Here is a 227,498-nt window from a genome sequence, read left to right as displayed (position 1 = left end):
CGTGACCAGTAACACGCAATCCTGAAAGCGGATCGTCGGGCTTTCGGCACTAGCCTGCCAGCAGAGACAGCCCGACTCCGATTACAATCAAGATCATCATAACGATTGTCGGCCGCACAGGAGTTGGTGCGCCGGGTCGAAATGTCCGCAACGTGGTTGCGACATACAACATGGGGACGAGCGCGGCAGCCGAGATGGTCAGGATCGCCCACGGTGCCCAGCGCTCGCCCTCGTGAAGCGCAAAACACAGCCACAGCAACGTGACACCAAGGGTAGCGAAGCCGCCCCCAATGATCTTTAGCATACCGAGAATGATTGCCTGAACTCCGGGATCGAGTTCAGCGAAAGGCTTTCCGGCCACGACGGCGTGATACGGCAAATATGCCTCGCGCCGCATATACCTCACGCCGAACAAAATCCCACCGAGCGCAACAACAAGCACCGCCGCCAGCGCAAAATTCAACATTTCGAATGCGAGCCCCCATCTTATTGGGTGATTGTATACCGCCCAACGGTCTGAGCAAGATTTGCGCTGACAAAACCGATGGCGACGCCCTGGCTACGACATCGCGGTTAGCCGAACCGAGACCGGATGAAGGTCCGCAACGGGTCAAGGGCGGCTGTCGCCAGTCGGCTGGTGGTGCGGCCGGTGTACCCCCAGCTTCGGAAATAAACCCCTCCGTTCCGCGACTTACGTTTCGGGCCAGAAGACGACGATCCGCATTCGTAGCTGTATCAGTGATCTCACCAACATTCACTGGTTGGTCTGCACTGAGCCAACTGCTAAAGAAGCTCTCTGCGCCTGTTTGTTGATGGGACGATGGGGATATGGCGAGACAAAAGAAGTTCTTGGTTTACAAGAACGTAACGCTATACCGGGCAAAAAAAGGCAGTAGAGAATACAGTAGCTGGTACGCGCTCATCCCGAACAAACAAGTTGAAGATGGGGATGGCGTTTTCGATATACGTCGACTTCCAAGAGGATATCGAAACGGGCAAGAACTTGAACTCGACCTTTCAGCAGCGAGAGCGCCTGAATCTGCGGGATACATGTATGACGGAGAGGGAGCCAAGCAGTTGATGGAGCTGAACGACGATGTTCACAGGAATGTTCTTCGGCATGCGATTGATGATGGTTACAACTTTGAAGCTGCGGCGCGTGGCAACTACGGTCAATTTTTCCGTAGGCTAAAGCGGTGGCGGCAGCTGAAATCTGGTGCGCGATCTTAAAACTGGAAATGGCTGCTCTGGGTCGATTTGATCGGACTGTCCTGTCATGCCCGCAATTCGCCCTTAACGGGCATTCCCGGACTCTGATGAGAGGTACGTAATTGGCCCAGAGCGAACGTACGTCCAGGTGACCACGACGTCCAATGATGCCCGCGATCGATCGCCGAGAGCTCTCCACGCAGCGATCAGTGCCAATCCACCACCGAGCCAAACGTCCTGCGCCTAAACACGATGTTCGCGAGCATTTTCAAGGCGAAGCACCTTGTCCAGTCCTGTTGCTGAAAATATTCTTGTTTCTGTTTTTCAGAATTCGTGATTGACTGCAGCCATCCCACCTCGGCAAGAGGGGCGTTTCGGCCGATCGTCACGACACGTGAGGTGGGGAAGCGATGGCCGCGTCGCGCCGTGAGACGAACGGCGGATGATGCGGACGGCGAAATCGTGTGGTCCGGGCGCCCCGGTGCTGGCGCTAAGGTCACGGGCTCGATGAGGCCTGCGACTGACGGGGGCAATCAAGCCGGTCCCCGCGGAGATCACGTATAAGGCGTAAGCCCATCGCGCAGGGAATGCCGGATGTTCGGCTGAACCTGTGGTGACTGCCGCCTGCTTTCTTTGTTGCAGGCGGGCCATGGGCGAGGCCAGCGCCCGGCATTCCCTGCGCCCTCTTGATTGCAGAGGGTCACGATGATGCATCACTCGGACGCGAATAGCGCCGCGAGAAGGTGAGGCCATGTGTGGATCGACTCGGTCGACATACTCGGAGTCGTCCCGGCCCCTGAGCCGGGACCCATACTCACAGATCCCAGTTTGAGGTACGTCGGGTCTTGTCAGCAGTCGCAAGAACGGCAAGGCCGGTGGCTATGTGTCCCGGCGTTCGCCGGGACGACAGTGAGGTGCTGCGACGCTTGAGCGTCAATCGCCCGACTGCGTCGCCCGGTCAAGCCGGGCGACGGCGGAGGAACTAATGAGCTCACCCGTTCCGATACGTGTAGCTGTAGCCGTTCAGCGCCGGCGCGCCGCCGAGATGGGCGTAGAGCACCTTGGAGCCTTCGGGGAAGTAGCCTTTCTTGACGAGGTCGATCAGGCCCTGCATCGATTTGCCTTCGTAGACGGGGTCGGTGATCATCGCTTCGGTGCGCGCGGCAAGCCGGATGGCCTCGTTGGTCTCGGCGCTCGGCACGCCATAGGCCGGATAGGCATAGTCCTCGAGGATCACGATCTCGTCGTCGCGCACCTTGCGCCCGAGCTCGACCAGCTCGGCCGTGTTGTCGACGATCTCGCGGACCTGGGCGCGGGTTTGGGCGGGCGTGCCGGAGGCATCGATGCCGATCACGCGATCGGCGCGGCCATCCGCAGCAAAGCCGACGATCATGCCGCCCTGGGTCGAGCCGGTCACCACGCAGACGATGACGTAGTCGAACTTGAAGCCGAGCTCGGCTTCCTGCGCCCTCACCTCCTCGGCGAAGCCGACATAGCCGAGGCCGCCATATTTGTGCACGGACGCGCCGGCCGGAATGCCATAGGGCTTGCCGCCGGCGTCTTTCACCGACTGGATCGCCTCTTCCCAGCTCTTGCGGATGCCGATGTCGAAACCGTCGGGCACGATGCGGCTGTCGGCGCCCATCAGGCGGGTCAAGAGGATGTTGCCGACGCGGTCGTAGACCGCGTCCTCATGCGGCACCCAGCTCTCCTGCACCACCACGCATTTCATGCCGATCTTGGCGGCAGTCGCCGCCACCATGCGGGTGTGGTTCGACTGCACGCCACCGATCGAGACCAACGTGTCGGCGTTCGACTCGATGGCGTCGGGCACGATGTATTCGAGCTTGCGCAGCTTGTTGCCGCCGAACGCGAGCCCCGAATTGCAATCGTCGCGCTTGGCGTAGATCTGGACCTTGCCGCCGAGGGCCTCCGTCAGCCGCGGCAAATGCTCGATCGGCGTGGGTCCGAAGGTAAGCGGATATTTCTTGAACTTGTCGAGCCGAAGCACCTGGCATCTCGCTGCTGGAGGGAAATCGGCTGGAAAGATAGTTTCAAAGTGCAGAAAGGTGCTCTCTTTCTTGCTCGCAAAACCTATGCTTTCGTACGGACTTGAGCGTGTATGCGAAATTTAATCCGTCATGGATGACTTAAAATGAAAGAACCTTCCGTTCCAGAATCCCTCGACCGGATCGACCGCAAGATCCTGCATCTGCTGCAGCGGGACGGCCGCATGACCAACGCCGATCTGGCCGAGGCGGTGAATGTCAGTCCGGCGACCTGCCATCGGCGAACGCAGCGGCTGTTCGAAGATGGCTACATCAAGAGCGTGCGCGCCGAGGTGGCGCCGGAGAAGGTCGAGCGCAGCGCGCTGGTGCTGGTCGGTGTCGTGCTCGACCGCTCGACGCCGGAAAGCTTCCGCACCTTCGAGGCCGCGATCAAGAAGCTGAAATTCGTGCTCGACTGCCACCTGGTCGCCGGCGACTTCGACTTCTTCCTGAAGATTCGCGTCCGCGACATCCACGATTTCAACCGGCTGCACGGCGATCAGCTGATCTCGCTGCCCGGCGTGCGCCAGACCCGCACCTTCTTCGTGATGAAGGAGGTGGTGGACAATGCCCCGTTGGACTTCTGATCGAGGCGATGACAATGCGGGGCGCGGTCATCCGCCGCGCCCTCGCGTTTCGATCGATGCGAAAGCCCTAGCCGACGGGCGTCGCATATTCCTCGTCGGTGACGTGCTCCATCCAGGTGACGTGAACGCCATCGAGCGATTCATGCATCGCCACATGCACCATGCCGGTGCCGGGCGCGGCGCCGTGCCAGTGCTTCTCGCCCGGCGGGATCCAGACCACGTCGCCGGCCTTGATCTCGCGGACCGGGCCGCCCTTGGCCTGCACCCGCCCGACGCCCTGAATCACATAGAGCGTCTGGCCGAGCGGATGGGTGTGCCACGCGGTACGTGCACCCGGCTCGAAGGCGACGCGCGCAGAGGCGACGCGCGCCGGTGCCTGCGGCGTGATGATCGGGTCCTGCCAGACCGTACCCGTAAAGCTTTCGGCCGCAGCGCGGCGCGTCGGGCGCGAGCCCGCGAGATAAACGTCCACCATGTTCTGTCTCCTTTGATTCACCTGCAGTCGCGAAGGCCGGCACAGACGGAGCGCCGGCCTTGCGCCGAAAACGAACTACTTCTTCGACGCCGCGTAGCGCGCCTTGGTTTCCGCATTCATCGGATAGAGGCCGGGCAGCACCGCGCCCTTGTTCACCTCGTCGACGATCCAGGCCTCCATGCGCTCCTGCTCCGGCCCCTCGGCAAGCACGTGGTCGAGCATCGCCTGCGGGATCAGCACTGCGCCGTCCTGGTCGGCGACCACGACGTCGTTCGGAAACACAGCGACGCCGCCGCAGCCGATCGGCTCGCCCCAGCCGACGAAGGTGAGGCCCGCCACCGAAGGCGGGGCCGCATAACCATCGCACCACACCGGCAGGCCGGTGCCGAGCACGCCTTCGACGTCGCGCACGACGCCGTCGGTGATCAGCGCGCTGACGCCGCGCTTGGCCATGCGCGCGCACAGGATGTCACCGAAGATGCCGGCGTCCTTGGTGCCCATCGCATCGACGACGGCGATGCAGCCCTCAGGCATCGCTTCGATCGCGGCACGGGTCGAGATCGGCGAGGCCCAGGATTCCGGCGTGGCAAGATCCTCGCGTGCCGGGACGAAACGCAGGGTGAAGGCAGAGCCGACCAGCCGCTTCTGGCCGGGCCGCAGCGGACGCGCGCCGCGCATCCAGACGTTTCGCAATCCCTTCTTGAGCAGGACCGTCGTGATGGTCGCGGTGGTGACGTTGGAAAGGATGGCGATCGCGTCGGGGGTCAGGGACATCTTCGGACTTCGGCTCCAATGGGAGAGATGAAAGGAAGCGCGCATCTTGCGAGGCGCGGCGTCAGCGTCAAGGGCTGCGGCTACGCGTTCAACGGATGGTGTCATGCAGGGAGATTGATAATGCCGATTTATCGCGTGACATCGGATTAATTTATTGAATTGACGGCAGATTTTCTCGCGAGGCCAATTCCGCTCACGCCCAAAAGACGCTACAGCAGATCGATCGAACGTTGATGTTCCAGAGGCCATGGCCGACACGCTTCCACCCCCTCGCCTGCTGCCCAGTGGCGATGCCGCCATCACCGTCGAGTTCAGCCGCACCATCGACGACACGGCCAACCGCAAGGTGCTGGCGCTCGACCGAGCGCTGGCGGCCGCGCCGATTACCGGCATCACGGAGACGGTGCCGACCTATCGCTCGCTGCTGGTGCATTATGATCCCGCCGCTGTCGACTACGACACGCTCGGTGCACAGCTGATGGCCCTCGCGACCGGACCGCTCCCGCTCGACAGCCAGACGCGACGCTGGCGCATTCCGGTCTGCTACGGCGGTGAGAACGGAATCGATCTGGAGGATGTCGCCAAGGCGCTGAAGACCACGCCGGACGACATCGTAGCGCGCCATGCGGCCGGCCGTTACCGTGTCGCGATGATCGGCTTCACCCCGGGCTGGTCTTATCTTTCGGGACTCGACAAGTTCCTGCACATGTCGCGGCGCGAAAGCCCGCGCCTGTTGACGCCCGCAGGCACGATCGCGATCGGCGGCATCCAGACCGGCATCCAGTGCCTCGCGGGTCCCAGCGGCTGGCACCTGCTCGGACGCACGCCGGTCAGGACCTATCAGTTGCATCGCGACCCGACCTTTCTGCTCGAGCCGGGCGACGAGGTGACGTTCTACGCCATCGACACCAAGATGTTCGCCGAGCAGGAGCGCGCCGCCGAGGCCGGCGAAATCATCGCTGAGCGAGTTGCGGCATGAGCACGCTGGTCGTCTCCAGCATCGGTCCGGCCAGTTCGGTCCAGGACGGCGGCCGCTTCGGCGCGCAACGCTATGGCCTCACGCCGTCGGGCGCGATGGACAAGCTGTCGCTGGCCACCGCGAACGCGCTGGTCGGCAACGCACCGCTGGCGGCCGCGATCGAAATCGGCCCGTTCGGCGCGGCCTTTACCGCCAAGGATGGCGCCGTGCGCGTGAGCCTCGCCGGTGCGCCGCGCCCCGCCGACATCGCCAAGCGGCCGGTCGAGATCAACACGTCGATGACGCTGGCCGAGGGCGAGACCTTGACGCTGGGGTTCGCCCGCGGGGCGTCGTTCAGTTATCTCGCGATCGAAGGCGGCATCACCGGCGAGGCTGTGTTCGGCAGTCTTTCGGTTAATGCCCGCGCCGGGCTCGGCAGTCCCTATCCGCGGCCGTTACACACCGGCGATGTCTTGGACGCCAAGACGCCCAACGGCGCCACCGAGCGCCGGATCGAACTGCCCAAGCCTGTTTCCGGTCCGATCCGCGTCGTGCTCGGGCCGCAGGACGATGAGTTCACCGACGAGATGAAGGCGCTGTTCCTCGACAGCGAATGGAGGATTTCGGCCACCAGCGACCGCATGGGCTATCGTCTCGAAGGTCCGGCGATCCGCCACATGCACGGACATAACATCGTGTCCGACGGCACGGTGGATGGCAGCATCCAGGTGACCGGCAGCGGCGCGCCGATCGTCCTGATGTCGGACCGCGGCACCAGCGGCGGCTATCCCAAGATCGCAACCATCATCACCGCCGATTACGGCCGGCTGGCCCAGACGCCGGCAGGCACCGCCTTCCGCTTCCGCGCCGTGACCATGGCCGAGGCGCAGGCGGCGGCGCGGCAATTCAAGGATTTGCTCCGCAGGCTGCCCGATCACGTCAGCGATATCGCGGATACGACACTGAACTGCGATGCACTGTTCACGGCTAATGTCGCAGGACACGCCGTCAGCGCCACCGACGCCGCGACCTGGCTTGCGGTGAAGCCCGACTAGCCCGAACGAGTCCCTGCTTCGAACATTCAACGAGCGGATATTCCCATGACCAGCACCATCGATCTGAACTGCGATCTCGGCGAAAGCTTCGGCCCCTGGGAAATGGGCAATGACGCCGCCATGATCGAGCTTGCGACTTCGGTCAACGTGGCCTGCGGCTTCCATGCCGGCGACGCCGACATCATGCGCAGGACGGTCGAGATGGCGAAGGCCCGCGGCGTCAGCGTCGGCGCGCATCCCGGCTATCGCGATCTGCACGGTTTCGGCCGCCGTCCGGTGCCGGGCCTGAAATCGTCGGAGATCGAGAACCTGGTCGCCTATCAGATCGGCGCGCTGCAGGCGATCGCGACCGCGGCGGGCTACAGGGTTACACATGTCAAGGCGCACGGCGCCCTCTCCAACGTCGCCTGCGAGGACGACATGACCGCGAACGCGATCGCAAGCGCGATCAAGGCGGTCGATCCGAACCTGATCTTCGTCGTGCTTGCGAACTCCAAGCTGGTGCAGGCCGGTGAAAAGGCCAACCTGCCGATGGTGCATGAGGTGTTCGCCGACCGCGCCTATGGCGATGACGGCCTGTTGGTGTCGCGGAGCAAGCCGGGCGCTGTGCTGCACGATGCGAAGGTGATTGCCGATCGCGTGGTACGGATGGTGCAGGACGGGGCCGTGGTTTCCGTCACCGGCAAGGTCATCAAGATGCGCACCGACACCGTCTGCATCCACGGCGACACCGCAGGAGCCGTTGAGATCGCCCGCGAGGTGCGCAAAGCCCTGGACGCTGCCGGGATCAAGGTGGCGCCGTTCAAGACGGCGCGGTGATCAGAACGGATGGACCGAGGTGGTGCCGAAAGCGATCGCCGCGATCAGCGCAAAGGCGCTGAAGAACGCCACGATCGGCCACGCCGCGCCGACCCGGTCGAGCGGGCGGGTTTGCATCTGACGCGAGGGCTCTGACGTCCGCATGGCGGCCTCCTGAGGGTTCCGGCCATGACAAAAGCGCTCTCGCGGCCGGTCGCAAGACAACCGGCGAAATAACGATGATCCCCCTGCCAAAGGTTCCAGGCAGATGAAAAAATTCTCGTCCGGTTCAGCTCTTCAACCGGAAACTCCCTCAGTAGACATCGAGCTGGAACCGGCCCTTCTTCTTGAGCTCCGTGACAAAAGCCACAGCCTCGTCCGTCGACCGCGCGCCGAACTGGGCGACGATATCGACCAGCGCGCGCTCGACATCCTTGGCCATGCGTTTGGCATCGCCGCAAACGTAAAGATGCGCACCCTCGGCGAGCCAGTTCCAGACCTCGCGGCCGACCTCGCGCATCCGGTCCTGCACGTAGAACTTCTTCTCGCCATCGCGCGACCAGGCGAGCGACAGCCGCGTCAGCAGCCCGGATGTCTTCATCGCGTTGAGCTCGTCGGCGTAGAAGAAGTCGCAATCCGAGCGCTGGTGGCCGAAGAATAGCCAGTTCTTCCCCGGCGCGCCGGTCGCCTTGCGGTCGAGCAGGAATGCACGGAACGGCGCAATGCCGGTGCCCGGCCCGATCATGATGATCGGCGTCTTCTGGTCTGCCGGCAAAGCGAAGCCATGGGCCTTCTGCACATAGACCTTCAGCTTGTCGCCGGGGGTAATGCGCTCGGCCAGGAAGGTCGAAGCGAGCCCGAGCCGTTTGCGCTTGCCGACGACGTAGCGGACGCAGTCGACGGTGAGCGACAGTTTTCCGGGTGTTGCATTGTGGGAGGATGAAATCGAATAGAGGCGCGGCTGCAACGGCTCGAGGGCTTCGACGAAGGCTTCAGGGTGCGGCCGCACGCCGGAGAACTTCTGCAGTGCTGCCATGACGTCGAGCGTCGCGGCATCGCCGTCCGGATTCTCGCCTTGCGCCAGACGTCGCGCCTTCTCCCGCGTAGCGCCGCCGGTGATGAAGGAAATCAGCTCGAACAGCGTGTCGGGTGCAGGCGCTAACGAGACGTCTTCGAGCAGGCATTGCCGCAACGTCTTGCCCTTCACCTCGGTGGTGTGGGAGGCGCCGAGCAGCGCGATGATCTGATCGACCAGGCCGAGATCGTTCTTGGCGAAGATACCGAAGGAATCGCCGACGACGTAGTCGAGGCCCGCTTCCGACAGATCGAATTCGATGTGCCACGTTTCCTTTTCCGAACCGGGCTTGTTGAGAAGCCGGCGCGATAGGAACGTCGCCTCGATCGGATTGTCACGCGAACGGCCGGCCTCGCTGACGACAACGGAGACAGCAGCCGGAGTGACTTGCTCTTTCGGCCTAGGACCGGCGGCCGCCTGATCCAGCTCCGCGTGGAGCGTCTTCAACATCCGCGCGGTCTCCTTGCCGCCGGGGACGCAGAGATTAAGACGTGCTTCGCTGCGAGAGGCGATCGCCTCGGAATAGTCGCGGCAATTGTAGCCGCACTGGCCGCAATCCTGCTGCGCCATCGCTGCCATCATCCGCCGGCGGAGGGGGCGACCGTCGGCGAGCTTCATGCGCTCGGCGATCGGCAAGGTCTGATCGTGCCATGGCTCCTCGCCATCATCGGCCTCGCCCGAGGGAGCCAATAAAGCGACGTTCTGTGCCGGTGACAGCGGTACGGAGCCGTCGAGCCCAAGGGCACCGGCGAGAAAGCCGTTCAACCAGGCGCGCTGCGCATCCGAGAACGGCGCGCTAGAGGGGATGATCTCGATCTTGGAGGGAGGGGTGATCTGGTTCATGCGGACACCTCAGCTTCGGCGAGCTTGCGCAGGCTCTCGCCGTCATGCCGGCGGGCAAAGGCAAGAAAGGTTTCGTCGGGAGAGACGCGGTGGGTGATATAGGCCTTCAGCAACTTTTCGACCGTGCGCGGCGCATCATCAGCCTTGATGTCGCGATAGACCTCCTGACCAATCTCGGCCTGTGGCCCGAAGCCTCCTCCGGCAAACAGATGATAGCCCTCCACGGTCTCGTCGCTCTCGCCGAGCGGGACCTTGGCTGCGATCAGGCCGATGTCGCTGATGTAGTGCTGGGCACAGGAGTGATGGCAACCGGTCAGATGGATGTTGAGCGGCGTGTCGATCGCCACCCGGCTCTCGCACCAGTCGCCGATTTCCGCCGCATGGCGCTTAGTGTTGGAGGCGGCGAATTTGCAGCCGGCATTGCCGGTGCAGGCGATCAGGCCGGCGCGGATCTGCGACGCCTTCACGGAGAGCCCGATCTGCTCGATCGCAGCGCTTGCCAGCGCAATGTTCTCGTCGCGCACGCCCGAAATCAACAGGTTTTGCCAGACGGTGAGCCGGAGTTCGCCGTCGCCAAGATCCTGGGCGATCTTGGCGAGCCCACGCATTTGCGCGCAGGTGAGCTTGCCGACCGGCAGGACCACGCCGATCCAGTTCAGCCCTTCCTGCTTCTGCTTGTGCACGCCGATATGGGCCATGCGATCGGCTTCGGGGCGTCGCAGCAGCGCCTCTTCCGGCACGCGCGCGAATTTGCGGCCGAGTTTCTGCTCGACGGCCTCCATGAACTTGTCGACACCCATACCGTCGAGCACATATTTGAGCCGCGCCTTCAGTCGATTGGTGCGATCGCCGGTCTCGATGAAAACACGGACGATGGCATCGGCCACTGCAGTCGTCTCCTCCGGCTTGACGACGATGCCGGTGGACCTGGCGAAATCCTTGTGGCCAGTGATGCCGCCAATGCCGAGCTTGAACCAAATTCCGGCCTCGGCACCGAATCCATCCTCCACTTCGACTGCAGAAAAGGCGATGTCGTTGGTATCTTCGAGCGCCGCGATCTTGCCTGCACCGTCGAACGCGACATTGAACTTGCGCGGCAGGCCGTAGAGCGAGCGATCATTGAGGATGTGATAGTGCCACTCGCGCGCGTAAGGGCGCGTGTCCAGGAGCTCGTGCGGGTCGATGCCGGCCGTCGGCGTGCCGGTCACGTTACGGATGTTGTCGGCCCCTGAGCCCCGTGAGCACAGGCCGAGCTCCTGGATGCCCTCGAGCAACGCCACCGCATGCTTGGGCGGAATCTCGCGCAGCTGCAGATTGGCGCGGGTCGTGATGTGGCTATACGGTCCGCAGAGCTGCTCGGCGAGATCGGCAAGCCCGGACAATTGCCAGTGTTTCATGATCCCGTTCGGGATGCGCAGCCGGCACATGTAGGAATCCTGCGCCGGCGCGACATGGAAAAGTCCGTAGTAGCGCCAGCGGAAATTATCGGCCGCTGACGGCGCGGCGTTGTTGCGTGCCTGCTCCTTGAGCCGCTCATAAGCGTCGAACGGATGCAGCTCGCGCTTGAACCTCTCCTGGTCAGCGAGCTTTCTGCCGGCAGCGATCACCCCGTCCTGCGCCTTGAGATGGATGGCGTCAGGTCCGCTCGGCTCGGCGGACGCGGCACTGCCGCCGAGCGCGCGTCCAGCCTGGCTGACCTTGAGGCCTGCAGCCAGCCCTTCCAGATAGCGCTTCTGTTCGTCGGTGAAGTCGACTGAAAGCGTCTCGATTTTCATGGTCTGCGACGAAGCTCCAGCTGCCACATCAGGTGGCATCAAAGGATTTGGGGAACTGACCCCGCCTCGATCGACTCGACACGGGCCGAGTAGATCCTGGCTTGGTCCGACCAGCTTCGTTGCTGCGGAAATCCAACACGGATTGCTGTCAGCGGCATCTGCGGCGGCTGACTGCAATGCAGCATTCAAATTGCGTGCCAGCGCCAAATGTAAAAAAGGGCGTGATAAATCAATCGCCTGATGGAATCACTTCATGCCGATTGCTACGGTGGGCTCACTGCAATTGGGCAATGAGCCCAAAAATTAGCCTGATACCGGCTAGTGCCTCGTTTCCGTGCGGCCGCTCGCTCAAGCCGTCCAGCGGCCGATCTTGAACGCCTTCAGGTGACCCGGAACATCGTCAGCGGCAAAGGGCGGCCCGGCAAAGGCGCCGATGGGAGCTGCCTCGGCTGCGGCTGGCGCGCCGAGTGCGTGGTCGTAAATGTCGGGCCTGAAGACCGCCATCGCAGTTTTCAACGCATCCGGGCTCAATGGGGTTTGTCCCCACCGCACCATCTGCGCATAGAGCCAAGCGGCCTGCACCGGATCGGGGCGTCCCGCGCCCTCCCGTCCGACCAGGAGATAGCGCGCGTGTTCGCGCAAGACACCATCGGGCGCGATCTTCAATCGCCCATCGAGGGTGCGCTGGACGACGTCTGCGCCGACCCCGATCCTTTCCGGTTGCGACAGGATATGCGCGGCCTCGGCATGATTGTGCTCGATGAAATCCGCCGCACGCGAGCAGGCACGAATGAGAGCGGCGACCGTGTCCGGATTCTTCTCTGCCCAGCTCTGCCTCAGCGCCAACACCTTCTCGACGGCCCGCACCAGGATGTCGGAGACGAAATGCAGGATGTAGCCGATGCCGAGGTCGACCGCGATCGAATTCCAGGGCGCACCGACGCAGAAGCCGTCGACGTGCCCGCTCTTGATGCTGTCGACCATGTAGGGCGGCGGCAGGACAACCAGCCGCACGTCCTCGTCCGGATCGACGCCGCCGGCGGCCATCCAGAAGCGGAGCTGGTAGTTGTGGGTCGAGAACGGGAAGGTCATCCCGAAGGTCAGGGGTTCCGCGCCCTTCTTACGGCGCTTGGCGACGACTCGTGCGAGCGCGAGCGCGGTCGCCATCGGATCGAAGCGATCGCCATCGAGATGAGCCATCAGATCGGCATGCAGCGCCGGTGTGACCGTAATCGCGTTGCCGTTGACCCCGAGATTGAAGGGCGCTGATATCGGAACCTTGACATGGCCGATGCCTAGGCTGGACGCGATCGCAACGGGCGCCAGCAAATGCGCCGCGTCGAACAGGCCGATATTGAGCTTGTCGCGAACGTTCGACCAGGAGACCTCGCGGATCAGGGTGACCTCGAGCCCCTCGGCCGCCGTAAAACCCTTGTCGACGGCCACGATCAGCGCGGCAGCGTCGACCAGGGGAATGAAACCGATCCGAAGGGGCGCGCTCATTTCAGCATCTCCGATGCGGTCAGGATCGACTGGGCGATCTCGCCGATCTTCTTCTTCTCGCGCATCGCGGTGGAGCGCAAAAGGACGTAGGCCTCTTCCTCGGTGAAGCCCTTCATCTTCATCAGGATTCCCTTGGCGCGGTCGATCACCTTGCGGTCTTCGAGGGCGGATTTGGTCCGCTCCAGCTCGTCCTGCAGCTTGGCGAAGGCGTTGAAGCGGGAGATGCAGAGGTCGAGGATCGGCTTGATCCGCTCCTTCTTCAGGCCATCGACGATATAGGCCGACACGCCGGCCTCGACCGAGGCCTGGATCGAGGCCGCATCGCTCTGATCGACGAACATCGCGATCGGCCGCCGCACCGCGCGGCTGACCTGGAACATCTGTTCGAGCACATCGCGGCTGGGATTTTCCAGGTCGATCACGATGACATCCGGATCGAGCGCGTAGATCCGCGCCAGCAACCCCTGCATCTCGCTGATATGGACCACGCCGGTGAAGCCGGCCTCGCGCAGCCCCTCTTCCAGGATCGCGGCGCGGATTGGGCTCTCATCGACAATGACGATTTTAGGCGATTGCTCGGCGGTCATCGCTGGACGGGTCTCCGGGCTGTCATCCATATCATGGTCTGGGGCGGCTTAAAGTCTTGTCTTTATGGGCAATTGGGACTAGCTGACCGATATCAATCAGGCAGTTTCAGGATGCAGCAGGCCGCAGCGCCCAAGATCAGCTTTGTCTCGCTCGGATGCCCCAAGGCTTTGGTGGATTCCGAGCGCATCATCACTCGGCTGCGCGCCGAGGGTTATGAACTCGCCCGCAAGCATGACGGCGCCGATGTCGTCATCGTCAATACCTGCGGATTTCTCGACAGCGCCAAGCAGGAATCGCTGTCGGCCATTGGCGCCGCGATGGCCGAGAACGGCAAGGTGATCGTCACCGGCTGCATGGGCGCGGAGCCCGAGGCCATCGAACAGGCGTATCCGAGCGTGTTGTCGATCACCGGGCCGCAGCAATATGAGAGCGTGCTCGAAGCCGTGCACCGGGCGCTACCGCCGGTGCACAATCCGCACATCGACCTGGTGCCGCCTCAGGGCATCAAGCTGACCCCGCGGCACTACGCCTATTTGAAGATATCGGAAGGCTGCAACAACCGTTGCAGCTTCTGCATCATTCCGAAGCTCCGCGGCGACCTGGTGTCGCGCCCCGCCGCCGACGTGCTGCGTGAAGCCGAGCGACTCGTCGACGCTGGCGTCAGGGAGCTTCTGGTCATCTCCCAGGATACCTCCGCCTACGGGCTCGACCTGAAATATGCCGAGAGCCAGTGGAAGGATCGCGCGGTGCGCGCCAAGTTCATTGATTTGGCCAGGGAGCTTGGCGAACTCGGTGCTTGGGTGCGCCTGCATTACGTCTACCCCTACCCTCACGTCGACGAGGTTATCGGGCTGATGGCCGAAGGAAAGGTGTTACCGTACCTCGACATTCCGTTCCAGCACGCCAGCCCGAACGTCCTGAAGGCGATGCGCCGGCCTGCCGCGCAGGATCAGACGCTGGACCGCATCAAGGCCTGGCGGGAGCAATGTCCGGATCTCACCCTGCGCTCGACCTTCATCGTCGGCTTCCCCGGCGAGACCGATGCCGATTTCAATTATCTGCTCGACTGGTTGGATGAGGCCGAGATCGACCGGCTGGGTTGCTTCAAATACGAGCCGGTGGCGGGCGCCACCTCGAACGCGCTGCCCGGTCAGATCCCAGATGAAATCAAGCAAGAGCGCTGGGACGCGTTGATGGCTCGTCAGCAGAAGATCTCCGCGCGCAAGCTCAAGCGCAAGGTCGGCACGCGGCAGCAGGTCATCATCGACGAGGTCGGCCCGACCGTGGCCAAGGGCCGCTCCAAGGCGGATGCGCCGGAGATCGACGGCGCCGTCTATCTGTCGAGCCGCCGGCCTCTTCGGGTCGGCGAGATCGTTACGGCGAAGATCGAGCGCGCGGACGAATATGACCTGCACGGCACCGTGGCCGGCTTCTGAGGCAATCTGCGTTCGCCTCAGGGCTTCTTGGGCGGGGTGTCCAATCGCACCGTCCAGAGCTTCAACAGCCGGTGCGCTTCCTCTGCAGTGAGCGCGTTGTATTTGGTCCTGAGCTTGTCGAGTTCGTCAGGGTGGGTGGCGCCCGACATGAAGCGACTATCAAGGACCGCGTGAACTGTTTCCCAGCGTAGACCTGCCGCCTTGCATGGGATCAGAATGCCGTCGCTGCGCAGACTTTGCATCAAGGGCCGCACCACCTCGATGCTCGACTTCGACAGTTCGGCGAGGGCAGCGATGGTCTCCTCGTAGCGACGCTGGATGGCAAACTCGTGCAGGGTGCTATCGCTGAGACTGCCTTCCTTCATCAGCCGCGCCGTGGTCAGTTTGGCGCCGACGAAGTCGCGACTGCGCGACATGTCCCTGGCTGTACCAGCCAAGGCAGCGGCGATCGCAGCGCGAATTTCCTCATAAAGATGGGGCGGTGCTGACGACAACAGGCGCGCCCTCACCGCCTCCGTCGCCCCCCGCAAGAGCTTCAGACGCAGGTCCGGCGGCAGATCGGTACGAATGCCGGTGATGACAGCCAAATCCGGGTCTCCGACGGCCTGCCCGATGATGGCCGCGAAACCGGCCGCCGATATTCGCGCGCCCGGATTCTTCATCAGCCGATGGCTGACGCTCGGGTAGCGCCGGGCCAGCAGCGCATCGGACACGACCTCCTGCAGCCACCAGCGGCCCGCAATGGCCAGCAGGTGCTTTTCGCCTTTTGTCTCTGCGAGTTCGGTCAGATCGGAAGCGGTCAGTCGCGGCGATTCGGACAGCACGGGTCCGGCGACGGCGATGTCCTCGCTATGAGCCAGCCGGCGGATGATCGATACCGGAGCCTGGGATACCGGCGCCAACTGCGCGCTCAGTTCAGCGAGAGCGATGCGCGCACTCGCATCGGCCAGCGCCCGCAATTCGATCGTGTTGACGAGCCGCTCGAAGATATCGGCAAACAGCGCGTGTTGCTCGAGATCGAAAGTGCCGGCGGAGGCCGCGAACAGCGAGCCAACCCGTCCGGCCATTGCGCAGCAGCGATCGGCGGAGCCTGCAGCTATCGCCGCCTCCACTTCGTCAGCGATCGTCCGGCTCGCGTCGACATCGCCCATTCCGAGCGCCTGTATCTCCGATGTTCCGGATCAAGGTAGATGTCTTTACCTAAATGTTTCGTAAAATTGCCCTCAACCCGGCCGCGAGCGGCTCGCTTTCCGCCATTGCCGCTGGCGCCAACCGGAACATACCTTGACACCGTCAGCGCTCCGACTGTATGGCTCCGGCATGATCACCATTCGGACCAGCCGCCGCGCCGCCGCTTGCCGTCGTCACCGCCGTGACGACGCCGGGGCGCGCCATGTCCGAGCACGACGCTGATCAGCTAACAGCACATCAGCTTCAGGTTTCGAGAAGGCCGCTCCCACAAAGGAGCGGCCTTCTCGCTTTTCAGCCCCCCCAAATTCTCATCCCAACCCAGGAGTGTCCGCGATGCTGACTGCCCAATCCCCCTACGACGCGCTGATGGAGATCACCGCGCGTCCGAAGATCGTATTCGTCCAGGGCAAAGGCTCGCGTCTTTGGGACGACAGCGGCAAACGCTATCTCGATTTCATCCAGGGCTGGGCCGTCAACGCGTTGGGCCATGCCCCGCCGGCGGTGGCCAAGGCCCTGGCGGACCAGGCGACGCGGCTGATCACGCCGAGCCCTGCCTATTTCAACGACACCAGCCTCAAGCTTGCGAAGGCGCTGGTCGAGCAATCCTGCTTCGACCAGGTGTTCTTCGCCAATTCAGGCGCAGAGGCCAATGAAGGCGCCATCAAGCTGGCGCGTAAATATGGAACGCGCCACAGAAACGGCGCCTATGAGATCATCACCTTTGCCGGCGGCTTCCACGGCCGGACGCTTGCAACCATGTCGGCGTCCGGCAAGAAGGCATTCGAGCCGCTGTTCGAACCCAAGGTGTCTGGTTTTCCAAAGGCTCGCCTGAATGACATTGCATCCGTCGAAGCGCTGATTTCGGACCGGACCATCGCGATCATGCTCGAGCCGATCCAGGGCGAAGCCGGCGTGTGGCCGGCCACCGATCAGTTCCTGCGTGAGCTGCGTGCCTTGACCACGCAGCACGGCTTGCTCCTGATCGTCGACGAGATCCAGACCGGCATGGGACGAACCGGCAAACTGTTCGCCTATGAGCATGCCGAGATCACGCCCGACATCATGACGCTCGGCAAGGGAATCGGCGGCGGCGTGCCGCTGGCCGCCCTGCTCGCGACCGAGCAGACCTCCTGCTTCGAGCATGGCGACCAGGGCGGCACGTTCAACGGCAATCCGTTGATGTGCGCGGCAGGGCTCGCGGTGATGGAAGAGATCGGTAGTCCCGGCTTCATGAAGTCCGCGGCCGAGACCGGCCTGCATCTCGAGGCCGAACTGCAGCGGCTCTCGGCGCGGCATGGGCTCGGCGAGGTGCGTGGCCGCGGTCTTCTGCTGGCGCTTGATCTGAAACTCCCGATAGCGAGCGCCATCGCGAGCCAGGCGTTTGAAGCCGGCCTGCTGCTCAATGCGCCGCAGCCGGACACGCTGCGCTTCATGCCGGCGCTGAACGTCACGCGGGAGGAGATCGCGGAGATGATCGCAACGCTCGACGCGATCCTGACCAAAGCCGGCGCCGCCCGGCTCGTCGCGTAGCCTTCCTCACGTCAAACGCAAGCAGGCTCACGTCGAACGACGCGAGCCTGTGCGGTTTGATTTATGTCAAAGACAGCGGCGGTCGTTCGCGTGGATGGTTTACGCGCCGAACACCTGCGGATGGCTGACCATCGTTATATCAGTTTGACTATAACGATTGCACGGAAAATGTCCAGCCTGCCGAGGAAAGCGGCACTTGCCGGGAGCAAGCGGAAGATCAACGGGCCGACAACGAGGTCGGCCGGAACAGGAGATAAGATGGCAAGAGACAATCTGGCGCGGGTTTCGCCCGTCGGCGAGGCCGTTGCGCCGAACCCGGTGAATGAGGAGGTGCTGATCCACGTCCGCTTCTTCCCCAGCTCTGAAATCAATTCGATCGGTGAGAAGCCTGCTCATTTGACCGCGAATGCGTGGTACGAACTCCTGCTCGAGAAAGCCCGCCCGCATTACCAGACCTTCGCCGGCGGTCGCGGCTTTTTCCGCATTCCCCGTCCCCGCTTCGAGGCGATCCTGAAGGACACCGCCGCCTGATCCGATTGATCTTGCCGAGGCGGTGAGCGTCCCTACCGCCGAAGCTGTCGACCGCGACGTGCCGGGCGCCGCGGTCGACGAGCCAATACGCATCGTCAACCATGCGCCGGAGAGCGCCCGTGAGTGATGCCGCATTTGCCCGGCTGCAGGTCGCCTTCGACTCGATCCTGGCCCCATTGTCCGGCTCAAGCAGCCTCGTCGAGGCGCTGGTCAACCGGGCGTTCGACCTGTTCGAAGCCAATATCGGCACACAGACGGCGCATCTGCCGCCGCTCGCGTGCTGCAAAGGTTGTCCATCCTGCTGCGCACTCCGGGTGACCGCGACAGCGGCAGAAATCTTCCTGATCGCGCGCTATGTCCGCCAGATTGACGACAGCCCGTCGGGTTCGGCCGTCGGTTTGTCGCGTCGGATCACGCACGCCAACCGGGCGACGCAAGGCTTGAGCGAAGCCGAGCGCATGGCGCGGCGCCAGCCCTGTCCGTTCCTCGTCCGCGGCGCCTGCATCGTCCACCCCGTTCGGCCGTTGGCCTGTCGAGGGCACGCCTCGTTCGATCGGCGCGCTTGTGCGCAGGCCATGGCCGGACGGGACGTCGATGTTCCGGTCTCGGCGCCACACCTCGCGCTGCGCGGTCTCATTCAGGATGCGCTCAGGTCCGCGTTGAGCCGCGCTGGGTTGGTCGCGGGCCTCTATGAGCTGAACCACGGGCTGGTCCTCGCGCTCGGCGACAGGACGCGCGAGCGGGACTGGACGCTCGGATTGGACAGCCTTGAACCCGCGGGGATCGCGATGGTGGCGACAGCGTGACTGGCCTCTGCCCGAGTGGCCCAGCAGGCGAACCGCAAGAGCAGACCGTATCCGTCAGGGCTTCAGGATCGAGGCGCCCGTGGTGGCGCGGCTTTCGAGATCGGCATGCGCCTTCGCGGCATCCTTCAGCGCATAGGCGTGATTGATCTGGACATGCAGCTTGCCGCTGATCACCGCCGCGAACAGCGTATCGGCGCCTTCGAGCAGCTCGGCGCGCTTGCCGATATAATCGTTGAGCTTCGGCCGCGTCGCAAACAGCGAGCCGTGGTTGTTGAGCTCGGCGATGGAAAACGGCGGCACCGGGCCTGAGGCATTGCCGAAGCTGACGAACAGTCCGCGTGGCTTCAGGCAGGACAGCGAGCCGGGAAAGGTGTCCTTGCCGACGCCGTCATAGACCACGTCGCAGAGTTCGTTGCGGGTGACCTGTTTGACGCGCGCGACGAAATCCTCCTCGTTGTAGAGGATCACATGGTCGCAGCCATTGGCGAGTGCGAGCTCGGCCTTCGCCCTCGATCCGACCGTGCCGATCACATGTGCGCCGAGCGCTCGCGCCCATTGGCAGGCGAGCAGGCCGATGCCGCCGGCCGCCGCATGGATCAGCACGCGGTGATGCGGTTCAACCTTGAAGGTCTTGTGCAGGAGATACCAGACCGTGAGGCCCTTGAGCATCAGCACCGCGCCCTGCTCGTAGGTGATGTGATCCGGCAGCTTGACGAGGCGCTCCCAGGGAATGTTGCGCTCGGTCGCGTAAGCGCCGAGGTTGTGGTAGTAGGCAACGCGATCGCCGGGATGAAAATGGGTGACGCCCGGTCCGACCGCGGTCACCTCACCGGCGGCCTCGTTGCCGATGACGAAGGGCAGCCCGGGCGCCTTGTAGAGGCCGGTGCGATAATAGACGTCGATGAAGTTGAGGCCGACCGCGTGCTGCCGGATGCGTACTTCGCCGACGGCCGGTGCGTCGATCTCGACGGGCTCGTAGACGAGGGCGTCCGGGCCACCCACCTTGTGTACGCGCACCGCCTTGACCATTGCGTCTGCTCCTCCGGGCATTTGCGGCCGCGTGTTCTGGGGCTGGCCGAACAGATTGTGACAAATATCTGATTCTCTTAGAATATCAGGATCAGCCGATATCCCCGTGCAAAGCCCAAGGACGGGGTCGCGGCTGCCTGCTCGCAAGCCAAGGCGATCACGGCCCCCTTGTCAACCGCGGCTCAGACGTTGCGCTTCCTGCGGTTACGGCCTGCCAGCACGTTGAAGAACTCGACCGCGACGGCAAAGACGATCGCGAAGTAGATATACCCGCGCGGGATGTGGAACTTGAAGCCATCTGCCACCAGGGCGACGCCGATCAGCACCAGGAAGGCGAGCGCCAGCATTTTGGTGGTTGGGTGCGCCGCGACGAAGCGCGCCACCGGTCCCGACGAGAGATACATGATGACCATGGCGATCATGACCGCCGCGATCATGATCTCGAGCTCCTGGGCCATGCCGATCGCGGTGATGATCGAGTCCAGCGAGAAGATGAGATCGATGACGATGATCTGCAGGACGACCAACAGGAATCCCCTGCTGCTGCCGCTCTTCTGCTCGGCCTCATCCTGCGCTTCCACCTCCGCATGGATCTCATGCGTCGCCTTGGCGATCAGGAACAGGCCGCCGCCGATCAGGATCAGGTCGCGCCAAGAGAACTGCTCGGAAAAACCGAGACCGCGCACCGAGAACACCGGCTCGGTCAAGCCGATCAGCCAGACCAGCATGCTGAGCAGCAGGATGCGAAAGATCAGTGCGAGCGCGAGACCGATCTGCCGCGCCAGCCTCGCCTGCGGCCGCGGAATGCGCGCAACGATCACCGACAGGAAGATGACATTGTCGATGCCAAGGACGATTTCGAGCGCGGTGAGCGTGAGCAGCGCGGCCCATGCCTCGGGGCTGGTCAGAAGTTCAATCATGCTTTCAGGGATCTCAGGAGACGGATCGCGGAATCGCTCGCCACGACATAAATGCCAATGACACAAAGGAGCGCTACGACCGGCAGGCCGACATCGAAGTCGCGCGCCAACACATCGATCGCGAGCACTCCCCAGACCACCATCAGCGCCAGCGTCAGCCAGCGCAGCCGAACCACGCGGACAGGGTGGATGACGTGGAACGGCACAAAGGTCAGCACGATGAGTGCCGCCACAGCCAGGCTCGCCAGGGCCGCCGGCGGATGCAGCAGGAAGAGATAGAAGGCTGCGATATTCCAAAGGCCGGGGAAGCCCCGAAAATGGTTGTCGTCGCTCTTCATCCGCCGATCGGCAAAGTAGAGCGCACCGGTAACGGCAACCCCGACCCCGAGCAGCGGCGCGGCGAGCGGCAGCAGCAAACCGCTCGCTGTGATCGCATAGGCCGGCACGAACACATAAGTGACGAAATCGACCACGAGATCGAGCACGTCACCGGACCAGTATGGCTGCACTGTCATGACGTCCAATCGGCGCGCCATCGGACCATCGAGACCGTCGATGACGAGAGCCACACCCAGCCACCAGAACATTGCCGTCCAATGTTCGCGGACGGCCTCGAGCATGGCGAGCAGCGCCACGCCAGCACCGAGCGCGGTGAAGACGTGAACTGAAAATGCCGCCGCCCGGTGCGTCGGCGTTGCCAATGCGTCGCCCTCTGGTTTCAACTGATCCATGACCACGGCAGTGCTAGCAGGAATCGGAACGAATTGCACATCGGCCGCTGCGCCCTATCGCCGCGTATTTACTACATAGACCGTCATGCTTAGGTAGGCTTGAAAAAGTCCGCGAGAAGGTCGATGTTCCCAACATGACTGATACACCCGCCTCTTTCGATGTCGTCGTGGTCGGTGGCGGTCCCGCGGGACTCGCGGCCGCCATCGCACTTGCGCAAAGCGGCGCCGCGACCGCTCTGGTCGCCCGGCGTGCCCCATACGCCGACAACCGCACCACTGCCCTGCTCGGCGGCTCGGTCGACTTTCTCGATGAGCTCGGGGTCTGGCAACTCTGCAAGGACCGGGCTGCGGGATTGAAGGCGATGCGGCTCGTGGATGACACCGGCCGCCTGATCCGCGCTCCCGAAGTCCGCTTCGTCGCGGACGAAATCGGGCTCGACGTCTTCGGCTACAACGTCGCCAACAGCGTGCTCGTCGAGGCGCTCGAGCAGCGCGCCGCGGAGTTGCCCAGCCTGGTCCGGATCGACCAGGAGGCCGAACGCGTGTTCCCGCAAGAGGACGAGGTACAGGTCATAACCCCGTCGGGCCTGGTCATATCCGCCCCGCTCGTCGTCGGTGCCGATGGACGGCACTCGATGTGCCGTGATGCGGCCGGCATCGGTGTGTCCACGCGAGCGCTGAACCAGGCCGCGCTGACTTTCAACATCAGCCACGCGCGGCCGCATCACAACGTGTCCACCGAGTTCCACACGCCTCACGGACCGTGCGTGTTCGTACCGCTTCCCGGTGACCGCTGCAGTGTCGTCTGGGTCGCCGCGCCGAAAGAGGCCGATCGGCTGTTCGCGCTCGACGACGACGCCTTGTCGGCCGCAGCCGAACGGCAGTCGCACGCCATCTTCGGCCGCGTCCAGGTCGAGCCCGGCCGCTATCTCTTCCCGCTCGCGATCGAGCGCCCCCATCATTATGCCCGCAGGCGCATTGCGCTCGTCGGCGAGTCCGCCCATGTGGTGCCGCCGATCGGCGCGCAAGGCCTCAATCTGGGTCTGCGCGATGCGATGGACATTGCGGCCATCGTGAGCAAGGCCAGAGCCGCAGGAGAGGATCCCGGTGCAGCCTCGGTCCTTACGCGCTACGGCGCGGCGCGGCGCGCCGATATCTTGAGCCGCACCTTCGTGATCGATGTCGCCAATCGCTCTCTGCTCAGCGATTTCGTGCCGATGCAGTCGCTGCGCGCGTTCGGCATGCATCTGATCGGCTCGATCGGCCCGCTGCGTCGGCTTGCGATGCGCGAGGGGCTGGCGCCCTCATGGCGGCCGAACGCGATCGGCCCCCATCGTCGCGCGAGTTAGTCTTAGCTGCGCCAGACCGTCTCACGGAAAGACGAGCCGGCCGCTTTGGATCAGCCACATCACGCTGGTCAGCGTGACGACGGACGCGAATGTACCGATCAGCACCGTAACCGAGGCCGGCTCGACCCAGGTCTCATTCTGACGCGCGATCACGAACACATTGAGCGCCGGCGGCAACGAGGCCATCAACACAGCGGTCGCCGCCCAGGGCTGGGCGAACGGACCGAATGCGAGCATCAGGCCGAACGAGAGCAGCGGGTGGATCAGCAGCTTCACCGTGATCACGGCAGGCACCTCCCACGGCACGCGCTTGAAGGACCGGAGCGCCACAGTGACCCCAAGCACGAACAAGGCGCTGGGGGCTGCTGCGTTCTGCAGGAACTGCAAGGTGCGATCGAGCGCAACCGGAGGCTGGAAATGCATCGCGGCGGCGACCGCGCCGGCGCAGGTCGACATGATCAGCGGGTTGAGGAGGATCTGACGCAGCACGACACGCAATGCGTGTAGCAGCGAGGGGTGATCGCGGTCCGTCAGCTCGATCAGCAGCGGCACGATCGAGAACAGGAAGATGCTGTCGCAGCAGAAGATCAGCGCGGTCGGCGCGGCGGCCTGGCTGCCGAGCACTGCGAGGGCCAGGCCCGGTCCCATGTAGCCGATATTGCCATAACCACCGGCAAGCCCCGCCATGGTCGCCTCACGCAACGACAGCCGCCCCGCGACACGCCCGACCACCAGCGCGAACGCGAACGCCAGCATGGTCGACAGCGTGGTGGCGACCAGAAATGGCGGGTTGTTCAATTCCGCGAACGGCGTGCGCGCCATGATCCCGAACAGCAGCGCCGGCAGCGACACGTAGAGGAGGAAGAAATTCATCCAGGCGAGCCCGGCATCGGGCAGCCGTTTCAATTTACCGCAGGCGAAGCCGATGAAGACGACGCCGAAATACGGCAGCGCCAGGTTCAGGATATCGATCATGAAAGCGTCGGGATGAGTATTTGCGCGGCGGGACTCGACTCCCCTTCTTAGATTAAATCGGTCCCGGGGGCACTAGCGTCAGCCGCAATCCTGGTCTATTCGGAAAGGATGATCAAAGCGCGAACTGCCAAGTTCCAGATCGGCCAGATCGTCCGGCACCGGATTTTCTCGTTTCGGGGCGTGATCTTCGACATTGATCCGGAATTCAACAACACCGAGGAGTGGTGGCTGTCGATCCCTGAAGAGGTGCGCCCTCACAAGGATCAGCCGTTTTATCATCTGCTGGCGGAGAACGCGGACTCCGAATATGTCGCCTATGTGTCGGAGCAGAACCTGCTGCCCGACAACTCCGGCGAGCCGATCCGCCATTCCCAGCTTTCGGACCTCTTCATCAAGGACAAGTCAGGCGGCTATCGTCCGCGTAATTCGTCCTTGAACTGAATCGGCCACCCGCGACCTGCGCGGGCCACCAGTCCAAACTAACAAAGAACCCACAAAAAAGGCGCCCTTCCGAGCGCCTTTTTTGCTTCTCCGACAGTCCGACGCCACCACTGCGGTGGCGTGGCAGGTGCGGAACGAACGTCAGGTCCGCTCCGCTTGCCTCATTTCGCGGCTGTGGGCGGTGCGGCTTCAAGCTTCTTGCGAGCTTCCTCAGCGCGCTTCTGCAGCTCTTCCTGCAGCTTCTTCTGGTTCTCTTCGAACTGTTTCGGGTCGGTTGGCGGGCCGTCATAGGCCTTGGCGAAGCTGCTTCCCGTATCCTTCTCCTGCAGCGGCAGCGGCAAGGTCAGCGCAGCGCCGTTGGAGTTGATCGCCTGGACGTACAGATTCTGGCCCTTCTTCATGCTGGCGATGAACTCGGGCGTCGCCTCATAGTCGGACATGCAGCCGTTCTGGAAGCAGATCACGTAGGGGTTCTGCATCGGCGGGTTGTTGTCGACGACGATCCGGGTCCCCGGCTGAAGCTGCATGCCAAGCGGCAGGGTGACGCGCAGGATCTTCTTCGGCTCACCTTCCGGCTCGATGATGACGGCGGCGACCACGGGCTGGCCGGACTCGATACGGCCGTCCTTGCCGATGAAGCAAACCTGCTTGGCGTTCGCGTCCTGCCCCTTGAGACAGAATTTGGTCCAGGGCGCATAGATCAGCTGGATCTGCTGGTCGGGCGTCGGCTGCTGGCCCGGAGCCTGGGCCGGCGCACCAGCAGCGGGTGGCGCGCCAGGCGCCTGCGCAGCCGGTGCTCTAGGCGCGGCCGGGCCCTTCCCCTTCGCGCCAGGGGCCTGGGCTTGCGCGGCAGAGGAAACAGCCAGCGCGGTTGCCGCCAGCAAGGCGACGAGCCGCCCACGCGGCCCAACCGACGAGGCCAAGTCACGGAAATTCATTGCGGAAAACCCTTTCTGAACGGCAGCGCCCGAGACCGCCAAAGACGCCACACCAAGCCGTTTCGCGCGGCTGTCTCCTCAGGAATTGAGGCGGTTAAGTGACAGGCGTTGCTGCTTTGCCCGATCGCCCGCCTTCATAACGTGGCGGGCGGAAAGATCAATGCCGAGGCAGCCTGCGTCGGCGCGATCTACCGGCTCGCGGCCTGTGCTAAAAGACGCTTGTGAGCTGTTCCGAATCAAATGCTTGCGTTCCTATGTTCATGCTCCGGTGCATGCGGCTTGCCGCCGGGGCAGTTTGTGCTGTTATCGCGGTGCTGTTGCAAACGATCTACACTGCACCTGCAGGCGCGACCGAGAGCCATGCCATCGCCATGCACGGCCTGCCGGCGCTGCCCGCCGATTTCACCCATCTGCCCTATGTCGATCCGGCCGCTCCCCAAGGCGGTCGCCTGACCTGGGGCTTGCTCGGAACCTTCGACAGCCTCAATCCCTTCATCGTCAAGGGTATTGCAGTGCAGCAAGTGCGCGGCTACGTGGTCGAGAGTCTGCTCGCCCGCGGCAATGACGAGGCCTTCACGCTCTACGCGCTCCTGGCCAGAAGCGTCGAGACCGATGACGCAAGAACCTACGTCACGTTCCGGCTGGACCCGCATGCCCGATTCTCCGATGGCGAGCCGGTCCGTGCCGAGGACGTTCTGTTCTCCTGGGCGCTGCTCCGCGACCATGGCCGGCCCAATCATCGGCAGTATTACAGCAAGGTCGCCAAGGCCGAGGCACTGGACCCGCTCACGGTCCGGTTCGACTTCGGCGGTGTCGAAGATCGCGAACTGCCGCTGATTCTCGGGCTGATGCCGATCCTGCCGCGGCATGCGACCGACGTGTCGAGATTTGAAGAGACCACGATGACGGCGCCGATCGGCTCCGGTCCTTATCGCGTCACCGCGGTGCGGCCAGGAGCCAGCGTGAGCCTGACCCGAAATCCGGACTATTGGGGCCGCGACCTCCCGATCAACCGTGGATTGTGGAACTTCGATGAGATCCGGTTGGACTTCTATCGCGAGGCAAATGGTTCCTTCGAAGCATTCAAGCGCGGGCTCTACGACTTCCGGGTCGAGGACGAACCTCTGCGCTGGCACGATGGCTACAATTTTCCGGCCGCAAGGACCGGCGAGGTCGTCCGCGATACCGTGACCTCGGGTATGCCGCAGCCCTCGCAGTTTCTCGTCTTCAACACCCGCCGGCCGGTCTTCTCCGACATCCGGGTGCGCCGCGCCCTAACGCTGCTGTTCGATTTCGAATGGATCAACCGCAACTATTTCTTCGGACTGTACAAGCGCAGCGGCGGCTATTTTGCAGGGTCGGAACTGTCGGCCTACGGGCGTCCCGCCGATACGGTCGAACGAGAGCTGCTCAAACCGTTTGCCGGCGAGATCCCACCCGACATCCTCGACGGCAGCTATCGCCTTCCGATCACCGATGGCTCAGGTCGCGACCGCCAGACGTTGCGCACCGCACTGAACCTGCTGTCCGAGGCCGGATATCAGCTCGATGGCGCGGTGTTGCGGCAGCGCGCGAGCCATGCGCCGCTCGCCTTCGAAATCTTGGTGACGACCAGGGATCAGGAGCGCATTGCGCTCGCGTACTCCGATAGCCTCAAGCGCGCCGGGATCGCGGCCGCGGTGCGCGTCGTCGATCCCGTGCAATTCGATCAACGCCGGATCGGCTTCGAATTCGACATGATCCAGAATCGCTGGGACCAGTCGCTGTCGCCGGGCAACGAACAGGCCTTCTACTGGGGGAGCGAGGCTGCGGACCAGCCGGGCAGCCGCAATTACATGGGCGCCAAGGACCCGGCCATCGATGCGATGATCGCCGCGCTGTTGCGCGCTCGCGACAGGTCCGACTTTGTTGCGGCCGTCCGCGCCCTGGACCGCGCGCTGATGGCTGGCTTCTACGCAATTCCAGTGCTTAATGCGGCCGACGAATGGATTGCACGCTGGAATCGGATAGAACGTCCAAAGCGAACAGCTCTGTCGGGATCGCTCCCCGAGAGTTGGTGGCGGCGGCCGGACATGACGCCGAAATGATCGGCTGTGGCAGGACCATTTTCGGAGATCCGGGTTTCCGCCACACCGGGAATGATGGGGCAGCAGGTGAACCAGGTTACGACATCGCCGACGCTTGACGGGTTGTTCCAGCGTATCCTGGCGCGTAAGCCGGATGCGGTCGCATTGATAGATCCGGTCAACAAGCCGCGGGTCACCGGCCAGCCCCAGCGGATACTGACCTATGCCGACGCCGATCGGATCATTGCCGCGCTCGCAGCGCATTTCATCGACGCTGGGCTTCCGACGAATTCGGTGATCGCGGTGCAGCTGCCGAACACCGTGGAATTCATGCTGACCGTGCTCGCCGCGCATCGCGCCGGGCTCGTCGTAGCGGTGTTCCCGCTGCTGTGGCGCCAGGCGGAGCTGGTGGCGGCGTTGAACCGCATCAGTGCTCGCGCAATCGTCACCACCACCAAGGTCGACGGCGTGATCCATGCCGATCTCGCGATGCATGCTGCGGCGGAAGCGTTCTCGATCCGCCACGTCTGCGGGTTCGGCAGCGAGCTGCCGGAGGGCATGTTTTCGCTGGATCAGGCGATTGCAAAGCCGTCGCGCTCGGCGCGAAACGTCCTGCAGGACGGCCGCAAGGCCGCGATCATCTCCTTCGATGTCACCGGCGACGGCTTCCGCGCCGTGCCGCGCAGCCATTTGAGCCTGATCGCGGGGGGACTTGCGGTCTCGCTGGAGAGCGATCTGCCGCAGGGTGCCAACATGATGTCGGCCTTCGTGCCGTCGTCCTTCGCCGGCCTCACCTCCTCGCTCGTCACCTGGCTGCTATCGGGCGGCAGCCTCGCCCTGCATCATCCGTTCGATTCCGATACGCTGGAGCAGCAGATCAACGAGCTCGGCTGCAATGCCCTGATCGCGCCGGCGCAGCTGGCGCTGCGGCTCGATGAGGGCGATCTCGCGGCTCGTCTGCCAAGCTTGCGGCACGTCATCGGCATGTGGCGGGCGCCCGAGCAGGTGGGATCGAGCCCGGCCTGGATTTCGCAGCAGGTCGAGATGACCGACGTGTATTTGTTCGGCGAGGCCGGAATGTTCGCGGTTCGTCGCACGACGCCGGACGGCGCGCCCGGTCCGGTCAAGCCGGGGTTGCAAGGCGTGCCACGCGACCAGCCGGGCTCCTCGATTGCGGGCGAGGTGCTGGTGACGCCAAAGGGCACCCTCGGACTGCGCGGCCCCATGGTCGTCGTTGCAGCCTATGCGCCCCCGGCACCGCCGAGCGACTCTCTGGTCCCGGCGCAACCGCGAGATTACGTCGATACCGAATACGCCGTTCGTCTCGACCGCGTCCGGGACGTGATCTCGATCACCGCGCCGCCGGCCGGCGTAATGGCGGTGGGCGGCTATCGCTTCCTGGCGCAGGACCTGCACGAGTGGTCGCGACGGCTGGGCCAGGGGGCCCTGCTGACCGCCCTGCCCGATCGTCTCAGCGGCCACCGGCTGGCTGGGCGTGCCATGGACAATGCGCGGGCCCGCGAGGCGCTGGCGGAGCTCGGGCTCAACCCCCTCATGGTAGAGGCATTTCGGGACCGGACCAGCACTTCGGCCTGAAGCAGCACACATTGCTAACGGCGCGTTAACGCAGGCAACTTAGGATCACAGGCCCAATCGCCTGCGTTTCTGAGTATCCTTATGTCCCAGCAAGGCCCGCTTCTTCTCGTCTCCAATTCCGCACGGCCTTCGCTGGTGGCCGCCCTCGAGGCAGCCCAGCTATCCCCCTCGGTCCAGACCACCTGGCGCGAGGCGGTGCGCGCTTCGTCCGAGCTGCAACCCGCAGTCGTGCTGGCGGCACTGGACGGTGCACCCGAGGCCGACATCGCGGCCGTGGCGCGACAGTTGGTTGCGCGAAAACCCTACGTTCCGGTGATAGCGCTCGGGCCTCACGGCCAGCTGCCGGATAATGCCGTGCCTTTCCGGACCGAGAACGACACCGACCGTCTCGTGGCCCGCGTGCGAGCCGCGCTCCGCCTTCGCAGCCTGCATGCGACGGTGCTGCGGCGGCTCAGCGAAGCCCGTGCCGAACCCATCTCCCTGCCGGATAGCGATCCGCTCAACGACGCCACCGTGCTGCTGCTCGGCCGCGGCACGTCCTATCCAGAGCTTTCGGTCGCGCTCGGCGAGCGCATGGCGGTGGTCGGCGCGCTCAGTATCGAGGCGGCCGCCAAGCATCTCGCGAGCCGCGAGATCGATGGGGTCGTGCTCGGCGACGGCTTCACGCCGCGCGTCGTCGATGCCTTTCTCACCGTGCTGTCCGAGGACACGCGCTTCCGCAGCCTGGCCGTCGTGGTGACCTGCAGCGTTCCTGCGCCGCCGGTCGCGCTGGCCAATCTCGAGGTCGTCACCGGCGACCCCGCGCACATTGCCGCCAACGCCTTGCCGCTGATCCGTCAGCACGCCCTCGAGGCGCGTTTGAACCGGACGCTCAGGGCAATCGAAGCCGGCGGGATGCTCGATCCGCAGACCGGTCTGTTGACCAAGTCTGCCTTCGCCCGCGACTTCGCGACCGCCGTGAGCCAGGCTTTGAAGCGAGGCAGCGGGCTTGCAGCCGCACGCTTTGCCTTCGACCCGACGCATCCCCGCGCGCAGTTCGACGGCGCCCGGATCATCGGCCGGCTGATGCGGCGGACCGATTTCGGCACCCGCGAGGACAACGGCTCGGTGATCGTGGTGTTCGCCGAGACCGATCTGCGCGCCGCGCACGGGATCGCGCGTCGCCTGACGAGCGTGATGCGCCACACTTCGCACGGCAAACGTGACGCACGCGCTGAGCCATCCATCACCGTCGCCGCGCTGCAGCCGGGCGATACCGCACGCAGCCTGCTCGCGCGGCTGTACGACGAGACACACCGCGCAGCGTCTTGATATAGTCGAAGGCACACTGCCGTCATTGCGAGGAGCGAAGCGACGAAACAATCCAGCATCGCCGTTATGGCGCGAGATACTGGATTGCTTCGTTGCGCCCGCAATGACGGCTGAATCTGGCAGACGGCGCTCCATTCGCAATGCCTTGCTGATATCGGACGCTCGCTGCCGCCGGCTTCATCACGATCTCAACCCAACACCTACATTCCGCGACCGCGCATTCGCCCCACTCGTCTGATTTCGTCGTTTCGGACCTGGGGGCCTCCTGTACAGAGGAGCATTGCACGTGCAGAAACAACAATCTCGCGACGAGACCGACTGGGTGAGCGTGATCGCGATCGTTCTGGTCTTCGCTGTCGCCACCTGTGCGCTGCATTTCGGCTGGTTGCTGAGATAAGCCGTCACCTAGCTTCCACGCACTTCAGAAGCGATCTGATTGCGACGGTGCGTTCTCCGCCAAAAAGGGTCGCCGAAAGCTTCAGTGTATCCGCAACGTCCAATAGCTCAGCAGGAAGCCGACTCGAGCCAATCGGAGCATCGGGAATGGCGACGAGCTCATAACCGCCCGTTTCATTCTTTCCTGTACGATGGACGTCGGTCCAATCGTAGACGAATAGCCCTCTTTCGCACAACGCGATGAAGCTGTCCGGCCGCGGCACCCCGACAAGCTGACGATAGGACGATACGACCGGCAAACGGCACAACTGCTCTTCAAGATTCTCTATCGGGAGAAGCTACACCTCCAATGCGATCGAAGGGGATTGGTCCGGCACCTGCAGTCATGAACGCGCCAGATGTCTCTGGCGATCGGACGCAAGCCACGTACATTCAATCCCAATCGGGTATTGTCTCATATTCATCTGATGCCGAGCCTTTGCAGGACTACGCCGCCTTCTTCTTCTCTGCGAGCTCGGCAAGGTCCTTCAGGATATCCGTGGCCCCCGCGAGCCGCTCTTCCGGCGTCTCCCAATCCTGCAGGAACACCACTTTCATGTCGGGCCGCACCTTGGCAGCCTGGCCATGGCGCTTGATGAAGGCCACCAGCCGCTCGGGGTGGGCAAAGCTGTTGTCGCGGAAGGCAATGACCGCGCCCTTCGGACCGGCATCGACCTTCTCGACATTGGCCCTGCGGCAGTAGTTCTTGATCGCCGCGACCTTGAACAGATAGCGCGTCTCGTCCGGCAGCTTGCCGAAGCGGTCGCGCAGCTCGGCGGCGAAGTTCTCGATCTCCTCGTCGGTCTCCAAATCTGCGAGCCGGCGATACAGCGACAGCCGCACCGAGAGATCTGAGACGTAGTCCTCCGGAATGAGCACGGGCATGCCGATCGTGATCTGCGGCGACCAGCGATCGACGGTGGGCTCGGTAACGCCGGCCTTGAGGTTCTCGATCGCCTCCTCCAGCATCGACTGGTACAGCTCGAAGCCGACTTCCTTGATGTGGCCGGACTGTTCCTCGCCGAGCAGATTGCCGGCGCCGCGAATGTCGAGGTCGTGGGAGGCGAGCTGGAATCCCGCGCCCAGCGTCTCTAGCGACTGCAGCACGGTCAGGCGTTTCTCCGCCTGCGCGCTGATCTTGTGCGTCGACGGCAGCGTGAACAGCGCGTAGGCGCGCAGCTTGGAGCGGCCGACGCGGCCACGTAGCTGATAGAGCTGGGCGAGGCCGAACATGTCGGCGCGGTGCACGATCAGCGTGTTGGCCCTGGGAATGTCGAGGCCGGATTCCACGATCGTGGTCGAGAGCAGGATGTCGAACTTGCCGTCGTAGAAGGCGGAGATGATGTCCTCGATCACGGTCGGCGCCATCTGACCGTGCGCGACTGCGACCTTCATCTCCGGCACGGTCTTGTCGAGGAACTCCTTGACCTCGGCAAGATCGTCGATGCGCGGCACGACGTAGAAGGCCTGGCCGCCGCGATAGCGTTCGCGCAGCAGCGCCTCGCGGATCATCACGGGATCATGCGGCGCGACGAAGGTGCGCACGGCAAGGCGATCGACCGGGGGCGAAGCAATGATCGACAGCTCGCGCACGCCGGTCAGGGCCAGCTGCAGCGTGCGCGGGATCGGTGTAGCCGACAGCGTCAGCACATGCACCTCGGCGCGCAGCTGCTTCAGCCGTTCCTTGTGGCTGACGCCGAAATGCTGCTCCTCGTCGACGATGAGCAGGCCGAGATCGCGGAACTTGATCGATTTGCCGAGCAGCGCGTGAGTGCCGACCACGATGTCGACCGAGCCGTCGGTCAGCCCCTTCTTGACCTGGTTGAGCTCCTTGGTCGAGACGAGGCGCGAGGCCTGCGCGACATTGACCGGAAAGCCGCGGAAGCGCTCGGTGAAGGTCTTGGCATGCTGGCGCGCGAGCAGCGTCGTCGGCACCACGACCGCGACCTGCTTGCCGTCGAGCGCCACCGCGAACGCCGCGCGCAGGGCGACTTCCGTCTTGCCGAAACCGACATCGCCGCAGATCAGCCGGTCCATCGGACGTCCGGCTTCGAGATCGCCGAGCGTCGCCTGGATCGCGGCGAGCTGGTCCTCGGTCTCATCATAGGGGAAGCGCGCACAGAACTCGTCGTAGAGCCCGGCCTGGACCGGCAGCTTCGGCGCCTCGTGCAGCATGCGTTCGGCCGCGATCTTGATCAGCTCGCCCGCCATTTCGCGGATGCGGTTCTTCAGCTTGGCCTTGCGGGTCTGCCAGCCCGAGCCGCCGAGCTTGTCGAGTTCGACATTGGTCTGGTCGGAGCCGTAGCGCGACAACAGCTCGATGTTCTCTACCGGCAGATACAGCTTGGTCTCGCCGGCGTAGCGCAGCTCGAGACAGTCATGCGGCGCGCCGGCGACCTCGAGCGTCTGCAGGCCAACGAAGCGGCCGATGCCGTGATCGACATGGACCACGATGTCGCCGACGCCAAGACTGGTGACCTCCGAGATGAAATTGTCGAGCTTGCGGCTGGCGCGGCGCGGCCGCACCAGGCGGTCGCCGAGGATGTCCTGCTCGGAGATGACGGCGATCTGGTCGGTCTCGAAGCCGGTCTCGAGCCCGAGCACCGCCAGCATGGTCTCGTTGCGCGGGGTGGCCTGCACCATGCGCCAGGTGTTGACGCTGGTGACCAGCGTCAGCTTGTGATCCCGCAGCATGCTGGTCATGCGGTCGCGCGAGCCTTCGCTCCACAGCGCGATCACCACCTTCTTGCGCTGCGCCTGCAGCGCCTGCACATGCGCCACGACGGCTTCGAATACGTTGACCGCGGCATCGTTGCGCTCGGGCGCGAAATTGCGGCCCTGGCGGGCGCCGATGTCGGCCACGCCAGCCGCTTCCGGCACGGCAAACGGCGTCAGCTTGGCGACCGGCGCCGCATCGAGCCGCGCCGTCCATTCGGCTTCGCTCAGATAGAGCCGGTCAGGCGGCAGCGGCTTGTAGATCGCGCCGCCGCCGGGATGCTCCATCGCCTCGCGCCGCGCGTCGTAATAGTCGGCGATCTGCTTGAAGCGCTCGCGCGCGGCATCCTCGCCCTGCGACTCGATGATGACGGGCGTGCCGGCGAGATAATCGAACAGCGTCTCCATGTTGTCGTGGAACAGCGGCAGCCAGTGCTCCATGCCGGGATAGCGGCGGCCTTCGCTGACGGCCTCGTAGAGCGCATCGTCGCGCTCGGGCGCGCCGAACTCGGCGACATAGCCCATGCGGAAGCGGCGGATGGTGTCGGTGACCAGCTGGAATTCGGAGACCGGCACCAGGTCGAGCGAGCGCATGTCCAAGAGCGTGCGCTGGGTCTCCGCATCGAAGGTGCGGATCGACTCCAGCGAGTCGCCGAAGAAGTCGAAGCGCACCGGCTGATCGAGCCCGGCTGGAAACAGATCGAGGATGCCGCCACGCACGGCATATTCGCCGCTCTCGCGCACCGTCGACGACCTATTATAGCCGTTGTGCTCCAACCAGGCGACGACCGAGTCCATCGGCACGACATGGCCTGGCGCCACCGACAGCGCCTGTCCGGCCATGGTCTCGCGCGCCGGCACGCGCTGCACGGCCGCATTCACCGTCGTGAGCACGATCAGCGGCTTGTCGCTGCCGGCCAGCCGCGACAGCCGCGCCAGCGTGGTGACGCGCTGCGCCAGGATGCCGCCATGCGGCGAGACGCGATCGTAAGGCTGGCAGTCCCAGGCCGGGAATTGCATCACGGGCAGATCGGGCGCGAAGAACTCCAACGCACGCGCGAGCTGCTGCATCCGTGCGCCGTCGCGGCAGATCACGGCAAGGCTGACCGCCGGCGGCTTCGGCCGCGCGGCAACGGCACGGGCAAGATCGGCGGCGACCAGACCTTCGGCGCCTTCCGCGACATTGGCGAGCGTCAGCGCGCGTCCAGGCGCCAGCAGCTCGGCAGGCGATTTGACAGGGCTCTTCATCAATCCAAACCCACGGCGCGGAACGCCTTGATGCGCAGAAACAGCGCGCCGGCCGCCTCGGGCGGCAGCGGCCCGTGGCCAGTCACCGCCGCGTAGAAATCCTGATCCGGAATTTCGAGCAGCTGCTCGAGCTCGGCCAATTCGTCATCGGCAAGCGTCGCGATCTCGGCATCGGCGAAACGGCCCAGGATCAGGTCCATTTCCCGCGTGCCACGGTGCCAGCAGCGAAACAGCAGCCGCTTGCGGCGGTCATCAAGCCCCTGGCTCGATCGGGTCGTCCCAGTCATCGCGATATCCTTGCGGTACAACGCCAAAAGCCCGGACGGAGCCGGGCGCGGTTCATATAGCGACCGTCCCCGGTCCTGTCAGCCCTGTCCGACGCAGAACCGACATGTTCGGGCCGTTCGCGGACGAAAAAACAGGTGGACGCCGGCCAAGGAGCGGATATGCCGGCCGAAACGGTCTTAAGTGTCGTCGATGCGCCCTGCTCTGCTCAATCCGCTATTTGCTCCGGTCACGAGCCTCGCCGGCGTCGGTCCGAAACAGGACCAGCTGCTGCGCTACCTGCTCAGCACGACCGACACCCCGCGTCTGGTCGATCTGCTGCTGCATCTGCCCTCGAGCGTGATCGACCGCCGCAACAGGCCCAAGATCCGGGATGCCGAGGTCGGAACGATGGTGACCTTGGAGGTGACGGTGGAGCGGCACCGGCCGTCGCGCAATGCGCGGGCGCCTTACCTGGTCTATGCCAGCGACGACACCGGCGACGTCGTACTGACCTTCTTCCGTGCCAAGGGCGACTACATCGAGAAGCAGCTGCCGATCGGCGCCAAGCGCTACGTCTCGGGCACCATGCAGCGCTACGATGGAATGCCGCAGATCGTCCATCCCGACCGCATCCTCGACGAGGCGGCGTTTGCAAGACTGTCCGGCATCGATCCGGTCTATCCCCTGACCGAGGGCCTCGCGCTGGGCTCCTTGCGGCGCGCGATCGCGCTGGCGCTCACCAAGCTGCCGAACCTGCCGGAATGGATCAGCCCGGAAGTTTTGAGCCGCTGCGGTTTCCCGCCGCTCAAGGAGGCGCTGACGCGCGTGCACGTTCCGCAGGAACTGACGGACGTGCTGCCGGAAAATCCATACTGGTCGCGGCTGGCCTTCGATGAACTGCTCGCCGGCCAGCTGGCGCTGGCGCTGGTGCGGGCACAATTGCGCCGTCCCGCGGGCAACCGCCACGCCGGCGACGGCCATCTCCGCCGCAGGATCATCGACGCCCTGCCCTATGCGCTGACGAACTCGCAGGCCCAGGCGATGGCCGCGATCTCGGAGGATCTCGGCAAGCCCGTGCGCATGCTGCGGCTGCTGCAGGGCGATGTCGGCTCCGGCAAGACCGTCGTGGCGCTGCTGGCCGCGGCGGCCGTCGCCGAAGCGGGCAAGCAGGCGGCGCTAATGGCGCCGACCGAGATTCTGGCACGTCAACACGCCAAGACCATTGCTCCGCTGGCCGAACGAGCCGGCATGCAGGTAGCGATCCTCACTGGCCGCGAGAAAGGCAAGGAGCGCCGCGATATTCTCGCACGGCTGGAGGCCGGCGAGATCGATCTGCTGGTCGGCACCCATGCGCTGATCCAGGACGATGTCGTCTTCAAGGCCTTGGCGCTCGCGATCGTCGACGAGCAGCACCGCTTCGGCGTGCGCGAGCGGCTGGCGCTGACGTCCAAGGGCGAGGCGGTGGACGTGCTGGTCCTCAGCGCGACCCCGATCCCACGCACCTTGGTGCTGACCTATTTCGGCGACATGGACATCTCCGAACTGCGCGAGAAGCCGGCCGGACGTCAGCCGATCGACACCCGCGCCGTCGCGGACACGCGCCTCGGCGAGGTGATGGATGCGGTCGGCCGCGCCCTCAACGCCGGCAAGCTGGTCTATTGGATCTGCCCGCTGGTCGAGGAATCCGAGGCCGAGGGCACCGATCATCTGACCAATGCGACCGAGCGGTTCGAGAGCCTGCAAAAACGTTTCGGCGATCGCGTCGGTCTCGTCCACGGCCAGATGAAAGGCACCGAGAAAGACCGTGTCATGGGCCAGTTTGCAGCTCATGAAATCCGGCTTCTGGTTGCCACCACCGTGGTCGAGGTCGGCGTCGACGTGCCGGCAGCGACCATCATGGTGATCGAGAATGCCGAGCGCTTCGGGCTCGCGCAGCTGCATCAATTGCGCGGCCGCATCGGCCGCGGCTCGGAAGCCTCGACCTGCATCCTGCTCTATCACGAGCCGCTCGGGCAGATGTCGAAATCGCGGCTCGCCGTGATCCGCGAAACCACCGACGGTTTTCGCATTGCCGAGGAGGATCTGAAGCTGCGCGGCGAAGGTGACGTGCTCGGCATCCGCCAGAGCGGCCTGCCCGGCTATCGCATCGCGCGCCCCGAGGTGCACGCCCAGCTGATCACGCAGGCCCGCGACGAGGCACTGCGCGTGTTGAAGGAGAACCCCAAGCTTGAGGGCCCGCGCGGCGAGGCGCTGCGTTGTCTGCTCTATCTCTACGAACGCGACGAGGCGATTCCATTGCTGACGGCGGGGTAGATCGGCGCGTGCTTCCGTAGGCTGCGCAAAGGCGCGTTGAACGGTGCTTCTGCCTCGCCGGTGTGGGAGGCCCGCCGTGCCCACCCTTCGCCTTCTGCATCGACTAACAACGCTGTCGTCCCGGCCTTGAGCCGGGACCCATAATCCCGGATAGCAGTTTGAGGCAGGCGCGCGTTGACCGGCTCGCCTGCCAGATCCGCCGCGGCGTATGGGTCCCGGTTCGGCGCCGCGACGGCGCTGGCGCGCGTCGCGGCTTGCCCGGGACGACGAGGGGGAGTTCTGGATGGCTTCGCATCCATCGCAATATTGCGTGGAGACAGCTACGCGGACTTCTTCACCTTGCAGCTCTCGGCAAACGCGACCAGCTTGGCACCTTCGGTTCCTGCGCCCTGCGCATCGGCCGCGATGTGCTCGAACAGGCGGGCAAAACCTTCGTAGATCAGAGCCGCCGGATGATCCTCTCCCAGGAAGCCCGCGATCTCGCGCATCTCGGCGACCCAGCGATAGGCTTTCGGAATCATGTCCGGCAGCGCGTTGGCGAGACGGGCTTGCACCGCCGGCGCGCTCAGCGCGAGTTCGTCGCGTAGCGCATCGGCCGCGCCGGCGTCCGTCGCCGCCAGCACCATCGCCGTGCCAACCCCGGTCAGGCCTTTGCTGATGCCGGCATAGGACATCTTGAGCGCCGACGCCGCGCCGACCGGCCCATCAATGATGCGTAGATCGAGCCCGAGATCACGCAGCGCCGCGACGTTCTTGGCGCTGTCGCCGCTGACGTAAAGCGCCGGCCCCTTCGTGCCCGGCTTCGGCGGCAGCCCGATGATGGCGGCATCGACGAAGCGCGCACCAGCGGACAATACGATCGCTTCGATCTTGGCGATCGTCTCGACGTTGACCGCGTTGCAGTCGACGATCACCGGCTTTTTCGCATTCTTCGTGATCAGGGTTGCCAACTGCCCGGCCAGCGTAACCGCCTCGGCCGGCGGCACGATCGACAGGATGATGTCGGCATTGACGATCGCGGCGGCGTCGGCCGCGATCATGCCGGCCTTCGCGGCGCGTGCCGTGGTTGCCGCGCTGCGGCCCTCCAGCGACGTCAAAACCTTCGCGCCATGCTCGGCGAGCCGCGCCGCCACCGCGCTGCCCATGGCGCCGGGCGCAAGAATCGCAATGCTGGGGATCATCGACGGCTCCGGTCGTTGCACATCGCAGAGTACGCGACTCCGCCCAAGCATGAACTGTCGAAACGTCAGAGCCCTCTACCGACAGAGCGGGCTTGCGCTCCTTGGCTGAATGAAGATCAATCCGCCTTCGCAGGCTCCGGCTCGAGCGCATCCGTGCGCGCAGATGAATTGGCGATCCGCGCCATATTGGCCATGTTGCCCAGCGCCGCCGCCTTCTTCTGCGGATCGGAGCCCGGCTGCACCACGCCTGCCGACATGATCAGCGTCGCCGCATCCTCTGCCTTCATGTCGATCTCGACGATCTTGCTCTTCGGCACGTAGAAGAAGAAGCCGGTCGTCGGGTTCGGCGCACAGGGCAGGAACACCGAGATGTGATCCTCCTGCCCGGGCAGGCTGTTCGCGATGTCGGGGCTCGGCGGCTGCGAGATCAGCACGATCGACCACATGCCCGGCGAGGGAAACTCGACCAGCCCAACCCGGCGCAGGCTCGAGCCCTTGCCGGAGAACAAGGTCTCGAACACTTGCTTCAGGCCGCGATAGATGGCGCGCACCGCCGGAATCCGGCCGAGAATGCGTTCGCCGAGATCGACCAGCGTGCGGCCGATCAGGTTCGCGGTGAGGAAGCCGAGCAAGGTCAGGCCAACCACCGCTACGATCAGTCCGGAGCCGGGGATGCCGAACGGCAGATAAGTTTCGGGCCGGTAGGCGGAGGGCACGAACGGCCGCACCAGGCCATCGACCCAGGTGACGAACCACCAGGTGATATAGAGCGTGATGGCCACCGGGCCGGCCACCACGAGGCCGGTCAGGAAATAGTTGCGGAACCGAAACATCAACCCGTGGTGGGTGATTTCGGCAGGCGCATCGGCCGGAGGCTCAGGCTGGGGCGGCAGGTCGTCGCGGGAACTCATGCAGGCTTCCGGGTCGGATCAAATCTCAGCTAAGCCTCTTAGCAGATTTTTGAAGGGGAATGGCCCCCTTTCCGTCCTCGAATCGGCTTCTTTGCCGCTCGCGACCTTCGGACGCAGGCAACGGCCTGTCTTACGGATTCCGCTGATCCCAAGCCGCTTCGATCGGCAAGCAGATCGTGGCTATTCCACGGTCACCGATTTCGCGAGATTTCTGGGCTGGTCGACGTCCGTCCCCATGATCACGGCGGTGTGGTAGGCAAGAAGCTGCACCGGAATCGCGTAGACCATCGGCGTGAAGGTCGAGCCCATATCCGGCAAGATGATCGTCACCAGCGAATCGACCGTCGCTTCGGCCGCCCCCTTCGCGTCCGTCATCAGGATGATGTTGCCGCCCCGGGCGGCGACCTCCTGCATGTTGGACACGGTCTTTTCGAATACGCGATCGTGCGGCGCGATCACCACGACCGGGATGTTCTCGTCGATCAGCGCGATCGGGCCGTGTTTGAGTTCGCCGGCGGCGTAGCCTTCGGCGTGAATGTAGGAGATTTCCTTCAGCTTCAGCGCCCCCTCCAGCGCCAGCGGGTACGATGTGCCGCGGCCGAGATAGAGCACGTCTGTCGATTTTGCGATGTCGCGGGCGAGGCGTTCGATCTGGGGCTCGATCGACAATGCCGCCGTCATCAGCCGCGGAATCTCGACCAGGCTATGGACGAGCTTGGCCTCATCGGTCTCCGACAATTCGCCGCGGGCGCGGCCAGCCGCCACCGCGAGGGTCGCCAGCACCATCAGCTGGCAGGTGAATGCTTTTGTCGAGGCGACGCCGATTTCGGGACCAGCGAGCGTCGGCATCACGATCTCGCTTTCACGCGCGATCGTCGAGGTCGGAACGTTGACCACGGACAGCGTGTGCACGCCCTGTGCCTTGGCGTAGCGGAGCGCGGCCAAGGTGTCGGCGGTCTCGCCGGACTGGGAGATGAAGATCGCGAGGTCGCCCTTGCGCAATGGCGCTTCCCGATAGCGAAACTCGGAGGCGACATCGAGCTCGACCGGCAGTCTCGCGAAGCGTTCGAACCAGTATTTGGCGACATGGCCGGCATAACTCGCCGTGCCGCAGGCGGTGATCGAAATCCGCTGGATGTCCTTGAAGTCGAACGGCAAGGCGGCGGGGAGCGCGATGCGCTCGCTCGCCATGTCGATATAGCGCGCCAAGGTGTGGCCGACGACTTCCGGCTGCTCGTGGATCTCCTTGGCCATGAAGTGGCGGAAGTTCGCCTTGTCGACCAGGGAGGTCGCCGGACCGTGCTTGACGATCTCGCGACTGACGACGGCATTGTTGCGGTCGTAGATCGTCGCACCGTCGTGCGTCAGCACCGCCCAATCGCCGTCTTCCAGATAGCTGATGTTGTCCGTGAACGGACCCAGCGCGATCGCGTCCGAGCCCAGATACATCTCGCCTTTGCCATAGCCGACCGCAAGCGGCGGGCCATTGCGCGCGCCGATCATCAGATCGTCCTGGCCTGCGAAGATAAAGCCAAGCGCGAACGCGCCCTTCAGCTTGCCGAGCGTCTCCTTGACGGCATCGACCGGCGGCACGCCCTGGCCGAGCAGTTCGTCCACGAGATGCAAGACGATTTCGGTGTCGGTCTCGGTTGCGAACACCGTTCCCTTCTTCTGCAGGGCCTCGCGCAGCTCATGGAAATTCTCGATGATGCCGTTATGGACGACGGCGACGCGTTCGGTCGCATGCGGATGCGCGTTGGTCTCGGTCGGCTTGCCATGTGTGGCCCAGCGCGTGTGCCCGATCCCGGTGAAGCCCTTGAGCGGCTCGGCACGAAGCCGCGCTTCCAAATTCTTCAGCTTGCCTTCGGCGCGCCGACGTTCCAGGCGCCCGCCTTCGAGGGTCGCGACGCCAGCCGAGTCGTAGCCCCGGTATTCGAGACGTTTGAGCGAATCGACCAGTTGCTCGGCGACCGGCCCGCGTCCCAAAATGCCGACAATCCCGCACATTCCGCGCCTTCCCCAATCGTCGAAAAGTTACTCAAAAGCCTCGGTTTCTCTTAACGAAATCCGATCACATTCAGGATTCAATAATTATTGCGGATTGCGACAGGGTTAAGTGGAAAGCCTAACCCGCCGAACCGCGCACGAGCCTTAACGCGCCATCAAGGCTTTGGGCAAACAATGCGGGCACGGAGGCTGTCCCATGACCGATCGCAAATGGCCTGACCCCAAAGGCACCAGCCCACTGCATGCACACGACACCGGCAGCCATCTCGCCCATTGGCCACCGCCGAGCATGGGCCGCGAGCTGAAGCCGATGGCCATCAAGCACAAGACCAGCGAGCCAATCAAGCATTCGACGCGGCGTGGGTGGCGCCTGACCCGGGCGATGTTCTCGGAGTTCGAGGACGGCGAGGATTAGACGCGGCCTCCTATTCCTTGGTCTTGGCCTTCTTTGCCTTCAATTTCACCTCGCGATAGCGCGTAGCGCCGCCTTCGCGAATGGTCTGTTGGCTGCGCTCGAGCGCCATCGCGTCGTCGGGAACGTCGCGCGTGATCACCGAGCCTGAGCCGATATAGGCGCCCGCACCGATCTTGATCGGCGCGACCAGCGATGAGTTCGTGCCGATGAAGGCACCCTTGCCGATCATGGTCTTGTGCTTGAGGAAGCCGTCATAGTTGCAGGTGATGGTGCCGGCGCCGATATTCGTATTGGCGCCGACCTCGGCATCGCCGATGTAGGAGAGGTGGTTGACCTTGACACCCTCCTCCAGAACAGCTGCTTTGGTCTCGACGAAATTGCCGATCCGCGCGCCATCGCCGAGCGAGGTGCCCGGCCGCATCCGTGCATACGGCCCGACCGAGGTGTTTCGGCCGATGATAGACTGCACGACATGTGAGAAGGCGTGGATCACGGCACCATCGCCGATCGAGACGCCGGGGCCGATCACAACGAACGGTTCGATCGTCACATCCGTGCCGAACGTCGTATCGGCGGCGAGATACACCGTCTCCGGCGCGATCAAGGTGACGCCGGCATCCATGGCGGCACGGCGGAGTCGGGTCTGCATCACGCTCTCGGCCTCCGCAAGCTGCGCCTTAGTGTTCACGCCGCGCACTTCATCTTCCGAGGTTTCGATCACGACGGCATCGAGTCCCATCTCGCGCGCGATCGCGACCGCGTCGACCAGATAATATTCGCCCTTCTTGTTCGCATTGCCGATCTTGTCCAGGATCTCGAGCGCGCGTGCGCCGTCAAACGCCATCACGCCGGCATTGCACAGGGTGACCTTGCGCTCCTCGTCGCTCGCATCCGCATGCTCGCGGATCGCAACCATGCGATCGCCGTTCAGCAGGAGACGCCCATAACCCGTCGGATCGGCCGCACGAAAGCCAAGCACCGCAAGGGCTGCACCTTGCGCCAGGGGGGCGCGCAGCCGTGCGAAGGTCTCCGCCGAGATCAAAGGCGTGTCGCCGAAGGCGATGAGCAGATCATCGGCGCCCCGCGCTATCGCTTCGCGCGCCGCGAGCACCGCATGCGCGGTGCCGAGCCGCTCGCGTTGAACGAAAATGTCGGCATCTCCGCGCAGTCGCTTGGCCTCTTGCGCGACGGCATCATGCCCAGGACCGATCACCACCGCCAATCGCGCGCCCGCGCCCTTCGGGGCGGCGGCGAGCACATGCGCCAGCAAGGTCTCGCCTGCGATCGGATGCAGCACTTTCGGCAGAGTTGTCCGCATCCGCGTCCCCTCGCCTGCCGCGAGCACAATTGTGAGACTGGATCGAGCGGTCATGAGACACCTTGTTGCGGGACACGGGATTTTGCGCCGTCTTAAAGCGGTTTTCTGTTCGCAGCAAACCGTACCGGCGAAGGCCACCGGTGCTTTTCCTGTTAATGTTCCGGCGTGATTCGGCAGGGCTGCAGGTGAATGGTAAAGGACTCCGACAAAAAGGCCGGTGCTCTCGGGGCTGACAAAACCGGCGGCACACTATCCGGACTGCTTGCCGAGGAGAATGCATTCGATCGCCGCACCTTGTGGCGGATCGGCTGGTGGGCTGCAGCGGCGCTTTGTGCTGTTGTGGTTGCCGTACTTGCCAACCAGGCGGCTCTCGGGTGGCGGCGCGACCGCGTTTCCGCAGCGGATATGGCGCGCCAGACGCAACTCATCCAGTCGCTGGCCCGTGACAGCCAAAGCGAGCAGCGGCAGCTCGCTTCCGCGATCGAAACCCTGAACAACGATCGCGATCGGCTCTATGCGCGAGTCACCGTGCTGGAGCAGAGCCTGGATTCCGTTACCGGCGCGCTCGCCAAGCAGAGTTCCGGCCCGGCGGCGGCTCCGATTCTCGGCAAGACGTCGCAAGCCGTGGTGGCATCTGCCGAGCCACAGCCGGCGGCGAGTCCTCCCCCTGTACAGGCGGCCTTATCGGCGTCGGCTGCCGCGAGCGGTCCGACCGTGGCAAACGTGATCGGCGCGCCGACGGTGGCGCCTGTCGCTTCGGGCGCGCCCGGCGTTTCTGAGCCTCTTCGCGCCGAGGGCGGCAAGCCCGGCGCCGGTTCAGTCCAGGCCGCTCACGCACAGATGCCTGCCGGCTCTTCCCCAGGACCGAACCAAGCTGGTTCAAATGTACCGACGACATCGGCCGCAGCCTCATTGTTCGCGGCCAAGTCGGCGCCTGCCCCGTCCGATTCGGCGGCCGGCAAGCCGGCCGGGCCGGACAAGCTGGCGAATGTCGAGCCGGCCCCTGCAGCCGATGCCGAGAACACCAAGCCGACAGACGCAGCCGACACCAATGCTGGCGCGACCCCCGTGCAGAAGACCGAATTCGCGGTCGATCTCGGCACGGCCAATTCGCTGAACGGCCTGCGTGCGCTGTGGCGCGGTCTCTCCAAGAGCCACAAGGAGCTTGCGGCGCTCCGTCCGATCATCATCGTGAAGGAAGGCAACAGCGGCCTCGGGATGCAGCTCCGGCTCGGCGCCGGGCCGCTCGCCGACGCTGCGGCGGCCGCGAGGATCTGCGCCAATCTTGCAGAAAGCCAGCGGGCTTGTGAAACCACCGTCTATGACGGCCAGCGCCTCGCCATTCGCAGCGATGACGCCAACCAGCCCGATGCCGCCAAGCCGGCCGCCGCGTCGACAGCCACGAAGCCGGTTTACCCGCAGCGGCGTCGCGCAGCCCCGCCGCCGCCACCGCAGCAGCATCACGGTGCAGCACGCGAGGAGCCGCCCCCGCCGGCGCCGCCGCCTCCTGCCGCCGCCCCGCCGCCGGCGGAATCATCGACGCTGTCGTCCTTCTTCCGGCGTTCCTGATCACGATTAGTGCCGGCATTTCAAGGATCTCGGCCGGATTGCGGATGCAGTCCGGCAAGTCCTTTCGGCCCTTGTCCACGCCACCTTTCCGCAGCATAGTCCGCGCATGAAGAAGACCCCGTTCCGCCTCACGCCCTATCAGGTGCAATGGCTCCTGATCGTCGGTTTCGCCACCGTCGGCTACGCGCTCTATCTGCGCTATCTCGCGATCGAGTTCTCCACTGTCGCACTCGCCTGCGACGCAGGCTTGCAGACCACGATCTGCAAGGCGCGGCTGGTGGCGACTGCGCTGTTCAAGAGTTCGGTGTTCGGCGGAACGGCGCTGGTGATCGCGATCCTGCACGTGATGCGGCCGTCGATCGTGCTCCTGACCGGCGGCGTGATCGCGGCCGGCCTCGGAATCGTGCTCTACAATATCGTGCTGTCCGGCCTTGCGATCGGCTTGCTCATTCTGGGCTTTGCGCGGCCCGCGCCCGCCACAGCGTAAAGGCAAGCACGAGGTAGGCCGCACAGGTCCACAGCGCCTGCCAGTTCTCCCGGCCCTCGTTGAACAGGATATAGATCGCGGACGCCGCGAGCAGTCCGGCAAAGGTCGCCTCGGCGATCGGTCGCGGCCCTTGCACGGGGCGATTGCCGAGCAGCAGCGCGAACGGGACCACCGCCATGGTCAGGCTGGCGAACGGAAAGTCGCGGTAGCGCGGGTCGAACACGAAACCGAGCGCGGTTTCTGCCGCGATCAGCACGGTGACGACCAGCATCAGGCCAAGCAGATAGGTCGCCAGCGTATGCTTGCGCCCGTCGGCCGGACCCAGCAAGTCGAGGAAGGTCGGCAGCGGCCGGCCGGCCATGGCGGCATTCGCACCGAACAGCGGCACCAACACCCCGGCCGCCAGCAGCGCGCCCCAGTGCACCCAGCCGCCGACGCCAAGGCTCTCGTAGAACATCTTGTCCGCCGCGATCCCGAACAGGATGCCGGTCGAGGTTGCCGAGACCGCAACGCCCAGCCAGGCCGACCAATGCGGAGCCCAAGGCCTGCCGCGGACGGTGAGCCAGCCAACCAGGAAGACGGCAAAACTCAAGATCATCCCGCCGCCCATCTGCAACTTCCAGAGCGGATAATTGCTGACGGGCTCTCCGGGCGGATATTTCAAGACCCGTTTGGCGGCGTCGAAGAGGCCCCAATAGCCGCCGACCGTGCCCTCGAGCTGGCGTTTCCAGGGCTGGTCATAGGCCTCGATCAGGTTGACCCGGAAATTCTCGCGCTTGGCGAGGTCGAGGATCTCCGAGACGATACGGGCCTGGTTGGCGCGCGACGGCAGCGCACCTTCGCGCATCCGTCCCTCGCTCGGCCAGCCGGTCTCTCCGATCAGGATCTCCTTGTTCGGAAACGCGACCGCGACCTGTCGTCTGATGGCATCGACATGGACTGCCGCGAACTTGGCGCGGACCGGAAAATCCTCCCAGTAAGGCAGGATGTGGACCGTGACGAAATCCACGAGGTCGTACAGTTCGCGGTTGCGCAGCCAATATTCCCAGACATCGGCATAGGTGACGGGAACGGTGACCTGCGCCTTCACGCTGCGGATGATCGCGGCGAGGTCGGCGGTGGTCATTTCCCCCCGCAGCAGGACCTCATTCCCGACCACCACGGCGGTGATGACCTGCGGATAATGCTTCACCAGGCTGACCGCCACCGCGATCTGCTCCTGGTTCTTGAGCTTGTTGCTGCCGAGCCAGATGCCCTGGATGACCTTGATGCCGACCTTGGCTGCAATCGCCGGCACCTGGTCGAGACCGTTCTCGATCGAATAGGTGCGGACGCATTCTGAAATCTTGGCGAGTTGCGTCAGATCCTGCTCGATCTGATCGGCGTCGATATAGGTGGTCGGATCCAGCGGGGTCTGCGCGCCACGGAACGGGGCATAGGACACGCATTGCAGCTTGGCGGCGGGTTCGATCGGGGCGCGCGCGAGCTTGATGGGCGTGGCCAGCCACCACCACATGGCAGCGATTGCACCCAGCGATATGAGCAGAAGCGCCAGCGGTGTGCGAAGAGATTTCAGTTCCATTCTCCAGCCAGGGGACCGGTGCTTACCCGGTTGCTGGCCGTCTGCCAAGACCTGGTGCCAAGACCTGGTGCCAGGACCTAGTGCCCGGACCTAGTGCCCGGACCTGGTGCTGGAGACGCACCTGCGGCGTTCGGTCCCGCCGCCCGGGCCGCGCCTTTACGATGCGGCGAGGATGCGCCGATTAGGTTGTGGCATTGCTGGACAAAATCCGCGATTCCGGTCATTGGCATTCGGCAAGCGGTCGCTTCGCAATGCCATCCTTGAGGAACGATATGCGGCAGTCGGAATCAACCACCCGCCGCATTCGGGACCCATTTGATCGGCATCAACACTGCGGCCGCAGCGGGACGGCATGAAGGCAACTATCGGGGAATTTATGGGTCGACGCGTGCTTCAGTTCAAGGTTTCGATCGTGCGCCATCTCGCCGCCGCCGGGCTCGTCCTGCTGATGGGAAGCCAGGCGAGCATCGCCCAGAGCGGCGGTGACAATCATGGCCAGGATCAAAACAAGCAGCAGGCCGCCAATCCGGCAGACCTCTCGAAGGAGAATCAGCGCAAGGTCGACGAGTTCGCGGAAGCGGCCCAGGCGCTCAACGGCGGCCCCGCCGGCAATCCCGAATGCGTCTGGCTCGGCCGTCGCGTCGTCCAGCTGATGTATAATGACGACCTCGATACCGCATTTCGCCATCTCGACCTGTACGACCGGTTCGGCTGCCCGGGCGGTCACGTCCAGGCCGCGTTCCGCTGCCTGACGCGCTTCATCGCGCAGATCGACCCGAAGGTGCAGAACTCGCTGAGCAACCACGTCCACACCTGCTGGATCAATCCGGACGCGCGACCACAAGTCGCAGCCGCGCCGACCCCGGCTCCGCAGACAACGCCGGCTCCGCAGGCGGTGTCCCCAGGCGCAGGCGCTGCGGCACAGCCGCCGGCGCCGCAGGGGCAACCCTCCCCGCCACCGGCGAAATAGCGGGCTCGGCGGCGTATGCGCCGCGCCCATAGGAGCAAGGGCAATTCGGCGGGTTAGCGTCGCAGTATTGTTCTTGAAATCGCGGGCGTGCTGGTCGAACCTCGCGCCGCGGTTCAGGTCCTGTTCAGCGTTTGAGCGGTAGCGGTCTTGGGGTCATGATGCTCTCGGAACACGTTAGCGCTCACAGAACGTGCCTGAGCCGGAACCGCACGAGTAGGTTTCTGGTGTCCTTTCCCAATCGACGTTCGCTGACGGGTTTGCCAGGCGATCGCACCCGCGGGGTGGGACAGCAGCGGACAGTTTCGCTTCGTCCTGTCACCTGATCCCGGAATGGTTGCTTCATCGATGCGCGCGATCGTCGCCGTCCTGCTGTTCGTCACCGCGGCTCATGCCGCGTTGTGGGGATTGTTGCAGGAAAAGCAGCAGGCCCCCGACTTCACCGGCCTGCTGCAAAGCATGTCATACGATCCGCACGAAGGGACCGGGTCACCCACGATCGACACGGTTGCGCCGCCGGAACGCATTCGGGAGGACATGAAGAAGCTGGCCACAATGACGCGTGCGATCCGGCTTTACACCTCGACCGGCGGCGTTGAAGTGGTGCCGCCGCTCGCGGCTGAGGCTGGGCTGAAGGTCATGCTCGGCGTCTGGATCGACAAGGATGCCGATCGCAACGAGCGGGAGATCCAGTCCGCGATCAATCTCGCCCGCCACAACAGCAATGTGATCGGCATCGTGGTCGGCAACGAGACCATCCTCACGGCGACGCAGAAGGTCGATGAACTGATCGAGAAGATCAAGCGCGTAAAGAAATCGGTTAACGTGCCCGTGACCACCGGCGATGTCTGGAACACATGGCGCGACAATCCCGAACTCGCCTCCAATGTCGATTTTATCGCCGCGCATGTGCTGCCCTATTGGGAGTTCTTCACCGACGATCAGGCCGTCGATCAGGCGGTGGACCGCTATCAGCTCCTGAAAAAGCAGTTCCCCGGCAAGCGCATCATGATCGCCGAGTTCGGCTGGCCAAGCCAGGGCTACAACCGCAGCGGCGACAACCGTGGTCCCGCCGTGCCGGGTCCGTTTCGACAGGCAAAGGTTCTGCGCAACTTCCTGGCCCAGGCCTCGGCCATCGGCATGGAATACAACATCGTCGAGGCGATCGATCAGCCCTGGAAATATTTCGAGGGTGGCGTCGGGCCGTATTGGGGTGTGCTCAACGCGGCGCGCGAGCCGAAATTCTCCTGGACCGGGCCGATCGTGAATCCCGACTATTGGAAGCTCGCAACCATCGCGCTGCTCGTCGGCGTGCTGCTGTCGCTACCGATCCTGCGGATCGTGCGCGCGACAATGCCGCAGGCCTTCGTGCTGGCTGTTGCCGCGCATGCCGTCGGCGCCTGGGTCTCCACGATCTTCGCCTATTGGGCGGTGCATTACTTCGTCTGGGGATCGGCCTTCGCGCTGACCCTCGGCCTCACGTTGCTGGTGCCGTTGATCCTGATCGCCATGGCGCGGATCGAGGAGATCGCGGCGGTTGCCTTCGGCCATCCGCCGCGCCGGTTGCTGACCAAGGACAAGGTCGCCGAGAACACCAAGGCCGCGCCGGAAGGCTATTTTCCGAAGGTCTCGATCCACGTCCCGGCCTATTTCGAGCCGCCGGAGATGCTGAAGCAGACACTCGATGCGCTGGCGCAGCTCGATTATCCGAACTACGAATGCGTGATCATCATCAACAACACGCCTGATCCCGCGTTCTGGCAGCCGATCCAGGATCACTGCCGCATGCTCGGCGAGCGCTTCGTGTTCATCAATGCCGAGAAGGTCAAGGGCTTCAAGGCCGGCGCGCTGCGCATCGCGATGGACCGCACTGCGGCCGATGCGGAGATCATCGGCATCATCGACGCCGACTATGTTGTCGAGAAGAACTGGCTGAAGGACCTGGTGCCGGCATTTGCCGATCCATCGGTCGGTCTGGTGCAGGCACCGCAGGAGCATCGCGACGAAGACCTGTCGCTGATGCACTACATCATGAACGGCGAATATGCCGGCTTCTTCGACATCGGCATGGTCCAGCGCAACGAGGCGAACGCGATCATCGTGCATGGCACGATGTGCCTGATCCGCCGTGCGGCGATGGACATGGCCGGCGGGTGGTCGAGCGACACGATCTGCGAGGACACCGATCTTGGCCTTGCCATCCAGGAGCTCGGCTGGACCACCCATTACACCAGCACCCGCTATGGCAGCGGCGTGCTGCCCGACACCTATGAGGCCTTCAAGAAGCAGCGCCACCGCTGGGCCTATGGCGGCTTCCAGATCGTCAAGAAGCACTGGCGGCGTTTCCTGCCGGGTAAGACCCGGCTCTCCCGCGACCAGAAGCGCGAGTTTCTGCTCGGCTGGCTGAACTGGCTCGGCGCCGAGAGCCTCGGCGTGGTGGTCGCGATCCTCAACCTCATCTGGGTGCCGATCGTCGCATTCGCCGGCATCGCCATTCCCGACAAGATCCTGACCATCCCGATCATCGCCGCCTTCGTGGTCTCGCTCGCCCACTTTCTCATCCTGTACCGGCTGCGGGTCAGGATCGGGCCGTGGCAGATGCTGGGAGCGATGGTGGCAGCGATGAGCGTGCAATGGACGGTCTCCCGCGCGGTGGCGCAGGGCCTCATCACCGAGCACATCGCCTTCGCCCGGACCTCCAAGGGCGGGCTGTCGCGGATGTCGATCGAGTTCCAGGCGTTCTGGGAGGCCGTGATCGGCGCCCTGCTCCTGATCGGCGCCGGCATCCTGATCGGCACCAACACCTACCAGATCACCGAGCTCTACATCTTCGCGGCCGTCCTGATCTTGGAGAGCCTGCCGTTCCTGTCGGCGGTAGCGATCGCGGTCCTGGAGATGTCGCGGCTCAATTCCTTCGAATTCTGGCGCTACAGCGCGGTGCGCACCGCCGAATTGATCGGCCTGCGCCCGGTCTATGTGCCGGAGCTCGCCGCCCTGGTCGCGCAGAAGCCGGCGGGCAAGGTCGCCGAGAAGGTCTAAGCCGTGCCGCCCTGATGCGCTCGGCCGTCCACGGCCGGGGCCGCTCCCCTGAATCGCGCGACGCCGGCCAGACTACCCTGCCCTGGAGGGGAGGGTTCGGCTGCCCTCGCTCGCGATGAGAGCTGGGTGGGGTGAGCTTCGACACGGAGCGCCGAGAATATGGGCCGTTGCCGCGCTCGTTCGCACCCGCGGCTCACAGGGGAGCCCTTCAACTGCCCCTGTGGTTTGCCCGCGAGCCCTATTGACCGAAACCGCCCTGCCCCCTACACAGCGCGTGCGAACGGCCGTGACCGGCTTTGGGCGCGGCTGGTGCCGTTCCCGCAAGGAGCCGCTGAACCGCCGGAGCACCGCCGACGTTGAGATGGCGGACTGCAGACGACCGGGCCCGACGACCTCACCGTCGGTCTAGCCTTGGGAGCGAGCGCGTAGCTCAGCCGGTAGAGCACGTGACTTTTAATCACGGGGTCCTGGGTTCGAGCCCCAGCGCGCTCACCAACCAAAGTCCATAAAACCTCTCACGTCGCTCGGTCGTTAACCCAGGGCGCAAACCGATCGCAGCAAATAGCAGCAGAGGTCCCGCCATCGCGCCTTCGATCGCCGGATCCGCTTCATCGGCCGTTTGACGTGAAGAACCGACCCAACCGATTTACAAACGGAATGGTGCGATTGCCGCCCTTCCGGTAACGCCTCAACATCTTCCGGTCGGCAACGGAGTGGGCCGTCGCGATCTCGAGGGAGACGCGGAACGGCGCGTCGATTGTCTTGCGCAGAATGACATGGATGTTCAGCGCAGGGATGCGATTGTTTCCATTCAAGTGACCGGCTGGCTTCAATAGCGTCTCGCCGTCCAGCGATGGCAGGCCGAGTTCGTCGATCCTGCTTTCGCCCGCGTGCGTTACGATCATCTGCTCGATCGTATAGGCGTTCGCGGCCGCCAATTCCCGGAAGAACAAGGGCGTATAGCAGAAATATCCGTGATCGAGATACCCGCTGGCCGGCAGCTGATGGTAGACGACCCCATCCACCTTCAAGGCATCGTGGATGACTTCAAAGCAGTTCCACTGGTTGAAGATGTGCTCGGTTGTCCCGAAATTGAAAACGACATCGTAGCGTCCGCGAAGCGCGTCCGGCAGCACATCGAAATTCAAATCCAGGATGTGCGTGTTCTTCAGGCCAGGGCACACGTCGATGGACGCATATTCGATATTGGCCAGGTCGGTGATTTCCGACAGCATGGTGGTCCGCTCACCCGGACGCGGCGTCGAGAAATAGACGAGGCGCTCTACGGTTGCCGTGTCCGAGGCTGACACGCCCTGCCGCTCGACGATTTCCCTGATCTGTTCCGGCCGTGCGAAATAGATGGTCTGGGGACCGATATCCAGAATCCTATTCCTAGCCGGCGACAAATATCCCTGTCGCTGCAAGTAGATAGGAGCATCCAAATTCATGCCCATGAGAGCCCACCCGAAACAGATAGAAACAAAATCTCTTAACACCCTCCAGACGCAACTCGCAATCATTGCTTTATGACAGAAATACAATTGTAGGTCGGATTCAAAAACTGGATGTTGGATTCGTTCTTAAATATCTTCTTCGCGGCTGCACGCGCTTTGTGCGCGCCAGATTGTCATTAAGATCGCTTCCTGGGCGACCGAGACGAATGCGACTGTGCGGGAGGGAGAGAGGGATCAAATGACGGACGTTCAGACCTTCGTCGTGGCGCCAGGCACCCCTGAGCTGGCGATCTGCGCGCGATGGCGTGCAAACGCCTTCTCAGTGCTCGAAGCGACCTTCGAGCAGGAGTTGAGGTCGCTGGAGCTGTTTGCTTCGGATCAGAGCCACGGTGTCGCGCTGGGGGCGAAGGCCGATGGTGAGCTGATAGGAACTTGCCTCCTGGTCGAGTCCGAGATCGAGCCGAACCACGATGTCGCGCCATGGCTTGCAGGCCTGTTTGTCGTCCCGGAGCATCGGCGCAAGGGTGCGGGCGCTGTGTTGGTTCGGGCGATCGAGGATCAAGCGCGACAGCGCGGCTTTCCGCGGCTGCATCTCTACACCACGGAGGCAGCCGGATTCTATGCGCGGCTCGGTTGGTCGCTCGCCGATCGCACCAACTGGAAAGGCCGGGACACCGCTTTCATGGTCCGCGATCTCTAACTTCCGCGAGGGACAGTGAACCGTGTCGGGTGACGCAATCGAGATTGTCGGGGACGCGCGAGCGGATGCGGTCCAATGCAGGCAGCCGTTCGGGAATATCGCTTGCCGTTTGAAACGCTTGCGACGGACGTGATCTCGCGGGAGCGCAGCCAAACAGACACCTGCGCTCCGGACCGGTCTCCTACACATATGCATCGAACGATCTCCGGGACGCTCCACCGCTTCGCCCGTAGATCGTGACAGATCATGTCGGATCTCATCGCGAGCCCTTGGATTCGAACCCAGCGTCCTCATTCAACTTAACAATCACTTACGTCCTGAAACGAGATCGTCCCGAAAATACCCTGTCGGCAGCGTGTCTCCAGAGGCGTGTCGCGCGCGATTGCTTGCACAGGGCTGGCAGCGGCGGGGCACGCCATCTGCGTGATCTCGGAGCTTGTCGATGCAATCACAGACCAGGACGAAAAGCCGCACCGTGTTGCTCGTGCTGCTCGTGATGCTGGCCCCGCTCTGCCTCGCCGCGGCGATCGTCTGGTCGCCACGGTGTTCGAGCAGTCCGTCGGCGCAAATCGGGGGCGCGATGTTGGTGGCCGGATGCGAACAGCGGTGAGACGCGAAACTGACGCTGCAGCAGCGGCGAGGCTGGTGCGGCGCTCCCCGCAGTCGGGGTTGCCGCGTGACAGCTCGTTTTATCAGTTGAGGCTGGGCATAGCGGAAGGAAGCACAGCGAGGAGTCGCTGAATGATGCCATCTGCCTCAACTAATGAGTACCGAGCACTGTGCGCGATGCGCCTGTTCGCGCACGCTCGGCCAACTACGCGATCGCCCGCGGTCGCCACCAATCATTGATCAGATCCTCGCGCATGCGAGCATGATCCAGAAGGTCGGGACGATAGTCCCTTGGAAGGGCGGCTTCCAACCGGCTCAGGGAACGTGACGCCTCGATCGCATCGTTCTTGTCGGCAAACCGGCGGGCATCGATCAGCCGGACGTTCGGCATCATGTGCTGAAAACCGAAATTGGCGAGGCCTCCCAGTTGCAGCATTTCGACGAGAGAAAGGTCGAGCCGGATTCGGCCTTCTGCGGGAGCCTTACGTCTAACGCCTGCGGCATGGCCCTTGACCCAGCAGGCGTCTCCCAAGGCCGCCCCCAAAGCCCACAGCCGCGCGTGGATGGTGTCGGGAGGCAGATCCTGCCGTCGCGCGGCATCGTCCAGGACAATCTTCAACGCGACTTCGGCCTTCGCCAGATCGCTGGGGATCGCACCTTGATCGAGCTGCGATGTCATCCCCAATCGAATCTGCTGCGCAGCCTCGCGCATCCCTTGGATGCGTCCCCTCTCGTAATAGGAACGTCCAATCGACCAACTGCACCAGGCCAACATGACAGTCAGCCCGAGCGGCACCCAAAGCAGCCAATCCACGGCCCCACCCCGATCCTGAATATGCCCCCATCGTCAAAAATAGCTCGGGCGCGTTAAGAACCCGTGCAAAGGCTAACCCAAACTTCACCATACCGTTGCGACGTCGGGACGAGTTGGCCCCATCACATGGCGTCAGGAGAACGATTGCAGGGGTGAACGTAATGGCGACGCCAGCAGCTCCGCTGCGCTCTCGTCGATGCGACCGATCGCCGTGCCGGCTCGGCGCTCATGGGGGCAGTGTGGCGAGATCAGACGCGAGACAAGGTCCGGCGCAATCGAGCCGATCTTGCTACCTTGAGGGTGGTTTCGGCAGCCGGTCGGGATCGAATTTGACGGGGGCCCACTCCCGCCGCGGCTCGGGCTCCTCGCCCTGCGATCGCATCAGCGTCGCCTCGAAGGGCATGCCGGGCACTTCGTCCGCCGCGCCGGTGCAGACAGCCAGTGTGTCCTTGCAGTGTCCGGTGAGCCGCAGGGTCAGGTCATCAACACCGAACACGGTTCGATGGCCCGGCGTATGGCGCTTGGTTCGGATGACCGCGGTGAAGCGTTCGCCGTCGGTCTCATAGGATCCGGCATAGGTCAGGATGCTGTCGCGACCCGAGATCCTGCCGGTATCGAGATGCACAGTGCCGGTTCCCTCACCGGCAGGCGTCTTGAACCAAGCGGCATAGTCGCCGTCTTTCAACATTCGCTTCGCTTCCGTGTTCTATCGAACGGGACCTTGCCAGACGCCGATTAATGCGTCCTGAACCAAGATGATGAGCGACACTGCAGCTATCCTCCACATGTTGCATGGCAGGTCTGTCGCCGTCCGCGCGATGTCAGGACACGGGCGGCTTTCGAGCGTTGAACTCGCAGCCCGCTCTGATGCTGCCTTGAGCGCGGGTCGACAACTCCCATTCGCGACGATGTGACGGGTTATGACGTCCCCTTGAGGATTGGAGCACCGCGGCGATGTTCCTACATTGGAGCCGAAGCTATCGTCCGGAGCCGGTTCGATGTATCGGGCATTTGCATTGTTTTTTGCTTTGGGTCCTTTGATCGGCCTGATCGAGCCTGCTGAGGCCGCGCCGGCACATCACGCCCGGGCACGCCATCATACCGTCGCGCGTCCGGTCCCGAGCGGCGCGATTCCAGGCGCGATCCCACCTGGGTGGTACAAGTTTCCCGGCTATCAGCCGATCCCTCCCGAGCAGAACCGAAATCTCGACCCCTCCAATTTCGGCGGCGGTTGATCGCGCGCATCGAGCCCGAGATCGCGATCAGCGCGAAACCAAGGACCAGCAGTTAGTCGCGCAAAATTCTCCTGCGCGGCGCAGCTGCGACATTATCAAGGCATCCAGGATGGTCTTTGCGTCAGGCCAGCAACCCGGAGCCTGCGGCCATCAGCAAGGAAGGCAGAATTTTCGGAGCGATCATCACGCGCCCGAGCCGCAGGAACGATGATCCTTCCTACCAGGAAACCGCTTATCGCGCCCGACGGTCTTGCTACACGACCAAGCGCGACAGACATAGTGAGCCGCTGCGTGCGATTGCCGAAGCAAGATGCTTGTCGACAACGAGCACCGCGAGTGGAACGGATATCACGTCCGCTAAGGCACATCGCCGCGCTTGCGGCTGCCACCGATTGAATGCGGCTTATTCCAGAAGTACTCGCGATTTCCTGTCGCGGCCTCGGCATACTGGTCGATCGCGACAATGATCGCCTGGACGTGGTGGTAGCACCACCCTTCTCGCCCGGCCTGGCGCCGCACCTCGTTGAGGGCTTTCAGAAATGGCGGGGGATTCGTTTCGTCATCGAACCATCGGCCTTGCATGTCGACCTCCGTCTCAGAGGAACGAATTAGAACAAACAAAGAACAATCAATCAAGCACCTGGAGGTAGTTCGACAGCCGTTTGAAACGCGGCGATGATCGGCACGCTGGCGCGTTATGAACGACGACGTGTACATGCGGGTAAGACGGGCGGATCGCATGACCGCCGCTACGTATGTACCTATGGAAGGCGTAGCTGCCGGTCATCTCGGCGGGCACGCCTCAAGCTACGACGCCCGATGGGGCCTGGGGCGCCGCAGGTGGTTTGCCCGACAGGCGCGTTTCGAAATCTTGAGATCGTAACTCCTCCGTCGCGGGCCTCATCGGCGTTGCGCGGGAAAACTTATTTCGACAACCGTATCAACGCGGTCGCGCCAATTGCGTCCTCAGCGTCAAATATTTCTCTTTCGCTTTTTCAGAAATCATGTTTTCATCTGCGCATCCCGCCTCGCGCGAGGGGCGTACGCGTCGTCACGATACGTAGAGGCGGGCTGCGATGGACGGTGTTGCGTCAGGCGCATCTGCGCAAGACGACTGACGCAGCAGCGGACGGCGAAATCGTGTGGTCCTGACACCCCGACGCTGGTGTCCCGCGCAACGCGCCTCGGTGCGTTGTCGCGCATGGTGGCCAGAAAGCCCGGTGCACCAGGGAGATCACGTATAAGCCGTAAAGCCATCGCGCAGGGAATGCCGGATGATCCGGCTGATCCTGTGGTGACTGCCGCCTGCTTTTCTTGTTGCAGGCGGGCCATGGGTGAGGCCTTCACCCGGCATTCCCTGCGCCCTCCGTCTCGGACGGAAGGTTTCATGGATTCACCTCGGACGCCGACGGCGCCGCGAGAGCGGTTTTGTTTGCCTGCAATTGAATGAGACGCCTCGGATGCACGCCTGCCCTGGCCCGCTGAAAGCCACGTCAATATCGCCGGTTGCGATGAGTTGGCACGGATTGATGCAGATCAACGCATCATCCGCCTGCGGCCTATTGGGTCCGATCTGGACCGACCGGGAAGAGACGTGATGACAGCGACCGACGCGACCAGCAATGCCGCAATTCCCGAAGCCACGCCCTATGAACTGATCGGCGGCGAGGCCGTCGTGCGGCGGCTGGCCAATCGTTTTTACGAGATCATGGACAGCAGTCCCGACGCCGGCCGAATCCGCGCCATGCATGGCGAGGACCTCGGCCCGATCAAGCAGATGCTGTTCGAATTCTTGAGCGGCTGGCTCGGCGGTCCCCCGCTCTATTTCGATCGGACCCCGCACCGTTGCATCATGTCGGCGCATCGGCCTTATCCGATCGGTGAGGCCGAGCGCGACGAATGGATGATGTGCATGCGGGCTGCGATGGCTGATTGCGAACTGCCGGCAGAGATGCGCGCGCTGCTCGACCAGGCCTTCCTGCGCATGGCCAACGTGATGCGAAGCCGCTGACCGGCCGACGGTGACGGGCTACTCCACCTTCTGTGCCTCGCGCGCCAAGCGTTCGGCCCTGAGCCGCTCGCGGTTGGCATTAAACGCCCGTTGGGCCTCCTGATGTTCGCGCATGGCCTGCTCGGCATCGGCCCTGCGCGCCGCATCGCGGGCGCGGCGTTCTTCGGGCGTCAGGATCCGTGGCGGACGGATTGGGGTCTTGTCTGACATGAACTCTCAACGCCGGTCGGGCCCAGATGTTCCGGAGCGGAGGCCAATTTGCGCCTCGGATGCTGACAAATCGGGCACCATAGCCGCAAGCGGCACGCGGACACTTGACGGCGGGGGTCACAAGCCTGACAAATTCATGCGCCCAATTGTCACAGCGGAGGTGGCGCGTGAGACATGTCGACGCCGTAGTGATGTTCGTCAGCCTGTGGCTCCTGGCCTCGATGCTCCTCGATGCCCTGACGCCGCCCGAGCTGAACGTCTATATGATCGGCCCGGCCCTGGCGCCGGCCATTTTCGTCACGGCTGTGCTGTACTGGCTGCGGATCCCGGCGCTCGACTTCGCCGTGGTGTTCGCGACCGTCTGGATGGCGTCCGAGATGGTGCTCGAAATGATCACGCCGAAACCGCTCTCGCCGTTCTTCGCCTTGATCGCGGCCGCGCCGCTGCTGGTGGTCGGTTCGGTCTTCAATTTTCAGTGCTGGTATCGCTCCAAACGCCCGACGCGCCCGGTTCTGTCGCCATCGATCTCCGGCCTTTCCTCGCCGGGCCAGGTCTCCAAGCGGGCCCATCAGGTCTGATCCTGCTGCGGCTTGCAAGCCTTCCAATCACCGGCGCTACTAATCTAATTGTCCCGCTTCGGAAACAGACGGTCGCAGATGTAGCGCGAAGTCGGGGTCAGGCGGACGCCACGCGGCTTTTGCCATTCGGCGCGATCGAGCTCCCTGGTATCACCGATCTCGAGCCGGCCCTTGGCATACTTGGCGATGAAGATGGCATCGCTCATCCTCCGCCCGGACCGCTTGTTCTTGGCCGTGACCTCCTTCCAGAGCCTGAGACGGCCAAGCTTGAGCTTGGGCAGCTCCTCCTTGATCTCGCGCTTGAGACAGGCCTTGTCCGTCTCGCGAGGTCGCTTGCGGCCGCCGGGAAACATCCACAGACCGTCGACTCGCCGCCGAACCAGGAGAACCTTGCCGCGTCTGACCGCAACGAGCTTGGATGCCTTCGCCATTTCTACTTCGCACTTCCTCCTGATCAAAAGTGGATAGTAGTCTTCCAGGTTTCAAAGAGTCGCGCGATCCGTAACTGTCCGTATCGGCGGCGTCTCTGTATAGCGAGTATATCGACGCAAGAACATATCGGGAACAATCGGTCGTCGGAGCCGTTCGGGCCCTGATACAATTAGAGAACTATATGGCTGACAATATGAAGAAAGACCCTGACGATTGGGTTTCAGGGCGCGACCCAATGACCGGCGCCCAGGCGCCCTATATGAAAACTCAAAGCGAGCAGGCGCACGCGCCAGACCCGAGTGGGAAGCAACTGACCAAGGCGAAAGCATCGGAGTTGATCGATCGGTTGCGTGAGCAAGCCGGCATCGACAAATGACGCAATGCTCCGCGGTCCAAAATTGACGGTCACCCTGATGCCTGATTTTCGTCCGAGCCCCGCGCTGATCAGGCAGAACGCATGACCGCCAAATGCAATGAGATCCGCCTCTGGCTGATGGAAGTCGATGCTGCTCCGCCAGCACTGCTGGCCCATTGGCGCGCTTGCCTGAACGCGCAGGAGCTGGCGCGCGCCGACCGGTTCTACTTCGACGCCGACCGTGAGATCTACCTCGCCGCGCATTGGCTGCTCCGGCAGGCGCTGAGCCACGCGGCTCCGTTGGCGCCGGAGGCTTGGCAGTTCGCGAGCGAGCAATTTGGCAAGCCGCGCATCGCGCCGGGGCTCGGATATGGGAGCCTCAAGTTCAATCTGTCGCACACCAGGGGATTTGTCGCCTGCGCCGTCGGCTATGACGCCGAGATCGGGGTGGACGTGGAACGGATTGCGCCCAAGCACGCCAGCCTCGACATCGCCGAGCGCTATTTCAGCGCAAGCGAAGTTGCCCTCATGCGGGCTGCTCCCGCCGCGGACCGGGCGATGATCTTCTTCCGTCTCTGGACGTTGAAGGAGGCGCTGATCAAGGCGACCGGCGAGGGTCTGTCGCGCGCACTCGACAGCTTCTCGTTTGCTTTCGCGCCGACCGCGATCACCTTTCAGCCGTCCGATCCAAGCGAGGCGGCCAGATGGATGTTCCTGGAGGATCGGCCGACTCCACATCACGCGCTCGCGTTGGCGATTCGGTCCGGCACAGCCGGCAGGGCCATCCCAGTTTCCCGTGTATCTGTCGAGCCCGGCGAGATGAACGTCCTTGATCGGAGCGCTCGATGAGGGGCGAAAATGTCGCGAATCACCGCTGCGTTGTTTACTCTTGGAACGACCGAGGAGTTCAGCATGGTTGCGGACAGTGACAGCAGGATCGCCTGGCATCGCGCACAGCTCAAGAAGAATCGTGCGGCGTTGAGGCAGATCGAAACCGCACGCTTCACGATCGGTGAGAGCTCGGATGCCAAGGCGCTCGAACGGGCCAAGCGGCAGTTTTCGGACCTTCAAGCCAAAATCCGTGAATCCGAACAGGTGCTCGCCCAGCACGAACGCCAGACCCGACGGCCGCTCGGCACAGATCTGCGCAGCCTGTCGCGCGTGTCCTGGCGCGATTGGACCGGCAACGGGCAACGCTAATCCGCTTCGCTGAGGTGCCGGCGTCGCAGCCGCTCTTCGCTGCGCGCCAACGCGGCGAAATCGAGCTGTCCCTGTTCGAGCGCCCGTCGCGCGCAGCCGAAGATGCGGTAGAATTGCGCGCCGTCATAAGCGACGAGCAAGAGGTCGGCCCCGCCGTTCAGCGCTTCGACCACGGCCTTGCAGACGTCGCCGCCATAGATGGCGCCCATGACGAGATCGTCGGTGATGATGATACCGTTATAGTTCCAGCTCTGCCGGATCAGACCATCGAGCACCGCCTTCGAATGCGACGCCGGCCGCTTCGGGTCGAGGGCCTCGAGCTTGACGTGGCCGACCATCAGCACGGCTTGCGTCTCCTTGAGAACCTCGCGGAACGGGCGCCAATCCGAAGCCGCGAGCTCAGCAACCGGCGTCTGCAGCTGTGCTGCAAAATGGTGTGTATCGGCCGTCACCCGCCCAAGGCCCGGGAAATGCTTCACGGCAGCACCAACCCCGCTGGCCGCAAGCCCGTGGATGTAGCTGGTCGCGATCTCGCTGACGACGGCGGGATCACTGGCGATCGCGCGCTGGCCGATCAGGGTGTTGAAGTCGAAACGAATATGCTGCCGGTCCGGACGAAGATCGAGCACCGGGGCCAGGTTGAGCGTGACGCCGACATCCGCCAGCGCAGCGCCTTGGCGGCGGCCGACCGCCTCGGCCTCACGGCGGCGCCGCTCCGGCGCGAGATCGGCGAGCGAGGACAGCGCGTCCTCGTGCGGCAATGGCGGCGACAGGTGCGCAACGATACCGCCCTCCTGATCAGCAGTCACGATGAGGCGCGGCAAGCCTGCGCCGGCGCGCCTCGCCTGCAGCGCCGCGATCTCGGCCTTCAGTTCGGCAGCCGTCCGCCCGCTTGCGTTGTGACGGGTCACATAGACGCCGCCAATCAGTCCTCGCTCGGCCAGCACCGCGGCTTCCTCCGGCGCGGCATAGCCGACCACGAAATGCGCGCCGAGCAGCCGCGCGACCGCAGCATCACTCGTCAGCACCTCGTATTTGCGCCAGGCAAATGACGTCTGCGCAGCGACGAAGGCTATGAGCGGCATACACCAGAGCAGCAGCAGAATCCGGCTCGCGACCCTGCCCTCGCGCCATGCACCGCACCGGAGCAGCAGAATGGGAACGCCGGCGCTCACAACCAGCAGGACCACTTGGCCCGCGCCACGAAGATGGACCAGATAGGGTTCGTTGCTGTTTGCGGCAATGACGACCAGAAGCAGCGCCAGCGGCCAGAGCGCCACGATGCGGAGACGTTTGATCATCGCGTAAATCGGTTTGTCGTTGGACCTGTTGCTCGCCTAGCAGCGCCTTCGCGCACGCACCAGTCGAGAACGGGTGCCTGCACGAAATCTGCAAAACAATCCTGAATGCCTGCAAAACCCCTCCCCGGTCGCTGCACCATCCCGCGTCAAGGTTCATCTCGCCAGCCGACAGCTGGCCGAACGATGACTCATGCGAGGACCACAGATGACAGGTTTTGCCGCGCCGGCCGTGGAGAATACACCGCAACAGAATTTTGCGCTCAAGTTCGCGATCGCCATTGGCCTCGCCGCACTCGCCGATGCACTGTTCTATGATCAACGGATCGGACTGTCGTTGACCGTCTTTACGATCGCACTGGTCGCGGCCTCGCTCATTACCAACCGGGCCCAGCTCGATCGAAAGCGCGCAGCCGCGGCGAGCATCATCTTCGTTGCGAGCGTGTTGCCCGCCGTCGAGCAGCTGAGCACGCTCTCGCTCCTGTTCCTGTTGCTTGGGACGATCAGCAGTATCGCACTATGGACCAATCCGGCGATCGTCGGATCGAGGGCGCCGCTCACGGCGTTCCGTCAGTTCCTGCTGATTGGCCCGTTCAGACTTGGCCCAGATATCTTGGCGGCCATGCGTGCCCCCGGGTTATCCCGCTCCATTCTCGGATGGTGCGTACCCGTTGCATTCGGGCTGGTGTTTCTGGCTCTCTTCGCAGAGGCCAACCCGTTGATAGAGCAATGGGTGGACATGCTGAGGCCTCACAGAGTGGCTGCGGATTTCGATCAGATCCACGTACTGTTCTGGCTTGCGATGCTGTCGCTGATCTGGCCCTTCATCCATCTCCGATGGCGCCCGAAGGCGGTGCGCCCTACCGGCTTCGCGCCCGCTGCGGCAGCATCACAGGGATCGATCGCGACGGCGCAGGCCGCTCTCCTGGGACCGGGCACCGTGTTGCACTCGCTGCTCCTGTTCAACCTGCTGTTCGCCGTCCAGAGCGCAACTGATCTCGTCTATCTCTGGGGAGGAGTACAACTGCCGGACGGGCTGACCTATGCAAGCTATGCACATCGCGGCGCCTATCCGCTGGTCTTCACGGCTTTGCTCGCCGCATCCTTCGTCGTCCTCGCGATCCGTCCGAACGACACCAAGCCGCAATCGCTCTCGGCGCGCGTCCTGCTCTATCTCTGGGTCAGCCAAAACCTGCTGCTCGTCATATCCTCGATGCTGCGGCTCAAGCTCTATGTCGACAGCTACCTCTTGACCTATTGGCGCATCGCGGCCCTACTCTGGATGGGTCTCGTCGCTCTCGGCCTGATCTTGATCACACTGCGGATCACGATGAATCGCTCTCATCGCTGGCTTCTCCAGATGAACCTGCTGGCCGTGGCCGCGACTCTCTATGTATGCGCGCTGACCAATTTCGATGCCATCATTGCCGGCTACAATGTGACCCACAGCCGGGACGCGGGCGGCAAGGGAGTGATGCTCGATGTATCTTATCTCGCGAGCCTCGGTCCCCAGGCGCTCCCTGCCATCGATCGGGCCATCGCATCCCACCTATCCGAATCCCATCTTTCGGCGTATCGCGACCGGCTGCTGCAGGCACAGGCCAGCGACATGGCATCCTGGCGAACCTGGAGCTTCCGCGGCTGGCGCCTGCAGCATTATCTCAACACTCATCCGGTACCGTCTCCGCCGAGCTGATTTTGTTTGCACGCAGGCTACCATGACCCATCGTATTCTCGTCGTCGACGACGACCCGCATATCCGCGAGGTGATCCGGGTTGCGCTCAGCAAGGCCGGCATGGACGTAACCGAGGCCGCCGACGGCAAGGCGGCCCTCGCCCGCTTCGAGCGCGACCGGCCCGATCTGATCGTACTCGACGTCGGCATGCCCGAGTTCGACGGGCTCGAAGTCTGCCGGCGAATTCGCCGCAACTCAGACCTGCCGATCTTGTTCCTGTCGGCGCGCGACGAGGAGATCGACCGCATCTTAGGACTCGAGATCGGCGGCGACGACTACGTCACCAAGCCATTCAGCCCGCGCGAACTGGTCGCTCGGGTCAATGTGATCTTGCGGCGGGCAACGTCGCGTAGACTTGACCGCGCGGATCCGGTCGAACTGCATCATGGCAGGCTTCGCCTCGACCCAGCGCAGCACGCCGCGCATTTCGGTGAGATGCCACTGCGCCTGACTGCGCTCGAGTTCGGCATTCTGCGGGCGTTCCTGAGCCGTCCAACCGTCGTATTCAGCCGCGAGCAGATCATGGCGACGGCCTATCAGATGAATATTCAGGTCTCCGACCGAACCATCGACAGCCATATCCGCAACATCAGAGCCAAGCTTGCAGCTGCCGAATGCGACGATGTGATCGAGACGGTCCATGGGGTCGGCTTCCGGCTCGGCCGCTGCGGCGGCCCGGCATGATCGCACCCCGCCGCAAGTGGCGGCCCTCGCTGCGCCAGATCGTCTTCGGAGTGCTAGCGCTCGTCGCCACCCTGCCCTTGGTCGGCCTGTTCTTCTTCCGTATCTACGACAACCAGCTGATACGCCAGACCCAGGCCGAGTTAATCGCCCAAAGCCGTGTTCTCGCCGCGCTCTACGCCGAGGAAGTGACTGCGCGGCTCGGCGCCGGAATTCCGCTCGGCGCGGAGATTCCGCCTGACTTGCGTCCCGATCCCCCAGATGCGGTTACGCCGATCCGGCCACTGCTCGATCTGGCCGCCGACGACCTGTTCGTGCGGCGACCGGATGCGCGTCCGGCCGCCCACCCCGCCGATCCCGCCTATGTCGCGATCGGCGCCCGGCTGATGCCGATCCTGCTGGAGACTCAGAAGGTCACGCTGGCCGGCTTCCGCATTCTCGATCCGCATGGGGTGGTGATTGCGGGCCGCGATGAGGTCGGCCAGTCGCTGGCCCATATCGAGGAAGTCGCGACCGCATTGGAGGGGCAATACAAGGCCGCGCTGCGCATTCGCAAGCCCGACAAGGCGCCGCCGCCGATCTATTCGCTGAGCCGCGGCGTCGGCGTCCACGTCTTCTCTGCGATGCCGATCATCGTCGATAACCACGTGGCCGGCGTCATCTACACCTCGCGCACGCCGCGCAACATCTTCGAGCACCTGTATCAGGAGCGCGGCAAGTTCATCGCGGCTGGCTCCGCTGTCGCGCTGACGACATTGTTGATCGGCTTCATCGTGGCGCGCACGATCACCCATCCGATGCATGAGCTGATCGAGCGCGCCGGACGAATCGGTCGCGGCGACCCCGAGGGTTTCCGTCCGCTTGCTCACTACGGCACGCGCGATTTCGCCGAGCTATCGAGGCAGTTCTTCGCGATGGCCGAGCAGCTGGCGCGACGCTCCGATCACATCGCGAGCTTCTCCGCCCACCTGACCCACGAGCTGAAATCACCGCTGACCTCGATAAAAGGAGCCGCCGAATTGCTGCTGGATTCGCTGGGTACCCTTTCCAACCCTCTGACCCGCATCGAGCAGGAGAAATTCCTGGGCAACATTCTCGGCGATGCCGAGCGGCTGGAGGCCATGACCCAGCGCCTGCGTGAGCTCGCTCGCGCCGAAATCACCCCGCAGCACGAGCGTGTGGATCTGGTGTCGGTGATCAGCAAATTGCGCGAGCGCTTCAGTGCGCCGAACATCACGATGCGGGGCTCATTCGAATCCGTGATTGCGATGTCGGCGGAGACTGCTTTGATCGCGCTGTCGCATCTCGCCGACAACGCTTGTCGCCATCAGGCTCGTAACATCTTGCTGGAGGCGCACCGTGACGGGGACATGCTCGTGCTCAACGTCAGCAATGACGGTGAGCCGATCTCGCCGCAGAACCGCGACCGGATTTTCGACGCCTTCTTCACCACGCGCCGCGATAGCGGCGGCACCGGCATGGGTCTCGCGATCGTGCGCGCCATCATGACCAGCCATCGCGGCACGATTGCACTCGAACCGACCGAGCAAGGCGTCGCATTTGTGCTACGCTTTCCGATCGGATGAACTTTCCAGTCCCGCACAATGCGAACGGGATCGAGGATCATTCAGCACCAAGCTGGCCGCGCCTATTGCCCGCCACGTCAGATCAGCCTATCTGACCGTGACAGTCGGAAGCTCGGGAGAGCAACACGTGGCCCTCAAGAACATCATCGGTATAGATCATGCCGTCGTCGCGGTCACAGGACTGGACGCGGCAGCGGAGTGCTGGCGGCGGCTCGGCTTCACGCTCTCTCCGCGCGGCACTCACAGCGCCAAGATGGGCACGGGCAATTACACGATCATGCTCGACCCCGATTATATCGAGTTGCTCGGGGTCTTGACAGAAACCGATCACAACGTGGCGACGCGAAACTTCCTGGCGCGGCGCGGCGAAGGCATCGAGCGGATCGCCTTCACTGCGGTCGATGCGGCTGAGGGAGCCGAGGAGATCAGGGCCCGCGGCTTTGAGCCGATCGGCCCGACCGATTTCGAGCGTCCGGTGCCGATGCCCGACGGCAGCCTCTCGGCCGCGAAATTCCGCGTCTTTCATTGGCCGCTGACGGAAGCGCCCGGCGGCCTGCGCATCTTCGCGTGCCAGCATAAGACCCGCGAGACCGTCTGGATCCCAGAGTTGATGCGGCACGCCAACGCAGCCAGGTGCCTGAAGCAGGTGCTGATCGTAACGCCGGCGCCGGCCCGAGACGCTGCGCATCTGTCACGCCTGATCGACCGCGAAGGACGTGCCGACACCGACGGTGTGGTCACGGTGGCGTCCGGCGGGAGCCGAGCGGACTTTGCTTTTCTGACCAGGGATCAATTGGCGAGCCGCTATCCGGCCGTCTCGCTGGCTGGATTGCCAGAGCATGGCGGTGCTGGCCTGGTGATCGGATCGAGCGATCTGGCCTTGACCGAAGCGGCGCTGGGGTCAAGCGGCGTCCATAGCGGCATAGCCATCTGCGTCCCGCCTGCTGCGGCCAATGGCACGCTGCTCGCATTCGTGGCCGGCTGACGGCGTCAAACCGCCGTCGCCGCCCAATCCTTTGCCTTATTCCGCTGCCTGCAACATCGAGGGGCGGCCGCGCTGGCTGTCCAGCCAACCGGCAAGGCGGCCCATGAGATTGCCTCCTTGCTCGGACGGCTGCGCCGACGAGACGAACGGATCGCAATGGCAGCGCGCGCCCGCAGCGCGGGCGATTTTCGCCACCGCATCGGTCATCGCTGGCGCGCCACAAGTATAGACCACGTCGTTCGGCGTCAGGTCCGGCATGTGCTCGGTCGGCCGGCCGGTGCGCAGTGCCGGCGAGATGTTCTGCGGTTCGGAGACGATCGGGATGATCTTGACGTTGGGGAAGCGCGCGAGCCGGCACAGCGCCTGGTGCATGTAGAAGGATTGCAGGGTGCGCGCCGTCACGATGAACACCATATCGCGCTTCGGATTCTCGGTGATGGCCGCCACCGCAATGGACCACATCGGCGCGAACCCGGTGCCGCTGGCGACCAGCACGATGCGGCCACGATGCTTCGGGCGGAAGAACGCGGTCCCGAGCGGTCCGATCAGCTTGACCCGATGGCCGGGCTGGATGTCACGTCCCAGCGCCGACGAGACCAGACCGTCCTTGAGCTTGCGGATGTGCAGATAAAGCAGGTGATTGTCGGGCGCGCCGGCCATCGGAAAGGTCGGGCTGTAGCAGCGCGCTGGGTAGCCGCGGAACTGCACCTTGACGTACTGCCCGGGGAAATGGCGCAGCGGCTTCGGCAGATCCAGCGTCACACCCATGACGTCAGGCGCGAGCCGGACGAGATCGCCGACTTCGGTCGACATCGTCACGGTGTCCGGCACCGGTTCGGTCACGATCTTGAGGTCTGACACGACACGGGCCTGGCAGGCATGCGCCATGTCGCCTTCGGTGCCCCCGAACAGCTTGCCGTCGACGACGCGTACCTTGCAGGAGCCGCAGATGCCGCTGCGGCAATCATGGGGAAGTTCGACGCCGCTGGAGATCGCGCTGTCAAGCAGGAGATCGCCCACATTGGCGTAGAATGTCTCCTTGTTGAACTGAACCTTGCAAATCTTCCCCATCACTCCACCTCTAGTCGCATTGGCCGGATCTGCCGCGTATGTCGGATCTGGGTGTGATCGAACGCAGCGACTCGCATAAACACGCCGTTCTTGATCGGAACGTCGTACTTGCTGTGTGTGTCCATTTTGCGGGCAATTTCGAGCGTCCAGTGGCCCGATGCCCAACGTGCAGCACAGCGAATGTCCGCCCGGTCCCCGGAAAAGTCGCCATTGATGATGACGCCGGGCACGACGGTGCCGACCGGTATCTGGGCGTCGGCTTCCATCGTATAAGGCACCGATTCGGCCTCCGTCATGAACCATCGCGCCCCATCGCTCTCGCCGATGTTGGGATCGAGATTGATCTCGCCCATGGCGGCCTTCATCGCAGTAACGTCCTTCGGCAGCCGCTTCGGCCTGACACCACGATTGCCGAGCATCTCTGCGTCGCGATCGATGACGAAGTTGTCGGAATAGTTGGCGTTGCCAGGGTCCGCGCCGAAGCCCCCCTTGTAGGGCGCGAGACCCTTGACCTGCTCTGGAGTCGGTTCGGCCGGCGGACCGAAATGATCGTCATCCATCCAACCCGTCGGACCGCCGCTCGTCGCCTTCCACTCCCACGCATCAGCATAGAGGTTCGGCGCGGGCGTATAGTGGATGCCACGTCCGGACAGCGTTGCCGGCTTGTCCGGCATCGGCTGTGAGCTCATGTGGAAGGTGCGGTCAGCCGCAAGCGTGATCGGCAATGTCGTGAACAAGAGCGAGAACTTGTCCTCGTTGTAGTCGTTCTCGTCGCCCTTCTCATAGCCGTTGTGCAGCAGATGCCAACCATCGGCGCGCTTGATCAGCGGCAGCTGCTTCAGCGAACGGGTCGGATCCTCCCAGATCACGAGGAAATAGACCCAGCTGTCGTCATGCGCGGCCTTGATCCAGACCTTGGACTCGCCGGTGCCGTCGAAATTGTCGCCCTGGTTGGTGGTGACCATGTGCGGCTGGATATTGCGCCAGACCCGGTCCGAGGTATCGCCGTCGAGCGTCGGCGCATCCGCGTTCTCGATCCGGTGAACCGTGACCGTATCTTCGGCATAGTAGTCGGCGGCGACCATCGCCCACCCCGCAAAAATCGCGACCGCCGCAGCGACCACGAACGGATTCGCCTGGAAGGTCGGATTGCGCCGCCGTGCATTGCCCTTCGTATTGCCCTTGACGTTGCCCCTGCCGCCACTCGTCGGCGGCGCCGCCGACCGCGGACGCACCGCGCCATTGCGCGCGTCCACGCGGCCGCGAACCAAATCCTCCGAACGACTTGCGGGCATCTGTTCGCGGGCCGATCTCATGGCCGGAGCCGCCGGAGAGGCCTTGATCGGGGCCTCGCTTTCCTCGAGTCGCTCGGATTGCTCGACCAGCATGGTCAGCAACTCAACCGGGTCGAGACGCGGCGGCGGCGGCGGCAGCGCCTGTGGCCGGAATACCCGGTACAACTGTGATGCCCCGCCGATGCCGTAGTGAACGAGGATGTGCAGGAGAATGAACGCAGGCACGACCCAAGTCGCATACCAGTGAATCATCATGGTCACGTATCCCGACTCGATACCGAAGAACAACAAGCCGCCGGTCACGATCAATGCGGCCATGGTGATGAACAGCACCCAATGCAGGAACACGCTGATGGAGCCAAGACGCGCTGGCCTTCGGCCCATCAGGCCCTTGATCCGCATCTTGTCGACGGCCACACGCCGGCCGAGGCCGGATTTGGCGATATAGATCATGTAGGCGATCGCCACGCTCGCCAGCATCACGCCGGCCGGCATGTGCCACGTCCAGGTATGTTGGCGTGGCAAGGCCCAATCCAGATGCTCGGAGATCCAGGCGTGACTTGGCGCTTCTGTGGCCATGCGCAGCCCGGTGGTGAAATCGACCACGGTTGCCCCGACCAGCAGCCAGTGCAGGATGATCGTTCCGTAGTCTGTCTTGCGGACCCTCATGCGCGGCCGTCTCCTCGCGGACCCGCGCACATGCAGATTGCAGAACCGGCCGGGCGTCGAGCGCCATCGCTCCTGCTCCGCAGACGAACGCGACGCGCGTAGCCGCGCTTCGAACATCCGTATGCGTCGAGCTCCGCACCGATCCGGTCGATCATCATATCGTTCAGCAATTCGTCCCCCAGATGCCTGTTCTGGCAAGCGAGCTTTCTACTCTGCCGTCGCGAGGACATCGCCTCGTAACGACCGGACAGCCCCTGACGGCGCATTCGTTCACCGTCATGCGTCGGTGTTCGGGTCTATCAACAATGGTGCGAACGGCGTCGCAGTACGGCGTCGCACCGATACGCTTCCCCTTAGCGTATTCCCCGTCTACATCGTTCCGACACGGCACGAGCGAGCCGGTGCCGCGGCGGACGGCGTAGATATAGTTTTGCGAGCGTCTCAGTCGGATTGCACCCCACTCCGCTTCGTCCTCATCGTCATGCTCATGATCTGCTTCTATCCCCGGATACCGAAAACCAAGAAGTGATCGGCGCGTCCATTGCATTTCACGAAGATTTATTTGGCTTCATGGCGTCATTCGGCCCGCACAGCGACCAATGCGTGCAGAAGCAAGGTGATAGACGGACGAAACTATGACGCCGTCGGTTCGGCCGCACGGCGAGCACGGCCGAACTCTCTGTGCGACCTTCGAAATTTGTCGCTGCCAAATTTCTCTCGCATCGTCTGAATTTTTTTTGCACTGCGTTGTTGTCGTCGTCCCGACTACGTTTTTAGGACCGACGCGCATTCGTTTTTCCAACAGAAATCTCCCCTCGTCCCATTGTTGCCGGAAAATCGTCTGCATCGGCTGTCACCAAAGCCTGATCGATCATTATCCCGACGACATGTGGAGAGGGCGCGACCGAATGAGTGTCGCTCAAGACCGTCCGCGAACACGAGCGACGGCAGGCTTAACGGACCTTCTTGCGGCGGGAGATGATCCCGTGACGCGCGGGCTGCGGCAAGCCGCACGGCGGATGGCAGGCATCGGCGTATTCAGCGGCGTCATCAACATCCTGATGCTCTCCGGCTCCGTTTATATGATGCAGGTCTATGACCGCGTCATCCCAAGCAAGAATCTGGCGACGCTGGCCGGCCTGTCGGTCATGATTCTGACCGCTTACGTGATCCAAGGCTATTTCGACGCGCTGCGTGCGCGCATGCTGTGCCGGGTGGCGACAATGTTCGATGCCGGCCTGCAGGATGCGATCCATCATGCGCTCGCAACCCTGCCTTTGCGCGGCACCAAGCCGATGCTGATGCAGCAGCCGCTACGCGATCTCGATCAGTTGCGTGCCTTCATGTCGAGCATGGGACCGACCGCGTTTCTCGACATGCCCTGGATTCCGATCTTCCTGATCGGACTGTTCATGTTTCATCCGCTGATCGGCGTCACGGCCATGATCGGCACCGCGGCCATCATCTCGATGACGGTCGTGACCGAGCGGCTGTCGCGCCGCGCCAGCAAATCGGCGAGCGAGACCAGCGCAGCGCGTCAGGTGCTGGCGGATGCGATGCAGCGCAACGCCGAGGTGATCCGCGCGCTGGGCATGATGCAGCGATTCTCGGCCCGTTGGACCGACGTCAACGAGCGCTACCTGAAAGAGAACATCCGCTCCAGCGACGTATATGCCAATCTCGGCTCCGCCGCGAAGGTGCTCCGCTTCATCCTGCAATCCGGCATGCTCGGCATTGGCGCTGCTCTCGTCGTGTCCGAGCAGGCCTCGGGCGGCGTCATGATGGCCTCCTCGATCCTGATGGGGCGTGCGCTGGCCCCGGTCGAAGTCGCGCTCGGCAGCTGGAAGCAACTGGTCGCCGCGCGCCAGGGCATCCTTCGGCTGCGCGACATCTGCAAGGCGACTGCCAAACCCCCGGCTCCGCCGGTAGCGCTGCCAAGACCCTGCCGCGAGCTCGCAGTGCAGGAACTTGCGGTCACGGCGCCCGGCCAGGACCGACCGATCGTCTCGAACATCTCGTTCTCGATCAAGGCCGGCACCGGACTTGCCCTGCTTGGCGCGAGCGCATCGGGTAAGACCTCGCTGTCGAAAGCGCTGGTCGGAATCTGGCCCGCACAGCACGGCGTGGTGCGCCTCGACGGCGCCGCGCTCGATCAATGGAGCAACGAGGATCTCGGCCGCCACGTGGGCTATCTGCCGCAGGACGTCGCATTGTTCGACGGCACCGTGGCGGACAATATCTGCCGCTTCGACGACGATGCGAGCTCCGATGCGATCCTGCATGCGGCTCAGATCGCCGGCGTACACGAGATCATCCTGCGGCTGCCCGAAGGTTATTCGACCCGAATCGGTCAGGGCGGCATGTCGTTGTCTGCCGGGCAGCGTCAGCGCATCGGGCTTGCCCGAGCGGTGTTCGGCGACCCCTTCCTGATCGTGCTCGACGAGCCGAATGCGAACCTGGACGCCGACGGCGAAAATGCCCTGAGCCGCGCAATTGCGATCATGCGCCAGAAGCAGTCGATCGTCATCGTGATCTCGCACCGGCCGAGCGCGCTCAACGTGCTGAACATGGCGATGGTGCTTTACGAAGGCAAATCCATTGCCTTCGGTCCCTGCCAGGAGATCTTCGCCCGCATCGCCGGAGCTAAGCCCGCTCAAGCTCCGCCGGCGGTCGCGAAGGCGGCTCCCACACCGAACGCAAGAGCCATTCGTCGCGCGGCAACCGCGGAAGGCGCTCCCGCATGAAACATGTCAACGACCTCCGTCCGTACGATGAGAACGACCCCAATTGGCGCGGCATGCCGCAGAGCCGGACGGTCGGTCCCCAGGGCGATGCCCTGATCCTGGAGCTACAGCGCCTGCGAGGCGCATTCGACGACGAAGAGCCGGCCGATCCGCGTGGTCGGCGCGCTCCCCGCGATGACAGCAAAAAAGGTCGAAGACCACCGCCGGCCGGCGGCGGCCGCAAGAAGCCGGCACAGCGCCTCGCAAAGCGAAAGAAGGGCAAGGTGGGGCGGGCCTTCGATATCTCGCTGTCGCTGTTCGGATTGAGCCCGGCCCGTGCCCCGCAGCGTCATCCCGAAGCGATGCGCGAGCAGCGGCCAGCCTGGATGCGGGAGCCCGAAATATCGCCTCCGTCGCGGCCGCGTTCGGTCCTGCGGGATGACGGTTCGCTGCCGATGAATTTGAGGGCAACCGCCCCGACCATCGAGCTTGCACCGGAATCCAGCCGACGTCCGCCTGCAGGCGCGCTGGTGCCGGCCTTAATCGAACCGCAGACGCGGGTCGGCCGGCTGGTCGGGACCGCGAGTCTGGCGCTCACCACAGGCGTCACTTTCATCGCCAGTCAAGGCACTGCGGCCCAGCTCGATGATGGCTCCGACGAATCGCTGATCCCCCGCGTCGGCCATATGTTCGAGAACGAGCTGCGTACCGGACTGAGGGTTCTGCTCGTGGCCGGCGCGCTCGGAGGCGGCTGGCTGACGATGGTGCCGCTCGCCGGCGCCGTCGTTGTGCCCGGCAATCTGGTCGTGCAGTCCGACGTCAAAGCGATCCAGCACCCGACCGGCGGCATCGTTGCGAGCATCAAGGTGGAGAACGGCAAGCATGTCGCAGCCGGCGATCTCCTGGTGCGGCTGGACGCGACGCAGGTGCAGGCCAATCAGCAGGCGATCGCGAAACAATTGAACGAGCAGCGGGCCAAGATCGCCCGCCTCGTCGCCGAACGCGACGGATTGGAGCAGCCGGAATATCCGCCGGAGCTGACCTCTCATACGGATGACGCCAATGTCCGCAGCGTGATCGCCTCCGAGAATGCGCTATTCAAGGCGCGTCTCAGCACGCGGCAAAGTCAAAAGGACCTGCTTCAGGGACGGATTGCTCAGCTCAATCAAGAGATCACCGGCATGGAAGCCCAGTCGGACTCCAAGAGCAAGCAGATCGAGCTGATCAACGGCGAATTGGCCGGGGTGCAGGATCTCTACGACAAGCGGCTGGTGCCGTTGACCAGGCTCACGACGCTGCAGCGCGAGGCAGCACGGATCGACGGCGAACGCGGCCAGCTCACCTCGGCTATCGCCGAGACCCGATCGAAGATCAACGAAGCGGAGCTGCAGATCGTCAAGACTGATCAGGACTTCCGCACCGAAGTGGTGAAGGACCTTGGCGAGACGCAGGCCAAGGAAGGCGAACTGATCGAAAAAAGCGTGGCCGCGCGCGACCAGCTCGATCGAATCGAAATCCGAGCGCCGAACTCGGGCACCGTCCACCAGCTCTCGATCCACACGATCGGCGGCGTGATCAAGGCGGGCGAAACCATCATGGAAGTCGTTCCCGATTCCGATGAGCTCCAGGTCGAAGCCCATGTCCAGCCGAAGGACATCGACCATGTGCACACAGGTCAGGACGCCTTCGTTCGATTTTCGGCGTTCAACCAGCGCACGACGCCCCAGGTCACAGGACAGGTCTCGTTCGTCTCGCCGGACACCACGACGGATCAGCGCAGCAACTCAACCTTCTACACGGTCCGGGTCGTCTTGTCGGAGGACGAGCGGCATCGCCTGGGCAGTGCGCAGTTGATCCCGGGCATGCAGACCGAAGTCTTCCTGCAGACCGGCAAGCGCACGATGCTGAGCTATCTGATGAGGCCCATCATGGAGCAGTGGCGTCGCGCCTTCGTCGAGGAATAGGCGCGCCCGGGCCGTGAGCCTCAGGACGGCATCGAGTTCCGCCCCAGCGCCGTCTGGCGCAACCGACATGCCCTTGCGCCACGCCGGTGCAACGCCGATACATGCTTCGACCACGCACCAAGTCGAAAACCCCGCCGGAAGCCGTCGGCTGCCGCGACCGTCGACGTTACCGACTCAGCTCGGGCCGATGGGTCTGCGCTATGATTTCAACGATGGCTGCCGCGTCATGCTGCCCGAGACCGGCCGGCCCTGGCGCGTTCGCCTGAGTGATCTCGACACCGGCAACCTGCTGTACGAAGTCGAGCTGCGATCGGGCCATGTCAACAGCGCCAAGCGCTACTTCGTCCGTTTCCGGCTCGAGGTCTGGAGCGGCAACGAACCGGTGCTCTGCCACGACTACCATGCAGCTGATCGCGACGTCCTCATCCAGTTTCCGGTCGGCACGATCGGCGACATCATCGGCTGGCTTTCCTATGCGATGAGGTTCAAGGAGCTGCATCGGTGCCGGCTCACCTGCGCCCTTGGCGAACCGCTGATTCCTCTTTTCCGCGGCGCCTATCCTGACGTCCGCTTCGTCTCTCACGTCGACGTCGAGCCAGCGCGCTTCTACGCGACCTACAGCGTCGCGCTGTTCTTCGATGACCATGAGCAGGCGTATCAACCTTCAGACTTTCGCCAGGTCGGACTGCACCGGACCGCCGCCTATATTCTCGGTGTCGATCCCGCCGAGCAGCCGCCGCGCATCGCGCTTGCAGACGCCGGACGGCCGATCGCCGATCCCTATGTCTGCATCGGTGTGCAGGCCACGACGCAATGCAAATATTGGAATAATCCTCACGGCTGGCCCGAGATCGTCGACTACATCAAGGCGCTCGGCTACCGCGTCGTCTGCATCGACCAGAAGCCGAGGCACGGCCGCGGCATGGTATGGACCGAAATTCCCGAGGGCGCCGCGGACGAGACCGGCGACCGGCCGTTGCAGGAGCGCGCGCGCTGGCTCAAGCACGCCGCGGCCTTCGTTGGCCTGTCCAGCGGGCTGTCTTGGCTTGCGTGGGCGGCGGGTACGCCGGTCGTGATGATCAGCGGCTTCACCCATCCGGTCAACGAATTCGCCACGCCCTATCGCGTTATCAACTATCACGCCTGCAACAGCTGCTGGAACGACGTACGCCACCGTTTCGACCATGGCGACTTCCTGTGGTGCCCGCGTCACCGGGATACGCCGCGTCAGTTCGAGTGCACGCGCCTGATCACCGCGGATCAGGTCAAGGCGGCGCTGGCGCGGATTCCGGGCTTCGGTCACGGCACAGCCGGTGCCCTCGCGCCGCCGATCGACGAGGCGTTTACGGTGGCCGCCCTGCCCGCGCCGGCCCCGATCGGAATTCCTCGCGGAGGCATGGCGGTGGGCATCACGCCCCGCGCCGGAGCGCTCCGTGATTTGGCCGCAAGCCATGTCCGTGCCGGTGACCACGCGGCCGGAAAACGCGATCACGCGTCCGCGCTGCGCGACTATCAGGCAGCAGCCGCGATCATGCAGCGCCTCGCCACAGCCGAGCCGGATAACATTCCTCTCCTGCGCGACCAGGCGGTGAGCTGGAATCGAATTGCGGCGGTGCTGACCGCCTTGGGCGATCATGCGGGCGCGGCTGATCAGTACCGGCGCAGCCTCGGTCTGGTCCAGCACCTCATGGCTTCGGCGCCGCACCACCCCGACCTGCAGCGCGATCTGGCCTGGAGCCAGGCGCGATTGGCCGATGTTCTGGTGGCGCACGCCGCGCAAAGCTCGCCGCAACGCGATCCGGCCTGAACATCATTGTGACGTCACGGCGGCCCCTCGGCCACGACGGTCCCAATCTGCCCGAACAACATCATAATTGCGGACCGCTCCCTGCTTGTTTCGGCCCCATTGCGGCAATTAGTTCATCCGCGACAGTTTGACGCGGTATTGCGACAGTCTGACACATGCTGCCGCCTGTCGGTCCAAGAGCGAGACCACTCGAGGAGATGATCAATGGCAAATAATACGTTCAATCCGACCGCGCTGGCGAACGGCACGTCGAACCTGCTGGTGCGCGCAGACGCGCTCAACCAGTCCACCGACCTGGTGCAGGCAGGTGTCGTCTTCAACGATGCTGTCCGCATTTCGCAGGGCCTGTTCAGCCTGGCCGGGAGCGGCAACCAGAATCCGTTCCTCGGCAGCTACACGACCGACATCCACGCGGTGCAGAACGACATCGCTGCGATGCTGGCCAATCCTGGCCAGGTCACGCTCGGCGGCCAGACCTTTACGCTCAACACCACGGACACTGCGGTTCTCACCAATGTCCAGGCCCAGCTGGGCTCGCTGATTACGGCGGCGGCAGGCATCACCAATGCCGCGACCTTGGCGACCGCCGAGCAGACCATCCACGCCGTGCAGAGCCAGATCCTCGGCGAGATCAACAACGACGCGCACCTGTCGGCTGCGCTGAACAAGGTGACGTTCATGGCCACGACCGGGGCCACCGACGTTGCGTTCCAGAACGTTCCCGCAGGCGCCGACGATCCCGCCTCGCTGGCTGCGGCGACGGCGGGCACGAGCCTCAAGGCGGTCGGCGCGGTGTTCAACGCGGCGGAAGCGGCGGCGGCTGGCGGCATCAATGCAGGCAACCTGCAGGAGATCACCAACGATTTCACCGCGGTGTCGCAGGGCCTCACCAACATCCTCAACAACAAGACCATGCTGGCCCAGATCGAAAAAGGCGAGACCGCCAACGCGGCTGCGCTGACCACGATCCATCTCCAGACGGCGCTCGGACAGATCAACCTGCAACTGAACAACTATGACGGCGCTGCCGCCGCCGGCAATCAGACGGCACTTCGCGGCACCGCCGACAACCTGCTCGACATTATCGACATCATTCAGAACGATGCGAATTTGAACACCGCAGCTGGAGGCAATGGAACAGCAGGTCATGCTGGAGGGTTCGCCGAGGATCCGGGCGGACTGACCGGCACCGTGACCAAGTTCCAGGACAACCAGGTGCAGACCAATTTCTGGGCTGCCTTCCTGGCCGAAGCCAACACCATCAACGCGACCTTGCAGAAGATCGCGACCGGCGGCGCGCAGGCCAGCCAGACCCTGGTCACCCAGATCCAGAACTATCAGCACTTCGGCGCCGCCTTCGACGCCGCGCAGGGCGCGGTCTTCCAGGCCCGCTTCGACAATGAGCTGCTCAGCGGCACGCTCGAGGCCGATACGGCGAACGCGTTGAAGGGGCTGCAGGGCATCCTCAACGGCGACACCGGAGCTGCGCTTGCGGCTGACAAGGCGATGGTCGCAGCAGCCGGCCAGGGTTTTGCTGCCGACGCCATGGACGTCTCCGGCAACAACATCGCGGTCGGCGGTGCGACCTATGTCGGCACCGCGACCACAGTCTCGGCGGCAACCTCGGTCCATGGCCTCGCCCACGGCACCATCCCGGTGACCGCGACTCCCAACATCGCCAACGGCACCGGCGGCACGGCGGCAGCCGGTACGACGGCGGCTGGGGCCGGAGGAACGCCTGCCGCAGCAGGTGGTGCGGCAGGCGCCGGTGGAGCGGCCGCTGGCGGCACCACGTCAGCCGGCGGCGGCACGACGGCCGCTGGCGGCGGGACTACGACCTCGACGGGCGGCGGTACGACGGCGGCCAATCATGGGACAGCGGCGAGCCATCACAGCCACCATTCCCACCACAGCCACACGGCGGCCGCTTCAGCGAACACGGCTGCTAGTCATGCCACCAGCGCCGCGCATCACCACGCAATGGTCCATATGTGGGGCTGATCCGCTACTCACCTCCGAGTACGATCAGAGAGCGAGCGGCCAGTGCAGAATGACGTTCTGCACTGGCCTCCTCGAGACCAAGTGAAAAATCGGGGCGACATCTGGGCTGCAACATGCAACGCCCGTCGAATCGACCCAGACTGTGCTTCGGATGACACCTACGAGATCAACGACTTGGCAACAATCCGTCGCTGAACGGCAACAATCGGAAACCGCCCGAACAACAACATAGTTGCGAACTTCGCCACGCTTCTTTTGGCCCCAATAGAGCGAATAATTCGCACCTGGCACGCGGGACACCTAGTCCTGTCGAGCCGGCTGCGGGGCGTTCGTTCTACTCACTTCGGCTGCCTGTCACACGTACCAGGACCAGGCACGAGCCGGCGTGAACTCGGGGAGATTCATAATGGCGAATAATACCTTCAACCCAACCGCGCTGGCGAACGGAACGTCGAATTTGCTGGTACGCGCGTCCGCGCTCAACCTCTCGACCGACCTTGTGCAGGCCGGCGTCGTCTTCAACGACGCGGCCCGCGCCTCATTGGGCTTGTTCACTCAAGCCGGCAGCGGCAACCAAAACCCATTCCTCGGCGTCTACACGACCGACATCCATGCGGTGCAGAACGACATCGCCGCCATGTTGGCCAATCCCGGCCAGATCACGCTCGGCGGCCAGACCTTCGCGCTCAACGCCACCGACACTGCGGTTCTCACCAACGTGCAGGCCCAGTTGGGAACGCTGATCACTGCTGCACAACAGACCACCAATGCGGCGACGGTGGCCGCCGCAAATCAGACGATCCATGCGGTTCAGCAGGAGATCCTGCAGGAAATCAACAACGACGCTCATCTCTCCGGCGCGCTCAACAATGTGCCGTTCCTCGCCAATACCGGCGGCATGGACGTCGCGTTCCAGAATTCGCCTGCGGGGGCCGACGATCCGGCCAGCCTCGCCGCGGCGACAGCCGGCAACAGCCTCAAGGACGTCGGCGTCGTGTTCAACAAGGTGGTCGATCTGGCCTCCGGCGGCATCAATTCCGGCAACCTGCAGGAGATCACGACCGACCTCACCGCGGTGTCGCAGGGCCTCACCACCATCCTCAACAACAAGACCCAACTGGCGCAGATCGAGAAAGGCGAAACCTCGATTGCCGCCGCGCTGACCACGATTCACCTGCAGACGGTGCTGGGCCAGGTCAATCTCGAGCTCAAGAACTACGCTGCCGCGGAGGCGAATGGCAGCCAGGCTGCGCTGCGCGGCACCGCCGACAATCTGCTCGACAGCATCGACATCATCCAGAACGACGCCAACCTGAACACCGCCGCCGGCGGCAATGGTAACGCAGGCCATGCCGGCGGCTTTGCCGAGGATCCGGGCGGACTCACCGGCACCGTCACCAAATTCCAGGACAACCAGGCGCAGACCAATTTCTGGGCCGCCTTCCTGGCCGAGGCCAACACCATCAACGCGACCTTGCAGAAGATCGCGACCGGCGGCGCGCAGGCCAGTCAGACCCTGATCTCACAGATTCAGAACTATCAGCAGTTCGGCGCCAAATTCGACGCAGCACAGGGCGCAGTATTCCAGGGCCGCTTCGACAATGAGCTGCTCAGCGGTACGCTCGAGGCCGATACCGCAGCCGCGGTGAAGGGCCTGCAGGGCATCCTCAATGGCGACACCGGCGCGGCGCTTGCCGCCGACAAGGCGATGCTCGCCGCCGCAGGCCAAGGCTTCGCGGCCGACGCCATGGACGTCTCCGGCAACAACATCGCGATCGGCGGCGCGACCTATGTCGGCTCGGCGACCACGGTCTCGACCGCGACATCGGTGCACGGCCTGGCTCAGGGCACCATCCCCGTCACGGCAAACCCGAACATCGCCAATGGCACCGGCGGCACGGTGACGACGCCTCCGGCCGGCGGCGGTGGAGGCGGCACCCCGACGCCTATCAACTTCAGTCCGACCGCGCTCGCCAATGGCACATCGAACCTGCTGGTGCGCGCATCCGCTCTGCAGCACTCGACCGACTTGGTGCAGGCCGGCGTCGTCTTCAACGACGCGGTCCGTGACTCGCTCGGCCTGTTCAGTCTCGCCGGCAGCGGCAACTCGCCCACTTTCCTCAGCAGCTATCAAGCTGACATCACTGCAGTGCAGACCGACATCGCCGCGATGCTGGCCAATCCCGGCCAGGTCACGCTCGGTGGCAAGACCTTCGCGCTCAACGCCACCGATACCGCCGTCCTCACCAATGTCGAGGCCCAGCTCGGGATCTTGCTCAACGCGGCGGGGCAGATCACCAACGCCACGACCGCGGCCGCGGCCAATCAAACCATTCATGCTGTGCAGCAGGAGATCCTGCAGGAGATCCACAACGACGCGCACCTCACGACCGCGCTCAACAATGTGACGTACTTGGCCAACACCGGCGCGACCGACGTCGCCTTCCAAGCTTCGCCTGCAGGGGCCGACGATCCGGCGAGCCTTGCCGCGGCGACAGCCGGCAACAGCCTCAAGGACGTCGGCGTCGTCTTCAACAAAATCGTCGAACTGGCCTCCGGCGGCATCAATTCCGGCAACCTGCAGGAAATCACGACCGACCTCACCGCGGTGTCGCAGGGCCTCACCACCATCCTCAACAACAAGACCCAACTGGCGCAGATCGAGAAAGGCGAAACCTCGATTGCCGCCGCGCTGACCACGATTCACCTGCAGACGGTGCTGGGCCAGGTCAATCTCGAGCTCAAGAACTACGCTGCCGCGGAGGCGAATGGCAGCCAGGCTGCGCTGCGCGGCACCGCCGACAATCTGCTCGACAGCATCGACATCATCCAGAACGACGCCAACTTGAACATCGCGGCCGGCGGCAATGGTAACGCAGGCCATGCCGGCGGCTTTGCCGAGGATCCGGGCGGGCTCACCGGCACCGTGACCAAATTCCAGGACAACCAGGCGCAGACCAATTTCTGGGCCGCTTTCCTGGCCGAGGCCAATACCATCAACGCGACCTTGCAGAAGATCGCGACCGGCGGCGCGCAGGCCAGCCAGACCTTGATCACACAGATTCAGAACTATCAGCAGTTCGGCGCCAATTTCGACGCGGCACAGGGCGCAGTATTCCAGGGCCGCTTCGACAACGAGCTGCTCAGCGGTACGCTCGAGGCCGATACAGCAGCCTCGGTGAAGGGCTTGCAGGGTATCCTCAATGGCGACACCGGCGCGGCACTCGCGGCCGACAAGGCGATGCTCGCCGCCGCCGGTCAGGGTTTTGCCGCCGACGCCATGGACGTCTCCGGCAACAACATTCCGGTCAATGGCGGGACCTATGTCGGCACGGCGACCACCGTGTCAGCAGCCACCTCGATCCACGGCACGGCCCAGGGCGCCATCCCGGTTACGGCGAACCCGAACATCGCCAATGGCACCGGCGGTACGGCCACGACGCCTCCGGCCGGAGGCGGCACCGGGGCGGGCGGCGGAACACCTGCAGGCGGCGGGACCGGCGCAGGTGGCTCCACTGGAGGCGGAACCACCGGTGGTGGCACGGGCACGGGTGGTTCGACCGGCGGCGGCACAACGGGCGGCAATAACGGTGGCTGCGCCAGCCATTGCGGCGGTCACCATGACCACCACGATCATAGCAGCCACGAGCACCACGAAGTGGCGGCGGCCCAGCAGGCCGACATGTCTCACCATCACGTTATGGCCCACGTGTGGGGCTGACGTCCGGCGATCATTGATCGACACCAGCCGGTGCAGAACGCAAGTTCTGCGCCGGCTTTTTTACATCGCGACCACCTCCCGGCGGTGAACGGTTCTATGGCTCCGCCACAGTGAAGCTCAGCTCAAGCCTCCGTTTCGCTTAATTCTGTGCGGACAACGGCTGCGTCCAACCTCGTGGCAAATCATTCTCATGACCGACCAAGCCGTAGCTTTCCGTCCACGTCTGATTTCGACGTCGCCTACCCATTCCCCCTCCATCAGTCCGGGCACCGAGGAAAGCACCTTGCAGGCGGCGGAGCAGGCATTTCGCCAGCTTCTTGCCGTGCAGCCGCGCCACGTCCGAACACTCTGCAGCCTCGCAATGATCCGCCTTCAGCGCGGCGATACGGACGAGGCTCGCCGGCTGCTGGGCCAGGCCGCCGATCTCGCCGACCAATCCGCCGACGCACATCTGATGGTCGGCAAGGCGTATGCCAATCTCGGCGACGCCGCCAATGCAGCGTCGCACTTCGAACGCGCCATTGCGATCGATGACCGCCATGCCGATGCGCACAATAGCCTTGGACTCTGCTACCAACAGCTCGGACAACTCGAACGCGCGATTTCCTGTCACCAGACCGCAATCGCGCTCAGGCCGAATCTTGCGGCGGGCTTCGCCGGACTTGGAGATGCCTGTCGGCGGCTCGACCGTCATCACGATGCGATTACACACTACCAGCGCGCGCTTTCGATCGACCCTCAGGCGCCGGCCCTGCTGCTCAATCTCGGCGGCTGCTATCACGCGACCGCGCAGCTCGACGCCGCGATCCGCAGTTTTCAACAGGCGCTCGCGCTGAGCCCTCAATCGGCGGACGCTCATTTCAATCTCGGCAATCTCTATCTGGAGACGAACAGCTGGCCCGCCGCCGTCTTCCACTACGAGCGCGCCATTTCCGAACGCCCCATCTTTCCCGAGGCGTACAACAATCTGGCCAACGCGCTGCAGTCGCGCGGGACGCATCGTGAGGCCATTGCACATTATGACGAGGCGATCCGCCAGCAGCCCGGCTATGCCGATGCCTATCGCAATCGCGGTGACGCCATGCGGGCGATGAACCGTTTCGACGATGCCGTGGCCAGCTACCAGGCAGCCCTTGCGCACGCGCCGCGCGATACCAAGACGCTCAATCATCTCGCCAGCGTGTTGATGATCGCCGGCCGGCTGGACGAGGCCGCATCGGCCTATGAGACTGCCCTCAGGATCGCGCCGCAAAATGCCGGCATCCATCTCAACTACGCGGCGATCAAGCGATTTATGGCCGACGACCCGCGTTGGCCCTCTCTACAGGATCTGGCGCGGCGCGAGGAGACGCTGGCTGAGCATGAGCGCATCGTGCTGCACTTCACGCTGGGCCGGGCCTACGCCGATATCAAGGACGCAGAGCGGTCACTCTTTCATTTCCACACGGCCAACCGCCTCGAGCGCCGACGCATCCGCTATGACGAGAACCAAGCCCTTCAGCAGTTGGAGCGCATCCGCAGCGTCTTCAACGGAGACGTCATCGAGGCCCGGTCGGGAACGGGCGAGCCCTCAAATCGGCCAGTCTTCATCATCGGCATGCCGCGCTCAGGCACGAGCCTGATCGAACAGATCCTGGCCAGCCATCCTGCGGCAGAGGGTGCCGGGGAAGTCAATTATTTTGCCGCCAGTACGGAGCTGTTCGCCGATCGCACGCGCGGCGAATATCCGGAAATGCTTGCAAGAATGTCCGATGGCGATCTGCGCGAGCTTGGCAAGGCCTATCTGGCACGTTTCGCCGGTCTGGATGCGGCAGCCGAGCGCATTGTCGACAAGATGCCTTCGAACTTTCTGTTCGCGGGTCTGATCCATCTCGCGCTGCCGGGTGCGAAGATCATTCACGTCAAGCGTAATCCGATCGACACCTGCCTCTCCTGCTATTCGATCCTGTTCGCCGAGCCGCAGCCCTTTGCGTATGACCTCGCTGAACTCGGACGCTATTATCGGGCCTATGATGCGCTCATGGATCATTGGCGCGCGGTGCTGCCGGCCGGCGTCATGCTGGAAGTCACCTACGAAGACGTGGTGCGTGACCTCGAGACCGAGGCACGCCGCATCGTAGCGCATTGCGGCCTTGACTGGGACGCCCGATGTCTTTCGTTCCATCAGACCGAGCGGCCGGTGAACACCGCGAGCCTGGTCCAAGTCCGGCAGCCGCTTTTCACCGGTTCGGTCGGCCGTTGGCGACTCTACGGCGATCGGCTCAAGCCGTTGTTCGACACGCTCGGTCCGAGCATCGCGCCCACCGACACTGCCGCGGTCACGCAAGAAGAGGCCACTCGTCCCGCGCCGAGCAATGTCGTTGCGCCTGTTATCGCCGAGCCCAACCGCGCGCGCCCGATCGATCTCGTCGCCCGGCAGGGTGCGTTGAAGGCGGAGGCCGAACGAGCGTTCACCGTCGCGAAGAAGCTGCAGCAACGCGGCGACCACGAGGATGCCGAGAAACTGTTCGGCTTCATCCTGGCGAGTCAGCCGGATCATTTCGGCGCCCTGGTCGGCCTCGGAACGATCTGCACGCAGGCCAATCGTCTGGACGAGGCCAGGCGTCATTTTCTCCAGGCGGCATCCATCGATGAGCGCTCCGCCGAGGCGCATGGCAGCCTCGGGGCGGTCGAAGCCTCGGCTGGCCGGTTCGAGGCTGCGGTCGGCTACTATCTCAAGGCGCTGGCACTCGCGCCCGATCATCCTGGCATCCTCTACGCCTATGCGATGACGCTGCAGAGCCAGGGCAAGAGCGACGAAGCCATGGCGATGCTGAAGCGGGCGATTGCCCTGAAGCCCCAGCACCTCGACGCGCATTTCGCGCTAGGCAACCTGCACTATGCCGAAGGCAAGGACATCGAGGCGGCGAAATGCTACCTGAAGGTTCTCGACTATAGCCCGCATCACGCCGAGACCCACAACAACATCGCCAATGTCCTGTTGCGGCAAGGTCATCCCGAGCGCGGCATCGAGCATTACAAGAAGGCCATCGCGAGCAGGCCGGAATATGCCGATGCCTATGGCAATCTCGGCAACGCGCTGCTCGAGCTCAACCGCCTCGAGGAGTCGATCGAGCAGAACCTGCTCGCCCTCAAGATCAAACCGGATCGCTTCGGATCCTACAACAATCTCGGCGTGGCCTATCAGGCACTCGGCCGATTCGACGAAGCGACTGCGGCCTTCGAACGCGCGCTTGAACTGTCGCCGGATGAGGCTCCGATCCACCTGAACCTCGCGAACATGGCGAAGTTCAAGCCGGACGACCGCCGCCTGCCCGGCCTGCACCGCCTGCTCGGCCGCGTCGATCTGCTCGACCAGGAAAAGCAGATTGCCGCCCATTTCGCGATGGGCAAGGCACTGGCCGATCTGAAGGACCATGACGCCGCATTCGCCCATCTCCAGAAGGGCAATGCGCTGAAGCGAAAAACCTTCGACTATGATGAAGGCCAGCGGCTGGCGGCGATGGCCAATATCGCCACCAAGTTCACGCCGGAATTCTTCCGGTCGACCGCAGGGCACGGCGACGCCTCCTGGTCGCCGATCTTCATCGTCGGCATGCCGCGCTCCGGCACCACGCTGATGGAACAGGTGCTGGCCAGCCATTCCAAGGTGTTCGGGGCCGGCGAACTCGAGACCTTCAAGGACCTGATCGGCGAATGCGCCAAGCGCCAGCGCGTCCTCCCGGCCTATCCCGAACTCATCACTCTGCTCGCCCCGGAGCAGATGACGGAGCTCGGGCAGCAGTACACCGCGCGGGTACGGGCGCTCGCGCCGGAAGCCGAGCGCATCGTCGACAAGATGCCGCTCAATTTCATGTTCGTCGGCCTGATCCATGCCGCGCTTCCGAACGCCAAGATCATCCATGTCAGGCGCGATCCGCTCGACACCTGCGTCTCCTGCTACTCGCTGCTGTTCACCGGCAGCCAGCCCTTCGCTTACGATCTGACCGAGCTCGGCCGTTACTACCGGGGTTACGAGGCCGTGATGGCGCATTGGCACAAGGTGCTTCCGCCCGGCGTCTTGATGGACGTCCAATATGAGGACCTGGTCGACGATCTCGAGGTCACGTCGCGCGGCGTGCTGACCCATTGCGGCCTGGAATGGGAAGACGCCTGCCGCGATTTCCACAGCACCCAGCGCGCGGTGCGCACCGCGAGCCTGATGCAGGTGCGTGAGCCGCTCTACCGCCGCTCGGTTGGAAGCTGGAAGCGATACGAGAAGTTCCTTGGGCCGCTGCGCGAGGCGCTCGGTCTATAGACCGGGCGGCAGACCGCGCTGAAATAGTAGGATTGGCGAGCGGCAAATAACCGGGCGCGCAGGCCCCAGGGAACAGGTGACAGGGCGGCACCCGGCTATTTGGCCGCGCGGCGGTCGCGGCGATTTGATACTACCCTCAATAATTTAACGAATTGTTCTAAGAAATCAGGAAAGCGACTGGACGATTCGACGCCCAAGCTGCGCATCCCAATTCTCCACGTCTCCGCGATCTGCCGGCCGCCCGCACCTGCTCCGGTGAGCCATTTCCGCTCGCGCCGCCTTCTCGGCCGTTCGATTTGCTTCGGCCTGCAACCGGCAGCGCGGACCTGTGATGAAAAAGCACGAGCTGCTTGACGAGCGGGTCCAGGATTGATTTGACCGAGCGAGCTATCTCGTTGACGGTCGTGGGGCTTTGGATTTGGTACGGGCCTGGATATTGCGCCGGCAGGGCGCGAGGTCCGATCCACTCCTCTAGCCCCGCCGTCATCCGTCCTTGGCCTGCCCCGTCGAAATTCAACCTCGGAAGACAAATCCATCATGCGTATCACCCTCGTCGGCTCCCGCCATTTCGGTGTGGCCACACTGAACATGTTGCGGGACAAGGACGTCGAGATCGCGCGCGTGGTCGTGCATGATGGCGAGGACCGCTTGGCCGCCGCAGCCCGCGCCGCCGGCATCGAAGTCGTCGTCCAGGCCGATCCGCACCTCGTCACTCCGGAAGAAATCGCGCCGGGGACCGAGTTGATCGTCACGGCGCATAGCCATGCCCGCGTCGCGCAAGCGGCCGTGGCCGCTGCCAAGCTCGGCGGCATCGGCTACCATCCCTCGCTCCTCCCCCGTCACCGCGGCAAGGCCGCGGTCGAATGGACGATCAAGGAGGGCGACCCGGTCGCGGGCGGAACGATCTATCACCTCGCCGAGCGCATGGATGCAGGCGCCATTGCCGCCCAGGACTGGTGCTTCGTCAAGAAGGGCGAGACGGCCCGCGAATTGTGGGAGCGCGCGCTTGCCCCGCTCGGATTGAAGCTGCTCGGCCAAGTCATCGATTACGCCAAGGCGCATGGCTCCATCCCCGCCAAGCCGCAGGATGAGCAGTTCGCCACCAAGGCCCCGAGCCTCACGCCGTCTTGAAGGCAGCACGTCGAAGGCGATTGGCGCACGCGCAGTTTGCGCATGCGTCCGCCCGGAATCTGGCTTCCCACGCAAAGCCCAGCGCGGTATTCAAGTAGGGACGCGCCAATTGCGGCCCTGAGCTTGGCTCGGATGCCGCTGGCCCGATAAGACGATTAACCTTTATCATATTGATATTATTCGTGAAATTTTTACCGCCGCACTGCGGCAAACTTTCGTCACAATTTTTCCAAATAAGCTGAAGCCATCACTCACATTTGAGGAACTGATTCATGCGTCTTGATCGCATCGGAATGGCTTTGGTGGCGACCATCTTGGCCGGCAGTGCTGCGGCCCCTGCTTTTGCCCAATCCCCCTATGATGGACAATGGCAGGTTACAATTGTGACCAATAGCGGCAGCTGTGAGCCCTCCGCAAGCTCGACCCTGACCGTCGCTGACGGTAGAATTTCGGCGCCGGGTGCCAACGTCTCTGGTTCGATTGGGCGGGAAGGCCTGGTTAAGGTCTCGATCAACGGGGCATACGCAAATGGTCAGCTCAATGGCAATTCCGGTTCGGGTAAGTGGAATGGCGCTTCAGCGGGCATTCCGTGCAGCGGACGCTGGCAGGCGTCGCGGCTGTAACACGCGTTTTTCGAGTTTGAAGACGGTTCGGCGGCTCATGACAGCCGCCGTCTTTTTTGGTGCGAGCGGTCTCAGCGCTCCCAGTCACGCCGACCCCGGCCCCTTCACTGGAATGGCCGGCAATTGGCATGGCAGCGGCACGGTGGCGCTCGAGGACGGCTCGACGGAGCGGATCCGCTGCCGCGCCAGCTACGCCGTATCTGGTCCGCGTTTGAACTTGTCGCTGACCTGCGCGAGCGACGCCTATAAGTTCAATCTCTCCGCCAACGTCGTGGCACAGGGCTCTGCGATCTCCGGCAGCTGGAGCGAATCGAGCCGCGGCATCAATGGCATGCTCCAGGGCCGTGGCGGCGGCGGCAACTTCCAGCTAGCCGCCAGCGCTGCCGGCTTCAACGCCAATATCACGCTCGCAACGCGCGGCAACCGGCAGTCGGTCTCGATCCGCGCCGACAGCCAGTTCCGCGGCGCCAATATCTCGTTGTCGCGCTGAGCGAGCCTAGCCGCGGAGCGGCGTCCCCGCCTTTGGCGTGGCCAGCTGCGCCGCGGTCTGCTTGATCGTCTTCGCAATCAAGAGCGCCTGCTCCTTGGTCATGGCGAAGTCCTGCACGCCCTTGTGCGTGGTCAGCGACAACACCATTAGATGCGGCTCCTTCTCGGGCCAGCCGGTCGCGAACGCCGTGAGAAAATCGGCGGAGGTGGGACGGTCGGACATGTCGTGATTGTCTCTTCTGGATATTCTTTTGGCCTGCTCGGAGCGCCCGCTTTAGGACGGAACACGTCCGCATTCCATGCTTTTGTTGCGCCGCTGCCAGTTCCATTGCCCGCCTGATTGCGGCACATCTGCCGATTTCGTTTGCAAGCTGTACCTGGGAGGCGATACAGCCCTGCCCTTGTTACAGGCAGTCACCTTCCCTTCCCGCCCATGCACCGACCTGCTTCCAAGATGATGGCCGCCTCATGGATGGCGGGCTGGCTCAGCTTCATGCTGGTGATGGCCGTGGCCGGGCGTGAAGCGCTGCGCGAGCTCAATGTGTTCGAGCTGATGGAGCTGCGCTGCCTGCTCGGCCTTGTGATGCTATCGCCATTGGTCTGGCTGGGCGGCGGTCCCGCCACTTTGCGGACCAAGCGGTTGCCCCAGCACATCGCCCGCAATCTCGTGCATTACGTCGCTCAACTCGGCTGGTTCTTCGCGCTTACCTTGATCCCGATCGGTCAGGTCGTCGCGATCGAGTTCACCATGCCGATCTGGACTGCGTTGCTCGCGGCGAGCTTTCTTGGCGAGCGGCTCACGATCTACAAGCTTTCCGCCATCATGCTCGGCCTGATCGGGGTGCTCGTGATCGTTCGTCCCGATGCGGGTGCCATCAACCCCGGCCAATTGATCGCACTTGGTGCGGCGATGGGGTTCGGCATCTCGATCGTGTTGGTGAAGTCCCTCACCCGCACCGAGCCGACCGTGTCCATCATCTTCTGGATGCTCTCGATCCAGGCCGCGGCGGGCCTGGTGCCGACGCTGGCGCTCTGGACCTCGCCCTCGGCCACGATCTGGGGCTGGATTGTCGTGATCGCGATCTGCGGCACATTCTCGCACCTCTGCATGGCGCGCGCGATGCTCTATGCGGATGCCACCATCGTGGTCCCCATGGACTTCCTGCGCGTACCGCTGACCGCGGCCGCCGGCTGGCTGCTCTATGCCGAACAGCTCGATGCTTTTACCTTGCTGGGGGCGGCGCTGATCCTTGGCGGCAACCTGCTCAACTTGCGGCCGGCACAGCCGGTCGCCGTGCGCGCGCGGAGCTGAGGTCGCGCGAACATCCCTCATTGCGGCTCCCCGCGTGTGATCCGATCACATAGCCGCGTCCCCGGAAACGTGAATTTCCGCGCAACAGCTGCGCAAAAATCAAGTCTCGATCGATTTTTTTGGCATCGGCGACGAGACCTTTTCGCGTCCGCCGCGACTAATGTCGCAGTGATCACTTCGCTTCTCCTGGGGGATGTCCTGATGCGTTGTCTCACCATCGGTCTGTCGCTGCTTTGCATGGCGCTGACGGCGGAAGCTGCCAAAGCGGATCGGCGTGTCGCCTTCGTGGTCGGCAATGGCGCCTACAAGAACGTCGCGCCGCTGCCGAACCCTCCGGTCGATGCGAAGGCCATGGCCGCAACCCTGCGCAATGTCGGTTTCGACGTGGTCGAGGGCTCCAATCTCACCCGCGACAAGATGACCGAAAAGCTGCTCGATTTCGGCCGGAAGGCACAGGGCGCCGATATCGCGGTGTTTTATTATGCCGGGCACGGCATTGCGATCTCCGGCACCAACTACCTGCTGCCGGTCGATGCCGACCTGAAATCCGAGATGGACGTGAAGCTCGGCTCCGCCATCAACATCGACGTGACGCTCGATCAGACGATGGGCGATGCCAAGGTCAAGCTGGTCTTCCTCGACGCCTGCCGCGACAATCCGTTCGCTGCCAAGATCAAGTCGAACTCGCCGACCCGCAGCGTCACGGTCCAGACGGGCCTTGCCGAAATGAAATCGGGTGAAGGCACCTTGATCGCATTCGCCACCGGCCCCGGCCAGACCGCGCTCGACGGCGAGGCCGGCGCCAACAGCCCGTTCACCCGCGCTCTGATCGCCCACATCGCCCAGCCAGGCGTCGAAATCCAGCAGGCGATGACGGAGGTGCGCGCCCAGGTCAACGAGGAGACCAGCAAGGGCCAATTGCCCTGGGGCCATACCAATCTGATCGGCGCGGTTTATCTCAATCCCGCTGCAACGCCGGCAACGAGCGCGGCTGCCATCCCGGGCAATGTTCCGGCCAATGCCGCCTCTTCGGCCAATGCCGAGGCCGAGCTCGAGTTCTGGCGCTCGGTGAAGGACTCCAACAGGCCGGAAGAGCTCAACGCCTACCTCTCGACCTATCCCAACGGCCAGTTCAAGACGCTGGCACTCGCTCGCATCGCCTCGATCGAAAGCGGCGCCGCGAACAATGCCACGCGGAACGTCGCCAAGGGGGGCGATCCCGCTGTGTTCACCGAGGAAGGCAGCCAGGTCAGCGAGGATCAGATCGGTCTCGACAAGAGCAAGCGGCGCGACGTGCAGCGCCGTCTGACCGGCCTTGGCTTCGACACCAAGATGACCGGCATCTTCGATGACGAGACCCGAGGGGTCGTCAAGCGCTGGCAGGCGGCACGCGGTTATCCTTCGACAGGCTATCTGACCAGGCTGCAACACAAGGCGCTGCTCGCCGAGCCGCAGCCCGCCCCGGCAACGGCTTCGATGAGCGACCCCGCAGCCAAGCCTCGCCGTGCCAGGCCCAGCGGCAATGTCGCAGCCGGCAGCGCCCCGCCGCCGAGCGCCGCGCCGGTGTACCGCAACCCGCCGCCGGACAATGCTGGCAACGCCGCCGGTGCGGCCTTCATCGGCGGCATGATGGGCGGCGTCCTCGGCGGCGCACTGCGCAGGTAGTCGCAACTGGTATGCAAGAGCGCGGACCTGCTGAGCGGCTAATCTTTGCCCTTACAGGCCTGCGGCCTTGCGCAGCGCGGCGTTGATGCGGTCCTGCCAGCCGGGGCCTCCGGCCTGGAAATGCTCGAGCACGTCCTGGTCGATCCGCAAGGTCACCTGCTCCTTGACGCCGGGGATCGCCGCCTTTTTCGGCGGTGCCTCGACGGGTTTGGTCGTGACCTTCTTGAACGCGGCCTCGGCTTCCGTGCGGGCGTCGGCGAGCGTGCGTGGACGTCGCGGTTGGTTCGCCATCATTCACATTCCTTCGAAAAGCGCAGTCGACAAATAGCGTTCGGAGAAGGACGGCACGATCGCAAGAATGGTCTTGCCCGCGCTCTCCGGCCGCTTGCCGATCGCAAGCGCCGCGGCGATCGCCGCGCCCGAGGAGATGCCGCCGGGGATGCCTTCGTTGCGGGCCAGTGCGCGAGAGGTCTCGATCGCCGTCGTGCTGTTGATCTTGACGATCTCATCAATCACGGAGCGATCGAGAATGTCCGGGACGAAGCCGGCGCCGATGCCTTGGATCTTATGCGGCGAATGCATCCCGCCTGACAGCACCGGGCTCTCCTCCGGCTCGACGGCCACCACCTTCAACGACGGCTTGCGCGGCTTGAGCACCTGCCCGACGCCGGTGATCGTACCGCCGGTGCCGACGCCCGCGACGAAGACGTCGATATTGCCGCCGGTGTCGTTCCAGATCTCCTCGGCGGTGGTGCGGCGATGAATCTCGGGATTGGCGAGATTCTTGAACTGCTGCGGCATCGCCGAATTCGGAGTGGTTCTCAATAGCTCCTCGGCAGTCGCGATCGCGCCCTTCATTCCCTGTGCGGCGGGCGTCAGTACCAGCTCTGCACCGAGGAAGGCGAGCATCTTGCGACGTTCGATCGACATCGATTCCGGCATCACGAGCTTGAGCCGGTAGCCGCGCGACGCCGCGACGAAAGCCAGCGCGATTCCGGTATTTCCCGAGGTCGGTTCGATCAGCACGGTGTCCTTGTTGATGATGCCCGCCTTCTCCATCGCGATAATCATCGCCGCGCCGATGCGATCCTTCACGCTCGCGGCTGGATTGAAGTATTCCAGCTTGGCAAGGATCGTTGCATTGACGCCGTGCTGCTCCGGCAGCCTTCGCAGCCGCACAATCGGCGTGTTTCCGATCGCGTCGACAATCGATTCGAACACGCGTCCTCGGCCCGGACGCGGCGTGTTTTCGGCAGCAGATGACGCATCCATTGAGACACTCCTTGCGCGCAGGCGCGACAGGTTAAGTTTTCGTAACGCATCATTGGACAGGGTGTTGCACTGCGCAAGCACGTTTCTGCGACATGAGAGCCGCTGCGGCGCACAACTTGTCGCGGCTAAATTACGCAAAAACAACGTATTTGTGTTGCGACAAGGTCAAACATCTGAGTGTATAGTAACCATGATGTCGGGCGCTGACGCGCTGATCGGTCGCAAGAACGCGATCCCACGCTCGACGTCTCCACCTTTGAGAGATCGCAACGCTTGAGATCCCCGCTCTAAGATCGCAACGGAGGTCACCATGTCAGCACTTGCTGAACTCATGTCGACCAGCACGCCGAGGCCAAATCCGCGCGGCAGCGATCTTCCGACATGTCCGGTCTGTGCAGATTCCATGATTGCGGCCGAAGCGTCTGCCTATCTTGCCGATAACGCGATCAGCTATCTCTGGACCTGCGACACCTGCGGTTACGGCTTTGTGACCAAGCACGTCGTCCACAAGCGGTTCGCCTGCGCTGCCCTGTCGTCCTGAGCCGGCTTCCATCAGCTGGGAGTGTCATCGCGCGGCGATATCACCGCGTGACCAGTTTGCGCGCGTCTCAGCATAGAACTGAGCGAAAGTGCCGGCGGCGATCGCACCGCGCATGCCGGCCATCAGTTGCTGATAGTAGGCGATGTTGATCTCCGACAGAAGCATCGCACCGAGCGTCTCGCCCGCCTTGACCAGATGATGCAGATATGCGCGCGAATAGCTGCGCGCCGCCGGCCACGGGCTCTCCTCATCGAGGGGACGCGGGTCGTCGGCGTGGCGCGCATTGCGCAGATTCACCGGCCCGAAACGGGTGAACGCGACGCCGTGCCGTCCGTTGCGGGTCGGCAGCACGCAGTCGAACATGTCGATGCCGCGCTTGACCGACTCCAGCAAGTCATCCGGCGTGCCGACGCCCATCAGATAGCGCGGCCGGTCGGCGGGCAGCACCGGCGCCGTGGCTTCGATCATCGCGAGCATCACCGCCTGCGGCTCACCGACCGCGAGGCCGCCGATCGCATAGCCGTGGAAACCGATATCGACCAGGCCGCGTACGCTCGTCTCCCGCAAGCTTGGGACGTCGCCGCCCTGCACGATACCGAACAGCATGTATCCGGCCGGCGCAGTCTCGAAGGCGCGGCGGCACCGCGCGGCCCAGCGCAGCGACAGCTGCATCGCGCGCTCGATGTCGTCGCGCCCGGCCGGCAGCCGCACGCACTCGTCGAGCTGCATCGCGATGTCGGAGCCGAGCAGGCGCTGCACCTCGATGGCGCGCTCCGGCGACAGCTCGATCTTGGTGCCGTCGATATGGGAGCGAAACGTAACGGCATTTTCCGTCAGCTTGCGGAGCTCGGATAGCGACATCACCTGGAAGCCGCCGGAATCGGTCAGCATCGGCCCGCCCCAGCCGGTGAAACGCTGCAGGCCTCCGAGCGCCGCGATCCGTTCCGCGCCCGGACGCAGCATCAGGTGGTAGGTGTTGCCCAGCACGATGTCGGCGCCCGCGTCGCGGACCTCGCGCCAATGAATCCCCTTCATGGCACCCGCCGTGCCGACCGGCATGAAGGCAGGCGTGCGCACCACCCCATGCGGCGTGGTGAGGCGGCCGGTGCGCGCAGCGCCGTCAGTCGCAAGCAGCTCGAAATGATTGGGAAGGCTGGTGTCTTCTGGGAGGCTCATGACGGGTTTATTGCGTCAGCGCGGAGCCGGTTTCAACCTGGTCGAGCCCAATTCCGGTCACAAAGTCCGTTGACGGCGGTTCCCGCCGCCACTATGGTCCTGCGCCATGTTCACCGCGACCAAACGCACGACGAAAACCACCAAGCCCAGCAGGGCCTCGGGAGGCGTGCGCGCGTAGACGAACCTAACCGCGACATCTTCGAACCGAAGCCCCGCCTGATGAAGGTCCGGGGCTTTTTTATTGCCTAAATTCCAACTGGAGACAGAGACGTGAAGAACGACCCCGTTGTTGCCATTGTCGGCGTGACCGGCGCTGTCGGCGCCGAATTCATCGCCACCATGGACCGCCGCAACTTCCGCGTCGGCAAGCTGAAGGCGCTGGCGAGCGCCCGCTCGGCCGGACAGCCCCTGAATTTTCGCGGCCAGACGGTCACCATCGAGGAGCTCAACGAGCGCTCGTTCGAGGGCGTCGATATCGCGCTATTCTCGGCCGGCGGCGGCATCTCCAGGAAGTTCGCGCCGATCGCGGTGCGCTCAGGCGCCGTGGTCGTCGACAACTCCTCAGCCTTCCGCATGGACCCGAACGTGCCGCTGGTGATCCCGGAGATCAACGCGGGCCGCATTCGGGACCACAAGGGGATCATCGCCAATCCGAATTGCGCCGCCATCACCGCGCTGGTGCCGCTGTGGCCGATCCATCAGAAGAACCGGATCAAGCGCGTCATCATCTCGACCTACCAGGCCGCCAGCGGCGCCGGTGCGGCCGCCATGGACGAGCTCGTGCAGTCGACCCGCGCCAATCTCAACGGGCAGGTCTATGCCCCGAAGGTGATGCCGCATCCCTACGCATTCAACCTGTTCAGCCACAACACGGCGATCGATGCGGAGACCGGCTACAACGACGAAGAGACCAAGGTCATCAACGAGACCCGGAAGATCTTCGAGGATGAGGCCATCGCGATCGGCGTCACCTGCGTGCGCGTGCCGGTGCTGCGCGCCCATTGCGAAGCCATCACCATCGAATGCGAGAAGCCGATCTCGGAAGACGACGTCCGGCGCATTCTTGCCACCGCACCCGGCGTGCGCATCGTCGACGATCGCGCCAAGAACTACTTCCCGATGCCTGTCGACACCTCCGGCCAGGATGACGTGCTGGTCGGCCGGATCAGGAAGGACCTCTCCGATCCGACCGGGCATTCGATCGCGATGTTCGTCTCGGCGGATCAGCTCTTGAAGGGCGCTGCGCTGAACGCGGTGCAGATCGCGGAGCTGCTGCCGGAACGCGTGATGGCGTAACGACACCCGCGCGTCATTGCGAGAAGCCGAAGGCGACGAAGCAATCCAGTTCTTATCCCGCGGCACGACGGGATTGCTTCGCTTCGCTCGCAATGACGAGCCAGCGTCTGGGGCAATACCTACGGACTCCGCACATCTTCTTCACCGCGGCGGAACAACAGGCACGCATCGCCGTAGGAATAGAAGCGGTAGCCGCTCGCAATCGCATGTGCGTAGGCCGCTTTCATCTCGTCGAGCCCCGAAAAGGCCGAGACCAGCATGAACAGCGTCGAGCGCGGCAGGTGGAAATTGGTGAGCAGGATGTCGACGGCGCGGAAGCGGTAGCCCGGCGTGATGAAGATCGAGGTTTCGCCTTCGAAGGCTGCGATCGTGCCATCGCCTCTGGCCGCGCTTTCCAACAGCCGCAGCGAGGTCGTGCCGACGGCCACGATGCGGCCGCCTTGCGCGCGCGCCTCGTTCAGTGCTGCAGCGGTCGCTTCCGACACGCTGCCCCACTCCGCATGCATTTTATGGCCTTCGGTGTCCTCGACCTTCACGGGCAGGAAGGTGCCGGCCCCGACATGCAGCGTGACCCGCTGCAGCCCGACTCCGCGGGCGCGCAAACGCTCTTCCAGCGCCGGCGTGAAATGCAGGCCAGCTGTCGGCGCAGCGACGGCCCCCTCCTTCGCCGCGAACATGGTCTGATAGTCGTCGGCGTCACGTTCATCGGCGGCGCGCTTGCCGGCGATGTAGGGCGGCAGCGGCGGGCGGCCGAGGTCCGCGATCGCCTGGTCGAGCGTCGGGCCGTGGAAGGAGAACGACAGCGTCACCTCGCCTTCGGCGCCTTTGGCCTCGACGGACGCGTCCAGGTGCCCCAGCAGGCACACCCTGCCCTCATTGCCGAACCGGATCGTATCGCCCGGTGCGAGCTTTTTGGCCGGCCGCACCAGTGCCTGCCAGCGCGAGCCATCGAGCCGCTTGATCAGCGTGGCCTCGATCTTCGGCTCGGTCTCGCGCCCGATCCGGCGGCCTGACAGTTGCGCTGCGATCACCTTCGTGTCGTTGACGACCAGCTGGTCACCGGGCTCGAGCCAGTCCGGCAGATCGCTAATGAGCCGATCGCGCAGCACGCCATCACCCTGCACCACCAGCATGCGCGCAGAGTCCCGCGGGCTCGCCGGCCGCAGGGCGATGTTTTCGGGCGGAAGATGGAAGTCGAACAGTTCGGTGCGCATCGTTGGCTCGGCACCACGCCGACCCTCATCCAGAGGAGCCCGCCGCCGGCGGGCGTCTCGAAGGATGAGGCCGGGATGTCTGGGGCCTCATGGTTCGAGACGCGTGCGGCGCACGCTCCTCACCATGAGGATCGATCCATTACTGCGCGTCTGCGGCCATGTACGCCTTGACGATCTTGTCCGGGTTCTGCACCGGCTCGCCGCGCTTGATCTTGTCGACGTTCTCCATGCCCTCGGTGACCTTGCCCCAGACCGTATACTGCTTGTCCAGGAAGCGGGCGTCGTCGAAGCAGATGAAGAACTGGCTGTCGCCGGAATCGGGGCTGGCCGCGCGGGCCATCGAGGCCGTGCCGCGCACGTGGGGCTCCGCATTGAATTCGGCCTTCAGCTTCTTGCCGGAGCCGCCGGTGCCGGTGCCTTGCGGGCAGCCGGTCTGAGCCATGAAGCCGTCGATGACGCGGTGGAACACGATCCCGTCATAGAAACCTTCCCGCACCAGCTCCTTGATCCGCGCCACGTGGTTGGGTGCCAGATCCGGGCGCATCTCGATGGTCACGGGGCCCTGGGTGGTCTCAAGGATCAAGGTGTTTTCGGTGACAGCCATGCTTGTCTCTCAATGGTTTGAGTTCGACGGGATACGGGAACTCGTTCGAAGGGGGAACTTAAATGCCCGCGGGCGTGCAATCGCACTGGCCCATATCTCGATAAATGGCATTGTCGGTCGGCGTACCAAGAGCCGGGCCGCTTGGCAAAGATTTCGTTAAGCGCGTTGCACCGGTGTGGTCCCGCACCGGCGCAGGCCGGGCTGCGGCACCGCTCAACCCGCGGTGCCGTGCGCCAAGTCCCTCGAAGTCACTTCATGTCGGCAGCGACCTGCACCTTCACCATCTTATCGGGATCGGTGACGCTGCCCGAAGACGAGCCGGACGGCGCCTTCTTCAACTTGTCGACCACGTCCATGCCCTGCACGACCTCGCCGACGACGGTGTATTGGCCATTGAGGAACGACGCATCGCCGAAGCAGATGAAGAACTGCGAATTGGCGGAATCGACGCTGTCGCCGCGCCGGGCCATGCCGACCGTGCCACGCTTGAACGGCACGTTCGAGAATTCCTGCTTCAGGTTCGGGTATTTCGAGCCGCCGGTGCCGTTGAAGTTCTGACCGTCACCGGTCTGCGCCATGAAGCCGTCCATCACGCGATGGAACGGCACGTTGTTGTAGAACCCTTCGCGCGCCAGCGTCTTCAGCCGTTCGGCGTGCTGCGGGGCGAGGTCGGTGCGCAGCTTGATGACGATGCGGCCCTTGGTGGTGTCGATGACGAGCGCGTTCTGCTTGTCGAGCCCTGCGGGCAGCGACTGCGCCAAAGCCGGAACGGCAAAGACGAGGGCGAAGATAACGGCGATAGCTCGGATCATGAAAACTCCGGAGGGTGGAGGACGGAAGTCGGTGATTGCGCGCGACGTGCCGTATCAGCGAAATTTGGCGGCGAGGCTGCTCGCGACGGATGGCGGCACGAAGGACGATACATCGCCGCCCATGGCAGCGATTTGACGAACCAGTGTGGCGGTGATCGGACGGACGGCGACGGAGGCCGGGACGAACACGGTCTGGATTCCCGGCGCCATGACCTGGTTCATGCCTGCGAGTTGCATCTCGTAATCCAGATCGGTGCCGTCGCGCAGGCCGCGGATCATCAGGATCGCTCCGGCTTTTTGCGCCGCCGTCACCGTAAGATTGTCATAGGTTGTGGCATCGAAGCCGCAGGATGCCTGTGCCGCAACGGGGCCGAACGCCTCCCGCACCATGGCAAGCCGCTCCTCGGTGGAGAACAGCGGCTTCTTGCTGGAGTGGACTCCGACCGCGACGACGAGTTGGTCGCAGAGGTGGACGGCCTGCCGGACCACGTCCAGATGGCCGTTGGTGACGGGATCGAAAGATCCGGGATAAAGGGCAATGCGCGGCATAGGCCCCTCCTATACCCGCTGCAAACGACCGGCAAGCCGCCCTTTGTTTCGCCCGCCGCGGCGCCAAGAAACAAATCCTAACGGGATGAAACCATTTTCAGGCTTTTGCGAAGGAGACTAGAAACCCGCGCCTTGTATTCAGCCTCCACAACAAGGGCCAGAACGGCCCTCGACAGGGGATCGTCGTGATCAAAGCGCTTTCTGCCATTGCGGTGGCCGCGTTCGTGGCTGCTGCCCTGACCATTCTGCCCGGTTTCGCCCCGAAGGTCGAAGCCAGCGTGCCGCAGCCGCTCGCCAAAGGCGACCGCCTCGACATCCGCCCGATCGGTCGCGGCTGCTCGGAGCAAGCCTGGCCGAATTTCGAGGCGGCGTGCCTACGCACCGCGGGAACGAAGGCAGTGGTTAACGACGCACGGGTCGTGGCGGTCGACAAGCCGCAGTGAAACACGCTGCAGCGAACATCTGCGAATAGCGAATGGGGAGTAGCGAATAGGCTCGATCCTGCTCGCCCTCCCTGTTCACCATTCGGCTACTCGCTATTCGCCTGATCCCCGTTTCCCTGGTCGCTATGGCCGTTTCCGCCGGCGCCGTTCTCCGACTCCTCGCCGATGTGCTCGACCGAGACCACCTTCTCGTCGTCGGCGGTGTTGAACACGATCACGCCCTGCGTCGAGCGGCCGGCAATCCGGATGTCCTCGACCGGGCAGCGGATCAACTGGCCCTTGTCGGTCACCAGCATGATCTGGTCGGCGTCCTCGACCGGGAACGAGGCAACGAGCTTGCCATTGCGTTCATTGACGGACATCGCGACGATGCCCTTTCCGCCGCGACCGGTGGTGCGGTACTCGAACGACGAGGTCCGCTTGCCATAACCGTTCTCGCTGATTGTCAGCACGAACTGCTCCGCCGCCGACATCTCGACATAGCGCTGCTCGCCGAGTTCGACGGTCGAGCCGGCTGCTGCCTCCTCGGTATCGATCCCCGTCTCCTCTTCGGCCCCGCCGCGGCGCACGGCATTGGCGCGGCGCAGGTAAGCGGCACGCTCCTCGGAGTCGACCTCCATGTGGCGCAGGATGGACAGCGAGATGACCTTGTCGGCCGATGGCAGCGCAATGCCGCGCACGCCCATCGAGGTGCGCCCGGTGAAGACGCGGACGTCATTGACCGGGAAGCGGATGCACTGACCGCCGGCGGCGGTCAGCAGCACGTCGTCGCGCTCGGTACAGATCTGGACATCGACGATCTCTTCGCCCTCGTCGAGTTTCATCGCGATCATGCCGGAACGGCGGACCTCGACGAAATCCGACAGCTTGTTGCGGCGGACATTGCCGCCCGTCGTGGCGAACATCACGTCGAGATTGGCCCAGGAGGATTCGTCCTCCGGCAGCGGCATGATGGTGGTGATGCGTTCGCCCTGCTCCAGCGGCAGGATGTTGATCAGCGCCTTGCCGCGCCCGTTGGGGGCGGCGACCGGCAGCCGCCAGACCTTCTCCTTGTAGACCTGGCCGCGCGAGGAGAAGAACAGGACCGGCGTATGGGTCGAGGCCACGAACAGGCGGCTGACGAAATCCTCCTCGCGGGTCTGCATGCCCGCGCGGCCTTTACCGCCGCGGCGCTGGGCGCGATAGGCCGACAGCGGCACGCGCTTGGCGTAGCCGGCGTGCGATACCGTCACCACCATGTCCTCGCGCTGGATCAGGTCCTCGTCTTCGACCTCACCTTCCTGCTCGATGATGACGGTCCTGCGCGGCGTGCCGAACTCGGTCTTAACGGCCGCGAGTTCGGTCTTGATGATGCCCTGGACACGGGCGCGCGAGCGCAGGATATCGAGATAGTCGTTGATCTCGATCTTCAGCTTGTCGAGTTCGTCCGAAATCTCTTCACGGCCGAGTGCGGTCAGCCGCTGCAGGCGCAGGTCGAGGATCGCCTTGGCCTGCTCCAGCGACAGCCGGATCGTGCCGTCGTCGGCAAGCCGATGGCGCGGATCGTCGATCAAGGTGATGATGGACTCGACGTCGCGCGCCGGCCAGTCGCGCGACATCAGCGCGTCGCGCGCTGTGGCGGGATCGGGCGACGTCCTGATGACCCGGATGACCTCGTCGATATTGGCCACCGCAACCGCAAGACCGACCAAGATATGGGCGCGGTCGCGGGCCTTGCCGAGCAGATATTTGGTCCGCCGCGTCACCACCTGTTCGCGGAAGGCGATGAACAGCGTCAGGAAATCCTTCAGGTTCATCGTCTGCGGTCGGCCGCCATCGAGCGCGAGCATGTTGGCGGCGAAACTCGTCTGCAGCGGCGTGAACTTGTAGAGCTGGTTCAGCACCACGTCGGGTACCGCATCGCGCTTCAACTCGACCACCACGCGGTAGCCCTCGCGATCGGACTCGTCGCGCAGATCGGCGACGCCTTCGATCTTCTTCTCGCGCACCAAATCGGCGATGCGCTCCACCATCGTGGCCTTGTTGATCTGATAGGGGATCTCCGAGATGATGATCGCCTCGCGATCCTTGCGGATCGTGTCGATCGTCACCTTGCCCCGCATCACGATCGAGCCGCGGCCGAGATGGTAAGCGGAGCGGATGCCGGCGCGTCCGAGAATGATGCCGCCGGTCGGGAAATCCGGGCCCGGGATGATGTTGATCAGTTCGTCGATCGTGAGCGCGGGATTGTCGATCAGCGCCACACAGGCGTCGATCACCTCGCCGAGATTGTGCGGCGGGATGTTGGTCGCCATGCCGACCGCGATGCCGCCGGCGCCGTTGACCAGCAGGTTCGGAAACTTGGCCGGAAGGACCGACGGCTCCTTGTCAGAGTTGTCGTAGTTCGGAACGAAGTCGACCGTGTTCTTGTCGATGTCGTCGAGCAGCGGGATCGCCGACTTCGCCAGCCGCGCTTCCGTGTATCGATAGGCTGCCGGCGGATCACCGTCGACCGAGCCGAAATTGCCCTGGCCGTCGATCAGCGGCACGCGCATGGAGAAGTCCTGCGCCATGCGGACCATGGCGTCGTAAATCGACTGGTCGCCATGCGGGTGATATTTACCGATGACGTCGCCGACCACGCGGGCGGACTTCACGTATTTCTTGTCCGGCGTGTGCCCCTGCTCGTACATCGAGTACAGGATGCGGCGGTGCACCGGCTTCAACCCGTCACGCGCGTCAGGCAGCGCACGCGCCACGATCACGCTCATCGCGTAATCGAGGTAGGAGCGTTTCATCTCGTCGAGGATGGAGACGGGGCGAATGTCGGAAGGTCCGCCCGGCTCGCCGGGCTTCTCATCTTCAGTGTCGGACAATTGGGGATCCGGTCAGTTTTGCACGCGGAAATCGATGCGAATCATATAGCGCATCGCAGCCCCGCAAACCACCCCTCCCCGCACGGAAGGGGCGGCTTTTTCTGTTCGTTTTTCCAGTGACTTAAGGCGCTCGTCGGTCGAGGAAAATGTGGCGCCAGACCCGCGTTTCTCAACGCGCCCCGCCGGCGATCAGAACGGAATGTCGTCGTCCATGTCGCTGTTGCGGCCACCGGCCGGAACCGGCCGGCGCGGCGCTGGTGCGGATGACGGCCCACCGATGCCGAAATCGCCGCCTGGCTCGTCGGCAAAGCTGCCGCCGCCACCGCCGCCCCGGCCATCCAGCATCGTCAGCGTCGAGTTGAACCCCTGCAGCACCACCTCGGTGGAGTACTTCTCGACGCCGCTCTGATCGGTCCATTTGCGGGTCTGCAGCGCGCCCTCGATGTAAACCTTCGCGCCCTTCTTCAGATACTGCTCGGCAACTTTGCAAAGCCCCTCGTTGAAGATGACGACGCGGTGCCACTCGGTCTTTTCCTTGCGCTCACCTGTCGCCTTGTCGCGCCATGTCTCCGAGGTCGCGATGCTGAGATTGGCAATCGGCCGCCCGTCCTGGGTGCGCCGAATCTCGGGATCCTTGCCGAGATTGCCCACCAGAATCACTTTATTCACACTTCCCGCCATCACACTCTCCCGCGGCTCGAATTCCTGGACCGGTGCCCACCGGCCGATCGGCATGCGGCGGCTGGGGTCCTTCCTCAGTCGGCGGACCCTATACGCTTGTCGCGCCGGCGACCCGCCTTCTCCTTGATTATCCACATATAGCAAGCCGTCGCGCCACGTTCCAGCTTTGTTCGAATCCTATTCCCACAACCATGCGTAGAGTTCCCGTTTGAGGCGAAATTTGACCAAGTTCCCGCCGGGAACCGGAATGAAGTTCCATGGCATCCCAGATACTTAAGCACTTTCATTAACTTATGACGCCATCAGAACTCCCATTTCGCGACCAGGGTGTGGCTTTTTGGCGACAGCATTTTGAGTTGAATCGCGTATTCTGCACAAGCAATGACAAGCCGCCTCGGCGGTCGGACAGATTTGTTAGTTGGCGCTTTCCGGGGGACCCAAATGAAAGCGCGCAATGCGGGAGAACTTCTGATGAGAAAGATTTTACTTGGTGCCGTGAGTTTGATCGCCCTGGGACTGGTCACGCCTGCAAGTGCCGCCGACCTCGCTGCACGTCCATACACCAAAGCCCCACCTCCGGTTGCGCCGGTGCTTTATGACTGGAGCGGCTTCTACATCGGCATCAACGCCGGCGGCGGTTCGAGCCATAAGTGCTGGGATCTGGTTTCCTCCGCAGGCTTTGGTACGCTGGCGACACCGTTGGACGAGGGTTGCCACGACGCGACCGGTGCGACGGCCGGCGGCCAGATCGGCTATCGCTGGCAGATGGCGAGCTGGGTGTTCGGCGTCGAAGGCCAGGGCAACTGGGCCAACTTCCGTGGCAGCAACGTCAATCTGCTGGGCGGCACCGCGCTTGTTGCCGCAGGCCTCACCGATCAGTCCAAGATCAACGCATTCGGCCTGATCACCGGCCAGGTCGGCTACGCCTGGAACAATGTTCTGGTCTATGGGAAGGGCGGCGTCGCGGTTGTCGGAGACAGGTTCAGGACCTTCAACGTTGTGGGCACCCTCGTCGACTCCGCTGACAACACCCGCTGGGGTGGAACCATCGGCGTCGGCCTTGAATACGGCTTTGCTCCGAATTGGTCGGTGGGCGTCGAATATGACCACCTCTTTCTTGGCCGGCATACCGTCGACTCGGTCACGCCGGCTGGCGCGTTTTCTGCCAGCGATCGCATCAAACAGGATGCCGATATCGGCCTGGTTCGGCTGAACTATCGCTTCGGCGGCCCGATCATTGCCCGCTACTAAACGCGCAAATCCTCTTCTCGGAAAGGCCGGCTTCGCGCCGGCCTTTTTGTTGGTTGCCGGTTTGGTTCGACGCCCCCTTGGCTGGGAACTGCGCGATGCGTGGAATATTGCTGGGGTCGCGTCGCCCCGCCGATGACTGGCGCCATCCAAGATCGGTTGAAGCCTGGACCAAGATGCCGTGGTACGCGAATGGCCCGGCTTTCGCCGCTGATTGGGCGCCATTGTTGCCTTTCGGACACAGCATCATGGGTTGAATCGTCGTATATTCAATCGGAACGCGAGTGCGGCCAACACGAACACCCGCGCTTCCGAGCGCACGTAACGAAGCGCGCAAATTTGAAAGGGTATGCAATGAAAAAGTTTTTGCTTGGTGCTGTTAGCCTGATTGCTCTTGGACTGGTGACGTCGGCCAGCGCCGCCGACCTGGCCGCCCGGCCCTACACCAAGGCGCCACCTATCGCCGCACCGCTTCCGCCCACTTGGGCCGGATTCTACATCGGTGTCCAAGGCGGCGGCGGCTGGGGTCGCAGCAAAGAGACCTTCTTCGGCGCGCCGAACACGGCAATCTTCGTGGGCACCCAGAGCTACAACACGTCCGGCGGCTTCGTCGGTGGCGTAGCCGGTTACAATTGGCAGTTCGGGAACTACCTGATCGGCATCGAGGGCGACTACCACTGGTCCGACATCAGCGGCCGCTCGGGTGTGGTCAATGCAGGTCTCGGCGACACTTACTTCACCAAGCTGCGCAGCTTCGGCGACATCAAGGGCCGCGCTGGCTGGGCGAACGGCCCGTGGCTGCTCTTCATCAGCGGCGGCGCGGCTGTCGGCGACCTCCAGCATCGCTACGACGCAGCCCTCAATGGCGGTGCGGCCAACTCCTTCTCTCAGAACGACTGGCGTTGGGGATGGACCGTCGGCGCCGGTGGCGAATACATGTTCGCCCCGAACTGGTCGGCCAAACTCGAATACAATTTCATCGATTTCGGCAAAAGCACGATCCAGTACTCGCCTGTTCCGACCAATCGTTCCGAGTGGAAGGATACGGTTCACACCGTCAAGGCCGGTATCATCTGGCACTTCAACGGACCGGTCATCGCCAAGTACTGATTGCGTACTGATTGCGCGGCAAATACCAATTCCGGAAGGCCGGCCTCGCGCCGGCCTTTTGTTTGCTACCGGCTTGGCGCGACAGCTGTGGAACTTGGCTAGTCGTTGTGGCATTTCGGTGACGGCCACTGACAGGGAAAACGGCTATAGACCCCAGCGGCGGGGGGTGTTGGTGTGCGTGCGGGCGTCGGACGGGACTTGGGGACTGCGATGTGGGGAATGTTGCTGGGGGCGGCAACGTTGCTGGCGCTGGGGGCGGCGCCGGCGATCGCAGCCGATCTGCCCGCGCGCACCTACACCAAAGCGCCTGCCATGCTCGCCGCCATCTATGATTGGGGCGGGTTCTATGTCGGCCTGAACGCCGGGGGCGGCTCTGCCCACACCTGCTGGACGAACACGGCAACAGGGACCTCAGAGGGCTGTCACAACGCCACTGGTGCTCTCGCCGGTGGCCAGATCGGTTACCGCTGGCAGAACGGCGCCTTCGTCTTCGGCCTCGAAGCGCAGGGCAACTGGGCCGATCTCAAGGGCAGCAATGCCAGCCAGGCCTTGGCAGCGACCACCAATCAGACCAAGATCGACTCCGTCGGCCTGTTCACCGGCCAGGTCGGTTATGCCTGGAACAACGCGCTGTGGTACGTGAAGGGCGGCGCGGCCGTGGTCGGCGACAAATACAACGGTCTGGCGACAGTTGCGGGCACCGTGTTCGATCGCGCCGCCGAGACCCGTTGGGGAGGCACCGTCGGCACCGGCATCGAGGTCGGCTTTGCGCCGAACTGGTCGGTCGCCGCGGAATACGACCACATCTTCATGGGCAACCGCGCGCTCAATTTCTCCGGCGTTCCCGCTGGTGCGGCCTCGCGCGGCGAGACGGTGAGCCAGGACGCGGACCTCGCGACGTTGCGCGTGAACTACCGCTGGGGCGGTCCGGTCGTCGCGAAGCACTGACAAGTAGCTGCCCTGCTCTCAATCGCCAGGATCGGCCGCGATCGAGCTGACGAACAACAAACTTGTTTGCCGTAGTTCGACCCCGGTGCGCCGTAGCGTTTCGCCGGTGCGCGAAACGCTTACCAATCCTTAAGCACGATCAGCAGCTTCCGCTCGATGCAGCACGGCGGTGACAGCTTTGAAAGGCGACTTCGTTAGAATTCTGCTCCAGCCACTTGGGTGGGACCGGACTGTGGGGTCCGGAAGAGGATCAATGGGACTGGAGACGACAATGAAGAAAATGCTGTTTCTGACTGCGAGCTTCGCGGCCGTCGGGATCGCGCCTGCTTTCGCCGCTGACCTGGCTGCGCGCTCTTACACCAAGGCTCCGCCGGCCTACGTGACGCCGCTGCCGACCTGGGCCGGCTTCTATATCGGCGCGAACGGTGGCGCCGATTGGAGCCATAATTGCTGGACGCTGAACAACGTTGCCGGCGTGCCGCTGGCGGTCACACAACCTGAGGGCTGCCACAACGCCACCAGCGGCGTGGTCGGCGGACAGATCGGCTATCGCTGGCAGGCCGCGAGCTGGGTGTTCGGCCTCGAAGCACAGGGCGACTGGACGGACCTGAAGTCCTCCAATGTCAGTACGGCAGCGCTGGCCGCGGGCGTCACCAACCAGACCAAGACCGATGCGATCGGCCTGTTCACCGGTCAGGTCGGCTACGCCTGGGGCAACGTGCTCTGGTACGTGAAGGGCGGCGCTGCCGTCACCCACAACAAGTATCGCGGGCTGGCCACCTTGACCGGTGCGGAGATCGATTCGGCGAGCGAAACACGCTGGGGCGGCACCGTCGGCACCGGCCTTGAGTATGGCTTCGCCCCGAACTGGTCGGTGGCGCTCGAGTACGATCACCTGTTCATGGGCAGCCGCAACGTCAGCTTCCCGGCCACCGCCGTCGCCAATGCCCGCACCGACACGATCAAGCAGGACGTGGACATGGCGACCGTGCGCGTCAACTACCGCTTCGGCGGCCCGGCGCTGACCCGCTACTGATCGATCGCGCAGCAGGTCGAATTCAGAGGCCGGCGTCACGCCGGCCTTTTTCGTCGGCCGGGCGGCGGCCGTTTCGGCCCCCTGCAGAAGATGTGGCTGAGCTGCAAAGCCTTTCCGGTTTTTGCTCCCAATGGCGTGCTTTGGACACGACTGTGGCCCGGAAGTGACGGTTTTTCGAGCAGACCTCGGTTATAGCGGTTCCGTCAATCTGAACGGGTACGTTCCTGTCACACCTATGGCGGGAGCGACGAGGAAGAATGGGACTGAAAATTATGAAGAAAATTCTGCTGACGACTGTGGCCTTTGCCGCGCTGGGAATGGCCCCTGCCGTCGCCGCTGACCTGGCCGCGCGCACCTACACCAAGGCTCCGGTGATGGCGCCGCTGCCGACCTGGGCCGGCTTCTATCTGGGCGGCATGGGCGGCTATGCCTCTGAGAACAGCGGCAGCCCGTCGATCAAGGGCGGCTTCGCTGGCGGTACCTTGGGCTACAACTGGCAGGCTGGCAGCCTGGTTTATGGTCTCGAGACCGACGCGGCTTGGGCTGACATCAACGCATCGGTTAGCGGGCTCGGCCTGACTCTCACCGACAAGATCGACAGCACCGGCACCGTCCGCGGCCGTATCGGCTACGCCTTCAACACCGTGCTGCTGTACGGCACCGGCGGCTACGCCTGGGCGAACAACAAGCTCTCGCTCACCACCCTCGGTGCGACCGCGTCCGAATCCAAGTTCCTGAGCGGCTGGACCGTCGGCGCTGGTGTCGAAGTTCTGTTCGCTCCGAAGTGGTCGGTCAAGGCCGAGTACCTCTACAAGAGCTTCGGCGGCGAGACCTACTTCGGTGTTCCGTCCGGCGACCTCAACCTGCACTCGGTGCAGGTCGGCATCAACTACCACTTCTAAGAATCGCTGGCCTTTACGGGCCACGGTCGAAGCCTCCGCTCCCGCGAGCGGAGGCTTTTTCTTTGCGAGTTCGCCTGTCTGTGCCAGGTGGCTCGATTGGCGCTGCTGCCACGGACTGCCATTCCGCCAGCGCATTGTTGATGATTCGCGGACGGCACTGGAAATCCACCGCCGTTCTTCCTACGTTCCAGGTCTACCTTCTCCTTTGGCGTCCGATGGCCGGTTCCCGGCGGAGCGCGCCTGAACCTGAGGCGTGCGGGTCTGCGCGCCGCAACGATGGCGCCGGAAGCCGCGCCGTGGGACGAATCGCAATGGATGAAGTGCTTAAGGCCAAGCAGCGTCAGCAAGGCAACCCGTCCAGCCTCCGCGCCATCACCATTCGTGGCGCGCGCGAGCACAATCTGAAGAACATCGACGTCGAGATCCCGCGCGACAAGCTGGTCGTGTTCACCGGCCTGTCCGGCTCGGGCAAATCCTCGCTCGCCTTCGACACCATCTATGCCGAGGGCCAGCGCCGTTACGTCGAATCGCTCTCGGCCTATGCGCGCCAGTTCCTGGAGATGATGCAGAAGCCGGACGTCGACCAGATCGACGGCCTGTCGCCGGCGATCTCGATCGAGCAGAAAACGACCTCGAAGAACCCGCGCTCCACCGTCGGCACCGTCACCGAGATCTACGACTACATGCGACTGTTGTGGGCGCGCGTCGGCGTGCCCTACTCGCCCGCCACGGGGCTGCCGATCGAGAGCCAGACCGTGTCGCAGATGGTCGACCGCGTGCTGGCGCTGCCCGAGGGCACCCGGCTCTATCTGCTGGCGCCGGTCGTGCGCGGACGCAAGGGCGAGTACAAGAAGGAGCTCGCCGAATATCTCAAGAAGGGCTTTCAGCGCGTCAAGATCGACGGCGCTTTCCATGAGCTGGCCGAGGCGCCCACGCTCGACAAGAAGTTTCCGCACGACATCGACGTCGTGGTCGACCGCATCGTCGTGCGCTCCGACATCGGCCAGCGGCTCGCCGAGAGCTTCGAGACCGCGCTGAAGCTGGCCGAAGGGCTGGCGGTGATCGAGTTCGCGGATGCCCCCGCCTCGGCGCCGGCCGAGGAGAAGAAGAAGACCGCCAAAATCCACGACAAGAGCGGGCCCGAGCGCATCCTGTTCTCGGAGAAGTTCGCCTGCCCCGTCTCCGGCTTCACGATTCCCGAGATCGAGCCGCGGCTGTTCTCCTTCAACAATCCCTATGGCGCCTGCCCGGAATGCGGCGGCCTCGGCGTCGAGCAGCATGTCGATGCCGATCTCGTCATCCCCGACAAGGATATCACCTTGCGCAAGGGCGCCATCGCGCCCTGGGCCAAGTCGTCGTCGCCCTATTACCTGCAGACGCTGACCGCGCTCGGCAAATTCTACAAGTTCACGCTCGACACCAAGTGGAAGGACCTGCCGAAGAAGGTGCAGAACGCCCTGCTCCACGGCTCCGGCGACGACGAGATCAAGTTCACCTATGAGGACGGCGTCCGCTCCTACGACACCAAGAAGCCGTTCGAGGGCGTCATCACCAATATCGAGCGCCGCTTCCGCGAGACCGAGAGCGAATGGGCGCGCGAAGAGCTCGGCAAATATTTCAACGACGTGCCCTGCGCCGCCTGCAACGGCTACCGGCTCAAGCCCGAGGCGCTGTGCGTCAAGGTTGCCGGCAAGCACATCGGCGAGATCAGCAATCTCAGCGTCAAGGCTGCCGGCGAATGGTTCGCCGACGTTCCGGAGAGCCTGAATGCGCAGCAAAGCGAGATCGCCGCACGCATCCTGAAGGAGATCCGCGAGCGTCTGACCTTCCTGCTCGACGTCGGCCTCAATTATCTGACGCTGTCGCGCTCCTCCGGCACCCTCTCCGGCGGCGAGAGTCAGCGCATCCGCCTGGCCTCGCAGATCGGCTCGGGCCTGACCGGGGTGCTCTACGTGCTCGACGAGCCCTCGATCGGCCTGCACCAGCGCGACAATGCCCGCTTGCTCGATACCTTGAAGCGCCTGCGCGACCTCGGCAACACCGTGATCGTGGTCGAGCATGACGAGGACGCCATTCGCCTTGCCGATTACGTGCTCGACATCGGGCCCGGCGCCGGCATGCATGGCGGCCACATCATCGCCCAGGGCACGCCCGCCGAGATCATGCGCAACCCGAAATCGCTGACCGGCAAATATCTCACCGGCGAGCTCGAGGTCGCGGTGCCGGAGCGGCGCCCGCCGAACCATCGCCGCACCATCAAGGTGGTGAACGCGCGCGGCAATAACCTCAAGAACGTCTCGGCCGAGATTCCGCTCGGGCTGTTCACCTGCATCACCGGCGTCTCCGGCGGCGGCAAGTCGACCCTGCTGATCGACACGCTCTACAAGGCAATCGCCCGCAAGCTCAACGGCGCCAACGAGGCGGCCGCGCCGCACGATCGCATCGAGGGGCTGGAGCATATCGACAAGATCATCGACATCGACCAGTCGCCGATCGGCCGCACCCCGCGCTCGAACCCTGCGACCTATACCGGCGCCTTCACGCCGATCCGCGAATGGTTCGCCGGCCTGCCGGAAGCGAAGGCGCGCGGCTACGAGCCCGGCCGCTTTTCCTTCAACGTCAAGGGCGGCCGCTGCGAGGCCTGCCAGGGCGACGGCGTCATCAAGATCGAGATGCACTTCCTGCCCGACGTCTACGTCACCTGCGACGTCTGCAAGGGCAAGCGCTACAACCGCGAGACGCTCGATGTGCTGTTCAAGGGCAAGTCGATCGCCGATGTGCTCGACATGACGGTCGAGGAAGCCGCCGAGTTCTTCAAGGCGGTGCCCCGCGTGCGCGAGACCTTCAAGACGCTGCACCGCGTCGGGCTCGACTACATCCATGTGGGACAGCAAGCCACCACGCTGTCCGGCGGCGAGGCGCAGCGCGTCAAGCTCGCCAAGGAATTGTCGAAGCGCGCGACCGGCCGCACGCTCTACATCCTGGACGAGCCGACCACGGGCCTGCACTTCCACGACGTCAAAAAGCTCTTGGAGGTGCTGCACGAGCTGGTCGCGCAGGGCAACACGGTGGTGGTGATCGAGCACAATCTCGAAGTCATCAAGACGGCGGACTGGGTGATCGATCTCGGCCCCGAAGGCGGCGACGGCGGCGGCGAGATCGTCGCCTGGGGTCCGCCGGAGGACATCGTCAAGGCGCCGCGCAGCCACACCGGGCAGTTCCTGAAGCCGGTGCTGGAAAAGTCATCGAAGCCGAAGAAGCGCAGCGGCAGTGCCAGCGAAGCGGCGGAGTGAGTTAGAAGCCTAAGAGGTCACCGAACAGACCCGCCGCTCGGTCACGAGCGGCGGGTCTTTGTTGAGCTAATCACTCTTGCCGGTGTCACCAAGGCTGGTAGCGATAGACGCCCGTCACCGTGCCGTTGTTGTTGCCCTGTGGGCCGACGTCGCCCTGGGTCGAGCCCGGAGTCGGGTGGTTCGTGCCGTTACCGTAGGTGCCGTAGCCGTTCCAGCCATAGCTCCGGTAATAGGTCGGCCGCGGCGGGACGGCGTCATAGCTGTCAGCCGGGCCGGCGGCATAGCCAGGACCGGGAACCCAGGCCATCGAGTCATAATGGGCATAGCCCTGCGCGAACGCGCCGGCGGTTCCGGCGATCAGGGTTGCGGCCGCCACTGCGGCAAATTGTGTCTTGCGTAGCATGTGAATGCTCCTTTGGCTGTGTGACAGGTCAACCGCTGCACCGCGGGAGCGTTCCGTCTGCCACCGCACAAAAGACGTGAGCGAAGGTGATGGGCCGTGATGATGATCTTACTTTCGCAACATGGGACAGCGATCAGACCCTCATTGCCTGCCGCATGCGAACTGTCGTCCCGGCCTTGAGCCGACTTTCCAGACACAGGGACCTATGATCACCGCCGCCGCTGTGTTGCAGCGACATCTCACGTCCAACGAGAGCTCCGGGATTATGGGTCCCCGCGCACGCGCGCCTTCGCAGCAACAGTGCAGGTGTGGCGGCGACGAAGGCGCGATCGGATCGCTGGGAGCTGACCATTCTTCGGCTTGTCACGCGCGAAAGAGTAACGTAGCTGTCCAACGAGAGTCTCGCCTGCCCTTGATGCCCTATTCCCTCGCCATCTTCGATCTCGACGGCACGCTGGTCGACAGCTTCCCTTGGTTCGCGCGCACCGTGAACCTGGTTGCCGACCGCTATCGTTTCCGCCGCGTGCAAGAAGAGGACGTGGAGACGCTGCGGCACGCCTCGACCCGCGAGATCCTGGACTTCCTCGAGGTGCCGATGTGGAAGCTGCCGCTGATCGCGCGCCACATGCGCAAGCTGAAGACTGCTGCTGCCGCGACCATTCCGTTGTTCGATGGCGTCGACACCATGCTCGGCGCGCTCGTGGCCAACGGTGTCACTCTCGCGCTGGTCTCCTCCGATACGGAAGCCAACGCGCGACAGAAGCTCGGGCCGCTGGCCGCGCTGTTTGCCGATTTCGATTGCTCTGCATCGGTCTTCGGCAAGGCACAGAAATTTCGCCGCGTGCTGAGGCGCGCCCGGCTCGAACCGGCGCAGGCGATTTCGATCGGAGACGAGATCCGCGACATCGAGGCCGCGCGCGCCGCCGGCATTACCTGCGGCGCGGTCACCTGGGGCTATGCGGCGCGACCAGCGCTGATCGCGCACCGGCCTGATGTGGTGTTCGAGCACATGGAGGAGATTGCGGTGGCGGTTGTCGGACTTCAAAGAGCGCCGTGCCCACCATGCTTGCCGTGGCGAAGATAGGCGGCACGCTTCGCTTTGCGCACCCTACGGGACTGTGCCAAGTACGCTTGCGCGGCGCCCTCACCGCCGCAGAAACGCCCCGAACGCGCGCGGGCCGTCACCCACCTTGACCTCGCTCACTACTTTCAGCTCAACGGCATCGATGATGCTGAGCGTGTTGCTTTCCCAGTTCGCAACGATGATGCGCTGGCCGTCACCCGTTGCCGCGATTCCCTCCGGATAGTCGCCGACGGTGATGCGCTTGAGCGGCTTAAGGCTCGCCAGGTCGAACACGCTGACGGTCCCGTCGTACTGGTCGGTGACGAAGGCTTTGCCTTGCGCGAGCGCGACCGCATAGGGCCTTAGCCCGACCTTCACCCGCCCGACCTCGCTGTTATCAGCAAGGTCGATCACCGAGACATCGTTGGAGCCGACATTCGCGGTGTAGGCACGCCGGCCCTCGGCATCGATGGTGACGCCGAACGGCCGTGTGCCGACCTTGATCACAGCCTTGCGCTCGCGCGTCGCGGTGTCGACGACGGAGACGCTGTCATCGTCGCGGTCCGCTGACAGCAGCAGCTTGCCGTCCGGCGTGAGCGCGAGCCCCGAGGGCGAGGCGCCGACTGCGATGCTCGCGACCACGGCTCGGGCTTTGGGATCGACGACACGGATCGCCGCCGCGTACCAGTCCGCGACATAGACCTTGGCACCGTCCGGCGCGACCACAACTCCGAGAGGTCCGCCGCCGACCTCGATCCGCCCCGTCACCTGCCGTGCCGCCGCATCGACGATGCTGACAGCCTTGTCGTCGGGACTGGTCACGTAGGCAAATCGGCCGTCGCGCGCCACCGCGACCCCGGCCGGCTTGCCGCCGATCGGAATCGTGGCCAACGGCCGCAACGTCGCGAGATCGACCACGGTGAGGTCATCGCTGAGCTGATTGGTGACGAACGCTTCCTCCGCCTGCACCGCGCCAGAGAGCACGAGGCAGACCGCGATCAGCAGAGCCCGCACCGGTCAGCTTCCGCTCTCGACCTTCTTCTTCAGTCCGTCGAGGCCATCATGATAGAGGTCGGTGACCGCCTTGATCGCCGCCTCGTCGCTCAGCTCCGGCGGCGGATCGTTGTTGGGATATCCGCGATAGAAGGCACCGGCCCATTCGACCAGGCTGCCCTTGCCGTCGGCGCTCGGCGACACCGTGATGGTGGACGAATAATTGGTCACCGGCAGCACCTTCACATCGACAGCGGTGATCCGGTAGGAATAGCTCATCTTCTCGGCGTCGTATTTGTAGAGTTCCTCCTCGATCGTGGCGCCGGTTTTGAGCGTGAGGCGTCGCGTCGCGCCGATCTCGTTGCCCTTCTCGCCTTCGGTCTTAGCGACGGGGCCAAGCCAGCTCATGTCCTGGAAATTGCCGATCACGGCCCACACTTTGGCCGGCGGGGCGTTGATCTCCACGTGCTCCTGGACCTTGCGCCGGGTGGGGCCGTGCGCCCACGCTGCCGTCAACGCCGTCGTGGCCACCGCAACTGCCGCCAGCACCGCGACGGCCCTGGCCATTGTTACCCTCATATCGCTTCCTCGATCGTTCTTGTTACGCCGCGCCGAGCGCGTCCTGCCATCATCTTACAGGCGATATCGGCGCCGCAACAAAAAAGTCACGGACCGCAATCATCTCGGCACGGCCCGGTGACCGCAGTGCGGTTCAATTCGCGCCGCAGCAGCGCTTGTATTTCTTGCCGGAACCGCAGGGGCATGGCTCATTGCGGCCGATCTTCCGCCCAGGGACGAACGGGGCGGGCTGATCGGCAAGGCTGCGTACCGGTTCGGGCTTGTTCAGGCGATGCCTATATAAGGCCACGATCCATTGCGGGATCAGCCTCGGCGCTTGCCGCGTCAAGCGCGCGACCTCATCCTCCGGCAGCTCATGGCGGTTCTCGCGGGCGATATCGGCCAACATGAACAGGCCCGCCGTGGCTGCGGTTACTTCGCCCCCGACATCGAGAAGCTTCGTCCACGCGCCGCGACGCAGATCCATGGCCGCCGCGAAGCCTTCCATCCACAATTCCCACGACACGTCGCCATTGCGCTCATCGATGGGAAACAGCGGCCGATAACTTTCCGGCTGTCGCGCAAGGGTAAGCGCGACATCGTCGTAATAGTTCGTGACCAGGCCGAGAACCCGATTGGCCTGGTCGATCGTGTCGAATACCGACGTGGGCCCCCGGCCATGCCGAAAGCAACCGCGAACCATTCGCCGATCGGAACCGGCTCGGGACAGACCAGCAAGCCGGCGATGAAACCGTCGAGCTCTTCGAGCACCATCGCCCGATCGTCGAGCGCAAGCAGGATGTGCTCCAACTGGTCGCGGCGGCTCTGATCCAGCATGCTTGCTCGTCCGTTCTTATTCAAATGTACGACTCTTTCCGCGACGGGGTGGTTTGCCCGTCAGGCGCGTGGACGCGCAAATCGCCGCTTCGCGACGTCTTCGATAGCGAAAACGATCTGCGCCGAAAACCTGATTTCGCGAAGTCGTCCAGAGCGATCGCCCTTGTGCGGTCCTGCCGCGAAAATATTTCACTTTCGTTTTTTCAGAATTCATGCATACTCATGTCATCCCGCCTCACATGAGGGACGCTTCGCGATCGTCACGAACGTCGAGTGCGGGCTGCGATGGGGCGCATCGGATTGCAGCGTGACTGATCTCATGCCGACGAACAATCCCGATGCGCACGGTCAAGCCGTGTGGTCCTGGCGTCCCGGTGCTGACGCCCGCGCAACGCGTCAGCGTTGTCGCGACGCGATGATGCTTCGCATCACGCGGAGACGGGGGCAAGAAAGCCGGTCCCCGGGGAGAGCTCGGAGCAGCCGCTCAAACCATCGCGCAGGGAAGGCCGGAGCGATCCGGCTGAGCCTGTGGTTCCTGCCCCGTGCACTTCTTCACGCACGGGGGCCGCGGGTATCAGTCGATGCCCGGCCTTCCCTGCTCCCTCTTCTTTCGAGGGGAGCGAACGCCGATGCAAAACCCGGGCGTGATACGCCGCGGGAAGGACTGGTCGTATGTCTCCGTCATCGCGAGCAGCAAAGCGACGAAGCGATCCAGAGCCGTCGTATGGTCCTCGATTGCTTCGCTCGCAATGACGGCGAACTGAGCAAGCTCCTCTCGACACGGCAATTCCAATGCATGGCGTCGCAACCTCACTCCGCGAACACCGCCTCCACGAAGCCTTGCGGATCGTCGCAGAATTCGCGCATCGCCTTGAAATGATCGGTGTCCTGCACGCGCACCGGCACCAACCCGTATTTGGTCAGGCGCAGCAGTGTGGCGTTGGGATAGGCCATGAGGATCGGCGAATGCGTCGCCATCACCACCTGGCAGTAGCCGGCCTCGTCCATACGCCGCATCAGTTTGAGAAATTCCATCTGCCGGCTCGGCGACAGCGCCGATTCCGGCTCGTCGAAAATGTAGATGCCCTGCCGCTGACAGCGCTCTTCGAAAAAGCGCAGGAATCCTTCGCCGTGGGAGTGCGACAGAAAATCCGGCCCATATCCGACCGCATCCAGATATCTCGCGACGGAGAAGAAGGTCTCGGCGCGAAAGAACCAGCCCTTGGTGATCTTCGGCAGCCAGCTTGCCCGCAACGCCGTCGACAGTTCGCCGCCCATGATCTCAATCGCTTCGGAATGATCGACGGGGCGATAACCCTTGCCGCCGCCGGCCTCGTCATAGCCGGCGAGCGCCGCGATGCCTTCGAGCAGCGTCGATTTGCCGGTGCCGTTCTCGCCGACGATGATCGTGATCGCATGCGAAAAGCGAAGCTCGAAATCGTCCTGCAGGAACGGCAGGCAGAACGGATAGGCGGTGCGATCGGGAATGCGGGACGGATCGAGCCAGAGCCGTTTCAGGTACGGCGCGGGCAGCCTGATCTCACGTTGCTTCCTGGCCATGCCGCAGTCCCCGCAACCTCCGAAAAATGTAAGGCACAATGGCACCTTCAATGGAACAAAACAAGAACTAACGCGGAGGTCCTACTCCAAAACCTGCAGTACCAGTTCCATCGTCATCAGCACTGGATTGTCGCCGCGGAGCAGCCGGCCTTGGGACAACGCACCGGTGTAGTCGACCAGCGCGACCTCGAGGGTGGCCTCTGGTTTTCCGCTCTCGCCGGGGACGATCGCACCGGAGGTTACGGTCAGTTCGGTTGCGAACGCCTCGACCGCGCTGCGGTCGGCAAAGCGCGCGCCGATGGTGGAGCCGACCCCGCCGCAGATGCGAGCGCTGTTGATGTCATGGGCGCGGCAGAACTCTTCCAGGCTGACCGCAAAATCCTGGTTGGGCCGCAGCCGCAGCGCGAACGCGCGGCAGGTCGTCTCGGCATCGCTCGGCGCGACTTGGACCGGCCCGAACAGCTTGAAGTTGGTCTCCGGATCAGCTTCGGCGATGAAGACCGCGCGGTCCAGGCCGAAGGCGTCGACCACGAACGGCTCAGCCACGATCGTCTCCTCAGGGAGGATATGCCCGCCGCCCTTGCGGCCGTCCTCTTCCGTCCACAGCGCATGGCAGTGGAAGAACGGCGCATCGTCACGGATCCCCAGCGTCATCGTCGCCGTCGAGAGCCGTGTGATCCCAGACGGCCGGTACGTCTCGCTGTAAAACGCCGCATGCTCCGGCGTTTGCGAGAGCGCGGGCATCACATAGGCCAACGGACCGAGTGCGCCGCTGGCGATATTGGCGACACCACCCGCAAAGCCGTAGGCGGCAAATCCCTGCCGCACCGCTTCCAGCAGCGACAGACCGGTTGGGACCGTGAAACTGAACGCACGGCCGCGCGCTGCAACCCACTGGATGCGCTCCGCGACCGGCGGCCCGGGTTGACGAACCTGACGCATCGCGCTTCAGCCCTGCCTCGTTGTCAAGTCAAGCAGCCCGCGCGCGACCAATTCGTCCCGTACCAGGCGCTTCGGCACCTTGCCATAGCCGGATTTCGGCAAGGCATCCCAGAAGAAGAACCGTTTCGGCATCTTGTAGCGCGGCAGCTTGGTGGCGAGATAGCCGGCCATGTCGGCTTCGGATGGAGCCGTGATGCCCTCGCGGGCCACGCACACGGCAATACCGACCTCGCCCCAGACCGGATCGGGCACGCCGAGCACGGCGACTTCGCCGATATCCGGATGGGTCAGGATCTTTTCCTCGACCTCGCGCGGATAGATGTTGGAGCCGCCGGAGATGTACATGTCGGAGGCGCGGCCGGTGATGTAGACGAAGCCCTGCGCGTCCATGTGGCCGAGATCGCCGGTTCGGAACCAGCCGTTGCGAAACGCCTTCGCGTTGGCTTCGGGATTGTCGTAGTAGCCCGCGAACACCGCCGGCCCGATCACGCAAATCTCGCCGGTCTCGCCCGGCTTCAGTTCGCGTCCTGCGTCATCCTGGATCGACACCTGCATGCCGGTGCGCTCATAGCCGCAGGTCCCGATCCGCGCCTCGGGCCCATCCTCCTCCTCATGCAGCGGCGCCGGCAGCACGGTGATGTTGCCGGTGACTTCGCCGAGCCCGAAATATTGCACGATGACCTTGCCGAGCTTGCTCAGCGCCCGCTTCTGGTCCTCGCGATACATCGGCGCACCCGCATAGATCACGTGACGCAGCGAGGAATGATCGAACTGATCGACGGCGGGATGCTCGACCATCATCTTCAGGATCGTCGGCACGGTGAAGAGATTGCTGACGCGATGCGTCTCGATCAGCCGGAAGGCCTCCGCGATGTCGAACTTCTCGCTCGGCAGCAGCACCGTCTTGGCGCCGCGCGCGCTCTGCATCAGCTGGTGCACGCCGGCGCCATGCGACAGCGGTGCGACCACGAGCGAGGCATCATCGGCCGTCGTGCCCGGTGTGAGATCGGCGAGATGATTGGTGATCACGAAGGCCATCTGGCCGTGCGTCAGCACCGCGGCTTTCGAGCGGCCCGTGGTCCCCGAGGTGAAGAAGAACCAGCAGGGATCGTCGTGTTCCACCGCGGCATTCTCAATTCTCACCCCCGCATGCGCCTTCATCGCCTCGCCCACCGCGCGCTCGCCGAACGTGCCGGCCTCGCCGACGCGCCAAGTGAAGGCAGGACCGGTCACGGCCGCTGCGTGGCCGGGAAAGTCGCCATGACAAAGGAAGGCTTTCGCACCCGAGGCGCTGGCGAGATAAGCGACCTCATCGGGCATCAGGCGGAAATTGGTCGGCACCCAGACCGCGCCGAGCCGGAACGCCGCGAACATCGAGACGAACATCTCGTCGCAATTCTTCGAATGCACGAGGATGCGGTCACCCTTGACGAGGCCCCGCTGAGCGAGCGCAGCGGCGAGCGCCGAGACCATCTGGTCAATTTCGCGCCAGGTCCACGATCGCTCCCCCCACACGAAGCCGATGCGGTCGCCGAGCCTGCGGCCGTTTTGCGTCACGATGTGCGCGAGATTCATGACCCGGCGCGACATCCGAAGCAGCCCGCCGTTCGGCGCGAATTCCATCGCCGCGCCGCTGCTCATGGACGTTCCGTCGCGACGATGCCGAACAGCTCAGACTTCATGGCATTTCCTCATGGAAGAACGACGCGGCGGCCGCGCCGCTCTTTACCCTCTGTTTATCTCCTTCCTGCAATCGCCTGCAAGCTCAGCAAGACAATGTCACCGATCCGTTCCGCGACATCGAACGGAAAGGCGTGCTGCACGACAAACCACGACGACGAACCTTGGGCGCTGCCTGCAACATCGGGGCACGCGCGGTATTTTGATTAAGGACAGCCATGCTCAACCGCCGTATCGTTCTCGCCGCCACAACTGCGCTCCTCGCCTCGCCTGTGTTGGCGCAGGCGCCCATGGCCAACGATCCCGTCGCGATTCTCACCGCGATCTACACCCGCGCTGCCCGCGGCAAGGGAGATGAGGGCGGCGGCTTCATCATCGATAGCAAAGCAGCGAAAGCGAAATTCCTGTCGAAGGCGCTGATCGCACTCTGGGCCAAGGCCGATGCTCATACGCCGAAGGGCGATGTGGGGCCTGTCGACTTCGATCCCGTCACCAACTCGCAGGATCCGGACGTCGCCTCGTTCAAGGTCACGCAGGAGAAGATGGAGGCCGATAGGGCGACCCTCGCCGTATCGTTCACGGGCCACCGCACCGAGCGCAAGAACCAAGCCGACCAGATCATCCGCTATGACTTCGTGCGCGAGGGGGACAAATGGAAGATCGACGACATCAAAGGCGCGGTCGATGGCCAGCCATGGTCGGTCCGCGCCATGCTCGCGGCTTCGCTGAAGAGCTGACGTTGCAGGCCCAAGCAGCCCGCTTACATAAAGGCATCAGTGATGCGAGAGATGCAAATGCCGGTGCGCGACAACAGAGAACAAAGCCGCTTCGAACTCGAGGTCGAGGGCAAGATCGCGTTCGCCAATTACCGGCTGACGCCGCAGGCCGTCATCATCACCCATACCGAGACGCCGCTCGCGTTGCGCGGACGCGGCATTGCTTCTGACCTGGTCAAGGGCGCACTGGAGCTGATCCGTGCCGAGGGACGGAAGGTGATCGCAGGCTGCAGCTTCGTCGCTGTCTATCTGCGCCGGCATCCCGAATACCGCGATCTCGCGGCCTGAACGGTTCCGTAGACGTACCTCAGGCGCTACAACGAACCCGACGACCGGGAGAGACCCGGATGTTCGCTAATCCAGCCACAACAAAAAGGCCCGCACCGAGGCGGGCCCTTCAGGGTTCCACTCGACGAGCGAGACGAGACCTAGTGCTTGATCTCCGGCGGCAGCTTGCCGCCATTGGCCGCAAGCTTTGCCATCACCTGCTTGTGCAGCCAGACATTCATGCTTGCCGAATCGTTGGTGTCGCCGGTGTAGCCGAGCTCCTTGGCCAGCTCCTTACGGGCGGCGAGGCTCGAATCGATATCGAGGGCCTTCATCAGGTCGACGATCGATGTCCGCCATTCCAGCTTCTCATGCTTGGCAGCGGCAGCCTTGTCGACAATGGCCGCGACATCGACGCTTTGCGGCGCGGCAGCTGGCGCGGAACTTGGCGCAGCGGGCGCGGCCGACGAAGCCGGCGTCGAGCCTGGCGTCGGTGCTGCTCCGCCAGCCGGCGCGGCCTCGGCATGATGGCCGAAAATCGCGCTCATGATTTTTCCAAAGACGCTCATCAATGGCTCCTAATGGATTTCGACTTTGTGTGAAGAACTTGATCGGCTGCCTTTTGTTGCGTGACGACGAAACGGGGCCCACCGCCGCCACGCCGCCGGTAAACGCCTGCAGCGCGGCCAATGTTGAAGCTTACCCAAGGCGGAATGACGGCGAAATGACGCATCGTTGTGTGCAACGCGATATAATCCACCGTCACCGAGCCGTGAGCGCGGAGGATGATGATTTCGAGTATGCTTCTGACTTCAGTTCGCGAGAGGCCATCCGTCGGTTCGTCGCGCCTGGCCAGATCGCGAGCTTTCCGAAACCGGCGTGCCTGCCTCTTCCGGCAACGTGCAAGGCAGGATGAAGGGAGCGAACGACCATGGCGACTTACCACGGCAATGTCGTATCACACGCTCGGCCAGGCGACGCGGTCGCTTCCGAGCTGACCATCCGGACTATCGATCTTTCCAACCTGTGGCGCGCGCTGCGGCTCGGCTGGGACGACTTCAAGGCGATGCCAAGCCACGCGCTGATGCTGTGCGCGATCTATCCTGTGCTTGGCTTGATCCTCGCACGCGCGGCGTTCGGCTATTCGGTGGTTCCGCTGCTGTTTCCGCTCGCCGCGGGCTTCGCCCTGCTCGGCCCGTTCGCCGCGGTCGGACTCTACGAACTGAGCAGCCGACGCGAAAGCGGGATGGTGAGCTCGGCCTGGGATGCCTTCGAGGTGCTGCGCTCACCTTCGTTCGGCGCGATGCTCGGATTGGGCACGCTGCTATTGGCACTGTTCGTCACCTGGGTGGCCATAGCGCAGACGATCTATATTGCCGTGTTCGGCTATGGCGGGGCGACCGGCTTTGGCGATTTCGTCCGCCGCGTCCTCACCACCGAGCAAGGCTGGTGGCTGATCGCGGTCGGCTGCGGCACCGGCTTTCTATTTGCGCTGCTGACGCTCTGCATCACCGTCGTGTCCTTCCCCCTGATGCTGGATCGCCGGGCGGGCGCGCTGGAAGCAATGGTCACCTCGCTCCGGGTCACCGCCAAGAACCCGTTTGCGGTCGCGGCTTGGGGACTCGTCGTGGCCGCACTTCTGGTCATCGGCACGATCCCATTCTTCCTCGGACTTGCGGTGGTGATCCCCCTGCTCGGTCACGCGACCTGGCACCTCTATCGTGAGGTGATCGCGGTCGACCCGAACGCGGAACGACTGGCGCCGCCGTCTCCCCCGCGGCGCAAGCCGGCCGCGGATTTCCCTGCCAACTTGTTCCCATGGCGGTCGGACGATGGCGTCTAGGACACCATGAACCCTGACAAGATCTACGCCGCCGAGGAGGTCGGCGGCGGCCTCGCTTTGCTCAAGACCGCATTCCACGCGCGTCGCTATCGGCGCGTTAAGCAATCCTTATATGATTGCGCCGACAGGTCAGCCTGTCCCATACGGCAACGTGATGGGTGGGCCATGGTCTGGCCGCGGTTACGCCCAACATGGCGACCCGCGTGATACCGGTTGAAATGATTTCATCCCAGGTGCGTTCGATGTCCGCTTTTCGCTTTTTCCCCGCCGTCGCCCTGTGCGCGGCATTCGCGTTCACCCCCTTCGACTCGGCACGCGCAGCGGCGGCCTGTGGCAGTGGCAGCTTCGATGCGTGGCTCGCCGACTTCAAGACGGAGGCTACGGCAAAAGGCATCTCGCAAGCTGCCGTCACCGCAGGCCTGAACGGGGTGACGTTCGATCAAAGCGTGCTGACGCGCGATCATTCGCAGAAGGTGTTCACGCAAAGCTTCGAGGAGTTCTCGGGCCGTATGATCCCGCCGCGGCTGATGCGCGGCTCCAATATGCTGAAGCAATATGGCTCGGTGCTGTCGCGAATCGAGGAGGCCTATGGCGTGCCGGGCGAGGTCCTGGTGGCAATCTGGGGCTTGGAGACCGATTTCGGCGTCAACATCGGCAAGTTCCCGACCATCCGCGCGTTGGCGACCTTGGCTTACGATTGCCGCCGGGCTGACGAGTTCCGCGCCGAGCTGATGGACGCTCTGCGCATCGTGGAGCGCGGCGATCTGTCACCGACTGAGATGCGCGGCGCGTGGGCCGGCGAGATCGGGCAGACCCAGTTCATGCCCTCCTCCTGGCTCAAATTTGCAGTCGATTTCGACGGCAATGGTCGGCGCGACCTCATGCGCAGCGCGCCTGATGTCCTCGCCTCGACAGCGAACTATCTCAAAGGCCATGGCTGGCAGCGCGGCAAGGATTGGGAACCCGGCGGTCCTAATTTCGCGGTTCTGCAGCAGTGGAATAAGAGCGACGTCTATGCCCGCACCATCGCCGCGTTCGCCACTCAACTCTCGCACGCGCCATAGGCGGCTAGGAAATAAGAAAGGCCGATCGCCATGGCGATCGGCCGAATATCTTAAGTGAAACGGCTACGTTTATTTCGCCAAACCGGCCTGCGCGGCCTTCGACAGGTGCACGGCGCAAACTCCCATCTTGCCGTTGAGCAACGCATCCTGCGCCAAAGCGACTTCCTTTTCGGCCGTGTATTTGCTGTCGCCATCGGCCATGGCCTCGATCGCCGTTTCCGTCTTCTCGAGATTTGCGCCGCTGCAACCGCCGCCCACCTTCGCGGCCTGCGCAGGCAGCACTGCGCTCAGCGAAGCGACCAACACGGCTGAGCCCACGAGCTTCATCTTCATGCGATTTCCCCAGTTATTGACCGGCCCCGACGCCATTGCCGGGCCATGCGACATTTTGTCGCATAACGAGTTCCGCCTCCCAATGAATTCGCCGCGAGGAAAATGTGATGCGCGCCGGCCGCAAGGGCGCATGCAGGACCAAGTATTTCGATGACAGGCCTGTAATGAAGCCCGACAACAGTTCAGGCTCCGTGGAGGTCGGCTCAGAAAAATCCGATGACCGAGCCCGCTCGCATCTCGTCCATGGCTCTCGATGCATCAGCGAAGTGAACTATAATTCACTCATACGGGAGAGCCTACGCAAGAAAATGCGATGAGCCCGACCGTCTGCCCCTGGGGTGACCCGGCCGATTCGCTCGATAGACCGTCAACGTGTTGAAGTTACTTTAATTTATGAGATTTCACGATCCCCTAATGGTCCCTTACCAAAGCTATGCATTGATCGTTTAGCTGCAGCGCACCATTTGCGCTTCTGCATCGCAGCAATCCTATCTATATTCATTTCAACGATACGGCTCTGACCAAAAGCTGAATCGTGAATACAAGGAGATTCTCATGTTGCTCTCGCTCATTCGCATGATCCAGGCGTTCCGGGAGTATCAGCGCAACGTTGCCGAACTGTCGCAGCTTAGCGATCGCGAGCTCGCGGACATCGGTCTCGACCGCGCTGACATTCCGCGCGTCGCCGCCGGTCACTACAACGGCTGATAGCCTGTTCCGACGTCTTGACGGACAGCGCCCGCCTTCTGGCGGGCGTTGTCGTTTGGGAGGCCGAGGCCGGAGTTCCGATCGATCCGCGTGATCGACGTCTCATGGCGCATTTCCCTCCAGCAGGAAACGCGCTACCTGTCCGCCCATGACCGCCAAATCACTTCGCGAACCCGTCCACGTCGTCGGCGCAGGCCTCGCCGGCTCTGAAGCTGCTTGGCAACTCGCCGAAGCGGGCGTCAGTGTGATTCTACACGAGATGCGCCCGGATCGGATGACCGAAGCGCACCGAACCGCCTCGCCGGCCGAGCTCGTGTGCTCCAATTCCTTCCGCTCCGATGACGCCGCAAACAACGCCGTCGGCCTCTTGCATGCGGAGATGCGCAAACTCGGTTCCTTGATCATGCGCGCCGCCGATGCCAACCAAGTGCCGGCCGGTGGCGCACTGGCGGTCGACCGGGATGGCTTTTCCGCTGCGGTGACCAAGGCGCTGCAGGAACATCCCCGAATCGAGCTTTGGCGCGGAGAGATCGCCAGCCTGCCACCGGCGGATTGGGACAATGTCATCGTCGCGACCGGCCCCCTCACCTCCGAGCCCCTCGCCGAAGCGATCCGGGCTCTGACCGGTGAGGACGCGCTTGCCTTCTTCGATGCGATCGCGCCGATCGTCCACAAGGAAACGATCGACATGTCGGTGGCCTGGTTTCAGTCGCGCTACGACAAGGTCGGTCCCGGCGGCACAGGCGCGGACTACATCAATTGTCCCCTGACGAAGGAGCAGTACGATTCGTTCGTGGCCGCGCTGCTCGCGGGCGAGAAGACCGATTTCAAGGAATGGGAGACCAAGACTCCCTATTTCGACGGCTGCCTGCCCGTTGAGGTGATGGCGGAGCGCGGCCACGAGACGCTGCGTCACGGCCCGATGAAGCCGGTCGGCTTAACAAATCCGCGCAACCCAACCGTCAAGCCCTATGCGATTGTACAGCTGCGCCAGGATAACAAACTCGGCACGCTCTACAACATGGTCGGCTTCCAGACCAAGCTGAAGTATGGCGCACAACAGCGGGTGTTTCGGACCATCCCAGGCCTTGAGAACGCCGAGTTCGCGCGGCTCGGCGGCCTGCACCGCAACACGTTCTTGAACTCGCCGAAGCTGCTCGACGAGCAGTTGCGCCTTCGCGCACAACCACGGCTGCGCTTTGCCGGTCAAATGACCGGCTGCGAAGGCTATGTCGAATCGGCCAGCGTCGGCTTGATCGCGGGCCTCTATGCCGCGGCCGATGCATGTGGCCAGCAGCTTGCTCCGCCCCCGCCGACCACGGCGCTTGGCGCGCTGCTCGGCCATATCACTGGGGGCCACATCGAGACCGTCGATGCCGGCCCGCGCTCGTTCCAGCCGATGAACATCAACTTTGGGCTATTCCCGCCGCTCGCGAGCGCGCCGACCAAAAAGCCTGACGGCACGCGCCTGCGCGGCAACGAGAAGACGATTGCCAAAAAACAGGCGCTCAGCGCCCGGGCCCTCGCCGATCTCGACCGCTGGATCGCGGACCATCTTCATATCGCAGCCGCTGCGTGAGTTTCCGATGAGTTTGCCGAAGGACGACGCCAGGGTGCTGTCGTCGCGCTGGAGCGATGGCGTTTTGCTCAAGCGCGATGTGTTTTCGACGGTCGAGCGTGGCCGTTTTCGCACGGACGACGGCGAGGTCGACGCCGTACTGCGCCGGCTCGACGAAGTGCCATGGTGGTCGTTCCTGCTGGCGCGGCATCTGTTCGCCAGGGAACGCAAGGCACTGACATTGGCGAAGGACCTCGATGTTGGTCCTGGTCTCTTGTGGGCCGGAAACCGTGCACTGGTGCGAGGTTTCATCGACGGCGTCGCACTGCATCTTGCCAAGCCGCGCGGCAATGTCGCCTATTTCCGCTCGGCCAAGCAGGCGCTGCACCGGCTGCATCGCGCGGGCATCACGCATAACGATCTCGCCAAGGAACAGAACTGGCTGGTGAGCCGCGACGGCCGCTGTTACGTCACCGATTTTCAGCTCGCGGCGTGCTTCTCGACGCGCAGCCGTCTCTTTCGGATCGCCGCCTATGAAGACCTGCGGCACATGCTCAAGCACAAGCGCACCTACGCGCCGGAGGCTTTGACCCCGAAGGAACGCAAGATCCTGGCGCGCAAGTCAGCGTTTGCCCGGATCTGGCTGATGACCGGCAAGAAAGTGTATCGGGGGATTACCCGCGGCATCTTCAACTTCACCGATCGCGAGGGCGGTGGCCGCCGTCTGGTCAATGATGCTCCGGTCTTGATGGAGCTGATCCGCAAGAACTCCGATGTCCGCGACGCCGCGATCGTGGCCTTTGCAGATCGCCGTACAGGGGTCGGCCTTTACGCCTTTGTCGAAGCCGACCGGAGTTCGCTCGAGGCTCAGCTGCAGAGCGAACTTGCGGCCGCGAAGGGACCGAAACCGCCGGAACATATCCAGGTCGTGCAGGCGTTGCCGCGGGACGCGAGCGGCAAGCCGCGCACCGAAATCCTGCAGCTCGTCGCCATGAACCAGCTCGACCTGATCGAGCCGATGATGACAAGCGAGACCGACCGCGCGTTTCTAAAGGACATCCTGGACTCCCGGAAGAACCTGCGCGATCGCTTCAATTTCGAGGCTGACCTTCAGCAGCCATCCCACTGATCGGACGGCTGAGGCTTCACCTGCCGGCCTAATCGCAACGAGGTTGCCGTCGCGCTTCATCGAAGCGAACTCTCTCGGCGACGGATCATAACCGTCGCGGGACAGGAAGGACGTGCAACACCCTGCTTACCGGACGCATCCGATCGGCAAAATCTGCTATGGTGGATCCAAAGCTCTTAACGGAGGATCCGGTCATGGACATCGATACCCCTCGCGCAGATGAATCTGCGTCGCTCACGATCGTTCCGACCGGGCGGGCACTCGGCGCGGAGGTCAGAAATATCGACCTCAAGCGCCTCGACGACCGGACGTTCGCCGCCTTCCTGCACGCTTTCCACGCGCACTCCGTGCTGCTCGTGCGCGGTCAGACCTTATCAGACCAGGATCTGATCGCCTTCAGCCGCCGCTTCGGCGAACTCGACTGGGCACCAGTGCAGGAGAATGGTCGCCGCTTCGTCGAGGGACTGCCGGAAATCTACATCGTCTCCAACGTCAAGCAGAATGGCGAGGCGATCGGCAGCCTGGGCTCGGGCGAGGCGGTCTGGCACACCGATATGTCCTATCTCGACATGCCGCCGATCGCGAGCGCACTCTATGCCCTGGAGATCCCGCCAGTCGGCGGCAACACTTCGTTTTGCAGCATGTATGCGATCTACGACGCCTTGCCGGACGAGTTGAAGCGCCGCATCGCGGACCTGAAGATCAAGCACGACGGCACCTACAACAGCGGCGGCTTCGTACGTCAAGGTGTGACGCCAACGGACGATCCGCGCACCTCGCCCGGCGCGGTTCATCCTCTGGTCTGCATCCATCCCGATACAGGCCGGCGAATGCTCTATCTTGGTCGCCGTCGCAACGCCTACCTGGTTGGTCTGGAGCTTTCGCAGTCCGAGGCACTGCTCGACGAACTCTGGACCTATGCCGCGCGCCCCGATTTTTCCTGGGAGCATGTCTGGCAGGTCGGTGACCTCGTCATCTGGGACAACCGCTGCACCATGCACCGGCGCGATCCGTTCGACGACAATTCCAGGCGGATCATGCATCGGACCCAGATCAAAGGAACGGCACGCCCAGCGTAAGCCGTCTTAACGCAAGGTTGCGTTAATCCGCGTCCAACTTTTGACTCATGTCGCCGAACTGCGCCGACAATTTGCAGATCTCGGCGCAGTCCTCCCGCGAAATGCCGCGCCGCCGAAACAAGCCCGACAAATTACCGTGTTTTGATTTCCCTCACTGAGTAAAACGAGGGAGATCGCGCGTGAATCTCGGACGCAACGTCGCGCAGAAGGTGTCAGGCAGCTTGATCGAGGTCATCCCGACCGCAAGAGCGCTCGGCGCCGAAGTCCGCGACGTCGATCTGCGGTCGTTCGATGATTGGGCCTTTGCCGGCTTCATGCGGGCGCTGCTGAAACATCAGGTACTGCTCGTTCGCGGCCAGACTCTATCCGATCATGAACGCACAGCGCTCAGCCGGCGCTTCGGAAATGCGGCCGTCATCTACACGCCCTTTGGGGCAACCCTCGGCAAAGCTGCCACGTTCTACAGTCTGTATGCCGCCTATGACGCACTTCCGCCTCGGCTCAGAAGCCGGATTGCGCATCTTAAAGCGAGACAACTCCTCACCGCAGACGAGGGTCCCCCGCTCTGGCCGGTCGGGTCCATTCAGTCCGCGACCAGCGGCACCGTGCAACCGTTGGTAAACATCCATCCCGATACCGGGCGGTCCCTGCTCGCGCTCGGCTCGCGACGCCATGCCTATCTGGTTGGCCTGGAGCTTGCCGAATCGGATGCGTTGCTCGACGAGCTCTGGGATTTCGCGGTCCGCCCGGAATTCGCTTGGAGCCATGTCGGTCGGCAAGGCGATCTTCTGGTCTGGGATGCTCGCTGCACGATCCATCGCGCCGATGTCGCGATCCCGCCGCCGCAGCGGCTGCTGCATAGTGCCGAGATCTGGAGCTCGATTGGACCGGCTTGATCCAGCTTCAGCGGCCGCGGAAGAGCCCCGACTTCGAAGCGCGCCATAACGTCCACAAGGCCGACAGGTGCGAGCGTGCTTGGGGGCGGAACGGATCGTTATCTGGACGCGAAGCGCGTGCAAGGTCGCGGCGCAGGAGCGCCAGCGGCAGGAATACTGGACGAGTCTCGCGCGGCGCCTCAGCAAGCAACGCCAGGGCCATGTCCAGATGCTGCCGTGCCTCCGCGAGCAAATCGCCCAGCGCCGCGCGAAGTGCGGGCGTCAGCTGACCCGTGAAGACCTCCTCGAGGTTGCTGCCGTGACGCTGCAGAAGATCGAGGGGAATGAAGAGTTGCCGGTGAGCAGCATCTCGGGGCAATGATGCCAGCAGCTGCAGAATTCCCTGTGCAAGCCCAGCGTGACGCACGAGATGGTCGATCTCGGACGACGGCGGAGCCGTAATCCTTGCCGCCAAGGCGAACAGCGCCGCATGCGTGTCGCTGAGATAGCCGTCGAGCGCCGCCATGGTTGGCATTGGATCGTTGTAGAGATCGAACTGATGCTCGTCGATCAATCGTGTCAGGGGATCGAGCGGCAATGAAAACGCGCGCACCACCGATCGCAGCTCGGCCGCGACCGGATTGCCCTCTACGCCGCCATGCTCCTCGCCTGTGAGGGCGTCGCTCCACCACTGCAGGCGAATTTCGCCAGGCAGAGGCTGGGATACGACATCCCTGATGCGGGAGATCTCGACGTCGAAAGCGTAGAGCGCCAGCAGCGCGCGCCGCAGATCTGGCGCGACGAACAGCGTTGCCGCATAGCGATCAAAGTCATGCTCGCGCACCAGCGCAGCGCAGAACGCCGCGGCACCGTCGCCATCGACCGTTCCACTCATGGAACGGCAATCAGCGCGGCGGCGACCCGTCGCCGCTCACCGATCATGATGTTATAGGTGCGGATCGCAGGACCGGTTTGCATGGGATCGAGCACAACCCGCAGCGCACGCAAAGCCGCGCGCAGGTCATTCGGCGGGATCCAGACCTCGGTTCCGGTGCCGACGATCAACGTGTCGATGGTATTGGCCGCATCGAAAACACGTTTGAGCGAATAGCGATCGATCTGGCCGGGCTGCGTCACGTCCCAGGCCCAGATCGAATCCGGCAGGCACAGCAGCGAGCCGCGATGCGACATGCCGGCAAAGACGAAACCGCCCTTGCCGTAGCCGTCAATCGGCGCCGATCGTGGAAAATGCGGGGTGTCGTTGGGATTGGCCATGCCCGACCTAACTTGCGGCCCTCGGATATGATCCGAGGGATTCCGGATCAGGGCGACTTCTTCTTCGGCGCGGGCTTGTCCTCCTGCGCCTCGGCGCGGACCGAGTGCACGCCAAGATAGATCAGGATGGGCGAGGCGATGAAGATCGAGGTGTAGGTGCCGACCAGCACGACGCCGAACATCATCACCGCGGTGAAGCTGTGGATGGCCTGGCCGCCGAACAGAAGCAGCGCGAGCAGCGCAAGCGTCACGGTGACGTGGGTGATGATCGAGCGCGACAGCGTCGAGTTGATCGATTCGTTGAGCAGCTGCGGCATCGGCATCTTCTTGTAACGGCGCAACATCTCACGGATACGGTCGTAGATCACGACGGTATCGTTGAGCGAGTAGCCGAGGATCGTCAGAAGCGCCGCGATACTGGTGAGGTCGAAATCGACCTGGCTGATCGACATGAAGCCGATCGTCAGCACGATGTCGTGGACGTTGGCGATCATGGCGCCGAGCGCGAATTGCCATTCGAACCGGAACCAGAGGTAGATCAGGATGGAGACGATCGCCAGCATCAGGCCGAGCATGCCGTAGGCCAGGAATTCGCCCGAGACGCGCGGTCCCACCACCTCGACGCGGCGATAATCGACCGCATCGCCCAACGCGGCCTTCACCTTGTTGGCGGCCTCCTGCTGCGCGGTGTCGCCACCGGGCTGCTCGGCGACGCGGATCAGGACCTCTTCAGGACCGCCGAACTGCTGCAGCTGCACCTCGCCGAGGCCAAGCTTGCCGAGCGTCGCACGCATGGTGGCGAGATCGGCAGGTCCCGACTTGGAGCGGACCTCCAGCAAGGTACCGCCCTTGAAGTCGATGCCCAGGTTCAGGCCGTGGGTGAAGAACAGCGTGATCGCCATGATCGACAGCACCGCCGAGATCGGGAAGCTGATCCGCCGGAACTGGGTGAAATCGAAATGCGTGTTGTCGGGCACGATGCGCAGCGACGGCAGCACGCCAAGTGCGCTGACCACCGCCAGCACCACGATCAGGATGCCAAGCCCGAGAAGAATCCAGTGTGTCACGGCAGCTCCTAAATGGGCACGCTTTGCGGCCGCTTCCACCGCACCCACCACGCCACGATCAGGCGGGTCAGGGTAAAGGCGGTGAAGACCGTGGTGATGATGCCGATGCCGAGCGTCACGGCGAAGCCGCGCACCGGCCCGGTGCCGATGTAGAACAGCACGGCGGCGGCGATGAAGGTGGTGATGTTGGAGTCGAGGATGGTCGACAGCGCGCGCTTGAAGCCGGCGTCGATCGCCGAGATGGCGTTGCGGCCGCCGCGCAGCTCCTCGCGGATGCGCTCATAGATGAGCACGTTGGAGTCGACCGCGATGCCGACCGTCAGCACGATGCCGGCGATACCGGGCAAGGTCAACGTGGCGTTCAGGAACGACAGCACGCCGAAGATCATCGCCACGTTCACGGCCACCGCGATGTTGGCGAACAGGCCGAACAACCGGTAGGTCAGCAGCATGAAGACGACGACCAGGATCGAGCCGACATAGGCCGCGAGCTCGCCCTTGGCGATCGAATCCTGACCAAGGCCCGGACCGACCGTGCGTTCCTCGATCACGGTAAGTGGCGCCGGCAGCGCGCCGGCACGCAAGAGGATCGCAAGTTCGTTGGCGGACTGGACGGTGAAATTCCCGGAGATCTGGCCGGAGCCGCCAGTGATCGGCTCGCGGATCACCGGCGCTGAGATCACCTTGTTGTCGAGCACGATCGCAAACGGCTGCCCGACATTTTCAGTGGTCGCTTGCGCGAATTTGCGCGAGCCCGCCGAATTGAAGCGGAAGGTGACGATCGGCTCGCTGGTGCGCTGGTCGAAGCCGGTCTGTGCGTCGCTGAGATCGCCGCCGGAGACGAGCACCTGCTTCTTGATCACATAAGGCTGGTTGGGTGCCGACGCGCTCTGCAGCACCTCGTCATCCGCCGGTACCCTGCCCTGCAGCGCCTGGTCCACCGGGACCGACGTATCGACCATGCGGAATTCCATCTTGGCCGTCTTACCAAGCAGCTCCTTCAGCTGGGTCGGGTCCTGCAGGCCGGGCACCTGGACCAGGATGCGATCGGTGCCCTGCCGTTGAATGACGGGCTCGACGGTGCCCAGCTCATTGACACGCTTCTCGACGATCTGGATTTCCTGGTCGATGGTCTGGCGGATGCGATCGGTGATCGCCGCCTGAGGAATGGTCAGCCGGATCAGTCCACCCCCGGCGTCGGAGACCTCCAGCGAACGCTGACCATTGGAGCCAAGCAAGCCGCCGAGCGGCTGCGACAGCTCGCGCAGCTTGGACAGCGCGGTCGGAACCTCGGTCTCCTTGCTGATCTTGACCTCGACGACATCGCCGCGTGTGGCAAGGCCCGTATAGCCGATCTTGGCATCGCGCAGCGTGCGGCGCGCGTCATCGCGGACGGAGTCGAGCCGCTCCTTTTTGATGTAGTTGGAATCGACCTCGAGCAGCAGGTACGAGCCGCCCTGCAAATCGAGGCCCAGCACAAGGTGCCGCTGCGCCCAGAGCGGCCAGCTCTTGACGGTCGCCTCAGGGAAGAAATTGGGGACGGCGCACAGGCACACCACGAGCGCCGTGAGGATGATGCCCAGCGCCTTCCACCGCGTGAAATAAAGCATTTGCGTGATCCGTCAGATCAGAGCGACCGTTCGGCGCGACACCGACGCGCCACGAATCCGTAAGGACAAATTCAACTCGCCGCCTTCTCGTCCTTCGCGTCGGCCTTCTCCTTGGCCGGCTCGCCCTTGGTGCGGACACCGGTGATCATCTGCCGCATCTGCCGCACGCGGACGCCGTCGGCGATCTCGAACTCGACCTGGTCATCGTCGATGACCTTGGTGACCTTGCCGACCAAGCCGCCCTGGGTGACGATCGTGTCGCCCCGGCGGACGTTCTTGACGAGGTCGGCGTGCTCTTTGACCTTCTTCTGCTGCGGCCGCAGGATCAGGAAGTACATGATCACGAAGATCAGCGCGAAGGGCAGCAGCGACATCAGCATGCTGTTGGTGTCGCCGGCGGCCGCGGCCTGGGCATAGGCAGGAGTGATCAGCATGCGCTTTGGTCCTCGTGAGGTCCGTCTCGTCGGGAGACGGGAATCGCCGGCGAGCCGCCGGGCGGCGGGCCGGACAGGCAGGAAATTCGCGCGGAATATAGCGGCCTTAGTCCCAATTGCAACGTGGACCAGCCTTTCATTTAGGCAAGCTTGCGACCGCCGCCCCGGGTCGATATGGCTGCACGGTCAGGAACTTGCAGCATGTCAAAAAAAGCCGTCAAAGCCCGCTCCCGAAAGCCCGCCAAATCCGCATTGCAAAAGCAACTGAAAGTCGCGGCAAAACGCCTCGGCACGTCGGCGGACGACACACCCCAGCGCATTGCCGTTGCGCTGGAGGCCATTGCGGCGCACCTCGCCGCATCGGCGCCGCCTGCGAACAGGCTCCCCTCGTTCGAGGACGCCGATGCCTTCGTCTGGCATCCGAACGGACGGCTCGGCACGGTGCCGCGGGTCAGCCGCGTCGAGATCGATCTGCTGAAGGGCGTCGACCGGATGCGCGACATCCTGATCGAGAACACCGAGCGCTTCGCCGACGGCCTGCCTGCCAACAATGCGCTGCTCTGGGGCGCGCGAGGCATGGGCAAATCATCGCTGGTGAAGGCCGCGCACGCCACCATCAATCTGGATCGCAAGGGCACCGATCGGCTGAAGCTCATCGAGATTCACCGTGAGGATATCGAGAGCCTGCCCGCCCTGATGGACATCCTCCGCGCGTCCTCGTTCCGCTTCATCGTGTTCTGCGATGACCTCTCCTTCGACGGCAACGATGCCTCCTACAAGTCGTTGAAGGCGGTCCTGGAGGGCGGCATCGAGGGGCGGCCGGAGAACGTGATCCTCTACGCCACCTCCAACCGCCGCCATCTGCTGGCGCGCGAGATGATCGAGAACGAGCGATCCACCGCGATCAATCCGGGCGAGGCCGTCGAGGAGAAGGTCTCGCTGTCCGATCGATTCGGGCTATGGCTCGGGTTCCACCGCTGCAGCCAGGACGAATATCTGGCCATGGTGAACGGCTATTGCAGCCATTTCGGCATCAAGGTCGACGAGCAGGAGCTGGAGCACGAGGCGCTGGAATGGGCCACCACGCGCGGCTCGCGCTCCGGCCGCGTTGCCTGGCAGTTCATCCAGGACCTGGCCGGACGGCGCGGCGTCAGGCTGACAGCGGAGTGAGCTAGCCAAGCCGCAGTCATCTCCCGCGAAGGCGGGGAAGCCGGTATGCGGCGGCGTACCGGATCACGCATGGACCGTCACGGAGCACCGGATCGCCCGCTTTAACCAGCGGCGCCGTGCGTCATGCTCCATTCAGGAATTGCAGCGGGTCAACCGGCGTCGATCCCTTGCGGATCTCGAAATGGAGCTGCGGCGACCCCACTTCGCCCGATTGACCCGACTTGGCAATGACCTGGCCGCGCTTGATCGTATCGCCGCGCTTCACCATCAGCTCACTCGCATGGGCATATGCGGTGACATAGCCGTTGGAATGCCGCACCAGGACCAGATTGCCGTAACCCTTCAGTTCGTTGCCGGCATAAGCGACCACACCGTCTTCGGCGGCCTTCACCGGCGTGCCCTCGGGGACCGCGATGTTGATGCCGTCGTTGGCCTTGCCGTTGGTCTTGGCGCCGTAGCTGGTGATCACCTTGCCGCGGGCGGGCCAACGGAAGGTCGGCAGCGCACTGGTGGTCTCAGCCGGCTTGGCCGGCTCGACTTCCTTCTCCGGGGCTGGATTGGCTTGGGCAAGCCGCGCGGTCTGCACGGGACCCGCCGTGGCGACCCTGGTCGTCGGCGCCGGCGTCGGCACGGTCGCAGCCGCCTGGGGTACGGCTGCGACCGGAGCTGCGGGCGTAGCTACAGCCACCGTCTTTCCGGGGATGGTCAGCTTGGCTCCCAGCTTCAAGGGCGAGGTCGGCGTCAAACCGTTGGCGCGCGCAAGTTCGGCGACGGAGATATGATTGTGATGCGCGATGCTGGCCAGCGTGTCGCCCCGATTGACGAAGTGCACGCTCGGCGCGGCGACTGGAGCCGCCACGGCAACCGACCTGGGTGCAGCGGCGACTGGCGCCGCCATCGTTGCCGGCGCCGCGGCCACGGCGGCAGGATTTGGAATGATGAGCTGCTGCCCCGGCGAGAGCACGCGCGGCCCCTTGTAACCGTTGGCAGCGAGAATCTCTGCCGGCGTCACGTGATAGCGGCGCGCCAGGATCTCGAGCGTATCGCTGGTACCGACAATGATCTTGGTGCCGCCGGCGGGCCGAACCGCTGCGACCGAACGCGGCGGCACCGTGCCGGTCGTTTCAAGATGCGGCTGGCGCGGGGCAGCGTAGGTTTGCGCTGGAGCCGGAGCCGGAGCCGGAGCCGCGGCATAGACGGGCGCCGGCGGCGCATACGACGCCACGCCTCGCCCGCCCGCAGACACCCCGCCCGAGCCTCCGCCCGACGGATAGGTCTGCGGCGCGGCAACGGGCGGCGGCAGCGCCGAGGATGAATAGGCGGCCGGCGCCGGAGGATTGTATTGCGCGGCGGGGCGCCGCTCGACCGGAGCGGGCGCCTGCACCGACCCGGTTGCCTCGGATGCAAACGGATTGGAGAATGAGTTTTGGCTTTGCGATAGCCGTGTCGACATATCGGCGCTGCAGCCGGCAAAGCCGAACGACATGACCGCCAGCGCCGTGACCTGCGGAAGGCGGCGCGAGCGAAGCAACTCGATAATCACAAGCATGGTTACTCACTCGTACGCAACAAACTACGAATTTGAGTAAACACGCCCGCGGTAAATAACCGCTTAAGCTGCCGATAAGGTGTTGTCGCGCCAGCTAATCCGCGTCTTTAGAGTTCACGTGCAATTCCCGGAATTGCCGGCACAAATCGCACGTCGACGAGCTCCTTTCGCGCGAAATTTTCACCCGTGCGGGTGACGCGCACGAGAGTTTGGACGCCGTGATTCGGCCCCACCGGCGCGATCAGGATACCGTCGGGCTCGAGTCGGTCGAGCAGGCTTTGCGGGACATCCTCCATCGCGGCCGTCACGATGATGCGGTCGAACTGCCCGGCGCCGGGCGGGACGGAAAATCCATCCCCCAACATGACCTCGACGTTAAAGCAGGAGAGCTTCTCGAGCCGCTCCCGTGCCGCATCGGCGAGGGTTCGGAAGCGCTCGATGGACAACACCTGCCCCGCCAAGCGCGACAGGATGGCGGCCTGGTATCCCGACCCGGTCCCGATCTCGAGCACGCGGCTTGTTTTCTGCAGCTTCAGCTGCTCGGTCATATAGGCCACGACGAAGGGTTGGCTGATGGTCTGGCCACACGCAATCGCGAGCGCGCTATCGCGATAAGCGTCGGCCCGGTCCGCGGGCCCGACGAACTCGTGCCGTGGCACCTCCTCCATCGCCCGCAGCACGGATTGATCGCTGATCCCCCGCCGACGCATGGTCAGCTGAAACATCATCTTTTCCGGAGGAGCTTTCGGAGCCATCGCGCCATCTCGTTGCATACCGACCTATACAAGCATCATCTTGGCGACGGAGCAGCGGTTTTCCGCATCAGGCTCCCACCTCCGGCCGTCCTGACACAAAAACGTGTTCCGCTGCCGGAACAAGCCGGAGAGTTCGTCGTTGGGAGCGTAGAACCTGCCACGGCCAGAGTGACCAGACCTGGGACGATCCGCCTGGGGACAACGCTGTTGACGTTGCGCCGTTTGCGGTAATTTGCGAACGTCGTTCTCGGTAAAGGCGAGGACTGAAATTCATGACTGCACCGCGGCCACCACGCGGCTCCGTGTTTCTGGTTGAAGATGAAGTCATGATCAGGATGATGGTCGCCGACATGCTCGAAGAGCTCGGCTACACCGTCGTCGCAGAGGCCGGCGAGATCGGCGAGGCCATGCGGCTCGCCGAGAGCACCTATTTCGATGTCGCCATCCTCGACGTCAACGTCAACGGCAAGGTGATTTCCCCCGTTGCCGACGTGATCAAGGCGCGAAATCGCCCGTTCATCTTTGCCACGGGTTATGGCTCGGCTGGGCTTCCGGAGGAATATCGCGACCGCCCCGCCCTGCAGAAGCCGTTCCAGTTGGAAACGCTCAGCAAGGCGATCGACAATGTCCTGCGTGGCGCGACATCGTCATAAGCGCAGGCCCAACTAGCCGAGAATCCCGCTCAGCGCGCCAGAGAAGGCCTCGTCGGTACGGTCGAGCCGCAGCGGCGTGACTGATACGTACCCCGCCGCAAGAGCCTCCAGGTCCGTTCCCTGCTCCGGCGCATCGAGCACGGCCGAGCGCTCAAAGCCGATCCAGAAATACGGATTGCCGCGCCCGTCGCGGCGCTCTTCCACGTTAAGAAATCCGAGATTCCGCTTGCCCTGACGGGTCACGCGGATGCCATGGACTTCTTCCGGCGTCCGGGCAGGAAAATTGACATTGACCACCGTGTTCTTCGGGACGCCCGCTTCGAGCACCTTGCGTATGATCTGAGGTCCGAATTTGCGCGCCGTATCCCAAACCGGCTTGTTCCGGGTCTCAAGCGAGAACTCCTGCGAGAGTGCAAAGGATGGCAGGCCGAGGATGGTGCCTTCGAGGGCACCGGCCACGGTGCCGGAATAGACCACGTCTTCGGCGACGTTCCGCCCCTTGTTGACGCCCGAAAGCACCACATCCGGCAGCTTCGGCCCGAGGATGTGACGAGCGCCCATGATGACGCAATCGGTCGGCGTCCCGCGCACCGCGAAGTGCCGGGGTCCCACCTCGCGCAACCGCAACGGATCGTTCAGCGACAACGAATGAGAGACCCCGGATTGATCCAGTTCGGGCGCCACCACCCAGACATCGTCGGACAGAGCGCGCGCGATCTCCTCGATGACCTTCAGACCGGGGGCATGGATGCCGTCGTCATTGGTGCAAAGAATGCGCATGCTGCCGGCCACCTCTAAGCGAAGTCGAGATCAGGTTACAGGTGTCATATCCCCTGCCGGCACCCGAGGCAAACCCGCTGAGATCCAGAAAAATCCAGCGAATCCGCTCCGCAAATGCGGAGTCGGACGTTGCATCCGGTTAACGCCTGATCCGCCATTGCGGTACGAACTTCGCGAGCTGCCCCTGGGTGCGCAACTGGAGTCGCGCATTTGGCGCGGTCGCCGACATCACAGGCTCGCTTGTGGCCGCCCCTTCGCGCGCTTCCTGCGCCAGCTTGGGAAAACGCGCACGCGCCGAGGCCAACGCCTTTTCGAAGTCGGCCTCGTTGAACCAGGCGAGCCCGCGCAAACCATCCTGCAGATCGTCGCGCCAGATCCGAGAGAGATCGACGTCGAAAGCGCCCTTCAACCGCTGGTCCACGGCCTGGATGCCGTGGCCGGTGACGGCCCATTGCCTCCCAACCCAATAGATATCCCGGTGCAGGGGCATCGATCGCGGCTCTGCAAAGCGGCTGCTTGGTGCAGAGGGAGGATATCGGCGGGCGGCGGCAGCGCAACCGCTCTGGAGCGGAAAGACCGCAATATTCCGCCGGTCTCTATCGCTCGGCCGCAACCACCTTCAGGCCGCCCATATAGGGTTGCAGCACCTCAGGCACGGCGATCGAGCCGTCCTCCTGCTGATAGGTCTCCATGACTGCGATCAGCGCCCGGCCGACAGCCGTCCCTGAGCCGTTGAGCGTATGGACGAAGCGCGGCTTGCCGTCGGCAGCCCGATAACGCGCATCCATGCGGCGGGCCTGGAAGTCGCCGCATACCGAGCAGCTCGAGATCTCCCGGAAAGCGCCGCCATCGCCCTGCCCCGGCATCCAGACTTCGATGTCGTAGGTCTTCTGCGAGGAAAATCCCATGTCGCCGGTGCACAGCGTCATCACCCGGTAATGCAGGTCGAGCTGCCGCAGCACCTCCTCGGCGCAGGCCAGCATGCGCTCATGCTCGTCCTTGCTGGTCTCCGGCGTCGTGATCGAGACCAGCTCGACCTTGCTGAACTGGTGCTGCCGGATCATGCCGCGGGTATCGCGGCCAGCGGCGCCTGCTTCGGCACGGAAGCACGGCGTCAGCGCGGTGAGCCGCATCGGCAGCTCCTTCTCATCCAAGATCGACTCGCGGACCAGATTGGTGAGCGCGACCTCGGCAGTCGGAATCAGACCGAGACGATCGGTCTTGAGCCGTTCATCGGGCGACGCCAGCAGTTCGCCCTTGATCGCCCAGAACTGGTCGTCCTCGAATTTCGGCAATTGCCCCGTCCCGAACATCACCTCGTTACGGACCAGAAGCGGCGGATTGATTTCGGTGTAGCCATGCTCGTTGGTATGCAGGTCGAGCATGAACTGGCCGATCGCGCGCTCGAGCCGCGCCAGCCCCTTCTTCAACACGACAAAGCGCGCGCCCGACAGCTTCGCCGCGGTCTCGAAATCCATATAGCCGAGATCGTCGCCGAGATCGTCATGCGGCTTCGGCGTGAAGGCATAATTGCGCTTGGCACCAAAGACATGGCGCTGCACGTTGGCGTGCTCGTCCTTGCCCTCCGGCACTTCGTCGAGCGGCAGATTGGGAATCGCGGCAAGTTCGCGCGCCAGATCTTCGTCGGCCTGCTTGGCCGCCGCTTCGAGCTCCGGCATGCTGGTCTTGAGCTTGGCGACCTCCTCCATCAGCGCGCTCGCACGCGCCTCGTCCTTGGCCTTCTTCGCCTCGCCGATCTCTTTCGAAGCAGCGTTACGCCGCGCCTGCGCCTGCTCGGATGCCAGGATCGCTGTACGCCTCCGTTCGTCGATCACAAGCAGATGCGCCGACAAAGGCGCCAAGCCACGGCGGCTCAACGCGGCGTCAAAGCCTTGCGGATTGTCACGGATCGATCTGATGTCGTGCATGATCGTTCGGTCCTGGGAACGAAGAATTACGGTCGAGTCGCCCTCGGCCGCGCGGGCGGCTTCAGTACCCCGATTATGGCCTGATGGGAACAGCCAAGGCCGGCAGGCCGCCCAGCGCTACTCGGCCGGATCGGCCGGAGGCGACGCACTGCTGCCGGATCGGCCTGCGGCGGCCTGTTTCTCGACGAAGCGCACGGCAATGATCGCGCCCTCGTAGAGCGCCAGCAGCGGAATCGCGAGCGAGGCCTGGCTCAGCACATCAGGGGGGGTCAGCACGGCTGCAATAATGAAGGCGACCACGATGAAATAGCGGCGCTTCTCGCGCAACATCTGCGAGGTGACGATGCCGACCCGCCCCAACAGGGTGAGGATGACTGGGAGCTGGAAGGCGATGCCAAAGGCGAACACCAACGACATCATCAGGGACAGGTATTCGCCGACCTTCGGCAGCAACGCGATCTGCGCGGTGTCCGGGCCGCCCATCTGCTGCATGCCGAGCGAGAAGCGAACCAGCATCGGCAACACCACGAAATAGACCAGTGCGGCCCCGAGCACGAAAAACACAGGCGTGGCTACGAGGTAAGGCAGGAAGGCGTGGCGCTCGTGCCGGTAGAGGCCGGGAGCGACGAACTTGTAGATCTGCGTTGCAACGATCGGGAACGAGATGAAGCCTGCGCCGAACAGCGCGAGCTTCAGCTGGGTGATGAAATATTCGAGCAGTTGTGTGTAGATGAACTTGCTGTTCTCCGGCCCGGCAACCCAGACGAACGGCAGAACCAGGATGTTGTAGATCTGCTTGGCGAAGAAAAAGCAGAAGATGAAGGCCAACCCAAATCCGAGCAATGCCTTGATCAGCCGCGCGCGCAGCTCGATCAAGTGATCCATCAAAGGAGCCTTGCTGGCTTCGATATCTTCAGCGGTCATGACGCTTTGGCGTCCTTGAACCGATCCGCTTCCTTTGTCCCGATCGTCTCAGGCTGGATCTCCGAGCTCGGCTCGGACTTGATCTCGCGGACGATGGCCAACGGCTCGCTCGACACTGGGTGCGCCTCCGCCTCGACAAACGTTTCGGGGTGCGGCGGCTCCGGTGTGGTCGGCACTGCCGGCGCCTCGGCTGCCGATGCGACGGCCTCGTTCGACGCGGCGGGAGTATCCACCGGCTTGTCGATACCTTCGATATCCAGCGCCTTGTCGACATCGCGCTGAAGCGAGCTGATCACCCCGGTCGGACTGAAGCCGCTCGCGGCCTCGCGAACCTCGTCGAAACTCTTCTTGAGGTCGGCCATTTCGGCCTCGCGCATCGCCTCCTGAAACTGGCCCTGGAATTCGGCTGCCATCCGACGAGCCTTGCCCATCCACTGCCCGACCATGCGCAGGACACCGGGAAGCTCTTTCGGGCCAATCGCGATCAGCGCGACGACCCCGATGACGAGCAGCTCACTCCAGCCGATATCGAACATGAAACAATCCGCCTACGAGACGTCGCCTGCCAATCCCGTGCCGCCGAGCCCCGTATGATCCGGTCCCTGCCCGTCGAATCCGGCGCCGTCTACGTCTGTCACACCGTTGTCAAACAGCCTTGCTGCCGACATCAGTGCGGGTTGCGGTCGGCGTGCTGCCGTGATCGATCGACTTGACCGGCTCGGCCTTCTCCGGTGCCTTGTCGTCGTCCTGCATGCCCTTCTTGAAGGCTTTGATGCCCTGCGCGACATCGCCCATCAGGTCGGAAATCTTGCCGCGCCCGAACAACAGCAGGACGACCGCGATCACCACGATCCAATGCCAAATGCTAAGCGAACCCATCCTGCAACCCTCCAAACATCAGCGCGGAAGACCGGCGATCGCCGCTCGAGCGCGATGCCAAATCCACGCTTGGTCATGGACCTGACCGCGCCGCCTCGCTTCTAGCATCCGGCCGCAAAACAGCAACATAAACACGGAAGACTAGATGAAGACTTGACGCTTCAAGCCCGATCTTGAGCGGAAGGTAGGCGTGACAAGCCCCAAAAACAAGCACTTAAGCTCCGGCAAATGACGGCCAGCACTACGCAATAATGCGAGTGTTAATGGGACCTCGGTCCAGCTAGTCCGAGGTTTCGTCCGGCTCACCACTCTGCGGGTTGCCGGGTTCCGGGGCATCGCTTTCGGAACGCACGTCCGCGGCGTCATCGGCTGCCGCGTCTTGAACGTCCGGTAGCTCGGCTTCGTTGGAAGCTTCTGTATCCTCGTGGATCGCCTCCGGTTCGACCGCAGGCGCCAGCGCCAGATCGAGATCCCCCGGCTCCAACGGCTCCTCGTCCTCGCGCAAGGTCGGGTCGTCCGATGGCGTCGGAACCGTGAAGCCGGTCGGCAGCCGTGAATCCAAGAGCCCCGTACCTTTCAGCTCCTCGAGACCCGGCAGGTCGCCGAGCGCCTCAAGGCTGAACTGCGTAAGGAATGCATCGGTGGTCCCGAAGGTGAGCGGACGGCCCGGAGACTTGCGGCGACCACGCGGCTTGATCCAGCCGGTTTCGAGCAGCACGTCGAGGGTCCCCTTCGAGGTAACGACGCCGCGGATTTCTTCGATCTCGGCGCGCGTGACCGGCTGGTGATAGGCAACGATGGCGAGCACCTCGATCGCCGCCCGCGACAGCTTGCGGGTTTCGGTGCTCTCGCGGGTCATCAGCCAGGCGAGATCGCCTGCAGTCCGGAACGTCCATTTGTTGGCCACGCGCACGAGGTTCACGCCGCGGGTGGCGTATTCCTCCTGGAGCTGCGCCAGCGCCGCCTTCACATCGACGCCTTCCGGCATGCGCTTGGCGAGCGTAGCCTGATCGAGCGGCTCGGCCGATGCAAAAAGCAGGGCTTCGAGAATGCGCAATTCTTCCGGCCGCACCTGCGGCTCGGCGGCGATGTCTTCCGGCTCTTCCATGCGTACTTCCGCCAAGATTGCCATCGCACGGTCTCCTTCTTCGTTACTCAACCGTCAAATCCGGCGCGCTCATGGCACCGGGTGGTTGGGGCGCACGCTTGCGAAAATACAGCGGCGCAAACGCCTGCCTCTGATTCAGTTCGAGCTGCCCTTCCCGCACCAGTTCCAGCGCGGCCGCGAAACTCGAAGCGAAAATGGTGGCGCGTTGTGCGGGCTCGACCACGTAGCTCAAGAGGTAATCGTCCAGGCAGCCCCAGTCTTCCGAGACCTCGGTCATACCGACCAGACGCTCCAGAGAGGCTCGCGCTTCTGCGAGCGACCACACCGTTCGCTTGGCCAGATGCACCGATGTCAACACGCGCTGCTGACGCTGTGTGGCGTAGGCCGACAATAGATCGAACAATGTCGCCGAGTACTTCGGACGACGGACTTCCGCGATCGGCTCAGGATTGCCGCGTGGAAACACGTCGCGCTGGAACTGCGGCCGGTTCATCAGCCGGTTCGCCGCCTCTCGGATCGCCTCCAGCCGGCGCAGCCGGTTCGCGAGCGCAGTCGCCATTTCCTCCGCGCTGGGCCCCTCGGCGGCAGGCGGCTCAGGCAACAATAGCCGCGACTTCAGGAAGGCGAGCCAGGCCGCCATGACGAGATAATCGGCGGCAAGTTCCAGCCGGATCTTCCGCGCAGCCTCGATGAACTGCAGATATTGATCCGCCAGCGCCAGAATAGAGATCTTGGCGAGGTCGACCTTCTGCTGCCGCGCCAGCGCCAGCAAGAGGTCGAGCGGGCCTTCATAGCCCTCGACATCGACCACCAATGCCGGTTCGCTCTCGGACAGCTCGGCAGGCCGGCCGGTTTCGAAAGACAGGATTTCCGCGGTCATGCGTTCGCTGATCCCAGCCGGTTGATCAATGTGTCGAGCTCGGTGCGCGCGGCGATGCGATCGAAGGCACCCGCGGGCTTGCGCGAGGCGAGCGCCCGATCGGCGCGCACCAGGGCCGCTCCCGACAATGCCGGCGTCTCGGCCGCGACCGCCTGCATCTCATCGAGCTTGCCGTTACAATGCAGAACGATGTCGCAGCCGGCCGCGATGATCGCGCGTGTGCGCTCGGCGATCGAGCCCGCCAATGCGTTCATGGACACGTCATCACTCATTAACAAACCCTGGAACCCGATCCGACTGCGAATCACCCGTTCGATGATTGTCGCAGAAGTCGTGGCCGGATGGGCGGGATCGATGGCGCTAAACACAACATGTGCAGTCATGGCCATCGGCAGGTCGGCCAACGGCCGGAACGCGGCGAAATCGGTGGCATCGAGCTCGGATTCGGGGGTGTCCACCGTCGGCAACCGGAAATGGGTGTCGGCCGTGGCGCGGCCATGACCGGGGATGTGCTTGAGCACGGGCAGAATGCCACCCTGCTCCAGTCCCTCGGTGACGGCACGGGCAATGGCCGCGACCTTGTCCGCCGTTTCACCGTAGGCCCGGTCGCCGATCACGGCATCGGCGCCGGAGACGGGAACGTCGGCCAAGGGCAGGCAATCCACGCTGATCCCAAGCCGCCCGAGGTCATCGGCGATGAGGCGGGCGCTGAGCCGGGCAGCCTCAAGGCCAAGCGCCGAATCAATGTCATAGAGCCGACCGAACGCGGCGCCTGCCGGATAGACCGGCCAGTGTGGCGGCCCAAGCCGCTGCACCCGCCCGCCCTCCTGGTCGATCAGCACAGGGGCATTGGCGCGGCCTGCGGCATCCCGGAGTTCATCAACAAGTGCAGTCACTTGAGCCGGCGACTGCACATTGCGCTTGAACAGGATGAAACCCCAGGGCGCAGCGTCGCGGATGAAGGCCCGCTCGGCGGGGCTGAGCTCAGGTCCGGAAACGCCGGTAATGAAGGCCCGTATGGTCATCGGGGCCGATTAGACCTCGCCCCGAGACCGGTCAAGCCAGGGTTAGTGGTTACTAAACGCGAAACACTGTCCGCCGGCAGTTTTCAACGTTCCGCACATCTGGTTGGCTTCCTCGCGCGTCGCAAACGGCCCGACAGCGGCACGGTATCGCACGCTCTTGTCAGGCATATCCACGCGCCTGATGATCGGTGAATAGCTTCCCAGCACCGAGGAATACTTGCTCTGCGTCACCTTGTAGGACGACAGCGCATCCTCTTCGCTGACCTGCGACGAAATCGAGACGAGATAACCGCCGCCGCTCCTGCTCGCAGCCGGCGCCGATTCGGTCGGCGCGACGGCTGCGACGCGGCTCGACGGCGCCGGAGCTGCCGATTGCGGGTTCAGCGAGAGCGGCGCGTTGTTGACGGATGCATTCGCATTGGCGGGCGAATTGCGCGTCGGCTTGGTCGCCGGCTTTGTTGCAGGAGGAGGCGCTGCCGCGACTGCGGCATCCCCGCCGCTGGCATCGGCCGACGTCGTACCGGCCGAATTGCCGCTGATGCGCAGCGTGCTGATCGGCCGCGGGTCGCTGTTCGGCAAGATGCCGTTGTTGCCGCCAGCCGCGGGCGGCATGCCAGCGGTCGAAACGCTCGACGGAGGCGGCGGATTGGCATTCTGATTGAGCTGCGGGAAGACCACCCGAGGGCCGACGGACCTGGAATTCACATCGACCGGGGTTTCCTCGCGCGACACCAGCTTCTCGCCGCCATCTCCGATCAACCGATCGGGAACCTTGGGCGTCGAGTCTGCCGGCGAGGCCATGATCTTGGTCGGGCTGTTGTCCGCCTTGATGATCGGAGCCTCGCCACTCCGGGTGGTCGAGAAGTAGGTCTTATAACCGAACGCGCCACCGGTGCCGAGAACGCCAAGCGCAAGGATCGCAAACACAGTGGTCATCCCACCGCCGCGGCGCTTCGGCTCCTCCTCCTCGTCGGCCTCGTCGTAGCCGTCCTGGTAGGCGTAGTGATCCTCGTGGAATTCCTGCTCGCCGTGAAAATCCTGGGCTTCATGCCCGGCCGGCCCGAACAGCGCGTCGTCGTAGCGAGACGGATCCGGCTCCGGTTCGTCGAACGCCGCCTCATGATGAAGGCCGGGATCGGTGCCAAAGCCGCGATGCGGGTCGGTGGCGCCAAAGTTCAGCTTGGCGAGGTCATCGGCAAAATCATCCCGCGGATAGGATTGGGGAGCCTCCGGCCGCGCCGCACTCTGCCGCGTCGCAAACTCCTGGGCTTCGAAATCCTGTTCGGGAAAATCCCGCGAAAGGGCGTTGGGATCCTGATAGCCCCCCGCCGCAGGATATCCGGCAGCAGGCCGCTGCGGCTCGCGCACGAGTTCCGCGAACGGATCGCGCGCGGTGGCTGGGGCCTCCCGCTGCTGATTTCGCGGGATTTCCTGCCGGTTGGCGCGCTGGATCCAGGATGGCGGCCCAGCTGACGGTGCGGGCTCGGCAACCGGCTCGACCGGCGGCAGCGGCGTTGACGGGCGCGGCGCGGCTGCGCGCGGTGCGCCGGAAGGAACATTGCGCGTGGTCTGAGCAGCGAACGGGTCGTTCTGCCCGATCAGGCGAGCGAGCTCGGCAAGCGGATCACTCTCCGGTTGCGCGGACCCGCCACCCCGACCAAAACCATCAGCGGGAAAGGGTCTATCCTGGTACCGATCAGCCATCGAATAAAGCGTCCCCGCGGGAGAACCGCAAATGCGTACTAAGACGGACCTTGCCGGATCGAGGCCCCCAACACAAACTGCATCCGCCGACCCGGGCTACTTCATGGCCTCGGGAGCATGGACGCCCAATATAGCTAGTCCCGAGCCCAGCACCGAGACAACGCCCTGAACCATGGCTAATCGCGCCTTGGTTATCACTGCATCATCACGGTAACTGAAGCGTAAATAGGGCAAGCTGTTTCCGCGAGTGTACTGCGCATGGAATTCACTTGCAAGTTCATACAGATAGAAAGCGATCCGGTGCGGCTCATGGGCCGCGGCCGCGCCTTCGATCAGGCGAGGAAATAGCGCCAAGCGCTTTAAAATGCCGATCTCGCCGGGGTCCGTGAGCAGTTCGAGCCTCGCTTCCGCCAGGAAAGCAGCGCGCGCCGACGGCTCCTCGGGCAGCTCCGGAATCACCTCCGCCCGGGCATTGCGGAAGATCGAGTGCCCGCGCGCGTGACCATACTGCACATAGAATACCGGATTGTCCTTGGACTGCTCGATCACCTTGGCAAGGTCGAAGTCGAGCACTGCATCGTTCTTCCGGTAGAGCATCATGAAGCGGACCGCGTCGCGGCCGACTTCATCGACGACCTCGCGCAACGTCACGAAATCGCCGGAACGCTTCGACATCTTCACCGGCTCGCCATTGCGCAAGAGCTTGACGAGCTGGACGATCTTGACGTCCAGCGCCGCCTGCCCGGCCGTGACCGCCTTCACCGCGGCCTGCATGCGCTTGATGTAGCCGCCATGATCAGCACCGAATACGTCGATCAGATCGGCAAAGCCGCGCTCGAACTTGTTGCGGTGATTGGCGATGTCGGAAGCGAAGTAAGTGTAGGTGCCATCGGACTTGATCAAGGGACGATCGACGTCATCGCCGTAGGCGGTGGCGCGAAACAGAAGCTGTTCGCGATCTTCCCAATCCTCCACCGGCGCGCCCTTCGGCGGCGGCAATCGCCCTTCGTAGACGTCACCGCGCTGGCGCAGGAAATCGATGGTCTCGGCAACCTTGTTGTTGCCTGAGGCGATCAGCGAGCGTTCGGAAAAGAAGACGTCGTGGCGGATGTTGAGCGCGGCGAGATCTTCCTTGATCGCGTCCATCATCATCGCGATCGACTTGTCGCGCACGATTCCCAGCCACTGCGCCTCCGGCATCGCCTTCAGCTTGTCGCCATATTCCGCGGCCAGCGCCTGGCCCACAGGCTTCAGATAGTCGCCGGGATAGAGTCCTTCCGGAATCGAGCCGATGTCCTCACCCAAGGCCTCGCGATATCTGAGGAAGGTCGAGCGCGCGAGCACGTCGACCTGGGCTCCGGCATCGTTGATGTAGTATTCCCGCGTGACGTCGTGACCGGCGAATTGCAAAAGACTGCAGAGCGCGTCGCCGAACACGGCGCCACGGCAATGACCGACATGCATCGGGCCCGTCGGATTGGCCGAGACGTATTCGACGTTGACCCTCGCTGCGCCCGGGACCGAGGCGACCCGGCCGAAGTCGCCAACCTCGCGCAAGACGGTGCGGAGCTCTTCCGCCCAGACAGTAGGTTGCAAGGTCAGATTGATGAAGCCGGGACCGGCGATCTCGACCTTGGCCACCAACGGATCATCGCGCAGCTTTGCTGCGATCTGCTCGGCCAGATCGCGCGGCTTGGCCTTGGCTTCTTTCGCCAGCACCATCGCCGCGTTGGTCGCCATGTCGCCATGGCTGGCATCGCGCGGCGGCTCGACCACCACGCGCGCAAAATCGATGCCCTCGGGCCAATTGCCGTCCTTGGCGAGCGCGGCGCAGATCGCATGCACGCGCGCCAGCACGTCGGCGAAAAGATGCAGGTTTTGAGCTTTGTCGACCATGGGCGCCGCCTAACGTAAATCCGGGGTCGAGTCAAAAAGCCTGACATGCTCGGTGAGCGCAAAACGGTCGGTCATGCCGGCGATGAAATTGCCGATGCGGCGGGCGCACTCCCCCTCCCCGTCACGGCCATCGCGCCATTCGGGCGGCAAGGCCGCCGGATCCTTGCGGTATCGTTCGAACAGGTCGACCACGATCCGTTCGGCCTCGCGCATCACCCGCATCACCCGCTCGTGCCGGTACATGTGGTGCCACAGGAAGCCCTTGATGCTCTTCTCGGCCGCGGCCGCCTCGGCAGAAAACGCGACCAGGGGCGCGCCGTGCCGGCGGACATCATGGGCCGACATCGGCTTGACGCGGTCGAGCCTTGCCTGGGCTTCCGCCGCCACATCTGCAATCAGGAAGGAGATCAGGTCGCGCACCAGCTCCGCACCGCGCCTGATATCGTCGAGACCCGGATAATGCCGGTCGATCGCGTCGATCATGGCGGCAATCAGCGGAATCTCTTTGAGGTCGTCGACCACGAACAGCCCGGCACGCAAGCCGTCGTCGATGTCATGGGCGTCATAGGCGATATCGTCGGCCAGCGCAGCAACCTGCGCCTCCAGCGAAGCGAAGCTCCACAGCTCCAGATCGAAGCCCGCATTGAACTCGGCGATCCCGATCGGAATGGGCTCCTGGAGCGGACCGTTATGCTTGACGACACCCTCCAACGACTCCCATGTCAGGTTCAGGCCGTCGAACTCGGGATAGCGCTGCTCGAGCGAGGTGATCACGCGCAAAGCCTGCGCATTATGATCGAAGCCGCCATGGGCCTGCAGGCATTGGTTGAGCGCCCGCTCGCCGGCGTGCCCGAACGGCGGATGGCCAAGATCGTGCGCCAACGCCAGCGTCTCGGTCAGGTCCTCGTCGAGCCCGAGCTGGCGGGCGAGCGCCCGGGCGATCTGGGCGACTTCCAAAGAATGGGTCAGTCGCGTGCGATAATGATCGCCCTCGTGGAAAACGAAGACCTGGGTCTTGTGCTTGAGCCGGCGGAAGGCGGACGAATGGATGACCCGGTCGCAATCCCGCCGGAAAGCACTCCGGGTCCGCGACGGCGGCTCTGCGACAAGCCTGCCCCGACTGCGATCGGGATCGCAGGAATAGGGAGCGCGGGGGGCAGCCATTCCGACCGACACGGCTGATTCGACCTCCGAAGGTTTGATTCCAGCGTTCGATGCACTTAACTATGGGGCGTGCCCGATACCAAATGAATTGGGCATGACGAGTGCTCCAGGAGATCCTTTGCCATGACTGCCGCCGTCACCATCAGCGAGCGTGCCGCCCGCCGGATCGGGGAAATCCTCAAGAAGGAGGATAACGGAGCCATGCTACGCATCTCGGTCGAAGGCGGCGGCTGCTCCGGCTTCCAGTACAAGTTCGATATCGACCGCAGCAAGGCCGATGACGACATGGTGATCCAGCGCGACCAAGCGATCGTCCTGGTCGATCCGGCCTCGGTGCCGTTCCTGGCCGGCTCGGAACTCGACTTCGTCGACGACCTGATGGGCGCCTCCTTCCGCCTCAACAATCCCAATGCCACCGCCTCCTGCGGCTGCGGCACCAGCTTCTCCGTGTAATCCCCGCCGATCAGTAGACCTCGGCCTTCCGGCCGGGCCTCGTGGGGCATGTGGCGGCAGCGCAACCGGGATCTGGTGCGTTCAGCAGGCAAGCCGCGGCGTGTCCCGCAGCGCAAGCGCGTCCGGGGTCTGCATCAGACGTGGCCCTCGGTAACGAGAGGGCGCGGGGAAGGCCGGGAGCTCGCCGCCCCCATGGCCCGCCTGCAGAAAAGAAAGCAGGCGGCAGTCACCACAGGTTCGGCCGAGACATCCCGGCCTTCCCCGCGCGACGGTTTTAACGGCTGCTTCGTACTCTCCCAGGTGCGCCGGGCTTTTTGGCCACCATTTGCGCCCAATGCTTGCGCTTCAGGCGTTGCGACAACGCGCGTTTCCGCGCGTTGCGCAGGCATCAGCGTCGGGATGCCAGGACCATACGACTTGACCGTCCGTGCCAGCCTGCGCTCGTCCTGCGCAAGCCTTCACGTCCATCGCAGCCCGCCTCTACGTATCGTGACGACGCGTACGCCCCTTTCGCATGAGGCGGGATGCGCGAGATCATCGTTCTGATTTGCCCGACATGGCAACCGGGTGTGTGTGCGACATGCTGGCACGACGGGCAATATGTGCATGCGCTTCATGCATGAACTGCCCGTCATGCAGCGAGCGTAGCCGGACCCGAGGTGAACGGGTCCGGCAGATCGTCTCACCGTCATTGCGAGCGCAAGCGACCTGTCCGCCGAAGAGCGAAGGCGCCAGCGCTAACGGTTCTCGCCGACTTCGTAGGACGGCCGATCTGCTTCGCGATAGTGGAACAGCGAGACGTGCAGATTGGGGTTGGCGAGATTCTGTCCGGAGCGGTCCGGATCGACGACCATTTCGACATAGATCTCCAGGTCGCCGTCACGCCCTTCCTGCAACGCGATACCCTCGACCTCGCGATCGCCGGCCGGCGTCGGAAGACGAAACAGCTCTTCGACATGGCCGTTGTGCAGATTGGCGCGGTACACCGACTGCGTCGTGTTGTTCGAAGACATATAGAGCCAGTCGCCGTGGACTTTCGCGCCCTGAATGTTTTCCAGAGCCATGTCCATCGTGATGGTGCCGATGAACTTCCAGTCCTGCAGATTGTAGACGTTGATGGTGTTTCCGCTCTGCCACTCCTTGCCATAGCCCCGCTGGTGCTTGGCGTCGACGGCGACCCAGCTCGCGACATCCTTCTTCGGATTGCTCGGCGCGCCCGTCAGCTCATAGACGATCCCGGTGTAGCTCAGATCGCGTGCGTTGAAGAGCGCGACATGGCCGTTGGTATAGCCGCGGGTGGTGTCGAGCGACGCATAGATCACGCCGTCGCTGTAATCGATGTCTCCGATGTGATCCAACCCCTGAGCGAGCAGGTTTGCCGGAATCCCCGGCACGAGGTTGGCAGGCAACTGGAATGACGAGTTGCGTTGAAGCGAGTTGAATTTGCGGTCGGCGATCTCCAGGCCGTATTGCCAGGAGAAGAACCAGCGACGGCCGTCCGTCGCCATGCCTTGCGACCGATACAGGCCGGTGAAGGAGTTCGGCGGATTCTGCAGAAAGAACTGCTTCTCTTCGACAAGCTTCCACTGCTTCGTGGCACCATGATCCTCGTGCTCATGCCCCGGCACGTGCCACTCCAATTGCAGGCGCTCGCTGGCCGCATGAGCCGGCGCGAAATCTGTGGCACCGATCGCCAGTGCCGAAAAGGCCAGCGCGGTTGAGCGCATCAACGTAAGAGAAAACTTCATCGAGAATCCTTCACAATCAAATCGGTCAATCATGCCGCATCGGCATTGGCAGCGCTAACTAGTGGCGGCGTGTGAACCCGTGATGAAGTTCGCGTGAACGGACAGGCCATCGAGCGGGCTTGACCGAGACCGCCTTGGCTTGGTCTAACCACATGGTCCGCCTCATCCCCTTCGGAACTCCGCCATGCGCATCGCCACCTGGAACGTCAATTCGGTCCGGCAACGGATCGAACATCTCATGACCTGGCTGAAGGAGTGCTCGCCCGACATCGTCTGCCTGCAGGAGATCAAATGCACCGACGATGCCTTCCCGCGACTCGAGATCGAGGCGCTGGGCTACAATGTGGTGACGCACGGACAAAAGACCTTCAACGGCGTGGCGCTGCTCTCGAAGCTGCCGTTCGACGAGACCAAGTCGGGGCTTGCCGGGGACGACGAGGACGTGCATGCGCGCTTCATCGAGGGCGTGGTCAGCCTGAAGCAGGGCGTGGTCCGGATCGCCTGCCTCTATCTGCCCAACGGCAATCCGGCCAATACCGAGAAATATCCTTACAAGCTGAAGTGGATGTCGCGCCTGCGCGATTATGCCTGTGAACGGCTGAAGACCGAGGAGCCGCTGGTGCTCGCCGGCGACTTCAACGTGATTCCGCAGGCGGTCGACGTTCACAATCCGGACGCCTGGGTCACCGATGCGCTGTTCCGCCCGGAGACCCGCGAGAGCTTTCAGGCCCTGCTGGGCCTCGGCCTCACCGACGCACTGCGCGCGGTCACCGATGCGCCGGGCCAGTACACCTTCTGGGACTACCAGGCCGGGGCCTGGCAGAAGAATCAGGGCCTGCGAATCGATCACCTGCTGCTGTCGCCGCAGGCCGGTGACCGGCTGGTCGAGGTCGGCATCGACAGCTATGTGCGGGCCTGGGAGAAGCCATCCGATCACGTGCCGATCTGGGCGGATTTCGATCTCGAAGCGGCGTAAGGCTTTCAACCTTCCCCCGAGGATCACTCATCATGATCAGCAGACGCGACCTCCTTCCGCTTGCCCTCTCTCCACTCCTCGCTGTCAGTCTCACGCCGCGCGCGCGGGCGCGCGATCTCGCCGGCGTCGACGCCGCGCTCACCAAGCTCGAAGCCGATAGTGGCGGCCGACTCGGCGTCGCACTGCTGGACACGGCAAGCGGCGAGCTTGCAGGCCATCGCCTCGACGAGCGCTTTCCGATGTGCAGCACCTTCAAGGTGCTGGCCGCCGCAGCGATCCTCGCCAGGGTCGACGCGGGCGCCGAGCAGCTCGCGCGTCGCATCCGCTTCGCCCAGGCCGACATCTTGTCCTACGCCCCGGTCACCAAGACGCATCTCGATTCCGGAATGACGGTCGCCGAGCTGTGCGAGGCCGCCGTCACGCTCAGCGACAACACGGCCGCCAACCTCCTGCTGGCCTCGTTCGGCGGCCCGCCCGCTCTGACGCATCATGCGCAGTCCCTCAGCGACTCGCTCACGCGTCTCGATCGCATCGAGCCCGATCTCAACGAGGCCACGCCCGGCGATGTCAGGGATACGACAACGCCGGCTGCGATGGCGCGAACGCTGGCGAAGCTCACCACGGGCGAAGCGCTCTCGCCCGCCTCGCGCGAGCTGCTGATCGGCTGGATGGTCGGCTGCAAGACCGGCGCGTCCAGGCTGCGCGCAGGGCTCCCGAGCAACTGGCGCATCGGCGACAAGACCGGCTCCGGCGGGCATGGCAGCAGCAACGACATCGCGGTGATCTGGCCGCCGGGCCGCGCGCCGCTGATCCTGACCAGCTATTTGACCGAGACCGATAACGCGTCCGACGACAAGCGCAACGCAGTTCATGCCGAAGTCGGACGGATCGTGGCACGGCAGTTCGGCTAGAGCACGGTCCGGAAAACTGGAAACCGGTTTTCCCTCGCGACAAACGCCATAGGCGTTTGCGCGGAGATCATGCTCAATCAGAGAGATGAGATCATGATGCGATTCTTTCCAATCGCATCATGATCTAACGCGGCGCGACAGAAAGCACCTTGAACATCGGATACGACGCCGCCGTGCCGAACTTGCCGACAACGGGTCCGTCGTCGACATAGCCACGCGCGAGATAGAATCGATGCGCGGTCTCGGTGCTGAGCAACGTCACACGCCGGGCGCCGCGCTCGGCCGCACGGGCCTCGAGCGCGGCCAGCAGCGCGGAACTGACGCCGGAGAAGCGCGCCTGCGGAGCGACATAGTTCAGGGGGATCTCGCCGCTATCCCGGACACCGCCCACCGCGACGATGGCTCTGTCTCGGATCGCGACCAGCAGGGAGCGGCCGTCATTGTCGGCCCAGGTGGCGACATTCTCGGAGGTCTTGTTGGCCAGCCAGCGGCTCAGAATATCCGCGTCATTGCGGTGATCGGCGCTGCAGAGCTGCGCGATCGAGGCGCGCAACACGGCGCAGGCCTCATGCCCATCGGCGGGCGTCGCATCTCGGATGATCATCGCGTCCCCTCTTCAGTCGGGGACTCGCTGCATTCCCCGTCAGTCCCGCTTGCCCTGAACCCAGTGCTCGAGCATCTGCAGCGCCATGGCGCGGTCATCATCGGAGGCCTGCGCAAAGGCGCGGTTATAGCTCTCCTTGATCCAAGCCTCGTCGGCGCCTGCCCCTTCCCGCGCCAGGGTCAGGAACATCAGCCCGCGCGCGGGCTGGCGCGGCAGCCGATCGCCGTTGAACAGCATCTGGCCGAGCAGCGCCTGGGCCTGGTGCTGGCCCTTCTGGGCCGCCAGACCGAGCCAGCGCGCGCCGTAGCGGAAGTCGTCCCGCGAAGCGTCCGAGGTCTTCAGATACAGCCGCGCCAGATCATATTGAGCGTCGGCATTGCCGAAATAGGACGCAGCATAGGAGAACATCTCCCGCGCCCGGTCCGTGTCTGGCTTGACCTTCGAGTTCGGGATGCCGCTCAGATAATACCGGCCGAGCGCAACGAAGGCGTTCGCCACGATCTGCGCCTGCGGCGCCGACGGACTATCCTCGGCATGGGCATTGGCGATCCGGCTGAAATAGTCAAATGCACGCAGATCGTCCTGCGCGACGCCGTCGCCGGCAGCGTACATGCGCCCGAGCTTCCACTGCGCAATCGGATGACCCTCGTCCGCCGCATATTGCAGCGCCGTCAGCGAGGTCGGCTGCGGCGCCGCGGTCGCGGCGGTCTGCGGTACCGCCTTCCGCAACGCCGCCGCACCGGCGGCGGACGGAACCGTGGCTACAGGGATGGTCGGCTCCTGATTGACCGGTGCACCGTCGAATGCAAATGACGGCTGCGCCAGCGCCAACGGGGCGACGCCCAACATCAATGCAAAAATGATACGGTCAGATGTCCGCATAGCAATATGTCTCTTGCGCACTACCGGGGTGGGTGACGGCCCCCGCCACTGCTGGCCCAACCTGCTGGGCATATTTCCAAAGCACGCCCGACATATGATTCGTCGCGCGCGGCTGCCATTTGGTTTTGCGTTCCGCAAGCTCGGCGTCGGTCAAATTTACGTTAAGCCGACCGGCGATTGCGTCGATCTCGATGATGTCGCCGTCCTCGATCAGTGCGATCGGGCCGCCGACCGCGGCTTCCGGCCCGATATGCCCGATGCAGAAGCCGCGGGTCGCACCTGAGAACCGGCCGTCGGTGATAAGCGCGATCTTACCGCCCATGCCCTGGCCGGTCAGCGCCGCCGTGGTCTGCAGCATCTCTCGCATGCCCGGGCCACCGCGCGGTCCCTCATAGCGGATGACGATGACTTCGCCTTCCTTGTAGGTGCGCTTCTGAACCGCCTCGAAGGCGTCCTCTTCCCGGTCGAAGCAGCGGGCCGGCCCAGTGAATTTCAAATTCGACATACCCGCGACTTTCACGATCGCGCCCTCCGGCGCGAGATTGCCTTTCAGACCGACGACACCTCCGGTCGCAGTGATCGGCTGATCAGCCGGCCTCACCACATCCTGGTGCGGATTCCATTTCACGCCTTTGAGGTTTTCGGCGATCGTCCGGCCGGTGACTGTGAGGCAGTCGCCATGCAAATAGCCATGATCGAGCAACGTCTTCATCAGAAGCGGAATGCCACCAGCTTCGAACAGGTCTTTGGCGACATAGCGGCCGCCCGGCTTCAAATCCGCGATATATGGTGTCTTTTTGAAGACTTGAGCTACATCAAACAAATCGAATTTGAGGCCGGCTTCATGCGCGATCGCTGGTAGATGCAACGCAGCATTCGTCGAGCCGCCGGACGCCGCGACCACTGCCGCAGCGTTCTCCAGCGACTTGCGGGTGACGATATCGCGCGGCCGGATGTTGGCGGCGATCAGCTCCATCACCTGCTCGCCGGCGGTCATGCAGAAAGCGTCGCGGATCTCATAAGGTGCTGGAGCGCCAGCGGAATATGGCAGCGCAAGGCCGATCGCCTCGGAGACGGTCGCCATCGTGTTGGCCGTGAACTGGGCGCCGCAGGCTCCCGCCGACGGACAGGCGACGCGCTCGAGTTCGTCGAGGTCGGCGTCCGACATCGCCCCCACCGAGTGCTTGCCGACCGCCTCGAACATGTCCTGCACGGTGACCTGCTGGCCGCGGAAATTGCCGGGCAGGATCGAGCCGCCATAGATGAAGATCGAGGGCACATTCAGCCGCACCATCGCCATCATCATGCCGGGCAGCGATTTGTCGCAGCCGGCCAGCCCGACCAGCGCGTCATAGGAATGGCCGCGGATGGTGAGCTCGACCGAATCGGCAATGCACTCACGGGACGGCAGCGAGGAGCGCATGCCATCGTGGCCCATCGCGATGCCGTCGGTCACGGTGATGGTGCAGAACTCGCGCGGCGTGCCGCCGGCATGCGCGACGCCCTTCTTCACCGCCTGTGCCTGCCGCATCAGGGCGATGTTGCAGGGGGCAGCCTCGTTCCAGCAGGAGGCGACGCCGACGAAGGGCTGGTGGATCTGGGCCGTGGTGAGGCCCATCGCATAGAGGTAGGACCGATGGGGCGCGCGTTCAGGACCTTCCGTCACGTGACGGCTGGGCAACCTGCGCTTGATGTCGGTCTTGGCGTCCATCGCGAATCTGGCTTTCGCCGACACCAATGCGAGACAAGAAAACCCGTTTCCCTGAAATGGATTTCCTCTCCCTCACGCGCCGGTCACTCACTGAAAGCAATATTTCACGAAGGGGTGTGGCCAAAAAGCGGCGCAGTCGTGGAGGGCCTGAGATCGCAACATGACGCTCGCAATCTGTTGCGATCTCGCAACGTTCGTGGCCGGCACGCAACCATTTTCGGTTATATAATACCTTGACGGCCAACCACCTCGGCCCGTGTGACGCGCGGATTCAGCCCCTACGGCCAAGCAGGGCCTGAGCGAGGATCCCGGAGACCCAGTCCAGGAACACCCGCAGGCGCAAGGTCAGCTGGCGATTCTGCGGATACAGCGCCGAGAGCGGGGTCGGCGACGGCGGGTAATCGGTCAGGATCTCGACCAGCGCGCCTTCGGCGAGATCGTCCGCAAAGCGGTAGCGCGGCGCCTGGACCAGGCCCAGCCCGAGCTTGGCGAGGTCGGCCGAGGTGTCGGAATTGTTGACCGTGACGCGGCTCGGCAACGTCACCTGCCGGACCGTCCCGCCGGCGCAGAATTCGAGCGGCAGCACCTCTCCGGTCCGCGACGAGATGAAGCCGACCATCTGGTGGCCATCGAGCTCGTCGGGCGTCGCCGGCATGCCGTGCTTGGCGAGATAGGCCGGGCTTGCGACGGTGATCTCCTCGATCATGCCGAGCCGACGGAGAATCATCCCGCTATCCTCCGGCTCGCCGGCGCGGATCACGCAATCGACGCCCTCTCGCAGCAGATCGACCAGGCGATCGCCCTGCCCGATCCGCAGATCGAGGAGCGGATAGCGCGCCAGGAAGTCCGGCAGATGCGGCAGCAGGAAGGTGCGCGTGAGGTGCGGATGCGCATCGATCCGCAACAGCCCGCGGGGCTGAGCTTCGCGCAACGCGACCTCCGCCTCCTCCAATTCGGCCAGGATGGCAACGCAGCGCCGATAATATTCCTCGCCGTCCAGGGTCGGCGTGACATGCCGGGTGCTCCGCTCCAGCAGCCGTGCGCCGAGACGAGCCTCGAGCTGTTGCAGCGTTTCACTCGCCGTCGAGCGGGGCACGCCGAGGTCGGCGGCCGCCGCCGTGAAGCTCCGGCGCTCCACCAGCCGGACGAACAGGCGCATCGCATCGAACCGATCCATGCGCGATTGTTCGCTTGGCCCGACAAGTCATGTCAAGTTGCCTGGGATGATCTGCCCCGACAGCCCAGCTATCGATCTCGCACCGAGACAGGACCGATACGGAGCTGGACATGCCATTTGCGAACATCAAGGTGCCACAGGCCGCGCTTTCCAAGGCGCAGAAGGAGGAGATCGTGCATCGCGTGACCTCCATGTTCGTCGACTATTTCAGCGAGGCGGCGCGGCCTCACGCCATGGTGCTGATCGAGGAGGTGCCCGACGGCGGCTATGGACGCGCCGACGAGGTGTTCGTGATCCCGCAAGCCTACCGCGCAAAGGACTGATGAACGCGCCTACCTACTCCGTAGAGACGCCGGCCGCCTTGATCATCGGCCACCATTTGCCGATCTCGGCGCGCTGCTGCGCACCCAGCGCCTCCGGCGTCAGTTGATCCGGCGGCGTCTTCTGCAGTCCCAAATTCTTGAGCTGCTTCTGCACCTCCGGGTCGTTCAACGCGGCCACGGCGGCGGCATTGAGCTTGGCAATGACGTCGCGGGGCGTCCGCTTCGGCACCCACAGGCCCGACCACAGCGTCATATGAAAGCCCGGCAGCCCCGTTTCGTCGGTGGTCGGAATCTCCGGCGCGCTCTCGACGCGCTTGTCATCGGTCACGGCATAGGCCCGGATCGTGCCGGCGCGCACCTGATTGATCGAGTTCGAGGTCTGGTCGACGATGAGATCGATCTGACCGGCGACGAGATCGTTCAGCGCGGGTCCGGTCCCGCGATAGGGCACGAATTGCAGCTTGATGCCGGTGGCCTGTTCGAAATAGAGCCCGGCGATATGGCTGCCGGAGCCGTTGCCGGCCGTGCCGGCGGTGGCCGGCTCGGGACGCGATTTGAGCCAGGCCAGCAGTTCGGCCAGCGATTTCGCCGGCACCGCGGTCTTGCTGACGATGATCATCGGGTTGCTCGGCAACAGCACCACGGGCTCGAGATCGGCCACGAGGTCATAACCGAGCTTGTAGACCGCGCCGTTGGCGACGTGGGTGCCGAGATGGCCGAAGCTGACCGTGTAGCCGTCCGGCGCCGAGCGTACCGCGCGGCCGACACCGATCGAACCGCCGGCGCCGGTCACGTTCTCGATCAGCACGGCCTGGCCGAGCGTCCGCTTCATGTGCTCACCCAGGATCCGCATCATTGCGTCCGACGGGCCGCCGGCCGCGAACGGCACGATCACGGTGATCGGACGCGAAGGGTAGTCATCGGCGCGAGCGGGCGCGGCCAAGGCCGATAGCGCGAACAGGACAGCACAAAGCAAGCGTCGCATCACGTCCTCCCTCCTGGAGCATGATCTTCGCGGAAAAGCGCTACGCGCTTGTCCGGATCATGCCGAGGCCGCGGTGCTGATAGTTGTTAGAATTGCGTGTAGTCGATCACCTGGTGGCGATCGAGCGTACGTTGTACCGGCGGCAGCGGATATTTAAGGCCTGTGGCGCAATTGAACAGCATCACGCGATCATTTTTTGTGACGCGGCCGTCAGCCAGACTCTGCTTGTAAGCCGCATAGGTCGCCGCCCCTTCAGGGCACAAGAGCAGCCCCTCCTCGCGCGCCACTTCAGTGAGCGCAGACGAAATCTTCTCGTCATCGACCGCGATGGCGAAGCCTTTGCTCTCACGAACGGCGCGGAGGATCAGAAAATCTCCGACCGCCTGCGGCACCCGGATGCCCGACGCGATCGTATGCGCATCTTCCCAGCGCGTCGCATGCTCGACACCTGCTTCAAAGGCACGCACCATCGGCGCGCAGCCCGAGGCCTGCACCGCGACCATGCGCGGGCGCTTGCTGCCGATGAAGCCGATCTTCTCCAGTTCGTCGAACGCCTTCCACATGCCGATCAGGCCGGTGCCGCCGCCGGTCGGATAGAAGATCACATCGGGCACGTCCCAGCCGAGCTGCTCGGCGAGCTCGAGCCCCATCGTCTTCTTGCCCTCGATCCGGTACGGCTCCTTCAAGGTGGAAGTATCGAACCAGCCGACCTTGGCCTTGCCCTCGCCGACGATCTTGCCGCAGTCGTCGATCAGGCCGTTGACGCGGTAGACGGTCGCGCCCTGCAGCTCGATCTCGCTGACATTCACCTCCGGCGTATCCGCCGGGCAGAAGATGGTGGTCTTGATGCCGCAGCGGGTCGCATAAGCCGCGAGCGCCGCACCGGCGTTACCGTTGGTCGGCATCGCCATGTGCTTGATGCCGAGCGCCTTGCCCATCGACACCGCCATGACCAGCCCGCGCGCCTTGAACGAGCCGGTCGGCAACCGCCCCTCGTCCTTCACGATGATCTCGCCGCCGCCGAGCTTGGCCGAGAGCTTCGGCAGGTTGATCAGCGGGGTCATGACCTCGCCGAGGCTGACGATGTCCCGGCATTTGCGCACAGGCAGCAGTTCGCGATAGCGCCACAGGTCCGCGGGACGCTGGCCGAGCGCCTCCTTGCTCAACGACTTTTTGACGCCGGCAAGATCATAGCGCACCAGCAGGGGCTTGCCGGCCTTGGAGAGATTATGGACCTGATCCGCCGGATAGTGGTCGCCTTCCATCGCGCATTCGAGATGGGTGACGAAAGTCGGGCGCTCGATGGTGAGGTTGTCGCTGGATTGCACGGCCTGTTTCTTTCCTGCGTCGATCGCAATTCGTTGCGCGTCATTGCGAGGAGCGCGAGCGACGAAGCGATCCAGACCGATTCTGCAGACGCATGTCTGGATTGCTTCGCTTCGCTCGCAATGACTGTCATTCAGATGTTCAGCACGCGCCCGTAAGCGTCGAGCACGGCTTCCTTCATCATCTCCGACAGGGTCGGATGCGGGAACACCGTGTGCATCAGCTCTTCCTCGGTCGTCTCCAGATTCATCGCGACGACATAACCCTGGATCAGCTCGGTGACCTCGGCGCCGATCATATGCGCGCCGAGCAGCTGGCCGGTCTTCTTGTCGAAGATCACCTTGACCAGGCCCTGGTCTTCTCCGAGTGCAATCGCCTTGCCGTTGCCGACGAACGGGAAGCGGCCGACGCGGATCTCGCGCCCCTGCTCTTTCGCCTTCGCTTCGGTCAGGCCGACGGAAGCGACTTGCGGATTGCAATAGGTACAGCCCGGAATCATGAGCTTGTCCATCGGATGCGGATGCAGGCCCTTGATGGCTTCGACGCAGATCACGCCCTCATGCTCGGCCTTGTGCGCGAGCATCGGGGGACCCGCGACGTCGCCGATGGCGTAGATGCCGGGTACGTTGGTCTTGCCATAGCCATCGATCACGATGCAGCCGCGCTCGGTCTTCACCCCGAGCTTCTCGAGCCCGAGATTCTCGATGTTGCCGACCACGCCGACCGCCGAGATCACGCGCTCGAACTCGACCGTCTGCAGCTTGCCTGGGGCCTCCTCGATGGTCGCCACCACGCTGTCGGCCTTCTTCTCCAGCTTCTTCACGCCGGCGCCGGTGAGGATCTTGATGCCCTGTTTCTCGAAGCGCTTGCGCGCCAGGCCCGCAATCTCCGCATCCTCGACCGGGAGGATCTGCGGCAGCACCTCGACCACGGTGACGTCGGAGCCCATGGTGTGGAAGAAGGATGCGAATTCGATGCCGATCGCGCCGGAGCCGATCACCAGCAGCGACTTCGGCATCTTCTCCGGCACCATCGCCTCGAAATAGGTCCAGATCAGCTTCTTGTCCGGCTCGAGCCCCGGCAGCACGCGCGGCCGCGCGCCGGTCGCGACGATGATGTGCTTGGCCTGATAGGTGCCCTCGCCGAGCGCACCCTTCGGCGCTTCGACGTCCGATTTGGTCACTGTTATCTTGCCGGGCGCGTCGATCGTGGCGCGGCCCCAGATCACCGAGACCTTGTTCTTCTTCATCAGGAAACCGACGCCGTCGTTCAGCCGCTTCGAGACGCCGCGCGAGCGAGCGACCACCGCCTTCGGATCATATTTGATGTTGTCGGCGGACAGCCCGTAATCCTTGGCGTGCTGCATGTAGTGATAGATCTCGGCCGAGCGCAGCAGCGCCTTGGTCGGGATGCAGCCCCAGTTCAGGCAGATACCGCCGAGGTAGGATTTCTCGATGATCGCGGTCTTGAGGCCGAGCTGGGCAGCGCGGATCGCGGCCACATAGCCGCCGGGGCCGGAGCCGATGATGATGACGTCAAAGTTCGTGTCGGCCATAACGGTTCCGATCTCAGCTTGGATTTGTAGGGTGGGCAAAGCGAAGCGTGCCCACCGTCAAACGGCGAGCTTGTTGGATGGTGGGCACGGCGCAAAGCGCCTTTGCCCACCCTACAACGCTGCGCTGCGTTCGCGATGATGGCACGTCACACCATCATCATCACGGGATTCTCGATCAGCTGCTTGAAAGCGCCGATCAGTTCAGCGCCGAGCGCGCCGTCGATGGCGCGGTGATCGCAGGACAGCGTCACGCTCATCATGCTCGCGACCTCGATCTTGCCATCGCGAACGACAGGCCTCTCCTCTGACGTGCCGACCGCGAGGATCGTCGCGTGCGGAGGATTGATGACCGCGGTGAAATGATTGATGCCGTACATGCCGAGGTTCGACACCGCCGTGGTGCCGCCCTGATATTCCTCCGGCTTCAGCTTGCGTGCTCGCGCACGCGCAGCGAAATCCTTCATCTCGCCCGAGATCGCCGACAGCGTCTTGGTCTCGGCCTTGCGGATGATCGGCGTGATCAGGCCGCCGGGCATCGCCACCGCGACGCCGATGTCGGAATGCTTGTGCTTGACCATGCCGCCTTCGGTCCAGCTCACGTTACAGTCCGGAATTTTCTGCAGCGCGACCGCCATCGCCTTGATGACGAAGTCGTTCACCGAGAGCTTGTAGAGCGGCTTCTTCTCCTTGTCCTTTGGCGCAGCCGCATTGATCTCCTCGCGCGCGGCCAGGAGCTTGCCGATGTCGCAATCGATCGTGAGATAGAAGTGCGGAATGGTCTGCACCGCCGCGGTCAGGCGCTGCGCGATGGTCCGGCGCATATTGTCATGCGGCACGATGTCGTATGAACCCGGCTCGAACAGGGCCAGGATCTGCTTGTCCGACATCGACGGGGCGAGCGCGGGACCAGCCGCAGGCGCGGCGGCCGGAGCCTTCAGGCCACGGCCCGCCTTGGCCTCTTCGACGTCGCGCGCGATGACGCGGCCATGCGGACCGGTGCCGGAAATGCGCGACAGATCGATGCCGGCATCCTTGGCGAGGCGACGCGCGAGCGGCGAAGAGAACACGCGCTCGTGGCCGTTCATCTGCGGCGCAGGCGCCACAGCCTGCGGTGCGGGAGCCGCGGCCGGCTTCGCTGCAGCCGCCGGCGCCGCGGCCGGAGCCGGTGCAGCGACCGGCTTCGGCGCTTCAGCTGAAGGTGCCTTCTCGGCCTGCGGCGCTTTGGCAGGTGCCGCGCTGCCGGCGGCCTTCACATCCTCGCCGTCGCCGGCGAGCACCGCGATCACGTCGTTGACGGCGACGTCCTGCGTGCCTTCCGGCACCAGGATCTTGGCCAGCGTGCCTTCATCGACGGCCTCGACCTCCATGGTCGCCTTGTCGGTCTCGATCTCGGCGATGACGTCGCCGCTCTTGACCTTGTCGCCTTCCTTCTTGAGCCATTTGGCGAGATTGCCCTTCTCCATCGTCGGCGACAAAGCGGGCATCAGAATATTGATCGGCATGATCAGTGACCTTGTTTCGACCTTGGGGTGGTGGTGCCCATATCGGTCGGCCGAGCCAGCTCGGCTTCGAACATTTCGACGATGCGCGAGAGCGCTTCGTCTTCGGACATTTCGGTCTCGCGCGCATAGGCGCGCGCAGCATGGCGGGCCACATCGACCAGCAACAGCCCCCAAACGTCCGGCTCCTCGAAGGCGCGCTGGAACGCGATCGAGAGGCCACCGTCGAGCACGAAGGCGCGCAACACTTCGGTGGCGTCCTCGCGGCCGATGACGTCGGGCGGCAGCGGCTGCTCCTTGGGGCCGGCCATGGTGTCTCCTCGGCGCTTAGCGGTAGCAGACGGATTTCGCGGCCTGCACGACCTCAGCGGCCGAGGGCAGTGCCAGCTTCTCCAGGTTGGCCGCATAAGGCATCGGCACGTCCTTGCCGGAGACGCGCATCACTGGCGCATCGAGATAGTCGAAAGCGTGCTCCATGATGCGCGCGGCGATCTCGGCGCCGACGCCGCTCTGCTGCCAGCCCTCTTCCACCGTCACCGCGCGGCCGGTCTTCTTGACCGAGGCGACGATGGTTTCGGTATCCATCGGGCGCAGCGTGCGCAGGTCGATCACCTCGGCCTCGATGCCCTCCTTGGCGAGTTCCTCGGCCGCCTTGAGCGCATAGGTCATGCCGTTCGACCAGGAGATGATGGTGACGTCCTTGCCGGCGCGTGCGATCCGCGCTTTGCCGATCGGGATCACGTAGTCGTCGAGCTTTGGCACCTCGCCGGAGTGGCCGTAGAGCACCTCGTTCTCGAGGAAGATCACCGGGTTGGGATCGCGGATCGCAGCTTTCAAGAGCCCCTTGGCGTCGGCGGCCGAATAGGGAGCGATCACTTTCAGGCCCGGAACGTGCGAGTACCAGGACGAGTAATCCTGGCTGTGCTGGGCGGCGACGCGCGCCGCGGCACCATTGGGTCCACGGAACACGATGGAGCAGCCCATCTGGCCGCCGGACATATAGAGCGTCTTGGCGGCGGAATTGATGATCTGGTCCATCGCCTGCATGGCGAAGTTGAAAGTCATGAACTCGACGATCGGCTTCAGGCCCGCCATCGCGGCGCCGACTCCGGCGCCCGCAAAGCCATGCTCGGTGATCGGCGTATCCATCACGCGCCGGGCGCCGAACTCCTGCAGAAGGCCCTGCGTCACCTTGTAGGCGCCCTGATATTCCGCGACCTCCTCGCCCATGATGAAGACGTCGGCGTCGCGGCGCATTTCCTCGGCCATCGCGTCGCGCAGCGCCTCGCGGATGGTCATGGTCACCATCTCGGTGCCCGCCGGCACTTCGGGGTCGGGCTCGGCGACGCTCTGTGGCGCTGCCACACCGGTCGGCGCCGGCGAGGCCGGCATTGCGCCGGTCGTCTCGGCGGCCGGCGGCGCGGACTGCGCGGCCTTCATCTCGGGTGCCGGCGCTGCCGCCTTGCCGAGATCGGCAACGCTCTCGCCATCAGCGAGGATGGTTGCGATCGGCGTATTCACGGCGACATCAGCGGTGCCCTCGGGGATCAGGATCTTGCCGAGCGTGCCCTCATCGGTCGCCTCGACCTCCATGGTCGCCTTGTCGGTCTCGATCTCGGCGATCACGTCACCCGACTTGATCTGCTCGCCTTCCTTTTTCAGCCATTTGGCGAGGTTGCCCTTCTCCATCGTCGGCGACAGCGCAGGCATCAAAACTTGAATAGGCATATCAGCTCCGGAAAAACAGCGTCTGCGCTTAGCGATAAACGTCGGTGTAGAGCTCGGACGGATCGGGCTCGGGATCGGCTTGCGCGAAATCGGCGGCCTCGTTGACGATCTTGCGCACATCCGCGTCGATCGCCTTCAAATCCTGTTCGCTGACCTTCGCCGCGAGCAGGCGATTGCGCACCTGTTCGATCGGATCGTGGTCGTGGCGCACCTGCTCGACCTCCTCACGGGTGCGGTACTTGGCCGGGTCCGACATCGAGTGGCCGCGATAGCGGTAGGTCTGCATTTCCAGAATGTACGGGCCCTTGCCTTCGCGGCACCAGGCCACCGCCTTTTCGCCGGCGGCCTTGACCGCGCGCACGTCCATGCCGTCGACCTGCTCGCCGGGAATGTTGAAGGAGATGCCGCGCTTGGAGAAGTCGGTCTGCGCAGAGGCGCGGGTCACCGCGGTGCCCATGGCATAGCGGTTGTTCTCGATCACATAGACGACCGGCAGCTTCCAGAGCTCGGCCATGTTGAAGCTCTCATAGACCTGGCCCTGGTTGGCCGCGCCGTCTCCGAAATAGGCGATCGACACCGAGTCGTTGCCCCGGTAGCGATTGGCGAGAGCCAAGCCCGTACCCAGCGAGACCTGCGCGCCGACGATGCCGTGGCCACCGTAGAAATGCTTCTCGATGCTGAACATGTGCATCGAGCCGCCCTTGCCCTTGGAGTAGCCACCGCGGCGGCCGGTCAGCTCGGCCATGACGCCCCTGGCGTCCATGCCGGTCGCCAGCATGTGACCGTGATCGCGGTAGCCGGTAATGACCTGATCGCCCTGCTTGAGCGCCATCTGCATGCCGACGACGACCGCCTCCTGGCCAATATAGAGATGGCAGAAGCCGCCGATCGCACCCATGCCGTAGAGCTGACCTGCCTTCTCCTCGAAGCGGCGGATCAGCAGCATGTCGCGCAGCGCGGTCAGCTCCTGCTCTCTGGTAAATTCCGGCGGCGGCCCGCTTCCCTTTTCCGCGTTTACGTCTTTTGCAGCGCTTTTCTTGGGTGCGGCAGGTGCGGCCATAGCGATTCCGGCTTCAAAGGGGGAAGATTGAACGGCCCTCTCTATCCCAACTCAAACCGGGGTGGAAGGATTGCCGTTGCACGGCAGAAGTTTTGCTATACCGCAGTGCAGCGCAGATGAAAGTTTTGCAAAGACTCACGGCCGCTGGCGATATTGAATTGCTCAAAACCGCGGCAGGCCACCACTCTATAGCTCTGCCGGGTGCGCTCCTCCCGGAAAGGATGTCCGGCGTCGGTCAAAGCCCATTCACCACAAAAATCGGCGGCACCGTGCTCATCGCGCGATACCGCCGGGGTCCAGTCAGGGAGAGAAAGTCGGGTCCTTAGATCATGATGAGATTAGAAAGAATCGCATCAGGATCTCATCTCTTTGATTGAACATGATCTTTTCGGAAAACCGGTTTCCAGCCTTCCGGACCATGCTCTAGAAGAAGCCCAGCTTCTTCGGGCTGTAGCTGACCAGGAGGTTCTTGGTCTGCTGGTAATGGTCGAGCATCATCTTGTGCGTCTCGCGCCCGATGCCGGACTGCTTGTAGCCGCCGAACGCGGCATGCGCCGGATAGGCGTGATAACAGTTGGTCCAGACCCGGCCGGCCTGGATCGCCCGGCCAAACCGGTAGCAGCGATTGGCATCGCGGCTCCAGACTCCGGCGCCCAGGCCATAGAGCGTATCGTTGGCGATCGCCAGCGCCTCGTCATCGGTCTTGAAGGTCGTGACCGACACGACCGGCCCGAAGATCTCTTCCTGGAAGATGCGCATCCTGTTGTTGCCCTGGAACACGGTGGGCTGGACGTAGAAGCCGCCGGCGAGATCGCCGCCGAGCTCTGCGCGCTTGCCGCCGGCGAGCAGCTTTGCCCCCTCCTGCTTGCCGATCTCGATGTAGGAGAGGATCTTTTCGAGCTGTTCGTTCGAGGCCTGCGCTCCGATCATGGTCGCCGGATTGCGCGGATCGTCCTGCCTGATGGCGGCAACGCGCTCAAGCGCGCGCGCCATGAACTTGTCGAAGATGTCTTCATGCACCAGCGCGCGGCTCGGGCAGGTGCAGACCTCGCCCTGGTTGAGCGCGAACATCACGAAACCTTCGATCGCCTTGTCGAAGAAGTCGTCGTCCTCGGCCGCAACGTCCTTGAAGAAGATGTTGGGCGACTTGCCGCCCAGCTCGAGCGTCACCGGAATGAGGTTCTGGCTGGCATATTGCATGATCAGCCGGCCCGTCGTGGTCTCGCCGGTGAAGGCGATCTTGGCGATCCGCGGGCTCGACGCCAACGGCTTGCCGGCTTCCAGGCCGAAGCCGTTGACGATGTTGAGGACGCCAGGCGGCAGCAGATCGGCGATCAGCTCGATCCAGACCATGATCGAAGCCGGCGTCTGCTCGGCCGGCTTCAGCACCACGCAGTTGCCGGCCGCGAGCGCCGGCGCGAGCTTCCAGCACGCCATCAGGAGCGGGAAATTCCAAGGAATGATCTGTCCGACCACGCCCAGCGGTTCGTGGAAGTGATAAGCGACGGTATCGTGATCGATCTCGGCAAGCGTGCCTTCCTGGCCGCGCACGACACCGGCAAAGTAGCGGAAGTGATCGATTGCGAGCGGCAGGTCGGCGGCGCGGGTCTCGCGGATCGGCTTGCCGTTGTCCCAGGTCTCGGCCACCGCGAGGCGTTCGAGATTGGCCTCCATGCGATCGGCGATACGGTTGAGGACGATAGCGCGTTCGACGACGCTGGCCCGTCCCCACGCATCCTTTGCGGCATGGGCGGCATCGAGCGCGGCTTCGATGTCCTGGGCGTCCGAGCGCGCGATCTTGCAGACGACCTGGCCGGTCACCGGCGAGACGTTGTCGAAATATTTGCCCGAATACGGCGCGACCCATTTGCCGCCGATGAAATTGTCATAACGCTCGGCAAAGGGCGACGTGGTTGCGGTCAGGAATTCCGGCTTGTTCATGGCGTGTTACTCCCAATGTTTTGTTGCATCGTTCGTCGCTGCGCTTGGCCCGGCAAAGCGGCTTGAGATCGGCGATTTGCAGGGGCGGTTCGCGTGGCTGCGACGTGGCGAACGATGTCGTGAGAGGGCCGACCTGTCAGCCGGGGCGCCAAGGCTCGCTCCCCGGAACTGTCGCAGATCTGCGACAGTTTGCTCCGCGCACGATGAGCGAAGCGCCGGTTGCACGCGGGCGCAGCCACATCCTGCGTCGCGCGCCCTTGCAGGCCCAAGAACGGTGAGAGGCCGGTCAGTGCCCGTTGAGGCCGAAGCGCTTCAGCTTGCGGTGGAGCGTGGCTCTGCTGACGCCGAGCGCCTTGGCCGCGGCCGAGACGTTGCCTTGCGCCCGCAGCAGCGCGCGTTGCAGCACCCCGCGCTCGACATCGCCGAACTGCTCCAGTGCTGCCCCTGGCCCGCTCAGGAGGTCGGCCGCCGGCATCGGCTGAAAGGTCCGGTCCGGCGCAAGTCCCAGGGACGAGCGGGCGGAGCGCGTGGCGCCAACCACGAGGTCATCGGCATCGACCGCAAGCAGCCCGCCACCATGGCCGTCCGGCGCAGGCACAAGGACCATCCTCGCCTTCGGAAAAGCGGCCCTGAACATCTCGGCTTCAATGCGGCGGGCCGCTTCACCGACGGCCAGCGTGATCAGATCCGCAAAGGCTTCGGTGCGATCGGCGCGGCAGGAAGAGACGTCGAGCACACCGACCAGCTTGGCGTCATGATCGTAGATCGGTGAGGCCGTGCAGCTCAGCAAAGTGTTGCGCGTGAAGAAGTGCTGATCGCGGTCGATCGTCAACGGCCGCTTTTCAACGAGACACGTGCCGATGCCGTTGGTGCCTTCGTGCGCCTCGCTCCAGACCGCACCGGTCCAAAGCCCCCAGGATTCGAAGGTGGCATCGTCGGCCGCGGCACCACGGCGATCGACCGGAACGCCATCCTCGGCGGCCAGCAGGACGGAGCAGCCTGTCGCCCCGACCGCCTGATACAGCCGGTCCATGATCGGCCGGGCAGCCTGCAGCAGCGGCGCGGCCCTCTCACGAATCCGCGCAAGCTCGGCCTCGGTCAGCCGGAGCGGCGGCCGGGTGCCGGCGGGATCGAGCTGATGGAATCGGGACGAGCGGCTCCAGGACGCTACGACGGCAGATTTCGCCGCGTGGCCGGAGGCGATGGCGGCCTCAACCAGCGTTGCATGCTGCACGAGCTCGCGCTTATTCATCGCGTTTGGCGCTCCTCCCAGAACTACGGCTAAGGCAGCCGGCCCGGCTCCGTTTGATCTGCGTCAAACTTGGAAACCGACAGACGGAACGGACCGGAACGTCACGCGCCCGTACCTGAACTCTCCTCGGCTGCGGCGTCGGCCCGGAAGACGAGATTACCGCGGATGATTGATCCTGACCAGATCGTGCGGATTGGCATAATCGAGCTGAAAGCGTGCCCGTTCATCGAGCATGTCGGGATCGATACGGTCGGCGCGCAACAGCGACACCCGCTTCTGGCTGTCGGCGCGCTCCTGCTTCAGCCGCACCAGCTCCGAGGTCAGCGCGATGATCTCCTGGTCGAGTTCCTGGCGGGCGGTCAGGCCGTAGCGCCCGGTATAGGCGTTGATGCCGAAATAGCCGATGATGGCCGCCGCCATCGTGTACAGGGCGAGCCCGGTCAGGAATGATTTAAGACGCGCGCGGGAGACCATGGGCCGCAGGATGCGGCGACTTGGTTAAGGCAGCCTTAAGGCAGGACCATCGCAAGCAGCCGAACCCGACCGGGCCTCATGGTTCGAGACGCGCCGCAAGCGGCGCTCCTCACCATGAGGGTCTGTCATTTGCCGCAAAACAAACCCTCGTCCTGAGGAGCTCGCCGGAGGCGAGCGTCTCGAAGGACGACCGCGAGAGAGATCGTCGGCCGAGTTTTTTCCTATCGATACCCTGCCGCTTGCGGGGCGAGGTTGTCGCGATCACGCCGCGAGCGCTGTGACAATCTGAGCAAGCTGCCGTCTCACCTGTTCTGCTTCTCCACGAACGCGGCAAACGCTTCAAGATATTGCTGCAGCACCACCTTCAGCGAGTCCTTGGTCAACTCGCCCTGGTCATCGAACGCGTCACCGACGCCGTTCAGATAGATTTCCGGCTGCCCCATGATCGGGCCAGAGATGCCGGGCATGATGGTCTGCAAATGCTTGGCTGCCGATACGCCGCCGAGCGGTCCGGGCGAATTCGAGACGATGCCGATCGGCTTGCCCAGGAATGAGCTCTTGCCATAGGGGCGCGAAGCGATGTCGATGGCGTTTTTCAGGACGCCGGGAATGGAGCGGTTGTACTCCGGCGTCAGGATGAGGACGCCATTCGAGTGCTGCAGCTTCTCGCGCAGCCTCAGCCAATCCGCCGGCGGATTGGCCTCGATATCCTGGTTGAAGAAGGACAGATCATGCAGCGTGGTCACGGCGACCGAGAGGCTCGCCGGCGCCAGCTTGGCCATGGCATTGGCGATCTTGAGCGTGAAGCTCTCCTTGCGGAGACTGCCGACGAGCGCAACGATAGAATACGGGCCAGGCATCAGGCGTCCTTTCGAGCCAAAAGAGGTCGGGCGACTTAACTCTCATGAGAAAATCATGCAAGTGCATGAAGCATGAGTTTTTAGAAACTCAGCGTTTCCCGATGGTCGCGACCGACATCATCATGTTCGTGCCACACCGCATGGGGGCAACTGGCGCCGTCGACACGTCATTGCACGTCGAAGTCCGCTCCTGGACATTCCAAGCTTACCATCGTCGCGCTCATTTGTGCGGTCTGCAAGGTTGGAATGGCAACGACCTTCCAATGACCCGGCTTGTTGAGCCAGAACTTCCGCCGTGACGTGGCGATGCGGCGCTCGGAATATCTGGTGCCCTGCCAAATCATCACCGCCTTCGGCTTCGGCGGGGCAACCTCGTGCCACGGTCCGAGATCGCCATGATCCAGGAACAACAGATGCCATTGGATGGTCTGGAACTCGTGATGTGCAACGATCACCTCGACGATCGAAGGCTTGGCGAGCGAAGTCGCGCCGAACTCCGATGGAGACAGCAGCTGGCAACGCGTATGCAGCGGCTCCTGGATGTGGAGCAGGTTGTCTTTCTGCGCAGCGGTCAGCATGGCGGATGTGGCGGGAAGCCCCGCATTGGGATCGTTGGTCGGGAATGAGCAAAGCGGCACGCCGGACGGCCCCTGCCCGGTCCAGGGATTGTTGGTGCAAGTGGCGTTCTGTGACCAGCTTGACCAGCCGTTGGAGACCGTCTCCTCCGCCTTCCCCGTCTCGCGATCCCACACGCCGGTGAGCTTGACTGTTTTGTTCGGCGGACAGGCCATCTCCTTGCCGCCTTTCCACCAATGCGTGGTCTCGAACTCATAGATCGAATAGCGCGGCTGGGGATATTGAACGGCTTTGGCACTCGTCAGCGCGTGGTACTGAACGCAGCCGATGCCTTGGGTATCCAGAAAGCAGACGATCGGGAAATTCTCGCTCGGCCAGCAGCCGGCCCGCGCCGAGGAGGTCGATGCGAACACCGCAATCACAAGCGCAAAGGCGAGGATACAAACGCGCATGGACCACCCCATCCCGTTACTCACAACGTGAGGTGGAATTTGCGCTTGGCTTCGCCAAGAGCCTTGATCAAAATCAACTTCGCCTGCGGTCCGCACAAGTGCTCGCTCGCGCCGCATCATGGGCTGCCGCGAAACGATCGCTACCGGCCCGCATCCTCCCCGATGCAGCGCGTGAATTCAGCGACTGCCTTGTGGGTCAGCCAGATCGCCTGCGGCTCGACCGGTTGCGCCCAGGACGAGACCTTCGCAATGACTATGTTGTTGACGGTATCGACGAACAGGTTCTGGCCGTGGATGCCCATGGCGAACAGCAGCTGCGGCGCGTCGTCGATGACGTACCAGCCGCTGCGGTAATGCATGTTCCTGCTGATCGCCGCGAAGCTGTCGCGCCACTGTCCCTCGCGCCAGGCCTCGGCATCGCCGCCGTGCCTGATGTCCTCGATCCAACGCTCCGGAATGATCTGGTTGGAATCGCGATGGCCATTTGCGAGTACGAGCTGGCCGAGGCGGGCAAAGTCGCGCAGCGTCGCGCAGAAGCCGCCGGTGCAGCGCGGCGCGCCTTTGGCATCCACGGTGATGTAAGTCTCTCCGCTGGCGCCCATCGGCTTCCACAGCAGCGTGCCGACCAGATTGGCAAAGCTGCGCCCCGTAGCGCGTTCGATCACCCAGCCGAGCAGATCGGTATTGGCCGATACATAGCTGAACGGGCCGCCATGCGGTTTCGCCTGCGCCCGCATCGTTGCGTAGAAGCCGTGCAAGTCGGCCGTCGCGCCGGGCGCCACCGGCTCCCAGCCGCTCGCATCGGCATAGGCTTGCAACCCTGCAGCGTCCAGCACGACGCCCGCGCGCATGTCCAGGAGTTCGCGAATGGTCGCACCGCGATAGGCCGTCGCGGCAACTTCGGGGATGTAGGTCGTCACCTCCGCGTTCACGTCGAGTTCGCCGCGCCCCACTAAGATGCCGGCCATCAGGCCCGTGATCGACTTGGTCGCGGACATCAGGATGTGCGGCGTCTCGCGATCCAGGCCGCCATCGTAGAATTCGAAGACGATGCGGCCGTCATGCAGCACGACGAGCCCGTCCGTGGCGGTGGTCTTGAGAAAGCCCGCGAGATCAAGGCGCGATCCATTCGGCAGCTTCAAACTGAAGTCGTCGAACTCTCGCGGGCGCGCCGGCAACGGCCACGCACTGCCCGGGGCACTTTCGATATCGGCGACGGGAAGGATGGCGCGGATGTTGCGGAATGCCTGGCGGCTGTACGGCGCCGTGCGCCAGTTGGATCGGTCGGCGCGCGCGGGCAAAGGATCAATCGACATTCACAGTCCGGGTCAATTTGCGAAGCGAGATAGATAGACTCGCGCTGCCCAGAACAAAAGATGCGACGACGCTGCAAAAGCAGGCAGGCCGCCGTTCCGGCGACCTGCGAGGTTGAAGGGCCGGATGGTCAGATCACCGGATTCCAGGGCGCCGGGATCAGCCGGTATGTGCTGCCGTTCTTCTCGACGTGGCCGACCGACGGAAACTGGAAGTGGAAGCCGATCACCGTTGCCTTCTCCGCTGCGGCCATGTCGTAGAATTTGTGCCGCGTCGCCTGCGCCAGTTCGGCATCGGTGTCATACATCACGTGCCAATCCGGGTTACGCAGGAAGAACTCCGGAATGTTGGTGACGTCGGACTGAATGAGAACCTTGGCGTTGCCCGAGGCGACGGCGAATGACGTATGGCCCGGCGTGTGACCGGGGGTCCCGATCGCGGTGATGCCGGGGGCGACCTCCTTGTCCCAATCATACTTGGTGACCTTGCCCTCGAGCCTCGCGAACACCTTCTTGAAGTTTGCAAAGTTGCCCTTCATCAGGTCCGACTGCGCCTTGGCGGCGTTGTCGTCGCTCGCCCAGAACTCCCATTCCTTGGCGGGCACCTTGAGCTCGGCGTTCGGGAAGGCCAACGCGCCGTCCGCGAGCCTGATGCCGTTGATATGATCGCCATGCATATGGGACAGCACCACGATGTCGATGCTCTTGGGATCGACGCCGGCGGCGGCGAGGTTCTGCAAGGTGCGGCCGACCGCGCCTTTGCTGGCCTCGAGATTGGCGACGCCATTGCCGGTGTCGATCAGCACCAGCTTGGATCCGGTATTGATCAGCTGCGGATTGAACGGCACTGTCACCATGCCCTTCGGCATATAGGCCTCGTCGGCTGCCGCGAGGGCCTCCTCCTTCGGCAGATTGGTGACGAACTTGTCGGGCATCGGGAATGTGCGCGCGCCGTCATTGATCGACGTGCACTCGTAGTCTCCAACCTTGTAGCGATAGAAGCCCGGTGCCTGGGCGCCGGCAGCCGGCACCGCTGCCCGCGCAATTGATAGTCCGAGCGGCGACAACGCGCTTGCGGCTCCCACAGCAGCGGCAGCGGCCAGAACTTGACGGCGGCTCAGATCGGTCATGGCGAATTTCTCCCCTCAGCAGTTTTGCGGCGCACGCCGCATCCATTCGCGAGCGGATTTTCTCCGGCCGCGGCGAGAAGGCAAGGGCGGCAGCGGCCGCCGGGCGCGACCTTACGTCACTTATCTTTGTTCGGGTTGATAAGGAATTTTTCGCCAGTTGCCCGTTTGGCGTAGACCGCGAGGTTGGCGGGATCGAGCGCCTCGGTCAACGAGACCACCTTGGTGTAGTGGCTCGCGAACGTCGTCTTCAATTCGTCGAGGACACGCTGGCGCAGCCGCTGCCCGTCGGCCTGACCGATCTTCATCAGGAACGGGAATAGCAGCCAGCCCCCGACGCTCCAGGCCATGCCGAAGGAGCGCGCGATCTCGGTCGGGCGCGTATCGAGGGCGCCGTAGATATAGACCTGCTTGTGCACGCTCGAACCGTAGCGGCTGTAGGCGCGTTTGCCCGACTTGTTGATCGCGGCCTCCATGCCAGTGAGGATCTGGCCGGCCAGCTTGCCGCCGCCAATGGCATCGAAGGCGATCGTCGCGCCGGTCTCGACCAGCGCGTTGATCAAGGATTCCATAAAATCCGGCGCAGTGGAGTCGACGATATATTTGGCGCCGATCTTCCGCAGGATCTCCGCCTGCCCGGCGCTGCGCACGATATTGACCAGCGGAATGCCGTCCTTGAGGCAGATCCTGTTCAACATCTGCCCGAGGTTGGAGGCAGCCGCGGTGTGGACCAGCGCGGTGTGCCCTTCCCGCTTCATGGTCTCGGTCATGCCGAGCGCGGTGAGCGGATTGACGAAGCAGGAGGCGCCTTCCGCCGCCGTCGTGCCCTCCGGCAGCGCCAAACATTCCGCGACCTTCAAGCAGCGATATTGCCCGTACATCGCGCCGCCGATCATCGCGACCGTCCGGCCCATCAGTGCCTTGGCCGCCTCGGACGAGCCGGTCTTGATGACGACACCGGCGCCCTCATTGCCGACCGGCATCGACTCGCCGACGCGGCCGGACATTGCCCGCATGCCGGCTTCCGGCACCTTCGCCGTGATCACCGGATGCTCCTTGCTGCCGGACGCCTGCATGGTCGACAGATCGGCGGCTCCAACCAAAAGCCCGAGGTCGGACGGATTGATCGGCGCCGCCTCGACCCGCACCACGACCTCGTCGGGCCCGGGTTCGGGAGTCGGCGCGTCGAGCAACGAGATTTCGAGCTCGCCGCTCGCCTTGATCAATGTGCGCAGTTGCAGACCATGCGTCGCATCAGTCATGCCGTCCTCCCTTGCCGCTCGCACCCAGCTATGGAAACGAGCTGGGCCTGCAATCTTTGTCGTTGCCATCCTTCGAGACGGCCGCCTGCGGCGGCCTCCTCAGGATGGGGATTTTGCCCGCCGCGAGATTCTCGCCGCCTATAGTGAGGGCGCGGCAACGCCGCGCGTCTCGAACCATGAGCCCAGCGGGGTGCGGGGTTGATCAGGCCAGCGCCTTCAGCGCCGCCCTGCCCGCATACTTCGCCTGGGAGTCCAGCTCCTCCTCGATGCGCAGGAGCTGGTTGTACTTCGCGGTGCGGTCGGAGCGCGCCAGCGAGCCGGTCTTGATCTGCCCGCAATTGGTGGCGACGGCGAGGTCCGCGATGGTGGAGTCCTCGGTCTCACCGGAGCGGTGCGACATCACGGCGGTGTAGCCGGCCTTGTAGGCCATCTCGACTGCGGCGAGCGTCTCGGTCAGCGTGCCGATCTGGTTGACCTTGATCAGGATCGAGTTGGCGCGGCCCGCCTTGATGCCATCGGACAGACGGTCCACGTTGGTGACGAACAGGTCGTCGCCGACGAGCTGGCACTTGGCGCCGACCAGGTCGGTCAGCTCCTTCCAGCCGTCCATGTCGTCTTCCGACATGCCGTCCTCGATCGAGACGATCGGGTAGCGCGCAACGAGATCAGCCAGATATTTCGCCTGTTCGGAGCGCGAGCGGGTCTTGTTCTCTCCGCCATAGACGTATGTGCCGTCCTTGAAGAACTCGGTCGCGGCGCAGTCGAGCGCCAGCATCACGTCCTCGCCTGCGGTGTAGCCGGCCTTGCCGATCGCGCTCATGACGAAGTCGAGCGCGGCGTCCGCCGACGGAATGTTCGGCGCGAAGCCGCCCTCGTCGCCGACATTGGTGTTGTGGCCCGCCTTCTTCAACTCGCCGCGCAGCGTGTGGAAGATCTCGGAGCCGCAGCGCAGAGCCTCGGCGAACGTTGGCGCGCCGACCGGCATGATCATGAATTCCTGGAAGTCGATCGGATTGTCGGCGTGCACGCCACCATTGAGGATGTTCATCATCGGTACCGGCAGCGTGCGCGCATTGACGCCGCCGACATAGCGATAGAGCGGCATGTCATAGGAGATCGACGCCGCCTTGGCGCAGGCGAGCGAGACGCCCAGAATGGCATTGGCGCCGAGTCGGCTCTTGTTCGGGGTGCCGTCGAGCTCGATCAGGATCTGGTCGATGGAGACCTGGTCCTGCACCGCCATGTCGCTGAGCGCTTCATAGATCTCGCCATTGACGGCCTCGACCGCCTGCTGCACGCCCTTGCCGAGATAGCGGTCCTTGTCGCCATCGCGCAGCTCGACCGCCTCATGGGCGCCCGTGGACGCCCCCGACGGCACCGCGGCCCGGCCCACCGAGCCGTCCTCCAGCACGACGTCGACCTCGACCGTGGGATTGCCGCGGCTGTCGAGAATTTCGCGGCCGATGATGTCGACGATGGCGGTCATGGGTTCCTCATGTGTTTCTTGGGTCAACCGTTCGGCGCCGCTTCTAGCGCAAGGCCGCGGGTGCGAAAAGGCCAAGGAGAATGAAGCAAGCACCCGTGACGGGCTTGCCGCGATTGGCTATGGGAGGGTGGAACGGAGACCCCCATGGCGAAAAAACCCGACAAATCCGAGGCTTCAGCCCCACTTCAGCTGGGACAAGCGGTTGCGTGGCCGGATCGCCCCGAGGCCGCCCGGCTCGACCGGGTGCCCAATCCGCAGAAGGACACCGACTATCTGACCCGCTTCACGGTACCGGAGTTCACTTCGCTCTGCCCGGTCACGGGCCAACCGGATTTCGCGCATCTGGTGATCGACTACGCGCCGGGTCCATGGCTGCTGGAATCGAAATCGCTGAAGCTCTATCTGGCGAGCTTCCGCAACCATGGCGCCTTCCACGAGGACTGCACGGTTGCGATCGGCAAGCGGATCGCGGCCGAGATCAAACCGAAATTCTTGCGCATCGGCGGCTACTGGTATCCGCGCGGCGGCATTCCGATCGACGTGTTCTGGCAGACGGGCAAGCTGCCGAAGGGACTGTGGGTGCCCGACCAGGGCGTGGCGCCCTATCGCGGGCGGGGCTAGGTCACAGCATCCGCCGGCGGCCGCTGCCGGATCAGCGCGGCGCAGGCAAAGCCGAGGGCGATCATGATGCCGGCCGCAGCCATCAGGCTCGGCAGCTTGCCGGCATGGACGACGCCGAAGCCATAGGCGATGGGACCGACGGTCTGGCCCATAAAGAAGGAGAACGAGTGCAGCGACATCGCGGTCGCGCGCGCCTCGATAGACAGTTCGCTGGCGAAAACCTGAAGACAGCCGTGGATCATGTAGAAGCCCCAGCCCATCAGCAGCATGCTGGCAAACTGCACCTTCCAGCCCGGACCAAAGGCGATCGCGATCAGTTGCAGGCCGACGAGAGCGGCCCCCGCGATCATCATGCCCTTGACGCCGAGCCGCGGCAGGAATTGCGACACCGTGAAGGTGTAGAACAGCCCTCCGACGGCAAAGCCCGCGATCACGATGCCGGCGATCGAGAGCGACTTCTCGCCGAGATCGAACAGGAAGGCCGCGATGAATGGAAACAGCCCGAACACGCAGCAGCCTTCGATGAAGACCGCGGAAAAGCAGTAGCGCGTGTTCGGATTGCTGAAGATTGTGCGATAACCCTTCCTGAGCGCTGCGAAGTCGGTCGTCGGCGCATGCGTCAGGCTCGCCCCGCGAAAACCGGCGAAGACCGCGATGGCAGCAACCAGCCCGAGCGCGCCGAGCGTCGCGAGCACGCCGCGCCAGCCGATGAAATCGCCGATAACGCCGGACGCGGTGGCGCCGAGCAGATTGCCGGCCATCGACCCTGCCAACGTCCGGCCAATCGCGACCTGGCGCTTGGCAGGTGCGACCAGATCGCTCGTCAGGCCGAGCGCGACCGGAAACACGCCTCCGGAGGCGATGCCAGCGAGAATGCGGGTTGCGAACAGGGCGCCGAACGAATTCGCGAGCGCGCCGAGGATGCTTGCAACGCCAAGCAGCGCCAGGCAGAGCGTCATCAACCGCGCCTTGCCGAACATATCGGCGGCCGCACCGATCAAGGGTTGGACCAGCGCATAGATCAAGGCATAGCCGGCAGCGAGGCCTGCGGCCGTGGCGATGCTGATGGCGAAATCGTCGGCCACGTGCGGCAGCACCGGATCGAGCGCCCTGGTCGAGAGCGCCGCCGAGAAGCCGGCCAAAGCAATGATGTTGATCGCTGGCGGGAAGCGCTGTTCCGACGGCCGGGCGACGGTCTGATGCATCAACGCCCCTGCCCTTTGGCAAGCGCGTCGAATGCCATCAGGGTGCGCAGCAATCCCTCGAACTCCGAGAGCGGGACCATGTTGGGGCCGTCCGAAGGAGCGTGATCGGGATCGGGATGGGTTTCGATGAACACGCCGGCGACTCCAACCGCGACCGCGGCGCGCGCCAGTACAGGCACGAATTCGCGTTCGCCGCCGGAGGAGGTGCCCTTCCCGCCCGGCTGCTGCACCGAGTGGGTCGCATCGAAGATGACCGGCGCACCGGTGGTACGCGCCATGATCGGCAACGAGCGCATGTCCGAGACCAGCGTATTGTAGCCGAACGACACGCCACGCTCGGTCACCAGTACATTGCGATTGCCCGCGCTCGTGATCTTGGCCACCACATTGGCCATGTCCCAGGGCGCGAGGAACTGGCCCTTCTTGACGTTAACGACCTTGCCGGTCGCGGCCGCCGCAAGCAGCAGGTCGGTCTGCCGGCACAAGAAGGCCGGAATCTGCAGCACGTCGACAGCCTGCGCCACCTCGGCGCATTGCGCCGGCTCATGCACATCGGTGAGCACCGGCAGGCCCAGCGAGGAGCGGATCTCGGCAAAGATCGGCAGCGACTCCGATAACCCCAAGCCGCGTGCGGCCGACGCGCTGGTGCGATTCGCCTTGTCGAACGAGGTCTTATAGACGAGCCCGATCTTGAGCCGCGCCGCGATCTCCTTCAGGGCCGAGGCCACTTCCAGCGCGTGGTTGCGGCTTTCGAGCTGGCACGGCCCCGCGATGACGGCGAGCGGCAACGCATTGCCGAAACTGACGGAGCCGGCAGTGACGACGGCCGCGGCTGGTGTGGTTGAGTTCAAGAGATCATCCTCGTTGCGTCCGACCATGGCGCAATGGCGCGGCCGGGATCAACCGGCAATCGCGACCGAATGGCTGGGTTGCGCAGCTCGGACGCTGCGCCCGCCGCGGCGCTACCGCATCGCCGAAAACGCCGTCGGCGTCAAAAGCTGGCTGGTAATATTGGCGACGATCTGGCCGTCCTCTTCGCTCTTCGCACGCGCCGCGAGCCACTCCGGATCGGTCGCGAACGCCGTCCAACGGGTTTCGCGCTCCGCAAGCGATTCCCAAGCCAGGAAGTAGGTCAGCTCCTGGTTGGATTCGCCGATCAAAGTGGTGAAAAAGCCGACCGGACGGATGCCATGCTTCTCGAACAGCTTGAGCGTGACGGTCTCGAAGCGCTTCAGCAGCGCCGGCAAGCGGCCGGGAATGCAGTGATAGATGCGGCTTTCGTAGATCATCGGTTCCTCCCTAATCGGTCGTTCTTTGATCAGGGAGCCTTGTCGCAACAATCGCGGCCACCGTCAAAGGCAGCATCACACCAGGCGCGACTGCACCATCGCGGCCCGAACGAAGGACGCAAACAGCGGATGCGGCTCGAAGGGCCGCGACTTCAGCTCCGGGTGGAACTGCACGCCGATGAACCAGGGGTGGTCCTCATATTCGACGATCTCCGGCAACACGCCGTCCGGCGAGAGGCCGGAGAATTTCAAGCCATGCTGCTCGAGCCGATCCTTGTAGGCGGTGTTGACTTCGTAACGGTGGCGATGGCGCTCGGAGATCTCCGTGGCGCCGCCATAGACCTCCGAGACCCGACTGCCCCGCTTCAGCACCGCAGGATAAGCGCCGAGCCGCATGGTGCCGCCGAGATCGCCGCTCTTGGAACGCTTCTCGAGCTCGTTGCCGCGCAGCCATTCGGTCATCAGGCCGACCAGCGGCTCCGGCGTCGGGCCGAATTCGGTCGAGTTCGCTTCGGCAATCCCAACCAGATTCCGCGCCGCCTCGATCACCGCCATCTGCATGCCGAAGCAGATGCCGAAATACGGCACGTCGCGCTCCCTGGCGAACTGTGCCGCGCGGATCTTGCCTTCGGCGCCGCGCTGGCCGAATCCGCCGGGCACCAGGATGCCGTTGACGTGCTCCAGGAACGGCGCAGGATCTTCGTTCTCGAACACCTCGCTCTCGATCCAGTCGAGCTTGACGCGGACCTTGTTGGCGATGCCGCCATGCGACAAGGCCTCGATCAGCGATTTATAGGCGTCCTTCATGCCGGTGTATTTGCCGACGATCGCGATCGTCACGTCGCCTTCCGGATTGCGGATGCGCTCGTTGATGGTGTGCCAGCTGGCCAGCGCCGGCGGGATCTTGGGCGCAATGCCGAACGCGGCCAGCACCTCGTCGTCGAGGCCAGCCGCATGATAAGCCTCGGGCACGGCATAGATGTTGTCGACGTCGCGGGCCTCGATCACGGCGCTTTCGCGCACGTTGCAGAACAGTCCGAGCTTGCGCCGCTCCTCCTTCGGAATCTCGCGATCGGTCCGGCACAACAGGATGTCCGGCTGGATGCCGATCGAGCGCAGCTCCTTCACCGAGTGCTGGGTCGGCTTGGTCTTCAATTCGCCTGCGCTCGGGATATAGGGCAGCAGCGTCAGGTGGATGTAGATCGCGTGCTCGCGCGGCAGATCGTTCTTGAGCTGCCGAATCGCCTCGAAGAATGGCAGGCCTTCGATGTCGCCCACCGTGCCGCCGATCTCGACCAGAACGAAATCGAACGGATCATTGTCGGAGACGATGAATTCCTTGATCGCGTTGGTGACGTGCGGGACGACCTGGATCGTTGCACCGAGATAATCGCCGCGCCGTTCCTTGGTCAGGATGTCCTGATAGATGCGGCCCGTGGTGATGTTGTCCTGCTTGGTTGCTGGACGTCCGGTGAAGCGCTCGTAATGGCCGAGATCGAGATCGGTCTCGGCACCGTCATCGGTCACGAACACTTCGCCGTGCTGGTACGGCGACATCGTGCCGGGATCGAGGTTGAGATAGGGGTCGAGCTTGCGAAGGCGGACCTTGTAGCCGCGCGCCTGCAGAAGCGCACCGAGTGCGGCTGACGCCAGACCCTTGCCGAGCGAGGAGACCACGCCGCCGGTGATGAAGATATACCGCGCCATGGGACTTTACCTTTAATGCCGCTGACGCGATTCGCCAAAACGAATCGCACAAAGCCCGCAAGTGGCTCGCGGGCCTGTGGGTTACAGGAAAACTGAAATCTTTTCAGTCGGTTAATTCAGCAATTCACAGACAGAAAGCCAGCCGGCTTCTGCATGGCGGCCCCGCATTATTGCGATTGCGGAGCCTGCGGCGCTGCCGGAGCCTGGTTCTGCTGCTGCTCGTCCGCCTTCTTCAGTTGATCCAACAGCCCGCCACCGGCCGGCGCGACCGGCGTTGCACCGCCTGCCGGCTGCGTCTGGCCCGGGACGTTGTTGAGGATCGAGGCCGGCTTGCGATCAAGGCCCGCCAGCCAGGACAGCAGCAGGCTGGTAAGGAAGAAGCCGGCCGCCAGCACCGCCGTGGTCCGCGTCAGCAGATTCGCGGTGCCCCGGCTCGACATGAATCCGGCGCCACCACCCATGCCCAGGCCACCGCCTTCGGACTTCTGCAGCAGCACCGCGCCAATCAGAACGGAGACGATCATGAGGTGAACGACGATGACGACAGTCTGCATAATGACCTTCAGTCGCAAGCCCCAGGTTGCAACCGGGCCGGAGGCCGGGTCGCAAGGGCTTTGCGGGTTCTTCGGAAATTTGCGCGGTGTTACACGATCGAAACCGGCATTTCTACCCCGCAGATAATCGCGTCCGCGCTCATCGCAAGCGCCGAATGGCTACGGGAGCCACTTGCGAACTACCTTACCGTCGTCTATTAAAATAGACAAATGGATCATATTATAGACGATCTCAGCCGGCGTCTCGCCCGCCGGCTCCAGCTCGAACGTGACACCCGCGGCTGGTCCCTGGCCGAGCTCGCCGAGCGCTCTGGTGTCTCCAAGGCCACCATCAGCAAGATCGAACGCGCCGAGGTCAGCCCCACCGCGACCGTGTTGGTCCGGCTCGCCAGCGCCTTCGACCTGACCTTGGCCGGCCTGATGCTCCGCGCTGAGCAACATGGCGAGCGCGTCTCCAGGGCGAGCGAGCAGCCGGTCTGGCAGGATCCTGAAAGTGGCTACGTCCGCAAGCAGGTCTTCAGCCGCCCTGACCATCCGGTCGAACTGGTGGAGGTCGAGATGCCTGCGGGGCAGAGCGTGACTCTCCCGGCCTCGTCTTATGCCCACATCCGCCAGCTGCTCTGGGTGCAGCGCGGCAACCTCGTGATCACCGAGGGCGGCGAGCGATATGAACTCGGCCCGGGCGACTGTCTCGGCTTCGGCCAGCCCGCCGAGACGGTGTTCGCCAACGAGACCGATGCCCCCTGCGTCTACGTCGTCGCGCTCGCGCGGAGCTGAGCTATGTTGCGGATCAAAATCGAGCCGTTGTCGGATACGCCCGAGATCCGGGCGGCGTTGGGCGAACTCCTGGTCGAAACCGTCGCAAGCGGCGGCTCGGTGAGCTTCCTGCATCCGCTCCCGGTCCAGATCGCGGAGGAATTCTGGCGGAAGTCACTCGCCGCGGCCACTCGCGGCGAACGAATCATCATCGGCGCCTTCGATCGAGAGGACCTGGTTGGCACGGTAACGCTGCAGCTCGACCTGCCTCCGAACCAGCCGCACCGTGCTGAAATCGCCAAGATGATGACGCGGCTCAGCCACCGCAATCGCGGGATCGCAACGGCCCTGCTACGCGCAGCCGAACAATTGGCCTGCGCGTACGGCCGAACCTTGCTGGTGCTCGATACCGCTGTCGATGGCGGCGCTTCGCAGCTTTATGAGGGGCTCGGCTTTCAGCTCAGCGGCGTCATTCCGGATTACGCCTTCAAGCCGCATGGCGGCCTGACCGGCACCAAGATCTACTGGAAAAAGATCGCCACAGCGGTTTAGCAGGCCTTCGCGATTGCCAGGAAGTCGACCGCCTTCAGGCTGGCTCCGCCGATCAGCGCACCGTTGACATTGGCGACCGCGAGCAGCTCGGCGGCATTCGAAGGCTTCACCGACCCGCCATACAGGATTCGCATCCGCGCCCCCTCGGCCTTGAAGCGTTCGGTCAGCAATCGCCGGATAAACCCATGAATCTGTTCGACATCGGCCGCAGTCGGTGTCAGCCCGGTGCCGATCGCCCAGACCGGCTCGTAAGCGACGACCAGATTGTCGGCGCGGGAGCCGTCCGGCAGGGACAGGTTGAGCTGCCCGCGCAGGATATCCAGCGTCTCGCCAGCGTCTCGCTGGTGCAGGGTCTCGCCGATGCAGGCGATAGCGGTCAGACCCGCCCGCCAGACCGCCTCGACTTTCCGGTGGACGACGTCGTCGCTCTCGGCATGATCGGCCCGACGCTCGGAATGGCCGACGATGATGGCCGCGGCCCCCGCATCAGCCAGCATCTCCGCGGAAATGTCGCCGGTGTGGGCGCCGGAGACCGCCGGATGGCAATCCTGCGCGCCGACCGAGAAGGCCTTCGTCCCACGTGCCTTGTCCGCGAAGCCCGCCAAGAGGGTCGCCGGCGGGCAGACCAGGAGATCGGCCTTCGCAGCGACGTCGGGGGCCCCGGCCAGCATGGCATCGAATTCGGCGATCGAGGCCTTCAGGCCGTTCATTTTCCAGTTGCCGGCGATCAGCGGCCGGATGCGGTCGGTCATGGCAAGATTCCAGCGGGCGTTTGTGACTTGGAGCGGTGATCCGGATGCGCTAGCAGAGCGCAACGATCAACGCCAGAGAGGACGCCCTGTCCGCCTGATTCCACCGCGGAGCCGAGGTTGCGACCGGGTGCAGCCCTCTTTATAAGCCTTTTCAATTCGGTGACGGGCTTTTGCGGAAATCTCCTTTAAGAGCCGTCGCTTCCTTCCTGCAGACAGATTGGACCCATGCTTCGAGGATTACGCAAGGCCTCATCAAACTGGCTCGGCAAGACCATCATGGCGGTGGTCATGGGCGTATTGATCGTCAGTTTCGGCATCTGGGGCATCGCCGATATCTTCCGCGGCTTCGGGCAATCGACGGTCGCGACGGTCGGACACACCGAAATCTCCATTAACGAGTTCCGGCAGATCTACACCGACCGCTTGCAGCAGATCGGCCGCCAGTTCGGCCGGCCGCTGACCATGGACCAGGCGCGCGCCTTCGGCCTCGACCGCAGCGTGCTGCAGCAGACCCTCGCTGAAGCTGCCCTGGACGAGGAGGCACGCCGGCTCGGCCTTGGCCAATCCGATGCCGAGACCATGCGGGTGATCTTCGCCGATCCGACCTTCAAGGGCCCCAACGGTGCCTTCGACCCGCAACGCTTCCAGGCCATCATCCGCAATGCCGGCTTCACCGAGCAGCGCTATCTTGCCGACCAGCGCCGGGTATCGCTGCGCCACCAGATCGCGGGCACGATCTCGTCGGGGCTCGAGACCCCGAACACGATGGTCGACGCCCTGAGCCGCTATCAGAACGAGCAGCGCTCGATGGAATACATCAAGCTCGATCAGGCGCAGGCCGGCACCATCGATCCCCCCTCGCCCGAAGCGCTGGCGGCGTATTTCGACGAGCACAAGGCGCAGTTCCGCGCGCCCGAATACCGCAAAATTTCCTTCGTGCTGGACACGCCGGAGGAGATCGGCAAATGGACTGACGTGTCGGACGAGGACGCCCGAAAAGCGTTCGAGCAGCGGCGCAGCCTGCTCGGCACCCCTGAGAAGCGCGAGGTCCAGCAGATGACCTTCCCGACCATGGAGGAGGCGCAGGCCGCGCGCGCCCGCATCGCCTCGGGCGTAGTGACGTTCGACGAACTCGCCAAGGAGCGCAATCTCAACCCGGCGGATCTCGACCTCGGCCTGGTGGCGAAATCGGCCATTCTCGATCCTGCCATTGCCGACGCCGCCTTCTCGCTGCCGACCGGCGAGGTCAGCGAGCCGATCAAGGGCGCATTCAACGTGGCCTTGGTGAAGGTCAGCGCCATCCAGCCCGGCGAGCAGCCGAGCTACGAGAGCCTCGCGAGCGAGATCAAGAAAGAGATCGCGGCCGAACGCGCCCGTTCGCAAGTCGCAACCTTGCGCGACAAGATGGAGGATGAGCGCGGCGGCGGCGCCAGCGTGGCGGAGGCCGCGAAAAAGCTCGGTCTCACGCCTGTGACGATCGACGCGGTTGATCGCTCGGGGCGCCAGCCCAACGGCCAGCCTGCTCCCAACATTCCTCTCGGGCTCGACGTCGTCGCCCAGTCCTTCAACAGCGATGTCGGGATCGACAACGAGCCGATCTCCTTCCGCGGCGGTTATGTCTGGTACGAAGTGCTCGGCATCACCCCACCCCGCGACCGCACGCTCGACGAGGTGAAGGGCCAGGTCGAGGCGCGCTGGCACGATGACGAGGTTGCGGCCAAGCTGCGAACCAAAGCATCCGAGCTGGTCAAGAAGCTCAATGACGGCGGCAAGCTCGCCGACGAGGCGACCGCGCTCGGCGTGAAGGTCGAGACCGCCAGCAATTTCAGGCGCGATGCCACGCTGCCGGGCGTGCCCGCCGGCGCGGTCACTGCAGTTTTCCGGACCGGCAAGGATACCGCCGGACAGACCGACGCCAATGGCGGCAGCCAGTGGATCGTGTTTCGCGTCACCGATGTCACCGTCCCTCCGATCGATCTGGCGTCGAACGACGTCAAGAAGCTGAAGGATACGTTGCAGCGGGCCTTGAACGAGGAGCAGACGACGGCCTACGTCGCAAAGCTCGAGAAGGATATCGGCACCACGATCAACGAGGCCGCCGTTGCACAGGTGGTCGGCGGCAACAACCAATAACCCCGTCTGAAGGCACGCGATGAACGATCTCAAGTCGATCATTGGCAAGGTTGCGACCGGCGCGACCCTGTCCCGCGCGGAGGCGGCCGCCGCCTTCGACAGCATGATGTCCGGCGAAGCCACGCCGTCGCAGATGGGGGCGCTGCTGATGGCGCTGCGGGTCCGCGGCGAGACCGTCGACGAGATCACCGGCGCGGTCAGCGTGATGCGCGCCAAGATGCTTCGCGTCGACGCGCCGTCCAATGCGATCGACATCGTCGGCACCGGCGGTGACGGCTCCGGCTCGGTGAACGTCTCGACCTGCGCCTCCTTCATCGTCGCGGGCGCCGGCTTGCCGGTGGCGAAGCACGGCAACCGCGCGCTCTCCTCTCGTTCGGGCGCCGCCGATGTGTTGGCCTCGCTCGGGGTCAAGATCGATCTGAAGCCCGAGGAGGTCGGCCGCTGCGTGCGCGAGGCCGGCATCGGCTTCATGTTCGCCCCTGCGCATCACCCGGCGATGAAGAACGTCGGCCCCACCCGCGTGGAGCTCGCTACCCGCACCATCTTCAACCTGCTCGGCCCGTTGTCCAATCCGGCTGGCGTCAAGCGGCAGATGGTCGGCGTGTTTTCGCGGCAATGGGTAGAACCGCTGGCGCAGGTCCTGAAAAATCTGGGCTCGGAAGCGGCCTGGGTGGTTCACGGTTCCGATGGCCTGGACGAGATCACCCTCACCGGCCCGACCTTTGTCGCCGCGCTGGAGAATGGCAATATCAGCACCTTCGAAGTCTCGCCCGAAGAGGCCGAGCTCGATCGTTGCGGCAGCGATGGTCTGAAGGGCGGCGACGCGGCTGCCAATGCCGTCGCGTTGCAGAGCGTGCTGGACGGCATGCCGAGCCCCTATCGCGATGTCGCCCTTTTGAATGCCGCAGCGGCGCTGGTCGTCGCCGGCCGTGCTAAGACGCTGAAGGAAGGCGTTGCGATCGGCAAGGAGTCGCTCGACAGCGGCGCAGCAGCGACGCGGCTGAAACAGCTGATCGCCGTGTCCAATAGCTAGATGAGACCAGATCATGATGCGATTAGAAAGAATCCCATCATGATCTCATCTCTTTGATTGAGCGTGATCTTTTTCGGAAGACCGGTTTCCGCTTTTCCGGATCAAGCTCGAAATGTAAGGCGTGGCGCGAGATGTCCGACATCCTGAAAAAGATCGAGGCCTATAAGCGCGAGGAGATTGCGGCGGCGAAGCGTGCGCATCCGCTGTCTGAGCTCGAGTCCCTTGCCCGTGCGGCTACGCCGCCTCGCGGCTTCGTTCAGGCCATCCGCAGGAAGCACACAGCCGGCGATTATGCTCTGATCGCTGAGGTGAAGAAGGCCTCACCGTCGAAGGGGCTGATCCGCGCCGATTTCGATCCGCCAGCGCTCGCCAAGGCCTATGAGGCCGGCGGCGCCGCCTGCCTGTCCGTTCTGACCGATGCGCCATCGTTCCAAGGCCACCTCGATTTCATGGTGGCGGCGCGCGCGGCAACATCGCTGCCCGTCCTGCGCAAGGATTTCATGTTCGAGCCCTATCAGGTGGTCGAAGCCCGCGCTCATGGCGCCGACTGCATCCTGATCATCATGGCTGCGCTCGATGACGAAGCGGCGCGCGAGATCGAGGCAACCGCGCTTGCCTACGGCATGGACGTGCTGCTCGAGATTCACGATCAGGCGGAGCTCGATCGCGCGCTCAAGCTCCGGTCGCCGATGATCGGCATCAACAATCGCAATCTGCGGACCTTCGAAACCAGCCTTGCGACATCCGAAGCGCTCGCGCCGCTGGTGCCGAAGGAGCGCCTGCTGGTCGGCGAGAGCGGGATCTTCACGCCGGCCGATCTGGCTCGCCTCGAACGTGTTGGCATCCGCACCTTCCTCGTGGGCGAAAGTCTGATGCGGCAGGCCGATGTGACGGCAGCCACTCGTGCCCTGCTCGCGCGCGATGACCACGCGGCGAGCGCCGCGGGCTAGGCTCCATGGCAGACGATCCCTCCAAGAGCCCTGCCCTGACCCATATCGACCAGCGCGGCGAAGCGCGCATGGTGGACGTGTCGGAGAAGCCGGCAACCGAGCGAATCGCGGTCGCTGAAGGCCGTGTCGTCATGAGCCATGCGACCTTGGAGTTGATCGTGTCCGGCAACGCCAAGAAGGGCGATGTGCTCGGCACTGCTCGCATTGCAGGCATCATGGCCGCCAAGCGAACTTCGGAGCTGATCCCGCTCTGCCATCCGCTGATGCTGTCGAAGGTCACGGTCGACATCACTCCGGATGCGCAGCTGCCCGGTTGCAAGGTTCAGGCAACCGTCAAGGTTACCGGGCCGACTGGAGTCGAGATGGAAGCGCTGACCGCCGTCTCGGTCGCCTGCCTCACCATTTACGACATGATCAAAGCCGCCGAACGCGGCGTGCGGATCGAGGGCATCCATCTGGTCGAGAAGATCGGCGGCAAGTCCGGCCATTATCGCGCGTAGGATCTAAGAGCATCCAATCAAATTAAGCATCGGTTAACCGAACTTCCTAACCTCACATCCATGGTGAACTGGAACCGTGGTGGGTGAAGGGGGAGCGTCCCGGGACAATCTGTCCAGGCGACGCCGCGCGAGACGTTCAGGACCGATGACGACGAAGATCAGTTCAGCGCTAGGAGCACGGGCTTCCACAGGCCGTAGCGGCCCGATCCTGTGGCTCATTGCGGGTGGGTTGATGCTGATCGTTGCCATCGCGATCGGCACGACCATCATGGCCGACAGCTTCCGCCAACGTGCGTTGAACGGCGCGAGGCGCGAGCTGCAGAACACCGTGCTTCTGCTCGCGCGCCACTTCGACCAGCAGCTCGACGACCTCGTCGCTGTCGAGCGCGACCTCGCCGGCTACGTTCGCGACAATCGGCTGACCACGCGCGCGCTCTTCAACGAGCGGATGGGAAGCGCCGAAGTTCACGCGATGATCGTGGCCAAGGTCAGCGCTTTGTCCTACGTCGGCAGCCTGAACATCTTCGATGCCGAGGGGGAACTGATCAATTCCACCGCGTCCTGGCCCCTCTCGTCCGTGAACGTTGCAGACCGGAGCTACTTCACGCGCTTCCGTACCGATCCGACCTCGCCGCAGATCCTGATCGAGCCTGCCGTCAGCCGCATCACCGGTATCGTTACCACCATCGTCGCGATGAAGGTGACGGGAGCCAAAGGCGAATTTCTCGGCGTCATCGCGCGTGGCCTCGAGCCGATCAATATCGAGCGGTTCTTTGCATCGGTTGCACTAGGCCCTGAAGGGTCGATCTCGATGATGCACCGCGACGGCACGCTGCTCGCACGCTATCCCCGCCACAATGGTGTGATCGGCCAGAACTATCGCGAGACGCCGATCTTCCGCCAGATCCTCGCTGGTGACGGCAATACGACGGCAATTTTTGACAGTCCCGTCGATAGCGTGCACAGGATCGGCGCGGCGCATCGCTTAACGAGCTACCCGTTGATCGTGACGGCCACGACGACCGTGTCTTCGGCGCTCGTCGATTGGCACGAACAAATGCGGTTCCTGATCGCGGTGGGCACGACATCGGTCCTGCTGATCGCGGCCATGCTCTACATCGTGGTGCGAAGGCTCCTTTGCGACCACCAGACCTCGCAGCAGCGATTGACCCTGGAGAAGCTGCGGCTTGACAAGGCCGTCAACAACATGACGCAGGGGCTGCTGATGTTCGATGCCAATGAGCGTCTCGTCATATGCAATCAGCGCTATATCGACATGTACGGCCTCTCCCGTGACATCGTGAAGCCCGGATGCAGCTTTCGCGAGCTGATCGCGCACCGCAAGGCCGCCGGCTCGCTCGCCGGCGATGAAACGGCATACGCGACCGCGGTGCTGCGCGATATCGGACGCAAAAAGATCAAGGTCATCGAAACACCCGACGCACGCTCGATTCAGATCGTCGACGAGCAGCTCGCCGGCGGTGGCTGGCTTTCGACTCATGAGGACATCACCGAGCGGCGCCGCGCCGAGCGGCAGATTACGCATCTCGCCCATTACGACGCATTGACCGACCTGCCGAACCGCGCCCTCTTCCATGAACGTTTGAAGCAGGAGTTGGCTACGCTCGCACCAGGACAACAACTCGCGCTGCACTACATAGACATCGACGAATTCAAGGGCATCAACGACTCGCTTGGCCACCTGATCGGCGACGAACTGCTGAAATCGGTCGCGGCGAGTCTCGAGCGAGCGGTCGGCGAAGCCGGGCTCGTCGCCCGCCTCGGCGGTGACGAGTTTGCGATCGTGCAGACCGCAATCGCTGGGCCGGAGAACGTGGTTCGGCTGGTCGAGACCGTGCTGGAGGCCATCCGGGCGCCGCGCGACTGCCTGGGTCATCAGCTGACGGCCGATGCCTCGATCGGCGTGGCGCTCGTGCCCGAGCACGGTACCGAGCTCGACGAGATCCTGAAGAATGCCGATCTCGCGATGTATGCTGCGAAGGCCGCCGGCCGCCGCACCTATCGCTTCTTCGAGCCCGAGATGGATGCGCAGGTCAAGGCCCGCCACCAGCTTGAGGTGGATCTGCGCCAGGCGATTGCCGACGGCGCGCTGGAGGTCCATTACCAGCCCTGCCTGAGCCTCGCGAACGATCGGATTACCGGCTGCGAAGCCCTGGTGCGGTGGAAACACCCGGATCGGGGGGCGATCTCGCCGGGCGAGTTCATCCCGATCGCCGAGGACACCGGACTGATCAACCAGCTCGGCGAATGGGTGCTCGACGTCGCCTGCACCGAGGCTGCCACCTGGCCCGACGACATCAGGCTCGCCGTCAACGTCTCTCCCGTGCAGTTCAAGAGCGGCACCCTCGCACTGAAGATCGCCAATGCGCTCGCGACTTCCGGGCTGCCGCCGCATCGGCTGGAGATCGAAATCACCGAGGCCGTGCTGATCCGCGACGACGAAGCGGCACTGGCAATTCTGCATCAGCTCCGGGCCGTCGGCGTGCGGATCGCGCTCGACGATTTCGGCACTGGATATTCGTCGTTGAGCTATCTGCAGCGTTTCCCGTTCGACAAGATCAAGATCGATCGCAGCTTCGTCAGCGACGTGAGCGATTCTCACGGATCGGCGTGCATCGTGCAGGCCGTCGTCAACATCGCCGCCGTTCGGGCGATGACGACGACCGCGGAAGGAGTCGAAACCGATGCACAACGGCAGGCGCTGCGTGCACTCGGCTGTTCGGAGATGCAGGGCTATTTGTTCAGTGCGGCCAAGACCGCCGTCGAACTGCGCAAACTGTTTGCCTCCTATCACCCCGCACAGCTGCGGGCCCAACCGCAGACCCAGCGCCGGTTCGCGAGCGCTGAGTGACGCTCCGGGCCTGAGCGGGAACAATCCCTAAATACCGCTACAATTTGAACCGACTGCGCAGCAACAATTCAAACCTTGTCTTTCAAATCTCGGCGCCAGCCGCTTGCGGCGGTGCGAAAGTCAATGGATGATCGAAACAGTCAGACACAAACCTGACTATCAACGCCGTACACGTTGGTTGGAACCGCGACGGGACGGCCCTCCAAGGCCGCCCCGTCGGGGTATGAACGTGAAGCATCCGTTTATTAATTCGGCACCGCGTTCTTGGCATGGACATCGGCATTGACGGTGCCGCCGCGCAGCAGATTGTAGGCTGCGTGCAGCGCCTTGTCGTCCTTCTCGTCCGGCGGCACGTAGGACTGCGACCCGGTCTGCTCATTGCCGTCACCCGACAGGTGACCGCGCATCGAGGCCTCGCCCTTAATGTCGGCCCGATCCTTCAGGTCATCAGGCACGTCCTGTTTCACCTCGACGTCCGGCGCGATGCCCTGCGCCTGGATCGAGCGGCCTGACGGCGTGTAATAACGCGCCGTGGTCAGCGCCAGCGCACCATTGCCGGCACCGAGCGGGATGATGGTCTGCACCGAGCCTTTGCCGAACGACCGCGTCCCGATCAGGGTGGCCCGCTGATGATCGTGCAGCGCGCCCGCCACGATCTCGGAAGCCGACGCCGAGCCGCCATTGATCAACACGACCAGCGGCTTGCCCTTGGCCAGATCGCCACCCCGCGCAGTGAAGCGCTGAGTTTCCTCCGGATTGCGGCCACGAGTCGAAACCACCTCGCCCCGGGGCAGGAAGGTGCTCGACACCGACACGGCCTGGTCCAACAGTCCACCGGGATTGTTGCGGAGATCGACCACATAGCCGGCGAGCTTGTCCTGCGGAATGTCCTTGGAGATGCTGGCGATCGCCTTGCGTAGGCCGTCGGTGGTCTGCTCGTTGAACGAGGTGATGCGGATATAGCCGATGTCGCCGCCGTCGGTGTGATAACGCACCGGACGCACGCGAATGACCTCGCGGGTGATCGCGACGTCGAACGGCGCGTCCTTGCCCTTGCGCAGGATAGTGAGCTTGGTCTTGGTGTCGGCTGCGCCCTTCATCTTCGCGACCGCCTGCTCCAGGGTCAGGCCCTGGACGGCTTCGCCATCGATCTTGGCGATGAGGTCACCCGAAAGAATGCCGGCCTTGGCGGCGGGTGTGTCGTCGATCGGCGCGACGACCTTGACCAGGCCGTCCTCCATCGTGACCTCGATGCCGAGCCCTCCGAACTCGCCGGAGGTGGTCTCCTGCATTTCGCGCCAAGCCTTGTCGTTCATGTAGCGCGAATGCGGATCGAGCGAGGTGACCATACCATTGATGGCCCCCTCGATCAGCGCCTCGTCACTGGGCCTCTCGACATAGTCGGCCCGGACGCGCTCGAAGACGGCGCCGAACAGGTTGAGCTGCGAATAGGTGTCGCCAACACCGGCGGCCGCCCTGGCGCGCGCAATCAGATGCTCGCCCTCGGGGCCCGTTACGAGCAAGGTGAGGCAGACGCCAGTCAGCGAACCCGCCAGGAACAACCAATTCTTCCGCATGTGCTTTCTGCTTCCCGAGCTCGTTGGGTGCCCCGATGAATGAGATACGCCCCTCAAGAACCGAGCGCCAGCCTGATCGAAACCGAAAGCTCACAACAGATTTCTGGTTTCTTCAAGGCCCGTGCTGCGCCGTCGAAATCCCCGTGACCCAAAATGCCGGGGGGCGAGATGGCATCGGCCACGGCCGCACCCCGGAGATGGAGATTCGCCGCCTATGTTCAAGGTAGCTTCCATAGTCGACTCCAATTATCAAGAATTCCGCTGCGCGCCGCAATCACATCTGCCTGACCTGTCGGGAATGGGCGGCTGATTCGGCCGTTCCCGGGGCTTTGCGATTGGGGATGGCGCCGGCGGGCGAGACGGGATAGCCGGTGAATAAGAACAACGATCTTCGAGGGAACGCCATGAATGAACAGAGCCCGGTCGGGACCGGATGGAGGAACATCGAGCTCGGCGCCAGCGAGGAGACGTTCCAGAACCTGCACGAGTTCATTCGCAAGGCCAGGGCCCAACTGAACCAGAATGCCTGGGACTATATCGTCGGCGGCGCCGAGACCGAGACCACGTTGCGGCGAAATCGCATGGCCCTCGACGAGATCGCGTTCCGGCCGCGCGTACTGCGTGACGTCTCGCGCGTCGATGCGGCGGCCGAGGTGTTCGGTCGCCGGCTCCGCCTGCCCGTCGTGCTGGCGCCGGTCGGCGCGCTCGAGATATTCGATCCGCAGGGAGCGGCAAGCGTGGCGCGCGGGGCCGGACAGTTCGGCGCAGCCCACATGCTGAGTTCGGTATCCGAACCCGGGCTCGAGAAGGTTGCCGAGGCGGCGCCGGATGCGTTGCGCATCTTCCAGCTCTATGTGCGCGGCGACGACGCTTTCGTCGAGGACTATGTCAGCCGTGCGATCGCAAGCCGCTACACGGCATTCTGCCTGACAGTCGACACCGCCCATTATAGCCGGCGCGAACGCGACATCGCCAAACGCTACGTCCGCGAGAGCCGGCTGCGCGCCACCGGCGGCGAGCATCAGAAGGCGCTCAGCTGGCACACCGTGAAGCTGATCAAGGACAAGTTCCGGATCCCGCTGATCATCAAGGGCATCGCGACCGCCGAGGATGCCGCCATCGCGGTCGACCACGGCGTCGACTGGATCTATGTCTCCAACCATGGCGGCCGGCAGCTCGACCACGGCCGCGGCGCCATGCATGTGCTGCCGGAAGTAGTGCAGGCCGTGAAGGGCCGCGCGAAAATCATCGTCGATGGAGGCTTCTGCCGGGGCAGCGACATCGTCAAGGCGATCGCCTCCGGCGCCGACCTGGTCGGCATCGGGCGCCTGCAATGCTGGGCGCTGGCAGCCGCGGGCGAGGCCGGCATCGAACGGATGCTGGAGCTTCTGGAAGACGAGGTGATCCGCACCCTCGGCCTGCTCGGCGTCACCTCCTTTGCCGAGCTCGACGGCTCCTATCTCCATCCGGCCACCGCCGCCAACCCTCCGAGCGTGTTGAGCGCCTTTCCGCTGGTCGATATCGAGCCGTATCGCTATTAGGGATCGCACAGAGCCGACGGAACGATCGAGAGGTCGATAGCGCCCATCATGCCCCTGCCCCACCTCTCCCCAGACGGCGCCGATGCGCTGCTGTTCGATCTCGGCCGCGTCCTGATCGATATCGATTTCGCCAAGGCGATGGCCTGCTGGGCGGGCCATGCCGGCTGCGCACCGGACCAGATCGTTGCGCGCTTCGTGCATGACGAGACCTATCATCATCACGAGCGCGGGCAGGTCAGCGACGCCGCGTTCTTCGCCAATCTGCGCGACCTGCTCGGCATTTCCATCACCGATGCGCAGTTTCTGGAGGGCTGGAACGCGATCTTCGTCGGCGAGGTACCGGGCATCGCGCCGCTGCTCGTGCGCGCCTCCGCGAAGCTGCCGCTCTATGTGTTCTCCAACACCAACCGGCCGCATGTGGAGCATTTCTCGCCGCGCTATGCCGAGCTGCTGAGCCATTTCCGCGAGATCTTCCTGTCGTCGTCGATCGGCCTGCGCAAGCCCGATCCGGAAGCGTTCGACCACGTGGTGCAGGCGATCGGCGTGCCGGCCAGGCGCATCGTGTTCTTCGACGATCTCGCGGAGAACGTCGAAGGTGCGCGGGCGCGTGGTCTGCAGGCGGTGCAGGTGCGTTCGTCCGACGATGTCGCCGCGGCGCTCGATGCGCTCGGGATTTAGCTTCGGTCCCATTCGCCGGCTCGTTGGTTCCCCGCTCCCACGCGCTCCGCTGTCTTCGCCCGGCTTGACCGGGCGATCCGGTATCCAGAAATGCCCATGTTCAAGCAGAGAAGCCGCGGTGTACTGGATTGCCCGCCTTCGCGGGCCATGACGACCGAGCCATACAAACGAGACGTACAAAATCCTTCTCGCAACGCATTCGCGCCCGAGTCCCGCCTGTTAGTTCGTCCCTCCTGAAACGAAGGGCGCAGGGAATGCCGCATAGGCGTTAAGGTAGCGCGAGCATCGATTGATACTTGCGTTTTCGAGGAGGCTCGCGAAGGTGGCGCCCCAACGCGCGTTTTCTGCGGCGCAAGCAACGGATGGTTGGTTGTGGAATGATTGCTTGCAGCAAGGATGCAACGAGCTGCTGCAGGACCCGCCAAGCGCCAGGCGTCGTTAAGCGGCCTGCGTCCAGTGGGGAGAGTCCTCGAAGTCGCTGGCAAGCGGCTCGAGCAACAGGATGATCAGGAGGTGGGCCAGCAGGTAGGGCTTGGCAGAGCGCGGATCGGTTCCTGGCGGCGTCTTGAGGCCAATCAGACTCTTCAGTCGCTTGAACCCAAGCTCGATCCGCCATCGCAATCGATAGAGCGCAAGCACATCTTTGGTGGAGAACTCGTCCCGCGCGAGCGACGTGATCAGAATGACCCAATCCGCAGCCTCCAAAGTTTCTTTGGAGATGATGCGGTTTTCATCTTTTGCGTCTTGCCGGGCTTTACGCCGAGAAGCAGCAGCCGCACCGGTGGGCTTCTTGATTGCGACCAGACGCATAGCCAGAGGCGCGCCGCCCTTGCGCTTGATCCAAATCTCCCGATCGACCAGTCCGCGCGCCTTCGCGGCACGCAATTGGGCCATCAGATCGAACGGAAGGCCTTTGGCGTCAAGCCAACGTGCGTTCTTCCAGCCCGCTCGGATCAAAACGTCGGCCCCGGCTTCGCGGACGGCCGCAATGCGGTCAGGTTGCAGATAAGCGCGGTCAGCAATGCGGATCTCGTTCTTGACCACTGGTATCCGGTCAAACGTTTCGCCCTCTTGCTGATCTGTCAGCTCGAAGTGACCAAAGCGCTCATAGGGCAGATCAAATGCGCTATGAACGCGCCAAAGCTCACTGTTCTTGCGCGCAGCCGGTCCCGCCTGAGGCACTGTCGTCGCATCGATGATGCGGATCAGGCGGCCTTGGCTCGCCTTCGGAGCTGCCGCAGCGAGCAAGCCCTCCACCAGCACCGCAAACCAATCACCACATTGACGCAGCCGATAGAACAACGCCACGCTGGTGAGGTCGGCAAGGCCAACAGAAGCCGCCCATGCGGCTGTCGATCTCAGCCCTCTTTCACCCAAACAATAGGCCAGCATCAGCCGAAGTAACGTCACCGCATCTGGAATCTGCCGCCGACGCGCGAAGGCCTTCGTCTGGCGCGCAGTTTTCTCGAGCTGCGCAGCCCCGCCCAGCTGCGCAACCACTCTCGTCCAGTCCTCGTTCAGGAGCGATTCGTCTGCCATCCCCTGTTCGAATCACGGCGGATTCCAACACTCAAGCATAAACTTAACGCCTATGGGGAATGCCGGGTGCTGGCCGCAACCCATGGCCCGCCTGCAACAAAGAAAGCAGGCGGCAGTCACCACAGGTACAGCCGGTCACCGGCATTCCCTGCGCGATGGTCTTAACGCTTATACGCGCTCTCCTCGGTGCACCGGGCTTTCTGGCCACCGTGCGCGACAAAGCGCTCGCGCGCTTTGCGCGGGATACCAGCGTCGGGGTATCAGGACCACGCGACTTCACGTCCGAAAAACACCGTTCGTCCGCACTCAGAGAATGCTTCCGATGTTTTGCGGCCACCGCCTCCCCGCCTCGCGTGTCGTGACGATCGCGCGCAACGCCCCTCCGTGGTGAGGCGGGATATCGACAGACAACCATAATTTCCGAAAAAGCGAAACCAAAATCTTTTTCGCAACGGGACTGGACAGGCCGAGTCGCGTTGAATTCGCTGGCGAAATTCGTGTTTCGGCGCAGATCAAGCTCGCAGTTTCAGATGTCCCGCAATTCTTCGGACAACTGCGCTCCTCGTCTCGAGCAGGACGATGCTTCGCATCGCCAGGGGCGCTCATCGGAACCTCGATCTCGATTCCTAAGCCGATCCGACCGACGCAAAGGCTACTCGCAGGGCGCTTCGCCCGTGAAGGATCAGGCCGTTTCAGGGACGGGCTGCGGCGGGCTGGAGCTTGACCGCGGCAGCGCCGGCGCGATCTGGGTATCGCCGTCACAATGCACGGCATAGAGCAGGCCGAGCGGGTTGCCGTGCTGCTTGAGAAACTCCTGCCTGAGCCCGAGGAAGACTTCGCCGAGCGGCTCGCCGTCGAGGAAGCGCTCGAAGAAGCGCTTTGCCCAGGCTGTCGCAAACAGCGCCGGCGTTTTGCACTCGGTACCGATGACGCCGCGTGCCCCCTTCGCCATGAAATAGGGCACGAAGCCATCATAGAACGCCGGCGACAACTCCGCGGATTCACAGGCATTGATGAACACCAGCGGCTTGCCGCGAAGCAGCTTGCTCGTGGGAGCGTCGAGATTCAGATCACCCAACGTGATCCGCTTATCATCGGTGAGCACGAGGCAAGAGCTGTCGGGGCCGCCAGGGTCATTGAGCCCAGTCGACTGGGCGTGACAGTAGAAATAAAGGATCTGGTCGTCCGTGTTCTCGTTCGCGAGCGCGTGGACGAGTTCGGCGCTCGTGGTGCGCGGTGTCACCCGCACGCTGCCGCGCTCTGTTCTTGCGCTGTCCCAGAACCGATGCTGCTGCGCGACGAAATCGGCGTGCATCTGCCTGTCGATATCGTCGTTCATGTTGATGCTGACGCTGAGCTCCGGCTGATCGCTGGGAATCAGGCAATCGAACACGAGCGGCGTGACCTGCATCGGAATCTGCTCGATGACGTGGCGCATGCCGATGAAATTGTCCCAGTCGAGTTGGGCACCGGTGGCGACATCGCCCACATAAAGCAGGCCCCAGGGAATCGAGGTCGCATCGGCCATCACCTGCAGCGTCAACTGCCGTTTTCGATCGCTCACCAGGCTGCGCAGGAAATTGCCGACGGCTTTGGAGTCTTCTCCAGCGCCCGGGCCGTAGAACAGCTTCTGGAACAACGCCGCGCCGGCACGTGCCATGATCTTCAGCGCAGCATCACGATCGCCGTCGCGAATATCGATCCCGGTCTGGAATACCGGAGTTCCAGCGGCGTTGGTGTAGCTCACCACCTTCATCAGCTCTTGCCGCGCCGTCTCGATCGCCTTGGCGAGATAGTCCGCCGAAAGCGGCAGCCGCGCCCGGCCCCCGACCGGTTTCCAGACCAGGCACTCATAGCCACCGACCGTCGGCATGATCGACAGCCCGACGTCGCGCGGCTTCAGCACGTTGGCGGACGCATAGGGCCGGCCGTGGGCGTCCTTGACCTCCGGCGGAGACACGCTCTGGCCGACATTGATGGTCAGGTCGATCTGCTGGACGAAGTTGCCGTCCTTGTGGATCGTCGCTTTCAGCGCCGAGGGGCCGAGATGCCGGGGCGAGATGTCGAAACGTGCCTTGCGGGACTTCCCTCGTCGCGGCAGCGTGAGTCTCTTGCTCTGCTGATCCGCTGGAATTTCAAAGTCCGAGCTATCGAGCTTGACGGTGAGGACCACCTCAGTGGTGCCTTCAGGAAACAGTTGCTGCTCGGCCAACGGCACCGCAGACGCATCGCGCGGTACAATGTCGACGTCGAAGGCGAAGCTGTACCATTGCCCGGGCTGCAGCGGTGCGTCGAGATCTTCGAAACCGGCATTGACCCAGCGCTGCTGGCCCGGAGGAGCGGCCTTGACCTCCTCCGTCGTCGCGGGAGCGCCGACGTCGTTCTCGATGGAGAAGCTGCCGCTTGTGGATTCGAGGATGTCTTGGATGCCCTTGATCTCGGCCGGACTGGCCGTGAAATTCTTGAAGATGCCTCCTCCGCGCGTGAAATGCTCGGGCTCTAGCGGCCTGGGTGCCGCCACCTGCACCTGCTCCGCCGGCCCTGGCCAGAAGCGGCCTTCAGACCCCCCTTCTTGCTGCTGTTGTTGCTGCTGCTGTTGCTGCTGGCCCTGCGCGTGCTCGAGACCGAGCAGCCCTCCTCCGCCCGCATGCGTCTGCGAGGACACCGTCTGTCCAGCGAGCACCGCCGCCCAGAACAGATGCGCGACCTCCAGATGCGCGATATCGCTATGCGCGCCGGAGAGACCGCCACCATTCTTGATGATCCGGCTCGCCTCGATATTGTAGACGCGTCCCCCCTCGAAATTGTAGGCGAAAGCTGGCGATTGGACCGGCCGATCCGTCGTCAGGGCCGCCTTGGTGCCTCTCATCCCGAACGTGCCGAGGCCGCCATAGGCCGGATATTCCATATCCAGCACGAGTTGGTTCCGCGCCCGCGCGCCGAGCGGATAGAAGAATCCGACCGCCCTGTCATGTTCTGAGCGCGTCGTCACGATCGGGCCGCGCACCAGATCGTTCTGCATGATCCGGCGGAAATAACCCGGCGCATTCTGCGCGGCAGGAACGGCGTCGGCGAACGACCAGAGCGACAGCGCGCCCTGCACCAGGAACAGCGAGTCAACCGGACGGGACAGCGCACCCGCACCGGGCGGTCCGGCGACTGCCGCCGAGACCACGATACAGCCGAAACTATGCCCCATCAGGTGGACGCGCGCCGCCGGTGCGGCGAGCTGCAGCTGCTCCAGGAATGCGTGGGCGCCGCCTTCGCCAAACGCGCGTGCGCGGTCCTTCATCTTCCAGAACGACAGCACGCGGAGCGGCGCCAGCAGAGCATCGCGCAAGCTCTCTCCGACGCCGAGCAGGCCCGCGGCCGTTTCGGCGTTGAGCTCCGCAGCCTCGGCGTGCGCCTCGGCGACGATGGCGGCAGGATCGAAGGCCACCTGGTCGGAGCCCGGAGCGGCGCTCGCGTCGCCGGTCACCAGTCCGGACTCCGCGAAAACAGTCGTATAGGCGTCGCCGAGGGCTGGCGGCAGCGTTGTTGCGCCGAGGTCGGCGCGGGAGGCTTGCAGGATCGAGCGGATCGCGTCGCGCGCGGCTGGCGTGTCCGCGATGCGGGTGGCGTAGAACTCGGTCAGCGCCTCGATCGATGCGCCGGGCTCGCCCTCCCCCAGAAGCATGCCTGCGCCGCCCTGGATCGTCTCGTCCCCGAACGGAAGACTCGGCCAGTGCAGGCCGATGATCAGCGGCTGAAAGCCCGGGCGTTGCGCCAAAACGGCGGTGCGATCCGCTTGATGCGCAGCCACCGCGCCAAGCCATTTGTCGTATTGATCGATCGCGGCGGGGACATCGCCCATCCAGCCGTGGCTCATCATGAACACGTCGGTGATCTGAGCGGCCGGGTCCTTGACGCGCTTCAACACCACATCGCTCAGAAGCGTGCCGTCGGGTTCAGGCCGCTCCCGTCCGCTCTCATCGAAGATGATCAGGCAATATTGCAGGTCCGTGCGGGGAATCTGACGGATGGGCATGGCCGGCTCGGAATTTTGGAGTGGAAATTATTCAAAACAAAAGGCTAAAGGAATTGCCCGAGGTAAATAGTTGCCAAGAATTATACATTCGCATTTTGCGTGTGTTGTAGTGCGCCGGTCCAGTGGTGTCAACGCGACGGCAGGCAGGTTGTCAGTGGCCGATCTACAAGGCGCGCTCGGGCGCGCGCCGGTGTTGCATCGGCGGATTCAATCGGTCCTACTGCAGCTCTGGTGCGGACCGGCGGAGGTGGCGTGCCAGACCGAGGTAAGAGGTGCGTGGATCCACACAGGCATCGTGCCTATCAGTCGTGCTCCACGCTGATCTGAGATTCGGCCGCCAAACCGGCCAGCGACTCCGCCACGGAGTGACGGAGCTCTTCGTCGGACGTATCGGCGGCCTTCCAGATCACGATCCGGGGGGCTTCGCTCCGACCGCTCCAGACCAAGCTGTATTTTCGGACGACCCCACCCGTTTTGAGAGAGTCAAGCGCCTCGGTGAGAGCGTCATTGACAGTGTTAGTCATGATCGCCTCCCAACGGTCAAACATCGTCTCACGAATGTCCGCACGCGACCCGCGGCACACAAGGCGGCCGATACCGCCCGGCGCCTGGCCAAACGTTCACGCGCCGGCTGATGAAACGTGACACGGTCAGCGCGCACGCTGCACGCCGGCGACGTACCGTCGCCACCGCAATGTCCGTTGCGCCGACGTTGATCCGGCCATTCGCGGCCGCGCCAACGTCACGATGAGAGCGGTCCTGCGACCGCGTTCAGCGGCTCGTCGTAATCCGCGACGGCGTCTGGGTCATCCAGATTTCCACCGCCGCGAGGATCGCCACCAGCGCACCGATGACCACATGGACCGCCATGGCTGTCCGGTTCCCTTCGAATCCGAGTACCCACGGGGAAACCAGAACCCACAAGCCGACGATGAGGTTGAGCCACTCTTCCCAGACCGCAAAAGCGGCGAGGGCGGCAATCGCCAGGACTGCGATCACGATGCCGGAGATGACTGCATTCTGGGACAGGTGTCCGGCCTCAAAGCCGAAGATCCAGGGTGAGAACAGGAGGATTGCGCCAAGGATCAGGTTGGCGACGTCGCACAGCTTTGCGTTCAATCTATCCATCATTGCCTCCATCAGGGAGCAACCTACGCGTGTTAACTGAGCAACAGTCCTACGGTTCCGCTGCAACTCCCCAATTCCGCCGGGACGGCTCCAATTCCAGTGTCCGGAGGGACGGGACGTCCCTTACGAGGGGCACACAATAGGCCTGCACGATGCCTGCACGCCTGCCACAGTGCCGGTGCGCACCTCCCGGAACAGCGGGCAGCCCAGCGGAGATGCCGGTGGGGAACATGGCCGCGACGGCGGGCGGAATCCTCGTTCCGCGTGCTGCAAGGTCAATCCGCGGCGGCTTCGCCGTCGCGTCCTTCAGCTTGTCCCTTCGGCGTTGCCGCCTCCGGCCACCAGCATGCGTCGCAACCTGTTCAATCGCTGCTGCCCGTCGGCATTCAGCTTGCCGGCCGCAGCGACGCAGGCTTCCAGCACATCGAGACAGGCGCGCCGTCCCGCTGAGCCCACCAGCGGCAACAACCCCGGCAAGGCCTCGATCGCGGCGCGCTCGTCCACGGCCAGGATCGCCCATTGCTCGCGCAAAGCAGCCTTGAACTCCGAAGGCGGCACTTCCGGATGCGCGAGTAGCAATTGGCGCAAAGAAGCGAAGGTCCTCTTGTCGATCCGACGCTGTGCCCGGCCGATATAGACCAGCATGCGGGCGACGGCATCGACCACGCTTCCCTTTGCGATCCTGTCCCGCAAGCGTTGCTTCTCGGCCTCCGCAGCCGCAAGAACGAAAGGCGACAGCCCCGGCCGGGGCCGCGGCGGACCATCGTCCTGAGAAACACCACAGGCAGCCTGGACCAGCGGCGAGCCATAGACGGCATGAAAGCTGCGCTCGACATGTTCATCGCGCAGTGCACGGAAGAGATCGAGCGCGCCCACCATGGCCTTCGAGAATTGCCGCTGCATGGCGAGAAACGGATTGTCGGCGGAGATGGCGGTGCGTTCTGCCCTGGCGGACTCGGCGAGCGGCGCGACGATCCGCATCATCGGATTCTTGTCCGAGAAGGCCAAATAACCAAGTCGCAGCGGATTGAAATCCAAAACCGCGCGGGCGACCTGCGGACCGCTGACCATCCTGATCCAGGGCTGCACAAAGGTCTGATAGAGGGCGTTATTGATCTCCGAGACCCGCGCGGCTGCGGCGAATTCACGCTCGTCCTGCAGCGTGTTGCAACCCAGCGCGCGGATATCATCGAGCCCACGCGTCTCGATCGACAGATCGTAGCCGCCCTCGGCAGCATCGGTGATCACGATCTCGTAGAGACCGGGCGGCATGGTGTCGATCAGCTCCATGTTGTTGATGAACTCGGCATGGTCCTTCGCAGCAACGCTGGTGCCGACGAAAATCGCCAAATGGCCCGCCTTCGCGTCGATCGTGTAGAAAATCCGCTGACCGAATTCCCGGATCTCGTCGACGCTTTGGTAATTGTCGAGAATCCAGTCCAGTGCCTGCTGCGGCGGCGTGATATTGTCCCCGTGCGAACAGAAGCAGACGATCGGGCTCTTCACCTCGCGGATATCGAGGCGGATGCCGTCGCTGGTGACGATCTGACCGGTCGAGAACTTGTTGCCGATGAAGAGATTGTCGACCATCCACTGCATTTCCTCGCCGCGCAGCACGACGAAATCACCCCACCATTTCTCGAACTTCAGATAGCGCTCCGCCTCCTGCTCCGGATCGGCCCAGACCGTGTATTGCTTCGTCCACAGCGTATTCGCCGGGTTGAGATTGTCGAAATTGGCGACCAGCCAGGCCGCATCGAAGATGCCGTTGCCCATGTCGCTGATCATGCGGTCGAGCCAGCTCCCGCCATACCAGCCGCCGAGATAACGCATGGCATTCTCGCCATGGACTCCCGCCCAGAACGACAGCGGCGCGCCCGCAATCACCATCGGCCCGACCACGTCGGGGCGCATGCAGGCCGCCATCATCGCGTGCCAGCCCGCTTGGCAATTGCCGAACACGAACGGCTTGCCGAGTGCATCGGGATGAAGCTCCGCAACCTTCTCGACGAAGGTGACGAACGCACGCGCAACGTCTTCGATCTGCTGCCCCGGCACCGGCTGTGCCGTAAAGCCTACGAAATAGACCGGATGACCGGCCTTGAACGCCTCGCCAATCTCGCTGATCTGCTTGAAGCCGCCGATCCCCGGCCCCTGCCCGGCCCGCGGATCGATCACGATAACCGGGCGCTTGCGGTCATCGCTCTCGACGCCCTCGGGCGGAATCACGCGCACGAGCCCATAATTGACCGGCCTCGGCAACTCATCACCGCGCATCACCAGTTCGCTGTCGTAGATCAGGACCGAACTCACCTCATGCGCCAGCATCTCCTCGTGCTGGTTGCCGCGCTGGCGCAAGATGTCCAAGAACAGGACCGATCGCTCCCAGGCATCACGGATATAGTCGGTGAGATCGTTCGGTGGAACGGACTGCTGCCAGACGCGCTGGTGCTCCTGCAACCGACTCAACGCTGTCGGCGCCGCTTCCCCGATCTGGCTCGATAGTCGTTCGAGCACTCTCGGTGGCCTCAAAAGTCGAAGAGCGCTCGCATCGGCGATGGACTGGGTCACTGCGTTCTCCATTCGAGGCACGCGGCGGGAATCCCCGCAAGGCTCATATCGGCAAGCGCCGGGTCGTGTCGCAGGGCGCCAGACGCCGAACATCCTATTTGCTGGCGCGCCGTCCCCCGTTGACTGAAATCAACAACCGGCTGCGCCCATCTGTCATCGTCCTTGGAGTTCAAAGTGCCGGCGGGCACGTGCTCGCCGCATCCGCGCGGTACGACAAGGATCGATCATGCTTCCACGACGGAATGCTCTTTTATTGTGCAGCCGAGCGATTCCAGTTTGCCTCATGCTGTCAGTTGCAACATCGCTGCTGCAGGGTTGGGACGGAACGGCCCTGATCGCGACAGCTCGCGCCGACGCGTTCTCGCCCAAACCGATCGAAGATGCGCGGAAGGCGGTGGAGACACTGATCAACCGGCTGCATGGCCGCGATATGCCTGACGGCATCGTCAAGACCAATGGCCGCATCGAAGCGACGCAGGTGGACGTGGCCGCGAAATACCCGGGCCGCCTCGCGACGCTGACGGTCGACGAAGGCGATGAGGTCACGGCCGGCCAAGTGGTCGCCACCATCGCATCACCGGAGACCGAGGCTCTGCTCCGTGCTGCCCAGGCGCAGGTGCTCAGGGCCAAGCAGGCACTGGCGGAAGCGATTGCGCTGATCGCGCAGCGCGAGAGCGACCTGTCATTCGCCAGGACCGATTACGACCGCGGCAAGTCCCTGCTGCAAAGCGGCAATATCGCCCAGCAGGTGGTGGATACGCGGCGCAACAGGTTCGAAGCTGCCGAAGCCGCATATCTGGCCGCCAATGCCCAGCGCGATCAGGCGGAGTCATCGATCAAGGCCGCCGAGGCCGACGTCGACCGCTACCAATCGATGCTGGTCGACATGACGCTCGTCTCGCCACGCAGCGGACGCGTGCAATACCGCCTGGCACGCGCCGGCGAGGTGATCGCCTCCGGCCAGCGCGTCCTCACCATTCTCGATCTCAACGACGTCTATATGACGATCTATCTGCCGGCGGCCCAGGCCGGCCGGCTGACCATCGGCGATCAGGCGCGCGTCATCGCCGATCCGATTCCGGAATACGTGATTCCCGCAAGCATCAGCTTCGTCGCGAGCGACGCCCAGTTCACGCCCAAAAGCGTCGAGACGAGCGAGGAACGCGAGAAGCTGATGTTCCGCGTCAAGCTCCAGATCGATCGGAACGTGTTGGACAAGTATCACAAGTCGGTCAAGACCGGCGTGCGCGGGCTCGGCTTCGTGCGTACCGACCCCAAGATCGTCTGGCCGAGCGAGCTCGAGGTCAAGCTGCCGCAATGACCGAGACCATTGTCGCCAAGGTCGCCCACGTCACGCATCGCTACGGCAAGACGTTTGCGCTCGATGAGCTGAGCCTCGACATTCCCGCCCGTTGCATGGCCGGCCTGATCGGGCCCGACGGCGTCGGCAAATCCACCCTGCTCGCCCTCATCGCCGGCGTGCGCAAGATTCAAACCGGCAAGGTCATGGCGCTCGGCGGCGACATGGCCAATGAAGACCACCGCCGCGCGAGTTACGGCCGCATCGCCTATATGCCGCAGGGCCTGGGCCGCAATCTCTATCCGACACTCAGCGTGTTCGACAATATCGACTTCTTCGGCCGCCTGTTCGGCCAAGGCGCCGCCGAGCGCCGCGCGCGCATCGACGAACTGCTGAAAGCGACCGGCCTCGAACCCTTCGCCGACCGGCCATGCGGCAAGCTCTCCGGTGGCATGAAGCAGAAGGCGAGCCTGTGCTGCTCGTTGATGCATGACCCGGACCTGCTGATCCTCGACGAGCCCACCACCGGCGTGGATCCCTTGTCGCGCCGGCGGTTCTGGGAGCTGATCGACTCGATCCGGCTGCGGCGCCCGCAAATGAGCGTGATCGTCGCCACGGCCTACATGGACGAGGCCAGCCGGTTCGATTGGCTCGCCGCGATGGATGAGGGCAAGGTCATCGCGCACGGTACGCCGAAGGAGATCCTCGCCAAGGCCGACAAGACCACGCTCGACGATGCCTTCATTGCCCTGCTGCCGCCGGAAAAGCGCGCGCAGCATCTGGAGGTCATCGTCCGACCGCGCAGCGAAAGCGACGACCTGACCCCAGCCATCGAAGCTATAGATTTGACGCGCCGGTTCGACGATTTCGTCGCGGTCGACCACGTGAACTTTCGCATCGGGCGCGGCGAGATCTTCGGCTTTCTGGGCTCGAATGGCTGCGGCAAGACCACGACGATGAAGATGATGACCGGCCTGCTGCCGGTCACCGAGGGCTCGGCCAAATTGTTCGGCAAGCCGATGGCGGCTGACGACATGGAAGCGCGGCATAATGTCGGTTACATGTCGCAGGCATTCTCGCTCTACAGCGAGCTGACCGTCCGGCAAAACCTCGAGCTCCATGCGCACCTCTACCACCTGCCGTCGAACGAGATCGACGACAGGATCAAGGAGCTGCTGGAGCGCTATGAACTCGCGGATGTGGTGGACGCCAAGCCGGAAAGCCTGCCGCTCGGCGTCAAGCAGCGACTGCAGCTTGCGGTGGCGGTCCTGCATCGTCCGGCGATGCTGATTCTCGATGAGCCGACGTCGGGCGTCGATCCGGTGGCGCGCGACGCGTTCTGGCGCACGCTGATCGACCTCTCCCGCAACGATGGCGTCACCATCTTTCTCTCGACCCACTTCATGAACGAGGCCGAACGCTGCGACCGTATCTCGCTGATGCATCAAGGGCGGGTGCTTGCGGTTGGCGCGCCGAAGGAGCTGACCAAGGCGCGTGGCAAGGACTCGCTGGAAGATGCTTTCATCTCCTACCTCGAGGAAGCCGCCGAAGGCGAGGAGAGCAACATCGCGCCGACGCCGCAAGCACACGCTGATGCAAGTTCGCCTGCCCCCAGGCCAGGGCAACCGGCCAGGGTCAAGCGATTTGACGCGGGACGGATGTGGGCCTATGCGCGGCGCGAAACGATGGAGCTGATCCGAGATCCGATCCGGCTCGCCTTTGCTTTCGTCGGTCCGCTCGTTCTGATGCTCGCCATGGGCTTCGGCATCACCTTCGATGTCGAGAACCTGAAATATGCAGCCTTCGACCAGGACCAGACGCCGGAAAGCCGCCGGCTGCTCGAAAGCTTCTCCGGTTCACATTACTTCTCCGAACAGCCTCCGGTCAGTTCGTCGGCCGAGCTGGACCAGCGCATGCGGAGCGGCGAACTCGCCGTCGTCGTCGAGATCCCATCCGGCTTCGGCCGCGATTTGGCCGCCCTGCGCGCGCCCGAGGCTGCCTTCTGGATCGACGGCGCCATGCCCTTTCGGGGCGAGACCGCGAAGGGCTATGTCAACGGCCTGCTGCTTCGCTACGCGCAGGAACTCGCGACCGAGCGCCTCGGTCCCAACGCCCTCTCCAGCCCGTATCTCGGAAGCGTGCACATCGAAAATCGCTTCCGCTACAATCAGGCGTTCAAAAGCGTCTTCAGCATGGTTCCGAGCGTCGTCGTGATCATGCTGGTCTTGATCCCGGCGGTCATGGCGACCATCGGTGTCGTCCGCGAAAAGGAAACCGGCTCGATCGCCAATTTCCGCTCGACGCCCGTCAGCAAATTCGAATTCCTGATGGGCAAGCAATTTCCCTACGTGATCGTCGGGATGCTGACCTTCGTCCTGTTGGTGCTGATGGCGCGGATCGTGTTCCACGTGCCGGTCAAAGGATCGTTCGGCGCCCTCGCTCTCGGATCCCTGCTTTATGTCTTCGCGACCTGCGGCTTCGGACAATTCATCTCGAGTTTCACCCGGACCCAGGTCGCAGCGGTGTTCGCGACCACGATCCTCGCCATCATCCCGGTCGTGAATTTCTCGGGTCTGCTCGTCCCGGTCTCATCCCTCACCGGCCAGGGGCGCCTGATCGGGCTGATCTTTCCGGCCGCCTGGTTTCAGCCGATCAGTGTCGGCACCTTCACCAAAGGTCTCAGCTATTCCGATCTCGGCTTCAACATGCTGATCCTCGTGATGTTCGCAGTCGGCTTCTTCGGCGCGGCTCACATCCTGCTGCAGAAACAGGAGAACTGAGATGTCGGCAGGCGAAACAGAGGCCTCGCGGCGACCGCCGACACTGGTGCAGCGGGCTCGAACGAGCCGGCTGGCCAGGCTGCGGCTGCACCTGGCCAACATCTACCGATTGACGATCAAGGAGCTTCGCAGCTTTCGCTCCGACCCGGTCATGCTGTTGCTTGTCGCCTACGCCTTCACGATCGCGATCTACGCCGCCGCCACCGGCGCCTCCACGGAAGCGAAAAATCTTTCGGTCGGCATCGTCGACGAAGACCATTCCGATCTGTCGCGCCGGATCGCCGACGGCCTCACCCCACCGACCTTCAAGCCCGCGATCGCGCTCAATGCGAGCGAGATCGATGCAGCGATGAACTCGCAGCGCGTTATTTTCGTGATCGAGATCCCGCCACGATTCCAGGCCGATATCCTCGCCGGTCGGCAGCCCTCGGTCCAGATCGACGTCGATGCCACGGCGGCGGCCCAGGCGTTCAACGGCATGACTTATATCCAGAATGTCATCACCGACTACGTGACGCAGTTCGTCACGGGGCGCGAAGCGAATTTCGGCGCGCTGCTCAAGACGGTGACGGAGGTCAAGTTCAATCCGAACCTGAAATCGAGCTGGTTCACCGCGGTCATGCAGGTCATCAGCAACCTCACCATGATCACGGTCATGCTCAGCGGCGCCGCGCTCATTCGCGAACGCGAGCAAGGCACGGTCGAGCATCTTCTGGTGATGCCGGTGGTTCCATCCGAGATCATGCTCTCCAAGATCCTGGCCAACGGCATCGTCATCGTCGCCTCGGCCGCTCTGTCGCTGGCGATCGTCGTCGAATGGTGGTTGCAGGTGCCGGTCTCTGGATCGCGGCTGCTCTTCCTGGGCGGAGCCTGCTTCTACGTGTTCACCGTTGCGGCGCTCGGGATCGCGCTTGGAACGGTGGCCTCGACCATGGCACAGTTCGGCTTGCTGTCGATCCCGGTCCTGCTGGTGATGGTGCTGCTGTCGGGCAGCACGACCCCGCTCGAAAGCATGCCGGTGTGGCTGCAATATCTGATGAAGTTCATCAGCCCGACACCGCATTTCGTGATCTTCTCGCAGGACGTGCTATACCGCGGCGCGGACGCCTCGATCGTCTGGCCGGAGATTCTGATCACAGCGGTGATCGGCGGCGTCTTCTTCGGACTTGCGCTGTATCGTTTCCGCCGTGTCATTTTCAACGGCTGACTCTGATTCCAGATCTGCAGAGCGCGCCGATCCGCGTCGACCACGACAAGACGAGCGATCGACGCACTCCGCTTCTGCAGACTACCCCCGACGAGGCAGGCTCTAACTGGAAGGCGATCAAGGAACGATCAGACGTTCAGGTTCATCCAGATGGATTTTGGCTCGGTGAAATTCTCCAGCGCCGCTGTCCCATGCTCCCGACCGAGCCCGGAATCGCGATCGCCGCCCCACGGCAGCCGTACGTCGGTGTAGCCATAGGTGTTGATCCACACCGTGCCCGCCCGCACCCGCTTGGCAAACCGTTGCACCCGGCCCATGTCACGGCTCCAGACGCCAGCCGCCAGGCTGTAAGCGGTGCCGTTTGCGATCCTGAGCGCATCCGCCTCGTCCGTGAACTTGATGACGCTGACGACGGGACCGAAGATTTCCTCCTGCGAGATCCGCATCTCATGCGTGACGCCGGCAAACACGGCGGGACTGATGAAATAGCCACGGCCGGCGGCACGCTCGCCACCTGTCACCAGCGAAGCGCCTTCCTTCTGTCCGATGTCGACATAATCGAGGATCGTCTGCATCTGACGTTCGGAGATCACCGGGCCGAGCGAGCTGGCGCGATCGAGCGGATCGCCGATCCGCAAGGCGTTCGCCCGCGCCGCCAGCCGCGCGACCACCTCGTCATAGACGCCTTCCTGCGCGAGCACGCGCGATCCGGCCGAGCAGACCTGCCCGGTGTTGAAGAAAATGCCGCTGGCGGCCGCCTTCGACGCCGCGTCCAGGTCGGCATCGTCGAAGATGACGTTGGCCGATTTCCCGCCGAGCTCAAGCGAGACACGTTTGAAGTTGCCGGCGGCGCCCTTCATGATGCCGCGGCCGACGCCGGGCGATCCGGTGAAAGTCACCTTGTCGACATCGGGATGATTGACCAGGGCTTCGCCCACGGTGCGGCCGGGCCCGGTGACGATGTTGAGCACGCCGGACGGCAGGCCCGCCTCCAGCGCGAGCTCACCAATCCGCAGTGCCGATAGCGACGTCAGCTCCGCCGGCTTCATCACGACGGTGCAGCCGCAGGCCAGCGCCGGCGCGAGCTTCCACATGCCGATCATGAGCGGGAAATTCCACGGCACGATCGCAGCCACCACACCGACGGGTTCGCGCACGGTGTAGGTCAGCGCATCGTCGCGCGTGGAGATGACGTCGCCGCTGATCTTGTCGGCCCAGCCCGCATAATACGTCAGAGTGTCGAGCGCAGCAGGAAGGTCCTGACGCAGGATCGCCGCGATCGGCTTGCCGGCATCGAGGCTCTCCAGCTCGACGATCTCATCGGCATGGTCGCGGAGCAGCTGCGCCCATCTGAGCAGGATGTTGCCGCGCTCGGCAGCCCGCATCGTGCGCCACGGTCCCTCGAAGGCCCGCCGTGCAGCCGCCACGGCGCGATCGACGTCCGCCGCGTTGCCCTCGGCGATCGTCGCAATGACCTCCTCGGTCGCCGGATTGAGCGATTTGAACGTCCGCCCGGACAATGACGGCACCTGGCGCCCATCGATCAACAGCTGAAGCGGCCTTGCAAGATAAGCCGCAGCGCTCGATTCCCGGTCGTAATCATATGCAGTCGACATCATATTCCCTCCGTATCTTGTATGCCAAGGTAGGAAGAAATATGAGATCGTAAATATGATATGTTCTGCCTATGGCGGCCGGAACATATGAACTCGCCTTCATAACAGAGGCTCAGCAATGCTGCGGATTACGATTGAGCCCGTCTGGCGGTTTCACAAGGAGGAGAGTCCGCAGAGCATCGTCGTGATGCTCGGCGTTCTCAGCGAGATCGGGAAGACCGGCAAGATCACCAGCGCCGCCAATGACGCGCATCTCTCCTATCGGCATGTGTGGAATCTGATCGAGCAATGGTCCGATTTCTTTGGCGTGCCGCTGGTCGAGACGCGTCGTGGCAAGGGATCGAGACTGACCGCTTTCGGCGAGAAACTGGTCTGGGCCGGCGAACGGATGCAGGCGAGGCTCGGTCCGCAATTGGAGAACCTCGCGCAGGAGCTGGCGACCGAGATCAAGCCGTTCCTGCAGCAGCGTCCCTCGGTAATCCGCGTGCATGCCAGCCATGGCTTTGCCGTGGCCAAGCTGCGAGAACTGCTCGACCGCGAGCCCGGCATCGGCGTCGACCTGCGCTATGTCAGCAGCCAATATTCCCTGGCCTCGCTGGCCCAGGGGGCCTGCGACCTGTCGGGCCTCCACCTGCCGCGCGGCGAGCTGCGCGCACAAGGGATCCAGGCCTGCCGGGAATGGCTCGATCCGAGGCACGACCGCGTCATCAGCTTCGTGACCCGCGAGATGGGATTGATGGTCAAGCGCGGCAATCCGCTCGACATCCGCGCGCTCCCCGACCTCGCGGATGGCAAGGCCCGCTTCGTCAATCGCGATCACGATTCCGGAACGCGGCTGCTGTTCGACCAGTTGCTGGCATCACATGGACTTGACGAGACCCGCATCAACGGCGCGCAGCAGATCGAGTTTACCCACGCCGCCGTGGCCGCCTATGTCGCAAGCGGCATGGCGGACGCGTGCTTCGGCGTCGAGGCCGCCGCCCGGCAGTTCGGGCTCGATTTCATCCGCGTCCTGACCGAGGATTATTTCTTCGTCTGCCGCCAGTCCTTCCTCGACACCGAGCCGATGCGCCGCGTGATCGAGCTGATGAAAGGCCGCGAATTCCACGAGGCGATCGCCGCACTGCCCGGTTATCAGCCCGCCGAGACCGGGTCGGTCCATACCGTGCGCGAGTTTCTCGACCGCGTCGACACCGGGGCATAGCCCTGCCCCACCGGGAGCGGACTGGACGGAGCGCGCTTCTCCGCGTTATATTCACGTTCATACAACGTAAGCCGTCAAGCAGCGTACAGCAGCGCCGTACCGAGGAGCGAATCTCCTGATGATCCATTCTCGTCGCTCCGCGGTGGCCCTTCGTCATGTTGCATTCGAGGATCTTGGCCTGCTCGCGCCGATCATGGAGCGCAACGGCTGGGATGTCTCCTTCTGTGAGGCCACGGTCGAAGACCTGACACATGCCTCGATCAGGGATGCCGACCTCATGATCGTGCTGGGCGGACCGATCGGGGTCTACGAGACGGAGAGCTATCCGTTCCTGACCGACGAGATCGCGCTCGTGGAACACAGATTGAAGCGGAACCTTCCGACGCTCGGCATTTGCCTCGGCAGCCAGATCATGGCGCGCGCGCTCGGGGCCCGCGTGCACAAGGGCCCGGTCAAGGAGATCGGCTGGGGCAAGGTCGAACTGACCAAGGAAGGCGCATTGTCGTGCCTGAAGGGACTGCAGGACGGCAGCGCCGTCGTTCTACACTGGCACGGCGACACCTTCGAGCTACCGCCAGAGGCCGTACGGCTCGCGTTCAACGAAAATTATGAAAATCAGGCGTTCGCTTACGGCCAACATGCGCTCGCCCTGCAATTCCACCTTGAAGCCGATCCGCGACAACTCGAAGAATGGTACGTCGGCCATGCCGTCGAACTTGCTGCCGCCAATATCGCGGTGACGGATCTGCGCGCGCAAACACAGCGCCACCGTGCCGGCCTTCTCGCGCAAGCCGAACGGGTCTTCGGCCAATGGCTGCATCAGATCGCGCCGATCGAGAGCTTCCGCCTTCCGAGGGTCGAGGCGTGAAGCCATCGCCAAGTCGAAACCGTGGCCTCCAGCCCTGCGGACAACGACACGATGCCTGCTCGATAGGTCGAGGGGCAATAGACCTCCATAACCCGTCAAGATCGGAGCATGGCCGGGAGCGGTTCGTTCTCATGCCCAGGCAAATCGGGAAAGGTCGCCGCTCAAGACAAAGTCGAACGTCTCACGGGCGAACTTGGCTGTGGCAAGCTTAACGTCGCGTGACATGGTGATGTTCTGACAAAGAAATCTGATGTTATTGATCTCTTTGCGCAGCAAATTCAGCTTCATATCGTCTTCACTGAAATTCAGGTCATATTCGTACCGGTACCCCTCTACGAAGCTCGCAAAGATGGCAGCCTCATCTTCATTGCCTTCCGCACGCAGCGCCCAGATGAATGTCGCGATATCGTATGCAAGCGGCCCACGACCTGAAAATTCGAAGTCAAAAAGCACCGCTTTCCCATCACTGTTGATTGCGTTGCCCAGCCAGGCGTCACCGTGGCAGATGCCAAACAATGCGGCGGACTCGTCGGCCAACTGGTCGACCAAATCGGTCAGATCTCGAAACACTACCCGTACGGCCGGGTCAATGTCGTCCCCGCCGTTGACGTTGATGGCCAGTGTGCGCGCCAGCCCCTCGATCGGTGCACGGTGCAGCTGAGCCAGCGATTGCCCGAAAGCGCGAGCGTCTTGCGCAGTCGTCGTGAGCGCACATCCGGGGATCGTTCGGCTCAGCAAGACATTGTACTCGATGCCATTGACCGTTTCGGGGCCAAGAACCGAGACTCCATCAATATCGGCGAGCTCATGGCATGGCACGTCATGCTTGCGCAAACTCGCTATCAAGGCAGCTTCGCTTTCAAGCTCATCGCGACTATGCAAAGTGGCGGGCGAGAATCGAACAAACAAATCATCATGTTCGCTCACAACGCGCAGATTCTTGTTGACCCCGTCCGTGATCATCCGCACGGCTCCCGGCGCAATATCGAACCAGCCGGCAACGAGTGCTTCGAAGTTGGTCACGCTAAAAGTCCAGCTTTATAGTTTTTCGATCGCAGAGAAAGCCGATAGCATCGGCAGCCGCATACTCCTCCGTAGGCAAATTGCGGCTTTCCAGGTCTTCTGCCGAGAAGCCGGCATGTATTGACGGCTGTCAAGGAGGAAATCTCTGCATCGGACGGCACTGATTACCCTGTTACGGCGGTCGAACCGCGCTTGGCTCTCAGGTCCGCAGCCGATCTCCATCCCTCGCCCTCGCAGGCTCGAAACGACACAGAATCACGAAAGATGCGACGCTTTCCAGCTTAACTCCGCCACAAATGCCGGATCCATCGCGACTACGTGCCGCCGATTCAATTCTTTGTTATATTTCAACGCACCCATCGCCGGCCAGCACGAAGCTCCGTCTGTCGCCGCCGCTCATCGCGGTGGCTCGCCTCATCCTATCGTGATATATACATGAATATAACGAGGCCGAGACGGCCCGTTCGACAGGGAGTGCAATGCCTATGACTGACTATAGCCTTTTGATCGACGGACGAATGGTTCCCGGCGATCTGATCATGCCTGTTCTCAACCCGGCAACCGAGGAGGTGCTGGCGCAATGTCCGCGCGCCTCCAAGGAGCAGCTCGACCAAGCAGTCGCAGCCGCCAAGGCCGCCTACCCGGCCTGGGCTGCAACCCCGATCGAGGAGCGACGCCGTCTCATCGGCAAGATGGCCGATATCGTCGAAGCCAACGCGAGCGAGCTTGCTCGCATCCTGACCAGTGAACAGGGCAAGCCGCTGACCGACGCCACCGGCGAAGTCTTCGGCATGGCGGCCTTCTTCCGCTATCTCAGCTCGCTCGATCTGCCGATGCGGGTGATCGAGAATTCCGGCGAACGCCGCGTCGAAGCCTATCGCCGTCCGCTCGGCGTCGTCGGCGCGATCATCCCCTGGAACTACCCGCTTCTGATCCTCAGCTTCAAGCTGCCGTCGGCCCTGCTTGCCGGCAACACGCTGGTGGTGAAGCCGGCCCCCACGACCCCGCTCTCGACGTTGCGTTTTGCCGAGCTTGTCAAAGATGTGCTCCCGCCGGGCGTCCTCAACGTCATCGCCGACGCCAACGACCTTGGCGACCACATGACCAGGCATCCCGATATCCGCAAGATCTCCTTCACCGGCTCGACCGCGACAGGCCAGAAGGTGATGGCGAGCGCATCCCAGACGTTGAAACGGATCACGCTGGAGCTTGGCGGCAACGATGCCGGCATCGTGCTCGACGATGTCGATCCGAAGACGGTCGCGCCAGGCATCTTCGAAGGCGCTTTCCAGAACTCGGGCCAGGTCTGCCTCGCCATCAAGCGACTCTACGTGCATGAGAGCGTCTATGACGACGTCTGCAACGAGCTGGTGACGATCGCCAAGAATACCGTGGTCGATGACGGCGCCAAGCAAGGGACGAAGCTCGGGCCGCTGCAGAACAAGATGCAGTACGAGAAGGTCAAGGCGTTTCTCGAGGATGCGCATAAGAACGGCAAAGTCATCGCCGGCGGCGCGGCCATGGACCGCCCGGGATATTTCATCGAGCCGACCATCGTGCGCGACATCAAGGAAGGCTCGAAGCTTGTCGACGAGGAGCAGTTCGGTCCGGTGCTCCCGGTGATCAAATATTCCGACAACGATGATGTGATCCGTCGCGCCAATGCCACGAGCTACGGCCTGGGCGCTTCGGTCTGGTCGTCCAATCCCGCGCGTGCGCACGACATTGCAGGCCGAATCGAGGCCGGGACGGTCTGGATCAACAAGCACCTCGACATGGCGCCGAACATTCCATTCGGGGGCGCCAAGCAGTCGGGGATCGGCACCGAATTCGCCGAAGAAGGCTTGGCCGAGTTCACGCAGTTGCAGGTCATCAACGGACCGGCGGCGACGGCTTGAGCCAGTCATGGGGGCTGCGGCAAGCCGCAGCCCCTCAAACAACCGTTGCCGCAATCCTCAAGAGGGAGCCGCGCGATGTTCGATGCCCAGTGCGATCTTGCCGCCTTGGTCTTCGATCCCGGCGAAGACCCGGACTCGGTGCTGCGCGAATTTGCCGCAAGCTCGAATGCAAACGGCTTCCGTGCGGTCGGTCTGGTACAGATCGGACGCCATTACGTGAATGTCCCCAACATTTCGGCAATGCTTCTGCACGACGGCTCGGAGCTTGCGCTGTTGCAGGATGTTGGATCTCGTTCTCCCGGTCGCCGGCTGAAAGTGAGCCGTCTGCTGAACGCGGGGGCTCGAGTGGCGCGTGCGCTCGACGACGGCGCCGACATCCTGATCATCAACCGCTTCGGTCGAGAAGAGTGCGAAGGCCGGGGCCTCCGCTACCTCATCGAACGGGCTATTGATGCCGACATCCCCGTGGTGATCGCCGTTCCTCGCCACCGCTTCACGGACTGGATCAAGTTTGCGGAGGGCATGAGCGTCAAGCTTCGCTGCGATCGCGATGCACTCGATGGCTGGTGGCACGGGGTCTCGAGGCGCCATGCGGTCCCAATCCAGCAACGGGCTCCCACCGTTTGCGAAGTCTTCAAATGAGAGCATGGCCGGCAATCTGCGCCGCCAATTCATGATGCTGTCGTAGACGCGTTTTGCCGTTCATCGCAGCCGTTCCGTTCGACCTACTCCGCATCCTGTATAGGATCAGATATAGCTTATTGATTATCAAAGATATTCGGCGATCACCGTTGACGCCGGACTGCTAACGGATCATTTTTCGCCGCCGTTCCGACACGGAGCCGAACAGAGCTCGCAGAAAGCCGTTGGCACCAGGTACCCACCGTACCGTCTTATCTGCTCAACAAACAGGCAGAGCGATCCAGGAAACGCGCAGAGAAGGGTGGTCTTCGGCCCGCTACGGCTCGCCGAAGACCCGCATTCGCGCATTGAAGAATGAAAGGACGTCTTATGGCAACGACGACAGCAGAGCTCGAGGCACTGCTGATGCAGCGCTCGCTCACCGACACGCAGCTTATCGCGGCGACGGAGAAGGCAGCCGATTTCCGAATCCTCCCCGACGCCACCGTGATCAAGATCGGTGGACAGAGCGTGATCGACCGCGGCCGCGCTGCCGTCTACCCGCTCGTCGACGAGATCGTCGCCGCTCGTCACAGCCATAAGCTCTTGATCGGGACCGGCGCCGGCACACGGGCGCGGCACCTCTACTCGATCGCGGCAGGGCTCAATCTGCCGGCGGGCGTGCTGTCGCAGCTCGGCGCCTCCGTTGCCGACCAGAACGCGGTGATGCTCGGGCAGCTCTTGGCCAAGCACGGCATCTCCGCAGTCGATGGCGCCGGGCTTTCGGCGGTGCCGCTCTATCTCGCCGAAGTGAACGCGGTCGTCTTCAGCGGCATGCCGCCTTACGGCCTCTGGATGCGCCCTGCGCCTGAGGGCGTCATCCCGCCCTACCGCACCGATGCCGGCTGCTTCCTGGTCGCCGAGCAGTTCGGCTGCAAGGCCATGATCTACGTGAAGGACGAAAACGGCCTCTACACCGCGAACCCGAAGACCGAGAAGAAGGCCACCTTCATTCCGAAGATCACGGTGGCGGAGATGAAGGCCAAGGGGCTCGCCGATTCCGTGCTCGAATTCCCGATGCTCGACCTGCTCGAGCAGGCCCGCCATGTCCACCAGGTTCAGGTCGTCAACGGCCTCGTCCCCGGCAATCTCACCCGCGCGCTCGCCGGCGAGCACGTCGGCACCATCATTACTGCGAGCTGAAAGGCCGACTGCCATGGACGACACCACCAACACCATCAAGCACGTCGCCTCGCCGCTCGCGCGCCAGACCCTGCTCGACGACAAGCTCACCCGCCCCGTGGCCGGCCGACGCCCGATCCCGCTTCTACCCTGGCTCCAGGTCGTCAAGATCGGCGGACGCTCGATCATGGATCGCGGCGCCGAGGCGATCCTGCCGCTCGTGGATGAGCTCCGAAGGCTGCTGCCCGAGCACAGGATGCTGATCCTGACCGGTGCCGGCATCCGCGCCCGCCATCTCTACGGCGTGGGTCTCGACCTCGGTTTGCCTGTGGGTTCACTGGCCCCGCTCGCGGCCAGCGAGGCTGGCCAGAACGGCCACATCCTGGCGAGCCTGCTGGCTCCGGAGGGCGTCTCCTACATCGAGCATCCTACGATCGCGAACCAGCTCGCCATCCACCTCGCTGCCGCACGTGCCGTCATCGGCAGCGCGTTTCCGCCCTATCATCATCACGAATTCCCGACCTCGCGCATCCCCTCGCACCGCGCCGATACCGGCGCCTTCCTGATCGCGGACGCGCTCGGTGCAGCCGGGCTCACGATCGTGGAGGACGTGGATGGGGTCTACAGCAGCGATCCGAACGGACCCGGCGGCGCGAAGGCGGAGCTGTTGGCCGAGACCAGCGCCGCTGAACTTGCGAAGCTCGAAGGCACCCTGCCCTTCGATCGGACGCTGCTCGAGGTGATGACCTCCGCGCGCCATATCGCACGCGTGCAGATCGTGAACGGGCTGGTGCCGGGCCGACTTAGCGCTGCGCTACGCGGCCAGCACGTCGGCTCGATCATTCACACCGGCGCACGCCCGGCCTGATCGAAGCGACCGACATACAGCGAAGGCCGCTCGCTTCGGCAAGCGGCCTTCATCTTGTTATCCCGTCACCGGAAAGCGTGGCCGCTCTCGTCCTGCCATCAGGGCAGATCGATGCCTCGCGCAGGCGCGGCTTGCAGCAACTCCTCCTTGGCCTGCCGCTGCAAGGTGCGGCCGCGCCAGATCGAGCCCGCGATGAGGACGACGAGCGCTGCCAAGGTCGAGACCACCGTCTCCATCACATCGAGATGGATGCCGAAATGAGTCTTGCCGGCGAATAGCGTCGAAGCAGCTTCGACATTCATGATCACCGTGCCATCCAGCAGGTAGTGCAGAAGCGGCTCGATCGCCGGATCGGTCGCGATCACCTCGCCGGCCACCCAACCGAGCAGCATCGCGCCGAGCCAGACCAGGAGCGGGAAACGGTCGAGCACCAGCATGATCAGCGCAGCACCGGCGATGATCAGCGGAATGCTCATGGCAAGGCCGAGGATCAACAGCGAGGCATCGCCATTGGCGGCGGCCGCGACTGCAATGACATTGTCCAGGCTCATGACGACGTCGGCGAGCGCCACGATCCGGATCGCGTGCCACAGCGTGGTACCCGCAGCGATCTCGTCGTCTTCGTCTTCGGGCACCACGAGCTTGGCCGCGATCACGAGTAGCGCCAGCCCGCCGATCAGCTTCAAATAGGGCAACGCCATCAGCGTCGCCACGATTCCGGTAAAGGCGATGCGCAGCGCGACCGCGATCCCCGAGCCGGCGACCATGCCCCAGAAACGATGGCGGCCATGAAGGCCGCGGCAGGCCAGCGCGATCACCAGCGCATTGTCGCCGGACAGCAGGATATTGATCCAGATGATCTTGCCGAGCGCCAGCCAGAAGCCGGCGGTCTGAACGCTGTTCTGGAATTGCGCCAAGACGTGGCCGAGACCGGCGGGATCAGTGACCTGCGACAGCCAATTCACGGCCTACCCCTTCGCTGCCGCCCATCGGAGCAGGACGGCGATCACGGCGCGGAGGCCATTCGGGCTCCGCGCCCCGCGCTCAACCGACGATTTCGTTGCCGGAGAAGAACTGAGCGATTTCGACCGCGGCGGTTTCCGGTGCATCCGAGCCGTGCACCGAGTTCTCGCCGATCGACTTCGCATGCAGCTTGCGGATCGTGCCGTCCGCAGCCTTGGCGGGATCGGTAGCGCCCATCACGTCGCGGTACTTCTGGATTGCGCCCTCGCCTTCCAGGACCTGAACGACGACCGGACCCGAGATCATGAAGTCGACCAGTTCGCCGAAGAACGGGCGCGCCTTGTGCACGGCATAGAAGGTCTCGGCCTGTTCGCGGCTCATGCGAATGCGCTTCTGCGCAACGATCCGAAGGCCGGCCTTCTCGATCAGCGCGTTGATCGCGCCGGTCAGATTGCGCTCGGTCGCGTCGGGCTTAATGATCGAAAAGGTGCGTTCAATCGCCATGATATCGTCCTCAAGAAGAGCAGGTTTTGTGGGTTGCGGGCTTATATCGGCGTGATCGGGCGACCGCAAGCGAGCAGGACGGATTAGTCCGACACGTCAAAAGTGCGCCGTCAGTCCGGGGCACCCCGTCAGGGCCGCCCCCGGAATCTCGTCATTCCGGGTTCGATGCTGTCGCATCGCCCGGAATGACGCTGGGAGAAGCAGCGTAGCGGTTACAACAATTTCACAATCCTGAACCCAGTCTGAAGGGCGTGTGCCACCAGCATTCACCTTCTCGGACGTAAGATCCTCTTCATCAGGCGGTGGCGAGCTGTCTCGTCAGGAGCGCCATCTCCCAGCCTCACGCGTCGTTCAGTGTGGCGCCATCAGCGCCGTAACCCAGGAGACGATCATGTTGCGCAAACTCTCCCTCATGGCGGTCGCCGCAGTGTCTTTGGGCGCAGCCGCCCTCGCCCCGACGGCGGCCTCGGCTCATTGGCACGGCGGCTGGTATGGCGGATGGCATGGCTATGGCTGGCACCGCCCCTGGTACGGTCCGCGCGTCTTCGCCGGTGGCCCCTATTACAGCTACGGCTATGGTGGGTGCTACGTTCGCCGCCTGGTCCCGACCCCCTGGGGGCCGCGCTGGCGCCTTATCAACCGCTGCTATTAAGCGAGTATCGGCGCAGCTCTCCGGTCCCCCGCAGCGCCGATCTTGAGAAGCCCCGGCGAGCCCCCGCCGGGGCTTTTTTTTCATTCCTTGTTTACTAAAATCCCCTGCAATCTCAGCGGGAGCGGAAACCAATCTCCCCGCCATGACTTGGTACGGCATCATATTGAACACGCTTCTGGAACTCTGCCATGACCGGCTGTACCACCGATTTCAGCGAGGCGATGGATCGCAAGACCAGCCGATCGATCTGCGACGCCGTGGGGGAACGGCTGCAGCGCAGCCTGCCGCCGGATAGCCGCCTGCCCCGCCAGCTCCAGCGCCTGATCGACGAACTGGGAAAGCAGGATCGCGACATGGGACGGGCAGAGTGAGCCCGGTATGGCGCGGAGGTCACAATCGGTCATATCGCAGGCCGTGATCACAAAGCGGTTGCGTTTGGTGCCGGCTGCGGTGACAACGCCCGCATGCTTTCCATCACCGACATCTCGATCCGGCTCGCCGGACGGCTTCTCATCGACAGCAGCTCGGTGCAGATCGTACCCGGCGCCCGCGTCGGCCTCGTCGGCCGCAATGGCACCGGAAAATCGACACTGTTCAGGGCGATCCGCGGCGAACTCGCGCTCGAAAGCGGCGCGATCAGCCTGCCGCCCCGCTGGCGGGTGGGCAGCCTGGCGCAAGAGGCGCCGAACGGCCCCGAAAGCCTGATCGAGGTCGTACTCAAGGCCGATCTGGAACGCGACGCCCTGCTGCGCGAAGCCGAAACCGCGACCGATCCGCACAGGATCGCGGACATCCAGACGCGGCTTACGGATATCGATGCCCATTCGGCCCCGGCGCGCGCCGCCGCAATCCTGAGCGGCCTTGGTTTCTCGACCGAGGACCAAGCCCGCGCCTGCGCCGAATTCTCCGGCGGCTGGCGCATGCGAGTGGCGCTGGCTGCGACCCTGTTCGCCGCACCCGACCTCCTGCTGCTGGACGAGCCGACCAACTATCTCGACCTGGAAGGTACGTTGTGGCTGGAGGATCATCTTGCGCATTATCCGCGCACCGTGATCGTGATCAGCCACGACCGCGACCTTTTGGAAACCTCGGTCGACCAGATCCTGCATCTCGACCGCGGGAAATTGACGCTTTATCGCGGCAGCTACTCCTCGTTCGAGGAGCAACGCGCCACACGCGAGATGCTCGACGCCAAGGCGGTGAAGCGCCAGGAGGCGGAGCGCGCCCGCCTGCAGGCCTTCGTCGACCGCTTCAAGGCCAAGGCCTCGAAGGCGCGCCAGGCGCAATCCCGCGTCAAGATGCTGGAGCGGATGAAGCCGATCGCCGCACTCGTCACCCAGGACGTGCGCGAGATCACCTTCCCCGCACCGGAGAAGTTGCTGTCACCGCCGATCATCGCCGTCGACAATGCCTCAGTGGGCTATGACCCTGCACAGCCCGTGCTCAACCGCGTCACCTTGCGCATCGACAATGACGACCGTGTCGCGCTGCTCGGCGCCAACGGCAACGGCAAGTCCACGCTGGTGAAGCTGCTGGCCGGCCGGCTGGCGCCGTTCTCCGGCAAGGTCACCCGTGCCGACAAGCTCTCCATCGCCTATTTCGCCCAGCATCAGCTCGATGAGCTCGATGAGGCCGGCTCGCCCTACAGTCATGTGCGCAAGCTGATGCCGGACGCGCCGGAATCGAAAATCCGGGCACGTGCAGGCGCGATCGGCTTTTCGGGCAAGGCGGCCGATACCCTGGTGAAGAGCCTGTCGGGTGGCGAGAAGGCGCGGCTGCTCCTGGGCCTCGCGACCTTCTTCGGTCCCAACATGATCATCCTGGACGAACCGACCAACCATCTCGACATCGACAGCCGCGCCGCGCTCGCGGAGGCGATCAATGAATTCCCGGGCGCGGTGATCATGGTCTCGCACGATCGCTATCTGATCGAGGCCTGTGCCGATCGGCTTTGGGTGGTGGCCGATCACACCGTGAAGACCTACGATGGCGATCTCGATGAATACCGGCGCATGGTGCTGTCGACGCGGAGCGGCGCGCCGGCGCGCGGGAACGAACGTGCTCAGACGGCCGAGAAGGCGGAGCGGCCACGCGGCGACAACAGGCGGAGCGCACTGAAGCAGAAGATCTCCGCGGCCGAAGCGGAGATCGCGCGCATTACCGACATCATCGCCAAGATCGACACGGCGCTGGCGATGCCTGATATTTTCAGCCGTGATCCGAAACAGGCGGCACAATTGTCGAAGGCGCGCGCCAACGCGACCGAAGCGCTGCAGCGCGCCGAAGAGCAATGGCTGCTGGCGAGCAGCGCCTATGAGGATGCAGCGGCGGGCTAGCGGAGAGCCGACTGTTTCCGTTCAAAAAATATCCGCTCGAAGCAGCGCGAAAGAGGTCCGTGGCCTGAACCTCTCAAGGCAATATCGGTCCTGCCCGATACAAATATTCGCGGAGGTCGTTCAGGTCGCCGCGTGCTTCTTCTTGCCCTTCGGTTTGACAACCTTCGGCGGCGGACCGGCATCCGGGGCCTTCTCGACCGAGCTCAACCGGCCGCCGGTGAAGGTGTAGATGCCGGCGCGCCCACCATGCAGCCACGTCACCGTCGCAACCCGCGCATCACCCGCGCCGGAGATGTTGACGCTGTCGGGCGCGCCGATGCCGCGCACCACGTCGCATTCGGTGTGACCAAGCGCGACACTGCCGGCGGTCTGCGGCGGACCGCCGGCGGCATCGGTCGATGCATTGGCATCGGCAGGAGCGACCGCAGGGGCCATCCCGGGACAGCCACCTTCCGCGCTGACGAGGTCGTCGGCCGTGACCGGCTTGTCAGGAGTGAGCGGCGGCGAATCGATCGAGATGTTGCGGATGAACAAGCGGCTCGGCCGCGAGAACCACTCGGCGTCCTTTGAAAGCAGATCGGACGCGCCCGAGCAGCCGGACACGACCGGCGCGAGCGCAAGGAACACCAAGATGTGCGTCAGTCTTCGGGTGTGATCTCGCACCATAAACCCCGCCGAATTACCACCGAGTAGCGATTTAACCCGTTGTCCCACCACCACTTTGCGGCACGTTCGTGGCTATACCAACGCCCTGCCGACAAAACGGCAAATTATCATCAACCGCATGGGGTAGCTATTGGCGCCGTTGCCAGCGTCCCCGCTCGTCGGTCTGCCAATAGGTGACTTCGAATCCGCGAGCCTTGCAGTCGGTCCACGCCGCGCGAGCGTTTGCCAGCCCATCCGGATCGTCACCATTGAACACCAGGACCATCCGTTCATAGCTATGCGCATCCGCCGGCAGCGGCGCGTTGTCCACAAGGAAACGCACCGTCGCGCCGTTCGGATTGCCCTCTTCCATCGACAGCACCACCGGTTGCTCGGCCACGTCGGCCACCCGCCAGGTTGCGTGCGGCAGAAACGAATCGTCACGATAGGTCCACAGATGGGCATCGAGCGCATCGGTCCGCTCCGGCGACGTCGCCTGCACCACCACCCGCCAGCCCCGCTCGAGCGATTTCTCAAGCAAGGGCGGCAACACGCTTTCCAAAGACATGTTTTGCAGGTGGTAGAACAGGACTTCGGTCATCGCGCGCCCTATCGTTTGGCCTCGTAGAAATCGGCCACCAGCCGATCCAGCAGACGGACGCCGTAACCGGAGCCCCAGCTCTGGTTGATCTCCGATTTCGGCGCCCCCATCGCGGTCCCCGCGATGTCGAGATGCGCCCAGGGCGTGTCGCCGACGAAGCGCTGCAGAAACTGCGCGGCCGTGATCGAGCCGCCATGGCGCGAGCCGGTGTTCTTCATGTCGGCGAACTGCGAATCGATCAGCTTGTCGTATTCGGGCCCGAGCGGCATCCGCCACACCTTCTCGTCGGTCTCCTGCCCGGCCTTGGTCAAACGTTCCGCGAGTTCGTCATTGTTGGAGAACAGGCCGGCGTGCTCGGTGCCGAGCGCAACCATGATCGCGCCGGTCAAGGTGGCCAGATCGATCATGAATTTCGGCTTGAACTTGGTCGCGACGTACCAGAGCACGTCGGCGAGCACGAGGCGCCCTTCGGCGTCGGTGTTGATGATCTCGATGGTCTGGCCCGACATGGATGTCACGATGTCGCCCGGGCGCTGCGCGTTGCCGTCGGGCATGTTTTCCACAAGGCCGATGGCACCGACGACGTTCACCTTGGCCTTGCGCGCAGCGAGCGCATGCATCAGGCCGACGACACAGGCCGCGCCGCCCATATCGCCCTTCATGTCCTCCATGCTGCCGGAGGGCTTGATCGAGATGCCACCGGTATCGAAGCAGACCCCCTTGCCGACGAAGGCGACCGGTTGATCGCCGCGCTTGCCGCCGTTGTAACGCATCACGACGGTGCGACCCGGCCGGGCCGAGCCCTGGGCGACGCCGAGCAGCGCCCCCATGCCGAGCTTCTTCATCGCAGACACGTCGAGGACATCGACGGTCACGCCGAGTTTACGCAACGCCCCCGCCCGCTTGGCGAATTCTTCGGGATAGAGCACGTTGGGCGGCTCGTTGACGAGGTCGCGGGCGATGATCACGCCATCGGTAATGTGCGACCGTGGAGCGAACGCCTTCTTGGCGGCCGCGGGGTCGGCCACGGCGATCGAAATGCTCGCGGGCAGCCCGCCGTCATCGTCCTTCTTCTTGGTCTTGTACCGGTCGAAACGATAGGCCCGCAGCCGGATCCCGGCTGCGAGCGCGCCGATCTGATCCGGCGTCATGGCCCCCTCGGGGAGCTCGGCAAGCACGGTCACCGGTTCGCTCTTTACATTGAGCTTTCCCGCCAAGGCCCCGCCATACTTCAGGAAATCCTTTTCCTTTGGCTCTTTGTCCTTGGGGCCTTTGTCCTTGCCGTCCTTGGCGCCATCCTTGGCCTTCCCGGTACCGATCACGATCAAGCGCTGAATCTTGATTCCATCGGGTGCGAGCAGGTCGAGGGCAGACCCGTCCTTGCCTTTGAACTGTCCGGCGCTCGCAGCGCGCTTGATCAACTCGGGCGCGGCGCCGAGCGCCTTCGCGGTGGCGGGACCGATTCGCAACG

The 227,498-nt window shown here is 63.8% G+C and carries 199 protein-coding genes and 1 tRNA gene (1 of these 200 only partly in view); 91 read left to right on the top strand and 109 right to left on the bottom strand.

The window, feature by feature from the left end; all coding sequences use genetic code 11:
• Positions 1-49: 49 nt before the first annotated feature.
• Positions 50-466 carry a hypothetical protein gene (locus QX034_RS28820; RefSeq protein WP_315704007.1) on the bottom strand — a complete coding sequence of 139 codons (417 nt, stop codon included), beginning with the start codon at positions 464-466 and terminating at the stop codon, positions 50-52.
• Between the two features lie 362 nt (positions 467-828).
• On the opposite strand from QX034_RS28820, the gene QX034_RS28815 reads away from it, so the two are divergent.
• Positions 829-1,230 carry a hypothetical protein gene (locus QX034_RS28815; protein ID WP_316196197.1) on the top strand — a complete coding sequence of 134 codons (402 nt, stop codon included), beginning with the start codon at positions 829-831 and terminating at the stop codon, positions 1,228-1,230.
• 970 nt (positions 1,231-2,200) lie between these two features.
• Here QX034_RS28815 and QX034_RS28810 read toward each other — a convergent pair.
• Complete coding sequence (locus QX034_RS28810; RefSeq protein ID WP_315704009.1) at positions 2,201-3,220, bottom strand: 1-aminocyclopropane-1-carboxylate deaminase; 1,020 nt, start codon at positions 3,218-3,220, stop codon at positions 2,201-2,203.
• 144 nt (positions 3,221-3,364) lie between these two features.
• On the opposite strand from QX034_RS28810, the gene QX034_RS28805 reads away from it, so the two are divergent.
• A complete protein-coding gene (locus QX034_RS28805) occupies positions 3,365-3,844 on the top strand; it encodes an Lrp/AsnC family transcriptional regulator (RefSeq protein WP_315704010.1) in 480 nt (159 codons plus the stop codon).
• A 67-nt stretch (positions 3,845-3,911) separates the two neighbouring features.
• On the opposite strand, the gene QX034_RS28800 is transcribed toward QX034_RS28805, so the two are convergent.
• Together QX034_RS28800 and QX034_RS28795 are read right to left on the bottom strand one after the other, a co-directional pair.
• Positions 3,912-4,319, bottom strand: coding sequence for a cupin domain-containing protein (locus QX034_RS28800; RefSeq protein ID WP_315704011.1), 408 nt, complete (start codon positions 4,317-4,319; stop codon positions 3,912-3,914).
• Positions 4,320-4,394: 75 nt separating this feature from the next.
• Complete coding sequence (locus QX034_RS28795; RefSeq protein ID WP_315704012.1) at positions 4,395-5,093, bottom strand: ribonuclease activity regulator RraA; 699 nt, start codon at positions 5,091-5,093, stop codon at positions 4,395-4,397.
• A 247-nt stretch (positions 5,094-5,340) separates the two neighbouring features.
• Here QX034_RS28795 and pxpB point away from each other — a divergent pair, with 247 nt between their 5' ends.
• From pxpB to QX034_RS28780, 3 genes are read left to right on the top strand one after another with little or no spacing between them, the layout of a single operon-like run.
• On the top strand, positions 5,341-6,072 hold the full coding sequence (gene pxpB / locus QX034_RS28790) for a 5-oxoprolinase subunit PxpB (protein WP_315704013.1): 732 nt from the start codon (positions 5,341-5,343) through the stop codon (positions 6,070-6,072).
• Positions 6,069-7,106: a biotin-dependent carboxyltransferase family protein gene (locus tag QX034_RS28785; protein ID WP_315742183.1), complete on the top strand. Its 1,038-nt coding sequence runs from the start codon at positions 6,069-6,071 to the stop codon at positions 7,104-7,106. The genes pxpB and QX034_RS28785 overlap by 4 nt, the downstream gene beginning before the upstream one ends.
• A gap of 45 nt (positions 7,107-7,151) precedes the next feature.
• Entirely contained in the window at positions 7,152-7,925 is a 774-nt protein-coding gene (locus QX034_RS28780) for a 5-oxoprolinase subunit PxpA (RefSeq protein WP_315742184.1), read from the top strand.
• Here QX034_RS28780 and QX034_RS28775 read toward each other — a convergent pair whose 3' ends face one another.
• From QX034_RS28775 to QX034_RS28755, 5 genes are all read right to left on the bottom strand, one after another.
• A complete protein-coding gene (locus QX034_RS28775) occupies positions 7,926-8,069 on the bottom strand; it encodes a hypothetical protein (protein WP_315704016.1) in 144 nt (47 codons plus the stop codon).
• A 148-nt stretch (positions 8,070-8,217) separates the two neighbouring features.
• A complete protein-coding gene (locus QX034_RS28770) occupies positions 8,218-9,822 on the bottom strand; it encodes a sulfite reductase subunit alpha (protein ID WP_315742185.1) in 1,605 nt (534 codons plus the stop codon).
• Positions 9,819-11,597 (bottom strand): NirA family protein, encoded by a 1,779-nt coding sequence (locus tag QX034_RS28765; protein WP_315742186.1) that lies wholly within the window; start codon positions 11,595-11,597, stop codon positions 9,819-9,821. Before QX034_RS28765 ends, QX034_RS28770 begins: the two co-directional genes overlap by 4 nt.
• 348 nt (positions 11,598-11,945) lie before the next feature.
• On the bottom strand, positions 11,946-13,100 hold the full coding sequence (locus tag QX034_RS28760) for a CmpA/NrtA family ABC transporter substrate-binding protein (protein ID WP_315704019.1): 1,155 nt from the start codon (positions 13,098-13,100) through the stop codon (positions 11,946-11,948).
• A complete protein-coding gene (locus QX034_RS28755; RefSeq protein ID WP_315704020.1) occupies positions 13,097-13,687 on the bottom strand; it encodes an ANTAR domain-containing response regulator in 591 nt (196 codons plus the stop codon). The genes QX034_RS28760 and QX034_RS28755 overlap by 4 nt, the downstream gene beginning before the upstream one ends.
• A gap of 111 nt (positions 13,688-13,798) precedes the next feature.
• Here QX034_RS28755 and rimO point away from each other — a divergent pair, with 111 nt between their 5' ends.
• Positions 13,799-15,124, top strand: a complete 1,326-nt coding sequence (rimO, locus tag QX034_RS28750) for a 30S ribosomal protein S12 methylthiotransferase RimO (RefSeq protein ID WP_315704021.1) — start codon at positions 13,799-13,801, stop codon at positions 15,122-15,124.
• Positions 15,125-15,141: 17 nt separating this feature from the next.
• Here rimO and QX034_RS28745 read toward each other — a convergent pair whose 3' ends face one another.
• Entirely contained in the window at positions 15,142-16,275 is a 1,134-nt protein-coding gene (locus QX034_RS28745) for a DUF2336 domain-containing protein (protein WP_315742187.1), read from the bottom strand.
• 373 nt (positions 16,276-16,648) lie between these two features.
• Here QX034_RS28745 and QX034_RS28740 point away from each other — a divergent pair, with 373 nt between their 5' ends.
• The 3 genes from QX034_RS28740 to QX034_RS28730 all read left to right on the top strand — a co-directional run bounded on the left by QX034_RS28740 (position 16,649) and on the right by QX034_RS28730 (position 19,182).
• Positions 16,649-17,845 (top strand): acetylornithine transaminase, encoded by a 1,197-nt coding sequence (locus QX034_RS28740; protein ID WP_315704023.1) that lies wholly within the window; start codon positions 16,649-16,651, stop codon positions 17,843-17,845.
• Positions 17,846-17,908: 63 nt separating this feature from the next.
• Positions 17,909-18,376 carry a hypothetical protein gene (locus QX034_RS28735; RefSeq protein WP_315704024.1) on the top strand — a complete coding sequence of 156 codons (468 nt, stop codon included), beginning with the start codon at positions 17,909-17,911 and terminating at the stop codon, positions 18,374-18,376.
• A 119-nt stretch (positions 18,377-18,495) separates the two neighbouring features.
• On the top strand, positions 18,496-19,182 hold the full coding sequence (locus QX034_RS28730; protein ID WP_316196194.1) for a YkgJ family cysteine cluster protein: 687 nt from the start codon (positions 18,496-18,498) through the stop codon (positions 19,180-19,182).
• A gap of 54 nt (positions 19,183-19,236) precedes the next feature.
• Here the strand turns inward: QX034_RS28730 and QX034_RS28725 are convergent, their stop codons facing one another.
• The 3 genes from QX034_RS28725 to pcsA form a co-directional block, all read right to left on the bottom strand.
• Complete coding sequence (locus QX034_RS28725) at positions 19,237-20,211, bottom strand: quinone oxidoreductase (protein ID WP_315742190.1); 975 nt, start codon at positions 20,209-20,211, stop codon at positions 19,237-19,239.
• Between the two features lie 182 nt (positions 20,212-20,393).
• Positions 20,394-21,131, bottom strand: coding sequence for a TerC family protein (locus QX034_RS28720; protein ID WP_315742191.1), 738 nt, complete (start codon positions 21,129-21,131; stop codon positions 20,394-20,396).
• Entirely contained in the window at positions 21,128-21,862 is a 735-nt protein-coding gene (pcsA, locus tag QX034_RS28715) for a phosphatidylcholine synthase (protein WP_315742192.1), read from the bottom strand. The genes QX034_RS28720 and pcsA overlap by 4 nt, the downstream gene beginning before the upstream one ends.
• Before the next feature lie 134 nt (positions 21,863-21,996).
• Here pcsA and QX034_RS28710 point away from each other — a divergent pair, with 134 nt between their 5' ends.
• Entirely contained in the window at positions 21,997-23,211 is a 1,215-nt protein-coding gene (locus QX034_RS28710) for a UbiH/UbiF family hydroxylase (protein WP_316196193.1), read from the top strand.
• Positions 23,212-23,232: 21 nt separating this feature from the next.
• On the opposite strand, the gene QX034_RS28705 is transcribed toward QX034_RS28710, so the two are convergent.
• Positions 23,233-24,186 (bottom strand): AEC family transporter, encoded by a 954-nt coding sequence (locus QX034_RS28705; protein WP_315704030.1) that lies wholly within the window; start codon positions 24,184-24,186, stop codon positions 23,233-23,235.
• A 108-nt stretch (positions 24,187-24,294) separates the two neighbouring features.
• Between QX034_RS28705 and hspQ the strand changes: the two genes are divergently transcribed.
• Positions 24,295-24,627: a heat shock protein HspQ gene (hspQ, locus tag QX034_RS28700; RefSeq protein WP_315704031.1), complete on the top strand. Its 333-nt coding sequence runs from the start codon at positions 24,295-24,297 to the stop codon at positions 24,625-24,627.
• 161 nt (positions 24,628-24,788) lie between these two features.
• On the opposite strand, the gene QX034_RS28695 is transcribed toward hspQ, so the two are convergent.
• A complete protein-coding gene (locus QX034_RS28695; RefSeq protein WP_315704032.1) occupies positions 24,789-25,565 on the bottom strand; it encodes an invasion associated locus B family protein in 777 nt (258 codons plus the stop codon).
• Positions 25,566-25,825: 260 nt separating this feature from the next.
• Here QX034_RS28695 and QX034_RS28690 point away from each other — a divergent pair, with 260 nt between their 5' ends.
• The 3 genes from QX034_RS28690 to QX034_RS28680 all read left to right on the top strand — a co-directional run bounded on the left by QX034_RS28690 (position 25,826) and on the right by QX034_RS28680 (position 30,538).
• Positions 25,826-27,652, top strand: a complete 1,827-nt coding sequence (locus QX034_RS28690) for an extracellular solute-binding protein (protein WP_315704292.1) — start codon at positions 25,826-25,828, stop codon at positions 27,650-27,652.
• 66 nt (positions 27,653-27,718) lie between these two features.
• Positions 27,719-29,227 (top strand): class I adenylate-forming enzyme family protein, encoded by a 1,509-nt coding sequence (locus QX034_RS28685; protein WP_315704293.1) that lies wholly within the window; start codon positions 27,719-27,721, stop codon positions 29,225-29,227.
• Positions 29,228-29,308: 81 nt separating this feature from the next.
• Complete coding sequence (locus QX034_RS28680; protein WP_315704033.1) at positions 29,309-30,538, top strand: GGDEF domain-containing protein; 1,230 nt, start codon at positions 29,309-29,311, stop codon at positions 30,536-30,538.
• Positions 30,539-31,420: 882 nt separating this feature from the next.
• Here the strand turns inward: QX034_RS28680 and mfd are convergent.
• Positions 31,421-34,936 carry a transcription-repair coupling factor gene (gene mfd, locus QX034_RS28675; protein ID WP_315704034.1) on the bottom strand — a complete coding sequence of 1,172 codons (3,516 nt, stop codon included), beginning with the start codon at positions 34,934-34,936 and terminating at the stop codon, positions 31,421-31,423.
• Positions 34,936-35,223, bottom strand: coding sequence for a succinate dehydrogenase assembly factor 2 (locus QX034_RS28670; protein ID WP_315704035.1), 288 nt, complete (start codon positions 35,221-35,223; stop codon positions 34,936-34,938). The genes mfd and QX034_RS28670 overlap by 1 nt, the downstream gene beginning before the upstream one ends.
• A gap of 190 nt (positions 35,224-35,413) precedes the next feature.
• Between QX034_RS28670 and recG the strand changes: the two genes are divergently transcribed.
• Positions 35,414-37,516, top strand: a complete 2,103-nt coding sequence (gene recG / locus QX034_RS28665) for an ATP-dependent DNA helicase RecG (RefSeq protein ID WP_315704036.1) — start codon at positions 35,414-35,416, stop codon at positions 37,514-37,516.
• 320 nt (positions 37,517-37,836) lie between these two features.
• On the opposite strand, the gene QX034_RS28660 is transcribed toward recG, so the two are convergent.
• The 3 genes from QX034_RS28660 to glmS all read right to left on the bottom strand — a co-directional run bounded on the left by QX034_RS28660 (position 37,837) and on the right by glmS (position 41,615).
• Positions 37,837-38,697 carry a DUF1932 domain-containing protein gene (locus QX034_RS28660; protein ID WP_315704037.1) on the bottom strand — a complete coding sequence of 287 codons (861 nt, stop codon included), beginning with the start codon at positions 38,695-38,697 and terminating at the stop codon, positions 37,837-37,839.
• Between the two features lie 116 nt (positions 38,698-38,813).
• Positions 38,814-39,608, bottom strand: coding sequence for a DUF502 domain-containing protein (locus tag QX034_RS28655; protein WP_315704038.1), 795 nt, complete (start codon positions 39,606-39,608; stop codon positions 38,814-38,816).
• Positions 39,609-39,788: 180 nt separating this feature from the next.
• Positions 39,789-41,615, bottom strand: a complete 1,827-nt coding sequence (glmS, locus tag QX034_RS28650; protein ID WP_315764216.1) for a glutamine--fructose-6-phosphate transaminase (isomerizing) — start codon at positions 41,613-41,615, stop codon at positions 39,789-39,791.
• 196 nt (positions 41,616-41,811) lie between these two features.
• Between glmS and QX034_RS28645 the strand changes: the two genes are divergently transcribed.
• Positions 41,812-42,030, top strand: coding sequence for a hypothetical protein (locus QX034_RS28645; protein ID WP_315704040.1), 219 nt, complete (start codon positions 41,812-41,814; stop codon positions 42,028-42,030).
• Positions 42,031-42,040: 10 nt separating this feature from the next.
• On the opposite strand, the gene glmU is transcribed toward QX034_RS28645, so the two are convergent.
• Positions 42,041-43,402: a bifunctional UDP-N-acetylglucosamine diphosphorylase/glucosamine-1-phosphate N-acetyltransferase GlmU gene (gene glmU, locus QX034_RS28640; RefSeq protein WP_315704041.1), complete on the bottom strand. Its 1,362-nt coding sequence runs from the start codon at positions 43,400-43,402 to the stop codon at positions 42,041-42,043.
• A gap of 135 nt (positions 43,403-43,537) precedes the next feature.
• Here glmU and QX034_RS28635 point away from each other — a divergent pair, with 135 nt between their 5' ends.
• Both QX034_RS28635 and QX034_RS28630 read left to right on the top strand, forming a co-directional pair.
• Complete coding sequence (locus QX034_RS28635) at positions 43,538-44,917, top strand: hypothetical protein (protein ID WP_315742200.1); 1,380 nt, start codon at positions 43,538-43,540, stop codon at positions 44,915-44,917.
• Between the two features lie 106 nt (positions 44,918-45,023).
• On the top strand, positions 45,024-45,404 hold the full coding sequence (locus QX034_RS28630; RefSeq protein WP_315704043.1) for a hypothetical protein: 381 nt from the start codon (positions 45,024-45,026) through the stop codon (positions 45,402-45,404).
• Here the strand turns inward: QX034_RS28630 and QX034_RS28625 are convergent.
• On the bottom strand, positions 45,364-46,986 hold the full coding sequence (locus QX034_RS28625) for a beta-(1-6) glucans synthase (RefSeq protein ID WP_315704044.1): 1,623 nt from the start codon (positions 46,984-46,986) through the stop codon (positions 45,364-45,366). The genes QX034_RS28630 and QX034_RS28625 overlap by 41 nt on opposite strands.
• A gap of 376 nt (positions 46,987-47,362) precedes the next feature.
• Between QX034_RS28625 and QX034_RS28620 the strand changes: the two genes are divergently transcribed.
• The 3 genes from QX034_RS28620 to QX034_RS28610 all read left to right on the top strand — a co-directional run bounded on the left by QX034_RS28620 (position 47,363) and on the right by QX034_RS28610 (position 51,487).
• Entirely contained in the window at positions 47,363-47,956 is a 594-nt protein-coding gene (locus QX034_RS28620) for a beta-1-3, beta-1-6-glucan biosynthesis protein (RefSeq protein ID WP_315704045.1), read from the top strand.
• Between the two features lie 345 nt (positions 47,957-48,301).
• Complete coding sequence (locus tag QX034_RS28615) at positions 48,302-50,992, top strand: glycosyltransferase (protein ID WP_315742270.1); 2,691 nt, start codon at positions 48,302-48,304, stop codon at positions 50,990-50,992.
• Between the two features lie 419 nt (positions 50,993-51,411).
• Positions 51,412-51,487: transfer RNA gene (locus QX034_RS28610), tRNA-Lys, on the top strand.
• A 113-nt stretch (positions 51,488-51,600) separates the two neighbouring features.
• Here the strand turns inward: QX034_RS28610 and QX034_RS28605 are convergent.
• The gene (locus tag QX034_RS28605; protein WP_315767830.1) at positions 51,601-52,446 is read right to left on the bottom strand and encodes a hypothetical protein; all 846 of its coding nucleotides are present in this window, start codon (positions 52,444-52,446) and stop codon (positions 51,601-51,603) included.
• Positions 52,447-52,684: 238 nt separating this feature from the next.
• On the opposite strand from QX034_RS28605, the gene QX034_RS28600 reads away from it, so the two are divergent.
• Positions 52,685-53,146 (top strand): GNAT family N-acetyltransferase, encoded by a 462-nt coding sequence (locus QX034_RS28600; RefSeq protein ID WP_315704047.1) that lies wholly within the window; start codon positions 52,685-52,687, stop codon positions 53,144-53,146.
• A gap of 442 nt (positions 53,147-53,588) precedes the next feature.
• A complete protein-coding gene (locus QX034_RS28595) occupies positions 53,589-53,756 on the top strand; it encodes a hypothetical protein (protein WP_315704048.1) in 168 nt (55 codons plus the stop codon).
• A 204-nt stretch (positions 53,757-53,960) separates the two neighbouring features.
• Here the strand turns inward: QX034_RS28595 and QX034_RS28590 are convergent, their stop codons facing one another.
• Together QX034_RS28590 and QX034_RS28585 are read right to left on the bottom strand one after the other, a co-directional pair.
• Positions 53,961-54,569, bottom strand: coding sequence for a hypothetical protein (locus tag QX034_RS28590; RefSeq protein ID WP_315730042.1), 609 nt, complete (start codon positions 54,567-54,569; stop codon positions 53,961-53,963).
• 289 nt (positions 54,570-54,858) lie between these two features.
• Positions 54,859-55,257: a hypothetical protein gene (locus tag QX034_RS28585; protein ID WP_315764206.1), complete on the bottom strand. Its 399-nt coding sequence runs from the start codon at positions 55,255-55,257 to the stop codon at positions 54,859-54,861.
• 310 nt (positions 55,258-55,567) lie between these two features.
• Here QX034_RS28585 and QX034_RS28580 point away from each other — a divergent pair, with 310 nt between their 5' ends.
• On the top strand, positions 55,568-55,804 hold the full coding sequence (locus QX034_RS28580) for a hypothetical protein (protein WP_315704051.1): 237 nt from the start codon (positions 55,568-55,570) through the stop codon (positions 55,802-55,804).
• A 357-nt stretch (positions 55,805-56,161) separates the two neighbouring features.
• Here the strand turns inward: QX034_RS28580 and QX034_RS28575 are convergent, their stop codons facing one another.
• Positions 56,162-56,386 carry a hypothetical protein gene (locus QX034_RS28575; protein ID WP_315704052.1) on the bottom strand — a complete coding sequence of 75 codons (225 nt, stop codon included), beginning with the start codon at positions 56,384-56,386 and terminating at the stop codon, positions 56,162-56,164.
• A 1,015-nt stretch (positions 56,387-57,401) separates the two neighbouring features.
• On the opposite strand from QX034_RS28575, the gene QX034_RS28570 reads away from it, so the two are divergent.
• The gene (locus tag QX034_RS28570) at positions 57,402-57,815 is read left to right on the top strand and encodes a group II truncated hemoglobin (RefSeq protein WP_315704053.1); all 414 of its coding nucleotides are present in this window, start codon (positions 57,402-57,404) and stop codon (positions 57,813-57,815) included.
• An 18-nt stretch (positions 57,816-57,833) separates the two neighbouring features.
• On the opposite strand, the gene QX034_RS28565 is transcribed toward QX034_RS28570, so the two are convergent.
• The gene (locus QX034_RS28565) at positions 57,834-58,025 is read right to left on the bottom strand and encodes a hypothetical protein (protein ID WP_315704054.1); all 192 of its coding nucleotides are present in this window, start codon (positions 58,023-58,025) and stop codon (positions 57,834-57,836) included.
• A gap of 191 nt (positions 58,026-58,216) precedes the next feature.
• Between QX034_RS28565 and QX034_RS28560 the strand changes: the two genes are divergently transcribed.
• A complete protein-coding gene (locus QX034_RS28560) occupies positions 58,217-58,603 on the top strand; it encodes a hypothetical protein (protein ID WP_409977501.1) in 387 nt (128 codons plus the stop codon).
• A 44-nt stretch (positions 58,604-58,647) separates the two neighbouring features.
• Here the strand turns inward: QX034_RS28560 and QX034_RS28555 are convergent, their stop codons facing one another.
• Positions 58,648-59,034 (bottom strand): NUDIX hydrolase, encoded by a 387-nt coding sequence (locus tag QX034_RS28555; protein WP_315704056.1) that lies wholly within the window; start codon positions 59,032-59,034, stop codon positions 58,648-58,650.
• A 182-nt stretch (positions 59,035-59,216) separates the two neighbouring features.
• Between QX034_RS28555 and QX034_RS28550 the strand changes: the two genes are divergently transcribed.
• The 3 genes from QX034_RS28550 (at position 59,217) to QX034_RS28540 (ending at position 60,590) form a co-directional block, all read left to right on the top strand.
• On the top strand, positions 59,217-59,411 hold the full coding sequence (locus QX034_RS28550) for a DUF3072 domain-containing protein (RefSeq protein WP_315704057.1): 195 nt from the start codon (positions 59,217-59,219) through the stop codon (positions 59,409-59,411).
• An 81-nt stretch (positions 59,412-59,492) separates the two neighbouring features.
• Positions 59,493-60,239: a 4'-phosphopantetheinyl transferase family protein gene (locus QX034_RS28545; protein WP_315704058.1), complete on the top strand. Its 747-nt coding sequence runs from the start codon at positions 59,493-59,495 to the stop codon at positions 60,237-60,239.
• 63 nt (positions 60,240-60,302) lie between these two features.
• Entirely contained in the window at positions 60,303-60,590 is a 288-nt protein-coding gene (locus QX034_RS28540) for a hypothetical protein (RefSeq protein WP_315704059.1), read from the top strand.
• On the opposite strand, the gene QX034_RS28535 is transcribed toward QX034_RS28540, so the two are convergent.
• On the bottom strand, positions 60,587-61,891 hold the full coding sequence (locus tag QX034_RS28535; RefSeq protein ID WP_315704060.1) for a glycoside hydrolase family 3 N-terminal domain-containing protein: 1,305 nt from the start codon (positions 61,889-61,891) through the stop codon (positions 60,587-60,589). The two genes, QX034_RS28540 and QX034_RS28535, sit on opposite strands and share 4 nt — an antisense overlap.
• 205 nt (positions 61,892-62,096) lie before the next feature.
• Between QX034_RS28535 and QX034_RS28530 the strand changes: the two genes are divergently transcribed.
• From QX034_RS28530 to QX034_RS28515, 4 genes are all read left to right on the top strand, one after another.
• Positions 62,097-63,584 (top strand): DUF4173 domain-containing protein, encoded by a 1,488-nt coding sequence (locus tag QX034_RS28530; protein ID WP_316196191.1) that lies wholly within the window; start codon positions 62,097-62,099, stop codon positions 63,582-63,584.
• A gap of 22 nt (positions 63,585-63,606) precedes the next feature.
• Positions 63,607-64,308 carry a response regulator transcription factor gene (locus QX034_RS28525; protein ID WP_315704062.1) on the top strand — a complete coding sequence of 234 codons (702 nt, stop codon included), beginning with the start codon at positions 63,607-63,609 and terminating at the stop codon, positions 64,306-64,308.
• Complete coding sequence (locus QX034_RS28520; RefSeq protein WP_315742241.1) at positions 64,305-65,891, top strand: sensor histidine kinase; 1,587 nt, start codon at positions 64,305-64,307, stop codon at positions 65,889-65,891. Before QX034_RS28525 ends, QX034_RS28520 begins: the two co-directional genes overlap by 4 nt.
• 127 nt (positions 65,892-66,018) lie before the next feature.
• Positions 66,019-66,876, top strand: a complete 858-nt coding sequence (locus tag QX034_RS28515) for a VOC family protein (RefSeq protein WP_315764194.1) — start codon at positions 66,019-66,021, stop codon at positions 66,874-66,876.
• A gap of 36 nt (positions 66,877-66,912) precedes the next feature.
• Here the strand turns inward: QX034_RS28515 and QX034_RS28510 are convergent, their stop codons facing one another.
• Both QX034_RS28510 and QX034_RS28505 read right to left on the bottom strand, forming a co-directional pair.
• The gene (locus QX034_RS28510) at positions 66,913-67,947 is read right to left on the bottom strand and encodes a 2Fe-2S iron-sulfur cluster-binding protein (RefSeq protein WP_315704065.1); all 1,035 of its coding nucleotides are present in this window, start codon (positions 67,945-67,947) and stop codon (positions 66,913-66,915) included.
• A complete protein-coding gene (locus tag QX034_RS28505; protein ID WP_315767825.1) occupies positions 67,947-69,911 on the bottom strand; it encodes an ethylbenzene dehydrogenase-related protein in 1,965 nt (654 codons plus the stop codon). Before QX034_RS28505 ends, QX034_RS28510 begins: the two co-directional genes overlap by 1 nt.
• Positions 69,912-70,897: 986 nt before the next feature.
• Here QX034_RS28505 and QX034_RS28500 point away from each other — a divergent pair.
• From QX034_RS28500 to QX034_RS28460, 9 genes are all read left to right on the top strand, one after another.
• Positions 70,898-72,655, top strand: coding sequence for a type I secretion system permease/ATPase (locus tag QX034_RS28500; protein WP_315704067.1), 1,758 nt, complete (start codon positions 70,898-70,900; stop codon positions 72,653-72,655).
• Positions 72,652-74,598: an HlyD family type I secretion periplasmic adaptor subunit gene (locus tag QX034_RS28495; protein WP_315704068.1), complete on the top strand. Its 1,947-nt coding sequence runs from the start codon at positions 72,652-72,654 to the stop codon at positions 74,596-74,598. Before QX034_RS28500 ends, QX034_RS28495 begins: the two co-directional genes overlap by 4 nt.
• A gap of 67 nt (positions 74,599-74,665) precedes the next feature.
• Positions 74,666-76,405 (top strand): autotransporter strand-loop-strand O-heptosyltransferase, encoded by a 1,740-nt coding sequence (locus QX034_RS28490; RefSeq protein WP_316196189.1) that lies wholly within the window; start codon positions 74,666-74,668, stop codon positions 76,403-76,405.
• A gap of 204 nt (positions 76,406-76,609) precedes the next feature.
• Positions 76,610-78,406: a hypothetical protein gene (locus QX034_RS28485; RefSeq protein ID WP_315764184.1), complete on the top strand. Its 1,797-nt coding sequence runs from the start codon at positions 76,610-76,612 to the stop codon at positions 78,404-78,406.
• 406 nt (positions 78,407-78,812) lie between these two features.
• Positions 78,813-82,127: a hypothetical protein gene (locus QX034_RS28480; protein ID WP_316196187.1), complete on the top strand. Its 3,315-nt coding sequence runs from the start codon at positions 78,813-78,815 to the stop codon at positions 82,125-82,127.
• 190 nt (positions 82,128-82,317) lie between these two features.
• Positions 82,318-86,424, top strand: coding sequence for a sulfotransferase (locus QX034_RS28475; protein WP_315704072.1), 4,107 nt, complete (start codon positions 82,318-82,320; stop codon positions 86,422-86,424).
• A gap of 537 nt (positions 86,425-86,961) precedes the next feature.
• Positions 86,962-87,555, top strand: coding sequence for a formyltransferase family protein (locus tag QX034_RS28470; protein WP_315704073.1), 594 nt, complete (start codon positions 86,962-86,964; stop codon positions 87,553-87,555).
• Positions 87,556-87,827: 272 nt separating this feature from the next.
• Positions 87,828-88,178, top strand: coding sequence for a hypothetical protein (locus tag QX034_RS28465; protein ID WP_315704074.1), 351 nt, complete (start codon positions 87,828-87,830; stop codon positions 88,176-88,178).
• A 37-nt stretch (positions 88,179-88,215) separates the two neighbouring features.
• The gene (locus QX034_RS28460) at positions 88,216-88,668 is read left to right on the top strand and encodes a hypothetical protein (RefSeq protein WP_409977496.1); all 453 of its coding nucleotides are present in this window, start codon (positions 88,216-88,218) and stop codon (positions 88,666-88,668) included.
• Positions 88,669-88,674: 6 nt separating this feature from the next.
• On the opposite strand, the gene QX034_RS28455 is transcribed toward QX034_RS28460, so the two are convergent.
• Entirely contained in the window at positions 88,675-88,890 is a 216-nt protein-coding gene (locus QX034_RS28455; RefSeq protein ID WP_315704076.1) for a hypothetical protein, read from the bottom strand.
• Positions 88,891-89,100: 210 nt separating this feature from the next.
• Here QX034_RS28455 and QX034_RS28450 point away from each other — a divergent pair, with 210 nt between their 5' ends.
• Positions 89,101-89,979, top strand: coding sequence for a DMT family transporter (locus QX034_RS28450; RefSeq protein WP_316167552.1), 879 nt, complete (start codon positions 89,101-89,103; stop codon positions 89,977-89,979).
• Between the two features lie 201 nt (positions 89,980-90,180).
• Complete coding sequence (locus tag QX034_RS28445; RefSeq protein WP_316167550.1) at positions 90,181-91,644, top strand: caspase family protein; 1,464 nt, start codon at positions 90,181-90,183, stop codon at positions 91,642-91,644.
• A 51-nt stretch (positions 91,645-91,695) separates the two neighbouring features.
• On the opposite strand, the gene QX034_RS28440 is transcribed toward QX034_RS28445, so the two are convergent.
• Together QX034_RS28440 and cysK are read right to left on the bottom strand one after the other, a co-directional pair.
• A complete protein-coding gene (locus QX034_RS28440; protein WP_315767914.1) occupies positions 91,696-91,935 on the bottom strand; it encodes a BrnA antitoxin family protein in 240 nt (79 codons plus the stop codon).
• Positions 91,936-91,938: 3 nt separating this feature from the next.
• The gene (cysK, locus tag QX034_RS28435) at positions 91,939-92,916 is read right to left on the bottom strand and encodes a cysteine synthase A (RefSeq protein ID WP_315742248.1); all 978 of its coding nucleotides are present in this window, start codon (positions 92,914-92,916) and stop codon (positions 91,939-91,941) included.
• 310 nt (positions 92,917-93,226) lie between these two features.
• Here cysK and QX034_RS28430 point away from each other — a divergent pair, with 310 nt between their 5' ends.
• Positions 93,227-93,457, top strand: coding sequence for a hypothetical protein (locus QX034_RS28430; protein WP_315704081.1), 231 nt, complete (start codon positions 93,227-93,229; stop codon positions 93,455-93,457).
• Positions 93,458-93,481: 24 nt separating this feature from the next.
• On the opposite strand, the gene tgt is transcribed toward QX034_RS28430, so the two are convergent.
• Positions 93,482-94,633 carry a tRNA guanosine(34) transglycosylase Tgt gene (gene tgt, locus QX034_RS28425; protein ID WP_316196185.1) on the bottom strand — a complete coding sequence of 384 codons (1,152 nt, stop codon included), beginning with the start codon at positions 94,631-94,633 and terminating at the stop codon, positions 93,482-93,484.
• 270 nt (positions 94,634-94,903) lie between these two features.
• Between tgt and QX034_RS28420 the strand changes: the two genes are divergently transcribed.
• Entirely contained in the window at positions 94,904-95,929 is a 1,026-nt protein-coding gene (locus QX034_RS28420) for an aspartate-semialdehyde dehydrogenase (RefSeq protein WP_316196183.1), read from the top strand.
• A gap of 119 nt (positions 95,930-96,048) precedes the next feature.
• On the opposite strand, the gene queA is transcribed toward QX034_RS28420, so the two are convergent.
• The 4 genes from queA to coaD form a co-directional block, all read right to left on the bottom strand.
• Complete coding sequence (gene queA, locus QX034_RS28415) at positions 96,049-97,143, bottom strand: tRNA preQ1(34) S-adenosylmethionine ribosyltransferase-isomerase QueA (RefSeq protein WP_315704084.1); 1,095 nt, start codon at positions 97,141-97,143, stop codon at positions 96,049-96,051.
• A gap of 139 nt (positions 97,144-97,282) precedes the next feature.
• The gene (locus QX034_RS28410) at positions 97,283-97,747 is read right to left on the bottom strand and encodes a peptidylprolyl isomerase (RefSeq protein ID WP_315704085.1); all 465 of its coding nucleotides are present in this window, start codon (positions 97,745-97,747) and stop codon (positions 97,283-97,285) included.
• Between the two features lie 248 nt (positions 97,748-97,995).
• Entirely contained in the window at positions 97,996-98,559 is a 564-nt protein-coding gene (locus QX034_RS28405) for a peptidylprolyl isomerase (RefSeq protein ID WP_315704086.1), read from the bottom strand.
• A gap of 54 nt (positions 98,560-98,613) precedes the next feature.
• Positions 98,614-99,108, bottom strand: coding sequence for a pantetheine-phosphate adenylyltransferase (gene coaD / locus QX034_RS28400; RefSeq protein ID WP_315704087.1), 495 nt, complete (start codon positions 99,106-99,108; stop codon positions 98,614-98,616).
• 185 nt (positions 99,109-99,293) lie between these two features.
• On the opposite strand from coaD, the gene QX034_RS28395 reads away from it, so the two are divergent.
• A complete protein-coding gene (locus QX034_RS28395) occupies positions 99,294-99,551 on the top strand; it encodes a hypothetical protein (RefSeq protein WP_315730046.1) in 258 nt (85 codons plus the stop codon).
• A gap of 86 nt (positions 99,552-99,637) precedes the next feature.
• On the opposite strand, the gene gyrA is transcribed toward QX034_RS28395, so the two are convergent.
• Both gyrA and QX034_RS28385 read right to left on the bottom strand, forming a co-directional pair.
• Positions 99,638-102,406, bottom strand: a complete 2,769-nt coding sequence (gyrA, locus tag QX034_RS28390) for a DNA gyrase subunit A (protein WP_315730047.1) — start codon at positions 102,404-102,406, stop codon at positions 99,638-99,640.
• Between the two features lie 189 nt (positions 102,407-102,595).
• Positions 102,596-103,087 (bottom strand): single-stranded DNA-binding protein, encoded by a 492-nt coding sequence (locus QX034_RS28385; RefSeq protein WP_315704295.1) that lies wholly within the window; start codon positions 103,085-103,087, stop codon positions 102,596-102,598.
• Positions 103,088-103,558: 471 nt separating this feature from the next.
• Here QX034_RS28385 and QX034_RS28380 point away from each other — a divergent pair, with 471 nt between their 5' ends.
• The 6 genes from QX034_RS28380 (at position 103,559) to uvrA (ending at position 111,624) form a co-directional block, all read left to right on the top strand.
• Positions 103,559-104,338: an outer membrane protein gene (locus tag QX034_RS28380; RefSeq protein WP_315730048.1), complete on the top strand. Its 780-nt coding sequence runs from the start codon at positions 103,559-103,561 to the stop codon at positions 104,336-104,338.
• Between the two features lie 351 nt (positions 104,339-104,689).
• Positions 104,690-105,445 (top strand): outer membrane protein, encoded by a 756-nt coding sequence (locus QX034_RS28375; RefSeq protein ID WP_315704091.1) that lies wholly within the window; start codon positions 104,690-104,692, stop codon positions 105,443-105,445.
• 210 nt (positions 105,446-105,655) lie between these two features.
• The gene (locus tag QX034_RS28370) at positions 105,656-106,393 is read left to right on the top strand and encodes an outer membrane protein (RefSeq protein ID WP_315730049.1); all 738 of its coding nucleotides are present in this window, start codon (positions 105,656-105,658) and stop codon (positions 106,391-106,393) included.
• Between the two features lie 271 nt (positions 106,394-106,664).
• Entirely contained in the window at positions 106,665-107,429 is a 765-nt protein-coding gene (locus tag QX034_RS28365; RefSeq protein WP_315704093.1) for an outer membrane protein, read from the top strand.
• A gap of 272 nt (positions 107,430-107,701) precedes the next feature.
• On the top strand, positions 107,702-108,331 hold the full coding sequence (locus QX034_RS28360; protein WP_315704296.1) for a porin family protein: 630 nt from the start codon (positions 107,702-107,704) through the stop codon (positions 108,329-108,331).
• 311 nt (positions 108,332-108,642) lie between these two features.
• Positions 108,643-111,624 carry an excinuclease ABC subunit UvrA gene (gene uvrA, locus QX034_RS28355; RefSeq protein ID WP_316189657.1) on the top strand — a complete coding sequence of 994 codons (2,982 nt, stop codon included), beginning with the start codon at positions 108,643-108,645 and terminating at the stop codon, positions 111,622-111,624.
• A gap of 85 nt (positions 111,625-111,709) precedes the next feature.
• Here the strand turns inward: uvrA and QX034_RS28350 are convergent, their stop codons facing one another.
• Positions 111,710-112,027: a hypothetical protein gene (locus QX034_RS28350; RefSeq protein ID WP_315704097.1), complete on the bottom strand. Its 318-nt coding sequence runs from the start codon at positions 112,025-112,027 to the stop codon at positions 111,710-111,712.
• A 415-nt stretch (positions 112,028-112,442) separates the two neighbouring features.
• Between QX034_RS28350 and QX034_RS28345 the strand changes: the two genes are divergently transcribed.
• Positions 112,443-113,111, top strand: a complete 669-nt coding sequence (locus tag QX034_RS28345) for an HAD-IA family hydrolase (protein WP_315742250.1) — start codon at positions 112,443-112,445, stop codon at positions 113,109-113,111.
• 60 nt (positions 113,112-113,171) lie between these two features.
• On the opposite strand, the gene QX034_RS28340 is transcribed toward QX034_RS28345, so the two are convergent.
• The 6 genes from QX034_RS28340 to QX034_RS28315 form a co-directional block, all read right to left on the bottom strand.
• Entirely contained in the window at positions 113,172-114,104 is a 933-nt protein-coding gene (locus QX034_RS28340; RefSeq protein ID WP_316189656.1) for a YncE family protein, read from the bottom strand.
• A 3-nt stretch (positions 114,105-114,107) separates the two neighbouring features.
• Positions 114,108-114,662, bottom strand: a complete 555-nt coding sequence (locus QX034_RS28335) for an SRPBCC family protein (protein WP_315704100.1) — start codon at positions 114,660-114,662, stop codon at positions 114,108-114,110.
• Between the two features lie 133 nt (positions 114,663-114,795).
• Positions 114,796-115,344, bottom strand: a complete 549-nt coding sequence (locus QX034_RS28330; protein ID WP_316196180.1) for a UPF0149 family protein — start codon at positions 115,342-115,344, stop codon at positions 114,796-114,798.
• A gap of 944 nt (positions 115,345-116,288) precedes the next feature.
• Positions 116,289-117,038 carry an AAA family ATPase gene (locus QX034_RS28325; protein WP_315704102.1) on the bottom strand — a complete coding sequence of 250 codons (750 nt, stop codon included), beginning with the start codon at positions 117,036-117,038 and terminating at the stop codon, positions 116,289-116,291.
• Between the two features lie 81 nt (positions 117,039-117,119).
• Complete coding sequence (locus tag QX034_RS28320) at positions 117,120-117,980, bottom strand: PCC domain-containing protein (protein ID WP_315704103.1); 861 nt, start codon at positions 117,978-117,980, stop codon at positions 117,120-117,122.
• Between the two features lie 6 nt (positions 117,981-117,986).
• Complete coding sequence (locus QX034_RS28315; RefSeq protein ID WP_315767819.1) at positions 117,987-119,621, bottom strand: acyl-CoA synthetase; 1,635 nt, start codon at positions 119,619-119,621, stop codon at positions 117,987-117,989.
• Between the two features lie 257 nt (positions 119,622-119,878).
• Here QX034_RS28315 and QX034_RS28310 point away from each other — a divergent pair, with 257 nt between their 5' ends.
• Together QX034_RS28310 and QX034_RS28305 are read left to right on the top strand one after the other, a co-directional pair.
• On the top strand, positions 119,879-120,397 hold the full coding sequence (locus tag QX034_RS28310; protein WP_315767818.1) for a DUF3828 domain-containing protein: 519 nt from the start codon (positions 119,879-119,881) through the stop codon (positions 120,395-120,397).
• 51 nt (positions 120,398-120,448) lie between these two features.
• Entirely contained in the window at positions 120,449-120,724 is a 276-nt protein-coding gene (locus QX034_RS28305) for a GNAT family N-acetyltransferase (protein WP_315704297.1), read from the top strand.
• 140 nt (positions 120,725-120,864) lie between these two features.
• On the opposite strand, the gene QX034_RS28300 is transcribed toward QX034_RS28305, so the two are convergent.
• Positions 120,865-121,272: a DUF3597 domain-containing protein gene (locus tag QX034_RS28300; protein WP_315704107.1), complete on the bottom strand. Its 408-nt coding sequence runs from the start codon at positions 121,270-121,272 to the stop codon at positions 120,865-120,867.
• A gap of 362 nt (positions 121,273-121,634) precedes the next feature.
• On the opposite strand from QX034_RS28300, the gene QX034_RS28295 reads away from it, so the two are divergent.
• Both QX034_RS28295 and QX034_RS28290 read left to right on the top strand, forming a co-directional pair.
• A complete protein-coding gene (locus QX034_RS28295) occupies positions 121,635-122,546 on the top strand; it encodes a DUF2189 domain-containing protein (RefSeq protein ID WP_315751169.1) in 912 nt (303 codons plus the stop codon).
• 242 nt (positions 122,547-122,788) lie between these two features.
• Positions 122,789-123,610 (top strand): lytic murein transglycosylase, encoded by an 822-nt coding sequence (locus QX034_RS28290; protein WP_315742254.1) that lies wholly within the window; start codon positions 122,789-122,791, stop codon positions 123,608-123,610.
• Positions 123,611-123,679: 69 nt separating this feature from the next.
• Here the strand turns inward: QX034_RS28290 and QX034_RS28285 are convergent, their stop codons facing one another.
• Complete coding sequence (locus QX034_RS28285) at positions 123,680-123,943, bottom strand: hypothetical protein (protein WP_315704298.1); 264 nt, start codon at positions 123,941-123,943, stop codon at positions 123,680-123,682.
• A gap of 555 nt (positions 123,944-124,498) precedes the next feature.
• Between QX034_RS28285 and QX034_RS28280 the strand changes: the two genes are divergently transcribed.
• The 5 genes from QX034_RS28280 (at position 124,499) to QX034_RS28260 (ending at position 129,313) form a co-directional block, all read left to right on the top strand.
• Positions 124,499-124,651 (top strand): DUF1127 domain-containing protein, encoded by a 153-nt coding sequence (locus tag QX034_RS28280; RefSeq protein WP_315704110.1) that lies wholly within the window; start codon positions 124,499-124,501, stop codon positions 124,649-124,651.
• Between the two features lie 148 nt (positions 124,652-124,799).
• Positions 124,800-126,230 (top strand): methylenetetrahydrofolate--tRNA-(uracil(54)-C(5))-methyltransferase (FADH(2)-oxidizing) TrmFO, encoded by a 1,431-nt coding sequence (trmFO, locus tag QX034_RS28275; protein WP_315704111.1) that lies wholly within the window; start codon positions 124,800-124,802, stop codon positions 126,228-126,230.
• 7 nt (positions 126,231-126,237) lie between these two features.
• Positions 126,238-127,338, top strand: coding sequence for an AMP-binding enzyme (locus tag QX034_RS28270; protein WP_315704112.1), 1,101 nt, complete (start codon positions 126,238-126,240; stop codon positions 127,336-127,338).
• A 194-nt stretch (positions 127,339-127,532) separates the two neighbouring features.
• Positions 127,533-128,417 carry a TauD/TfdA family dioxygenase gene (locus QX034_RS28265; protein WP_315704113.1) on the top strand — a complete coding sequence of 295 codons (885 nt, stop codon included), beginning with the start codon at positions 127,533-127,535 and terminating at the stop codon, positions 128,415-128,417.
• 179 nt (positions 128,418-128,596) lie between these two features.
• Positions 128,597-129,313, top strand: a complete 717-nt coding sequence (locus QX034_RS28260; protein WP_315704114.1) for a TauD/TfdA family dioxygenase — start codon at positions 128,597-128,599, stop codon at positions 129,311-129,313.
• Between the two features lie 7 nt (positions 129,314-129,320).
• Here QX034_RS28260 and QX034_RS28255 read toward each other — a convergent pair whose 3' ends face one another.
• The 5 genes from QX034_RS28255 to yajC form a co-directional block, all read right to left on the bottom strand.
• Positions 129,321-130,187, bottom strand: coding sequence for a phytoene/squalene synthase family protein (locus QX034_RS28255; protein WP_315704115.1), 867 nt, complete (start codon positions 130,185-130,187; stop codon positions 129,321-129,323).
• Positions 130,184-130,567 carry an Mth938-like domain-containing protein gene (locus QX034_RS28250; RefSeq protein WP_315704116.1) on the bottom strand — a complete coding sequence of 128 codons (384 nt, stop codon included), beginning with the start codon at positions 130,565-130,567 and terminating at the stop codon, positions 130,184-130,186. The genes QX034_RS28255 and QX034_RS28250 overlap by 4 nt, the downstream gene beginning before the upstream one ends.
• A 47-nt stretch (positions 130,568-130,614) precedes the next feature.
• Entirely contained in the window at positions 130,615-131,634 is a 1,020-nt protein-coding gene (gene secF, locus QX034_RS28245; protein WP_315704117.1) for a protein translocase subunit SecF, read from the bottom strand.
• An 8-nt stretch (positions 131,635-131,642) separates the two neighbouring features.
• Positions 131,643-133,244: a protein translocase subunit SecD gene (gene secD / locus QX034_RS28240; RefSeq protein WP_315704118.1), complete on the bottom strand. Its 1,602-nt coding sequence runs from the start codon at positions 133,242-133,244 to the stop codon at positions 131,643-131,645.
• Positions 133,245-133,315: 71 nt separating this feature from the next.
• Entirely contained in the window at positions 133,316-133,678 is a 363-nt protein-coding gene (gene yajC / locus QX034_RS28235) for a preprotein translocase subunit YajC (RefSeq protein ID WP_315704119.1), read from the bottom strand.
• A gap of 201 nt (positions 133,679-133,879) precedes the next feature.
• Between yajC and QX034_RS28230 the strand changes: the two genes are divergently transcribed.
• Entirely contained in the window at positions 133,880-134,848 is a 969-nt protein-coding gene (locus tag QX034_RS28230) for an ATP-binding protein (protein ID WP_315704120.1), read from the top strand.
• A gap of 121 nt (positions 134,849-134,969) precedes the next feature.
• Here QX034_RS28230 and QX034_RS28225 read toward each other — a convergent pair whose 3' ends face one another.
• On the bottom strand, positions 134,970-136,397 hold the full coding sequence (locus QX034_RS28225; protein ID WP_315704121.1) for a LysM peptidoglycan-binding domain-containing M23 family metallopeptidase: 1,428 nt from the start codon (positions 136,395-136,397) through the stop codon (positions 134,970-134,972).
• A gap of 107 nt (positions 136,398-136,504) precedes the next feature.
• Entirely contained in the window at positions 136,505-137,152 is a 648-nt protein-coding gene (locus QX034_RS28220) for a protein-L-isoaspartate(D-aspartate) O-methyltransferase (protein ID WP_315704122.1), read from the bottom strand.
• A 272-nt stretch (positions 137,153-137,424) separates the two neighbouring features.
• Here QX034_RS28220 and QX034_RS28215 point away from each other — a divergent pair, with 272 nt between their 5' ends.
• Positions 137,425-137,805: a response regulator gene (locus QX034_RS28215; protein WP_315704123.1), complete on the top strand. Its 381-nt coding sequence runs from the start codon at positions 137,425-137,427 to the stop codon at positions 137,803-137,805.
• Positions 137,806-137,817: 12 nt separating this feature from the next.
• Here QX034_RS28215 and surE read toward each other — a convergent pair whose 3' ends face one another.
• The 12 genes from surE to QX034_RS28155 all read right to left on the bottom strand — a co-directional run bounded on the left by surE (position 137,818) and on the right by QX034_RS28155 (position 150,105).
• Positions 137,818-138,585 carry a 5'/3'-nucleotidase SurE gene (gene surE / locus QX034_RS28210; protein ID WP_315704124.1) on the bottom strand — a complete coding sequence of 256 codons (768 nt, stop codon included), beginning with the start codon at positions 138,583-138,585 and terminating at the stop codon, positions 137,818-137,820.
• Between the two features lie 139 nt (positions 138,586-138,724).
• Entirely contained in the window at positions 138,725-139,075 is a 351-nt protein-coding gene (locus tag QX034_RS28205; RefSeq protein ID WP_315704125.1) for a hypothetical protein, read from the bottom strand.
• Positions 139,076-139,181: 106 nt separating this feature from the next.
• Positions 139,182-140,513: a serine--tRNA ligase gene (gene serS / locus QX034_RS28200; protein WP_315704126.1), complete on the bottom strand. Its 1,332-nt coding sequence runs from the start codon at positions 140,511-140,513 to the stop codon at positions 139,182-139,184.
• Between the two features lie 117 nt (positions 140,514-140,630).
• Positions 140,631-141,437, bottom strand: coding sequence for a twin-arginine translocase subunit TatC (tatC, locus tag QX034_RS28195; protein WP_315704127.1), 807 nt, complete (start codon positions 141,435-141,437; stop codon positions 140,631-140,633).
• Complete coding sequence (gene tatB, locus QX034_RS28190; protein ID WP_315704128.1) at positions 141,434-141,973, bottom strand: Sec-independent protein translocase protein TatB; 540 nt, start codon at positions 141,971-141,973, stop codon at positions 141,434-141,436. The genes tatC and tatB overlap by 4 nt, the downstream gene beginning before the upstream one ends.
• Before the next feature lie 109 nt (positions 141,974-142,082).
• Positions 142,083-142,316 carry a twin-arginine translocase TatA/TatE family subunit gene (locus QX034_RS28185; RefSeq protein ID WP_315704129.1) on the bottom strand — a complete coding sequence of 78 codons (234 nt, stop codon included), beginning with the start codon at positions 142,314-142,316 and terminating at the stop codon, positions 142,083-142,085.
• Positions 142,317-142,596: 280 nt separating this feature from the next.
• The gene (gene scpB, locus QX034_RS28180; protein WP_410050934.1) at positions 142,597-143,448 is read right to left on the bottom strand and encodes an SMC-Scp complex subunit ScpB; all 852 of its coding nucleotides are present in this window, start codon (positions 143,446-143,448) and stop codon (positions 142,597-142,599) included.
• Positions 143,449-143,467: 19 nt separating this feature from the next.
• Positions 143,468-144,304 carry a ScpA family protein gene (locus QX034_RS28175; protein ID WP_315742259.1) on the bottom strand — a complete coding sequence of 279 codons (837 nt, stop codon included), beginning with the start codon at positions 144,302-144,304 and terminating at the stop codon, positions 143,468-143,470.
• On the bottom strand, positions 144,301-145,329 hold the full coding sequence (nagZ, locus tag QX034_RS28170; protein ID WP_316196177.1) for a beta-N-acetylhexosaminidase: 1,029 nt from the start codon (positions 145,327-145,329) through the stop codon (positions 144,301-144,303). The genes QX034_RS28175 and nagZ overlap by 4 nt, the downstream gene beginning before the upstream one ends.
• 42 nt (positions 145,330-145,371) lie before the next feature.
• Positions 145,372-147,033 carry an SPOR domain-containing protein gene (locus tag QX034_RS28165; RefSeq protein WP_315704132.1) on the bottom strand — a complete coding sequence of 554 codons (1,662 nt, stop codon included), beginning with the start codon at positions 147,031-147,033 and terminating at the stop codon, positions 145,372-145,374.
• A 96-nt stretch (positions 147,034-147,129) separates the two neighbouring features.
• Entirely contained in the window at positions 147,130-148,929 is a 1,800-nt protein-coding gene (argS, locus tag QX034_RS28160; RefSeq protein WP_316196175.1) for an arginine--tRNA ligase, read from the bottom strand.
• 9 nt (positions 148,930-148,938) lie between these two features.
• Complete coding sequence (locus QX034_RS28155; RefSeq protein WP_315704134.1) at positions 148,939-150,105, bottom strand: deoxyguanosinetriphosphate triphosphohydrolase; 1,167 nt, start codon at positions 150,103-150,105, stop codon at positions 148,939-148,941.
• Positions 150,106-150,216: 111 nt separating this feature from the next.
• On the opposite strand from QX034_RS28155, the gene erpA reads away from it, so the two are divergent.
• A complete protein-coding gene (gene erpA, locus QX034_RS28150; RefSeq protein ID WP_316196174.1) occupies positions 150,217-150,546 on the top strand; it encodes an iron-sulfur cluster insertion protein ErpA in 330 nt (109 codons plus the stop codon).
• 737 nt (positions 150,547-151,283) lie between these two features.
• On the opposite strand, the gene QX034_RS28145 is transcribed toward erpA, so the two are convergent.
• Positions 151,284-152,294 carry a PEP-CTERM sorting domain-containing protein gene (locus QX034_RS28145; protein ID WP_316196172.1) on the bottom strand — a complete coding sequence of 337 codons (1,011 nt, stop codon included), beginning with the start codon at positions 152,292-152,294 and terminating at the stop codon, positions 151,284-151,286.
• A 184-nt stretch (positions 152,295-152,478) separates the two neighbouring features.
• Here QX034_RS28145 and xth point away from each other — a divergent pair, with 184 nt between their 5' ends.
• Positions 152,479-153,270 carry an exodeoxyribonuclease III gene (gene xth / locus QX034_RS28140; protein ID WP_315704137.1) on the top strand — a complete coding sequence of 264 codons (792 nt, stop codon included), beginning with the start codon at positions 152,479-152,481 and terminating at the stop codon, positions 153,268-153,270.
• 32 nt (positions 153,271-153,302) lie between these two features.
• Positions 153,303-154,181 carry a class A beta-lactamase gene (gene bla / locus QX034_RS28135; RefSeq protein WP_316196171.1) on the top strand — a complete coding sequence of 293 codons (879 nt, stop codon included), beginning with the start codon at positions 153,303-153,305 and terminating at the stop codon, positions 154,179-154,181.
• A gap of 124 nt (positions 154,182-154,305) precedes the next feature.
• Here the strand turns inward: bla and QX034_RS28130 are convergent, their stop codons facing one another.
• From QX034_RS28130 to QX034_RS28115, 4 genes are all read right to left on the bottom strand, one after another.
• Positions 154,306-154,785 (bottom strand): GNAT family N-acetyltransferase, encoded by a 480-nt coding sequence (locus tag QX034_RS28130; RefSeq protein WP_315704139.1) that lies wholly within the window; start codon positions 154,783-154,785, stop codon positions 154,306-154,308.
• A gap of 39 nt (positions 154,786-154,824) precedes the next feature.
• Positions 154,825-155,667 (bottom strand): tetratricopeptide repeat protein, encoded by an 843-nt coding sequence (locus QX034_RS28125; RefSeq protein ID WP_315704140.1) that lies wholly within the window; start codon positions 155,665-155,667, stop codon positions 154,825-154,827.
• Positions 155,654-157,378 (bottom strand): dihydroxy-acid dehydratase, encoded by a 1,725-nt coding sequence (gene ilvD / locus QX034_RS28120; RefSeq protein WP_315728940.1) that lies wholly within the window; start codon positions 157,376-157,378, stop codon positions 155,654-155,656. The genes QX034_RS28125 and ilvD overlap by 14 nt, the downstream gene beginning before the upstream one ends.
• A 271-nt stretch (positions 157,379-157,649) precedes the next feature.
• Positions 157,650-158,555 carry a LysR family transcriptional regulator gene (locus tag QX034_RS28115; protein ID WP_315807348.1) on the bottom strand — a complete coding sequence of 302 codons (906 nt, stop codon included), beginning with the start codon at positions 158,553-158,555 and terminating at the stop codon, positions 157,650-157,652.
• Between the two features lie 110 nt (positions 158,556-158,665).
• Here QX034_RS28115 and QX034_RS28110 point away from each other — a divergent pair, with 110 nt between their 5' ends.
• Entirely contained in the window at positions 158,666-158,878 is a 213-nt protein-coding gene (locus QX034_RS28110) for a 4-oxalocrotonate tautomerase family protein (protein ID WP_315704143.1), read from the top strand.
• 13 nt (positions 158,879-158,891) lie between these two features.
• Here QX034_RS28110 and QX034_RS28105 read toward each other — a convergent pair whose 3' ends face one another.
• The 16 genes from QX034_RS28105 to eno all read right to left on the bottom strand — a co-directional run bounded on the left by QX034_RS28105 (position 158,892) and on the right by eno (position 177,774).
• Entirely contained in the window at positions 158,892-159,863 is a 972-nt protein-coding gene (locus QX034_RS28105; protein ID WP_315744497.1) for a tripartite tricarboxylate transporter substrate binding protein BugD, read from the bottom strand.
• A gap of 86 nt (positions 159,864-159,949) precedes the next feature.
• Positions 159,950-161,191 carry a threonine synthase gene (locus QX034_RS28100; protein ID WP_315807347.1) on the bottom strand — a complete coding sequence of 414 codons (1,242 nt, stop codon included), beginning with the start codon at positions 161,189-161,191 and terminating at the stop codon, positions 159,950-159,952.
• A 131-nt stretch (positions 161,192-161,322) separates the two neighbouring features.
• Positions 161,323-162,744: a dihydrolipoyl dehydrogenase gene (gene lpdA, locus QX034_RS28095; protein ID WP_315704146.1), complete on the bottom strand. Its 1,422-nt coding sequence runs from the start codon at positions 162,742-162,744 to the stop codon at positions 161,323-161,325.
• Between the two features lie 146 nt (positions 162,745-162,890).
• Positions 162,891-164,246 carry a pyruvate dehydrogenase complex dihydrolipoamide acetyltransferase gene (locus QX034_RS28090; protein ID WP_315704147.1) on the bottom strand — a complete coding sequence of 452 codons (1,356 nt, stop codon included), beginning with the start codon at positions 164,244-164,246 and terminating at the stop codon, positions 162,891-162,893.
• 2 nt (positions 164,247-164,248) lie between these two features.
• Positions 164,249-164,554 carry a DUF5076 domain-containing protein gene (locus QX034_RS28085; protein ID WP_008968862.1) on the bottom strand — a complete coding sequence of 102 codons (306 nt, stop codon included), beginning with the start codon at positions 164,552-164,554 and terminating at the stop codon, positions 164,249-164,251.
• 16 nt (positions 164,555-164,570) lie between these two features.
• On the bottom strand, positions 164,571-165,971 hold the full coding sequence (locus QX034_RS28080) for a pyruvate dehydrogenase complex E1 component subunit beta (RefSeq protein WP_315704148.1): 1,401 nt from the start codon (positions 165,969-165,971) through the stop codon (positions 164,571-164,573).
• Between the two features lie 28 nt (positions 165,972-165,999).
• On the bottom strand, positions 166,000-167,031 hold the full coding sequence (pdhA, locus tag QX034_RS28075) for a pyruvate dehydrogenase (acetyl-transferring) E1 component subunit alpha (protein WP_315704149.1): 1,032 nt from the start codon (positions 167,029-167,031) through the stop codon (positions 166,000-166,002).
• A 423-nt stretch (positions 167,032-167,454) separates the two neighbouring features.
• Complete coding sequence (gene adh, locus QX034_RS28070; RefSeq protein ID WP_315704150.1) at positions 167,455-168,972, bottom strand: aldehyde dehydrogenase; 1,518 nt, start codon at positions 168,970-168,972, stop codon at positions 167,455-167,457.
• Between the two features lie 286 nt (positions 168,973-169,258).
• Positions 169,259-170,224, bottom strand: a complete 966-nt coding sequence (locus tag QX034_RS28065; RefSeq protein WP_315704151.1) for a GAF domain-containing protein — start codon at positions 170,222-170,224, stop codon at positions 169,259-169,261.
• 156 nt (positions 170,225-170,380) lie between these two features.
• Positions 170,381-170,698: a septum formation initiator family protein gene (locus QX034_RS28060; RefSeq protein WP_315704153.1), complete on the bottom strand. Its 318-nt coding sequence runs from the start codon at positions 170,696-170,698 to the stop codon at positions 170,381-170,383.
• Between the two features lie 302 nt (positions 170,699-171,000).
• Positions 171,001-171,558: an NADPH-dependent FMN reductase gene (locus tag QX034_RS28055; protein ID WP_315704154.1), complete on the bottom strand. Its 558-nt coding sequence runs from the start codon at positions 171,556-171,558 to the stop codon at positions 171,001-171,003.
• A gap of 167 nt (positions 171,559-171,725) precedes the next feature.
• Complete coding sequence (locus QX034_RS28050) at positions 171,726-172,586, bottom strand: hypothetical protein (RefSeq protein WP_315704155.1); 861 nt, start codon at positions 172,584-172,586, stop codon at positions 171,726-171,728.
• Between the two features lie 140 nt (positions 172,587-172,726).
• Positions 172,727-173,902: a serine hydrolase gene (locus QX034_RS28045; RefSeq protein ID WP_315704156.1), complete on the bottom strand. Its 1,176-nt coding sequence runs from the start codon at positions 173,900-173,902 to the stop codon at positions 172,727-172,729.
• Positions 173,903-174,030: 128 nt separating this feature from the next.
• Positions 174,031-175,029 carry an MBL fold metallo-hydrolase gene (locus QX034_RS28040; protein ID WP_315704157.1) on the bottom strand — a complete coding sequence of 333 codons (999 nt, stop codon included), beginning with the start codon at positions 175,027-175,029 and terminating at the stop codon, positions 174,031-174,033.
• A gap of 116 nt (positions 175,030-175,145) precedes the next feature.
• On the bottom strand, positions 175,146-176,288 hold the full coding sequence (locus QX034_RS28035; protein ID WP_316196169.1) for a zinc-binding dehydrogenase: 1,143 nt from the start codon (positions 176,286-176,288) through the stop codon (positions 175,146-175,148).
• Positions 176,289-176,490: 202 nt separating this feature from the next.
• Positions 176,491-177,774 carry a phosphopyruvate hydratase gene (gene eno, locus QX034_RS28030; RefSeq protein WP_315730051.1) on the bottom strand — a complete coding sequence of 428 codons (1,284 nt, stop codon included), beginning with the start codon at positions 177,772-177,774 and terminating at the stop codon, positions 176,491-176,493.
• 144 nt (positions 177,775-177,918) lie between these two features.
• Here eno and queF point away from each other — a divergent pair, with 144 nt between their 5' ends.
• Positions 177,919-178,395: a preQ(1) synthase gene (gene queF, locus QX034_RS28025; RefSeq protein ID WP_315704160.1), complete on the top strand. Its 477-nt coding sequence runs from the start codon at positions 177,919-177,921 to the stop codon at positions 178,393-178,395.
• Here the strand turns inward: queF and QX034_RS28020 are convergent.
• The 5 genes from QX034_RS28020 to secG all read right to left on the bottom strand — a co-directional run bounded on the left by QX034_RS28020 (position 178,392) and on the right by secG (position 183,150).
• Positions 178,392-179,600 carry an MFS transporter gene (locus tag QX034_RS28020; protein ID WP_316196167.1) on the bottom strand — a complete coding sequence of 403 codons (1,209 nt, stop codon included), beginning with the start codon at positions 179,598-179,600 and terminating at the stop codon, positions 178,392-178,394. The genes queF and QX034_RS28020 overlap by 4 nt on opposite strands.
• Positions 179,600-180,478 (bottom strand): 3-deoxy-8-phosphooctulonate synthase, encoded by an 879-nt coding sequence (gene kdsA, locus QX034_RS28015; protein ID WP_409977497.1) that lies wholly within the window; start codon positions 180,476-180,478, stop codon positions 179,600-179,602. Before kdsA ends, QX034_RS28020 begins: the two co-directional genes overlap by 1 nt.
• 84 nt (positions 180,479-180,562) lie before the next feature.
• Entirely contained in the window at positions 180,563-180,889 is a 327-nt protein-coding gene (locus QX034_RS28010; protein WP_315704163.1) for an NIPSNAP family protein, read from the bottom strand.
• 75 nt (positions 180,890-180,964) lie between these two features.
• The gene (locus QX034_RS28005) at positions 180,965-182,596 is read right to left on the bottom strand and encodes a CTP synthase (RefSeq protein WP_315704164.1); all 1,632 of its coding nucleotides are present in this window, start codon (positions 182,594-182,596) and stop codon (positions 180,965-180,967) included.
• A gap of 167 nt (positions 182,597-182,763) precedes the next feature.
• The gene (secG, locus tag QX034_RS28000) at positions 182,764-183,150 is read right to left on the bottom strand and encodes a preprotein translocase subunit SecG (protein ID WP_315704165.1); all 387 of its coding nucleotides are present in this window, start codon (positions 183,148-183,150) and stop codon (positions 182,764-182,766) included.
• A gap of 210 nt (positions 183,151-183,360) precedes the next feature.
• Between secG and QX034_RS27995 the strand changes: the two genes are divergently transcribed.
• Together QX034_RS27995 and QX034_RS27990 are read left to right on the top strand one after the other, a co-directional pair.
• Entirely contained in the window at positions 183,361-183,927 is a 567-nt protein-coding gene (locus tag QX034_RS27995; RefSeq protein ID WP_315744469.1) for an XRE family transcriptional regulator, read from the top strand.
• 3 nt (positions 183,928-183,930) lie between these two features.
• Positions 183,931-184,458 (top strand): GNAT family N-acetyltransferase, encoded by a 528-nt coding sequence (locus tag QX034_RS27990; protein ID WP_315744468.1) that lies wholly within the window; start codon positions 183,931-183,933, stop codon positions 184,456-184,458.
• On the opposite strand, the gene tpiA is transcribed toward QX034_RS27990, so the two are convergent.
• Entirely contained in the window at positions 184,455-185,210 is a 756-nt protein-coding gene (gene tpiA / locus QX034_RS27985; RefSeq protein WP_315767795.1) for a triose-phosphate isomerase, read from the bottom strand. The two genes, QX034_RS27990 and tpiA, sit on opposite strands and share 4 nt — an antisense overlap.
• A gap of 225 nt (positions 185,211-185,435) precedes the next feature.
• Between tpiA and QX034_RS27980 the strand changes: the two genes are divergently transcribed.
• The 5 genes from QX034_RS27980 to QX034_RS27960 all read left to right on the top strand — a co-directional run bounded on the left by QX034_RS27980 (position 185,436) and on the right by QX034_RS27960 (position 192,698).
• Positions 185,436-187,343 carry a peptidylprolyl isomerase gene (locus QX034_RS27980; protein WP_315767793.1) on the top strand — a complete coding sequence of 636 codons (1,908 nt, stop codon included), beginning with the start codon at positions 185,436-185,438 and terminating at the stop codon, positions 187,341-187,343.
• A 19-nt stretch (positions 187,344-187,362) separates the two neighbouring features.
• Positions 187,363-188,376 (top strand): anthranilate phosphoribosyltransferase, encoded by a 1,014-nt coding sequence (trpD, locus tag QX034_RS27975; protein WP_316196165.1) that lies wholly within the window; start codon positions 187,363-187,365, stop codon positions 188,374-188,376.
• Between the two features lie 131 nt (positions 188,377-188,507).
• Entirely contained in the window at positions 188,508-189,326 is an 819-nt protein-coding gene (gene trpC, locus QX034_RS27970; RefSeq protein ID WP_315766384.1) for an indole-3-glycerol phosphate synthase TrpC, read from the top strand.
• Between the two features lie 5 nt (positions 189,327-189,331).
• Entirely contained in the window at positions 189,332-189,826 is a 495-nt protein-coding gene (gene moaC / locus QX034_RS27965; RefSeq protein WP_315704172.1) for a cyclic pyranopterin monophosphate synthase MoaC, read from the top strand.
• A gap of 145 nt (positions 189,827-189,971) precedes the next feature.
• Entirely contained in the window at positions 189,972-192,698 is a 2,727-nt protein-coding gene (locus tag QX034_RS27960) for an EAL domain-containing protein (protein ID WP_315704173.1), read from the top strand.
• Between the two features lie 245 nt (positions 192,699-192,943).
• Here QX034_RS27960 and QX034_RS27955 read toward each other — a convergent pair whose 3' ends face one another.
• The gene (locus tag QX034_RS27955; protein ID WP_315704174.1) at positions 192,944-194,275 is read right to left on the bottom strand and encodes a S41 family peptidase; all 1,332 of its coding nucleotides are present in this window, start codon (positions 194,273-194,275) and stop codon (positions 192,944-192,946) included.
• 404 nt (positions 194,276-194,679) lie between these two features.
• Between QX034_RS27955 and QX034_RS27950 the strand changes: the two genes are divergently transcribed.
• A complete protein-coding gene (locus tag QX034_RS27950; RefSeq protein ID WP_316167479.1) occupies positions 194,680-195,816 on the top strand; it encodes an alpha-hydroxy acid oxidase in 1,137 nt (378 codons plus the stop codon).
• 48 nt (positions 195,817-195,864) lie between these two features.
• On the top strand, positions 195,865-196,494 hold the full coding sequence (locus QX034_RS27945; protein ID WP_315704176.1) for an HAD-IA family hydrolase: 630 nt from the start codon (positions 195,865-195,867) through the stop codon (positions 196,492-196,494).
• Between the two features lie 438 nt (positions 196,495-196,932).
• Here the strand turns inward: QX034_RS27945 and QX034_RS27940 are convergent, their stop codons facing one another.
• From QX034_RS27940 to QX034_RS27920, 5 genes are all read right to left on the bottom strand, one after another.
• The gene (locus QX034_RS27940) at positions 196,933-198,033 is read right to left on the bottom strand and encodes an IS4 family transposase (RefSeq protein WP_315701243.1); all 1,101 of its coding nucleotides are present in this window, start codon (positions 198,031-198,033) and stop codon (positions 196,933-196,935) included.
• A gap of 682 nt (positions 198,034-198,715) precedes the next feature.
• Entirely contained in the window at positions 198,716-202,060 is a 3,345-nt protein-coding gene (locus QX034_RS27935) for a CHAT domain-containing protein (RefSeq protein WP_316196162.1), read from the bottom strand.
• A gap of 302 nt (positions 202,061-202,362) precedes the next feature.
• Positions 202,363-202,584, bottom strand: coding sequence for a hypothetical protein (locus tag QX034_RS27930; protein WP_315744458.1), 222 nt, complete (start codon positions 202,582-202,584; stop codon positions 202,363-202,365).
• A gap of 247 nt (positions 202,585-202,831) precedes the next feature.
• Entirely contained in the window at positions 202,832-203,188 is a 357-nt protein-coding gene (locus QX034_RS27925) for an SPW repeat protein (RefSeq protein ID WP_409977502.1), read from the bottom strand.
• A gap of 306 nt (positions 203,189-203,494) precedes the next feature.
• A complete protein-coding gene (locus QX034_RS27920; RefSeq protein WP_316196160.1) occupies positions 203,495-205,759 on the bottom strand; it encodes a DUF3141 domain-containing protein in 2,265 nt (754 codons plus the stop codon).
• A 283-nt stretch (positions 205,760-206,042) separates the two neighbouring features.
• Between QX034_RS27920 and QX034_RS27915 the strand changes: the two genes are divergently transcribed.
• The 3 genes from QX034_RS27915 to QX034_RS27905 are packed head-to-tail and all read left to right on the top strand — an operon-like array spanning position 206,043 to position 211,046.
• Positions 206,043-207,080 carry an HlyD family secretion protein gene (locus QX034_RS27915; protein ID WP_315704179.1) on the top strand — a complete coding sequence of 346 codons (1,038 nt, stop codon included), beginning with the start codon at positions 206,043-206,045 and terminating at the stop codon, positions 207,078-207,080.
• Entirely contained in the window at positions 207,077-209,839 is a 2,763-nt protein-coding gene (gene rbbA, locus QX034_RS27910; RefSeq protein WP_316196158.1) for a ribosome-associated ATPase/putative transporter RbbA, read from the top strand. Before QX034_RS27915 ends, rbbA begins: the two co-directional genes overlap by 4 nt.
• Before the next feature lies 1 nt (position 209,840).
• Positions 209,841-211,046 (top strand): ABC transporter permease, encoded by a 1,206-nt coding sequence (locus tag QX034_RS27905; protein WP_315704181.1) that lies wholly within the window; start codon positions 209,841-209,843, stop codon positions 211,044-211,046.
• A gap of 128 nt (positions 211,047-211,174) precedes the next feature.
• Here the strand turns inward: QX034_RS27905 and QX034_RS27900 are convergent, their stop codons facing one another.
• Positions 211,175-212,662, bottom strand: coding sequence for an aldehyde dehydrogenase family protein (locus QX034_RS27900; protein ID WP_316196157.1), 1,488 nt, complete (start codon positions 212,660-212,662; stop codon positions 211,175-211,177).
• A 118-nt stretch (positions 212,663-212,780) separates the two neighbouring features.
• Here QX034_RS27900 and QX034_RS27895 point away from each other — a divergent pair, with 118 nt between their 5' ends.
• Both QX034_RS27895 and QX034_RS27890 read left to right on the top strand, forming a co-directional pair.
• Positions 212,781-213,866 carry a substrate-binding domain-containing protein gene (locus tag QX034_RS27895; protein WP_315728937.1) on the top strand — a complete coding sequence of 362 codons (1,086 nt, stop codon included), beginning with the start codon at positions 212,781-212,783 and terminating at the stop codon, positions 213,864-213,866.
• 118 nt (positions 213,867-213,984) lie between these two features.
• Positions 213,985-214,734: a glutamine amidotransferase gene (locus QX034_RS27890; protein WP_315728936.1), complete on the top strand. Its 750-nt coding sequence runs from the start codon at positions 213,985-213,987 to the stop codon at positions 214,732-214,734.
• Positions 214,735-214,863: 129 nt separating this feature from the next.
• On the opposite strand, the gene QX034_RS27885 is transcribed toward QX034_RS27890, so the two are convergent.
• Positions 214,864-215,757: a phosphotransferase enzyme family protein gene (locus QX034_RS27885; protein WP_315704185.1), complete on the bottom strand. Its 894-nt coding sequence runs from the start codon at positions 215,755-215,757 to the stop codon at positions 214,864-214,866.
• A gap of 485 nt (positions 215,758-216,242) precedes the next feature.
• On the opposite strand from QX034_RS27885, the gene QX034_RS27880 reads away from it, so the two are divergent.
• From QX034_RS27880 to QX034_RS27865, 4 genes are all read left to right on the top strand, one after another.
• Complete coding sequence (locus tag QX034_RS27880; protein ID WP_316196155.1) at positions 216,243-217,655, top strand: aldehyde dehydrogenase family protein; 1,413 nt, start codon at positions 216,243-216,245, stop codon at positions 217,653-217,655.
• Positions 217,656-217,730: 75 nt separating this feature from the next.
• Entirely contained in the window at positions 217,731-218,297 is a 567-nt protein-coding gene (locus QX034_RS27875; RefSeq protein ID WP_316196153.1) for a DUF2478 domain-containing protein, read from the top strand.
• Positions 218,298-218,666: 369 nt separating this feature from the next.
• Complete coding sequence (locus QX034_RS27870; protein WP_315704188.1) at positions 218,667-219,479, top strand: uridine kinase; 813 nt, start codon at positions 218,667-218,669, stop codon at positions 219,477-219,479.
• A 13-nt stretch (positions 219,480-219,492) separates the two neighbouring features.
• Complete coding sequence (locus QX034_RS27865; protein WP_315766368.1) at positions 219,493-220,326, top strand: molybdenum storage protein subunit alpha; 834 nt, start codon at positions 219,493-219,495, stop codon at positions 220,324-220,326.
• A 98-nt stretch (positions 220,327-220,424) separates the two neighbouring features.
• Here the strand turns inward: QX034_RS27865 and QX034_RS27860 are convergent, their stop codons facing one another.
• Both QX034_RS27860 and ndk read right to left on the bottom strand, forming a co-directional pair.
• Positions 220,425-221,291, bottom strand: coding sequence for a TerC family protein (locus tag QX034_RS27860; RefSeq protein WP_315704190.1), 867 nt, complete (start codon positions 221,289-221,291; stop codon positions 220,425-220,427).
• Between the two features lie 79 nt (positions 221,292-221,370).
• The gene (gene ndk, locus QX034_RS27855; protein WP_315704191.1) at positions 221,371-221,793 is read right to left on the bottom strand and encodes a nucleoside-diphosphate kinase; all 423 of its coding nucleotides are present in this window, start codon (positions 221,791-221,793) and stop codon (positions 221,371-221,373) included.
• Between the two features lie 391 nt (positions 221,794-222,184).
• Here ndk and QX034_RS27850 point away from each other — a divergent pair, with 391 nt between their 5' ends.
• The 3 genes from QX034_RS27850 to QX034_RS27840 all read left to right on the top strand — a co-directional run bounded on the left by QX034_RS27850 (position 222,185) and on the right by QX034_RS27840 (position 224,781).
• Positions 222,185-222,445 carry a sulfur globule protein precursor gene (locus tag QX034_RS27850; protein ID WP_316196151.1) on the top strand — a complete coding sequence of 87 codons (261 nt, stop codon included), beginning with the start codon at positions 222,185-222,187 and terminating at the stop codon, positions 222,443-222,445.
• Positions 222,446-222,633: 188 nt separating this feature from the next.
• The gene (locus QX034_RS27845; protein ID WP_315704193.1) at positions 222,634-222,816 is read left to right on the top strand and encodes a hypothetical protein; all 183 of its coding nucleotides are present in this window, start codon (positions 222,634-222,636) and stop codon (positions 222,814-222,816) included.
• Positions 222,817-222,909: 93 nt separating this feature from the next.
• Positions 222,910-224,781 carry an ABC-F family ATP-binding cassette domain-containing protein gene (locus tag QX034_RS27840; RefSeq protein ID WP_315704194.1) on the top strand — a complete coding sequence of 624 codons (1,872 nt, stop codon included), beginning with the start codon at positions 222,910-222,912 and terminating at the stop codon, positions 224,779-224,781.
• Between the two features lie 120 nt (positions 224,782-224,901).
• On the opposite strand, the gene QX034_RS27835 is transcribed toward QX034_RS27840, so the two are convergent.
• The 3 genes from QX034_RS27835 to QX034_RS27825 all read right to left on the bottom strand — a co-directional run.
• Entirely contained in the window at positions 224,902-225,447 is a 546-nt protein-coding gene (locus QX034_RS27835; RefSeq protein WP_315704195.1) for a hypothetical protein, read from the bottom strand.
• Between the two features lie 127 nt (positions 225,448-225,574).
• The gene (locus tag QX034_RS27830) at positions 225,575-226,027 is read right to left on the bottom strand and encodes a DNA polymerase III subunit chi (protein WP_315704196.1); all 453 of its coding nucleotides are present in this window, start codon (positions 226,025-226,027) and stop codon (positions 225,575-225,577) included.
• 8 nt (positions 226,028-226,035) lie between these two features.
• A protein-coding gene (locus tag QX034_RS27825) for a leucyl aminopeptidase (protein ID WP_315704197.1) crosses the window boundary here: on the bottom strand, positions 226,036-227,498 show its 3' portion. The gene runs 79 nt beyond the window's last position; the window shows 1,463 of its 1,542 coding nt (coding positions 80-1,542); its start codon lies beyond the right edge, outside the window; its stop codon occupies positions 226,036-226,038.

This window comes from Bradyrhizobium sp. SZCCHNR3119 (genome assembly GCF_032487775.1).
GTDB lineage: Bacteria > Pseudomonadota > Alphaproteobacteria > Rhizobiales > Xanthobacteraceae > Bradyrhizobium.
Note: the sequence above shows the minus strand (reverse complement) of the source record. Positions and strands in the feature narration are given on the sequence as shown.

What these genes read in the sequence shown, in the direction of transcription:
- QX034_RS28820 (WP_315704007.1), bottom strand. Translation starts at nt 466, where the DNA reads ATGTTGAATTTTGCGCTGGCGGCGGTGCTTGTTGTTGCGCTCGGTGGG.
- QX034_RS28815 (WP_316196197.1), top strand. Translation starts at nt 829, where the DNA reads ATGGCGAGACAAAAGAAGTTCTTGGTTTACAAGAACGTAACGCTATAC.
- QX034_RS28805 (WP_315704010.1), top strand. Translation starts at nt 3,365, where the DNA reads ATGAAAGAACCTTCCGTTCCAGAATCCCTCGACCGGATCGACCGCAAG.
- QX034_RS28800 (WP_315704011.1), bottom strand. Translation starts at nt 4,319, where the DNA reads ATGGTGGACGTTTATCTCGCGGGCTCGCGCCCGACGCGCCGCGCTGCG.
- QX034_RS28795 (WP_315704012.1), bottom strand. Translation starts at nt 5,093, where the DNA reads ATGTCCCTGACCCCCGACGCGATCGCCATCCTTTCCAACGTCACCACC.
- pxpB (WP_315704013.1), top strand. Translation starts at nt 5,341, where the DNA reads ATGGCCGACACGCTTCCACCCCCTCGCCTGCTGCCCAGTGGCGATGCC.
- QX034_RS28785 (WP_315742183.1), top strand. Translation starts at nt 6,069, where the DNA reads ATGAGCACGCTGGTCGTCTCCAGCATCGGTCCGGCCAGTTCGGTCCAG.
- QX034_RS28780 (WP_315742184.1), top strand. Translation starts at nt 7,152, where the DNA reads ATGACCAGCACCATCGATCTGAACTGCGATCTCGGCGAAAGCTTCGGC.
- QX034_RS28775 (WP_315704016.1), bottom strand. Translation starts at nt 8,069, where the DNA reads ATGCGGACGTCAGAGCCCTCGCGTCAGATGCAAACCCGCCCGCTCGAC.
- QX034_RS28770 (WP_315742185.1), bottom strand. Translation starts at nt 9,822, where the DNA reads ATGAACCAGATCACCCCTCCCTCCAAGATCGAGATCATCCCCTCTAGC.
- QX034_RS28765 (WP_315742186.1), bottom strand. Translation starts at nt 11,597, where the DNA reads ATGAAAATCGAGACGCTTTCAGTCGACTTCACCGACGAACAGAAGCGC.
- QX034_RS28760 (WP_315704019.1), bottom strand. Translation starts at nt 13,100, where the DNA reads ATGAGCGCGCCCCTTCGGATCGGTTTCATTCCCCTGGTCGACGCTGCC.
- QX034_RS28755 (WP_315704020.1), bottom strand. Translation starts at nt 13,687, where the DNA reads ATGACCGCCGAGCAATCGCCTAAAATCGTCATTGTCGATGAGAGCCCA.
- rimO (WP_315704021.1), top strand. Translation starts at nt 13,799, where the DNA reads ATGCAGCAGGCCGCAGCGCCCAAGATCAGCTTTGTCTCGCTCGGATGC.
- QX034_RS28745 (WP_315742187.1), bottom strand. Translation starts at nt 16,275, where the DNA reads ATGGGCGATGTCGACGCGAGCCGGACGATCGCTGACGAAGTGGAGGCG.
- QX034_RS28740 (WP_315704023.1), top strand. Translation starts at nt 16,649, where the DNA reads ATGCTGACTGCCCAATCCCCCTACGACGCGCTGATGGAGATCACCGCG.
- QX034_RS28735 (WP_315704024.1), top strand. Translation starts at nt 17,909, where the DNA reads ATGTCAAAGACAGCGGCGGTCGTTCGCGTGGATGGTTTACGCGCCGAA.
- QX034_RS28725 (WP_315742190.1), bottom strand. Translation starts at nt 20,211, where the DNA reads ATGGTCAAGGCGGTGCGCGTACACAAGGTGGGTGGCCCGGACGCCCTC.
- QX034_RS28720 (WP_315742191.1), bottom strand. Translation starts at nt 21,131, where the DNA reads ATGATTGAACTTCTGACCAGCCCCGAGGCATGGGCCGCGCTGCTCACG.
- pcsA (WP_315742192.1), bottom strand. Translation starts at nt 21,862, where the DNA reads ATGGATCAGTTGAAACCAGAGGGCGACGCATTGGCAACGCCGACGCAC.
- QX034_RS28710 (WP_316196193.1), top strand. Translation starts at nt 21,997, where the DNA reads ATGACTGATACACCCGCCTCTTTCGATGTCGTCGTGGTCGGTGGCGGT.
- QX034_RS28705 (WP_315704030.1), bottom strand. Translation starts at nt 24,186, where the DNA reads ATGATCGATATCCTGAACCTGGCGCTGCCGTATTTCGGCGTCGTCTTC.
- hspQ (WP_315704031.1), top strand. Translation starts at nt 24,295, where the DNA reads ATGATCAAAGCGCGAACTGCCAAGTTCCAGATCGGCCAGATCGTCCGG.
- QX034_RS28695 (WP_315704032.1), bottom strand. Translation starts at nt 25,565, where the DNA reads ATGAATTTCCGTGACTTGGCCTCGTCGGTTGGGCCGCGTGGGCGGCTC.
- QX034_RS28690 (WP_315704292.1), top strand. Translation starts at nt 25,826, where the DNA reads ATGCTCCGGTGCATGCGGCTTGCCGCCGGGGCAGTTTGTGCTGTTATC.
- QX034_RS28680 (WP_315704033.1), top strand. Translation starts at nt 29,309, where the DNA reads ATGTCCCAGCAAGGCCCGCTTCTTCTCGTCTCCAATTCCGCACGGCCT.
- mfd (WP_315704034.1), bottom strand. Translation starts at nt 34,936, where the DNA reads ATGAAGAGCCCTGTCAAATCGCCTGCCGAGCTGCTGGCGCCTGGACGC.
- QX034_RS28670 (WP_315704035.1), bottom strand. Translation starts at nt 35,223, where the DNA reads ATGACTGGGACGACCCGATCGAGCCAGGGGCTTGATGACCGCCGCAAG.
- recG (WP_315704036.1), top strand. Translation starts at nt 35,414, where the DNA reads ATGCGCCCTGCTCTGCTCAATCCGCTATTTGCTCCGGTCACGAGCCTC.
- QX034_RS28660 (WP_315704037.1), bottom strand. Translation starts at nt 38,697, where the DNA reads ATGATCCCCAGCATTGCGATTCTTGCGCCCGGCGCCATGGGCAGCGCG.
- QX034_RS28655 (WP_315704038.1), bottom strand. Translation starts at nt 39,608, where the DNA reads ATGAGTTCCCGCGACGACCTGCCGCCCCAGCCTGAGCCTCCGGCCGAT.
- glmS (WP_315764216.1), bottom strand. Translation starts at nt 41,615, where the DNA reads ATGTGCGGGATTGTCGGCATTTTGGGACGCGGGCCGGTCGCCGAGCAA.
- QX034_RS28645 (WP_315704040.1), top strand. Translation starts at nt 41,812, where the DNA reads ATGACCGATCGCAAATGGCCTGACCCCAAAGGCACCAGCCCACTGCAT.
- glmU (WP_315704041.1), bottom strand. Translation starts at nt 43,402, where the DNA reads ATGACCGCTCGATCCAGTCTCACAATTGTGCTCGCGGCAGGCGAGGGG.
- QX034_RS28635 (WP_315742200.1), top strand. Translation starts at nt 43,538, where the DNA reads ATGGTAAAGGACTCCGACAAAAAGGCCGGTGCTCTCGGGGCTGACAAA.
- QX034_RS28630 (WP_315704043.1), top strand. Translation starts at nt 45,024, where the DNA reads ATGAAGAAGACCCCGTTCCGCCTCACGCCCTATCAGGTGCAATGGCTC.
- QX034_RS28625 (WP_315704044.1), bottom strand. Translation starts at nt 46,986, where the DNA reads ATGGAACTGAAATCTCTTCGCACACCGCTGGCGCTTCTGCTCATATCG.
- QX034_RS28620 (WP_315704045.1), top strand. Translation starts at nt 47,363, where the DNA reads ATGGGTCGACGCGTGCTTCAGTTCAAGGTTTCGATCGTGCGCCATCTC.
- QX034_RS28615 (WP_315742270.1), top strand. Translation starts at nt 48,302, where the DNA reads ATGCGCGCGATCGTCGCCGTCCTGCTGTTCGTCACCGCGGCTCATGCC.
- QX034_RS28605 (WP_315767830.1), bottom strand. Translation starts at nt 52,446, where the DNA reads ATGGGCATGAATTTGGATGCTCCTATCTACTTGCAGCGACAGGGATAT.
- QX034_RS28600 (WP_315704047.1), top strand. Translation starts at nt 52,685, where the DNA reads ATGACGGACGTTCAGACCTTCGTCGTGGCGCCAGGCACCCCTGAGCTG.
- QX034_RS28595 (WP_315704048.1), top strand. Translation starts at nt 53,589, where the DNA reads ATGCAATCACAGACCAGGACGAAAAGCCGCACCGTGTTGCTCGTGCTG.
- QX034_RS28585 (WP_315764206.1), bottom strand. Translation starts at nt 55,257, where the DNA reads ATGTTGAAAGACGGCGACTATGCCGCTTGGTTCAAGACGCCTGCCGGT.
- QX034_RS28580 (WP_315704051.1), top strand. Translation starts at nt 55,568, where the DNA reads ATGTATCGGGCATTTGCATTGTTTTTTGCTTTGGGTCCTTTGATCGGC.
- QX034_RS28575 (WP_315704052.1), bottom strand. Translation starts at nt 56,386, where the DNA reads ATGCAAGGCCGATGGTTCGATGACGAAACGAATCCCCCGCCATTTCTG.
- QX034_RS28570 (WP_315704053.1), top strand. Translation starts at nt 57,402, where the DNA reads ATGACAGCGACCGACGCGACCAGCAATGCCGCAATTCCCGAAGCCACG.
- QX034_RS28565 (WP_315704054.1), bottom strand. Translation starts at nt 58,025, where the DNA reads ATGTCAGACAAGACCCCAATCCGTCCGCCACGGATCCTGACGCCCGAA.
- QX034_RS28560 (WP_409977501.1), top strand. Translation starts at nt 58,217, where the DNA reads ATGTTCGTCAGCCTGTGGCTCCTGGCCTCGATGCTCCTCGATGCCCTG.
- QX034_RS28555 (WP_315704056.1), bottom strand. Translation starts at nt 59,034, where the DNA reads ATGGCGAAGGCATCCAAGCTCGTTGCGGTCAGACGCGGCAAGGTTCTC.
- QX034_RS28550 (WP_315704057.1), top strand. Translation starts at nt 59,217, where the DNA reads ATGGCTGACAATATGAAGAAAGACCCTGACGATTGGGTTTCAGGGCGC.
- QX034_RS28545 (WP_315704058.1), top strand. Translation starts at nt 59,493, where the DNA reads ATGACCGCCAAATGCAATGAGATCCGCCTCTGGCTGATGGAAGTCGAT.
- QX034_RS28540 (WP_315704059.1), top strand. Translation starts at nt 60,303, where the DNA reads ATGGTTGCGGACAGTGACAGCAGGATCGCCTGGCATCGCGCACAGCTC.
- QX034_RS28535 (WP_315704060.1), bottom strand. Translation starts at nt 61,891, where the DNA reads ATGATCAAACGTCTCCGCATCGTGGCGCTCTGGCCGCTGGCGCTGCTT.
- QX034_RS28530 (WP_316196191.1), top strand. Translation starts at nt 62,097, where the DNA reads ATGACAGGTTTTGCCGCGCCGGCCGTGGAGAATACACCGCAACAGAAT.
- QX034_RS28525 (WP_315704062.1), top strand. Translation starts at nt 63,607, where the DNA reads ATGACCCATCGTATTCTCGTCGTCGACGACGACCCGCATATCCGCGAG.
- QX034_RS28520 (WP_315742241.1), top strand. Translation starts at nt 64,305, where the DNA reads ATGATCGCACCCCGCCGCAAGTGGCGGCCCTCGCTGCGCCAGATCGTC.
- QX034_RS28510 (WP_315704065.1), bottom strand. Translation starts at nt 67,947, where the DNA reads ATGGGGAAGATTTGCAAGGTTCAGTTCAACAAGGAGACATTCTACGCC.
- QX034_RS28505 (WP_315767825.1), bottom strand. Translation starts at nt 69,911, where the DNA reads ATGAGGGTCCGCAAGACAGACTACGGAACGATCATCCTGCACTGGCTG.
- QX034_RS28495 (WP_315704068.1), top strand. Translation starts at nt 72,652, where the DNA reads ATGAAACATGTCAACGACCTCCGTCCGTACGATGAGAACGACCCCAAT.
- QX034_RS28490 (WP_316196189.1), top strand. Translation starts at nt 74,666, where the DNA reads ATGCCCTTGCGCCACGCCGGTGCAACGCCGATACATGCTTCGACCACG.
- QX034_RS28485 (WP_315764184.1), top strand. Translation starts at nt 76,610, where the DNA reads ATGGCAAATAATACGTTCAATCCGACCGCGCTGGCGAACGGCACGTCG.
- QX034_RS28480 (WP_316196187.1), top strand. Translation starts at nt 78,813, where the DNA reads ATGGCGAATAATACCTTCAACCCAACCGCGCTGGCGAACGGAACGTCG.
- QX034_RS28475 (WP_315704072.1), top strand. Translation starts at nt 82,318, where the DNA reads ATGACCGACCAAGCCGTAGCTTTCCGTCCACGTCTGATTTCGACGTCG.
- QX034_RS28470 (WP_315704073.1), top strand. Translation starts at nt 86,962, where the DNA reads ATGCGTATCACCCTCGTCGGCTCCCGCCATTTCGGTGTGGCCACACTG.
- QX034_RS28465 (WP_315704074.1), top strand. Translation starts at nt 87,828, where the DNA reads ATGCGTCTTGATCGCATCGGAATGGCTTTGGTGGCGACCATCTTGGCC.
- QX034_RS28460 (WP_409977496.1), top strand. Translation starts at nt 88,216, where the DNA reads ATGACAGCCGCCGTCTTTTTTGGTGCGAGCGGTCTCAGCGCTCCCAGT.
- QX034_RS28455 (WP_315704076.1), bottom strand. Translation starts at nt 88,890, where the DNA reads ATGTCCGACCGTCCCACCTCCGCCGATTTTCTCACGGCGTTCGCGACC.
- QX034_RS28450 (WP_316167552.1), top strand. Translation starts at nt 89,101, where the DNA reads ATGCACCGACCTGCTTCCAAGATGATGGCCGCCTCATGGATGGCGGGC.
- QX034_RS28445 (WP_316167550.1), top strand. Translation starts at nt 90,181, where the DNA reads ATGCGTTGTCTCACCATCGGTCTGTCGCTGCTTTGCATGGCGCTGACG.
- QX034_RS28440 (WP_315767914.1), bottom strand. Translation starts at nt 91,935, where the DNA reads ATGGCGAACCAACCGCGACGTCCACGCACGCTCGCCGACGCCCGCACG.
- cysK (WP_315742248.1), bottom strand. Translation starts at nt 92,916, where the DNA reads ATGGATGCGTCATCTGCTGCCGAAAACACGCCGCGTCCGGGCCGAGGA.
- QX034_RS28430 (WP_315704081.1), top strand. Translation starts at nt 93,227, where the DNA reads ATGTCAGCACTTGCTGAACTCATGTCGACCAGCACGCCGAGGCCAAAT.
- tgt (WP_316196185.1), bottom strand. Translation starts at nt 94,633, where the DNA reads ATGAGCCTCCCAGAAGACACCAGCCTTCCCAATCATTTCGAGCTGCTT.
- queA (WP_315704084.1), bottom strand. Translation starts at nt 97,143, where the DNA reads ATGCGCACCGAACTGTTCGACTTCCATCTTCCGCCCGAAAACATCGCC.
- QX034_RS28410 (WP_315704085.1), bottom strand. Translation starts at nt 97,747, where the DNA reads ATGGCTGTCACCGAAAACACCTTGATCCTTGAGACCACCCAGGGCCCC.
- QX034_RS28405 (WP_315704086.1), bottom strand. Translation starts at nt 98,559, where the DNA reads ATGATCCGAGCTATCGCCGTTATCTTCGCCCTCGTCTTTGCCGTTCCG.
- coaD (WP_315704087.1), bottom strand. Translation starts at nt 99,108, where the DNA reads ATGCCGCGCATTGCCCTTTATCCCGGATCTTTCGATCCCGTCACCAAC.
- QX034_RS28385 (WP_315704295.1), bottom strand. Translation starts at nt 103,087, where the DNA reads ATGGCGGGAAGTGTGAATAAAGTGATTCTGGTGGGCAATCTCGGCAAG.
- QX034_RS28380 (WP_315730048.1), top strand. Translation starts at nt 103,559, where the DNA reads ATGAGAAAGATTTTACTTGGTGCCGTGAGTTTGATCGCCCTGGGACTG.
- QX034_RS28375 (WP_315704091.1), top strand. Translation starts at nt 104,690, where the DNA reads ATGAAAAAGTTTTTGCTTGGTGCTGTTAGCCTGATTGCTCTTGGACTG.
- QX034_RS28370 (WP_315730049.1), top strand. Translation starts at nt 105,656, where the DNA reads ATGTGGGGAATGTTGCTGGGGGCGGCAACGTTGCTGGCGCTGGGGGCG.
- QX034_RS28365 (WP_315704093.1), top strand. Translation starts at nt 106,665, where the DNA reads ATGAAGAAAATGCTGTTTCTGACTGCGAGCTTCGCGGCCGTCGGGATC.
- QX034_RS28360 (WP_315704296.1), top strand. Translation starts at nt 107,702, where the DNA reads ATGAAGAAAATTCTGCTGACGACTGTGGCCTTTGCCGCGCTGGGAATG.
- uvrA (WP_316189657.1), top strand. Translation starts at nt 108,643, where the DNA reads ATGGATGAAGTGCTTAAGGCCAAGCAGCGTCAGCAAGGCAACCCGTCC.
- QX034_RS28350 (WP_315704097.1), bottom strand. Translation starts at nt 112,027, where the DNA reads ATGCTACGCAAGACACAATTTGCCGCAGTGGCGGCCGCAACCCTGATC.
- QX034_RS28345 (WP_315742250.1), top strand. Translation starts at nt 112,443, where the DNA reads ATGCCCTATTCCCTCGCCATCTTCGATCTCGACGGCACGCTGGTCGAC.
- QX034_RS28335 (WP_315704100.1), bottom strand. Translation starts at nt 114,662, where the DNA reads ATGAGGGTAACAATGGCCAGGGCCGTCGCGGTGCTGGCGGCAGTTGCG.
- QX034_RS28330 (WP_316196180.1), bottom strand. Translation starts at nt 115,344, where the DNA reads ATGGTTCGCGGTTGCTTTCGGCATGGCCGGGGGCCCACGTCGGTATTC.
- QX034_RS28325 (WP_315704102.1), bottom strand. Translation starts at nt 117,038, where the DNA reads ATGGCCAGGAAGCAACGTGAGATCAGGCTGCCCGCGCCGTACCTGAAA.
- QX034_RS28320 (WP_315704103.1), bottom strand. Translation starts at nt 117,980, where the DNA reads ATGCGTCAGGTTCGTCAACCCGGGCCGCCGGTCGCGGAGCGCATCCAG.
- QX034_RS28315 (WP_315767819.1), bottom strand. Translation starts at nt 119,621, where the DNA reads ATGAGCAGCGGCGCGGCGATGGAATTCGCGCCGAACGGCGGGCTGCTT.
- QX034_RS28310 (WP_315767818.1), top strand. Translation starts at nt 119,879, where the DNA reads ATGCTCAACCGCCGTATCGTTCTCGCCGCCACAACTGCGCTCCTCGCC.
- QX034_RS28305 (WP_315704297.1), top strand. Translation starts at nt 120,449, where the DNA reads ATGCAAATGCCGGTGCGCGACAACAGAGAACAAAGCCGCTTCGAACTC.
- QX034_RS28300 (WP_315704107.1), bottom strand. Translation starts at nt 121,272, where the DNA reads ATGAGCGTCTTTGGAAAAATCATGAGCGCGATTTTCGGCCATCATGCC.
- QX034_RS28295 (WP_315751169.1), top strand. Translation starts at nt 121,635, where the DNA reads ATGGCGACTTACCACGGCAATGTCGTATCACACGCTCGGCCAGGCGAC.
- QX034_RS28290 (WP_315742254.1), top strand. Translation starts at nt 122,789, where the DNA reads ATGTCCGCTTTTCGCTTTTTCCCCGCCGTCGCCCTGTGCGCGGCATTC.
- QX034_RS28285 (WP_315704298.1), bottom strand. Translation starts at nt 123,943, where the DNA reads ATGAAGATGAAGCTCGTGGGCTCAGCCGTGTTGGTCGCTTCGCTGAGC.
- QX034_RS28280 (WP_315704110.1), top strand. Translation starts at nt 124,499, where the DNA reads ATGTTGCTCTCGCTCATTCGCATGATCCAGGCGTTCCGGGAGTATCAG.
- trmFO (WP_315704111.1), top strand. Translation starts at nt 124,800, where the DNA reads ATGACCGCCAAATCACTTCGCGAACCCGTCCACGTCGTCGGCGCAGGC.
- QX034_RS28270 (WP_315704112.1), top strand. Translation starts at nt 126,238, where the DNA reads ATGAGTTTGCCGAAGGACGACGCCAGGGTGCTGTCGTCGCGCTGGAGC.
- QX034_RS28265 (WP_315704113.1), top strand. Translation starts at nt 127,533, where the DNA reads ATGGACATCGATACCCCTCGCGCAGATGAATCTGCGTCGCTCACGATC.
- QX034_RS28255 (WP_315704115.1), bottom strand. Translation starts at nt 130,187, where the DNA reads ATGAGTGGAACGGTCGATGGCGACGGTGCCGCGGCGTTCTGCGCTGCG.
- QX034_RS28250 (WP_315704116.1), bottom strand. Translation starts at nt 130,567, where the DNA reads ATGGCCAATCCCAACGACACCCCGCATTTTCCACGATCGGCGCCGATT.
- secD (WP_315704118.1), bottom strand. Translation starts at nt 133,244, where the DNA reads ATGCTTTATTTCACGCGGTGGAAGGCGCTGGGCATCATCCTCACGGCG.
- yajC (WP_315704119.1), bottom strand. Translation starts at nt 133,678, where the DNA reads ATGCTGATCACTCCTGCCTATGCCCAGGCCGCGGCCGCCGGCGACACC.
- QX034_RS28230 (WP_315704120.1), top strand. Translation starts at nt 133,880, where the DNA reads ATGTCAAAAAAAGCCGTCAAAGCCCGCTCCCGAAAGCCCGCCAAATCC.
- QX034_RS28225 (WP_315704121.1), bottom strand. Translation starts at nt 136,397, where the DNA reads ATGCTTGTGATTATCGAGTTGCTTCGCTCGCGCCGCCTTCCGCAGGTC.
- QX034_RS28220 (WP_315704122.1), bottom strand. Translation starts at nt 137,152, where the DNA reads ATGGCTCCGAAAGCTCCTCCGGAAAAGATGATGTTTCAGCTGACCATG.
- QX034_RS28215 (WP_315704123.1), top strand. Translation starts at nt 137,425, where the DNA reads ATGACTGCACCGCGGCCACCACGCGGCTCCGTGTTTCTGGTTGAAGAT.
- surE (WP_315704124.1), bottom strand. Translation starts at nt 138,585, where the DNA reads ATGCGCATTCTTTGCACCAATGACGACGGCATCCATGCCCCCGGTCTG.
- QX034_RS28205 (WP_315704125.1), bottom strand. Translation starts at nt 139,075, where the DNA reads ATGCCCCTGCACCGGGATATCTATTGGGTTGGGAGGCAATGGGCCGTC.
- serS (WP_315704126.1), bottom strand. Translation starts at nt 140,513, where the DNA reads ATGCACGACATCAGATCGATCCGTGACAATCCGCAAGGCTTTGACGCC.
- tatC (WP_315704127.1), bottom strand. Translation starts at nt 141,437, where the DNA reads ATGACCGCTGAAGATATCGAAGCCAGCAAGGCTCCTTTGATGGATCAC.
- tatB (WP_315704128.1), bottom strand. Translation starts at nt 141,973, where the DNA reads ATGTTCGATATCGGCTGGAGTGAGCTGCTCGTCATCGGGGTCGTCGCG.
- QX034_RS28185 (WP_315704129.1), bottom strand. Translation starts at nt 142,316, where the DNA reads ATGGGTTCGCTTAGCATTTGGCATTGGATCGTGGTGATCGCGGTCGTC.
- scpB (WP_410050934.1), bottom strand. Translation starts at nt 143,448, where the DNA reads ATGGCAATCTTGGCGGAAGTACGCATGGAAGAGCCGGAAGACATCGCC.
- QX034_RS28175 (WP_315742259.1), bottom strand. Translation starts at nt 144,304, where the DNA reads ATGACCGCGGAAATCCTGTCTTTCGAAACCGGCCGGCCTGCCGAGCTG.
- nagZ (WP_316196177.1), bottom strand. Translation starts at nt 145,329, where the DNA reads ATGACCATACGGGCCTTCATTACCGGCGTTTCCGGACCTGAGCTCAGC.
- QX034_RS28165 (WP_315704132.1), bottom strand. Translation starts at nt 147,033, where the DNA reads ATGGCTGATCGGTACCAGGATAGACCCTTTCCCGCTGATGGTTTTGGT.
- argS (WP_316196175.1), bottom strand. Translation starts at nt 148,929, where the DNA reads ATGGTCGACAAAGCTCAAAACCTGCATCTTTTCGCCGACGTGCTGGCG.
- erpA (WP_316196174.1), top strand. Translation starts at nt 150,217, where the DNA reads ATGACTGCCGCCGTCACCATCAGCGAGCGTGCCGCCCGCCGGATCGGG.
- QX034_RS28145 (WP_316196172.1), bottom strand. Translation starts at nt 152,294, where the DNA reads ATGAAGTTTTCTCTTACGTTGATGCGCTCAACCGCGCTGGCCTTTTCG.
- xth (WP_315704137.1), top strand. Translation starts at nt 152,479, where the DNA reads ATGCGCATCGCCACCTGGAACGTCAATTCGGTCCGGCAACGGATCGAA.
- bla (WP_316196171.1), top strand. Translation starts at nt 153,303, where the DNA reads ATGATCAGCAGACGCGACCTCCTTCCGCTTGCCCTCTCTCCACTCCTC.
- QX034_RS28130 (WP_315704139.1), bottom strand. Translation starts at nt 154,785, where the DNA reads ATGATCATCCGAGATGCGACGCCCGCCGATGGGCATGAGGCCTGCGCC.
- QX034_RS28125 (WP_315704140.1), bottom strand. Translation starts at nt 155,667, where the DNA reads ATGCGGACATCTGACCGTATCATTTTTGCATTGATGTTGGGCGTCGCC.
- ilvD (WP_315728940.1), bottom strand. Translation starts at nt 157,378, where the DNA reads ATGGACGCCAAGACCGACATCAAGCGCAGGTTGCCCAGCCGTCACGTG.
- QX034_RS28115 (WP_315807348.1), bottom strand. Translation starts at nt 158,555, where the DNA reads ATGGATCGGTTCGATGCGATGCGCCTGTTCGTCCGGCTGGTGGAGCGC.
- QX034_RS28110 (WP_315704143.1), top strand. Translation starts at nt 158,666, where the DNA reads ATGCCATTTGCGAACATCAAGGTGCCACAGGCCGCGCTTTCCAAGGCG.
- QX034_RS28105 (WP_315744497.1), bottom strand. Translation starts at nt 159,863, where the DNA reads ATGCGACGCTTGCTTTGTGCTGTCCTGTTCGCGCTATCGGCCTTGGCC.
- lpdA (WP_315704146.1), bottom strand. Translation starts at nt 162,744, where the DNA reads ATGGCCGACACGAACTTTGACGTCATCATCATCGGCTCCGGCCCCGGC.
- QX034_RS28090 (WP_315704147.1), bottom strand. Translation starts at nt 164,246, where the DNA reads ATGCCGATCAATATTCTGATGCCCGCTTTGTCGCCGACGATGGAGAAG.
- QX034_RS28085 (WP_008968862.1), bottom strand. Translation starts at nt 164,554, where the DNA reads ATGGCCGGCCCCAAGGAGCAGCCGCTGCCGCCCGACGTCATCGGCCGC.
- QX034_RS28080 (WP_315704148.1), bottom strand. Translation starts at nt 165,971, where the DNA reads ATGCCTATTCAAGTTTTGATGCCTGCGCTGTCGCCGACGATGGAGAAG.
- pdhA (WP_315704149.1), bottom strand. Translation starts at nt 167,031, where the DNA reads ATGGCCGCACCTGCCGCACCCAAGAAAAGCGCTGCAAAAGACGTAAAC.
- adh (WP_315704150.1), bottom strand. Translation starts at nt 168,972, where the DNA reads ATGAACAAGCCGGAATTCCTGACCGCAACCACGTCGCCCTTTGCCGAG.
- QX034_RS28065 (WP_315704151.1), bottom strand. Translation starts at nt 170,224, where the DNA reads ATGAATAAGCGCGAGCTCGTGCAGCATGCAACGCTGGTTGAGGCCGCC.
- QX034_RS28060 (WP_315704153.1), bottom strand. Translation starts at nt 170,698, where the DNA reads ATGGTCTCCCGCGCGCGTCTTAAATCATTCCTGACCGGGCTCGCCCTG.
- QX034_RS28055 (WP_315704154.1), bottom strand. Translation starts at nt 171,558, where the DNA reads ATGCCTGGCCCGTATTCTATCGTTGCGCTCGTCGGCAGTCTCCGCAAG.
- QX034_RS28050 (WP_315704155.1), bottom strand. Translation starts at nt 172,586, where the DNA reads ATGCGCGTTTGTATCCTCGCCTTTGCGCTTGTGATTGCGGTGTTCGCA.
- QX034_RS28045 (WP_315704156.1), bottom strand. Translation starts at nt 173,902, where the DNA reads ATGTCGATTGATCCTTTGCCCGCGCGCGCCGACCGATCCAACTGGCGC.
- QX034_RS28040 (WP_315704157.1), bottom strand. Translation starts at nt 175,029, where the DNA reads ATGACCGATCTGAGCCGCCGTCAAGTTCTGGCCGCTGCCGCTGCTGTG.
- QX034_RS28035 (WP_316196169.1), bottom strand. Translation starts at nt 176,288, where the DNA reads ATGACTGATGCGACGCATGGTCTGCAACTGCGCACATTGATCAAGGCG.
- eno (WP_315730051.1), bottom strand. Translation starts at nt 177,774, where the DNA reads ATGACCGCCATCGTCGACATCATCGGCCGCGAAATTCTCGACAGCCGC.
- queF (WP_315704160.1), top strand. Translation starts at nt 177,919, where the DNA reads ATGGCGAAAAAACCCGACAAATCCGAGGCTTCAGCCCCACTTCAGCTG.
- QX034_RS28020 (WP_316196167.1), bottom strand. Translation starts at nt 179,600, where the DNA reads ATGCATCAGACCGTCGCCCGGCCGTCGGAACAGCGCTTCCCGCCAGCG.
- kdsA (WP_409977497.1), bottom strand. Translation starts at nt 180,478, where the DNA reads ATGGTCGGACGCAACGAGGATGATCTCTTGAACTCAACCACACCAGCC.
- QX034_RS28010 (WP_315704163.1), bottom strand. Translation starts at nt 180,889, where the DNA reads ATGATCTACGAAAGCCGCATCTATCACTGCATTCCCGGCCGCTTGCCG.
- QX034_RS28005 (WP_315704164.1), bottom strand. Translation starts at nt 182,596, where the DNA reads ATGGCGCGGTATATCTTCATCACCGGCGGCGTGGTCTCCTCGCTCGGC.
- secG (WP_315704165.1), bottom strand. Translation starts at nt 183,150, where the DNA reads ATGCAGACTGTCGTCATCGTCGTTCACCTCATGATCGTCTCCGTTCTG.
- QX034_RS27995 (WP_315744469.1), top strand. Translation starts at nt 183,361, where the DNA reads ATGGATCATATTATAGACGATCTCAGCCGGCGTCTCGCCCGCCGGCTC.
- QX034_RS27990 (WP_315744468.1), top strand. Translation starts at nt 183,931, where the DNA reads ATGTTGCGGATCAAAATCGAGCCGTTGTCGGATACGCCCGAGATCCGG.
- tpiA (WP_315767795.1), bottom strand. Translation starts at nt 185,210, where the DNA reads ATGACCGACCGCATCCGGCCGCTGATCGCCGGCAACTGGAAAATGAAC.
- QX034_RS27980 (WP_315767793.1), top strand. Translation starts at nt 185,436, where the DNA reads ATGCTTCGAGGATTACGCAAGGCCTCATCAAACTGGCTCGGCAAGACC.
- trpD (WP_316196165.1), top strand. Translation starts at nt 187,363, where the DNA reads ATGAACGATCTCAAGTCGATCATTGGCAAGGTTGCGACCGGCGCGACC.
- trpC (WP_315766384.1), top strand. Translation starts at nt 188,508, where the DNA reads ATGTCCGACATCCTGAAAAAGATCGAGGCCTATAAGCGCGAGGAGATT.
- moaC (WP_315704172.1), top strand. Translation starts at nt 189,332, where the DNA reads ATGGCAGACGATCCCTCCAAGAGCCCTGCCCTGACCCATATCGACCAG.
- QX034_RS27960 (WP_315704173.1), top strand. Translation starts at nt 189,972, where the DNA reads ATGACGACGAAGATCAGTTCAGCGCTAGGAGCACGGGCTTCCACAGGC.
- QX034_RS27955 (WP_315704174.1), bottom strand. Translation starts at nt 194,275, where the DNA reads ATGCGGAAGAATTGGTTGTTCCTGGCGGGTTCGCTGACTGGCGTCTGC.
- QX034_RS27950 (WP_316167479.1), top strand. Translation starts at nt 194,680, where the DNA reads ATGAATGAACAGAGCCCGGTCGGGACCGGATGGAGGAACATCGAGCTC.
- QX034_RS27945 (WP_315704176.1), top strand. Translation starts at nt 195,865, where the DNA reads ATGCCCCTGCCCCACCTCTCCCCAGACGGCGCCGATGCGCTGCTGTTC.
- QX034_RS27940 (WP_315701243.1), bottom strand. Translation starts at nt 198,033, where the DNA reads ATGGCAGACGAATCGCTCCTGAACGAGGACTGGACGAGAGTGGTTGCG.
- QX034_RS27935 (WP_316196162.1), bottom strand. Translation starts at nt 202,060, where the DNA reads ATGCCCATCCGTCAGATTCCCCGCACGGACCTGCAATATTGCCTGATC.
- QX034_RS27930 (WP_315744458.1), bottom strand. Translation starts at nt 202,584, where the DNA reads ATGACTAACACTGTCAATGACGCTCTCACCGAGGCGCTTGACTCTCTC.
- QX034_RS27925 (WP_409977502.1), bottom strand. Translation starts at nt 203,188, where the DNA reads ATGGATAGATTGAACGCAAAGCTGTGCGACGTCGCCAACCTGATCCTT.
- QX034_RS27915 (WP_315704179.1), top strand. Translation starts at nt 206,043, where the DNA reads ATGCTGTCAGTTGCAACATCGCTGCTGCAGGGTTGGGACGGAACGGCC.
- rbbA (WP_316196158.1), top strand. Translation starts at nt 207,077, where the DNA reads ATGACCGAGACCATTGTCGCCAAGGTCGCCCACGTCACGCATCGCTAC.
- QX034_RS27905 (WP_315704181.1), top strand. Translation starts at nt 209,841, where the DNA reads ATGTCGGCAGGCGAAACAGAGGCCTCGCGGCGACCGCCGACACTGGTG.
- QX034_RS27900 (WP_316196157.1), bottom strand. Translation starts at nt 212,662, where the DNA reads ATGTCGACTGCATATGATTACGACCGGGAATCGAGCGCTGCGGCTTAT.
- QX034_RS27895 (WP_315728937.1), top strand. Translation starts at nt 212,781, where the DNA reads ATGCTGCGGATTACGATTGAGCCCGTCTGGCGGTTTCACAAGGAGGAG.
- QX034_RS27890 (WP_315728936.1), top strand. Translation starts at nt 213,985, where the DNA reads ATGATCCATTCTCGTCGCTCCGCGGTGGCCCTTCGTCATGTTGCATTC.
- QX034_RS27880 (WP_316196155.1), top strand. Translation starts at nt 216,243, where the DNA reads ATGACTGACTATAGCCTTTTGATCGACGGACGAATGGTTCCCGGCGAT.
- QX034_RS27875 (WP_316196153.1), top strand. Translation starts at nt 217,731, where the DNA reads ATGTTCGATGCCCAGTGCGATCTTGCCGCCTTGGTCTTCGATCCCGGC.
- QX034_RS27870 (WP_315704188.1), top strand. Translation starts at nt 218,667, where the DNA reads ATGGCAACGACGACAGCAGAGCTCGAGGCACTGCTGATGCAGCGCTCG.
- QX034_RS27865 (WP_315766368.1), top strand. Translation starts at nt 219,493, where the DNA reads ATGGACGACACCACCAACACCATCAAGCACGTCGCCTCGCCGCTCGCG.
- ndk (WP_315704191.1), bottom strand. Translation starts at nt 221,793, where the DNA reads ATGGCGATTGAACGCACCTTTTCGATCATTAAGCCCGACGCGACCGAG.
- QX034_RS27850 (WP_316196151.1), top strand. Translation starts at nt 222,185, where the DNA reads ATGTTGCGCAAACTCTCCCTCATGGCGGTCGCCGCAGTGTCTTTGGGC.
- QX034_RS27845 (WP_315704193.1), top strand. Translation starts at nt 222,634, where the DNA reads ATGACCGGCTGTACCACCGATTTCAGCGAGGCGATGGATCGCAAGACC.
- QX034_RS27840 (WP_315704194.1), top strand. Translation starts at nt 222,910, where the DNA reads ATGCTTTCCATCACCGACATCTCGATCCGGCTCGCCGGACGGCTTCTC.
- QX034_RS27835 (WP_315704195.1), bottom strand. Translation starts at nt 225,447, where the DNA reads ATGGTGCGAGATCACACCCGAAGACTGACGCACATCTTGGTGTTCCTT.
- QX034_RS27830 (WP_315704196.1), bottom strand. Translation starts at nt 226,027, where the DNA reads ATGACCGAAGTCCTGTTCTACCACCTGCAAAACATGTCTTTGGAAAGC.